The organism is Chengkuizengella sediminis (genome assembly GCF_010078385.1).
In the GTDB taxonomy this organism is placed as follows: Bacteria; Bacillota; Bacilli; order Paenibacillales; family KCTC-33759; genus Chengkuizengella; species Chengkuizengella sediminis.
On the sequence record NZ_SIJC01000010.1, the window covers coordinates 1 to 164,923 of the forward strand.

At 34.9% G+C, this 164,923-nt stretch carries 138 protein-coding genes, 10 tRNA genes, 2 rRNA genes, 1 other RNA gene and 1 pseudogene; 22 read left to right on the top strand and 130 right to left on the bottom strand.

Translation table 11 applies throughout. The features are described 5' to 3' along the window. Positions 1 to 67 (bottom strand): 16S ribosomal RNA (locus tag EPK97_RS17105); the annotation flags it as partial. Between the two features lie 458 nt (positions 68 to 525). Here EPK97_RS17105 and EPK97_RS17110 point away from each other — a divergent pair. Next, positions 526 to 1,314, top strand: coding sequence for an MBL fold metallo-hydrolase (locus EPK97_RS17110; RefSeq protein WP_162037848.1), 789 nt, complete (start codon positions 526 to 528; stop codon positions 1,312 to 1,314). Positions 1,315 to 1,380: 66 nt separating this feature from the next. On the opposite strand, the gene EPK97_RS17115 is transcribed toward EPK97_RS17110, so the two are convergent. The 6 genes from EPK97_RS17115 to EPK97_RS17140 form a co-directional block, all read right to left on the bottom strand. Continuing rightward, complete coding sequence (locus EPK97_RS17115) at positions 1,381 to 2,136, bottom strand: GTP cyclohydrolase II (RefSeq protein ID WP_162037849.1); 756 nt, start codon at positions 2,134 to 2,136, stop codon at positions 1,381 to 1,383. A 146-nt stretch (positions 2,137 to 2,282) separates the two neighbouring features. Beyond that, positions 2,283 to 4,292 (bottom strand): NAD-dependent DNA ligase LigA, encoded by a 2,010-nt coding sequence (ligA, locus tag EPK97_RS17120; RefSeq protein WP_162037850.1) that lies wholly within the window; start codon positions 4,290 to 4,292, stop codon positions 2,283 to 2,285. 64 nt (positions 4,293 to 4,356) lie between these two features. Further along, positions 4,357 to 6,627 (bottom strand): DNA helicase PcrA, encoded by a 2,271-nt coding sequence (gene pcrA / locus EPK97_RS17125; RefSeq protein WP_162037851.1) that lies wholly within the window; start codon positions 6,625 to 6,627, stop codon positions 4,357 to 4,359. A gap of 113 nt (positions 6,628 to 6,740) precedes the next feature. After that, positions 6,741 to 7,439 carry a heptaprenylglyceryl phosphate synthase gene (pcrB, locus tag EPK97_RS17130; RefSeq protein WP_170295558.1) on the bottom strand — a complete coding sequence of 233 codons (699 nt, stop codon included), beginning with the start codon at positions 7,437 to 7,439 and terminating at the stop codon, positions 6,741 to 6,743. A 191-nt stretch (positions 7,440 to 7,630) separates the two neighbouring features. Next, complete coding sequence (locus EPK97_RS17135) at positions 7,631 to 8,239, bottom strand: spore coat protein (RefSeq protein WP_162037852.1); 609 nt, start codon at positions 8,237 to 8,239, stop codon at positions 7,631 to 7,633. Positions 8,240 to 8,263: 24 nt separating this feature from the next. Next, on the bottom strand, positions 8,264 to 8,470 hold the full coding sequence (locus EPK97_RS17140) for a spore coat protein (protein WP_162037853.1): 207 nt from the start codon (positions 8,468 to 8,470) through the stop codon (positions 8,264 to 8,266). 154 nt (positions 8,471 to 8,624) lie between these two features. Here EPK97_RS17140 and EPK97_RS17145 point away from each other — a divergent pair, with 154 nt between their 5' ends. From EPK97_RS17145 to EPK97_RS17160, 4 genes are all read left to right on the top strand, one after another. Then, positions 8,625 to 10,115, top strand: a complete 1,491-nt coding sequence (locus tag EPK97_RS17145; RefSeq protein ID WP_162037854.1) for a GAF domain-containing sensor histidine kinase — start codon at positions 8,625 to 8,627, stop codon at positions 10,113 to 10,115. A gap of 30 nt (positions 10,116 to 10,145) precedes the next feature. Further along, entirely contained in the window at positions 10,146 to 10,778 is a 633-nt protein-coding gene (locus EPK97_RS17150; RefSeq protein ID WP_162037855.1) for a response regulator, read from the top strand. A gap of 284 nt (positions 10,779 to 11,062) precedes the next feature. Then, entirely contained in the window at positions 11,063 to 11,596 is a 534-nt protein-coding gene (locus EPK97_RS17155) for an NADPH-dependent FMN reductase (protein ID WP_162037856.1), read from the top strand. Further along, positions 11,593 to 12,849, top strand: a complete 1,257-nt coding sequence (locus EPK97_RS17160; protein WP_162037857.1) for an MFS transporter — start codon at positions 11,593 to 11,595, stop codon at positions 12,847 to 12,849. The genes EPK97_RS17155 and EPK97_RS17160 overlap by 4 nt, the downstream gene beginning before the upstream one ends. Before the next feature lie 73 nt (positions 12,850 to 12,922). Here the strand turns inward: EPK97_RS17160 and EPK97_RS17165 are convergent, their stop codons facing one another. Further along, positions 12,923 to 13,138: a hypothetical protein gene (locus tag EPK97_RS17165; protein WP_162037858.1), complete on the bottom strand. Its 216-nt coding sequence runs from the start codon at positions 13,136 to 13,138 to the stop codon at positions 12,923 to 12,925. 327 nt (positions 13,139 to 13,465) lie between these two features. On the opposite strand from EPK97_RS17165, the gene EPK97_RS17170 reads away from it, so the two are divergent. Further along, a complete protein-coding gene (locus EPK97_RS17170) occupies positions 13,466 to 15,073 on the top strand; it encodes a nitrite/sulfite reductase (protein ID WP_162037859.1) in 1,608 nt (535 codons plus the stop codon). 89 nt (positions 15,074 to 15,162) lie between these two features. On the opposite strand, the gene EPK97_RS17175 is transcribed toward EPK97_RS17170, so the two are convergent. The 12 genes from EPK97_RS17175 to ftsE all read right to left on the bottom strand — a co-directional run bounded on the left by EPK97_RS17175 (position 15,163) and on the right by ftsE (position 39,699). Continuing rightward, on the bottom strand, positions 15,163 to 16,902 hold the full coding sequence (locus tag EPK97_RS17175; protein WP_162037860.1) for a stalk domain-containing protein: 1,740 nt from the start codon (positions 16,900 to 16,902) through the stop codon (positions 15,163 to 15,165). 215 nt (positions 16,903 to 17,117) lie between these two features. Next, positions 17,118 to 18,125 carry a LacI family DNA-binding transcriptional regulator gene (locus EPK97_RS17180; RefSeq protein WP_162037861.1) on the bottom strand — a complete coding sequence of 336 codons (1,008 nt, stop codon included), beginning with the start codon at positions 18,123 to 18,125 and terminating at the stop codon, positions 17,118 to 17,120. Positions 18,126 to 18,343: 218 nt separating this feature from the next. Continuing rightward, positions 18,344 to 21,049 carry a carbohydrate-binding protein gene (locus EPK97_RS17185; protein WP_162037862.1) on the bottom strand — a complete coding sequence of 902 codons (2,706 nt, stop codon included), beginning with the start codon at positions 21,047 to 21,049 and terminating at the stop codon, positions 18,344 to 18,346. 207 nt (positions 21,050 to 21,256) lie between these two features. Beyond that, complete coding sequence (locus EPK97_RS17190; RefSeq protein WP_162037863.1) at positions 21,257 to 24,265, bottom strand: carbohydrate-binding protein; 3,009 nt, start codon at positions 24,263 to 24,265, stop codon at positions 21,257 to 21,259. A 368-nt stretch (positions 24,266 to 24,633) separates the two neighbouring features. Then, positions 24,634 to 28,215, bottom strand: a complete 3,582-nt coding sequence (locus EPK97_RS17195) for a chitobiase/beta-hexosaminidase C-terminal domain-containing protein (RefSeq protein WP_162037864.1) — start codon at positions 28,213 to 28,215, stop codon at positions 24,634 to 24,636. Positions 28,216 to 28,567: 352 nt separating this feature from the next. Beyond that, on the bottom strand, positions 28,568 to 31,450 hold the full coding sequence (uvrA, locus tag EPK97_RS17200) for an excinuclease ABC subunit UvrA (protein WP_162037865.1): 2,883 nt from the start codon (positions 31,448 to 31,450) through the stop codon (positions 28,568 to 28,570). Between the two features lie 21 nt (positions 31,451 to 31,471). After that, positions 31,472 to 33,469: an excinuclease ABC subunit UvrB gene (uvrB, locus tag EPK97_RS17205; protein ID WP_162037866.1), complete on the bottom strand. Its 1,998-nt coding sequence runs from the start codon at positions 33,467 to 33,469 to the stop codon at positions 31,472 to 31,474. A 274-nt stretch (positions 33,470 to 33,743) separates the two neighbouring features. Next, positions 33,744 to 35,036, bottom strand: coding sequence for a PDZ domain-containing protein (locus tag EPK97_RS17210; protein ID WP_162037867.1), 1,293 nt, complete (start codon positions 35,034 to 35,036; stop codon positions 33,744 to 33,746). Between the two features lie 181 nt (positions 35,037 to 35,217). Continuing rightward, positions 35,218 to 36,678, bottom strand: a complete 1,461-nt coding sequence (locus EPK97_RS17215) for a S41 family peptidase (protein WP_162037868.1) — start codon at positions 36,676 to 36,678, stop codon at positions 35,218 to 35,220. A gap of 74 nt (positions 36,679 to 36,752) precedes the next feature. Continuing rightward, complete coding sequence (locus EPK97_RS17220; protein WP_162037869.1) at positions 36,753 to 37,931, bottom strand: murein hydrolase activator EnvC family protein; 1,179 nt, start codon at positions 37,929 to 37,931, stop codon at positions 36,753 to 36,755. Positions 37,932 to 37,964: 33 nt separating this feature from the next. Further along, the gene (locus EPK97_RS17225; RefSeq protein ID WP_240903865.1) at positions 37,965 to 39,023 is read right to left on the bottom strand and encodes a permease-like cell division protein FtsX; all 1,059 of its coding nucleotides are present in this window, start codon (positions 39,021 to 39,023) and stop codon (positions 37,965 to 37,967) included. After that, entirely contained in the window at positions 39,013 to 39,699 is a 687-nt protein-coding gene (ftsE, locus tag EPK97_RS17230) for a cell division ATP-binding protein FtsE (protein ID WP_162037870.1), read from the bottom strand. Before ftsE ends, EPK97_RS17225 begins: the two co-directional genes overlap by 11 nt. Before the next feature lie 601 nt (positions 39,700 to 40,300). Here ftsE and EPK97_RS17235 point away from each other — a divergent pair. Then, positions 40,301 to 40,474 carry a hypothetical protein gene (locus tag EPK97_RS17235; RefSeq protein WP_162037871.1) on the top strand — a complete coding sequence of 58 codons (174 nt, stop codon included), beginning with the start codon at positions 40,301 to 40,303 and terminating at the stop codon, positions 40,472 to 40,474. 168 nt (positions 40,475 to 40,642) lie between these two features. Beyond that, positions 40,643 to 40,819 (top strand): hypothetical protein, encoded by a 177-nt coding sequence (locus tag EPK97_RS21425; RefSeq protein ID WP_170295559.1) that lies wholly within the window; start codon positions 40,643 to 40,645, stop codon positions 40,817 to 40,819. A 29-nt stretch (positions 40,820 to 40,848) separates the two neighbouring features. Here EPK97_RS21425 and EPK97_RS17240 read toward each other — a convergent pair whose 3' ends face one another. Continuing rightward, positions 40,849 to 41,328: a hypothetical protein gene (locus EPK97_RS17240; protein ID WP_162037872.1), complete on the bottom strand. Its 480-nt coding sequence runs from the start codon at positions 41,326 to 41,328 to the stop codon at positions 40,849 to 40,851. Between the two features lie 155 nt (positions 41,329 to 41,483). Here EPK97_RS17240 and EPK97_RS22640 point away from each other — a divergent pair, with 155 nt between their 5' ends. Beyond that, positions 41,484 to 41,567: a putative holin-like toxin gene (locus tag EPK97_RS22640; RefSeq protein ID WP_420826807.1), complete on the top strand. Its 84-nt coding sequence runs from the start codon at positions 41,484 to 41,486 to the stop codon at positions 41,565 to 41,567. A 403-nt stretch (positions 41,568 to 41,970) separates the two neighbouring features. After that, on the top strand, positions 41,971 to 42,549 hold the full coding sequence (locus EPK97_RS17245; protein ID WP_162037873.1) for an NAD(P)H-dependent oxidoreductase: 579 nt from the start codon (positions 41,971 to 41,973) through the stop codon (positions 42,547 to 42,549). Between the two features lie 114 nt (positions 42,550 to 42,663). On the opposite strand, the gene EPK97_RS17250 is transcribed toward EPK97_RS17245, so the two are convergent. The 41 genes from EPK97_RS17250 to EPK97_RS17450 all read right to left on the bottom strand — a co-directional run bounded on the left by EPK97_RS17250 (position 42,664) and on the right by EPK97_RS17450 (position 91,981). Further along, the gene (locus EPK97_RS17250; protein WP_162037874.1) at positions 42,664 to 42,912 is read right to left on the bottom strand and encodes a hypothetical protein; all 249 of its coding nucleotides are present in this window, start codon (positions 42,910 to 42,912) and stop codon (positions 42,664 to 42,666) included. A gap of 14 nt (positions 42,913 to 42,926) precedes the next feature. Then, positions 42,927 to 49,925 (bottom strand): polymorphic toxin-type HINT domain-containing protein, encoded by a 6,999-nt coding sequence (locus EPK97_RS17255; RefSeq protein ID WP_162037875.1) that lies wholly within the window; start codon positions 49,923 to 49,925, stop codon positions 42,927 to 42,929. Positions 49,926 to 49,969: 44 nt separating this feature from the next. Continuing rightward, on the bottom strand, positions 49,970 to 51,256 hold the full coding sequence (locus EPK97_RS17260) for a cohesin domain-containing protein (protein WP_162037876.1): 1,287 nt from the start codon (positions 51,254 to 51,256) through the stop codon (positions 49,970 to 49,972). A 120-nt stretch (positions 51,257 to 51,376) separates the two neighbouring features. Further along, positions 51,377 to 53,566 (bottom strand): Kelch repeat-containing protein, encoded by a 2,190-nt coding sequence (locus tag EPK97_RS17265; RefSeq protein WP_162037877.1) that lies wholly within the window; start codon positions 53,564 to 53,566, stop codon positions 51,377 to 51,379. 238 nt (positions 53,567 to 53,804) lie between these two features. Next, the gene (gene argH, locus EPK97_RS17270) at positions 53,805 to 55,217 is read right to left on the bottom strand and encodes an argininosuccinate lyase (RefSeq protein ID WP_162037878.1); all 1,413 of its coding nucleotides are present in this window, start codon (positions 55,215 to 55,217) and stop codon (positions 53,805 to 53,807) included. Between the two features lie 12 nt (positions 55,218 to 55,229). Beyond that, on the bottom strand, positions 55,230 to 56,426 hold the full coding sequence (locus EPK97_RS17275; RefSeq protein WP_162037879.1) for an argininosuccinate synthase: 1,197 nt from the start codon (positions 56,424 to 56,426) through the stop codon (positions 55,230 to 55,232). Positions 56,427 to 56,519: 93 nt separating this feature from the next. After that, positions 56,520 to 57,473, bottom strand: coding sequence for an ornithine carbamoyltransferase (gene argF, locus EPK97_RS17280; protein ID WP_162037880.1), 954 nt, complete (start codon positions 57,471 to 57,473; stop codon positions 56,520 to 56,522). Continuing rightward, positions 57,470 to 58,666 carry an acetylornithine transaminase gene (locus tag EPK97_RS17285; RefSeq protein ID WP_162037881.1) on the bottom strand — a complete coding sequence of 399 codons (1,197 nt, stop codon included), beginning with the start codon at positions 58,664 to 58,666 and terminating at the stop codon, positions 57,470 to 57,472. Before EPK97_RS17285 ends, argF begins: the two co-directional genes overlap by 4 nt. A 243-nt stretch (positions 58,667 to 58,909) precedes the next feature. Then, a complete protein-coding gene (gene argB, locus EPK97_RS17290) occupies positions 58,910 to 59,710 on the bottom strand; it encodes an acetylglutamate kinase (RefSeq protein WP_240903866.1) in 801 nt (266 codons plus the stop codon). A 59-nt stretch (positions 59,711 to 59,769) separates the two neighbouring features. Next, positions 59,770 to 60,999 (bottom strand): bifunctional glutamate N-acetyltransferase/amino-acid acetyltransferase ArgJ, encoded by a 1,230-nt coding sequence (gene argJ, locus EPK97_RS17295; protein ID WP_162037882.1) that lies wholly within the window; start codon positions 60,997 to 60,999, stop codon positions 59,770 to 59,772. Positions 61,000 to 61,015: 16 nt separating this feature from the next. After that, positions 61,016 to 62,065, bottom strand: coding sequence for an N-acetyl-gamma-glutamyl-phosphate reductase (gene argC, locus EPK97_RS17300; protein ID WP_162037883.1), 1,050 nt, complete (start codon positions 62,063 to 62,065; stop codon positions 61,016 to 61,018). An 87-nt stretch (positions 62,066 to 62,152) separates the two neighbouring features. Continuing rightward, positions 62,153 to 63,049: a YitT family protein gene (locus EPK97_RS17305; protein WP_170295560.1), complete on the bottom strand. Its 897-nt coding sequence runs from the start codon at positions 63,047 to 63,049 to the stop codon at positions 62,153 to 62,155. Between the two features lie 186 nt (positions 63,050 to 63,235). After that, positions 63,236 to 64,343, bottom strand: a protein-coding gene (gene prfB, locus EPK97_RS17310; RefSeq protein ID WP_162037885.1) for a peptide chain release factor 2 whose coding sequence is annotated in 2 segments (ribosomal slippage) — positions 63,236 to 64,270 and positions 64,272 to 64,343 — 1,107 coding nt in all. Because the reading frame shifts where the segments join, the coding sequence is not laid out codon by codon here. A 42-nt stretch (positions 64,344 to 64,385) separates the two neighbouring features. Continuing rightward, a complete protein-coding gene (gene secA, locus EPK97_RS17315) occupies positions 64,386 to 66,908 on the bottom strand; it encodes a preprotein translocase subunit SecA (protein ID WP_162037886.1) in 2,523 nt (840 codons plus the stop codon). A gap of 575 nt (positions 66,909 to 67,483) precedes the next feature. Further along, the gene (gene hpf, locus EPK97_RS17320) at positions 67,484 to 68,038 is read right to left on the bottom strand and encodes a ribosome hibernation-promoting factor, HPF/YfiA family (protein ID WP_162037887.1); all 555 of its coding nucleotides are present in this window, start codon (positions 68,036 to 68,038) and stop codon (positions 67,484 to 67,486) included. 304 nt (positions 68,039 to 68,342) lie between these two features. Further along, complete coding sequence (locus EPK97_RS17325) at positions 68,343 to 68,573, bottom strand: hypothetical protein (protein WP_162037888.1); 231 nt, start codon at positions 68,571 to 68,573, stop codon at positions 68,343 to 68,345. A 66-nt stretch (positions 68,574 to 68,639) separates the two neighbouring features. Then, entirely contained in the window at positions 68,640 to 68,975 is a 336-nt protein-coding gene (gene fliT / locus EPK97_RS17330) for a flagellar protein FliT (protein ID WP_162037889.1), read from the bottom strand. Further along, the gene (gene fliS / locus EPK97_RS17335) at positions 68,968 to 69,363 is read right to left on the bottom strand and encodes a flagellar export chaperone FliS (protein WP_162037890.1); all 396 of its coding nucleotides are present in this window, start codon (positions 69,361 to 69,363) and stop codon (positions 68,968 to 68,970) included. Before fliS ends, fliT begins: the two co-directional genes overlap by 8 nt. A gap of 20 nt (positions 69,364 to 69,383) precedes the next feature. Beyond that, the gene (gene fliD, locus EPK97_RS17340; protein ID WP_162037891.1) at positions 69,384 to 70,874 is read right to left on the bottom strand and encodes a flagellar filament capping protein FliD; all 1,491 of its coding nucleotides are present in this window, start codon (positions 70,872 to 70,874) and stop codon (positions 69,384 to 69,386) included. A gap of 15 nt (positions 70,875 to 70,889) precedes the next feature. Beyond that, positions 70,890 to 71,294 (bottom strand): flagellar protein FlaG, encoded by a 405-nt coding sequence (locus tag EPK97_RS17345; RefSeq protein ID WP_240903867.1) that lies wholly within the window; start codon positions 71,292 to 71,294, stop codon positions 70,890 to 70,892. Between the two features lie 265 nt (positions 71,295 to 71,559). Continuing rightward, positions 71,560 to 72,675, bottom strand: coding sequence for a flagellin N-terminal helical domain-containing protein (locus tag EPK97_RS17350; RefSeq protein ID WP_162037892.1), 1,116 nt, complete (start codon positions 72,673 to 72,675; stop codon positions 71,560 to 71,562). A gap of 158 nt (positions 72,676 to 72,833) precedes the next feature. Further along, complete coding sequence (gene csrA / locus EPK97_RS17355) at positions 72,834 to 73,064, bottom strand: carbon storage regulator CsrA (RefSeq protein ID WP_162037893.1); 231 nt, start codon at positions 73,062 to 73,064, stop codon at positions 72,834 to 72,836. A 2-nt stretch (positions 73,065 to 73,066) separates the two neighbouring features. After that, positions 73,067 to 73,513, bottom strand: a complete 447-nt coding sequence (gene fliW / locus EPK97_RS17360) for a flagellar assembly protein FliW (RefSeq protein ID WP_162037894.1) — start codon at positions 73,511 to 73,513, stop codon at positions 73,067 to 73,069. An 84-nt stretch (positions 73,514 to 73,597) separates the two neighbouring features. After that, positions 73,598 to 74,170, bottom strand: coding sequence for a DUF6470 family protein (locus EPK97_RS17365; RefSeq protein WP_162037895.1), 573 nt, complete (start codon positions 74,168 to 74,170; stop codon positions 73,598 to 73,600). A gap of 17 nt (positions 74,171 to 74,187) precedes the next feature. Further along, positions 74,188 to 75,093 carry a flagellar hook-associated protein FlgL gene (flgL, locus tag EPK97_RS17370; protein WP_162037896.1) on the bottom strand — a complete coding sequence of 302 codons (906 nt, stop codon included), beginning with the start codon at positions 75,091 to 75,093 and terminating at the stop codon, positions 74,188 to 74,190. Between the two features lie 26 nt (positions 75,094 to 75,119). Beyond that, positions 75,120 to 76,688 carry a flagellar hook-associated protein FlgK gene (flgK, locus tag EPK97_RS17375; protein WP_162037897.1) on the bottom strand — a complete coding sequence of 523 codons (1,569 nt, stop codon included), beginning with the start codon at positions 76,686 to 76,688 and terminating at the stop codon, positions 75,120 to 75,122. Positions 76,689 to 76,722: 34 nt separating this feature from the next. Beyond that, complete coding sequence (locus EPK97_RS17380) at positions 76,723 to 77,220, bottom strand: flagellar protein FlgN (protein WP_162037898.1); 498 nt, start codon at positions 77,218 to 77,220, stop codon at positions 76,723 to 76,725. 15 nt (positions 77,221 to 77,235) lie between these two features. Continuing rightward, positions 77,236 to 77,502: a flagellar biosynthesis anti-sigma factor FlgM gene (gene flgM, locus EPK97_RS17385; RefSeq protein WP_162037899.1), complete on the bottom strand. Its 267-nt coding sequence runs from the start codon at positions 77,500 to 77,502 to the stop codon at positions 77,236 to 77,238. Between the two features lie 98 nt (positions 77,503 to 77,600). Next, positions 77,601 to 78,020, bottom strand: a complete 420-nt coding sequence (locus EPK97_RS17390; RefSeq protein WP_162037900.1) for a flagellar protein — start codon at positions 78,018 to 78,020, stop codon at positions 77,601 to 77,603. Between the two features lie 314 nt (positions 78,021 to 78,334). After that, complete coding sequence (gene nagZ / locus EPK97_RS17395; protein ID WP_162037901.1) at positions 78,335 to 79,603, bottom strand: beta-N-acetylhexosaminidase; 1,269 nt, start codon at positions 79,601 to 79,603, stop codon at positions 78,335 to 78,337. A 40-nt stretch (positions 79,604 to 79,643) separates the two neighbouring features. Continuing rightward, complete coding sequence (locus EPK97_RS17400; RefSeq protein ID WP_162037902.1) at positions 79,644 to 80,144, bottom strand: GNAT family N-acetyltransferase; 501 nt, start codon at positions 80,142 to 80,144, stop codon at positions 79,644 to 79,646. After that, a complete protein-coding gene (locus EPK97_RS17405; RefSeq protein ID WP_162037903.1) occupies positions 80,141 to 80,893 on the bottom strand; it encodes a DUF4184 family protein in 753 nt (250 codons plus the stop codon). Before EPK97_RS17405 ends, EPK97_RS17400 begins: the two co-directional genes overlap by 4 nt. Positions 80,894 to 81,042: 149 nt before the next feature. Beyond that, positions 81,043 to 81,795 (bottom strand): ComF family protein, encoded by a 753-nt coding sequence (locus EPK97_RS17410; RefSeq protein WP_162037905.1) that lies wholly within the window; start codon positions 81,793 to 81,795, stop codon positions 81,043 to 81,045. 19 nt (positions 81,796 to 81,814) lie between these two features. Beyond that, positions 81,815 to 83,740 (bottom strand): ATP-dependent helicase ComFA, encoded by a 1,926-nt coding sequence (locus EPK97_RS17415; RefSeq protein WP_162037906.1) that lies wholly within the window; start codon positions 83,738 to 83,740, stop codon positions 81,815 to 81,817. Between the two features lie 224 nt (positions 83,741 to 83,964). Next, positions 83,965 to 84,372, bottom strand: a complete 408-nt coding sequence (locus EPK97_RS17420; protein WP_162037908.1) for a hypothetical protein — start codon at positions 84,370 to 84,372, stop codon at positions 83,965 to 83,967. Positions 84,373 to 84,491: 119 nt separating this feature from the next. Next, positions 84,492 to 85,211, bottom strand: coding sequence for a response regulator transcription factor (locus tag EPK97_RS17425; RefSeq protein WP_162037909.1), 720 nt, complete (start codon positions 85,209 to 85,211; stop codon positions 84,492 to 84,494). A gap of 6 nt (positions 85,212 to 85,217) precedes the next feature. Continuing rightward, positions 85,218 to 86,375, bottom strand: a complete 1,158-nt coding sequence (locus EPK97_RS17430) for a sensor histidine kinase (protein WP_420826806.1) — start codon at positions 86,373 to 86,375, stop codon at positions 85,218 to 85,220. A 217-nt stretch (positions 86,376 to 86,592) separates the two neighbouring features. Further along, positions 86,593 to 89,256, bottom strand: coding sequence for a stalk domain-containing protein (locus EPK97_RS17435; protein ID WP_162037915.1), 2,664 nt, complete (start codon positions 89,254 to 89,256; stop codon positions 86,593 to 86,595). Between the two features lie 306 nt (positions 89,257 to 89,562). Continuing rightward, positions 89,563 to 90,765: a methionine adenosyltransferase gene (metK, locus tag EPK97_RS17440; RefSeq protein WP_162037986.1), complete on the bottom strand. Its 1,203-nt coding sequence runs from the start codon at positions 90,763 to 90,765 to the stop codon at positions 89,563 to 89,565. A 208-nt stretch (positions 90,766 to 90,973) separates the two neighbouring features. Continuing rightward, on the bottom strand, positions 90,974 to 91,240 hold the full coding sequence (locus EPK97_RS17445) for an alpha/beta-type small acid-soluble spore protein (protein WP_162037916.1): 267 nt from the start codon (positions 91,238 to 91,240) through the stop codon (positions 90,974 to 90,976). A 162-nt stretch (positions 91,241 to 91,402) separates the two neighbouring features. Then, positions 91,403 to 91,981: a GNAT family N-acetyltransferase gene (locus tag EPK97_RS17450; RefSeq protein WP_162037917.1), complete on the bottom strand. Its 579-nt coding sequence runs from the start codon at positions 91,979 to 91,981 to the stop codon at positions 91,403 to 91,405. 172 nt (positions 91,982 to 92,153) lie between these two features. On the opposite strand from EPK97_RS17450, the gene pdxR reads away from it, so the two are divergent. Then, positions 92,154 to 93,644, top strand: coding sequence for a MocR-like pyridoxine biosynthesis transcription factor PdxR (pdxR, locus tag EPK97_RS17455; RefSeq protein WP_162037918.1), 1,491 nt, complete (start codon positions 92,154 to 92,156; stop codon positions 93,642 to 93,644). A 207-nt stretch (positions 93,645 to 93,851) separates the two neighbouring features. Next, on the top strand, positions 93,852 to 94,409 hold the full coding sequence (locus EPK97_RS17460; protein WP_338075731.1) for a L,D-transpeptidase family protein: 558 nt from the start codon (positions 93,852 to 93,854) through the stop codon (positions 94,407 to 94,409). A 50-nt stretch (positions 94,410 to 94,459) separates the two neighbouring features. Here the strand turns inward: EPK97_RS17460 and EPK97_RS17465 are convergent, their stop codons facing one another. Both EPK97_RS17465 and EPK97_RS17470 read right to left on the bottom strand, forming a co-directional pair. Then, positions 94,460 to 95,299, bottom strand: a complete 840-nt coding sequence (locus tag EPK97_RS17465) for a DUF2785 domain-containing protein (RefSeq protein ID WP_162037919.1) — start codon at positions 95,297 to 95,299, stop codon at positions 94,460 to 94,462. A gap of 94 nt (positions 95,300 to 95,393) precedes the next feature. Then, the gene (locus EPK97_RS17470; RefSeq protein ID WP_162037920.1) at positions 95,394 to 96,338 is read right to left on the bottom strand and encodes a helix-turn-helix transcriptional regulator; all 945 of its coding nucleotides are present in this window, start codon (positions 96,336 to 96,338) and stop codon (positions 95,394 to 95,396) included. 184 nt (positions 96,339 to 96,522) lie between these two features. Here EPK97_RS17470 and EPK97_RS17475 point away from each other — a divergent pair, with 184 nt between their 5' ends. Together EPK97_RS17475 and EPK97_RS17480 are read left to right on the top strand one after the other, a co-directional pair. Next, positions 96,523 to 97,344 (top strand): MBL fold metallo-hydrolase, encoded by an 822-nt coding sequence (locus EPK97_RS17475; protein ID WP_162037921.1) that lies wholly within the window; start codon positions 96,523 to 96,525, stop codon positions 97,342 to 97,344. 130 nt (positions 97,345 to 97,474) lie between these two features. Beyond that, the gene (locus EPK97_RS17480) at positions 97,475 to 98,323 is read left to right on the top strand and encodes a sulfurtransferase (protein WP_162037922.1); all 849 of its coding nucleotides are present in this window, start codon (positions 97,475 to 97,477) and stop codon (positions 98,321 to 98,323) included. Between the two features lie 103 nt (positions 98,324 to 98,426). Here the strand turns inward: EPK97_RS17480 and EPK97_RS17485 are convergent, their stop codons facing one another. Together EPK97_RS17485 and EPK97_RS17490 are read right to left on the bottom strand one after the other, a co-directional pair. After that, positions 98,427 to 99,539 carry a Gfo/Idh/MocA family protein gene (locus EPK97_RS17485; RefSeq protein ID WP_162037923.1) on the bottom strand — a complete coding sequence of 371 codons (1,113 nt, stop codon included), beginning with the start codon at positions 99,537 to 99,539 and terminating at the stop codon, positions 98,427 to 98,429. 26 nt (positions 99,540 to 99,565) lie between these two features. After that, positions 99,566 to 100,090 carry a zinc ribbon domain-containing protein gene (locus EPK97_RS17490; protein ID WP_162037924.1) on the bottom strand — a complete coding sequence of 175 codons (525 nt, stop codon included), beginning with the start codon at positions 100,088 to 100,090 and terminating at the stop codon, positions 99,566 to 99,568. A 147-nt stretch (positions 100,091 to 100,237) separates the two neighbouring features. Here EPK97_RS17490 and EPK97_RS17495 point away from each other — a divergent pair. Beyond that, a pseudogene (locus tag EPK97_RS17495) lies at positions 100,238 to 100,405 on the top strand (LOG family protein); the annotation flags it as partial. Between the two features lie 71 nt (positions 100,406 to 100,476). Here the strand turns inward: EPK97_RS17495 and EPK97_RS17500 are convergent. Further along, a complete protein-coding gene (locus EPK97_RS17500) occupies positions 100,477 to 102,204 on the bottom strand; it encodes a DUF3298 domain-containing protein (protein ID WP_162037926.1) in 1,728 nt (575 codons plus the stop codon). A 644-nt stretch (positions 102,205 to 102,848) separates the two neighbouring features. Here EPK97_RS17500 and fabF point away from each other — a divergent pair. The 3 genes from fabF (at position 102,849) to EPK97_RS17515 (ending at position 105,767) form a co-directional block, all read left to right on the top strand. Then, complete coding sequence (fabF, locus tag EPK97_RS17505) at positions 102,849 to 104,078, top strand: beta-ketoacyl-ACP synthase II (RefSeq protein WP_162037927.1); 1,230 nt, start codon at positions 102,849 to 102,851, stop codon at positions 104,076 to 104,078. A 361-nt stretch (positions 104,079 to 104,439) separates the two neighbouring features. Further along, on the top strand, positions 104,440 to 104,973 hold the full coding sequence (locus tag EPK97_RS17510) for a PadR family transcriptional regulator (RefSeq protein ID WP_162037928.1): 534 nt from the start codon (positions 104,440 to 104,442) through the stop codon (positions 104,971 to 104,973). 2 nt (positions 104,974 to 104,975) lie between these two features. Then, positions 104,976 to 105,767, top strand: a complete 792-nt coding sequence (locus EPK97_RS17515; protein WP_162037929.1) for an alpha/beta fold hydrolase — start codon at positions 104,976 to 104,978, stop codon at positions 105,765 to 105,767. Between the two features lie 124 nt (positions 105,768 to 105,891). Here the strand turns inward: EPK97_RS17515 and EPK97_RS17520 are convergent, their stop codons facing one another. The 13 genes from EPK97_RS17520 to EPK97_RS17580 form a co-directional block, all read right to left on the bottom strand. Next, on the bottom strand, positions 105,892 to 107,103 hold the full coding sequence (locus tag EPK97_RS17520) for a DHHW family protein (RefSeq protein ID WP_162037930.1): 1,212 nt from the start codon (positions 107,101 to 107,103) through the stop codon (positions 105,892 to 105,894). Positions 107,104 to 107,115: 12 nt separating this feature from the next. Beyond that, a complete protein-coding gene (locus EPK97_RS17525) occupies positions 107,116 to 108,420 on the bottom strand; it encodes an MBOAT family O-acyltransferase (protein ID WP_240903868.1) in 1,305 nt (434 codons plus the stop codon). A 221-nt stretch (positions 108,421 to 108,641) separates the two neighbouring features. Further along, positions 108,642 to 109,008: a transfer-messenger RNA gene (ssrA, locus tag EPK97_RS17530) on the bottom strand. Between the two features lie 151 nt (positions 109,009 to 109,159). After that, positions 109,160 to 109,639 (bottom strand): SsrA-binding protein SmpB, encoded by a 480-nt coding sequence (smpB, locus tag EPK97_RS17535; RefSeq protein ID WP_162037932.1) that lies wholly within the window; start codon positions 109,637 to 109,639, stop codon positions 109,160 to 109,162. A gap of 192 nt (positions 109,640 to 109,831) precedes the next feature. Next, positions 109,832 to 112,072 (bottom strand): ribonuclease R, encoded by a 2,241-nt coding sequence (gene rnr / locus EPK97_RS17540; protein ID WP_162037933.1) that lies wholly within the window; start codon positions 112,070 to 112,072, stop codon positions 109,832 to 109,834. 148 nt (positions 112,073 to 112,220) lie between these two features. Then, positions 112,221 to 112,460 (bottom strand): preprotein translocase subunit SecG, encoded by a 240-nt coding sequence (gene secG / locus EPK97_RS17545; RefSeq protein WP_162037934.1) that lies wholly within the window; start codon positions 112,458 to 112,460, stop codon positions 112,221 to 112,223. Between the two features lie 57 nt (positions 112,461 to 112,517). Next, positions 112,518 to 113,279 (bottom strand): sugar phosphate isomerase/epimerase family protein, encoded by a 762-nt coding sequence (locus EPK97_RS17550; RefSeq protein WP_162037935.1) that lies wholly within the window; start codon positions 113,277 to 113,279, stop codon positions 112,518 to 112,520. Positions 113,280 to 113,575: 296 nt separating this feature from the next. Then, positions 113,576 to 114,859: a phosphopyruvate hydratase gene (gene eno, locus EPK97_RS17555; protein ID WP_162037936.1), complete on the bottom strand. Its 1,284-nt coding sequence runs from the start codon at positions 114,857 to 114,859 to the stop codon at positions 113,576 to 113,578. 15 nt (positions 114,860 to 114,874) lie between these two features. Further along, positions 114,875 to 116,413: a 2,3-bisphosphoglycerate-independent phosphoglycerate mutase gene (gpmI, locus tag EPK97_RS17560; protein ID WP_162037937.1), complete on the bottom strand. Its 1,539-nt coding sequence runs from the start codon at positions 116,411 to 116,413 to the stop codon at positions 114,875 to 114,877. Position 116,414: 1 nt separating this feature from the next. Then, the gene (gene tpiA, locus EPK97_RS17565) at positions 116,415 to 117,167 is read right to left on the bottom strand and encodes a triose-phosphate isomerase (protein WP_162037938.1); all 753 of its coding nucleotides are present in this window, start codon (positions 117,165 to 117,167) and stop codon (positions 116,415 to 116,417) included. 36 nt (positions 117,168 to 117,203) lie between these two features. Beyond that, complete coding sequence (locus tag EPK97_RS17570; protein WP_162037939.1) at positions 117,204 to 118,385, bottom strand: phosphoglycerate kinase; 1,182 nt, start codon at positions 118,383 to 118,385, stop codon at positions 117,204 to 117,206. 132 nt (positions 118,386 to 118,517) lie between these two features. Beyond that, positions 118,518 to 119,522, bottom strand: a complete 1,005-nt coding sequence (gene gap / locus EPK97_RS17575) for a type I glyceraldehyde-3-phosphate dehydrogenase (RefSeq protein ID WP_162037940.1) — start codon at positions 119,520 to 119,522, stop codon at positions 118,518 to 118,520. An 85-nt stretch (positions 119,523 to 119,607) separates the two neighbouring features. After that, positions 119,608 to 120,630: a sugar-binding transcriptional regulator gene (locus tag EPK97_RS17580; RefSeq protein ID WP_162037941.1), complete on the bottom strand. Its 1,023-nt coding sequence runs from the start codon at positions 120,628 to 120,630 to the stop codon at positions 119,608 to 119,610. 358 nt (positions 120,631 to 120,988) lie between these two features. Here EPK97_RS17580 and EPK97_RS17585 point away from each other — a divergent pair. Both EPK97_RS17585 and clpP read left to right on the top strand, forming a co-directional pair. Beyond that, positions 120,989 to 121,063 (top strand) — tRNA-Arg (locus EPK97_RS17585). Positions 121,064 to 121,186: 123 nt separating this feature from the next. Further along, positions 121,187 to 121,771 (top strand): ATP-dependent Clp endopeptidase proteolytic subunit ClpP, encoded by a 585-nt coding sequence (clpP, locus tag EPK97_RS17590; RefSeq protein ID WP_162037942.1) that lies wholly within the window; start codon positions 121,187 to 121,189, stop codon positions 121,769 to 121,771. A gap of 96 nt (positions 121,772 to 121,867) precedes the next feature. Here the strand turns inward: clpP and EPK97_RS17595 are convergent, their stop codons facing one another. The 24 genes from EPK97_RS17595 to EPK97_RS17710 form a co-directional block, all read right to left on the bottom strand. After that, the gene (locus EPK97_RS17595; RefSeq protein WP_162037943.1) at positions 121,868 to 122,620 is read right to left on the bottom strand and encodes an SIMPL domain-containing protein; all 753 of its coding nucleotides are present in this window, start codon (positions 122,618 to 122,620) and stop codon (positions 121,868 to 121,870) included. A gap of 124 nt (positions 122,621 to 122,744) precedes the next feature. Beyond that, positions 122,745 to 123,500, bottom strand: coding sequence for an SIMPL domain-containing protein (locus tag EPK97_RS17600; RefSeq protein WP_162037944.1), 756 nt, complete (start codon positions 123,498 to 123,500; stop codon positions 122,745 to 122,747). Positions 123,501 to 123,690: 190 nt separating this feature from the next. Then, positions 123,691 to 123,960, bottom strand: a complete 270-nt coding sequence (locus tag EPK97_RS17605) for an HPr family phosphocarrier protein (protein ID WP_162037945.1) — start codon at positions 123,958 to 123,960, stop codon at positions 123,691 to 123,693. Between the two features lie 112 nt (positions 123,961 to 124,072). After that, positions 124,073 to 124,999, bottom strand: coding sequence for a DNA-binding protein WhiA (whiA, locus tag EPK97_RS17610; protein ID WP_162037946.1), 927 nt, complete (start codon positions 124,997 to 124,999; stop codon positions 124,073 to 124,075). Positions 125,000 to 125,004: 5 nt separating this feature from the next. Then, on the bottom strand, positions 125,005 to 125,982 hold the full coding sequence (locus EPK97_RS17615) for a gluconeogenesis factor YvcK family protein (protein ID WP_162037947.1): 978 nt from the start codon (positions 125,980 to 125,982) through the stop codon (positions 125,005 to 125,007). 15 nt (positions 125,983 to 125,997) lie between these two features. Then, the gene (rapZ, locus tag EPK97_RS17620; RefSeq protein WP_162037948.1) at positions 125,998 to 126,882 is read right to left on the bottom strand and encodes an RNase adapter RapZ; all 885 of its coding nucleotides are present in this window, start codon (positions 126,880 to 126,882) and stop codon (positions 125,998 to 126,000) included. A gap of 23 nt (positions 126,883 to 126,905) precedes the next feature. Continuing rightward, positions 126,906 to 127,856 (bottom strand): ROK family glucokinase, encoded by a 951-nt coding sequence (locus tag EPK97_RS17625; protein WP_162037949.1) that lies wholly within the window; start codon positions 127,854 to 127,856, stop codon positions 126,906 to 126,908. Positions 127,857 to 128,361: 505 nt separating this feature from the next. Then, positions 128,362 to 129,309 (bottom strand): thioredoxin-disulfide reductase, encoded by a 948-nt coding sequence (gene trxB, locus EPK97_RS17630; protein ID WP_162037950.1) that lies wholly within the window; start codon positions 129,307 to 129,309, stop codon positions 128,362 to 128,364. A gap of 100 nt (positions 129,310 to 129,409) precedes the next feature. Further along, positions 129,410 to 131,101 (bottom strand): tetratricopeptide repeat protein, encoded by a 1,692-nt coding sequence (locus tag EPK97_RS17635; RefSeq protein ID WP_162037951.1) that lies wholly within the window; start codon positions 131,099 to 131,101, stop codon positions 129,410 to 129,412. 379 nt (positions 131,102 to 131,480) lie between these two features. After that, positions 131,481 to 132,431, bottom strand: a complete 951-nt coding sequence (locus EPK97_RS17640; protein WP_162037952.1) for a ribose-phosphate diphosphokinase — start codon at positions 132,429 to 132,431, stop codon at positions 131,481 to 131,483. An 18-nt stretch (positions 132,432 to 132,449) separates the two neighbouring features. After that, positions 132,450 to 133,256: a histidinol-phosphatase HisJ gene (gene hisJ / locus EPK97_RS17645; RefSeq protein WP_162037953.1), complete on the bottom strand. Its 807-nt coding sequence runs from the start codon at positions 133,254 to 133,256 to the stop codon at positions 132,450 to 132,452. Then, positions 133,246 to 133,911, bottom strand: coding sequence for a bifunctional phosphoribosyl-AMP cyclohydrolase/phosphoribosyl-ATP diphosphatase HisIE (hisIE, locus tag EPK97_RS17650; RefSeq protein ID WP_162037988.1), 666 nt, complete (start codon positions 133,909 to 133,911; stop codon positions 133,246 to 133,248). The genes hisJ and hisIE overlap by 11 nt, the downstream gene beginning before the upstream one ends. A gap of 29 nt (positions 133,912 to 133,940) precedes the next feature. Next, positions 133,941 to 134,699 carry an imidazole glycerol phosphate synthase subunit HisF gene (hisF, locus tag EPK97_RS17655; protein WP_162037954.1) on the bottom strand — a complete coding sequence of 253 codons (759 nt, stop codon included), beginning with the start codon at positions 134,697 to 134,699 and terminating at the stop codon, positions 133,941 to 133,943. Between the two features lie 3 nt (positions 134,700 to 134,702). Next, positions 134,703 to 135,434 (bottom strand): 1-(5-phosphoribosyl)-5-[(5-phosphoribosylamino)methylideneamino]imidazole-4-carboxamide isomerase, encoded by a 732-nt coding sequence (gene hisA, locus EPK97_RS17660; protein WP_162037955.1) that lies wholly within the window; start codon positions 135,432 to 135,434, stop codon positions 134,703 to 134,705. A gap of 25 nt (positions 135,435 to 135,459) precedes the next feature. Beyond that, positions 135,460 to 136,077, bottom strand: coding sequence for an imidazole glycerol phosphate synthase subunit HisH (gene hisH, locus EPK97_RS17665; protein WP_162037956.1), 618 nt, complete (start codon positions 136,075 to 136,077; stop codon positions 135,460 to 135,462). 3 nt (positions 136,078 to 136,080) lie between these two features. Beyond that, positions 136,081 to 136,671, bottom strand: coding sequence for an imidazoleglycerol-phosphate dehydratase HisB (gene hisB / locus EPK97_RS17670; RefSeq protein ID WP_162037957.1), 591 nt, complete (start codon positions 136,669 to 136,671; stop codon positions 136,081 to 136,083). Then, a complete protein-coding gene (hisD, locus tag EPK97_RS17675) occupies positions 136,664 to 137,953 on the bottom strand; it encodes a histidinol dehydrogenase (protein WP_162037989.1) in 1,290 nt (429 codons plus the stop codon). The genes hisB and hisD overlap by 8 nt, the downstream gene beginning before the upstream one ends. Positions 137,954 to 137,978: 25 nt before the next feature. Continuing rightward, positions 137,979 to 138,608, bottom strand: a complete 630-nt coding sequence (gene hisG, locus EPK97_RS17680) for an ATP phosphoribosyltransferase (RefSeq protein ID WP_162037958.1) — start codon at positions 138,606 to 138,608, stop codon at positions 137,979 to 137,981. A 4-nt stretch (positions 138,609 to 138,612) separates the two neighbouring features. Then, on the bottom strand, positions 138,613 to 139,791 hold the full coding sequence (locus EPK97_RS17685) for an ATP phosphoribosyltransferase regulatory subunit (RefSeq protein WP_162037959.1): 1,179 nt from the start codon (positions 139,789 to 139,791) through the stop codon (positions 138,613 to 138,615). 148 nt (positions 139,792 to 139,939) lie between these two features. Next, entirely contained in the window at positions 139,940 to 140,425 is a 486-nt protein-coding gene (locus EPK97_RS17690) for an acyltransferase (RefSeq protein ID WP_162037960.1), read from the bottom strand. A gap of 53 nt (positions 140,426 to 140,478) precedes the next feature. Continuing rightward, positions 140,479 to 141,384, bottom strand: a complete 906-nt coding sequence (gene lgt, locus EPK97_RS17695; protein ID WP_162037961.1) for a prolipoprotein diacylglyceryl transferase — start codon at positions 141,382 to 141,384, stop codon at positions 140,479 to 140,481. A 43-nt stretch (positions 141,385 to 141,427) separates the two neighbouring features. Continuing rightward, positions 141,428 to 142,363: an HPr(Ser) kinase/phosphatase gene (gene hprK / locus EPK97_RS17700; protein ID WP_162037962.1), complete on the bottom strand. Its 936-nt coding sequence runs from the start codon at positions 142,361 to 142,363 to the stop codon at positions 141,428 to 141,430. A 538-nt stretch (positions 142,364 to 142,901) separates the two neighbouring features. After that, entirely contained in the window at positions 142,902 to 144,023 is a 1,122-nt protein-coding gene (locus tag EPK97_RS17705; protein WP_162037963.1) for an ABC transporter ATP-binding protein, read from the bottom strand. Between the two features lie 85 nt (positions 144,024 to 144,108). Then, positions 144,109 to 145,182 carry a PucR family transcriptional regulator gene (locus EPK97_RS17710; RefSeq protein WP_162037964.1) on the bottom strand — a complete coding sequence of 358 codons (1,074 nt, stop codon included), beginning with the start codon at positions 145,180 to 145,182 and terminating at the stop codon, positions 144,109 to 144,111. A gap of 258 nt (positions 145,183 to 145,440) precedes the next feature. Here EPK97_RS17710 and EPK97_RS17715 point away from each other — a divergent pair, with 258 nt between their 5' ends. Together EPK97_RS17715 and EPK97_RS17720 are read left to right on the top strand one after the other, a co-directional pair. Further along, positions 145,441 to 145,902 carry a MarR family winged helix-turn-helix transcriptional regulator gene (locus EPK97_RS17715; RefSeq protein WP_170295561.1) on the top strand — a complete coding sequence of 154 codons (462 nt, stop codon included), beginning with the start codon at positions 145,441 to 145,443 and terminating at the stop codon, positions 145,900 to 145,902. A 187-nt stretch (positions 145,903 to 146,089) separates the two neighbouring features. Continuing rightward, positions 146,090 to 147,328, top strand: a complete 1,239-nt coding sequence (locus tag EPK97_RS17720) for an MFS transporter (RefSeq protein ID WP_162037966.1) — start codon at positions 146,090 to 146,092, stop codon at positions 147,326 to 147,328. A 110-nt stretch (positions 147,329 to 147,438) separates the two neighbouring features. Here the strand turns inward: EPK97_RS17720 and EPK97_RS17725 are convergent, their stop codons facing one another. The 26 genes from EPK97_RS17725 to EPK97_RS17850 form a co-directional block, all read right to left on the bottom strand. Next, positions 147,439 to 147,648, bottom strand: coding sequence for a DUF378 domain-containing protein (locus EPK97_RS17725; RefSeq protein ID WP_162037967.1), 210 nt, complete (start codon positions 147,646 to 147,648; stop codon positions 147,439 to 147,441). 157 nt (positions 147,649 to 147,805) lie between these two features. Further along, positions 147,806 to 148,006, bottom strand: a complete 201-nt coding sequence (locus EPK97_RS17730) for a DUF378 domain-containing protein (RefSeq protein ID WP_162037968.1) — start codon at positions 148,004 to 148,006, stop codon at positions 147,806 to 147,808. Positions 148,007 to 148,147: 141 nt separating this feature from the next. Further along, positions 148,148 to 148,309: a hypothetical protein gene (locus tag EPK97_RS17735; protein WP_162037969.1), complete on the bottom strand. Its 162-nt coding sequence runs from the start codon at positions 148,307 to 148,309 to the stop codon at positions 148,148 to 148,150. Between the two features lie 51 nt (positions 148,310 to 148,360). Continuing rightward, positions 148,361 to 150,385 (bottom strand): ABC transporter transmembrane domain-containing protein, encoded by a 2,025-nt coding sequence (locus tag EPK97_RS17740; RefSeq protein WP_162037970.1) that lies wholly within the window; start codon positions 150,383 to 150,385, stop codon positions 148,361 to 148,363. A gap of 14 nt (positions 150,386 to 150,399) precedes the next feature. Beyond that, the gene (locus EPK97_RS17745) at positions 150,400 to 152,139 is read right to left on the bottom strand and encodes an ABC transporter ATP-binding protein (protein ID WP_162037971.1); all 1,740 of its coding nucleotides are present in this window, start codon (positions 152,137 to 152,139) and stop codon (positions 150,400 to 150,402) included. Between the two features lie 510 nt (positions 152,140 to 152,649). Beyond that, entirely contained in the window at positions 152,650 to 153,609 is a 960-nt protein-coding gene (locus tag EPK97_RS17750; RefSeq protein ID WP_338075729.1) for an MraY family glycosyltransferase, read from the bottom strand. A gap of 499 nt (positions 153,610 to 154,108) precedes the next feature. Beyond that, entirely contained in the window at positions 154,109 to 155,137 is a 1,029-nt protein-coding gene (locus EPK97_RS17755; protein ID WP_162037972.1) for an aromatic acid exporter family protein, read from the bottom strand. 240 nt (positions 155,138 to 155,377) lie between these two features. Next, on the bottom strand, positions 155,378 to 155,965 hold the full coding sequence (locus EPK97_RS17760) for a CDP-alcohol phosphatidyltransferase family protein (RefSeq protein ID WP_162037973.1): 588 nt from the start codon (positions 155,963 to 155,965) through the stop codon (positions 155,378 to 155,380). A 53-nt stretch (positions 155,966 to 156,018) separates the two neighbouring features. Continuing rightward, positions 156,019 to 157,101 (bottom strand): ABC transporter ATP-binding protein, encoded by a 1,083-nt coding sequence (locus EPK97_RS17765; RefSeq protein ID WP_162037974.1) that lies wholly within the window; start codon positions 157,099 to 157,101, stop codon positions 156,019 to 156,021. Positions 157,102 to 157,143: 42 nt separating this feature from the next. Continuing rightward, on the bottom strand, positions 157,144 to 157,953 hold the full coding sequence (locus EPK97_RS17770) for an ABC transporter permease (RefSeq protein ID WP_162037975.1): 810 nt from the start codon (positions 157,951 to 157,953) through the stop codon (positions 157,144 to 157,146). Continuing rightward, on the bottom strand, positions 157,944 to 158,837 hold the full coding sequence (locus EPK97_RS17775; RefSeq protein ID WP_162037991.1) for an ABC transporter permease: 894 nt from the start codon (positions 158,835 to 158,837) through the stop codon (positions 157,944 to 157,946). The genes EPK97_RS17770 and EPK97_RS17775 overlap by 10 nt, the downstream gene beginning before the upstream one ends. Then, positions 158,821 to 160,059, bottom strand: coding sequence for an ABC transporter substrate-binding protein (locus EPK97_RS17780; RefSeq protein ID WP_162037976.1), 1,239 nt, complete (start codon positions 160,057 to 160,059; stop codon positions 158,821 to 158,823). Before EPK97_RS17780 ends, EPK97_RS17775 begins: the two co-directional genes overlap by 17 nt. 23 nt (positions 160,060 to 160,082) lie before the next feature. Beyond that, a complete protein-coding gene (locus EPK97_RS17785) occupies positions 160,083 to 160,739 on the bottom strand; it encodes a TVP38/TMEM64 family protein (protein ID WP_162037977.1) in 657 nt (218 codons plus the stop codon). 18 nt (positions 160,740 to 160,757) lie between these two features. After that, positions 160,758 to 162,179: a dihydrolipoyl dehydrogenase family protein gene (locus tag EPK97_RS17790; RefSeq protein WP_162037978.1), complete on the bottom strand. Its 1,422-nt coding sequence runs from the start codon at positions 162,177 to 162,179 to the stop codon at positions 160,758 to 160,760. A 217-nt stretch (positions 162,180 to 162,396) separates the two neighbouring features. Next, positions 162,397 to 162,481 (bottom strand) — tRNA-Leu (locus EPK97_RS17795). Between the two features lie 147 nt (positions 162,482 to 162,628). Next, positions 162,629 to 162,853, bottom strand: coding sequence for a hypothetical protein (locus EPK97_RS17800; protein ID WP_162037979.1), 225 nt, complete (start codon positions 162,851 to 162,853; stop codon positions 162,629 to 162,631). Next, positions 162,850 to 163,647 (bottom strand): ParM/StbA family protein, encoded by a 798-nt coding sequence (locus EPK97_RS17805; RefSeq protein WP_162037980.1) that lies wholly within the window; start codon positions 163,645 to 163,647, stop codon positions 162,850 to 162,852. Before EPK97_RS17805 ends, EPK97_RS17800 begins: the two co-directional genes overlap by 4 nt. Positions 163,648 to 163,847: 200 nt before the next feature. Continuing rightward, a tRNA-Lys gene (locus EPK97_RS17810) sits at positions 163,848 to 163,923 on the bottom strand. A gap of 6 nt (positions 163,924 to 163,929) precedes the next feature. Next, positions 163,930 to 164,014: transfer RNA gene (locus EPK97_RS17815), tRNA-Tyr, on the bottom strand. Between the two features lie 22 nt (positions 164,015 to 164,036). Continuing rightward, positions 164,037 to 164,112 (bottom strand) — tRNA-Phe (locus EPK97_RS17820). A gap of 127 nt (positions 164,113 to 164,239) precedes the next feature. Continuing rightward, positions 164,240 to 164,316: transfer RNA gene (locus EPK97_RS17825), tRNA-Asp, on the bottom strand. Between the two features lie 10 nt (positions 164,317 to 164,326). Continuing rightward, positions 164,327 to 164,402 (bottom strand) — tRNA-Thr (locus EPK97_RS17830). A 3-nt stretch (positions 164,403 to 164,405) separates the two neighbouring features. Then, positions 164,406 to 164,481, bottom strand: a tRNA-Val gene (locus tag EPK97_RS17835). A 63-nt stretch (positions 164,482 to 164,544) separates the two neighbouring features. After that, positions 164,545 to 164,621: transfer RNA gene (locus tag EPK97_RS17840), tRNA-Met, on the bottom strand. A 15-nt stretch (positions 164,622 to 164,636) separates the two neighbouring features. Continuing rightward, positions 164,637 to 164,727 (bottom strand) — tRNA-Ser (locus EPK97_RS17845). Between the two features lie 77 nt (positions 164,728 to 164,804). Continuing rightward, positions 164,805 to 164,923 (bottom strand): 23S ribosomal RNA (locus EPK97_RS17850); the annotation flags it as partial.

Consider the following 164,923-nt stretch of genomic DNA (forward strand, 5'->3'; position numbering starts at 1 on the left):
GTTCGACTTGCATGTATTAGGCACGCCGCCAGCGTTCGTCCTGAGCCAGGATCAAACTCTCCATTAAAGAGTTGCAATCTTACGACCACAACCATTTAGAGCGCTTGGCTCATTCTTTGTTGCATGTTATATCCGGGTTTGAAAAATAATTCTCATTACTTTTCAATGTAATTATCGATTCATTTTGTTCAGTTTTCAAGGAACTTATTTTCGCGACATTTCCACATAAATTCTTTTGTAGGATTTTGTCGTGACAAGAAATAATATTAACAAACGTTTAATCTAAATGCAAGTTATTTTTTTCTTGTTTTTTACCGCAAAATTGTTTGCTCTTCATGGCGGCAAGAAATAATATACCATGAATGATCTCTTTAATGCAATGAGAATTTATTCCAATTCGAGTTTTTATATTAGACTAAAAAACTTTATTGGTCATTTTTTCTAAAAACAACTTTTAAATTGACAGTTCATTCAATATAATAAAAGTATGTATAAAAACAATATGAATAAGGAAAGTGAATATGTATGCTTCAACTCTCACATCATGAAGATGTTTTAGGTGCTAAAACAGTAGTTCCCGCCATAGGTTTTCAAGTAAACGTCTATTTTTACATAATAGATGGTTTATTGGTCGATACAGGTCCACGTAGAGGAAAAAAAGATACTATTCCTTTTTTAAAACAAAACAATATAAATCAAGTAATTATTACTCATCATCATGAGGATCATACTGGTTTAGCTCCTTGGATCGCCAAACATAAACAAATTCCAATATATGCTCACCAATCAGGTCTGAAGCTATGTAGTAAAAATGGAAAGATGCCATATTACCGAAGATATTTTTGGGGGAAACGAGCGGGGTTTAATGCGTCAAAACTTAATTCAACCTTTGAAACAAACAAATATAAATATAAAGTTATTCATACCCCTGGGCATGCTGATGATCATATCGTTCTTTTGGATGAGGAAAACGGAAGGTTATTTAGCGGAGATCTGTATGTATTAGGTAAACCACAAAGTATATGGAACTTTGAAAATATGCCTCTCTTAATGGATTCTTTAAGGAATGTTTTGACATATGACTTTTCTACAGTTTATTGCTGTCATGCTGGGATATTGAAAGATGGCAAACATAAACTGCAATTAAAACTCAACTATTTGGAAGAATCCCAAGCAAAAATAATAGAACTGCATAAGGAAGGAAAGAGCAATAAGGAAATAGCCGATGAGCTTTTTCCCCATAAAAACATGTTAAACTATTTTTCTTTTTTTGATACCTCTCCCCTACACTTAGTGAAATCCATGCTTTCTTAAAATACAAACTGAAAACCGAATGCAGTGATCTGCATTCGGTTAAAATTCCATAAATAAAATTCATCGCTAGTTATTTGAACAAGTCTCTTCTTCTTCTAAATGACCTGAACGTTTTATTTTTGTCTCAAGATAGTTCTCGTTAAACTCCGAAACATCTCCCCAAAGTGGCTTCCTATCTGAAACTTTTAATCCAGCATTTTTCAACGCTTTAAGCTTTTTCGGGTTATTAGTCATAAGTGTAACTGGTTTGGATCTTAATGTTTTAAGCACTTGTATAGCATCATCATAATTTCTTGAATCATCAACAAAACCTAAACTTTCATTTGCATCAACCGTGTCATATCCATTTTCTTGAAGTATATAAGCCATTGCTTTACTAAACAATCCAATTCCTCTTCCTTCATGGTTAGCTAAATAAAATAAAGCACCCGTTCCATTATCTACTATCATTTTCATAGACTGTTTCAATTGATATCCACAGTCACATCGTTTACTACCAAATATATCTCCTGTATGACAAATAGAATGCATCCTTATGATTGCATCATCTCCATATGAAAAATCACCATATGCTAAAACGCTTGACTGCTGTAGCTCAGCTAAATTAACAGAGGATAATTTTTCAATGATTCTCTCGTAGTTTTCCGTTACTTCTTCACAATTTAACCAGCAATACCATTTAAAATTGACAGTTTCCCCGTAAAGATTAACAGGTAGTTCAATAGGGCCGACTAAATAAATCGCCCCTTTTTTCGATTTGATAAGTTCAATTTTATCTTCAAGTAAGGACAGAACTTTTGATTCCAATTTCGATTGTGTCATAAGTTTCTATGCCTCTTTCTACACTTTGTGTTATATAAGTCTTATCCATTTTCTATGTTTTAAAGATATTATGTGTATCCATAAAAAAACAATACGTTTGAGATGAAAGATACCATCATGTTTATCAACATTTAGGATTCATGTTCCTATTTTATCTCTGCCAAAAACTCCATTTCATTTAAGATTTGAATGCCTAGATCGGTAGCTTTTTTTAATTTACTTCCCGCTTTCTCCCCAGCAATTAAAAAGTCTGTATTTTTAGAAACACTTCCCGTGACTTTAGCTCCAAACTTCTCTAATTTCTCCGCCGCTTCTTTACGCCCTAACTCATGTAATGTTCCTGTAATGACAACCGTTTTATCTTTAAAAATATTATCTTTAATTTCTTCGGGTTGTTCCACTTCTGATTCAGGATTTACACCTGCATCAAGCATTCGCTCAATACTTGATTTAATAATTGGGTTTTGAAAAAACGAAACAATACTATCTGCCACAATATCACCTACATCATGCAGCTCTATCAACTGTTCTTGTGTGGCACTCATGACACTCTCTAAACTTTTATAATGCTCAGCAATTAATTTAGTCGTAGTAATTCCTGTGTTTGGAATCCCTAGAGCATATAAAAAATGTGTTAAATTTTTTGTTTTACTATCTTCAATCGCTTCTAATAAATTATTAGCTTTCTTTTCCCCAAATCGTTCTAAATCAATTAAATCATCAAATGATAAATCATATAAATCTGCTGGGTCCCGAACTTCACGTTCCTCATATAACTGAGTGATTGTTTTTATACTTAATGTATCAATGTCCATTGCATCTCTTGAAGCAAAATGTCTCATTCGTCCAATTAACTGCGGTTTACAGCCTAATTGATTCTCACAAAATAAATGAGCTCCTTTTTTCACTAGCTCTGTTCCACATGATGGACAGACATCAGGAATGGTTATCTCATCACCGTCATTTTCTTCCGACACTTTGCCTAGAATTTCAGGAATGACATCATTGGATCTTCGAATATATACTTCTGAGCCCAGAGCATATTTCAATCCTTTTCTTTCTATATCGCCTTCATTGTTTAGAGTTGCCCTTTGGACCGTTACTCCTCCAATATCTACAGCACTTACTTTTGCAACGGGAGTAATTTTACCTGTTCGGCCAACCTCCCACATCACTTCTTCTAGAATAGTAGTTGCTTCCTCAGCTTTAAATTTATATGCAATTGCCCAGCGAGGAAATTTCTCAGTATATCCCAACACTTCTCTTGTTTTCATATCCGCTATTTTAATAACTGCACCATCAATTAAATAGTCAAGTGTGGATTTCATTTGATCAATATTTTCTAATTCTTTAATCACTTCATCCAACTGATCTATAAAATGAATGTATGGGTTCACTTTAAACTGGTTTTCTTTTAGAAAACTGACCATCTCTCGGTGGTCCTCAAACCGAATTTCTTCAGCATAACCTACATTATATATAAACGCATCTAAGTTACGCTTTGCAGTGACCTTTGGATTTAAGTTTCTTAAAGCACCTGCTGCTGCATTTCTTGCATTTTTTAAAGGTTCATCCGCCGTTTCATTATATTTCTCCAACACTGAAAGGTACATTAATCCTTCGCCTTGGATTTCTAGCCGTCCACTTTTATAGGGAATTTGTAAGGGAATGGATTTTATCGTTTTTACTTGTGCAAGTATGCTCTCACCAATCACACCATTTCCTCTTGTTGAGGCTTGAATTAACTCTCCCTGGTCATAAGTTAGATTTAATGTCAGCCCATCAAATTTTAATTCTAGAACAAATGAAGGTTCAGGGAGCTTTTGATCAGCATTTTTTGTATTATATTCATTTACAAGTTTCTTCACTCGTTTATACCATGCTTGTAAATCCTCGTGACTTTGTGCTTTATCTAAACTCCACAATCGATTGATATGTCGGTGTTCACTAAAGCCCTTTAAAATTTCTCCTCCCACTCGTTGTGTTGGGGAGTACGGATATACTTCTCCTAACTCTTTTTCTAAAGCAACAAGCTGATCATAAAGTCGGTCATATTCCTGATCACTTATTAGGGGTTGATCTAATGTATAGTAGTGATAGTTATATTTATTAATTTCATCTATGATTTTTTTCATTGTTTCTAATTGATCAGCCATTGAATTCCCTCATTTCTTTTTATAACTATATTTACATAAGTTTTCTGTAGAAAGATCTTCTATGCTAAACCTTAGTAATAGGTGCAAACTTAGCAAGTAATCTTTTCACACCTACAGGAGCAGGAAATGCGATTTGCAACTCTGTATCATCCCCAGTTCCTTTGATAGCAACCACTGTACCTGTACCCCACTTATTATGTGAAACTTTATCTCCATTACTATAATTGCCAACAGGTTTTTCTGATGCAATGACATGTGAAGACTGTTTTTGACGCTTAAATGTAGTTGAACTTGAATTCTGGAATGATGAATTCGTTCGATATTGTGATTGTGATCCATAAGAAGAAGGCTGATTAAATGAATTATATTCTCTTACCGGTGATTGATCTACAATTAACTCTTCAGGTATTTCTTGCAAAAATCTTGAAGGTGCATTTGCATTCGTTCTACCGTACAACATTCTCATTTTTGCACAAGTTAAAAACAGTTGTTTCTCCGCTCTAGTAATCCCTACATAAGCTAAACGTCTTTCCTCTTCTAGCTCCTCATCGTCATCAAAAGTGCGACTATGTGGAAACACACCTTCCTCCATACCGGCAACAAAAACATAAGGAAATTCCAAACCTTTTGCACTATGCATCGTCATTAAAGTGACCGCAGAGACATCTTCGTTATCTGATGGACTTTCATCTAAGGTGTCTATATCAGCAATCAAGGCTAAATCTGTTAAAAAAGCAACTAACGAATCATCATCATTTCGTTTCTCAAATTCCATCGTTACAGAAAGAAACTCATCTATATTTTCCAATCTGGATTTAGATTCAATTGTATTTTCACGTATAAAAGGTTCTTTATACTGAGTCATCTCCAACATCTTATCTGTTAATTCAGTTACAGATAAGTAATCTGTCATGGAGGTTAAGTTATCAATTAGTATTTTAAACTGTTGTAACGCATTTTTGGCTCTTGAACTAAGTTCCACAGCACTTAAATCTTCCAGCATCGTAAAAATGGATTTCCCTTCCTTTGCTGCCTGTGCTTCTAGTTTGTCCAGTGAAGCCGCACCGATACCACGTTTAGGTACATTCACGATTCTCTGAAAACTAATATCATCATTGGGATTGGATATTAAACGAAGATAAGCTAAGATGTCTTTAATTTCTTTTCGATCATAGAATTTAATTCCGCCAATAATCTGATATTGAATATCCGATTTAATTAATATTTCCTCAATCACACGAGATTGGGCATTTGTACGATACAAAATAGCATGATCTTTATATTTGATGCCTTTATCATGATTTTGTTTAATTTCATTTGCAATAAAGTAACCTTCGTCATGCTCAGAATCCGCTTTATATAGATGGATTTTTTCGCCTTCGCCTTGATCTGTCCAAAGTTTTTTAGGTTTGCGTCCTGTATTGTTATTAATCACTTCATTCGCTGCATTTAAAATATTGGCTGTTGAGCGATAATTCTGCTCTAATAATATGACTTTTGCTTTTGGATAATCTTTTTCGAAGTTTAAAATATTCGTAATATCTGCGCCTCTCCACCTATAAATGGATTGGTCACTATCTCCAACGACACATATTCTTTGATGTTGGTCTGCAATCATTTGACATAACAAATATTGTGCACGGTTTGTATCCTGATATTCGTCCACATGAATATATTGAAATTTATATTGATAGTACTCTAATACTTCCTGTTCCTTTTGAAATAACTCGATGGTTTTCATAATTAAATCGTCAAAGTCCAGAGAGTTGTTCTTTTTTAATTTCTTTTGGTATAACGTATACACATTTGAAATAACACCTTGATAGTAATCTCCAATTGTACTCTCATATCTTTCAGGTGAAATGAGTTCATTTTTAGCCGTACTGATGGCAGATAAAACCGCTCGAGGTTCATATTTTTTACTATCTATATTTAATTCTTTCATACAATTTTTCACTGCGGATAACTGATCTGTAGAATCTAAAATTGTAAAATTAGAAGTGAAACCAATCTTTTCTATATCCTTACGTAAAATTCTTACACACATGGAATGGAAAGTGGAAACCCAAATATCGTTGGCTGTAGGGCCTATCAAACTCTCTACCCTTTCTTTCATTTCTCTAGCCGCTTTATTTGTAAATGTAATAGCAAGGATGTTCCAAGGAGCTACTTTTGTAGTTGCAATTAAATATGCAATACGGTGGGTAAGCACTCTTGTTTTACCACTTCCAGCACCAGCCATAATTAATAATGGTTCTTCAGTTGTTTCAACTGCTTTTTTTTGCTGCTCATTTAAACTATCTATCGATTTAAAAATATCAAAAGCTTCATTCATTTATAAATTCAGACCTTCCTAACTAGATATTTAACGTCCAAATGGACCTTCTTATTTGTATTTATATATTATAACATATGTAAGCGAATACACGTTCTTGTTTTTTGAAGGCACTACTTTGGCATTTCCTCTTTAATATTCACAGTTTCTATGGCTAACTCTATATCCTGATAAATGACATTTCCAACAATGATCGTATCCGCTACTTTGGCTGCCATTTGAGCTTTTTGAACATTATTTATTCCGCCACCATAAAAAAGCTGTGTTTTGTTTAAAACCTTCTTCACTTTTTTCAACATCTCTATATTTCCAAATACTCCGCTATATTCAGCATAAAAAATAGGCATATGAAATAATTGCTCTGCACATCTTGCGTAAGAGAGCACATCCTCTTCATCTAAATCAGTAGTGGCATTTGTCACTTTTGTGACTGTTGCGTCTGGATTTAAAGAAACATAGGCTTCTGGTAAAACATACTCCCATGGAATGATATCCCCATACGCTTTAATCGCTTTTTGATGGTTTCCAATTATCCACTCTGGTTCATTTGCGTTTAAAACAATAGGAATCATATAAAGATCAAAACCCAAAACAATAGCATCTTGATTTGAAACTTCTAATATAGAGGGTATAGAATACTGTTGGATTCTAGAAAACAGGTCATAAGTATTATCGTAGGTGATTCCTGTTGAACCCCCCACCATGATTGCATCAGTTCCAGAACAACAGATTTTTGTCAAATGATCATCTGATATCTTTTTATCAGGATCTAGTTTAAAGATGTGGCTCCAATTTTTAATTGTATCTATCAAAATGAACCTCCAAAAGTGAAGATTTTGTTTTTCTCTAAATTTTAGTCTAAAGTACACACTCTACCCTGTCAAACACATACACCTTAAGTCAAAATAAGATCGAGATATGAATTTTATACGTAAAAAAGCACCCTGAGATGAAGAAGATTCAGAGCGCTTAAAAAGCATGATTTATTTTTAAAATACAAAGGTTAAATTAAGTATTTCTTATTGTGGTCCTGAGTTGAAGCTGATGTTTGTGAACTTGAACTCATCTGTGTTCCCATTTGTGTGCCTGACCTCATTTGAGGTGTTCCAGATTGATTTGCACTTGATGTGTTTGCTGTACTAGAAGCAGCTCCTGGTGGCATCGTACCCATTGCACCATAGTTTAACGTGTTTGGGCTCATAGACATATGTGTAGGTTGTTGATAAGACTGATTTCCAGAGCCCATCATACCAGAGGATGGTTGACCACCACCTAAATATTGCTGCATAAACTGCTGTGTTTCATAACCACATTGATTAAATTTTTGCTGCTCTTTTTGAATTTCCTGCATGGGTGCTGGAGTCACATTATACATACCTTGTTGGCTCATAATTTGGAATAACTGTGCTTGATCTGCAAGTGTCTTTTGAAGTAATTGATTAAAATTTTGATGAACCATTGGATTTGCTGATTCCAGACATGCAGTCGTATATTCTCTTGCCATTCTTTTTAGCTCTGACAAAACTAAATTTGCCATATCTTTATCTGGTAAAGCAACATGTTGTTGTCCCATTTGTTGTTGCCCCATATTAGATGTAGATTGATTATACATTAATAGCCCTCCTTTTCTTGTGATTTATGAATATTGGTTATGATCTAATACGTTCATTAATTGACCAAAATCCTGAAAACGTTCATGTGACATATGATTAAAAAACTGTTTCAACTGTGGATTTTGACATTCTACCGCTCCATGTACACAAAGTTTAACGATTGATTCTTCATTTTTCAAAGAATCACATATGTAAGATAATTCTTTGGTTGAAATGGACCCAGTATGCACTGATTTTCCCCCTTTCCCTCATTCATCCACATTAGCTTGCCACATTTTTTTGTTTTTATTTATCCCATAAATTCTTTTTGCACTCATGTCATGCACTCTATTATACTAAGAATATTAGTACGTTTTACTTTGATATGTAGGGAAGTGAAATGAAATGGTAAATGAAAAAAACATTCAAAAATTAACCACATTAAAGGTCATTTTACAAACGATAAACCAAGTAACGGATCTAGATAAGATGTTGCAATCCGTATTAAAAGAACTTATTCGTTTGATGGACTTAAAAACAGGTTGGATTTATTTCATTGATACAGATGGCAGTTATAAACTAGTGACAGATTATGACCTTCCGCCTGCTTTATGTCACGAAGATAAAAAACACATGTGTGAAGGTAGTTGTTGGTGTATTGACCGTTATCATGATGGGAGATTGGATAAGGCAGCCAATATTATAGAATGTAAAAGAATTGATGACGCAATTAAATATGAGTGGGGAGATACGGAAGACGTCACTCATCATGCTACGGTTCCTTTAAAAGCAGGCAACGAAAAATTTGGGTTATTAAATGTTGCATCACCTAACAAATTGGAATTTAATGAAGAAGAGCTAGCATTATTGGAATCGGTAGCCATTCAAATCGGAACTGCGATTAAACGTCTAAACTTTATGAATCGAGATCAAAAGAGAGCCTCTCTGTTCCAAAAGTTAGGTGAAGTCACTACCGCCTTGCATGGTGACCGTAATGAAAATTATAGATTAGAATACTCTGCTTCACTGATACAAATTAAATTTCAGTATCATCGCGTCCATATTGAATGTAATGAAAAAAAACATGAGGAAAATATGGGTTCCAGCGAAGAAATGATATCCATTACTCAACCTTTTAAACTTGGAGAAACTTCAGGAAAAATCAGTATTTCGAATCCATCTTTAGATGACATTGATCGAGATATTATTGAACAGCTTGGTCAACATTTAGCCATCGTATTTGAACATGCACGATTAAACCAAAAAGCACACGAACTTGCTTTAATTCAAGAACGTAATCGACTAGCTAGAGACTTACATGATTCGGTCAATCAACTTCTATTTTCATTAGTGCTTACGGTTAGAGGAACAAAAGAAATGACAGAGGATCAAGACATTCATGAAATGTTGAATTACATGCAGGATCTTTCCCAAGATGCATTAAAGGAAATGCGCGCATTAATTTGGCAACTACGTCCTCAAAATTTAGAGGAAGGGATTGTTTGCGCCCTAGTAGCATATGGGAAAGTATTAGATTTAAATGTATCTGCTGATGTTCATGGTGTAGGAGAGCTTCCTAGTATAATGGAAGAATGTTTATGGCGAATCGGTCAAGAAGCGTTGAACAATATTAAAAAACATGCTGAAACAACTGAGGTATGGATTGAATTTAATCGTGATAAAAAGAACGTTGAGATGAATATTCGTGATGAAGGTATCGGATTTAGTTTAAACACCGAACAGCACAGTCCATCTCTTGGTTTAAAAAGCATGCGTGAAAGAGCTGAATTATTTGGTGGAACAGTGATCATTCAAAGTGTTTCAGGAAAAGGAACACTGCTAAAAGTGAGTCTACCTATGACAAAAACCTATATCGATACACATTCAGTAAAATGAAGAAATAAAACGAAAGGTTGGGGAACAACATTGGGTATTAAAGTATTAATTGCTGATGATCATAAAGTTGTAAGAAGAGGCTTATATTTCTTTCTACGCACACAAGAAGATATCGAAATTTTGGGAGAAGCCGAAAATGGGAAAGAAGCTGTCGAACTGGCAAATGAATTGCAGCCCGATATTATTTTAATGGATGTCATGATGCCCGTTATGAACGGTATCGAAGCGACTAAGGTCATTAAAGAACAAAATCCACATATGAAAATCATTATTTTAACTAGTTTTTCAGACCAAGACCATGTCATTCCAGCTATTAAATCTGGTGCAACTGGTTATCAATTAAAAGACGTGGAGCCAGACGAACTTGTAAAAACGATTCGCAATGTTCATCTTGGACAAAACCATGTCCATCCTAAAGCGATGTCTCACATGATGTCACATATGACGGATCAAAAACAAGAGAATAACTTAGTTGAGCAGTTAACTAAACGTGAGAGAGAAGTTTTATCTGAAATTACGAACGGAAAAAGCAATAAAGAAATTGCTGACAGTTTAAATATCACAGAAAAAACAGTCAAAACTCATGTATCCAACATTTTGTCAAAACTTCATTTAGCTGATCGAACACAGGCTGCTCTATTTGCGGTAAAACACAAACTTTAATAACCCACAAAAGTGATGAATTCCCCAGTTCGTGGATGAACTGGTGTCGAATTTGGCCACATGGACGTGGCTGGTCTTATTCGACCTATTACTTTTGCGGGGCCCGGAGCCCCAATAACCTACAATCTGCTACAACTAAAGTCGTAGAATAATATAAACCATTTTTATGAGGTTAAAATATAAGGAATGATTTATAATTTATAATAGTTAATGCAACGGGATCCTTTCGAGATTTCGTTATTAATAAAATTATATTTAAGTTAAATTAAGGAGAGAATATAAACATGAAAATATTAGTCATTAATGGAACCCCTAGAACATTTGGTAGAACAGGCGTGATAGGGAAGTACATTTCTCAAAAATACAATGCGGATTTGATAGATTTAAGTGATGGTAGTATACCCATGTATAATGGTGAAGAAGATCAGGATGAAATTAATTCTGTAAAACAATTAAAACAATTAGCTTATGACGCAGATGGTGTCGTACTAACATCCCCTGAGTATCATAGTGGTATGAGTGGTGCATTAAAAAACGCTATTGATTTCTTGAGCAGTGCACAATTCGAACATAAACCAGTCGCACTCATTGCAGTTGGTGGTGGAGGAAAAGGCGGAATTAATGCATTAAGTAATATGCGTACTGTAGCAAGGGGGATATATGCAAATGTTATTCCTAAACAATTAGTTTTAGATCCAGATCGATTTGATATGGAAAACAAACAATTAACAGCACAAGGTATGAATCAAGTGGATGATGTGATGAAAGAACTGCAAATATATATGCAACATAGTGTACAACGAAGTACTAGGCAATGAGTTTGATTATTCAAGATCAACGTTTCATTAAAATTTTAACTGCGAATATTTTCTCATCCATTGGATCAGGTATTACTATGATTGCGATCCCGTGGATGATTGTTACTGGAGAAAATGGGGCTAGTACCTTCGGACTTGTTTCACTGATATTGACCATTATGTTATTCCTCATCGCTCCGATCATAGGGAATCTTATTGATCAACATTCTCGCAAAAAATTGCTATTGTGGTCTGAAATGATAGGTTTTATAATTATCGGTTTATTTGCTTTCATCGGATTTGTAAATGGAGGTTATGCTACTTGGCAACTCGTTGTATTGTTTGCCAGCGGTATGTTGTATTATTCTTTGTTCTATCCCACAATGTTTGCTATGAACCAAGAAATCTTTGAACGAAGCCAATACAAAAGCTTAAACGGAATCATGGAAATACAAGGGCAACTATCTAGTGTTGTTGCTGGAGGTGTTGCTACCCTATTAATTGAAGTGATTGATCTTCATTGGATTTTAGTCATAGATGCAAGCACGTATGCTATTGCATTTATCATCTTGTACACAATCCCTTACTTGAAAAAGAATCAATCTTCTCACTCCAATACGGAGGCTTCCTTCTGGGAGAAAATGCAGGAAGGATATGAATTCTTAAAAGAACGTCCGTTATTATTTTTATTTCTAATTTCTGCGTTCATCCCATTTGTTATCGTTATGATTACAAATTATGTGTTCCCTATTTATATTGAGTCTACCTTACAAGCAGGGGGTAATGTATATGGTGCTCATGAAATGTTATATGGGGTTGGAGCACTTCTAGCTGGAATGACTGTACCTTTTCTTATACAAAAATTTGGGAATGTAAAAATCGTGCTTATTGGAATATTTATATTTATGGTATCCATGATATTTACTACTCTTTTCCCGATCACCATTTTATTTGTAGTTGTATCGCTATTTTTTGGTTTAGCGAATGCGGGTACAAGGGTAGCGCGAAACACTTTAATGATGGAAATGATACCAAACGATAAAATAGGGCGTGTTGAAAGTTTATTCCGATCGATTGGTCTTGCTATACGAATTACTTTAATCGGAAGTTTTACTGTGATGATTCCTGTAACAGGAACCTTCTCCTCACTAAGTATATTAAGTGCTATTATTGTTACTTCATTCATAACGGCATGGATTGGGAAACAATATTTTAAAAAGAACTTAACTTCTACAATAAATTCGAAGGTTGTTGAAGTGCAAACTCAAAAATGAGAATAGAACTAAACAAAAAAACACCCTTTAAAAGGGTGTTTTTTATGTATTTTCAATTTTAATTGATTAAAGCTTACAAATAACCAGTCCAAGCTAGTACAATCAATACATCCATAAAAACAAATACGCCTAAACAAACAAGTGCAAATCCAATTGCAAATAAATTTTTTTCTCTAGCTAATACTAATCGTACAAAACCAATTGCGATTACAACTGAGAATAAAATCATAATAAGGTCAAAATAAGAGAATTGACCTACTTTTTCAACAGCTTCTTCTGCAAGAAACATCAAGGTACCCCCTTTTACGCATAACACATTAATTATATAATACTTTTGTTCCATTCTGTATACAAGACATTATATAAAAAGTTAACAACTTTGTCACGATTATGTGAACGAATGAAAAACATAACTTTATGAGGTTGTTCTTCTCGGTTTTGAAAACTAAAAATTATGAATTGGAACTCTATATAATTTTTCCCTATATTACTTATAATTATTATTTATAATTAATTATTTCTTTTGTGATTTACGATTATTCTCTAATATGTTACTATCAAAATAGAATATTCATACTAAATTTATCGGAATTATACAGTATAGGAGGAAAAAAGTATGGCTTATGAAGCTAAGTGGGCTGATGATCCATCTAAACTAAATAAAACAGAATTAATGAAGTTAGAAAAAGATGGTTTAGATATTATTAGAACGATTATTGAGAAATATGCAAATGAAGGTTATGAATCGATTCCAGAGGATGAATTGCTACGATTTAAATGGGCAGGGGTATATGAGCAAAAACCAAAGGACGGACATTTCATGATGCGGGTTAGAATCAACTCCGGGATTATGACTTCTGACCAAGTTAGAGCCTTAGCAAGCATTGCTCATGATTATGGGAGAGATTTAGTAGATGTTACAACTCGACAAGCGATCCAATTTCACTGGTTAAAGGTTGAAGAATTACCAGATATCTTTAAACGTTTAGAAGATGTTGGTTTATATTCATTCGAAGCATGTGGAGATTGCCCTAGAACGATTGTAGGTAATCCTTTAGCTGGGATTGATCCTAATGAATTAATTGACACAACAGATATTGTCAATGAGGTTAATGACTTTTTCTTAATGAATAGAGATTTTTCAAACTTACCTCGAAAATATAAAATGTCCATCTCATCCAATATTTACAATACAGCACATGCACAAATTAATTGCTTGGCCTTTACACCTGCAACAAAAGTGATTGACGGAAAAGAAATTATTGGTTTCCATGTATGGGTAGGTGGAGGATTGTCTGCAAAACCTTTCTTAGCACAACAACTAGATATTTTTGTACGTCCTGAAGAAGTGTTAAAGGTTTCAGAAGCGATCACCATTATTTATCGTGAACATGGTTTCCGTGCAAAACGTCATCAATCCAGAATTAAATTTTTAATAGCTGATTGGGGCGTAGAAAAATTCCGTGAAGAACTAGTAAAGCAGTATGGTGAACTCCCAACAAGAGGCGAAGATAAAACGAAAGCTTGGAATGCAGCGTATTTTGACGGCGTTCATCCTCAAAAACAGGAAGGTTATAGCTTCATAGGTTTAAACTTGCCTGTAGGAAGATTAGATGCACAAGAGTTCACAGAGCTAGCTCGTTTAGCAGATAAGTATGGGGATGGAACACTTCGCTCAACTATGGCACAAAACTTGATTATCACTGGTGTGAAAAATGAAAAAGTTGAGGGATTATTGCAAGAAAAAGTTTTAGAAAGACTTACACCAAATCCAAAACGTTTTATGAGCCGTACCGTTTCTTGTACTGGAAATGAATTTTGTAATCTGGCTATTGTAGAAACGAAAAAAAGAGCGGTGGATGTAGCTGAATATTTAGATGATCACATCAACATGGAAGAACCTGTTCGCATTCACTTTATCGGATGCCCTAACTCTTGTGGTCAGAAACACATTGCAGATATCGGTCTTCAAGGTTCACTTGTAAAAACACCTGAAGGTATGGTTGATGCGTTTGACATTGCCGTAGGTGGAACACTTGAAGGTAATGGTGAGTTTAACCATAAATTAAAAGGAAGAGTTAAAGGGGACGATGTTGCCCCTGTATTAGAACAACTTATTGGATTCTATAACGATAATCGTTCTGATGAAGAAACATTTCATCAATATGTTCATCGTGTTGGTGTTCCTGCTTTCCAGGAAAAATTAAATGAGCTATTAGCTTAAATATAAAAAAGAATATGTAAAGATAAAAAGGAGGGGATAATCCCCTCCTTTTTCATTTGATTATATCAACATCATTTAGTGCATTCCTATTATTTTAATTGATCTAAAGGATAAAAGATAAGATCTATTGGGAACGCGGAACCTGCAGGAGGCGTAAACTCAATTTCTAACGTTTTCTCATCCCCTGTAGTTCTTTTAAGTACATGAACTCCACTTAAATGTGTAAGTGTTCCAGAAATCGGTGCCATAATTAATTCTCCGTTTATTTTCACAGGACCCTTAAAAACGCCCGCTCTTGGACGTAATAACATGACAACTTCTCCAGGATTATCAATGGATATATGATATACCATGCCATAATGTCCTTTATTTAATGCCACACTATCATTGTCAAATACATCAACACCTTGAATAGAAGAAAAAATCGTCTGATCACCAATGGATAGTCGGTACGGTTGTGTGAAAGGCATTCCACTTTCATTTGCTTCTATATAAATATCAGAGGATGGAAAGGTACCACGAACATGCCCATCACCTTCAAGAGGCTCGTAAACTCCTTTTTCAAAGTCTTCTATATCTGCATCATTCATGGCAACAAATGAAAAAGTTAATTCTCCATCCGTTTGAACATCGTAAAATGTATTCACACCATATTGAGGCAGAAAATCAGGATAAATTTTATAAAAAATAGTTTCATTTGGTTTCACGTTTGCTTGTGAATCAGGAGCTTCATCTAACAAAAAGTCAACAGAAGCAATATGTCCCATCAAATTAACTAGAGGAGTTGGCTTCACTTCACCACTGTTCGTCGTTGTAATTGTAATGTCCTCATCAGTATCATTCGTTGCTAGTATAGCAAAAGTTACATTTTTATCCATCACATTTAAATGGTTTGCATATAAACGACCTTTCCCATTGATCGTATCTTGATATAAAATCCCCGGTTCTTTAATCATCTCTGGACTATCACTTATCAGCAGTTTTCTTTCAAAATCATATTCCATTTCATGCGGAATCTGGTCTAATGTCAGTAAACTCAAATTCGTTTGAAAAGAGGTTCCTTCTTCTTGAAAATATAATGGGTAGTGCTGTCTCGTCAAATATACATCTTCTACAATCGTAATATATTTTGTATAAGGTTCACTTACAATCCCACTACCATCTGTAACTGTTAAAGTAACAGGGTACGTTCCAGCTGTAAAATAGGCTTCTTCTTTCCCCGTCCAACTTCTTGCCAAGTTTTCTCCATCTGGGTCATAACTTAAATCGACTAATTTGATTGGTTCACCAATTCGATAATGAGATTTTGCTGATGTAAATCTAGCTACAGGTTTGGCGTGATTGCCATCCGTAAACGTATAAGGTAGGTTTGAATAATTTATTTCAATTTTCCTATTCATACTATCATATTGATAATTTGCACCCAACGTATCAAGAATCCAGCCCATATGTATTAATGAGTTCCCATTATCAATAAAGACTTTATCATCAAAAGGAATCTTTGTACCGTTCTCTGTAATGGTCATTTTTTCTAAATTAATCTCAATATAAGAGTCAGACGGTTCCAAAATGATCGTTCTACTCTCAGCAATCCACTGAACATTAAACCCCAAAGCTTCTCCTAAAAATTTAGCAGGTAAAAATGTTCTTCCACGTACAGCCACAGGAGCTGTATCTATTTTTACAGTTTCAAGGTTTACAAAGGCATCTGTTTCATCTAAATATAAAATAATTTGTTTTGTAGTTGGTGAAGCTGCATTTGTGCTTACAGGAGCAGAAATAACGAACAACGCAACAACTAAAAACATAGCTACCGATTTCTTTAACATTTTCATTTCATCCTCTCAGTTGTACTTTCTAATTTTATGGTTTCACTTGTCCCACAGTATTATTAGACCCACTTTTCTATAAAAAGTTTCATATATATTAAAAAAAGGAAGAAATGACTTTAAATCAATAAAAAACAACAAAAGAAAAATGGATTAACCATTTTGATGATTAATCCATTTTCCTTCATATATGTTAATAATAATGCTATTAGTATCTATATTTTATATTCAGAAGATTCTCGAACCAACAAAGTAGAAGAAACTTTAAAAGTTCTTGAAGAGGTATATTTATTTTCGTTCATTTGATCTATGAGTTTTTCAGTCATCAATGCTCCCATAGAATACTTTGGCTGAGCAACCGTACTTAATTTGGGACTCACATAACTACATACTCTAATGTTATCGACTCCAACTACTGCAACCTGCTCTGGAATTTTAATATTTAGTTCTTTAAAAGCATTATAAACCCCTAATGCCATTTCATCATTTGCTGCGAAAACAGCTGTAAACTTCTTATCTCTTTGTATGATTCTCTTTATGGCCTCATATCCCCCATTTTCAGAGAAATCTCCATTATCAACAAGCTCAGGATCAAAAGGAAGCTCATTTCTTTTTAAAGCATTCATATAGCCTTCTAAACGTTCATGACTATCCACTGCATCCTTCAAACCACTTATAAACACAATCTCTTTATGACCATTCTGTACTAAATGATCTATCACTTCTTGTACTGCTTTAATATTATCGTTATATACACAAGATACTAGATCATGTTCAATATTTCTTCCGATCACACCGATGTTATAACCTTGTTCTGCGATTTTACTGATCTCTTGATCTGATAATGTAGATGTCACTAGGATCATCCCATCAATGGTACGATTATATAATAAATTTAAGTAATCTATTTCTTTTTCTTTTTGATCTTGTGCATCACAAATAATAATTTTATAGTTAAGGGAATTCGCCATATTTTCAATGCCTTTAATAATATCCGCATTATATGAAACCAAAATGTCTGTGACAATAACACCAATCGTCATCGTTTTTTTGGAACGCAGGTTTTTAGCAGAGGCATTTGGAATGTATCCCATTTCTTCAATTACTTTTAATACTTTTCTTTTTGTTTTTTCATTTACTAATTTACTATTATTTAGCACTCTAGAAACCGTTGTGGGAGACACACCTGCTTTCGCGGATACATCTTTTATTTTGTTCGTCATTGAAATCTACCTCTTCCCATTGAGACTCTCTAAAACATTTTAGACGTTATGATCGATTTCTACGTTTTATTGTCACATTTATTTTAACATATCTATAAAAAATGTGTACTTTTTGTTGAATAAACAAAAAAAATGGGAGATAATATATCCCCCATTAAAATTTTGATTATATAAGATTTCTAATCTAATTTTAAAATATTTTATAATTTCATTTTTCTTTACTCTATAAGTTCTAACCAATTCATATTCCCAATATCTGAACCCCCTTTAAACACTAGAAATAAATCATGTGTACCCGTCGTATTGGAAATAGATGCTGTATTTGTTACCCACGATTGCCAGCCACCCGTATTAGAGATAGCCACTGTTCCGATCAAAGAACCCGTAAGACTGTCTAATCTTAACTCAATGGTCCCACCTTCAGATTCTGTAGCTACTCTCACATTCACACTAGATTTTCCAGCATTAAAATCAACATTTGAAAAGGAAATATAATCTCCGTCATCCGTCCAACCTACATTGAACCCTCCACCTGAATCACTTGTGGATTCTGTTTGTATTCCGCTCATCGATGCATAATTTTCTGCTTCAATTTTTATATTTGTGGGAGGCGATGTATCGGAATCCGTAAATGTAAACCAATTCAAATTACCAATCCCATCACCCGATGCACCTGTAAACACAAAGTATACATCATGAATGCCTGTGGTATTAGAGATAGAGGCGGTATTTGTTATCCATGATTGCCAGCCACCCGTATTGTTAATATCTACATTACCTATTAAAGTGCCAGATATACTATCTAATCTTATTTTAATGCTACCACCAACTGATTGTGTAGCTACTCTTGCTTCTATTGCTGCAGCACCATCTCCCGTACCGAAATCAACATGATGAAAAGCAATATAATCTCCATCATCTGTCCAACCTACATTGAGTCCACCACCCGTATCACTTGTCGATTCTGTTTGGACACCACTCATGGATGTATAATTTTCCGCTTCAATTTGAGAAAAAGCATCAATTAATATTGGATCTGGTGGAATAATAACGTCTTTCGTAAACTTAAACCAATTCAAGTTACCAATTCCCTCACCCGATCCACCTGTGAATACAAAGTATACATCATGTGTTCCTGTTGCATTAGAGATAGAAGTCGTATTCGTAACCCATGATTGCCAGCCACCCGTATTATTAATATCCACAGAGCCAACTAATGTTCCATCTGTACTATCTAGCCTAATTTCAAGAGTACCACCATCTGATTCGCTAGCTACTCTAGCTTCAATGCCTGTGGCTCCGTCTCCGTCCCCAAATTCTACATCGTTAAAGGAAATATAATCTCCATCATCTGTCCAACCTACATTTAATCCTCCACCTGTATCACTTGTTGATTCCGTTTGAATGCCGCTCATTGAATTAAAATTTTCGGCCTCGTTTTGTACATACGGATCGATAGGATCATCATCTGGAGGTATTGTACCTCCATCTTGATCTCCTGCCCACTTAAATGTAGCTACAGCTCCTCCAGGAAGAGTATAATTAAACGATTGTGAGCCCCAATTCACTTTAAATGTTCGTTGATCTGATGCAGTATTTAGGGCGATTAATACTTTTGAGCCATCTGTGTTTTTAAAAGCAACATTTTGTATCTCTGTATTATTTGATTCAATTCTTTTTGCACCTGGTTTTACGAATTTACTAAAATGACCCAACACATAATACTCTACATTTTTTGTGATTGCTCCTGATTGATCATTGATTGTAATTACACCACGACAAGTACCACATCCACCATTTATTGGACCATTGTTTTGGTCTAAAGCTAAATTCCATAAAGTAACTGATTTTGCCCAATTACGTGTCGTGCCTATGAATAAATTAGATAATTCCCATTGTAAGTTACCACCAAAGTCTTCAGCCCATGTTCCACCTGTACACTCTGTAAACCAAATCCCTTTATCAGGATGAGCATTATGGACCACAGATTGCAACCCTGGATCCGTAGGGTCCTCATAACAATGGAAAGCAGTTCCTGCCATGTATTGTTTAGCGGAAGGATCATTTAATAATTCTAATGGGTAATCAATATATTTCCAGTTGTGGTCGAAACCAACAATTTTAGTGTTAACGTTTTGATTTTGGAAGGTAGGGCCTAAATTATTCTTTATAAAGTTTCTTTGCTCAAGAGGTTCCATGTACATACTAGGATAACTTGTTGTATTATGATAGGGTTCATTTTGAACTGTAATGGCGTAAATAGGAAGACCTTTATCTTCATAAGCTTGGATGAATTTCACAAAATAATCTGCAAGAGCCTGATAGTGTTCAGGTTTTAAGGTACCTCCATGTAAGGAGTCTCCATTTTTCATCCATCCAGGCGGACTCCATGGAGTACCTAAGATTTTGAGGTTTGTATTGATATCTGTAATTTGTTGCAAGATAGGAATAATATTAACTTCATCTTGTTGAATGGAAAAATTAGATAAACTTGGGTCAGTTTGTCCAGAAGGCATGTCATTGTAAGAATAGCTGAATAAATTAAAATCAGATGCACCGATAGGCTGACGTAAAAAACTAAGTCCGATCCCACTATCTCCAAATAAGTCATTTAAAATTTGATCTCGTTGAGAGGGATTCAATTTCTGGTTTATAAGATAGGCAGATGAACCTGTTACGGAAGCACCAAAACCATCGATTTCTTGATATTCTATCGTTTCATCCACATTGATCGTTATTCCCGCTGAGCCTGAATCTGACGAAAATTGAACATCGTTTTCTTTCTGAAGCAATTTTTGTTGATCTGGAGTTGTTACCCAAACCTCCACATTCTCACCAACCGCATAAACCATATTCATACTAGTTAAAGGAAATATTAAAGAAAACACCAGTAACGATACCAAGATTTTTTTCATTGAATTCATTTTTACATCTCTCCCATTAAAATAATGATTTAAGTGAAATCGATTTCTATATAACATATGTTGTCCCTAGTAATTTATGCTATTTTATTGGAATCGTTTTCATTTAATGATTTGAAATTCAATTTCTTAAAAATAAAGAGCAACTCAATCTTTTTGAGCTGCTCTAGGTGTATTTTATAATATTAAAATATGATTATTTCTATCTGATTAACTTTTTTTCAATAATTTCTGTAACTCTTTTTCCACTAATTTAACATAGTGATCTTGATCAAAGCTTTTTTTGTTTTCTTTGTTTAAGTCATTTACCATACGATTTAAGTCTCTTTCAATATGATCAGCTATGTTAACTATATGAATTTCCGTCTCATGACCCGTAACTCCAGCTAAAAATACATCTTGTAATAACGTATTTACCTCCCTTGGACTCACTTCACCTGATTTCACATAGTTGATGATTTCTGCTGCTATTTCAAATGCTGTTTTGTTTTCAGCTCTTAATTGTTCAATTTCTTTTTTTAGTACTTCAGTAGTATCAAAGAACTTAATCCAATTGATATTCCCAATGCCGCCAGATCCATTTTGGAACACAACATACAAATCATGAACGCCTGTTACGTTTGAAACTTCTGCGGTTTCAGTTACCCATGATTGCCATCCGCCTGTATTCGTAATATCTACTGTGCCAATTAAAGCACCTGTTGAGCTGTCTAATCTTAATTCAAGCGACCCACCTTCTGAATCTGTTGCCGCTCTTACATCCACACCAACGGCTCCATTTTCAAAATTCACATTTTTAAACCCTATATAGTCACCATTATCGGTATGACCTACGTTAAGACCACCGCCTTCATCACTAGAATTTTCGGTTTGAACACCGTATTGTGTATGATAGTTTTCTACCTCGATTCTTTCAAAAGCACTCCATTCAGTTTCCTCAGGTATTGTTTCATTAAAGTTAAACCAGTTGAAGTTACCAATGCCACCTGTATTACTTTTGAAGACAATATATAAATCATGAATGCCTTCTACATTTGAAACATCCGCTGATTTTGTTATCCATGACTGCCATCCACCTGTTTTTGTTACTTCAAGTGAGCTGATTAACTCACCATCTGTACTATCTAATCTAAACTCAAACGTTCCGCCATCTGAATCTGTAGCTACCCTTGCCTCTACATTTTCAGCACCATTTTCAAAATTGACATTTTCAAAGCCAATATAATCTCCATCATCTGTGTGACCTATATTTAATCCACCACCTGCATCGTTCGCAGATTCGGTTTGAATGCCATATACATCATCATAGTTTTCTGCTTCGATTCTATCAAAAGCACTTAATTCAGTTTCTATTGGGGTTGTTTCATTAAACTTAAACCAGTTGAAGTTACCGATACCGCCATTCTCATTTTTAAAGACAACATAAAGATCATGTACACCTTCTACATTTGATACTGTAGCTGTATTTGTGATCCAAGATTGCCATCCACCCGTATTTGGAACCTCTACTGTGCTTATTAACTCACCCGTTGCACTTCCTAATCTAAATTCGATTTTACCACCTTCAGCTTCCGTCGCTACTCTAATATCAACACTTTCTGCGCCACTTTCAAAATTAACGTTATGAAATACTAAATAGTCACCATCATCCGTATGACCAACTACTAATCCGCCACCTGCATCATTGGCTGATTCCGTTTGGACTCCACTCATATCATTAAAATTCTCTGCTTCAATTTGATTAAATGGATTGATCTCAAAATTACCACTATCTCCAACTTGCTCACCTGACCACACAAATGTAGCCACTGCACCAGCTGGAAGGGTATAAATAAACGATTGCTCTCCCCATCTTACTTTAAAATCTCTTTCTTCATCCGTGTTGTTCATCGCAAGTAAAGCTTTTGATCCGTCTGGATTTTTGAAAGCAACATTTTGTAAATCACTATTTGCATTGGATTCAATTCTTTTTGCACCTGGTTTTACAAACTTACTGATATGACCCAATACGTAATACTCTACATTTTTAACGACTTCCCCTGATTCTGAATCAACGGTTATCACACCACGACAATCGGAGCATCCACCGTTAGTAGGACCGAAATTTTCATCTAATGCTAAATTCCATAATAATACGGACTTAGCCCAGTTTCGAGTCGCACCGATCACGATGTTTTCCATGTTCCATTTTAAATTACCACCAAATTCAGTAGCCCATTCACCACCTGAACATTCTGTAAACCAAATTCCTTTCTCTGGAAATGCATTATGAACTGCTGTTTGTGCCTCTGGTGTTCCTGCATAACAATGAAAAGCACTTCCAGCTATATAGGATCTAACCTCTTCGTCATTTAATACATTAATCGGATATTCAAACTCATTCCAGTTATGATCCCATGCAATAATGTCTGTCTCAATGGATGTAGATTCAAAAGTTGGTCCTAAATAGTTTTTAACAAACTCTGTTTGCTGCTCCGCTGACATGTACATACTAGGGTAACTATTTGTTTCATGATGTGGTTCATTTTGAACGGTAATTGCATAAATCGGTAATCCTTCGTTTTCATATGCTTTGATATATTTCACGAAATAATCTGCATAAGCTTGATAGTGATCTGGGCTTAAAGAGCCACCATTAAGAGTTCCACTCTCCTTCATCCAGGCTGGGGCACTCCAAGGTGTTCCCAATACTTTCAGCTCTGGATTCACAGATTGAATTTCTTGCAAAATTGGAATGATATTTTCTCTGTCTTTTTCTAATGAAAATTGAGCTAAATTTGGATCTGTCTCTCCTTCAGGTAAATCATTATAAGTATAACTTGATCGATTAAAATCCGATGCACCCATCGTTTGTCTTACAAAACTTAAACCAATGCCATCTTCTCCAAACAAGTCATTTAATATCTCTTCTCTTTGAGTTGAATCTAGTTTTTCATGAAGTAAATACGCTGAAGAACCAGAGACGGCTGCTCCAAATCCATCCATTTCTTGATACTCTATATTTTCATCTACATGGATATCAGCGGCACTCAAATCTGATGAAAAATGAAGGTCACTGTCTTGCTCGAGCAATCTTTGTTGATCTGCAGTTGTTACCCATACTTCTACGGATTCCCCACTTCCAAAAGATGTACTCATACTTACACTAGTAAATGTTAAGATAAATGCAAGAAACAACATGGAAACTGAACGCCTTTTTTTATTTCTTTGATTACACATGTATACACCTCTTTTAATAAAATAATTTTCAGTTTTGATCATAAAATCTCATTTATGTTTTGTAACACCTCCTAAGTTAAAAAACAATCCATGTGATATTTTATGTATACATATACATGGAATCGTTTTCATTAATTTCGTGTAATATTTTCTGTTTTCTGTAAATAAATCTATAATCGCTATATTAATTTCTCTCTATAATCATTGTAAATTATATTGGTATCGATTTCAATAGTGTGATTTAAGTTTTATATGGAATAAAGAAAACACGCCGATTGGCGAACTTCTGTAAAAAAATAACCCCCTATGCTCTGCATAGAGGGTTTACTAGAATCACTAGTTTAATAAATGTTCTGTTTTTAAAATTATTATTTTAAAAGTTTTGCCAATTCTTTATTAACTAGTTTCACATACTTAGCTTGATCAAAGTTCTTTTTATTTGGTTTATTCAAGTCTTTCAACATACGATCTAAATCTCTTTCAATATGATCTGTTGTATTTTCTACATGTTTAATGTCCTTATGATCTGAAACATTCGTTAAAAATACTTCTTTTAATAAAGTAGTTATTTCATTTGAACTAAATTCTTCAGAAACAACTTTAGAAACGATTAGTTCAGCAACTTCTTGTGTTGAAACTTCTTTATTCTTTAACTGTTCGAACACTTTTGTTAAATCTCCTACTGGATCATTAAAGTCAATCTGAATCATCACTGGATCATGATCACTAGTACGGCCATGTTCTTCAGTGAAGTCTGCATTCATATTTACAATATCTGCCACTGTATTATCAAGTAAATTGTTACTTATCAGAATGTGGTCTAATACTTGAGAGTTTCCTTGATAATTGTACGTGTATCTTTCTTCCGCTGGAAGCTGATCAATCATATTAACTAGTTCATTTCCTTTTAAAACATCTAAAGGATTAGAGAATTCAAAATCGTTCATATCTCCTAAAACAACAATGTTTGCTTCAGGATTTACGGTTAATACGTCTTGAATAAATCCATTAATGGCTTTAGCCATTTCTAAACGTTGTGGCTCACTTCCTAAAACTACTGGTTGATCGCTACCAAATGGAGCACCGTCACCACGTTTTGAATTAAAGTGGTTTGCAATTACGATCACTCTTTCACCATTAAATTCAAATTCTGCTGCTAATGATTTACGTGAACTTTCAAACGCTTCGTTCGTCGGATCAATACGACCTGGATTTAATGTTAATCCATTTTCATCATATCCTACTGCTGTAATAGCGTCTCCTGCTTGTTTTTCAACAAGGCTTACACGTTCTGGATTGTAAATATACCCTACGCGGATGTTTCCACCTGGCTGTCCACCGTCTGTTTTGTCAATAGGTGCAATTTCGGTAAATTCATAAGTCGGACCACCATGAGCTTCAATCGCCGCAATTAATGCTTCATAACTCTGACTTGCGTCTGTTACACCACTATCTGTTGGGCCATCATTATCTTGAACTTCAACAAGCCCAATAATGTCTGGTGTATTTAAATTTGTTATCATTGATTCTGCAATTGTATTTATTTTCTCTTGTCCACTTTCAAGTGAAAAGTTTTCAACGTTGTATGAAGCCACTGTTAATTTGTCTTCTGTAGGTTGAATCGTTGTCACGGCACGTTCAGTACCTCCATCGATTACCTCTGGCAATTCTTCAATAGCTAACAACTTAAAGTTACTATAATCATAACTAAAGATCCCTGTAATGGTTCCATCAAAACGATCTCCCACTTTTACAGTTGGTTCGTTTGATACTTTAACCATAATACGTTCAGGATTTAATTCATCTTCTGAAATTAATATTCCACCTGCTGGAGTACGGTTTGCATCCACTGATCCTTCAAGTACAACTGGGATCTCATCATATTTAGGTGGAGCTACAACTGAAGCATTATTTAATGTTACTCTCATTCCTTCTAAACTTTCATAAAAATCAATACCGTCTTCTTCAGGATCAAAAACACTGAATGCATCATTATCAATAACTGAAGTTGGAATCATACGATCTACACCAAGCTCTATTGGTGTTGATAATGGTTGATTACTTGCTACCACTTCTACAGAACTTGCATTAATTTCTGTTGTTAGAAGATCTGCTGCATCATCATATCCATCTTCTCTATATTCAACTACTTCACCTGTTACTGAAACTAAATCCCCGACTTTCACCGCTGAATTTCTCACATATACTTTGATCCCTTCAGATGTGCGAATGTCATCATCAGCTACAACTGACTCCATGAAAAACCCGGATGTTCCATCTACATGTGTCACAATTCCAGGAACATCTTTTACAATTAACCCTTCATATAAAGAAGTATGAGTAGCGCCTTGAATATCATGAATATCTAAAGAATCTAAAGGTAAAACTACTGTATATTCAAACGTAACAACATCACTTGCATTGTTATCTTCTACAACGATGGCTTTGATCGTTGTATCTTCATTAATTTGAATAGGTTCAACATATACATTACTTTCAGTAGTTGGGTTTGATCCATCTACCGTATAATAAATCGTACCATTTTCAACAAACGTCATTAATGTTACTGCATTTCCTTCTTCAATTTTACCCGCTCCAGGTTGAGCGTATACTGTAAAGTACTCTTGAATAACATCTAATGAAAAACGTGGTACTATTTTATATTCGCTATAGTTGTAATCTACAACTCCTGTAATTTGTTCATAAGTTTTCCCTACTTCTAACAAACTCTCATCATCTGGATTTAATTTGAATGTGCCGTTTTGATCAACAGCTGTAAAATTGCCAAAGTTATCAACTTCTTGAATCGTTACTTTTTCGATTGTAACAAGCTCAGCTTCTACTGTTTCACCATTTTCACTTGCAAGATCACTTGATATTACAAGTTGTGGTTCAGGTGTACCCTCATCTTCTACAAGTATAGTAAGTCCATCTACTTCAAACTGTGCCATACCAAAGTAATCAGAAACTGACCCTTCGGCAGTGATTCTATCTCCGATTGAAGCAGACAACCCAGTACCTCTAACAATAATACCTGCTGTATTATCTTGTACATATAGGTTTGTTTTTCCTCCTGCTTCAAAAGAGGCAGTTACGATTCCTTCAATTTTAGCTTCAGTTCCTACATTTCCTCTAACATCTAAAATGTTACTTAATGTTAAAGGTGGTTTCACTGTATAATCAAATGAAGCAACCTCACTTGCATCAAGTCCATCTTTCATTGCAATCGCTTTGATGGATAAAGCTTCTTCAACGACAATTGCACTTTCATATAAAGTACTTTCAACCGTTGGCTCAGATCCATCTAAGGTGTAATAAATTTGTGCATCTGCTGTTGATGTAGAAAGAATAACTTCTGTTCCTGCTGTTACTTCTCCAGCTACTGGAGAGGATTTTACAGGAGAAACTTGTGTAATCTCACCATCAAAACTTGACCATGTAATGTTGTCAATCACGACTTGTTTCGCAGTTGTGTTAACGATTTTAATTTCTACATCTCCAGCTATATTCATTTCATCCACTGAAAATGTATGAACGTCATTATCATCAAAAGCCTCAGATGTTCCTTTTGACTCCCCATTTATAAATAACTCAACTTGACGATTTCCAGCTCCGGTGAATGCCTTTTTAAGATTCACTGAGAATGAACCAATACCATCTGGAATGACTTCTGAAACGATACTGCTGTTTGAATCAGCATTTCTTAACATTAAACCGTTTTCATCTATCCCGTAACCTGACTCGTCACGTGCTGATACGTAAGACCATGTAATACCGTTATCACCTACAAAAGAACCGTCAGCATAAGTGTTCCCTGGTGCATCAGAGTTACTTAAGGTTTCAACAAATGTTTGCTGCTCCGCGGAGCTGATGTTCATAAGACTTGTACTGAATAAACTGATTACTAAAACAAATGCCATGAAAATAGATAAACTTTTTTTCATATACATTATGTTTCCTCCCCCATAGTTAAATTAGTTTGTGCATTGTTAGAACAAGATAAAGCAGTAGCGATACATCTTTTCAGTAAAAATTATAACCCCATGAAGAAATGATCTGAAACAGGGTCTTTCAGACTATGAACAAGGGCCAAGTATATCATTATACTGTATGATTAGTAGCATTAATAATGCTGAACTTGTCCAACACTACATAACCATTGTAATACGAAATTCGAATAAAAGACATAGTATCTTATGACAGAATTTACTGTTATTTCCGCTCTATTTACGGAATCTAATAAATGGAAAATAGCACCTCAAAATGAGATGCTATTTTCATTGAATAATTATAATTTTTTATTTATAAAACAACACTTTCACTCACATCTATACATTCATTACTTGTTGTCCGACCTGTATCTCTTTTCAAGATAGGTGCTAGATACTTCCCTGTATAAGACTTTTTCACTTTAATAAGTTCTTCAGGTGATCCAGAAGCGATGATTTGCCCTCCACCTTTTCCACCTTCAGGTCCTAAATCGATAATATAATCCGCTGTTTTAATGACATCCAAGTTGTGTTCAATGACCAACACACTATCCCCATTATCGACTAATCGATGTAATACTTTTAACAAACGATCAATATCATGTACATGTAAACCTGTTGTTGGTTCATCTAATATATAAATGGTTTTCCCAGTACTTCTTCTGTATAATTCAGAGGCAAGTTTTACCCTTTGGGCTTCCCCCCCAGAAAGAGTTGTTGCTGGTTGACCTAAATCCATATATCCTAATCCTACATCAAGTAGGGTTTGTAATTTTCGTTGGATTCTAGGAATATTTTTAAAGAACTCACATGCATCCTCTATGGTCATATCCAAAATGTCAGATATATTTTTCCCCTTGTACTTCACTTCTAACGTTTCACGATTGTATCGTTTCCCTTTACATATTTCACATGGAACATAAACGTCAGGTAAAAAGTGCATTTCAATTTTAATAATTCCGTCACCGCGACAAGCTTCACAACGCCCGCCCTTCACATTAAAACTGAATCTTCCTTTTTTATAGCCTCTTACCTTCGCTTCTGAAGTAGCAGCAAACACATCTCTTATATCATCAAATACCCCTGTATAAGTTGCTGGATTTGATCTCGGGGTTCTTCCGATTGGAGATTGATTAATATCAACAACCTTTTCTAAATGCTCTAGACCATTCATTTCTTTATATTTTCCTGGTCTCACTTTACTCGCCTTGTGTAACTCTCTTGCTAATGTTTTATACAGGATTTCGTTAATTAATGTACTTTTTCCAGATCCTGAAACTCCCGTTACGCAACTGAACACACCTAGTGGAAATTTGGCATTTACATTTCTCAAGTTGTTTTCCTTTGCTCCTTTTACTTCTAACCATTTTCCATTTGGTTCTCTTCTATTTACGGGAACCGGAATGAATTTTTTACCACTTAAGTAATTCCCAGTTAAAGAATTCTCATCTTCCATCACTTGCTGAGGTGTACCTTGTGAAACGATTGTCCCACCATGTATACCTGCTCCTGGTCCGATATCAATAATATAATCGGCTTCCTTCATCGTATCTTCATCATGTTCAACAACAACAAGTGTATTCCCTATATCACGCATATGTTTTAAAGTTTGTAATAATCGATCATTATCTCTCTGATGTAATCCGATACTCGGTTCATCTAATATATATAAAACACCCATCAAACTTGATCCTATTTGTGTGGCTAAACGAATCCGTTGTGCTTCACCACCAGATAACGTACCTGCAGCTCTGCTTAAGGTTAAATAATCTAATCCTACATTGTTAAGAAAACCTAATCTCGAGTTAATTTCTTTTAAAATCAACTGAGCAATTTTCGTTTCTTTTTCCGTCAATATTAAAGAATCAAAGAAATCATAGGCTTCGCTTATGGATAGGCTCGTTGCATAACCAATGTTTTTGTCATTAATCGTAACAGACAAGCTTTCAGGTTTTAAACGTTGTCCTTTACACTTATTACAGTGTTTCGCACTCATAAAACCTTCAATATGTTCACGAATCCCATTGGAAGCTGTATCTCTATACCTTCGCTCTAAATTATTAATAATCCCTTCAAATGGAACGATCGCTTCCCGACGTTTTCCAAAATCATTTTCATAAACAAATTTAACTTTTTCCTCACCTGTTCCGTATAACAACGTGTTCATATGTTCTTCTGAAAGCTTTTCTACAGGTACATCCATCGGAATGTCAAAATGTGCACATACAGCAGCTAAAAATTGAGGATAATAATTAGAAGTACTGCCAGCCCAAGCTTCAAATGCACCTTCACTAATTGATTTATCTTTATTGGGAACTAATAGGTCTGGATCCACAATCATTTTTAATCCTAATCCATCACATTCAGCACATGCACCATAAGGACTATTAAATGAAAACATTCGTGGAGACAATTCTTCTAAACTAAATCCACACTCTGGACAAGCGAGATTCGAATTAAACATCAATTCTTCTTGACCAATGATATCAATGATGACCTGTCCTTCGGATAATTTCAAAGCTGTTTCAATAGAGTCTGCCAGTCTTGTTTGAATTTGATCTTTGATCACAATGCGATCAATGACGACCTCAATATGATGTTTTTTATTTTTTTCTAACTTGATTGTTTCAGATAAATCTTTGATATCGCCGTCAACACGTACACGTACAAACCCTTGTTTACGAATATCTTCCAATAACTTAACATGCTCACCCTTACGACCTGATACAAGGGGAGCTAATATTTGCAGTTTGGTTTTATGAGGGTATTCTAATATTCGATCTACCATTTGCTCTACTGTCTGAGAAGTAATTTCAATTCCATGTTTGGGGCAATGAGGTCTACCAACACGTGCGTATAACAAACGAAGATAATCATAAATTTCAGTAACCGTTCCTACTGTAGACCTCGGATTACGACTGGTTGTTTTTTGATCAATAGAAATAGCCGGAGACAATCCTTCAATTGAATCTACATCCGGTTTATCCATCTGCCCTAGAAACTGTCTTGCATATGCAGACAATGATTCAACGTATCTTCTTTGTCCTTCAGCATATATCGTATCAAAAGCTAACGAGGATTTCCCTGAACCACTTAATCCAGTAAGTACAACGAAGCTATCTCTAGGAATCGATACATCTATATTTTTTAAATTATGAGCACGTGCTCCTTTAATTACGATATGATCCTTTGACATTGTTTTAAACGCTCCTTTTAATCAATCCTGTGCTTTTAATTCTAATACGGCATCGCGAAGTTCCGCTGCTCTTTCAAACTGCAAGTTTTTTGCAGCTTCTTTCATGTCTGACTCCAAACGTTCAATTAATGTCTTACGATCTTTTTTGGACATCTTACTTGCTTGTTTATCTGTAATATAATCTGCTTTTTGTTCTGCAACTTTACTCGTTTCAATGACATCTCTGATCTTTTTACGTATCGTTTTTGGCGTTATACCATGTTTTTCATTATAAGCTAATTGAATTTCACGTCTTCGCTCTGTTTCTTTTATGGCTTTATCCATTGAATCTGTGATTTTATCTCCATACATAATCACCGATCCATCCACATTCCGTGCCGCTCTACCAATCGTCTGAATAAGCGAGCGTTCTGATCTTAAGAAACCTTCCTTGTCAGCATCCAAAATCGTCACTAATGAGACTTCTGGTAAATCGAGACCTTCCCTTAACAAGTTAATTCCTATTAAAACATCAAAGGTGCCTAATCGTAAATCTCTAATGATTTGCATCCGTTCTAATGTTTTAATATCGGAATGCAAATACCTTACTTTAATTCCGATTTCTTTTAAATAGTCCGTTAAATCCTCAGACATCTTCTTTGTTAACGTTGTAACTAGAACCCGTTCTTGCTTTTCTATACGTTCTTGTATTTCATTAATGAGGTCATCCACCTGACCTTTTGTGGGTCGAACTTCAATTTTTGGATCAATCAACCCTGTTGGGCGTATAATTTGTTGTACCATATCCGGTGTATGCTCCAGCTCATAAGGACCTGGTGTTGCTGAAACATGAATGATCTGATTAATCTTTTTTTCAAATTCCTCAAATCTTAAAGGACGGTTATCCAAAGCCGATGGAAGACGAAAACCGTGATCTACTAACATGTTTTTCCTAGCTCTATCTCCATTATACATTCCACGTACTTGTGGCAGGGTAACATGGGACTCATCTACAACAATTAACATATCCTTAGGAAAATAATCAAAAAGAGTATAGGGAGTAGCTCCTCTTTCTCTAAAGGTAAGTGGACCAGAATAGTTTTCGATTCCAGAACAGAAACCCATTTCTGCCATCATTTCGATATCATATCTTGTTCGTTGTTCTAAACGTTGAGCTTCTAATAACTTTCCTTGATCACGAAAATTCTTTAATTGTTCCTCTAACTCTTGCTCAATATTTTTTAGTGCCACTTTCATTGTATCTTCATGTGTCACAAAGTGAGAGGCTGGGAATATAGCAACATGCTCTCTTTCCCCCATTATTTCACCTGTTAATACATCAATTTCCGTTATTCTTTCAATCTCATCTCCGAACATTTCGATCCGAATCGCTTGTTCAATCCCAGATGCAGGGAATATTTCTACCACATCTCCACGCACACGAAAAGTGCCTCGAATGAAGTTGATATCATTCCTTTGATACTGGATGTCTACTAATCGATGTAAAATCTTATCTCTAGACTGTTCCATGCCAACTTTTAAATCCAATACTAAATTACGATATTCCTTTGGAGAACCTAGTCCGTAAATACAGGATACACTCGCTACTATGATGACATCCCTTCGTTCAAATAGGGAACTTGTAGCTGAATGTCGAAGCTGATCTATTTCATCGTTAATGCTCGAATCTTTTTCTATATACGTATCTGAAGCTGGCATATACGCTTCAGGTTGATAATAATCATAATAACTCACAAAATAATCAACAGAGTTGTTAGGAAAAAACTCTTTAAACTCGCTGCACAGTTGGGCTGCAAGTGTCTTATTATGTGCAATGACAAGTGTGGGGCGATTTAATTTTGCAATCGTTTGGGCAATCGTAAACGTTTTACCTGTACCCGTTGCTCCTAATAATGTTTGGTGTTTCTTTCCTGCTTCAATTCCTTCAACCAGCTGTTCAATCGCTTGTGGTTGATCACCTTGTGGAGAATATTCGGAAATCAGCTCAAACTTTTTATCACTTTGAACCATATCACTCATGTAGACACCTGCCTAGTTTATATTCATAGGAATATTTGTTCCCATTCCATATTATAACTTGAAATTTAGGTTGATGCAAATGAAACTAAAGCACCAACGTGACCCTTCATTATCCCCTCAATTTGCGCATTATATTTAATATAACATTTAATTACGTCAGCTACTGTCGTAATTAAATGTTCCTCGATTCCAGTTCATTCAAGAACGTAGACACTGGAAATCGTGTACAGAAAAAAGCCTTTGGACTTAATGCCAAAGGCTTATAAATATGGTTTTAAATTTCTATATTTTTATTAGATGATGGATCCACTCGAAAAATACCTGACAGTTTCATTTTTATATAAGCCCATATCGGCTTTTCATTTAACTCTAAATAATACATCGCTTGTTCATCTGGGGCCAAGATTAAACCTAAATGGTGATGTTCTCCCGAAAATAGAGCACCCTTTACAAACTTGCTCTCACCTTCAAGGTTCAATATCTCTAACTTACAATAAGCTGGGTTCATACGAATAGCCTGATGCAACTCTTCTTTCGTGTGCACTTCCAAACCGTTCACTTTATGAATAATTTCTCCAACTTCTATGCCCATTTTTTCAGCAGAGCTATTTGGTAAAATACCCAAAATAAACAAACCTCGTTGGTCATGTACATAAATTGGAACTTGATTAAATTCTTGTTTTTTACTGTAATATACGATGCCCTCATGAAACAATATACATAATAAAACGGCAGAGAAAGTGAAGATAGACCAAAAATGAGAAACAAATGCCAATCCCAATAATGTTACACTATAAATAGTGAGCCACTTTGCACTCCATTTCACCTTGTGCGTAGGTAGCTTCACTCTTGTCATTTCAGAAAATCCGATCACAACTGGAAATGCGATCATCATCCAACCACTTGTGAAAATGTCATTACTTAATATTGGATTCCAAGGCAGCACAATGCCAGTGGAAGTTGTCGGAACTAATAAAAACAATGGCACAGGCCAAAATCCCTGAAAATGATACCCCCCTACTATTTTTCCACGTTTCCCTTTAAGAAACAATGGTGTAGAGGATTTTGTTCCATTCATATAATATAAAAAGGCTTCTAATAAATGTAAAATGGCTACTAAACTAAGTAATGAAGGTACATTAACATCTATTAATGTTTTTAAAAACCAAGTGGATTGAAGTGATTCGAAAAAAGGAAATGAAACCACGAGTACATGTAATATGCCTAAGATACCAACAGAATATGAAAAACATAAAAATCGAACTCGAAACAGTATCAAAATCAATGAAATAACCCAAATAAGAATCAATACATCAAATGAAATACTTATCCCTAAAAATATTATGAATAATGAACATACAAAACCCCCTACAATCCCCCAGCCAATGGTTCTCCATGTTTCATTCATAAGTGAATGCAATTTAGTATGGAATAATTTCCTTTCCAAGTAAATTTGCCTACGATATTGAAAGATTACAAATAAAATCCCTATGTAATAAAAAGGTTGAATGAGTAACAGCTTTAAAGCCTCTACAAATCCCATCGAAATCTGAATAAATAATTCCATTCGCATGTTCTCCTTGTAATCTACTCTGAAATATAAATTAAATGCTAACATTAACAATAGAAAATCCTGTTCTGAAAAAAATAGGAAGATTGAGCACTCTGACCCAATCCTCCTAAAAACAGTTCGACACCAAGTTAATTAAATCCTTCTAAGTCATCCAATTTATGCGATATGTAGTGGTTTAACTCCCACTTAATACTTCAATCGCTTTTTGTAATTGTGAATCATTTTTTGGATCTCTAAATTTTTCAATAATTTGTTTTTCCATTTCATTCGCTGTCGCTTCATCTAATTTACCTGTAACAAGTATACCGTTCTCTGCTTGGAAATTTTTAAGGGCAACTTCTGTTTTTACATCGAAAAATCCGTCATTTCTTTCAGTCTTAAACCCTAAACCCTCAAGCATAATCTGTAATGTTTTTACACTTTCACCTACTGATTCAAGCGCTAAAACTTTATCTTTTGGCAAAGGAGCTACAGTGAAAAATGCTGGTTGCTCAACCTTATAATCAGGTTCAATCCCTACCTCATGTATAAATGCTCCACTAGAGGTAAGCCATTTGGCAACCGTCACTTTCAACTCACTGCCATCATCTACACCACTAGAAAATGTCTTTTGGACTGTTCCCTTTCCAAATGTAGTTTCACCAACGATGATACCTTTGTCAGATTCCATAATGGCTCCAGCTAAAATCTCTGAAGCACTAGCACTTCCACTGTTCGTTAGTACAACGATGGAGTAAGGTTTTCCATCTGACTTGGAAATATGTTCTTTACGATTTCCTTCACGATCTTCTTCGTATACGAGCACTGTTCCCTTTTCTAGCAATGGATCCAATAAATCAATAGCTACATTCAAATAACCACCTGGATTGTTACGTACATCTATGATTAAAGATGACATCCCATCACTTTCTAATTGTTCTAAGTCTTCATGGAATCGTTCTGCTGTTTGTTCGGCAAATTGCTTGATTTCAATGTAACCTATATTATTTTCTAACATTTCAGATTGAATCGTTTCCAAATCAATCTTATTACGAACAACAATAATTTCAATCGGCTCGTTGAATCCCGGTCTTAGTATTTTCAGCTTCGCTTGCGTTCCTTTTGGACCTCTAATTTTTAAAACCGCATCATTCAAAGTTAATCCTTCTAAACTTTCTCCATTCACAGAAATAATCTGATCCTTAGCACGAATGCCAGCCTCATCTGCTGGAGAATCCTTTATCGGTGAAACCACAGTCACCCTATTATCTTCCATCGTCACTTCGGCACCAATCCCAGAAATGGATGAATTAACCGCTTCTCGAAACATTTTAGATTGCTCTGCATCAAAATATACTGAATATGGGTCGTCAAGGGAAGTAAGCATCCCTCGAATTGCACCATCTATAATTTCAGTTTTATCCATTTCTTTGTAATATGCGTTTTCAATAATTTCAAATACGGTTGACATCTTTTTTAGATCCGTTTCTGTAAAACCGGTGACGTCCTCTGTCTCTTCTTTTAATACTTCTTGTCCTGTTTCATCTTGTTCAGCAAAAATGGAAATGCTCCAATTCACAATCGCAATCGATAGCACAGCTCCAATCATCATCGAAAAGATGATTAATAATATAACCGTACGGCGTTTTAAAACCATAGACTCACCATCCTAACCTTGGATCTTAAAGTTCATCTTTGTAGTATATGTCAAGCGTAATCCAATTAATACATTTAGTAGAATTTAACGTATTTATTAGGATCTACACGAGAATCCCACTTACGCACTTCAAAATGTAAATGGTTCCCTGTAGACCTACCCGTTGTTCCTACTTCACCTATTTTAGCTCCACGGTTTACATTTTGTCCCACTGAAACATTAATCTGACGCATATGTGCATATAAGGTTTTTATACCATCCCCGTGTTCTATAACCACAGCATTCCCGTAGGAACTCATATATTCTGCCACAATCACGACACCACCAGCAGATGCTAAAATGTTAGTTCCACCAGGTGCTGCAACATCCACTCCTGTATGACTTGAAGTTCTACCCGTAAACGGATCCGTTCTTGTTCCATAATAGGAGGTCACACGATATTGTCTATCCGTTGGAAGTGGATACCCAAACTTTCCATCGTAAGTCAAACTTGCTTTTTTGGCTAATAACTTAGATCTTTCCGCTATCATATTAGTCATTGCTTCTTCTTCTTCTTTGGAAATCTCTTCATGGATCTCTATTTGACCTTTATAACTAGTAATTGCAACTGCTTTTTCTTTTTCCTGAGTATACAATTCCGATCGTAATTGTTCTAATTGATCAAGGTTATCATTTAGTGCTACTATTCTAGTTTCTACTTCTCCTTTCGCTTTTTCAATAACCGCTTGATCATGTTTACGTGCTTCTAATAGTTCTTTATCTTTATTTAGTATAGAGTTTAGAGCTTGAAAACGATCTAAGAAATCTGTAAAACTAGTAGAGCTTAATAATACATCCAAATAGGAGACGGAACCGTTTGTGTACATAATATGAAGTCTAGATTTCAATAATTCATTTCGATCTTCTACTCGTTGTATTGCATTATCAAGCTCAAGCTTAGCTGCTTCAAGTTCCTCTTTTGTTTGAGCAATCGTACCCTCAAGTACTTCTACTTCTTTATTTTTAGTGGCTATTTGAAGTTCAATTTCCTGTATATCTTGTTCTGTATTTGCAATTTGACTATTTAAATTATTTATCTGATTTAGTGCTGCTTGCCTATTCGCTTTAGCTTGAGCTTCTTTAGCTTGTAACTCTTTCAATTGAGCATTTATTGCTTTTATTTCAGCTGAATTATCCGCTTGTCCTTGCTCTGGCAATATTATTGAGGAAAAAATAAATAAAAATGATATCATTACTACTAGACTCTTCTTCAACGTCCGTTCCTCCTATTTTTAAATATTAATAGATTACACCTTCAAATGTTTTCTTACAGATAAAACACTTCCAAAAACGCCAATGACTACACCGATTACAAACAATGCAAGTAATATATTTGGTGTGGCCTCATTTTGAGGTATCATTTCCATTCCTAGAATACCAAGCTGCAACTGACTTCTTTCTACTAGTTCAGCATATCCAAAATATAGAACAGCACTTGGAATGAATGAACCTATGAATCCAATAACAGCCCCTTCTACAAAAAATGGCCAGCGAATAAATTGATTGGTTGCTCCTACTAGTTTCATAATCCCGATTTCATTACTTCTTGCCATAATCGTAAGTTTAATCGTATTTGCGATCAAAAACATCGCTGTAAATACTAAACCGATAACAATAATGAAACCAATGTTGCGGATTGTACTGGTGATTTTGTGTAAATTTTCTACATATCCTTGTCCATACTTCACACTTTCTATGACTGGAATTTGTATTTCTTCTACCAATTGATCTTCTTGGATTCCCTGTTCATCTGTCGTGTTTTCTGTTGAAGTTTGCCCTTCGGGTGTACTTTGCCCATCAGTCGTATTCTCTTCTTCTGTTTGTGCTACTCCTTCAGAGACGGCTCTCTCAATCGTTATGAATTCACCCTCATACAACTTTTCAATTTTTTCAGCAGCGGTTTTTACTTCTCTTGAATTATATACTTCAACGACGAAGGAATCTGGGAGTGGATTATCTTCCCCATCATATCCTTCCAATGGATCACCGATTTTTTCTCTCAGTTCAGCTATGCCTTGTTCTTTTGTAATATGTGTTACTCTTTTGATTTCTTCAATGCCGGCTATATTGTTTTTAATGGAAAGAATTTCTTCTTCCGGTATTTCCGTATTGAGGAAAACTTTGACTTCTACTTGACTTTCTATATCACCTAAAAATTGATTTACATTAGAAGTTAGAAGTAAAAACACACCTAGTATAAAAAGAGGAATGGCTATAGAACTTATAGAAGCAAAAGACATCCATGCGTTGCGACTGACATTTTTGAACCCTTCACGAAAGTGACGACCGATTGTGCTAAGTTTCATAACCGTATTCACCTCGTTCTTGGTCACGTACAACGACTCCGTCTTCGATGGCTATGACTCTTTTTCTCATTTTATTTACGATATCTTTGTTATGCGTAGCCATGATGATCGTTGTTCCCCTAAAATTAATTTCCTCTAGTAACTCCATAATTCCCAAAGAGGTTTCTGGATCTAAGTTCCCTGTAGGTTCGTCTGCAATAATAAGAGAAGGGTTGTTTACAATAGCTCTAGCAATCGCTACTCTTTGCTGTTCCCCCCCTGATAACTGGGAAGGATAGGCGTTTGCTTTCCCTTTTAATCGAACTAAACTTAATACTTCATTTGTTCTTTTTTTGATGAATTTTTTCGGTTCTTCTATGACTTCCATTGCAAAAGCGACATTTTCTGCAACTGTCAGTTTCGGGAGTAAGCGGAAATCTTGGAATACAACACCTATGTTTCTTCTCACGTATGGGATTTTTCGTTGTTTTAACTTCCCTATATTAAAGCCGTTTACGACAATTTGTCCTTTGGTAGGTTTTTCTTCTCTATATATGAGTTTCATAAACGTGGATTTACCAGCACCTGATGGGCCTACTATGTATACAAATTCATTTTGATCAACTTTTAAGTTAATTCCTCTTAACGCTTCATTACCATCTGGATATTTTTTAAAAACACCCTGCATTTCTATCACTTTATCACTTCCCGATTCTTGGTAGTCTTAGAGGTTGTTCAAAAAGCACCCTTTTGATCACGAACCATTTCAAGGAGTGATTTCGACATCGAATATTGCACTCATATTTAAAGTCCGGTGCTCATGTAACAAATCACTACACTCCGCTCCGGCTTCTTCATATTCGCACAATCTTCTCGGTGCTGAAAACTGAACTTTTTGAACATGCATTAAATTATAAACTTCGACATTAACAATAAAAATCCTTGCATAAAAAAGCTAGTTCGAAAAAAATATGTCGTCTCATAGTAAAAAAATGCATCTATCTGCTTAGAAAATCGTAAAAATAGATTAGATTACACGCAAAAACCAGCTTTTTTTACATTATACCATCTATTACGTCAAATTAAGTAGTTTTTTCCACATAAAATTTAGTATTTTTTAGATGAAATATAAAAAGTATCCTTTTCTCATGAACAGACGTATTCATCCTCATTTTTGGGAGAACAAAATTCAATTTTTTATGTGATTTTAATGTCTACCTAACTTTTTCTTAAGCAAAGAAGGTTATGCTATTCAAACACAAAACATTTCGATTTAAATGGAATAGGAGGAAGTTAAGATGGCATTTAAAAAATTAGTATCTACCGTTGCATTATCATCTTATTTATTGGGGGTTTCTGCGATCGGAGGATTTGATGTTTCTGAAATAACCAAACCAATTCCTTCCAATTCAGCAGAAATCAATCAAGCAAATGAATTATTAGATAAAAAAGAGAAAGAGTCCAAAGAATAACATAGATTTAAAAAAGACTGTCCGAAGAAATCATCGGACGGTCCTTTAGTGTGCAAATATTAGTCTATCCTCAACTTTTATTCCTGTAGTGAATCTTCGCTGTCATATGAACGACTATGGTAAAATAAAATGAATAAATTACCATTATTATCATTAGGGGCTGGTTAAATGTTTTGGTTTTGGGTTATTGGATTTTTTATAGCGTTACTACTATTTGCTCTCCTTATCGATCTAAAACGTAAAAAGAATAATAATTTATATCAAAGAGGTATTAACCCACACAGTAAAGACGGAGAAAGCTCTAATTATGTTATGGGGCAAGATCGAGACAATAGTGGAGGTTAAATACCATTTGACAAAAATTTTTCTCATTTTCAGCTTAGAGTTTTTATTAACTCCCATGACATGCCTAAATATTTATATTTTATCTTTATCGTTTCAATCGGCTTATTATGTAAGATTCTAATTCCATAATCTGTAGGTTCATTTCTTTTTATTGCTTCATCAATATCATCTGTTTTAGGGTGTATTACATTTTCTTTAAAGTTGTTTACAAAAACGATATCATATTTGGGTTCATCTTTTAGTTGAACCATTTTTTCTGAGTAACTCATTCCTAACTCCACCGATTTAGTGACTTTATCTCCATTTACAAACACGTCTATAATTTCAACATTTCTTATCCCATCATTTTTTATATTTAATGTTACTTTTGTATTATCTATGTTTGAAGTAAGTCCATTTGAAGAGAGTGGGGGATGGTTGATGATATATACATATATCCCTATCACTAAAGCAAATAGAAACAATCCTGCGAAGATTAATATTTTATATGTTTTCATTTTTTGAATCATATCAAAACTCCTAAAACACTTTACTTTTGTCATAAATCACAAGAATTAATATAATAAATTCCTTCTAAGGAATAAAGTAGTATGATAGAAATAATACAATAGTTGGAAGGGTGGTAGGCTGATCCCTCATTTGTAACGTTAGGGGGTGATGTCCCATGACAGTATTCCAGGCTATTTCTCTAATGTTATCTTCGGGGTTATTAATTATAGCTTTATTGTCTGTTAAGAACATGAAATAGAACCGCCCCTCTCCAAGGTCGCGGTCCGTTTGTCTTAAAACCAAAGCCTACCGTTCTAATTTTAACGGCTATTGTATGAAACCGTATGGTGTTAGCAGCACCTGCGGTTTCTTTATTTATTATATGAATCCTGTTAAATATATTATACACTATATTGTTCGATAAAATCTATATACATAGATAGTATTTTAATCCGATATTCATGAGCTTTCCATCACATATATTTCCTCTGCATAATTTCAACTCTTTTACTACCTTTATTGGTGTATTCAAATACTTTACTTTTGTCATATGTCAAAATGACTTTTTCCATATTGTAACAAAAATTAGATGATTTTATAATAATCTTATGAAACGGATTGATCAATCCCAACGTAAATAAAATAGAAGGAGTGAAACAGAAATGAAAAAAATACTGATCATTAATGGGAATCCAAATGAAGATAGTTTCGGTGCTGCTCTTGGAAACGCTTATAAAACTGGGGCAATCAAAAAAGGAGCAGAAGTCAAAAAAATACGAGTGGCTGATTTGATATTTGATCCCATATATAAAGGATATACATACGATAGAAAAGACTTAGAAGATGATTTAATGAAAGCTCAGGATTTAATCACATGGGCCGATCATCTTGTCTTCATCTATCCTAATTGGTGGGGAACAATGCCAGCCCTATTAAAAGGGTTTATTGATAGAGTGTTTTTACCTGGATTTGCGTTTAAATACAAAGAAAATTCTGCAATGGTTGATCAATTATTAACTGAAAAAACGGCAAGGCTTATCGTAACTATGGATTCTCCTAAATGGTACTATACTTTATTTCAAGGAAAACCAGGGCATAATTCTATGAAAAAAAGTATTTTAAATTTTTGTGGCATTAAACCTGTTCGAATCACTTCTGTAGATCAGGTTAGGAAATCTACGGTTAAGAGAAAACGGAAATGGTTAAGTAAGATAGAGAAGTTGGGGTATCAGGTGTCTTAATCATTTTACACAAATAAATGAAATAGGTTAAGGAAGCAATGAATCACAACATCGTCAAACATCGCTTCCTCATTTAATTACTTTTAGTTGATATCATTTTGTTGTACTGCTTAGCTAATCATTCAATATATATTTCTCCCATCCCACTCTTTGAACTTCTTCAATTGACGGATCACTAACCTGATCTTTTTCAGAATACGTTCTAACATTTTTCAAATTAATTTTATCAGGTTTATCCCATTCAGACTCACATTCACTACACATAACATGTAGTCGGTTAGATTTTATAGTCTTCACAATTTCTACCCATCCCTGTGAACATATAGGACACCATGCAACTTTAAACTGATAATAATTATGCAATTCTTTACTCCCCTTTATTCACCTACTGAAGGAAAACCTGTAATAATTTTATTTGTATCCTTTTGAGTAATAATAGTTATGTAATCAAGGTTTTGCCCCTGCGAAGCATAGCCTCCTGCATGTCCAGCGTTTGGATAAGGAATATGATAAATATCCACGTTCCCCTCAGTAATTGGTGTTACATTCCCCTTATTATTCCATGCATTGTTTATTACATCTGTAGGATTTCCATAAAAAACTCCATGTTCTTTTTTCTGTAGGTTATTTGTACCATGTTTTTCAACATGTTCTCCCCTTGTCTCACCTTTTTTACTAGTAATGCTCCAATCTAGTCCCTCAGTATACTGCTTCCAATATTGATCATTCCCATTTCCTTCTGGACTACAATTATGAACCCAAATCCCAAGGTTAGAAACAAAGTAAGAATGATAATCTTCTACATCAAAATTATACACTGTAGTGGTACGTTGTTCTATTTCTATTTTATCTATTATTTTAATTGAACCATCAGTACTTACAAGATAATCACCCACTTGTAAATCTTTAACCAACGTCCAACCTTCACCATCAAGCCAGAAAGGATGTTCAGCTGTTACTTCGATGATTTCATTTTCAATATAAAGAGAATAGATTTCATCGGCCTCTCTTTGGAAGAGTCCTACAACTTCCTTATATCCCATTTCACCTGTTACATCATCTTTGGCTAGAACTTTATCCCCTACTTGTATCTCTTCTATCGGTTTTTCCCCATCTTCAGTAAGAACCTTTGTTCCAGCTGTAAAACAGTTCATAATGCAGTCAATATCAATATTGCTATCTGTATCATTATTACTTCCCTTATCATCACTCACTTTTTTGGCAAGTGATCCTGCATCAGAAACATTCTCTATTTTCTTAAAAGGATTTACAAAATCAAAAGCAATATATCCAATTAATTGGGCATTATCGTCAAAGTTATTTTCGTAGAACTGATTTTCTAGATCTTCCAAACTTTCAATTGCTCCAATATAGACTTCATCCGGGTTTTCAATTGCATACTGAATATTGTCTTTCGTTTCAAACGGGTGGAATGCCATATAAACCAAACCTTCAAGGGAGTCCCATGCAGCATCTGACGCTCCTTCTGTAAAGTTATCTGGTATTTGAATAATATCCACTGTTACATTCCAAACTTTTCCAACATCATCCTTCCAATACCCCGTAGGATCAATATATCTCAATGGGTTGTTCGAAACATACACATATAAGTTCAATCCATCTCCACGGAAGATATCTTCTTGTGTAAATCGTCCTATTTGTGGATTGTAGTATCTGGCTCTTAAATAGTATTGATCTGTAATCGAATCAAATTGTTCCCCTGCATAAAGGAAACGGTTTGTTACTTGTTCTATGGCGTTGGTTGTATTTCCAAACGCATCATATTCATATGCATTAAGTATTTCTCCTGTTCCATCTACGATGCTAATCACATCACCATGGCCATTTTGCAAATAATACCCGACGTTATCCTTCTGATCTTGCTGTGCTAAGATGTTATAGCCACGTAGGGTTCTGTTCATTATTTCTCCCACGTTATTTTGCTCAAGAATCACTTGTCCAAAATGTTCTGTGAATTCAGAACGGATTCCATTTTCACTGATTGCATGACGCCAACCTTGTGCATTGTAATCATAGTCCATCCACGTTCCATCTGGCTTGAAGGATTGGATTAGTTGGTTATATCCATCATACGTATACGTTTTTTCTTGTTCACCTGTGATTTCTTTTAACAAGTTTCCATTTGGATCGTAGGTAAACGTAGTTTGTGTGCCATTGAGAACTTGTTCTAACAGACGATTGTTTGGATCATAACCGTAAGTGGTTGTGTCTGCTCCCTTGATTTTTTCTATACGGTTTCCTATAGCATCATAGGTATAGGTTTCTAATTCGTTATTGCTGAATACGGTATGCAACTGATTTAACTTATCGTACGTGTAATCTGTTGATTCTCCGTTTTTTGTCTCACTTAACAGATTTCCATTCACATCATAGGTATACACATATTGTGATATGATCTCATTTTGAGTATTTTTGTGCGTTAAACCTAAGATGTTTAAATCCTTGTCATAGGTATAATCGGATTGTATTCCCGTTGAATACTGTGTGTTTGCAACCGTACTATCCTTATTATAGTTATAGGTTGCTAATAGTTCTTCTCCATCAAATACGTTTTGAATTCGATTGTGATCATCATAGGAATACCGAGTCCAATCTCCGCTAGCATCCACGAATCCAACAATGTTTCCATTCTGATCATATTCGTATGTCAGGATTTGTTGGCCATTTCTCCACTCTGATGCTAAATAACCATTTGCAGTATAGCGATATTCATTGACTCCATAGTCATTAATCGCTGCTAATATACTTCCGTCCTTATTATAAAGGAACTTTTCTAAACTGTTTTCGTCACCTTCAATCGAACGAGAAATCAGCTGATGATCACGATTATAAACATAAGCTATCGTTTGATTGTTACGATTTACTTCTGTACGTAGACGACCTCCTAAATCATATACATAATTCATTGTCTGACCTAATGGGTCTGTGATCGATCTCAGTAAATGAAATTGGTTGTATTCATAATTCGTTGTATTTCCATTCCCATCAGTAGATGAAACTAGATTTCCAGCTAAATCATACTTAAATTGAGATGTATGTCCTTCTGCATCCGTGACGGTTAAAGGGTTACCCCAAATATCTCGTACGTAGGTTGTTGTGTGGTTTAAACCATCTGAATAAGTAAGTACGTGATTTAATGCGTTATATGTGTAATTGCTATTGGTTACACCTGCATTTTTTGTTTCAGGCGTGGTTAATGTCAACAAACGATTTCCAATATCATACGTATATTCCAACCCATGTCTTAAGTCATCGCTATCTGCTGAATCATATCCATTAGCATCGATCACTTTTATGAGGTTACCATTTACATCGTAACTATTTTTCTGAATGACATTTCCTAAAACATCGGTAATCATATTCAACCGGTTTAAACTATCGTAACTGTAGGTAACACCTGCATTCGAATTAGATTGTTCAGGGAGCACTTCTTTGGTAACATTTCCAACTTCATCATATTCAAGTTTCGTTCTTCCATTTTCTCTATCTATTACTTCTATTAAACGATTGTAAGTATCATAGACGTAAGTTGTAACATGGCCGTTAGGGTCAATTTCTTTGATCAAATTCCCTGCCTTATCATATTCATATTGAATCGTACGGGTTACTGTTGCAGTTTCCATCTTATAAACGCTTGATGTTTGTTTTTCAGCAAAATAAGTTCGTGAAAGATCTTGCATGACATTCGTTTTGTCTGCAAACAACCAATCTTTAATATAATCTAAATCAGGTACGTCAATAAGACTATTCCCGTTGATGTCATATTTTTCTTCATATTCAGGTTGGTTGATTTGGACTTGATCTAACAATGCCGTAAAGGTAAAATCGTTTGTTTCTACTAGGCTGTTATCGTTCATGTCCGGTATACTTGCTTCTGCAGCCTGTCCAATCACTTCCGTAAACTGATAACTCGTTCCTTCTCCATCCACATAAGTGGAAGTTGGAGAAATCGTAACATAACCTGTCCCTAATGTATTTTCTTTTACTCGGAATACCATAGAACCCAGTATGTTTTCTTCAGTATAATTTGCATTTTCGGCTTGAAAATGTATTTTTCCTAACGTATCACTATTCACACTCGTATTTTCTTCTACGGAGCCCATCTCTACTAATTCCAATATACGAGTATCGTATGCTACATCTATTGAGTATGAAGAGATCTCACCATCAGGTTGTAGTTTTAGCTTGTATTCATAAGTTTGTTCAGGATATACTATTTTTCTACCATCAATAATGGCTTTTGTACTTAATACATCAATTTGATCTTCTTGTACTTCTTGTCTTTGTTCTACTAATCGATTGGCCTCATCGTAAATGTATTCCGTCACATATCCTTCTGGAGAGGTAACTTTGATGAGATTTCCATTGCCGTCATACTCTCTGGTCGTTTGGGATTTAATAAATTCAGAACCACCATGGATGACATCCTCTGCATCAATTTCATTCCATATATGAATTAACCTGCCTACTGCATTATATTCATACCCCTTTATTCCCCATTGCTGATCATCCATTTTAACTCTTTCTAAAACCGTACGACCAAAAGCATCATACTGAAACTCCATATGAGCACCAGCTGAATCCACTACTGATGTTACTTTACCATTCCCATCATACGTATATTGGATCTCATGCCATGAAGTTGGCTCACTATCTTCTGTGACATATTCTGTTGATTTCTTTTCTTTTTCAATACGACCTAATTTGTCATATTCATAGGTTGTAATACGATATAGTACGGTGTCTCCTTCTTGTTTTAAAGGAACTCTTTGCTCTAATAGCCATCCCGTTAAATTGTATGTATAGAGGGTTCCATAACGGGAACTATCATCATTCCCACTTAAATACCCTTTTGCATCAATGATTTTCGTTACAAAATTATTTTTATCATACACATAACGCTTGATTACATTTCCTTCAGGATCTCTCTCTTCAATCAAACGATTCATTTCATCGTAAAAATATTGCATCCCTTTTCCATCATCCGATTGTTCATCAAAATGATTCGCATCGATCATTTTTATTATATTACCGACACCATCATATACAATGCTTGACTGCTGACCGGACGGATATGTCACATGAGTGATTTGCTTCTTATCATTATATTTGTAGCTAATTCCAGCACCATCACCCGTGGCTGCATTATATTCATTAGGATTAATATCTTTACTTTTATTTCCATCGACATCATACTTCATTGCAATGACGTTATCCAATGGGTCGATGACTTGAATCGGATTGTCTAGAGCATCATACTCAAATGAAGTTCCTATTCCATCATCCGTATTTTCATCATACTGTTCTGGAAGAATCGTTTTGATCAAATTTCCTCGCACATCATATTTCATACGAGTGATATGACCTTCAGCGTCTGTTATTTTTTCTATTTTATTGTTGTCATTATATTCAAAGCTTATCGTACCATCGACATTGGTAGATGTTTGAATACGCCCTACTTCATCATACACATAACTTACCGTATTCTGTTCCCGATCAATAGCTTCTATTGGCTGATTGCTAGTCCCATATGTATAGGTTTGAACGTTACCTTCAGCATCGGTGATTGTTTCTAGTCTTCCAGATAAATCATAGATGTAACTTGTGATTGCTTGATTAGTTTCATCTATTTGTTTCGTTGTTTTTATTAAATTATGGTTATTATCATAATCAAAAGAAGTTTGTTGGCCATTAGGTCTAGTGACGGATACTAGATTATCAAATGCATCATATTCATAAATGTTTTGAAATGAAAATGGACTCGGAGAAGTACTTAATATTAAATTTCCTCTTTGATCATATTCATATTGTTTACTATTCCCATTTCGATCTCTGACAGAAATACGATTTCCCCATTCGTCATATCCATACTGCTCATAAGTTTCATCATCAAAACTCTTTTTCGTGATATACAATCTCTCATTGTATGCATAACTTATACTACGACCCGTCGCTTGAACGGTATAAGTGTTTATTGAGTTAGCATCATCATATTCATACGTAATGATATTTTGATCTGCATCTAACTGACGAATGACACGTCCAAATGGATCATATTCGTTTGTAATAAAAGTGTTCCCATTTTCGTCTGTTATTGACGTTAAACCGTGTGGGTTGTATGTATAGGTTGTTGTCCCTCCACCTATACCTTTCACTTGTCTAAGTTCGTCATTTACATACGTATATTCAATCGTTCTTCCTATCGCATCTGTAACCGAATCAATTCGTTCATTTACAATGTTGATCGAAAGATGATTTCCACTCGCTCCAATCACTTTACTCAGTTGATTAGATGCATCATATTCCAGTGTGACAATATTGTCATTACGGTCACGAATGGCAATTAATTTACCTTCCAAATCATAAATATATGTAGTTTTATTAGACTGCCATGTCAATTCGTACGCATCTGTATTTTTTATTAGAGTATCAAAAATAGTTTGAGGTGCGATATATAACCCTGTTTCCTCATCCAGCATAAAATATCCCTTACGACCATCAGGATACGTAATGGTAACATTATCTATAGAATCTACTTCTAAGAAACTTTCATAACTAAACTTCCATGACTTTCCTAGTAAACCACTTTCTTGGTCTAATGAATTATAGAATCTATTGACTTCTAGAGCTAAACCAAGATCAGGAATCGTTAAATCTGATGCGGAAGCGTAGTAGTTACCTGTGACAATATTAACAGGCTCATTTACACCTTCTGAATTCACAGGTTCGCCTAGATTTTGTAAAATAATATCATCGTGATAGGATCTGCCCTTATATTCACCAGTGTAATAGTATACATAATATGAATATGTAATTGTTTTCGTTAGTGTACCTCTGTATTGTGCAGTACAAGTTTTTTTCGTTTTGTACGATCCATCTGAATTTGTAATTGTTTGTGTAGAAGTACAAGGAGTAGGTTCTACCCTTGGAATGCTTCCTGAATATCCATCTTCATTAATAGTATAGCTACTTCCAACGTTTGATGTGCCAGCTGAATAATGAGTACTCGTATGGTTACCTTCCGTATCATAAAAGTTAGTAATTGTATTGGATCTACTTTTGTTAAATGTCTTACTTTCAGTCGTAGTATCATACTCCGTTTCTCTGTCTTCATCGATACCTACTAATTCAAGAACACCACTATAACCCCCATTAGAAACTTCTCTTTTCTCTTCAAAGTTATTGCTTGTTTTTGTTTCTGTAACACTTTGTTCTAATGACTCATCTATATCTATGACTTTAGCTATACTATCTTCGGTATAAAATAATTGTCCTATGAAAATCAGAGTCATGATGATCAAAAAGGTATGATTATTTTTCGTTGTTACATATTTTCTATTTAAAAAGTGTTTCAATGTTGAGTCCCCCTATTGTATCCATGTTCCAAATAAGGCATGGTCTATCTCTCACGAATCAGCTCTTTAATTATTAGAGGTTGTGCTGGCTCTATTTCAATAAATTCACCTTGAGATGTGACGAGTATAACCTCTGACATACTTAATGCTGCTTGATTCAATAATAATGTACCGTCAATTTGAAAATAGTTTATTTCCCCATCTTTACCGACCTGATTCCCTAGATTGGATACAAGAACTTTAATCTTACCTGAACCTTCATTTATTTCATAAGAAAGGTAACTCAACTCTTCTAAATTAAATAGATTTTTTACTGTGTTATCATCTATCTTTATTAATTTTGGATCATAATTTAATTCAAATTGAGCAGTGTAGATATCCTGCAAAGCATTGCCTTTCAAAATAATATTCAATTCTCGATCTTGTGTTGTATCAAAAACCCAATTTTCATTAGAAAAAGCTAAAGCTGGTTCGTTGTTCCAATTGATATACGATTTAACTTCCGACCACTCACTTATCATTATCTCATTAATTGCTCTAACACGATAATAATGCTGATTATTTAAAGTCAAGACTTCATGTACATAATTTTCATTTTCCACTTCAATAATATCTCCTCCATCAATTTCGATTTCATAACTAGTAGCATGAGGTACCTCATCCCATGAAATATCAATGGAAGTATCTGAAGAGCTAAATCGAAATCTTTTTGGAGGTCCTAAATATTCTTTTACTTCAAACAACAAAATATCACCATAATATATATTTTCAACTTTATTAGTATATGGTCCTAGATTGTATGATTTACTAAATGTATAATTAGTTGGACCAATACCTGAATAGATATCGTTATACCACCTGATAAAATCTTTTATTTCACCAATACTTACATCGTATTCTTTTTTCCTCCCATCGATCATTGTGATCACAAGAAAAGCCCTATTATTATTGTATGTTCCTTCAAGTGATGCAGAAATTTCAGTAGAGGAAGCTATTTCATTACCTTCTTTTATGGCAACAATTTCATAATAATAGACAATACTATCTACTAATGATGAATCAGTATATGAATTATGTTTAATAGATTCTACTATATTTATAAATGATCCTTCTGATATTACAGATCTCTTTATAATGTAATAATCAGCTTCTTCCACAGTATCCCAATTAAGATAAATTTGTGATTCATCCGTTTCAACTGTTAAGTTTATAGATATTAAATCAGTAGTTTCTTCCAAAGCATAAACACGTATACTATAAAAAGAAAAAAATAATGTAATGAGTAAGCATATTTTAAATGAAAGCCTTAAGTTTTTTATTATAACGATCATATGTTACTCTCCTTCATTTTTTTGCAAATATAAAATCCATTTAAAATAAGGTTTAGTTGTCAATTGGATAAAAGAGCCTCAATTCGAGGCCCTTTAAAATTATTCATATTAATTAATTGACTACTGTAGTTGTGTGTATTCACTAATTTCAAATGTCATGATTTTATCTAAAATGATATAATCTGTTCTACTAACAAACGGTCCAACGTTATAATTTTTATCAAACGTATATAACGGTGATGCTGTACCTGAAGCACTATTTCCATACCAAACTATAAAGTCTTGTATCTCAGCCATACTTAAATCGTATTCTTTTTCTTGCCCGTTTACAAAAGTAATGTAAAGTATTCCTCGAGCATTAAGATTTGGTGCTTCAGGTATAACTAAAACTTCATTAGAATTCTCGCTTTCAACAGTTTCATCGACAGTTACAACTACATAGTAATATGGTGTCCCGTTTATCAGATTTCCATCTATATAAGAAGTAGAGGTTATATTTTCTGCAATTGTAAAATATGGTCCTCCTGAAGTTGTTGACCTTTTTATTGTATAACTTTCCACACCTTCAATAGCTTCCCATGATAGATAAACTCTGCTATCTTCAGCTCTAGCCGTTAAGTTTGCGAGACTCGTCCCAGATGAACCTGGAGTTGCTGAGGCTTCATTAGAGTTTCCTATTTCTTCAAGATTATTTACTGATAAAATAACATAATAATAAGTCACGCCATTCTCAACTGTGAGATCTAGATATGAGGTCTCGGTTATATTTTCTGCAATCACATTATAAGGACCTTCAGAGGTTAATGATCTTTTCACAATATAATTAGTAGCGTTCTCCACAGCTGACCATGTTAAGTTCACTTCTGCGTCTCCTGCCATTAAAATTAAGTTTGAACTAGTTGTAGGTAACTTGGGAGTTGCAGCCGCTTCTATGGAATTTTCACTTTCAATATCTACATTTACTGAAGAAACTACATAATAATAAGTCACATCATTCTCAACCGTTACATCTATATACGATGTTTCAGTTACATTCTCAGCAATAATTTCATATGGTCCTCCAGAGGTGAAAGCTCTTTTCACAATATAACTATCTGTATTCTCTACTTCATTCCATGTTAGACTAACTTGTGAATCATTTGATGAAGCTATTAAATTTATTGGCATGTTAGGAATAGAAATTGGAGTATAAACCTCTACACTGTTTAAAAGGTTATTATTACTATCTACTCCTCCAAAAACAAATATTTTTCCATCTATAACCTGAGATTCAAAATAAATTCTTCCAGTATTAATATTAGAAACGTACTTCCAAGTATTTGTTGACGGATCATACTCCTCTACGCTGTTTAAAGTACCTACTTGGTCTTGTCCACTAATAGCATATATTTTTCCATTCATTACTTCTGTTTTAAAATATCTTCTTTCTCTTTCCATGTTTGCTACATTTGTCCAAGTATTTGTTTCAGGGTTATATACTTCTACACTAGATAACGGGAGATTCTCTGTACCACCAGCTTGATCACCTCTACCACCTATAGCATATATTTTCCCATCAATCACTTCTGTACTAAAATAACTCCTTGTAGCTTCCATACTTTCAAGTTCAGTCCATGTATTGGTTTCAGGATCATATACTTCTACATTTGCTAACGGATAATATCCGCTCCCCCTGTTCGTATCAAGACCGTACCCACCAATCACATATATTTTTCCATCAATAATTTCTGTTTGAAAAAAAGTTCTTGCATAGTTCATACTGGCCAGTTGATTCCATCTATCAGAAATATAATCATAGACTTCTACCGAGCTTGAATAATTAGTTCCATCATGGCCTCCAATTGCATAAATTTGATTATTTAAAACTACAGCTTGATGTCCCTGCCTTTGATAATTTAGATCTAATAATTGTGTCCATATATCAGTTTCAGGGTCATATACTTCTACTTTTGATAGATATCTATCAGTACCAGATAATAAATTATTTAATCCACCTATAGCATATATTTTCCCATTCATTATAACAGTTTGGTGATTGTATCTTAAAGTATGCATACTAGCAACCTCAGTCCATACATTTGTTTCAGAATCATAGACTTCTACATTGGCTATAGCTGCTGCATTATATCCTCCTACAGAATATATTTTCCCATCTAATACTTCTATCTGAGAATATTTTTTTGAAAAATTCATACTTCCCACTTCTGTCCAAGTATTTTCTTCTGCATACACTTTTACACTTGAAAACACAAATAATAAAACAATGACTAATGCGATTAATCTACTACTTTTTTCATGTCTGATTAACATATATTCCACTCCTTCAGTTAGTTAAGAATACAATAATTCGACATAATTCACCAAAATCCTCCAATATAAAAATGAAAAAGTAACAATAGTTCAAAATACCTATAAATTATTTTTTATAAAAAAACACATCACATAATTAAATCTATAGTATTAAAGTGTTATATCTTTTTTTCAACAAAAAACCTCTTTAAAGTAAAAATACTTTAGAGAGGTTTCTGTATAATGGATTTTTATTATTTTAGTTCTTCTCCATATACTGCTCAACCCATTGCTCAGTTTCCTGTATCACTTCTTCCGCTCGGGTGATCGCTTCTAGAACTTGATTAGAAGCTGTACCCCCGTACACGTTTCTAGCATTAACAACTTGTTCAGGTTGGAGTGTTTCGTATATATCCTTTTCAAACAAGCTAGAAAATTGTTTGAATTCTTCAAGTTCTAAATCTAACAAATACTTTTTGTTTTGAATGCAGTACAGTACGGTTTTTCCGATCACTTCATGTGCTTGACGGAATGGTAGACCTTTGTTTACTAGGTAATCTGCAATGTCTGTTGCATTGGAAAAGTCCTCATTTACCGCTTGTCTCATTTGCTCTTTTTTCACACTCATTGTTTCGATCATTGGGGCAAACAACTGTAAAGCACCTTGCAATGTGTTTACGGTATCAAACATACCTTCTTTATCTTCTTGCATGTCTTTGTTATAAGCTAGTGGAAGTGATTTTAACAATGTCAATAATCCTATAAGATGTCCGTATACACGTCCTGTTTTGCCACGTACAAGCTCTGCAACATCTGGATTTTTCTTCTGTGGCATAATACTGCTTCCTGTACAAAAAGCATCATCTAATTCCACAAAATTAAATTCATTGCTAGACCATAATACCAACTCTTCACACAAACGAGATAGATGCATCATAATCATAGACGCATTTGATAGAAACTCAATAATAAAATCCCGATCACTCACTGCATCTAAACTATTATCATATATTCTTTCAAAACCTAATTCCTCTGCTACGAACTGCCGATCAATAGGGAATGTAGTTCCTGCTAATGCCCCAGCACCTAGAGGTAAAGTATTAATTCTCTTAAAACTATCCTGTAATCTTTCAATATCCCTTTGAAACATAGAGACATAAGCCATCATATGATGAGCAAACAGAATCGGTTGAGCACGTTGAAGATGTGTATACCCAGGTAAAATCGTTTCGGTATGTTGTTTTGCTTGTCCAATCAATGCTTGTTGTAATTTATTTAATAGATCTACAAATTCATTCACTCTCTTACGTAAATATAAGTGCATATCTGTAGCAACTTGATCATTCCGACTGCGGCCTGTATGTAATTTCCCTCCCACAGAACCGATTTCCTCAATTAGCAGTTTTTCGATATTCATGTGAATATCTTCATCCGCAACGGAAAACTCGACTTCCCCACGACGAATTTTGCCCAGTACAGCATGTAATCCCTCTCTAATTTTATCTACATCTTCATAAGGGATGATCCCGCATTTTCCTAACATCTGTACATGAGCCAAACTACCTTGAATATCTTCCTCTGCTAATACTTGGTCAAATGAGATCGATGCAGTATACTCTTCCACTAATTGGTCTGTTTTTTTTGTAAAACGTCCACCCCAAAGTTTTGACACGTGAACCCACTCCTACTTTTTATTCACCTTCGCCTGAACCTTTGTAGGCAATCCAAATAGCTCGATAAAACCTACTGCCGAATTATGATCAAATTTGTCGTCTGAATTATAGGTTGCTAATTCTAGGTCATACAATGACTTCTCTGATTTACGCCCAACAACCGTTGCATGTCCTTTAAACAGTTTAATGCGTACAATACCTGATACATTTTTTTGTGTTTCTTCGATGAAAGCCATCAATGCTTTACGAATCGGTGAGAACCATAAAGCTTCATAGATAACCTGTGATAATTTATGTTCAATCATCGGTTTAAATTGGGCAACTTCACGTGGCAGTGTTAAAAACTCCAGTTCTTTATGTGCATTCATGATCACGACAGCACCTGGTGTTTCATATATTTCACGAGATTTGATACCCACTAAACGATTTTCCACATGGTCAATTCTTCCGATCCCATGACGTCCTGCCATTTCATTTAGTTCTAAAATCAATTCATATAATGGTTTTTGCACTCCATTGATCGCAACTGGAACCCCTTGCTCAAAAGTTAATTCAAGCTCTTCTGGTTTATCCAATGCTTTTTCCAATGGAACGGTCATATCATAGGCACCTTCTGGTGGTTCAGCCCAAGGATCCTCTAGTATACCACATTCGTTGGCACGTCCCCATAAGTTCTGATCCACACTGTAGGGATTATCTAAGTCTACTGGAATAGGAATATCATGTTTTTGAGCATATAAAATCTCTTCGTCTCTAGAAAGTCCCCACTCACGTACAGGTGCAATCACTTTTAAATCTGGATTTAAAGCAGCGATAGATACTTCAAATCGAACTTGGTCATTCCCTTTTCCAGTACAGCCATGTGCTACCGCAACTGCTCCTGTTTCTTCAGCAAACTCTACTAAGATTTGAGATATTAAAGGACGTGATAGTGCTGATACTAAAGGGTACTTCCCTTCATACATTGCATTTGCTTTAATGACAGGCAGTACAAATTCGTCAGCAAAACGCTCTCTAGCATCTACGACATAAGATTCGATCGCCCCTACTTTAAACGCTTTTTCACGAACAAAATCTAAATTTTTGCCTTCCCCTACATCGAGCGCAACTGCTACGACATCATAATTATATTTTTCCTGAATCCATTTAATGGCTACGGAAGTATCTAAACCTCCAGAGTAAGCCAATACAATTTTCTCTTTACTCATGTTTCTCTCTCCTCGGTATACGTGTATGTCCTTATTCCTTCCACTTGCACACACCGCAAAAGTCACTCACAAGGACAAATCACTTAAATAGCCTTACAAAATTGAAGCCATAATTGCTTTTTGTGCGTGTAAACGATTTTCAGCTTGATCAAATACGATTGAATGTTTTCCGTCCATGATGTCTCCTGTTACTTCTTCTCCACGATGTGCTGGAAGGCAGTGCATAAATAAATAGTCGGATTTGGCATATTGAGCTAGATGATCATTTACTTGAAAATCCTTAAAAGCTTTTACTCTTTCACCTTGCTCTTCTTCAAATCCCATGCTTGCCCACACATCTGTATAAATTACATCTGCTTCTTCCACTGCTAGTTTCGGATCGTTATGAACCTCAATTTTTGCACCAGTAGCTAATCCATTCTCCTGAGATAATTTTATGACTTCACTGTCTGGTTCATACCCAAAAGGTGTAGCTACAGATATATTCATTCCTACTTTAGCAGCTCCCATCATTAACGAATGAACCATATTATTGCCATCTCCGATATAAGCGATTTTTAAACCACTTAAATTCCCCTTTTGCTCAACAATGGTTTGCAAATCAGCTAAAACTTGACAAGGGTGTGATAAATCAGTTAAACCATTAATCACAGGTACGGTGGATCCTCTAGCTAAATCAACTAGTTTACGATGTTCAAAAGTACGAAGCATAATTCCATCCAAATACCCTGACATCACACGTCCTGTATCCCAGATGCTCTCACCACGACCGATCTGTAAATCATTTTTACTTAAAAATAAAGCTGTTCCCCCTAATTGATACATTCCCACTTCAAAAGAAACTCTAGTACGAGTAGATGATTTTTCAAAAATTAACCCTAACGTTTTTCCTTTTAGTGGTTGAAATAACTTTCCTGCTTTTTGTGTTTTTTTCAATTTGATAGCAAAATCAATTAAATATTGAATTTCCTCTGTTGAATAATCAATAAGAGCTAAAAAGTCTCTTCCTTTTAAATTAAAGATCAAATCTTTCTCTAATACACTCATTGTACCGTCTCCTCCCATGCAGTTTGATGTTGCTCTAGTTTCGTACAGATGACATTAATAGCTTTTTGTAAGTCTTCTTTCTCCACGAGTAAATTTGGTAACAATCGAATGACATTCGGACCCGCTCCTACAACTAACAATCCTGCATCATGAGCTTCTTTTATAATTTCTGCCACAGGATGGACGCATTCAATTCCAATCATCAGTCCTTTGCCTCGAACTTCTTTTACAATCGGATTATCCTTTAATCGGTCTGTTAATTGACCCATCATCCATTCCCCTAGCTCCAACGCTCTTTCGGCTAAATATAATTCTGTCATTGTTTCAATGGTTGCTATAGCCGCCGATGTTATCACTGGATTACCACCAAAAGTAGTTGCATGACTTCCTGGAGTAAAAGCTTCTGTTAATTTTTCCTTACCTAACATCGCTCCAATAGGAAGACCACTTCCTAGCCCTTTTGCTACGCTAATAATGTCTGGTTCAATTCCGTAATGTTCATACGCAAACCACTTCCCTGTACGTCCCAAGCCTGTTTGGATTTCATCAACGATCAATAATAAATCATGTTTTTTACATAAATCAGAAATTTCCTTTACGAAGGTGGCATCCGCTGGTATTACTCCACCTTCTCCTTGAACCATTTCCAGCATCACAGCACAAGTTTTTTCACTTATATGTTTCTCTACATCAGCACTATCGTTATATTCTGCATAAACAAATCCTTCTGGTAAAGGTAAAAAACCATCTTGAACTTTCTCCTGTCCTGTTGCAGTTAGTGTTGCTAATGTTCTACCATGGAAAGATTGTTTAAAAGTAATAATTTCGTATTTATCTTCGCCTAAAATCTTTTGTTTATATCTTCTAGCAAGTTTAATAGCTGCTTCATTCGCTTCCGCTCCGCTATTACAGAAAAACACAGCGTCAGCACAGCTTATATTTGTTAATAGAGAGGCTAGTTTTTCTTGATTCGAAATGGTAAAAAGATTGGATACATGCCACAGCTGATCCAGCTGTTCTTTCACTTTTTCTTTAACAGACTCAGGTGCATGCCCTAAGTTTGTCACTGCAAGACCACTCATCATGTCAAGGTATTCGTTGCCTTGGTCATCCCATAATCGACTCCCCTCCCCCTTAACAAATGTAATTGGAAATCTTGCGTAGGTTGGAAATAGACAGCTTTTTTCACTCATTCGTTATCACCTCTTTATTAAAGTTTAAAAAATTTGGATGTATTTCAGTTACAAGTGCTTTGCTCTTATTCGTTCCACTTGCACAAGTTAATGTACCTCTACTAAAGGCAACCACGTCCATGTGGCAACGTAGACATCAGCACTTCCTGTGCTAGTCAAGTCAGTCGCAAAAGTATACTACTAGTGTGGAGTGTATAATTAGTCACTCACAGTAGAAAAAAATAATTTTTTAAGATAATACAGTTACTTAGAAATCCTAGTACCAATGTTTTCTCCCTTAATCACTTTGGTGAGTACGTTAGGTTCGGAACCGTCAACGATAAGGACTTCTTGTACGTCTCCTTGGATACATTTCATAGCGGCTCTAACTTTTGGGATCATACCTCCAAAGATTTCACCAGAGTGAATCATCTCTTCAATTTCATTTGTTGTTACGCTAGGTAGCACTTCTTTTTGATGGTTCACTTGTTTCAAGATGCCCGGAACATCTGTGACTACGATCATTTTTTGGACTCCTATATGAGAAGCTACTGCTCCCGCAGCTGTATCTGCATTCACGTTGTATCTTTGTCCGTTTCGATCTATTCCAATCGGGGCTATGACGGGGATATAACCTGTGTTGATTAAGCTTTGGATAAGTTCTGCATTTACTTGTTTAATTTCCCCGACGTAACCAATTTCGTCTCCATTGTGCACGGGTTCCGCTTCTAGCAGGTTTCCATCCACACCAGAAAGACCTAAAGTGTTAGCACCATTCATTTGAATTTGTCGAACGATTTCTTTGTTCATTTTTCCTGAAAGGACCATTTCAACAACGTCTAATACTTCGTTTGTTGTTTTTCGCAGTCCATTGATAAATTCTGTTTCAATATTTAGTTTAGCTAGTGTGTTTGAGATCGCTGGCCCTCCACCATGGACTATCACGGGTGAAAATCCTTCGTCTTGAAGGTTTTTTAACTCTTGGAAAAAGGTTTCAGGCAGTCCTGCCAACGTACTACCTCCACATTTAAGCACAAAACTTTTGGGATTCATGATACACCTCATGATGCACCTCCTTTATGATCTAGTAAGCTATAAAATATTCCCTCACTTTTAGGGGTCATTTAGGTTCGATAGGAAGCATTAATTCGTACATATTCATAAGTCAGATCACATCCCCAGCCTTTTGCACACCCATTCGAGATATTCAGATTGACATGAATGTGGATTTCATTTGCTTTCTTCAAGTAAAATTCAGCCTGATGTTCATCAAATGTAATCGGCGTTGATTGTTCCATCATCCTAATTTCACCAAGTCGGATATCAATAGTATCTGGATTAACTGGAATATCTGCTCTACCTACTGCTGCAATAATCCTTCCCCAATTGGCATCAGCACCAAAAATCGCGGATTTCACTAAGCTAGAACCTATGATTGTTTTCACTGCTTTTCTAGCATCTTTATCTGTTTCTGCTCCCACTACTTCAACCTCTACTAATTTAGTAGCTCCTTCACCATCTCTAGCAATTTCTTTTGCTAAAAATTCGGACACATATTGAAAAGCGGCTTTAAAAACGGACCAATCTGAATGACTTTGATCTAAGAAGTCATTATTCGCTAACCCACTTGCCATGACCATCACGGTGTCATTCGTGCTTGTATCTCCATCTACTGTAATCATATTAAAGCTTAGATCTGTCATTTCATTTAATAAAAACTGAAGCTGAGTACTTTGTATGTTTGCATCTGTAGTAATAAATCCAAGCATCGTTGCCATGTTCGGATGAATCATACCTGAACCTTTAGCTGCTCCACTGATGTATACCGGTTTTCCGTTAATTTCTACTTCTACACATACACTTTTCTCTGTTAAATCTGTTGTTAAAATGGATTGGCCGAAATCTCTACCACCTTCAGTACTCACGTTGGAGGGTAAACTCCTGATTCCATCCAACACTTTATCCATTGACAAACATTCTCCTATAACACCAGTGGATGAAACGGCAACATAGTGCTCTGGAAGTCCTAACACATTTGCTGTTTCAGTTCTCATCGTAAGTGCATCTAATTCCCCTTGTTTGCCTGTGCAGGCATTGGCATTCCCACTATTCACAACAATGGCTTGTAGTTTGCCCTCTTTCTGTAAACTGTTTTTAGTAACTCCTAAGGGTGCTGCTTGAATTTTATTTAATGTATATACAGCTGCTGCTTCAGCTGGGACTTCACAAACGATTGAACCTATATCATATCGCTTAGATCTTTTTATTCCACAATGTAGTCCACACGCTTTAAAACCTTTTGGGGTCGTAATAGAACCGTCTCGTATGATTTTAAATGTCTGTTCAGAAATCATCAGTCTCTTCACCTCATTATGGGTACACTGGTATCATTTCCAATCCAGTAGTTTCGTCCCATCCCATCATTAAATTCAAATTTTGTATCGCTTGACCAGCAGCACCTTTAACAACATTGTCTATGACTGAAATCATCGTTAGTCTGCCAGTACGTTCATCGATTGAAAAACCAATATCACAATAATTTGATCCAGCTACTTCTTTCGTAGATGGCCAATTCCCTTTATTTCGAATTCGCACAAAAGGTCGACCTTTATAGTACGCTCGATATTGATCTATCAATTGTTGTTCGTCACAAGGTTCTACTAAATTTGCATACATCGTGCACATGATTCCGCGAGTCATCGGAATTAAGTGGGTAGTAAATGTGATGGTAGTTTGTTCTCCCACAAACCTACTTAATGTCTGTTCTATTTCAGGAATATGTTGGTGTTGATTCACTTTATAAGGTTTTAAATTTTCATTTAACTCCGCATAATGTACAGATAATCCTAATTTTCTTCCTGCACCTGAAGCGCCTGACTTAGCGTCGATAATTATGGATTTGGGGTCAATCTTTTTCATAGACAAAACAGGAATTAGTCCTAAACTAGCAGCTGTTGGATAACAACCTGGATTAGAAAGAAGCTCAGCTGTTCGAATGTCCTCTGCAAATAGTTCAGATAAACCATACACGGCTTGCTTTAAATGAGATGTTAAAGGTGGTTTGTGATGATACCACCTCTCATATATTTCTCCCGATTTTAATCGGTAGTCTCCTGATAAATCAATGACTTTGAGTCCTGCTTCTAGTAGATCAGGAATTAACGCCGAGCTAACCCCTGAAGGTGTTGCTGTAAAAACAACGTCCGATTTCTTTTGGATTAAACCTATATCTACATGATCTAAATCCAGTTCCATCACTTGATTTAAATGAGGGAATTGGGCAGCTATCGATTCCCCTGCACTGGAGGAAGAGATGACCGAAGTAATATCTACATATGGATGGTTGATTAAAAAACGAATCAGCTCAACACCACCATAACCTGTTGAACCAATGATCGCCGCTCTAATTGGATTGTTCATCCGTGTTTCCCCCGTCTATTTATTCAAAGATATGTATTATTATACATTCATGGTTATAAAAATTCAATGGTCTTTTTTTTCTAAATTTTAACTCGTAAATTTAAATCCTTGCCCCAATACCTCGTTCGTATCACTCAGGATAATAAACGCATTAGGGTCAATTGTTTTGACAAGTGTTTTAAGTTTTGTGACTTCTGTTTGTCCAACCACGACCATAAATACGATTTTTTCTTCTTCTGTGTATCCACCGTACCCTGAAAGCTTTGTTAAACCACGATCTAACTCTTGTATAATCGCTTCTTGTACGGCTTCCGTTTCGTTCGTTATAATGTATGCAACTTTAGAATATGATAATCCAATTTGTACCGCATTAATCGTTTTGCTAGTGACAAATAACCCGATTAAGGCATACATCGCGTTTTCCGGGGAAATCACAATTCCTGCCGTTAAAATAACTAATCCATCTAAAACAGCAAGGGATAATCCCAAGCTTAACCCTGTATATTTATGTATGATTTGAGCGACTAGATCCATTCCACCTGTAGAACCACGACCGCGAAAAACGATACCTAATCCTAGACCTAAACCAACTCCACCAAAAATGGTGGCTAATAATAAATTATTTGTTGGAGGTGTTAAATCGTTTGTAAGTAAAATAAATAGCGGTGTAATAACTGATCCAATTGCTGTTTTTACACCAAACTTCTTTCCTACTAAAATCACACCTGCTATAAATAAAGGAATATTAATAATCCATTGTGTTATCGCGGGTTCCCAGTTAAATAAAGAATCTAAAATAGTGGATACCCCAACAACTCCACCTGTAGCTATTTCATTCGGATTTAGTAACAAGTTAAAGCTGAAAGCAACAATAAAAGTACCAATAAACAATTGAAGATATTCTACGATATGATAGGCTGGAGTTCCGTATTGAATTAATGGTTGTTTTCTACGTGAACGTTTCGTTTGTGTTTTGTTTTGCATTTGAAAGTATTTCTCCTTTAATAATATACCCACAATAATGAGATAATGATTTAAAAATTTACTTTTCATTTATTTATAAGGGCATGCCCTTATTATAAGTATAAGAGCCCTCTCTTATTACACAAAAAAAACACCCTACATATATAGATATGCAGGATATCTTTCTATTATCTGGTGATGTTTTCGTTAGTCTTGATCTATTTGTTTTCTTAAATACCCATCAATAAATGAATCAAGTTCTCCGTCCATCACCGCGTCAGTATTCCCTGTTTCCACACTTGTACGATGATCTTTCACCATACTGTATGGATGAAACACATAAGAGCGAATTTGACTGCCCCAACCAATTTCCTGTTGTTCCCCACGTATTTCTGCAAGTGCCTGCTGTTGTTCTTCAATTTTCTTCTCATATAACTTAGATCTTAACATTTTCATGGCTTGCTCTCTATTTTTAATTTGTGAACGTTCATTTTGACAAGTCACGACGACTCCTGAAGGAATATGAGTGATCCTTACAGCGGAATCCGTTGTATTAATATGCTGTCCACCTGCACCACTAGCTCGGTACGTATCTATTTTAAGATCCTCAGTATTGATTTCAACTTCTACCTCATCATCAATTTCTGGTACAACATCACAGGATACAAATGATGTGTGCCTGCGACCAGACGAATCAAAGGGCGAAATTCGAACTAATCGATGGACACCTTTTTCTGCTTTTAAATATCCATATGCATTATGTCCTTTAATTAATAAAGTAACACTTTTCACTCCTGCTTCATCACCAGGTAAATAATCAATAGTATCTACTTTAAAATCTTTTTTATCTGCCCATCTACGATACATCCGTAGCAGCATTTCCGCCCAATCCTGAGACTCTGTACCACCTGCCCCTGGATGAAGCTCTAAATATGCATTGAATTTATCATAAGGTTCATTTAATAATAATTGCAATTCATAACTTTCAAGTTTTTGTTGAAGCTGTTTTATGCTTTCTACAATGTCACTTACTAAGCTTTCATCATTTTCTTCTTCAGCAAGCTCCAACATCAACATAGTATCCTCAGATTCGGTCGCTAGACCTTCAAACTGCTCAACTACAGATTTAATTGCATTTACCTCTGAGATGACTTTTTGTGCTTTGTTCTGATCATCCCAAAAATCAGGGGCTGACATTTTTTCTTCATAATTGGCAATCTGCTCTTGTTTTAGATCTAAGTCAAAGAGACCCCCGTAATTGTGTAATTCGGTTTGCGATTTCTCGCATGTCTTGTTTTACTTCAGGTTCTATCATCATAAAACTCCCCTATCTATTGTAGCTTTCTCTTTCGCTTATTTATGCTTGTTCTTTCCCATGACATTGTTTATATTTCTTACCACTTCCACATGGGCAAGGTTGGTTTCTTCCAATCTTTTCTTCAGTACGACGTTGCGTTTTTGGTTTTTGTCTTTCTCGTGCTGCTTTCGGATCTTGAGCTTGACCTTCTGCTACGGCTTCACGTTGGACATTCGCCTGTACGTTTGCTTTCATGATGTAAGTGGAAACTTCTTCTTGGACACTTGCAATCATTTTTTCAAACATCTCAAAACCTTCAAACTGATATTCACGCAATGGATCTGTACCCCCATAAGCACGAAGGTGAATCCCTTGTCGCATATGATCCATCATGTCGATATGATCCATCCATTTACTGTCTACTGCACGCAATACAACTACTTTTTCAAACTCACGCATAATTTTTTCGCTTAATTGCTCTTCTCGCTCATCATACAATCGTTTCACTAAATCTTTCATTAATTCAACGATTTCTTCTTTTTCTTTACCTTTTAGTTCTTTTTCAGTCAATTGACCTTCATGTAAGAAGGTTCCATTTGCATAGTCAATAATAGCTTTTAAATCCCATTCCTCTGGTACTAGCTCCGAAGGACAGTGAGCATCTGTAATGCGATCAATGACGGTATAAATCATCTCGATTGATACATCACGAATGTTTTCAGATTCCAATACTTCTCTACGCTGCTTATAGATGATTAAACGCTGTTGATTCATGACGTCATCAAACTGCAATACGATTTTACGAACGTCAAAGTTATTTCCTTCTACACGTTTTTGTGCAGATTCAACAGCTTTAGAAATCATTTTGCTTTCAAGAGGTTGATCCTCTTCGAAACCTAAACGATCCATCATACTCATAATGTTCTCTGCACCAAATCGACGCATCAGTTCATCTTCAAGTGACAGATAAAACTGTGTAGACCCTGGATCTCCTTGTCGCCCTGAACGTCCACGAAGCTGATTATCGATACGTCTACTTTCATGACGTTCTGTACCTATAATATGCAAGCCACCTTTATCTGCTACTCCTGAACCTAACACAATATCCGTACCACGACCCGCCATGTTGGTAGCAATCGTAACGGCTCCATCTTGACCTGCACGAGATACAATTTCGGCTTCTTCTTCATGGTGTTTTGCATTTAATACTTGGTGAGGAACTCCTTTTTTATTAAGCAACTTAGATATAAGTTCTGAATTTTCAATGGACACCGTTCCCACAAGTACGGGTTGACCTGTTTGATGACGGTTCATAATTTCTTCCACGGCCATCTTGTACTTACTTTCTTCCGTTTTATAAATCACATCCGGCATATCTTTACGAATCATCGGTTTGTTCGTAGGAATCACGATTACATTTAAACCGTAAATTTTGCTGAATTCTTCTTCTTCAGTTTTTGCTGTTCCTGTCATCCCTGATAACTTCTGATACATTCTAAAGAAGTTTTGTAATGTAATGGTCGCCAAGGTCATACTTTCTTTTTGAATCTCCATATGTTCCTTTGCTTCAATGGCCTGATGCAATCCTTCACTATATCTTCTACCCGCCATTAAACGCCCTGTAAATTCATCAACAATAACCACTTCTCCATCTTGTACAACATAATCTGTATCTCTTTTCATAATGGCATGAGCTTTTAAAGCTTGTGTAATGTGATGATTTAAAGTGACATGCTGGTGATCAAATAAGTTTTCAATTCCGTAAGTTTTTTCAACCTTTGATACTCCGTTTTCTGTTAATGTAACAGAACGAACTTTAATGTCTACTGTATAATCTTCTTCTATTTTAAATGTACGAACTAAACGATCTGCAGTGATATATAACTCAGTCGATTTTGCAGCTTGTCCTGAAATAATCAATGGGGTACGTGCTTCATCAACTAGGATTGAATCCACTTCATCTATAATGGCATAGGATAATGGACGCTGTACCATTTGATTCCGATATAACACCATATTATCGCGCAAGTAATCAAATCCAAATTCGTTGTTGGTACCGTAGGTAATATCACATGCGTATGCTTCTCTTTTTTCATCGTGTGACATTCCATTTAAGTTAACGCCAACTGTTAGACCAAGAAACTCGTGTATATGAGACATTTCTTCACTTTGGGTTGTTGCTAAGTAATCATTGACAGTGATGACGTGTACGCCATTTCCAGCCAAAGCATTTAAATATGCCGGAAGTGTTCCAACTAGGGTTTTACCTTCCCCTGTTTTCATTTCAGCAATTTCACCTTCGTGAAGTACGATTCCACCAATCATCTGTACATCAAAATGACGTTTACCTAATTTTCGTTTTGATGCCTCTCTAACGGTAGCAAAGGCTTCAGGTAATAAATCGTCTAAAGTTTCACCATTAGATAATCTTTCTTTATATTGTATTGTTTTATTGGCTAATTCGGTATCTGATAAGCTTTCAAATTTCGGTTCTAATTCGTTAATTTGGTTGACCTTTTTCATGATACGCTTTAATTCGCGCTCATTTGGATCCCCTAATATTTTTTTAACGAGTCCTATCATTCTTGAAGAACCCCTTTCCCTAAAATAACATAATATATAAATTGTATCAGTTTGTAGTATTCCGTTCAAGAATATGAACGATTCATATGAGTAATGTTTGAAAATTTGAACTATTTTTAAGCAAACATTTTATCGACAAAAGCAGAAAACTCGCCTTGGGAGAGGACGAGTCTTCTTAATAAAAGGTGGTTGATTTAGTTGTTCTTTGTCTTTTCATTTTCCTTACAATGGGAATGGTTGTTGTTGTTCACAAGTTCATTGTACAAAATGAAGATGAAACGTTCCTTAATGGGAGATTAAAATAAGATTAAGAATGGTAGCATACAGAATTGTATACTGCCGTTCGTTCCACTTGCTAAAACCGCAAAAGTCTCTCACAACAGTATACAATTTGTATGCAAGCGGGGAAGAGAGAGAAGTGATAAAAGGAAAAAGTCGGGTACAACTGTAACCACCTTGCTTGAAGGGGAAGAGAGAAGAGATAACAACATTAGCCTAGTCAAGAAGAATAGTAAGCAATTAAAAAGCCTGATCCAAAAGGATCAAGCTTTTTAGTCATGTATATTATTTAGTTTTTATTTTGCTGGTTCAATTAAACCGTATTTACCATCATCTCTTTTATATACTACATTTACATCTTCTGTATCCATATTTGAGAAAACGAAAAAATTATGCCCTACCATATTCATTTGTAATATTGCTTCTTCTAAATCCATCGGTTTCAAAGTAAACTTTTTGTTTCTTACAACTTCGAGGTCATCCTCTTCCTCTATATTTGTTTGAGAGAATAAGTTTCCATTTTCTTTAAATAGTGTTCTTAAACTGCCTTCTTGACGGAATTTACGATTTACTTTTGTTTTATGCTTTCTGATTTGTCTCTCCAATTTGTCTAATACCAAATCAATAGAAGCATACATGTCCTCGTTTTTTTCCTCTGCTCGTAAAATCACACCAGTTAATGGAATGGTCACCTCAACGTTCTGTAAACCTTTTAAAACACTTAATGTTACATGTACATCTGATGTAGGGGGAGCATCAAAATATCTTTCCAATTTACCTATCTTTTTCTCAACATAGTCTCTTAATGCGCTGGTCACTTCGATATTTTCTCCACGGATATTATATTTCATAATGTATCCCCTCCTTCATAACCTTATTTTATCATATTCATATAAACTGTTCAAAATCCCTTGAGCTTAAAATTGTTAAAGTTTTTTGAAAATTAGGATATAAACAATACATTATATGTATGAAAGCTTGTTTTCATTGGTTATTCACATAGTTGTCCACATTATCCACAGGTTTTTATATAGGTTTTGTGGATAATGTGGATTATTTTATTGCATACTTAATGTTAAAGTGACATTAATTGTGTGGTTAATTCAACAAAAAAAAGCCCCTTCTAGAGCTTCCATTCGTCTCGCGTAAATATTGTTATTCTTGAAATTGACGAGCTTTTAATAGTTCTATTTCCATCTCATGTTGACCTGATTTTCCTGCTAAATAATCGACGTTTTTTTCAAGACGTTCAAATCCTTCTCTCATCTCTTTTCGTATTGAACCTGATTCATGAGCAAGTTTTAACTCAAGACTGTCTAATTTAGCTTTTACTTCTCTCTGTCCATCCACTAACGCTTTTAATAATTGTTTACTCTCTTCGTCCATTTCAGAACTCCTCACAAATTCATCTATATTATTATTTTATTACAAGATTAAAATAAACGAAAGACATTATTTCTTTCTGTCAAAAAATACACTGTCTGCAGTATACGCATTTTGATATGCTGTTTTTTGTTTTTTCCCAGATTGTATTTTATGTAGTTCTTGTGATGCTTCGTTTTTTAATTTTTTCATTTTTTCTAAAATTTGTTTATCATACTTTGTGATATTTTGTATCATTTGTTGATATTTTTGTTTATGTTCATCTGTAATTTTAATGTTCTTTATTTGGTTGATGATTTTCTCCCGGTTTTGTACAAACTGTTCTAACTGTTCGTAGCTCATGGAGTTAAGTTGCTCAAAGGTTTGTTTTGTTAGTTCCTCTAATTGTGGGATCAGCTTATCCATATTGTATCTCTTTAGAGTTTGTATTCAGTGATTTGCTTGCTTCAACCCATGTTTCTTTTAACTGTTGTAATAAATCTATGACTTCTTCCATAACTTGTGTATCTTTTTTTATATTTGCTTCTGATGTACGATGCATTATGTATTCATATAATTTCATTAAATCTTTTGCAATATCCGCTTTGTGATCCAAAGTCACCATAAATTCATTAATGATATTTTGAACCTTTCCTATGTTTGTATTCGCAGCTTCATAATTTTTATCTTCAATCGCTGCGATGGCTAATTTACTAAATTTAATGGCTCCATCGTATAACATGATTAATAACTTTGCTGGTGATGCTGTTTGAATCGATGTTTGTAGGTATTTGTTTTGTTGGTTTTGGTACATTTAAAACTCCCCCTATCCTATTATGCTTGTTGTCCTCCAAAAGCACTCAATATGTATTCAAGTTGACTATTATAGGATTCAATTGCTAACTCCATTGCTGTAAACTGAGCGTAATAACGTTCTTCAATATCTATCAACCGATTTTCCCAATCAAATATATCTTGATCTAGTTCTTTCATTTTTTTACCTAAAATACTGTCATCAAAAGATGTGCTTGAAGTACCTGCAACATCTGTAACTTCTTTTAATGTATCCCCTAGTGCATCATAAATAATTTCACCTACTCCTGCACCCTCCGTATTTTCAGCAGAGGATGAATCCACAGCAAACATATTAACTACTGCTTCAGCATCTGCTTCAATTGCTTCACGAAGTTTACTTTCATCCAAATATAACTTTCCTTTTTCTTGATATGTACCTGTAGTAATACCTATAGAACTTAAGGTATTATAAATATCGCTTCCTGTATCTACTGATGTATAAGAAATTGATCTCATCGCATCAATAGCTTTTGTTATATAATCATCATTTTTTAACAAGCCACTTTTTGCTTGTTCTTCCCATTTTTCTATTTCATCTTCTGTTAATTCATCTTTTTCTTCATCTGAGAGGGGATAATAGTCATAATCTTTATCTTCGCCAACTTTTTCCTGCAATGTATTTAATATTTCATTATATTCTTCAATAAACTGATTAACAGATTCCACAATCGCATCTACATCGTTAGATACTTCTATTGTTGTTGGAGAACCAACTTCTTGAATAGTGACCTCTACTCCATTTACATCAAACGTATTACTGCTTTGAAAAGTCTGTAGTCCATTTATATACACTTCAGCATCAGTACCAGCTAATTCATTTGTCGAATCAACTTTCAGTATATTTGTAAGAAAATCGCCGTCTAAATCATTAAAATCAATCGTAGAAGCACCTGTTTCGTTTGCAACAAATGAAATTTTCTTTTCTGCATCACTATAATAAGCACTTACATCCGTGTTTTTATTAATTTTTTCTATAATATCATCTAAAGAATCTTCAGTCGTGTTTACCTCTATTTCTGTTCCGTTAATAGAAAATTTATATGTTTCGGATAATGTTGGTGCACCGTTTAAAAGAACCTCTTGACTTTGTAGAGATTCGTTTGAAACAAAACCATCTAGAGCAATCGGATCTTTACTATAGTTAGTTGCAGCAGTTGCTAATGACTTTACTTCAACTTGAATCGTCCCATTCACTGCACTCGTACTTGCTTTTACTGTAATGGAACCCGTGTCCCCATATAATTGGGTTTTTTTAGAAGACAATGTTCCTTCTAATGTGAAATTAAATACTTTATTATTACGATAATCTAATATCTTAGCATTTATATCTAAATAATCTTGTCTTATCCATTCCGTTTTTTGATTACTTCTCTCAAGTTTCATTAGTTTTAAACGTTCTACATTCATTAATTCAGTAACAATTGATTCAGTATCAATACCTGAAGCTAGACCCGTAAATCTTATTTCCATAAGTCATTCTCCTAACTAACGTCGTTCGTCTATGATAATGCCTGCCATCTCCAAGCTTTTGGCAAGTAAATTCACTATTTTTTCAGGTGGTACTTCACGAATTAATTCCCCTGTTTCTTTATTCAACACCTTCACCATAATATCATTTGTGACCTCATGCACAGAATATTCTAACGAAGTAGATGATAGTGACATTGCCTTATTAGATTGTTCTACTAATCTCACCAGCTGCTTTTCACTAATAGATAATGTTTCACCTTCAGATTCCTTTAATTTAAGTTGTTTTACCGTTTTAGCAAGCTGTTCTGACTCTGATGATGGATTAACTCTTAAAGAATTTTCATTTGTCTGATTTACCCCTTCATTTGAAGAAAGAGGTGTTTTTGGTGAAATTGAATCAAATGAAACGTTCATACTCATCAGAAATCCTCCTCGATTCTTTCTATATATCTTTTATATCGGTTAAGGATTCTTTTTTTGTTAGTAGGTGTTGTATACTTCTCAATCTATGTAAATTTTATAATATCAGTAAAAAGTTATTTATTTTAAAATCTCTAAGATACATGGCAATAATAGTACATTTGTTATGTAAAAAAAGCTTGTAACATGAACTAAAGATAATATAAAAAGAGAAAGACCCTAGAATAAATTCTAGGATCTTTAAGGAAATTCATCGTTGTTAAAATTAACCTAGAAGTTGAAGAACTCCTTGAGGTAATTGGTTTGCTTGTGCTAACATTGCTGTTGCAGCTTGACTTAAAATGTTGTCTTTTGTGAATGACATCATTTCTTTAGCCATATCTACGTCACGAATACGAGATTCTGCAGCAGTTAAGTTTTCAGAAGCCGTACTTAAGTTGTTAATTGTATGCTCTAAACGGTTTTGGTTCGCACCTAATTTAGCACGTTCTGTTGAAACAGATTGAATTGCTGAATCTAATACTGAAATTGCCGCATCTGCTCCATCTTTTGTTGAAATATCGATAGAATCAATACCTAATGCTGATGCTGACATATCAGAAATAGTGAAACTAATGTTTTGACCTTGGTTTGCACCTATTTGGAAACTTAATGCATCACCTGTTGAATCAACTGCTGCAAGACCTAGGTTAGCAGTACTATCAATAGTAAATGAACTTCCATCATCACTACTGATAGTTAAAACATCACTTCCATCAATTGCAGCTGTATAACCAGAACCTGATAAGTCAGTATTTAATGCAGCTAAAAATGCTGTAGGGTCAATAGCAGTACCTGAACCATCTAATCCATTAACATTAGTAAGTGTAATTGTATTACCATCAATTTCTAATGTTGCATTAGTACTATTATAGTCTGCAGTCATGCTTGCAGCAGACCCACCTACAACTGTAGCCCCTGCTTGTGAACCATCTAGTAAATTCTTCGTATTGAACTCTGTATCTGATGCAATTCTATCTACTTCGCTAATTAATTCATCTACTTCTTTTTGAAGTTCTGCACGATCCGCATCCGTATACGTATCATTCGATGCCTGAACAGAGAGTTCACGCATACGTTGCACGATAGATTGAGTTTCATCTAACGAACCCTCAGCAGTTTGAATTAAAGAGATTCCATCTTGAGCGTTACGAGAAGCTTGATCCAAACCACGAATTTGACCTCTCATTTTTTCGGAGATTGCAAGACCTGCTGCATCGTCCCCTGCACGGTTAATACGAAGACCTGAAGATAACTTCTCCATGGATTTCCCTGTGCTTGTGTTTGCTGAACTTAATTGGTTGTACGTGTTTAAAGCTGTAATATTGTGATTAATAATCATAATATACTTCCTCCTTGAAATTTAATGTTTTCCCACATCCATGTGGTTTGCTATTTTATTGGGTAAAATTACCTAGTAAAACAGGCTTATTATATATATCGAACGAACCAGTTAAAAACTTTATAGTAAAATTAAAATTTTTGAAAAAAAAGTTTGTTTTATGTCTTTTTTTGAAACAATGCTTGTAATTTTGTCGGATCAATCTTCAAATTCGCAGCTTCTTGGTTAGAAAGTTTGATGGATTCATATACTTCAGACCTATAAACTTGTACCTCTTTAGGGGCCGAAATTCCTACTTTAACGGTTTCCCCTTCTGTTTCGATGATTGTTAATTCAATTTCATCTCCGATCATAATGGACTGTCCTTTTTTTCTTGAGAGAACTAACATGTTTATCCACCCTCCACTTCAGCTTTTTTAGGAATAAAAGTATGTTTTGTAGTATAACTAGAATTGTGAAGGATTATTTGTTTACCTTGTTTTGTTCTTATGTTCATCACAAGTGGTGCAATTAAGTTACATGTAGCGTTTTCTAAGTTATCTTGGATCGATACAAGTGACCAAATCGTAACCTCGGACTGTTCTTTAATGTCCAATTCTTTTTGTATTTCATTAGATAGTTCTACATTGTAATCCTTAAAAAACTGAAAAGGATCTAATATAATAAAATTTAGATCCTGTTTTTCCACAGCCTGCAAATAGGTTAAAGGGATTTCTTGATCTAGTTGAAGCAAAGCATAGCTTTTTACATCTTCGAAACCTAGTAATCCTTGAGTGAATGTCATAATCTTACTCTCTTCAATTTCAATTTCTCCAAAATGTTTCGTTTGTATTTTCATTTAAAACACACTCCTATCCCATTCTCTTCATTTTTTCATTATAAAAAAACTATAGGAAAATTACACCTACAGTTTTTATCTTTATTATATTTGCATATCCACTTGTGGAGGTTGTACATCTAGAGAATTTTTTTGTAATAAATATAAATTCACCTTACTTCGATCACGTGATATTTCAAACGGAATTTGCTGTGATTGAAGTTCTACTGAACCTCGTTCTAAACCAATCTCTGTTTTGGTTGGGTTCACTTGAACGTCCACATTTAGTCTTGAGGCAGGTCCTGTAGTGTATACAGGTACTTCAGAAAATGCTTGTTGTTTGGCAATTTCCCCTATTGGATTTCCACCTAAATGAATGGCAGCTAATCTGTCCCCATTTTGCACCCTTCGTTCTATTCCCTGCAACGAAATCTGTTTTCCTTGTTGGTATACATTTTGCATATAGGCTAAATGATCTCCAATAGCCATGGCATCCCAAGCTCTATCTTGATTAATTCTTAATTCAGCTTTTCCACTGGAAGTAACCAACATTTTTGGATTGTTCGATTTCATCTCAAATGTAGCTCTAGGCATCTTCATCTCTGTTTTACCTTGTGTAATGTCTAAACCAATCTGAGCATATTGCTGGAATATTTGAATACGAGGAATGGAAGCCATGTGAATCTACCACCTTTTTATCTTAGAAAATCTACTAAACTTACTGAAATCATATTAGCACCAACAGAAAGTGCCGCTTGATATACATACTCACTCTCCGTTAATTTGGTCATAACAAATGCTAAATCCGCATCTTCTGTTTTAGAAAGTACGGTTTGCAGATTGATATCGTTATCCTCTAATCGAGATTTAGTTAGTTCCACTCGATTCGTTCTTGCTCCAACCTCCGCACGAACACTCAACACCTTGTCTATTCGAGAGTCTAGTGCCCCTAAGCTATTTGAAAGAGCATCAAAATCTCCGTTTTCTAGTTGAGTCATAATATCATCAATTACTTTAAATGTATTATCTGCTTGTGGCGTACCATCCAGGTTTAATCCACCAAATACCTGATCACCTGTTACGTTTACAGCCATTTTCGTACCTTCTCCAATTGCATATTGGATCTGACCCGCATCTGTGGACTCATTTTTTGCATTACCTTCAGTATACGGTTTTATATTTGTTTGTTGACCGTTAAATACATACTTTCCATTAAACTCACTGTTTCCAATCGTGACTAATTGTCCGTATAGTTCTTCCATTTCTTCTTTAATGGAATCAAGTGCTGAATCATCATTGGTTCCGTTAGCCGCTTGCACTGTAAGTTCGCGTGCACGATCCAATACATCGTTTGTTTGATCTAAGATCGAATCGGAAAATTCTAACCAAGAAAGTGCTGAACTTACATTTTCAGTAAACTGTTCGTTTGCTGATAGATCAGATCGATATCTTAGTGCATAAGTAACACCAACTGGGTCATCTGAAGGTTTATTTAATTTTTTTGTAGATGATAATTGCTCTTGATATTTCGTCATTCTTTCAAGGTTATTATTTAGGTTAGTTAGTAATTGGGTGTTCATCATTCCTGAAGTAACTCTCATCTTTAACGACTCCTTCAATCAGCTTTCTATAGTCCTACTCGACCTGTCCCGTTAATTAATTTATTTAATAATTCATCAATTGTTGTCATCATCCGTGCAGAAGCATTATAAGCTTGTTCAAATTTAATCATATCAGCTAGTTCCTCATCTAAAGATACTCCACTAACCGATAAACGATTGATTTCAACTTGCTGTACCAACACTTGTTGGTTATCTACTTGTCGACTTGCTTCCTGAGTTTGTACCCCTAATTGTCCAATCATGGATCGGAAAAATTCATCAAAAGTTCCGTTGGACAACACTGGATCTCCTGCTGTACCTGAAGTGTAACTTAAATCTACATTTTTCAATCCCGCAATTAACAATGAAATATCATTATTCCCGAAGATTACATTGCCACTTTCATCCACTCGTGACGATGAAGCGATTTTGGAAGGATTGTCCTGGATCTCTGGATTTACAGTAATGCTGCTCGCATCCCATTCCGTAGCACCCTCTTTTAAAGTAAAAAATGGAATACCCGATTGTGGAGGGTCTTCAAGAGAGTAACCTAATTCATGTATCCCATTTAGTCCTTGGACGGTTACGGTTGTATCTGCTCCTAATGTTCTTTCTTCTATTGTTCCAGTATAAGTGATCCCATTTAAAGTTGTCCCTTCAGGAATCACGGAACCCTCTGGAAGTGTCACTTCTACGTCACCTTCTACCAAAGCTTTTACCATAGCATCTATTTGAAAAGCATATTCTGCGACATATTCATCTCTTGATTCAACCATACCGTATAGTTCACCGCTATTTAAATCTCCAGAAGAAATGCTGCTGTTTAAAGAGGCTTCATCAAATGTAAATTCTTTATTAATCCCATTTACTAAACTAATACTACCCATAGAGATTGTGTAGCCACTTTCTGTTTCAGAGACATCGATATTTACGATATTGGAAAGCTTGTCTACGAGAAAATCTCTCTGATCTCTTAGATCATTTGCATTATCGCCCATTCCTTCTATTCTAAAAATCTCATTATTTAAATTTGTAATTTGCGTCAGCATATTATCTGCTTCTGTCATTTTCACATTCATGTTTTCGGTTAAATCATTTGCAAAATCATTAAGTTGTTTATCTAATTGATTCAATGTATCTGTTAACGCCAATGCATTTTCTTTTAACGCAGTACGTGCAGTGACATTCTCTGGATCATTACTAACATCCTGCCATGCATTCCAAAACTTCTCGAGAACTTGTGTTAACCCTGTTTCAGAAGGTTCGTTAAATATGGCTTCTAATTTTTGTAATGTATCTTCTTTTATAGACCATTCCCCAAGATATTTTTGCTCATTTCGATACTGATCGTCTAAAAAGCTATCTCTAATTCTATTAATGGAATCGAAATCTACCCCTTGTCCAATTTGACCTGGGTTTGTGCTTCTCATTAAACCTGGAGCTTCCATAGGTTTAGAAGCGACTAGATTTACTACTTGTCTAGTATATCCCACTGTATTTGCATTTGCTATATTATGTCCAATCGTATTCATTACCGTTTGCTGTGCGGTTAAAGAACGTTTGGCTATTTCTATTCCTCCGAATGTAGATCCCATATGTATTCTCCTTTACTAATTAGTCCGAGCTATTTTAGCCTTTTACATCAAATATTCCTTTACGAGACCCATGTTGATTCGTTAATGGATTTTGATAGGTCACATTGTCGTCTGCTGTACCTAGAGCCGTTTCTAATGTCACATTAATATATGATAAAGATTGTTCAATTAATTGTTGATTCAATGTATTCAAATTTTTCATTTCATCCATGGTTTTCAAAAGCTTATTCTGCGCTGCCTTTAAAGCTCTCTTTTCCTCTGGATCAATGATAAATCTTGTTAACTCTGTAATCGTAAGGTTCGGATTCGGCTGCATTCCTTTTTGTTTTACGATGTTTTCAACAACCTTCACCCGTTTAGAATCTACTTCTGTGATTTGTTTTAACAGCATTGATTCCTGATTCATGATTTTCGTAAGTTCTTCTATATGGTTATCTATTATGATTTGTTTTTTTTGTTTACCAAGTTCTATTAATTTGAAGTGAATCTGATCCAACGTTTCTAAATGTTGTACTATGTCATAAACTGACATGCTCTCTCACCTTTTTCATTGTTTTTTGAAATACGGTAATAGTTTCTCTGCGATTTTGTTGGCATCTACTTGATACGTTCCATTAGAAACGCTTTGTTTTAAATCTTCGATTTTCTCTTCTCGTTCCGTTGGTTTTGTGTCCAGTAATTCCTTCGCTTCAGGTGAAATTTGCACCTCATCCCGCTGCATTGCTTTTTTGCTTGCTTTCTTTTCTTGGTTTATATCCTGCTGTTGACGATAGTTTTGAATCGCATTTACTGGATTGATTTTATTAATTTTCATGTGGATCACCTCACAAATCTTTACATACAAATTAGCCGATAATCATTTACTACTATTATCGGCAGGTTTGTTGAGAAACTTTATAGTTATTCATCATATTAAAATTTCTTTTTCATGTTGCTATTTTTGTGAAGATAAGAAACTTTTGCTTCCTCTTGCTCTTCATCCGCATTTCTACTTGTTACATCACGAACCTCTCTTGCAATTCTAAGGCTGCAGTTATCACATACTCTTCCTACTTTTATTAATTGCCCGCATGAATTACAAGGATAACCTAAGTTTTCTAAGTCACCGATTAAGATACGGCCTTCATGAATAAATTGTGTGATTTGTCGAACGGATACATCTGTTTCTTCACTTAATTCATAAATCGTACATGCGCGGTTTTCTTTTATATATTCCGCACATCTTTCATATTGTTGATTGATATCTTCCACACATCTTGGACAGATGTTACTAACGTTCTTTACAAATAAACGACCGCAATTTATACAATTATTTAATTGATCTATAGACATAATATATAACACCTCTGATTTCTATCTATCCTACCAAAGTAAACTATTTTTTATTTATTATCATACCTGAAGAAGGTTTGTGTGTATACTATCTTGTCGATTTTTACATTAAAATGTAGAAAATTATGGTACTGAAAAAAGGAAATAACCCCACTCTAAGGTTTGACGCCTAGTGGTTATTTCCTCCAAATTTTTTATTTCGGAAGGAGTCCCTACCAAAATGAGTTGTACACGGAGTCGGCTGGCACCCGACTCTTTTTTATTGTATCAATTAATATACATATTATACCACTCACTTATTGAAAATGCACTATTTAATCCATTAGTTGATCTCTTACAGCTTGATGTTTCTCAGAACCTACAATCTCAAGACCTGCTTTAGATTGAGGGTCATCATTTAGATTATATTTCTCCTTTAGCCTTAGTATCCTCTCGACACTTTCATTTAACTGCTGTAAAGTAATCTCTCCTGTTTCTATAGCGACTTCTATTGATTGAATAGCTTCCTTCTGTAAATCATAGTGATGTGAATAAAGTAAAAGATCCACCCCAGCTTGAACAGCATATACCGCGGCTTCTCCTGCTCCGTAATGTTTTTTAATCGCTCCCATTTCCATATCATCCGTGATAACAACACCTTGAAAATCCATATCATTTCGTAATAACTCCGTAATGAGTATTTTAGATAATGATGCAGGTCTTCCACTCCCATCTATGTTAGGGTATTGAATATGGGCAGCCATCACTACATCTGCACCTTCCTGTATTGCTTCTTGAAATGGTTGAAGTTCCAGTTCTTTCAGCTGCTCTACCGTTTTATGAACAACAGGTAAACCTTTATGTGAATCAATGACAGTATCACCGTGACCGGGGAAATGTTTCACAACAGAAATGACATTCGATTTTTGCAAACCGAACATAAATGCGTTTCCATGTTCTTTGACTATCTCTGGTGTTGTTCCATAAGCACGGTCTCCAATAACAGTATTTTTGGGATTACTGAAAATATCAAAAACAGGTGCGTAATCCAAATTAAAACCATGTGCTGCCAATTCATTACCAATAACTAACCCAATATCATGAGTTAGGACAGGATCACCCTTGCCTCCTATAAATAAATTGGATGGGAATTTGGTCGCATTGCTTGGCAAACGAGATACTCTACCGCCCTCTTCATCTACAGAGATAATTAAAGGGATTTGATTTGATTGATTTAGTTGCTTTAAATCATTGGTTAGCTGTAAAAGCTGTTTACTTGTTTCAATATTTCTACTAAATAAAATAATGCCACCAACATGGTGCTCTTGAATCAAGGTTTTAATTTGATCATTTGGTTCCAAACCATCAAAACCAACTACAAAAAGTTGACCAATTTTTTGTTTTAATGTCATTTGTTCAAGTTGCTGTATGATTGGATCTTGTTCTTGCTCGTCTTCTGTGGAAGAAGACTGATCATCATTTGGTGGATTAGAATCTGAAATTTCTGTTGATGGGGGTTGACTTAAATCTAAGGGATCATCACTTTGACAGGCCGTTAGAAAACTAATTATGAAAATAAAGAATATTAAGACCCATTTATTCATGTCATTCATTCCTTTCTCAAGTGCACCTCTTCACTTTATTTTATCGATGAATGGACCACATTTCTGCTTCTACCTCATGAAATACAATTTCTTTTTCTAAGGTCATTCCATTTTTCTTGGCTACCTTCTGTGAACCTTTGTTTCCAAGTTTTATAAGTGAAATTAATCTATCTTTCCCTAAATGGTTCATCCCGTATTCCTTCCAAGCGATAGCTGCTTCAGAAGCATAACCTTGACCCCAATAGGGTTTAGCGATCCAATAACCAACTTCTAGTTCATCTTTCCCTTCTACTTCTTGTGGAAGCAGTCCTGCATGTCCGATAAAAGATTGATCTGATTTTCTAATGGCTAACATAAGACTAATATGGCCTTCTTCATATCTGCTCATCCATAACTTCATTCGTTCTTTCGTAAAATCCTCAGTCCAGGTTGTTCCTTTACCAATGTATTTCATCATTTCTGGATCAGAGGTCATTGAGATTAAAAAGTCCAAATCTTCCAATGTATATTTTCGAAAGATGAGACGATCTGTGTCTATCATTTTATATTTCTCCTTTTATTTATTTTATAAAACATTGATGCTGCAAATATACCTAATAAAGTTCCAGAAATGGGAGATACTATTATGATCCCAATTATATTAGTGCTAGATGTAAATAATAGTTTCAATGTAGTAACTACCAAAGCAGTGAATAAAACAACACTCCAGTATTTTAGTTTCTGCTTTTGACTAATGATTCTTTTTCTTTGAAAGTTATTTTGTTTGCGTAATACTTTGAAACAAAGAAGGGTTAGGAACAAAAGACCCGATAAAGATAATATGTGTTGTAGGAACTTATATATAGGTATCGAATTTATTGTGTTTGAAAAAAATGAAAATCTTAAAACAAAATAACCACCTGTATGTGTAAAAGAATCTACAAATATATGAGAATAGAATCCAATAACTACTGAGGTTAAAAAAACAATCCATTTTCGAAACGTATTTAACTGCCATGAATGAAACACTTGATAGGATCTCATATCTAAGTTATAGAAACTTGGTAAATGTAATGATAGGGTTTTAACTATTATTTTATGAAAAATGAAAGCAAATAAAATACTTAGAGGAATAGATTGCATAAATAATCCTGTTACTGAGTGACCTATTGTTCGATAGGGTTCCAATGCTATGAAATACTCAAAATCAGGGGACATACTTCCTAGTACGAGACCAGTAACACAAAAATACTTTGGTTTGATCCATTTTAGTGGAATGGCATATAGAGGGTGTGAGAAAGTGAATGGCATATTGATTCTCCTTATTTTTTCATCGTATTTTCACGAATCAGTACCACATTGATCGACAAACCATCCTATAGATCTACTTTTTTCACAATCTGGGTTTAATATTTTACCTTTTTTTATGTGTATTGTAAATGATTTTTAATAAAAATACATCACCTCGCCCAAGTCGCCCCATATACCTTAGCAGACAAGTGAGACGTAATCACCTTCGCACACTCATTTAACGTACTCCCCGTTGTATATACATCATCAATCACAACGATATGCAAAGCCCCCTTCTTATTTAATCGCCATACTTCTTTTTCATTGATAACAAAGGCTCCTTGTATATTAGAAAAACGATTGGACCTAGAACCCACACTTTGTTTTTCAGTATGTCGAGTTCGTTTCAAAAGCTCAATGACAGGGATTTGATGTTTATTACTCAGACCTCGAGCAAATCGCTCTGCTTGATTAAAACCTCTCTCTTGTAATCTTTGTTCACTTAATGGGATATAAGTGAAGCAGTCAATAGAGTGAATCTGTAAGGGAGTGGACATTAATAACGACTGGAACGCATAATCTACCATTTTTATAAATAAACTTTCGATTCTTTCATTCCCTCTATATTTATATAACGCCAACCATTCACGCATGGTGTCATTGTATTCCACCGAACTTCTGTTATATTCATAATATGTGTTTGATCTACGAACACAATCATGACAAACTTCAAATCGTCCACAAATGGGGCATAAAACTTTCGTTATCCATGGTATCATAGCAGCACATGGTTTACATAAGGATAAGGTTTGGTAGGTTTGGGGAGTTACTTTACAAATTAAACATGTACTAGCGTTATTAGAAAAGATCGAACGTAGAAACTGCCATTGAGTTTGAATAAAATGAACCTTTTCTTTAAACATTGAATCTACCCCCTCTATCTTATCTAGAGTATTCTTCCTTCAGATATCCTTTTTGCTCAGCTAATGTATTCATTTGTTTGATTTGTTTCATGGTCACTACCTGACTTTTTGTTTTCTCATTTGAGAAAAAGTACACTTTTCCATCGGGATATTGCGCTGACCTCCCAGCTCGTCCTGCCATTTGCACTAAAGCCGCTTCATCAAACATGTTAGAGTCCGCATCGATAATATAAACATCTGTATTAGGTACCGTTACCCCTCTTTCTAATATCGTAGTTGTCACTAATATTTGAATCTCTCTATTTCGAAAAGCTTGTACTTTCAGCTCTCGTTGTTTATCGATTGAAGAAACGCCTTGCACATTTACATCCTTACATTTTGTTCTTAAGTATTGAACAAATGGGTTGATATACTTTATTTTCGGTAGAAAGATAAAACAAATCGCCTCCTTTTTCATTGTGTCTCTGATACGTTGTAATAAACCTTTCTCTACTCGGAATTTATTTATGGGCCCTTTTAATGATGTGAATTCAATTTGATCATTTGAACAAATGTGATGTAAAGATGGGAAAGATACTCTTTGAGGAATAGGTAACGGATGTCGATGGTATCGTACGGGCACTTTCACATGAGGAAGTTGACCTTGTTCTATCAATTTGACCATCTGTGCAGGAGGTGTGGCTGATAACATGATGTATCTCCCTTGTGGTTTGCATGCTTTCATTGCAGCATACTGTAACATACCATTGTTATGAAAAGGAAAAGCATCTAGTTCATCAATAATGATGCAATCAAACTTTTGCCAAAAACGAAGCAACTGATGTGTTGTAGCAATGAACAAATTTCCTTCTTCCCATTTTTGAGGGCTTCCACCATACAGGGTTACGATTTGTAAATGCGGAAAAGCTTTTTGTAAACGTGGTTGCAATTCAAGAACTACATCTTTTCGGGGTGTAGCCAGCATCACTTGATGACCATTATTTATTTCTTGTTGGATTAAAGGAAAAATCATTTCCGTTTTCCCTGCACCAGTAACAGCCCATATTAAAAAGTGGGGAGGTTTTGTTGCCGTAATGTTATGTTTCATTTCATTTAAAAATGCTGATGCAGTTCTCACTGCTTCTATTTGTGGTTGGCTTAAGTTCCAATGTTTCAAATCACTTGATGGGTGCATCTTATTCATTAAAACTTGTGATTGCATGTGGGATGAAGATGATCCTTTCCCCTGAATTAGCGGCGTACAATACCTGCTTTTCCCCATCGTAATGCAGTGCTCACAATACAGGCAATTTTCTTCACAAAATAAACATAATGTTTCGTACATGTATTCTCTACCGCTACCGCAACGATGACAAGTCATTTCTTTCTGTTGCTGTAACCAAGGGAATGATTTTTTCTGGTTCATCGTTACTCCACTTTTAATTTCAATTTGTCCTGTTAAATATAAGTGTTGAATGATCGCTGTCCATTGATCTTCGGTTGTGTAACCTAACCTTTTTAATACATGAATAAATTCAGCTTGTAGTAATTCTCTACCCTGAATGGATTGTATAATTTTACTTTCCATTTTCGAATTCATGTTGAAATCAGCATGGTTCTTATATTGAACTGCTTGAACAAATTTGAAAGATAGCTGTTTCTGTAGATTTTCACTTAACTGCACATGTTCCTGATGTAGAAGCATAAAACGAACCCATTTTTGAGTCAGTTGTTTACTATCTTGATTCGAATATTTTAATCGAGCAAATGAATGAAATATTTTGCAATACTCCAAGGCTATACCTAACGGTAACTTCGGCTTAAGCACAACGATATACGGGTGATTCCTTTGTCTGAACCAATACTGAGCATCTACTTGCATCTCAAATGATACATACCATCTCCAAAAATTTCGTTTACCATCTTGATCCATTGAATGATTTACAGCATATAAATGGACTTTCATAATTCCCTCCATCTCACTTGGCATTAGTAAAATTGTACCCCGACTAATAACATCCACATCCATGTGGATCAATCATAAACTGCTACGTCCATGTGGTAATTCTGACACCAGTCCATCCATGAGCTGGTAACTGCGAAAAAAACACCCAATCAGCTTATTGCTGATCGGGTGTTCTTCACTCCGATAGATTTTATTATTTTTTTGTCTACTAAACGAAGCGTTTTTTAAAGTAATAGGATATTTTGTAAACAAAAATCCTTTGTTAAATCGATAACGGTTACATTTTTATCAAACATATTATTTTCTAAATTAAATTTCTCATTCATTGGAACACTTTTAATCTGCACATCCTTATGCAAAATCATTCGATTTGTTATGGCAAGTGTATCATCTGTTGATCCTTTGTCCACAACGGTTATTTTTACCTCTTTGCCATGTAACCAAAAAAAGAAAAAGATGGATCGAAGAACCCATTCAATTAATTTTTCATTCTGATATGAGATGATGACATAGTGAACTTTATGAAGTCCAATCTCTCCCTTTTTTTTAAGGTGAAAATAATGGGAAACATGAACGATTAGTGCACACAAAACATAAATTCCTATAATCGTTAAGATTCCAGATATCATCACATGTTCTACCTCCCTTATATGTCATCATATGCCATAAGGGATTGTAGAGTTCCAATTGGATATGCAAAAAGAGGTCTGAGGGAATAAAATAAAATTCAAATGATTTATAGGATTTTATCTTAAAGTGTGACCCAACCTTTTTTAATTGAATTAATTACTGCTTGAGTACGATCTTCTACTTCTAATTTCTGTAATATGCTGCTCACATGATTTTTTACTGTTTTTTCACTTATAAATAATTGCTCGCCAATTGCTTTGTTATTTCTACCTTCTGCCATCAAACAAAGGACCTCCGCTTCACGTTTTGTTAGAGGGTTTTCTAAATCATATATGTATCGTACATTTGAAGTTACCTTTGATTGCTGCTCCTGTGGTTTGGCAATCCCAGTTTCATTTAAGTAAGTCATTCTTCTTAAGTGGTTGATTAATTTACCGGATACTTTCGGATGTATGTATGAATACCCTTTCACTACAGAGTTAATCGCATGAATTAACTCATTTGATTCCATGTCCTTCAATAAATAACCGGATGCCCCTTTTTTTAGGGTCTCAAATACATAACTTTCGTCATCATGAATAGATAAAATAACAATTTTTACAAAAGGAAAATGTTGAGTGACTTTCTCTGTTGTTATTACACCATTTTCATTTGGCATATTAATGTCTAATAAAAGAACGTCGGGTTTATGCTTCTTACAGCATTCTAACACTTCACTGCCATCCCCGCATTCAGATATGACTTCCAACTGATCCTCCATTTCTAAAATTCTTTTTAACCCTTCCCTAAAAAGAGCGTGGTCATCTGCAATGATCACTCTTACTTTATGATCATTATTCATACTATCTCACTCCTTTTCTTCACTCTCATTGACAGGTACCTTCATCGTAATTTGGGTACCTTTATTTGATGCAGAACGGATTTCAAAGTCTCCTTCAAGAAGTTCTACCCGCTCGCGCATCCCGATAATACCATAATGACTACCACCAAGAATTTTTAGTTCCATTTGTTCTACATCAAATCCTAGTCCATCATCCTCTAAACAGATAGAAATCATTTCGTTCTCAAAGGAAATATCTAATTTAATTTGAGAGGCATCTGCATGTTTATACGTATTCGAACAAAACTCTTGCACAAACCGATAAATCGCAACTTCCATTGCTGATGATAAACGAATTTCATGTCCATGAACATCAATTGAGGTTTTTAACACATATTTTTCCTCAAAATCATGTAAGTACTTTCTCAACGCTGGAACAAGCCCTAAATCATCCAAAGCCATCGGTCGAAGATTAAAAATAATTTTCCTCACTTCTTCTAACCCTGATCTCATTTGGTTTTTAAAATCATTGAACTCATCCATTAACGTATCGTATTTCTTTTTACTTAACATACGTTCGACAATTTCGGTGCGTAATACTAAATTCGCCATAGATTGAGCAATTCCATCATGAATTTCCCGGGAAATCCTCTTTCTTTCCTCCTCTAGTGCCAAAATAATTTTCAATCCGATAAGTTGTCTGTTTTTTGCTGTTTCTAGGATGCGAGAAACTTGGCTTAAGTCACCTTTCAAATAATCAACCACAACATTCATTTGAGAAACAACGTTTTCTGCACGATGAATCGTACCTTCGATATTTTTAATTCTTTGGTGCAAATCATCTCTTCGATCTTTTAGATTCTTTTCCTTCTCACGATAAACAATTAACTCAATTTGAAAGTTATTTGCTGTTTCATAGGCTCTTCGAATATCGTTTTCTCCATACTGATGCAGGTCCCGACTTACTTCCGAGAGTCTGTTTCTAGCATCTCTAAATTTTAATTCAAAATCATCAACAATACGTATAACTTTGTCGATTTCTCCCATGACTCTAATTAAATCATTATTTAAAACTTCTAACTCAGAGCGAGCACTTTCAGAGATTTCATATATTTGATACTTGCTATCATCCATGACTTCCATTGTTTTTGTTATGACTTTATCGATAGCATCCAAGTTCGTCACTATATATCCTACTCCCTCTCTGGTATTTCAAGCCGAAATTATGTATTGTAGATTCTTTAAAGAGAAAACATAGGTATCTAAAATAAACTTTAATACCTATAAATAGTAGCCTTTCATGTCGTTTGAACGCCATAAAAGTCTACTATTGTCGAAATATGCGCCTATATCTTAATACTACCATAATTAAGCAAGAATGAAAGTAAATTGATGTCAATATTTATTCCATCGTGATTTTCTTTGTTGTTGAATCCCAGCCTACTTTCCAGCCAAAAAATTCTGAAACGAATCGTAAAGGAACCATTGTACGATTATTAATAGCAGAAGGTGGAACATCTGAGGTTACTTTATTCCCGTTTAAATTAATATCTGGGTCGTTAATCCATAATTCTATTAACTGATCCTCTTTAATTAAAATCACTTTCTTTTCTACTGAATCCCATGTGACTTGTCCACCTAAAGCATCTACAATAAAACGAAGTGGAACCATCGTTCTACCTTCCATCACAACAGGAGCTTGATCTAACTCCTGAGAGATACCGTCAACTGTAAGAATTTGTTTATTTAATGTCATCTCAACTTTTGGTTTAATAATCGCTGGAATTTCACCTCTATACATAAAGAAGATGTTATCAAATGCAACAGAACCAGTGACTTCCCTATCATTTTGTCCAACATCAGGACTTACAATATATAACCTTTTCATTTTTATAGGATACGTTAAATTATAATCTGCTAGATTAACGTTTACTGTTTCCCAGCCTTCCCAGTTCACATTTTTTGAGATATCTATTTTTTGAACATCACCATTACCATCAATAACTTCGGCTCTAACCCAGTTGTAACTGTTATCACCAAACAAGTCTACTTTCAAGAATTGAGGCTCTCCATCTACCTCTATTCCCTCGTCATTGTTAAAGACAGCATATGCAGCCTTATTTACAGTTTCACCTTCAGAAAAGTCATAGTCTAATCTAAGACTTTGATTGTTGGCAGATTCACGTTGGAAGGATAAGTCCCCACTCACAAAAGAAGGATAAACTGTAAAAGATACTGGAACTTCTTCTCCAAGATTGAAATCTTCCCACTCTCTCAACATTCCTGCAGATAAGGTTAACATAGAACTATAACCATCATATTTAGCAATGATTTTACCAATTCCTTTATTTCCAAGTTGATGAACGGTTAGTGTATCTCCATCCATCGTTCCTGAAAAACCAATAAACTCCCAATCTATTAATTCAGCTGGAACCGTGCGTTTGACTCCAGATTCAGATTTCACAAAAACAGGTAGTTTATACGTTCCGCCTTCAACGAGCATATTAGAATTGGATGCAGAGAATCCCATGTTGGACAAATTATGTCTTCCTATGATTTCTATTTCCAAGCTTTCATTAATATCATTTGAGGTAGCAGTAATTTGAGTTGTGCCAGATTGTTTAGGTGTAAATACGTCCCCTTCAAAATCCCCAATTGGATTTGCTATCAACCAATTCACATCCAATTCACTAACATCTATTGGATTATAATATTCGTCATATGCTTTCATTTGATAGGTTGTTTGTTCATTTTTGAAAAGCGTTGTTTTTCCATCTAAAAACATTCCCTTCAATTCACCTTCTGGAGCTGTTGAATATACACCTACCCCATTTACAACATTTCTTTCACTTCCATATTCGGGTTGATTGCTTAGTTCAACATCAAATTCAGCCAACGGACGTGATACGAGTTGAGTTGAACCTCCACCATCAAGGTTGATCCCATTCCAAATACCAAGCTGTAACATCAATTCTTGTAATTCACTTAATCTTAATCCATCACTTTCACCATAGTGATCTGCTGTCACGATGTAAACATATCTTTCATCTTTAGAATAACCAATTGCCGTCCTAGAGCGATTCCCCAATAAACTAGATACATCCCTGGAAAAATCTGCGGCTTTCCCATCTTGTATTAAAACGGTATGGCCACCAATCAGCATTTTAAAGTCGTCTTCTTTTATATTCTGACCCTCATCACTTAGCGAAAGAAGTTCATAATCTGTGTCAATCTCGTCGCCTACTTGCATGTTTTCTGTAACAAACTTCGCTGCTTTACCATGGGCTCTTAAAATGTACCCATCCTTCGGAGGAGTCATCGGTAGAAATTCCCCTTCAGAGATTTCTTCAATCACATCATCTACAACTAAGACTTCTGTAGGTGTTGTTGCACCATCTGCAGCTCTTTGCTCACTTCCCCAAGCATCCGTGTAAACATATAAAGAATCTGCATGACTATGTAAATGACCTGGCTCCAACCACGCATACGTTTTATTCATTCCCCTAAGGGGATAACTTTCCCCATTCTCGGCTGTCACTAATCCCTCAAATGCATAGAGTCCAATGACAGGTTTATTGGCTTCTGTAATTCCAAACGTATACATACCCGTTAATTCACTTGGAGATGCCATGATTTCTCCGTCAGATATGGTCGGTCCAAGGGGTACACCCTCTGAACTCATTGCATAAAAATCACCATTCACTCCTGCAACTGCATCTGTATATTTCACCATATTTTGAACGGTTGATCTTTCTGTAAACTGTCCGTGGGCACCTGTCATTACATCTAACTTGACATAGGGATTATTTAAATCTAACTTAATAACACCAACCTCTGTATTGATATATTCTCCATCTCTCTGCATTGTAAAAGTATAATTTTGTAATACAGCACCTGAGGTAATCATCTCTTCACTCAATAATTTAGCTGAAGCTGCTTCTACTTGTGATATATTTAACCCTGATATAGGTGAAAATAAAAGCTGAGCGCTTATAAAACTACTTACTACAATTGGAATGACCTTTTTACTGAGAAATCTGCCTTTGTTATTATGTTTATATTTCATATTCTCTCTCCTAGTTTATTAATAATCATGATAATAGAAATTTTTGAACAACTTTAATAGATTTAATAAAATTCTTTTTTCCTCTACTAATTAGACTACAGAAGGTGACAAAAAGTTACGTTTTTTTTATGAAATTTTATGAAAAGTTGAGAAACTAGCAAATATATGTAAAACGAGGTAGATTTAGTGCTTTTCACAGATAAAATCAAAAAAAGCACTGATGATTTACTCATCAATGCTTAATAAATTAAAAACACTTTTAGATTTTACTTATCTGTTCGATTATTTATTTTCTTTTTTTATAATTTATTGAAGTTCATTTTTTAGTAATTCTATTTTATCTGTACGCTCCCAAGGCAAGTCAACATCTGAACGTCCAAAATGGCCGTATGCTGCCGTTTGTTGATAAATCGGTTGGCGTAAATCTAACATTTTAATAATTCCAGCTGGACGGAGATCAAATATCTTGCGTATCGCTTCTACAAGTTTTTCTTCACTCACAACACCTGTACCAAACGTATCAACACTAATAGATACCGGTTGAGCAACACCGATTGCATAAGCAACCTGGACTTCACATTTGGTAGCTAAACCTGCAGCTACGACATTTTTTGCAACATATCTCGCTGCATATGCACCGGAACGATCCACTTTTGTCGCATCCTTACCAGAAAATGCTCCGCCTCCATGACGTGCATATCCTCCATACGTATCAACAATAATTTTGCGTCCTGTTAACCCAGCATCTCCTTGAGGACCTCCAACAACAAAACTTCCAGTAGGGTTAATAAAATATTTTGTATTCTCGTCTAAAAATGCAGCAGGCACAACAGGTTTGATTACATGCTCGATAACATCTTTTTTAATTTGTTCTAAGCTTATGTTTTCATGATGTTGTGTAGAAACAACGATCGTGTCTACTCGGATCGGTTTATCATTTTCATCATATTCGATCGTAACTTGTGTTTTACCATCTGGGCGAAGATAATCTATAATGCCTTCTTTTCTTGCTTCAGTTAAACGACGGGCCAATTGATGAGATAATGAAATGGGTAAAGGCATTAATTCAGGTGTTTCATTCACTGCAAATCCAAACATCAAACCTTGATCTCCAGCACCAATACTTTCAATTTCACTTTCACTCATCTGACCTTCTCTTGCTTCAAGCGCTGTATCTACTGCACGTGCAATTTCAGGTGATTGCTCATCAATGGATGAAAGTACAGCACATGTTCTGTAATCTAAACCATATCTCGCATCAACATAACCAATGTTTTTAATTGTGTCACGAACAAGACCAGGAATATCAATGTATGTAGCAAAATCACTACTAATTTCCCCAGCAACTAGTACTAATCCAGTTGTAGTGGATACTTCACAAGCTACCCGAGCATTTGGATCTTGTTTCATAAAAGCATCTAAAACGGAATCTGAAATTTGATCACATAATTTATCAGGATGCCCTTCTGTTACAGACTCTGATGTAAATAAACGACGACTTTTTTGCATAGCCAACTCAATCAACCTCCTACTAATAAATAAACATAAAATTTATATAATCATATACAAAAAACGAACCTTTTCCCTAGGGGAAAAGGTTGGTATTATTAATGAACCTTCAAAATATTATATTACTTGAATTGATTATGAGTGTCAAACCTAATACTAACGGTTTTAAAAATTTTTTAATTAAAAAAATATCCCAATTGAAGTGGAGCTATGAATTTAATAATACCTGCTCTGCTTGTTGAATTAATCTTGCTGTAATGGCTCCGCCAACAGCACCTGATTCTCTTGCAGAGATGTGCCCCCAATAATCCTCTTTTAAAGCTTGTTTTGGAACGGTACCTAGCTCTGAAGCAAATTCACTGTAATAGTCAACTGCTGCTTGCTGTCCCACCGATAATCCTAGCTCTGATGCAAACTCATATTTCCATTGATTAATCGCTGATTCACATCCAGGTACAACTTTTTTGTTAGCCATCAGATTCACCTCCTATCGTTATATATGTAGTATCACCGATAGGGAATTGCACAACACTCATAAGATGTTGTCATTACGGGAAGATATAAGGTAAACATCAAAATTATGTTATTAATGATGTATAGTTTTGGATAAAAATATTGTTCAAAATGTAGTGATTCATTATAAAGACGATTCTAATTTCTTTTTAACAGCCAACCATTCTTCTTCAATAATACTGTAATAAACCGCATTTCGAATAAAACCATCTGGAAGGACACGGTCTTTTCGTAAAATCCCTTCTCTATGACCTCCAATTCGTTCAATCGCTTGCAATGATCTAATATTTCTCTCATCTGCCTTTAATTGCACTCGAGTAAGATTAAGTTGTTCAAAGCAATATTTTAACAACAAATATTTACATTCCGAATTCACTTTTGTTCTCCAAACAATAGGATTTAACCATGTCCAACCTATTTCTAAATGACGATCTTTTAAATTGATATGGATGAAGCGAGTACTACCTACAATTTCATTAGACTGGAGATCCACGATTACAAATGGTAACGATGTACCTTTTTTCTTATCAGATAGAGCTTCCATTACTAATTCCTCCATATCTTTTATGTTAGAAACCCTTCGCGGCATATAATCCCAAATCTTCTCTTGCTTTCCAGCCTTAAATAATGCATTCGTATGTTCTTCTGTCATTGGGATGATTTTCACTCTTTCCCCTATTAATTCATGATCCTGAAGTTCCACAATAATTCTCTCCTCACCTATTTTTCTTGTTAAAAGTTTCTATGAGTTTAATCCAAAAATTGATCAAATAAAAGTTCCAATTTATAATGATTTTTATAGACCAATTTTAAAATAGAACTGATAAAAGAAATTCTTATGAATAATTGTTAATACTTAGGAAGGGTCTGATTTCATGGATTTTCATATCCCCTTAAATAGTTATTTGCAAAAATACCGTTATAAATATGCTGCACTTTACCATGCGATACATGACGAAATTATTACTGGCAAACTTAAAAAAGGAACAAAACTTCCCTCCACCCGTCAATTTGCTATGATTTATGAAATTTCAAGAGGGATTGTAAATCAAGTATATGAAATGTTAACGGCGGAAGGATATTTGTCATCCGAAGTTGGCAAAGGAACCTTCATTATTTATGAAAGAAAACCACTCGAAGAGAATAAACAAAAACATACATATAATATACGACTCTCTGATTGGGGTGAACGATTATCAAATCTTAATCATCAATCAATGCCTTTAACATCTGCACTTCATAATGAAAAAAAATGTATTTATTTTAAAATAGGCTCACCTGATCTTAGTTCTTTCCCCTATGAGGCTTGGAATCGTTGTTTATATGCGCAGATACGTGAAACAGCCATTCAACCAATAGAGGATATGAACCATACTCGGGGATACTTCTCATTAAGAAAGTCGATCTCCCTTCACTTGTTAAAAACCAGAGGTATACAATCAACACCAGAAGAAATTGTCATCGTGAATGGTTCTATGCAAGCTATTGCTTTATGCTCTCAGTTGCTCATCAACCCTAAAGATCAGGTGATTGTTGAAAATCCTTGTTACAAAGGGATTCACAAAGCCATCCAAGCCGCAGGAGGGATCGCTGTACCCATGGATGTTGAAAAAGATGGGATCCAATTTCAAATGGACAATTGGCAATCAAAACTTGCTTTTGTTACACCTAGTCGCCAATATCCTACTGGTGTTGTATTAAATTTATCAAAAAGGCAAAAAATACTGGAGTGGGCAAACAATAATAATGCATGGATTATTGAGGATGATTATGATAGTGAATTTCGATTTAAAGGAAGACCTATAGAACCTTTAAAAGTATTAGATCATCAAGATCGTGTCATATATATTGGTACTTTTTCAAAAACGATGAAAACTGAATTGAGAATTGGTTATGTCGTATTGCCCAAGCAGCTTGTTCAACCATTTTATCACTCAAAGCAATTATATGAACCGCATGCAACAGGTATTATGGAACAACGCGCTCTAACTTCTTTCATAAATCAAGGTCTTTATGAACGTCATCTAAGAAAAATGACAAGAATATATCAAAGTAAACACCTAACATGCTTAAACATGTTGAAAAGTAAATTGTCACATTTATTTTCATTTAATGAGTCGGATGCAGGATTACATATTTTTGGGAAGTGGTTATTAAGTGATATAAAGTATGATGTTTTAAAACAAAAATGTGGAGAAAAAGGAGTCTTCTGGACTGATTCAACATGTATGGGTTTAGGTAATCATTCAAATAAACAACACACTGCATGTTTTGGGTTTTCTCATTTATCAACAGAGGACATTAAAACAGGGATCAATCTAATTGCAAGCATTGGTGAAACACTTGACTTCATTCATCACGCATAACTTAATATCTGATAGGGTAAATTGAAGATAAAGTGATTTTGGCAATGCAAAAAAGGGTATTCATGCCAGGGGGAGAGTGAAATTCTGTACCTATTCACTTCTAAAAAAAGCGTAATAAAAAGATTAATTATCCTTTTCTTACTGTTACTTAACTTAAATTTAAATGGAATTGTTGCAGAGGAAAATAATGATGATATCAAGATATACATAAATTTATGGAAAAACGAACTTTTAGTATATCATGGAAATGAAGTTGTACAAAAATTCCCCGTCTCTCCTGGACGAAGTGGGTATCCATCTCCTGTAGGAACGTTTAAAATAGCTGAAAAAGCGACAAACTGGGGCGGTGGCTTCGGTACGAGATGGCTTGGGTTAGATGTGCCTTGGGGAATATATGGTATCCATGGAACAAATAAACCTTGGTTAATTGGCACTTCAGTAAGTAGTGGTTGTATACGAATGAGAAACGAAGATGTGGAGAAATTATATAAAATGATTCCAGTTGGGACAAAAGTAGAAATTGATGGTCCTATAGACGGCATTGATAAAAGAGAGTTCAAAAAACTATCCAAAGGAAATTCTGGGAATTTAGTTTTATTATTACAACAAAACCTGAAGTCACATGGATACTATAAAGGGAAAGTAACTGGCATTTTTGATGACGAAACTGAAAATGCAGTAAAAAAACTACAAAAAGATTATGGTTTAATTGAATCTGGCGTGACATCAAAAAGGGAATACAGACGGTTAGGTATGATTGAATGAATAACGATCTATGGTTTTTCACCATAGATCGTATTGTTTACATTTAAATTTTATTTGAATTTATTTACACTCTCTAGCACTTCTTCTATAGCATTTAATATTTTTTCATTTGGTTGCAGATTTTTAAGTCTAAAGTATAAACTTCTCATAAAGTTCTTAATATTGAAAGTGATACAATCATCGACATGATACACATTTGTTTTTTCAAATTTCTCAAAACTTTTGACCCAAATAACAAGTTCACCTTCACTAAGGATATTTCTTTTCACAATGTTTATAACCGCTGTTACCAACCGTTCATCCTCTTCATTAATATAGGTGTAATCGTTGATAGACACTTTCTCCTTGATGACTTCCAAAATTTCCATCAATTCGGATTGTTTCAATGAACTGCATATAGCTAGTTCATCTAATGCATCTGCAGCATGTGCTGTAGAGTGAGCCCAACCCTTCTGTTCTACATATCCTCGAATATCTTGCTCTGATTTTGTATAACGAACAACATCTCTATGAACTTTAAGTACCTCTTCTTCTGCCAACAGTTTTTCTCCATTTTGGTTATGAAACCAAATCACTGCTGCAACGATTAAAATCGAAAACGCTCGATTAAAAACAGAATCATCCTCTTTTACTCCAACATTATAAAACAAATGTTTTTCGCTTAAAGATAACGCTAATATTTCTTTCATTTGATCTTCAGTTATGATTTTCTTACTAATCATTGTCCAAAGACCTGAATAAATAAGGTGATCCCTCAACTCTAGATCAGTTGAACCGATATTTTCCATCATTTTTAAAGATAACTGATAAGGATCAACCTCTTCTGGAATTTTCCATTCATTATTTTTAATTTCAATTAGTAATTCTTTTAACTGACTTACCTGTTTCATATCTCCGTATCTCCTTTTTATCTATTGCTTTTTCTTTTATATATCTAACCTTTTCACAAATTGATCATAACAAAACAACTCTGACATATACCTGTCAGAGTTGTTCATATTTATTTAATATTTTTTTACACTCCTGTTTGATTTGGTCAATAAGATCCGGTGGTTCTATGATCGTTACTTCTTCAGCATTAATAATAGATAGTTTAAGGATTTCCTCTAAATAAGTAGAAATTTTTAATCGTACTTTATCCATACCCTCTTCTTTTATTGCATATTTGAACATGTAGTCTTGTTTCACAGTTTCATATAAATGTTTATTCATTTCTAATTTAACGTCTATATACTCTCTATTATTAGCCTTATTTTCAAAATAATCATGGATAGAAGAAGGTGTATATGTATTTTCAGTAATGTCCATTTGGTGGATTCTATCTAATCTAAAACACCGCTCCTCTTTTCTAACATGACAATAACCATCAAGATACCAACCACCTTCATCAAAAAATAAAAGATATGGCGTAATTTCTCTTTCCATGATTTCATCTTTTTTAGGTGTATAGTATTTGATTTTTAAATTCTTGTATTCAAAAAAGCTCTCTATAATTGGTTGCATCATATCCCCTCTATACGATTCTGGGGCAATTTTATTTATAAAAAAAGTAATCCGATTTAATAACTGAAGGTATTTCTCCTTCTTGTCGTCATCTAATATATTTAAAAGTTTATATTTTAATGATTCGTAATCTTCTCGCATATTTGGAACTTTGATGATTTCACCTAATCTTAAACTCAATAACAAATATAAAATTTCATTTTCACTAAAAGCAACGCTAGGTACAAAATAGTTATCATCTAATTCATAACCGCCACCAAATCCTTCTAGTGCAATGATCGGTATATTTAACTGACTTAACGCTTCAATGTCTCTATAGATTGTTCTTTCACTGACTTCAAACTTTTCTGCGATTTCTCCAGCTGTCAGTTTTTTATGTTCTTTTAAAGCATATATAATGCCAACTAACCGCTCCATTTTTTTCATTAGAATGACTTCTCCTTATACACTCCCACAAACGAAGCTTAATACTAATCTTCACTTCTTATCTTCCCTATCATATATCAAATGTAATAGTTTCTGAAGAAATTTGTTACATTTAACATCTTTCTTTTTGTTTTGATATACTAAGTGCAAATGAACGTTAGAGGAGATCAGGGAGGGCAATCATATGATTCAATTTAAAACAGAACATATCACCGTTTTTCAAAGCAGCTTGTATTGTACAACTTCCACAGTGATTCAGACAAAAGATCTACTATTTGTTGTTGACCCAACATGGTTACCACATGAAGTAGAAGAGATTAGAAGTTATGTGTACTCCATCCAAAAAGATAGACCCATTTATTTGTTTTTTACACATTCAGATTATGACCATATTCTTGGATACAATGCATTTCCAGATGCCATTTCAATCGGAAGTATCGAAATGGATCAAAGAGATGATAAAAATGATCAAATTGATAAAATTAAAGATTTTGATAGTCAGTATTACCTACAACGTGATTTTAAAATAAAGTATCCTGAACTTAACATCGTGGTTAAAAACAATGGACAACAACTACAGGTTGGAGAAACAATTATAACTTTTTACAAAGCACCTGGGCATACGTTTGATGGATTGTTCGCTATCATTGAACCACTAGGTATTTTCATCTCTGGTGATTATTTAAGTGATGTAGAATTTCCTTATATTTATGACAATAGCACTGCCTATGAACAAACGATGAAAAAGGCAAAAGAATTGATCAAAAAACATAATGTGACTTGTTTAATTCCTGGGCATGGACATACTACAATGGATATCTCTGAAATGAATCGCCGTATTGAAACATCAAGCACATACGTACAAGAAACTAGAAAAGCGGTGTTAGAAGATAGAGAAATAGAAAGTTATAATTTAATTAAACATTACCCTTTTTATAAAACGATGAAAAATGAACACCAAAGGAACTTTTTTCAAATTAAAAAAGAGCTTGAGAAAAACATTTAAATTAATTTAAGCACATATTAAAACAGCCCACAAAAGTGTAGATAAGTATTCAGCTAGACAATAAAAAGGTATGTTACAATCAAATAAAGAATACATATATATCGTTTGTAAATCTGTAACGATTTAGAAAATGTTGAAAGGAGGAGAGAGCTTGAATCATATTGTAGAAGCAAATTGGTTAAAAGATAATCTTTCTAATGTACGTGTGATTGATTGCAGATTTGAATTAGGAAATCCTACTGCAGGACTTCTTAGTTATTTAGGCGATCATATCCCTGGGGCATTATACTTTGATTTGAATCAGGATATGTCTGGAAAAGTGAAGGAACATGGTGGCAGACATCCACTACCTAATCTCGATGAGTTTTGTGAGAAGTTATCTACAGCAGGCATTGATCATAATACAACTGTCATTGCATACGACGATCAGGGCGGTGCGTTTGCCTCTCGATTTTGGTGGATGTTAACTTACCTAGGTCACAAAAAAGTAAGTGTGTTAAATGGTGGATACACTTTATGGAAAGAAAAAAATAACCCTGTTACATCAGAAATACCTATGATACAAAAAAAACCATTTATTCGTGACATACAAAATGACCTTCTTGCATCCATGCAAGAAGTGAAGGAGCGTATTGGAGATAAAAACTCCACCATTATCGACTCAAGAGAACAAATTCGTTACGATGGAATAGAAGAGCCTATCGACATCATTGGGGGACACATCCCATCCGCAATAAACGCTTTTTGGAAAAACGGATTAAATGATGAAGGAACTTGGAAAAGTATAAATGAACAGCAAAACCGATTCAGCCAGATCGATAAACAAAAAGAAGTGATCGTTTATTGTGGCTCAGGTGTTACCGCTTGTCCAAATGTCCTTGCTTTAAAAGAAGCGGGTTTTGAAAATGTAAAGCTATACTTAGGCAGCTGGAGTGATTGGATTACTTATAACGATAATCCAGTCGGTACTAATGAATAAAAATTACGGATAACCAAGCGAAAATCACATCCTATAATAAAAGAAAATGTAAAGAGCACATTAACCCTTATCGTTGATGTGCTTCTAATTTTATATAACAAAATCATTTCATCATTTCTCCAAAGTTATGTTGATTGATCCCACATGGTAAAGGTTTTGGTTGTTCACAGGTGCTTTGCAATTCATAGTACTGCCCACTTTGCGAGGCATCATGAAATCCATGCATAACTTCAAGCACATGGTACATGACATCCCCATTTGCACGATAGGAAGTATTATTTAATATACCATTTGCCATGTCTGCTACTCCAATCCCTCGGCTATTTTCAATAAACCCATGAGTTAACGGAATCTTCAACCATTCACTATCCTCTTTTCTTCGAACATACACTGGACCATCAAATGTATTAGGGTCTGGAACTACTAATGAGCCTGCTGTTCCATAAATTTCTATGTTAGGAACGTGATGATGCCATACGTCAAAACTGGTAGTTAATGATACAACCGCTCCATTTTCAAAATCAAGCACACCAGAAATATGAGTTGGTATATTCACTTTTATCTTTTTCCCATAGTTAGTCTCACTAGTGACCAATCGTTCTTTTAATGCCATGGATGTTGAACCACTTACTCGATGGATCGGTCCTAGTAAATGGATTAATGTACTTAAATAATAGGGTCCCATATCAAACATCGGTCCACCACCTATTTGGTAAAAAAATGTAGGGTCTGGGTGCCACCCCTCTGGACCATGACTCATGATACTTGCTGTTCCAGCAACAGGTTCACCAATTAATCCATCATCGATTAGCTTTCGACAAGTTTGAATGCCACCACCTAAAAATGTATCTGGCGCTCCACCAACCAATAATCCTTTTTCCTTTGCTTTATGTAATATTTTTAATCCATCTTCTCTTGTAACTGCCAATGGTTTCTCTACATATATATGTTTACCTGCCTCTAAAACACTTAGACATACCTCTGCATGTGCAAGTGGTACCGTTAAATTGATTACCAATTGAATTTCTTCCATCGCTAACAATTCTGCAACTGTACAAGCATATGGGATATTATATTTCTTAGCCTGCTGTTTTGCTCTTTCTATCTCTAAATCTGCACAAGCAATGATCTCAAAAATATTGAATAATTGATTGTTATGCAAATAAATCCCGCTTATATTTCCACAACCTATTATGCCAACTTTCATTATATTCATGAGTCTTCTCCTTTATTGAGATTTAACTAAACTCTTTCTCCACATTGATCACAAAATTTCGCATTACTTTCATTTAACGCACCACATTTTAAACAAGTTAATTGCAATGATTGAGCACAATTTTTACAAAACTTTGCATCTTTTTCATTAACCATTCCACATTTTGAACATTGTAAACTCTTTGTTTGGGAATCGGTCTCTTGACTGGCTCCTTCTCTAATGGCTTTAGAAATATTTCGAATTCCATCTGAAGACTGTTTACTTAAATGATTAAAGGTATCACTTACCACTGGAGTATATTCTCGTGATTGGTACCGAGCTACAGCACTACCATAACCTAAACCAGAAATTACTAAACCTACAAAAATTAAAGGTAATCCAACAAACATCAACCAAAAGTATTTCGGTTGTTCAAAACCTTCTAAAGTAAAAAAATCCACCATGGCTATCACAATAGAAATAACACCTGCAAATAAAATGATTGGACCAATCACCCTTAATATTTTCCTTGTTTGTTTATGTTCTTCTATTATGAATGTTTTCTTATTCATTAATATTCCCCCAATACTCGCATCTCTTTTCTTATCTAACAATACATTGATCATGATAGTGTATACTCTATTCATAGTATGAAGTTCCAAACTTTCAGTTATTTATTATTATACCTTCTTGAAATTTTAATGGGTATTGAATAAACTGAACGAAAAGGAAAAATGGGGGAATTGTCGGATACATATATCGCAATACCTGGTGGACTCGGTACTTTTGAGGAATTATTCGAGGTTGTAAGCTGGTCCCAAATTGGCATACATCAGAAACCTATTGGTCTTTTTAATGTACAAGGATACTTTGATCCTTTAGTTGAAAGTTATACTTTTCTATATAAAAAAGAGCAGTGGATTCATTCACTGCTCTCTTCTTTCATAATGTTTTAACATTAATTCTCAAATTTTATTTCATTTTTCTCGTCTAATGTAATGGTTTCTCCCAATACTATTTCAGTGAATGAAATCGGTACATAAACTCGATTTTTATAAGATGCTGACTCCAATTCCAATACCTCTGATTTGTCATCATCGATAAAAACTTCCCTATCTCCTTCCTTAACAGAGATTTGAGTCATATCTTTGAATAATATTACAGATTTCGTTTGTGGTTCCCATATTACTTTGTAGTCAAAATGTTTGCCTAAATCCCTTAATGAAAGCATGGTTATCGGAGCCTCATTTACCGTTTTTGTATAATAGGAAACTTTATTTTTTTCATTCTGAATAGAATCATCGTTATTCTGCTCGGATACAGTAGATAGCTTGCTTAAAGGTATTTTTATTACAGGTGTACCCACATATCCTGCTGCAATTTCATATTCATTAAAAATGAGAACAAGCTGCTCACTTTCAGTATAAAAAGCTAAGTCCTCTCTTAAAGAAGTTAACTCTTGTTGAAAATACTTATCTGTATCTTGATCTATTTCTGCTTGAATTAACTTTATTAATTGTTCTTGATCATTCACAATATCACTAATTTGAAATTGTTGACCTTGGGCATCATTTTTTAAATTAATAGACTGAACTGTTTGCATACCGCTTCCTGCTATTGTGTATTTTGATGTTGTAATGATGACAGACAACAATTCATCTTGATTCTCCTTAACATCATAAGACATATGAAGTGCAAGTTTATTCCCTTTTGTATCGATGTTAGTTGCTATAAGTTCACTAACTTCTTTTTCAATTTCATCTTTTGCAATTTGATAAATCTCATCGATTTGCGCTTCCACTGATTTTTGAAGCTCTTTATTTGTAATACCCTTCAATACTGGAAGCTCTCCAGATATAACAACCAAGTCTTCCTCGATAGAAAGTGTTTTAGATTCAACAGAGATTTGTGATTTCTCATAATCTTTAGCTATTTCCAATTGATCTAAAGGAATTGTGATCGTAGGTGTACCTACATAACCTGCTGCAATTTCATATTCATTAAATACTACATTTAGTTGATCATTTTCTACATAATAACCTTGATCTTCTCTTACAGACTCAAAAGAATCCTTAAATAATTGATCATTACTCTCAATTTCTTTTTGAATCAGTTGATTTAATTTTTCTTTATCTGTTACGAAATGTTCCAATTCTACAATGTGTCCCTTTGTATCATCAATGATATTGATGGAATCTACTTCATTGATTCCATTGGCTGCAATATATCCCATCGTGTAAGTTTTAAATACAATTGAAACCATGTTCCCAGAAATTTTCACCTCATAATTAATAAATAAACTATATGGACCTGTTGGTGAATCATGGGGACCTGATATCGCATCATCACCTAACTCTTTTTGTTCATCATTAAACAGTTTTGACTGTTTCTCTACTTCGGCTTTTTTTTGTTCTACAAATTGTTTAATTTGTTCGTTCACTTTTTTTTGAAATATTTCATCCTTTAATCCTTTGACAACGGGTAATTCACCTTCAACTACTACATATTCATTCTGGGAAGTATACTCCTTTGATTCAACGGTTGCTTCAGATGATTGTTGCAAATCAAAAAGAGCTAACTCCATTGCTATTGGCTGAGATGAAATCGATGAATTTGCCAGGGAAAATTGAATTCCCCCAAACAGTAAAGTACCTGATAATGTTAATAAAATAGCTGTTTTTTTCATTTATGTTCACTCCTGTTTTATATGATTTGTTTACATGACTTATCTTAACTTGTTCCTTTTTATAAAGGGTGACAAAGAGTTACAAATTGGTTACATTTTGGAACAAAAGCTCCTATCGAAGCTTCTCGGAGAAGTAGTCGAATACTTCATTTAGTGGTAGCTTTTGTTGAAACTTAGAATTTGGAAAACTTATAAATTCTTAAGTTATAAAGAAAACTCGCTGATTGGCAAACCTTTAGGTGAAGGCAGAAGGGTAGTTGCACTTATACTTTTTTCATTTGAAATATTTTATAAATTCTTTAAAGTGTAAAGAAAACTCGCTGATTGGCAAACCTTTAGGTGAAGACAGAGGGGTAGTTGTCAGCTCAGGAGGTGCTGATGCCGATGTTGCCACATGGAAGTGGCCAGAACTTAGTCGGTCTTCATGGTTTTAAAAATGAAATATAATGAATAGGAAACAATTTAGTACCAAGTTCTAATACTAAGTGTTATAATAATACATGGAGCATCTAAATGATTACTACATCCAAAAGACTATACGTAATATAAATTGAATAAATCGGAAAGCTATAGTGAATGTAATTAGTATGAGCTTTCTAAGAACTATTTAAGATTAATCATTTTAAAGGAAAGTAGGAGAAAATATGAAACGTAGAGTTGTAGTTACAGGTACTGGTATCGTCTCACCTCTAGGGAATAATATAGATACATTCTGGGAAAACATTAAACAAGGAAAATCAGGGATCAACAAATTTAACCCGGAAGAGTATAAAGGTATCAGTACCCAAATAGGTGGGTTAGTTAAGGGTTTCACTCCAGAAGAATATTTCGATCCAAAAGAACTACAAAAATATGATTTATTTGTTCAGTATGCTTATGCAGCAACAAAACAAGCACTTGATCAAGCAAATCTTGATATGGAGCAAGTAAATAAACAACGAATCGGAGTTTATATGGGGTCTGGTATTGGAGGGATGAATACCTTATTAGATAATCACAATGCCATGTTAGATAGAGGACCTCGAAGAGTCTCTCCGTTTATGATTCCCATGATGATCAGTAATATGGCTACTGGAATCATATCTATTAAAACAGGATTTTGTGGACCAAGTTTTTCTCCTGTTTCCGCTTGTGCAACTGGGAATCAAGCGATAGGAGAAGCTTTTCTAAACATCCAAAATGGTTATTCAGATGCGATTTTAGCAGGTGGGGCTGAAGCTACGATTAATCCTTTAGCTTTTGCAGGGTTTTCAAGAATGAAAGCCATGTCTACTCAAAATGAAACCCCAACAACAGCGAGTCGTCCATTTGATGCAACACGTGATGGCTTTGTAATGTCCGAAGGTTCAGGGGCATTATTTCTTGAAGAATATGAACATGCAAAAAAACGAGGAGCCAAAATTTTAGGCGAAATTGTTGGTTATGGAGCAACTACAGATGCTTATCACATTACGACACCAAATTATCAAGGTGCAGCTAACGCCATGAAAATCGCTATGGACATGGGAGAAATCCACCCAGAAGATGTGGATTATATTAACGCTCATGCTACAAGCACGCCTGAAGGCGATAAATCAGAAACAAAAGCGATCAAGTCTGTCTTTAACGATCACGCATATAACTTAAAAGTGAGTGCTACGAAATCAATGACAGGTCATATGTTTGGTGCAGCAGGTGGAGTGGAAGCGATTATCACACTGAAAAGCATCTCTGAAAACATTGCACCTGCAACAATAAACTATGAAAATCCAGATCCTGAATGTGACCTGAATTGTGTTCCAAATGAAGCAGTTGAAACGAACATTAATGTGGCTCTATCTAACGGTTTTGGTTTTGGTGGACATAACGCTGTCATAGCGATGAAAAAAATATAGTTTATGCTGATTCGTATTTGAGCCACTAGCTTGAAGAGTTTGATTTTAAATTAGCTGTGTTAGTAATGCTGTCTATAATTTATAGAGGTTGAATTTATTTCTTTATAAAGAACAAGGAATAGGACCGAAATAGAGGAATAACGGTCCTATTTAGGTCTTCTTTTGTCGTAGCTGTAACATTATGATTTTGGATCTTTGTACAATCAATCCACAACAATTTCCCCTCATCACTTTCAATTAATCGAGCTCCATGTTTTCATCACCAAAATAAACATATTGTACATTAGGGATCAATTAGTAATATTGATTTACATTCCAACATATATTACTTTTAGATATATATCTAAAAGGGTGGTATACCATGATTTATGTAATATTAGGATTATTAATGCTGAGAAAGATGACAGTTTACGATATAAAAAATGTGCTCGAAAGAGAAGTTTCACCTTTTTATGCCGCCAGTTATGGCAGCATTCAAAATGCGATTAAAAAACTTTTAAAGGAAGAGGCAATAACGTACACAGAATCTATTGATAATGGGAGGGCAAAAAAAGTATATCAGCTAACTGAAAAAGGAAAAGAAGATTTTATAAATTGGCTTAGCTCTGAGATAAACATTGATACTCCCAAAGATGATGGATTATTAAAACTATATTTTTATGGTTTTCTAAACATGGAAAAACGCATTCGTTTATTAGAAAAGTACACAAGTGTTTTAAGAGAAAAAATACACAGTTATAAAACGTATCAAACCAAAGCTAAAGACTATAAAATCCCCAACGGGTATGGTGAAATTGCTGACTTTCAATTTACAACTTTAGAATATGCCATCAGGCATTATGCTTTTGATTTAGAGTTTTACGAGGAGCTTCTAGAAAAAATGAAAGGAGGGTAAAAATGAATGAGAAAACTTTAAACTATAATGGATACGATTTGTATTATTACACAAATGATTTAAACAAAAAGGAAACGATAATCTTTCTACACCCTGCTTTTAGTGATCATTCCACATTCATAGATCAATTTCACTCTTTGTCTGATCAATATAATATGATTGCTTTGGACATGATTGGTCATGGTAAATCTCAACCTATTAAAACATCTGATGATATAGAAACGACATTACAACATGTGAAGGATATTATAAATGAAAATAATTTAGGAGTTTGTCATATTGTAGGGGTATCTTTAGGGTCCTTAGTCGCTCAAGGTTTTGCTAGTAAATACCCTGAACTTACCAAAACGGTTACAGTCGTTGGTGGTTATAGTATTCATAATTACAATGAGAAAATTTTAAAAGCACAACAAAAGGAAATCTTTAGAGTCATTTTTAAGATCATGTTTAATAGAAAAGGATTCAGACATTACATTGCACAAGTATCAACTTATAAAAAACATGCATACGACCGATTTTATGAATCAAGTAAACATTTTAAAAGAAAATCCTTAAAATACATGCAAGGAATGCAGAAGATACTAGTCAATTCTGATAAATCAGTAGGATATCCTTTACGACTAATTTATGGAGATCAAGACTTGGAGATAACCCTAAACCATGCAAAACTTTGGAATGAACAAATCCCTGAATCAAAACTCCATATCATAAAAGATGCAGGACATTGTGTGAATATGGAGCAGCCAGAAGCATTTAATGAAGTACTAATGCAATTTCTTGAGTCGTATAGCTGACAAAAAAGTCCTTCTATTCTAGAGAATATAAGAAAAATCTTTGTGTGAATCGACTCGACAGCAGGTCTCGTAAACCAAAAAAGACACCTATTCGGTATCTTTTTCCTCTATAACTTATGACGATTTAATTTAAGTTTAACTTTTCTTCTAAAATACGAGTATAACCTGTATGAGAAGTAACAGAAGAACTATTTAAAAACATGATTTCATCAATTTCATGTTCCGTTATATATTCATAAACATCCCCTGAATAATGACGCATATCAATAAAGTGTATCTGCTCATAGTGAGGAATTAAAAAGGGAATAAATGAATTCGCATAAGAATCCTTAATCATTAAAATTCGTTTTCCTTCTTGCTCCGTTTCAATATAAGCCGAAGGAAAATCTCCACCAAGAAACTTTCCATAACCTTCTTTATTATCTTGGATCACTTCTCCACGTGTTAATTTTCCATTTTTTAAAGCTTTAAATGTGTAGTCCATAAAAGGCTCATAGATAAAAATCGTGTCAGGATCTGCTGCTAAGTTTTTATTTAAAGTGGCATTATAAGTTGTACCTAAAAATTGCCCTGCTTTTTTCTCCGAATATTGTCCTAACGGAATTGCACTCTCTCCAATTTGCTCCATAAAGGAAGTATATGCATAATATGCACCTAGCGCTGTCCAGTGGTGATCCGTTCGAAAATAGGTGTATTCATTTTTATTTTCCTCCAATATTTTATAGGCAGGAATACTATGAATAGATTCATCAAGTAGATCATTTACAAATTGAATCGATTCTGACTGTGGAGGAGCCATATCGGAATACTTTTCATCAAGAAAATATTCTATAGCAGTAGGCACAGTCAAAGAATATATCTCGACTTCATTTCCGATTTTATCTCTAAATGTATTTAAAGCTTTTGAGTATTGTTCTGCAGCCTCTAGTGTATAGTAATACAACGACATTGCTTTATTACCAACCACTACATAATTGCCTTTTGACTCTACTATCGTTACTTCGTCTTCACCTGAAAAACCTTTCATTTCTAATAGAGCACTACCATATGATATAAAGGACTCACGAAAAGGAAAGCTATCAGAATAATATAACTCAAAATCCTGAATATATTTCCCTGAAATTAAGTTATTCCAATTTAAGACAGGCATTTCAGCTAAAGTTCTGTTTTCTTTGGCTGAGATTAAAGAATCATTGGTATTAAGAAAATTTAATAGAAAAAATATAGTCAAAGTTCCGATAAATAAAAGAACGTTTAAATTCATTCTTTTTTTCTTACTAATATCCAAGGTCGCTTCTTCATTTATACTAACCTTCAAATTCACTCTTTCACTCATAAGTACTCCTTCCTAGAAACGAAAATATAAAAATGGATTGTACGTGCTCCCAACTAACAATGTTGTAGAAATGATGAGTATAAAAAAGTTGAATATAGGCACGGCGATGTCATTAGAAACTCGGGTTTGCAGCTTTTCAGGAAGAACCCTTATCAATTTGTTAAAAATCCATTTTGGTATTGGTGTGGTTGCGATGATAGCTACGATAAAAAAGATCAAATTATTATTAAACTGGACATTCAGGATTACATCTACAAATACATTTGAATTTAATCCAAATAAACTTTTAATAAAAAGTAATCCTTGCTTCATATCAGTATAGTAGAAAAATACCCAACCTATTAACATGGCAACAGTCAAATAAAGATGAGAAAACCATACTGGTAATCTACTAAATAAAGAAAGTAAAAATTTCTTTTCGATGAAAATCAATGTTCCGAAATATAGCCCCCAAATAATAAAATTCCAGCTAGCCCCATGCCATAAGCCCGTTAAAAACCAAACGATAAATAAATTTCTTATAGGGAATTTTTTATTTCCTCCTAATGGAATATAAACATAATCCCGAAAGAAGGCACCAAGAGACATATTCCATCTACGCCAAAATTCTGTTGCCGATTTAGAAACATAAGGATAATTAAAGTTTTCAGGATATGTAAAACCAAACATTTTTCCTAGTCCAATAGCCATATCTGAATAACCCGAAAAGTCAAAATAAATCTGAATCGCAAATAAAGAAATTCCAAACCAAGCACCTAGTATTGAAACTTCGCTTACATTCCCATCCAAAAAGAGAGCAGCCGTTTCGCCAGCTATATTTGCAAAGATAACCTTCTTCCCTAAACCTATTACAAATCTATTAATTCCTTGACTAAAATTTGATAGAGAAAATGAACGATTTTGCATTTCATGTTGAATATCTGTATAACGTACAATTGGACCAGCGATTAATTGCGGGAACAATGAAATGTATAAAAGAACGTTAACCTTTGAAGTTGAGGTCGGAACATCTCCCCTGTAAACATCGACAAGATAAGAGATAACTTGAAACGTGAAAAATGATATCCCAATAGGTAATCCGATCCCTGAATAAGGGACATCTGCATGTAATAAAAGATTAAAATTTTGGATTAAAAAGTCAATGTATTTAAAAAATACTAACACACTTAAATTGATAATGATACCAATGGTTAAAATCCATTTCTTTCTTCTCACATGATCTTTATTTTTATTGATCAAAATACCGAAGTAATAACCAACAATAGCACAGCTTAATAATAAAATGACCCAAACTGGCTCACCCCATGCATAAAACATAAAAGAGGATATAATCAATATCCAATTTCGATATAAAGGGGATTTAAAAGCGTAATATGACAAAAGTAATAACGGTAAAAATAAATAAAGAAATGTTAAACTTGAAAAAACCAATCCGGATTCAATCCCTTCTTATGTCTGAACGAAAAATTACAAGCTATTACATTTTACAACAAAAATGGACATAAGAAAACCCAGACTTCATGCAGTCTGGGTTTCCATGGTGGAGGCGAGGGGAGTCGAACCCCTGTCCGAAAATATCGCCACACAAGCTTCTACGGGTGTAGTTACTTGAGAAAGTTTCGCTTAAACAGCCGCCAAGTAACCCGCTACTGTTTAAACTAGTCTGATTATCTTCTTCCGCTGACCTCAGACGGAGATCAAACGGCGTAGCCCACTAAAGTTGAGCCCTAAGCCTGCCACATGGGCGATGGAAGGTTAGAGCTAGCTCGCTGGTTATTAAGCAGCTAAAGCTAAGTTGTTGTTTTGTTTGCCGTTTAAATAGGCTTTAGCGTTGATGAAGTGGACGCGTCCCCACTACCCGCTACTCATGCTCAAACTATCCCCGTCGAATCCATAAACGCCCCCAGGATAGAAAAAAGCTTCCATGAGAAGCTATTTCTTAAAGGTAACACTTCAATGTTACTCAAAGTGTTTGTTTGTTGCTGTACATATAGTATAACACATCGATTCTCTTTTATCTAAATTAATTGCTGGAAACGAAGGTCTAGATTGGGAACTATCTTGCCACTTTTTGTTTTTCTCGAAGTGCTCTTTGAATATCTCGCTGGGCATCTTTTTTCTTTGCTGTTTCCCTTTTATCAAATTGCTTTTTACCTTTACCTAAACCAAGCAATAACTTTGCAAAACCATTTTTAATATAAATTTTTAATGGAACTAATGCATATCCCTGTTGTTTAGACGCACCATATAACGTATCAATTTGCTTTCTTTTGAGTAATAATTTTCGAGGTCGAGTAGGATCCTCAGGATTATTTCGATTACCTTGTTCAAAAGGACTTACATGCATATTATGAATAAACGCTTCTCCATTACGAATCGTAGCAAAGCTGTCAGATAAGTTTGTTTTTCCCCCACGAATTGACTTGATTTCAGTTCCTGTTAAAACAAGACCTGCTTCAAATGTATCTTCAATAAAATAATCATGGGATGCTTTTTTGTTTTGAGCTAATGGTTTATCTGTGTTTTTTTTGCTCATTTTTTCACTCCTCCCAAGAGTGCTACTATTTAAACTTCTTCCTTCAACTATCCCCGAAATTTGCGGTTAAAATAGCAAGACATATCTTATCCAAAGCCGCTCATGACTGAAGTCACGAGTGGCTCTTTTACTTATTTATAAACTTACAGTGTTAGAAATCAATTTTATCAGTAACCCCTATTGAAATCAACTTTATAACTTAGGTCTTTTTTTCTCTTTCTTTTTTTTCTTAGCTTTAATGTAGTTTTGTTTTTTATCTCCTTTTTTATCGTCCAACAAACTCACTTTACTTTTTCTTGGTTTCATGTCTACAAGTTCAAAATCAATTGTATAATCCTCAATATTCACACGCGAAACTCTTACTTTAACTTCGTCCCCTATGCGGTATATTTTTGCCGTTCTCTCCCCAATGAGCGCAAGCTGCATCTCGTGATAATGATAATAATCATCCGTTAAGTCACTTAAACGAATCAGACCCTCAACAGAGTTATCTAGCTCTACAAACATGCCGAAACTAGTGACACTACTGACCATTCCCTCAAACTCTTCTCCAACTTTATCCAACATATATTCTGCTTTTTTAAGGTCATCCGTTTCACGTTCAGCATCAACAGCTAATCTTTCACGTTCAGACGATTGCACTGCAATATCCTGCATTCGACTTGATAAGTATTCATGCCTTTTATCTGTCAAAGTTCCCTTTGTTAATACCTCACGCATAATACGATGAATGACAAGATCAGGATATCTACGAATCGGTGAAGTAAAATGAGAATAAAAGTCTGCTGCTAATCCAAAATGACCTGAACTTTCAGCATCATATTTTGCTTGTTTCATAGATCTTAACATGTATGTGCTGATGACTGTCTCTTCCTTTGAACCTTTAATCTCTTCAATGATCATTTGTAAAGATCTTGGATGGATGGAGTTGCTTCGACCACGAATAACATAACCAAAATTATTAATAAAAGTCATCAGGTTCATTAGTTTTTCTGCATCAGGATGTTCATGAATTCGATATAAAAAAGGAACCTTTAACCAGTAAAAATGCTCTGCTACTGTTTCATTTGCGGCCAGCATAAATTCCTCGATGATTTGTTCAGCTATCGATCTTTCTCTTTTTACAATATCTACTGGTACACCATTGTCATCTACAATAATTTTAGACTCTTGAAAATCAAAATCAATTGCACCACGATTCATACGTTTTTTTCTTAAGATCATTGCTAGCTCTTTCATCTGTTTAAAAGTGTCTACAAGATGACTATATTTATTAATTAAATCGGAATCCTCATCTTCTAGAATCTTTCTTACATCTGTATAAGTCATTCTTTCTGTTGTATTAATCACACTCGTAAAAATATCGTGACTAATCAACTTCCCACCTGCATCAAATTCCATTTCACAGGACATCGTTAATCGATCGACTTGTGGATTCAAACTACAGATCCCATTCGATAAACGATGTGGCAACATCGGAATGACCCGATCAACTAAATACACACTACAGCCTCGATTAAACGCCTCTTGATCCAAATTAGAATTTTCTTTCACATAATAACCAACATCAGCAATATGTACACCTAAACGGTAGTTACCATTTTCTAATTTTTCAACATTTACAGCATCATCTAAGTCTTTTGCATCTGCACCATCAATTGTAACGATGGTTTTATCCCTTAAATCTCTTCTACCTTGAGCTTGAATTTCTTCTTCTGTTATCGCATCAGGTGCTGCTTCCGCTTCATCCATGACTTCATCTGAAAACATTTCTGGTAAATTATATTTACGTATGATAGATAAAATATCCACACCAGGATCATCTTTATGTCCAAGAATTTCAATGATTTTACCTTCTGCTGATGCTCTACCTTCTGGATATTTTACAATTTCAGCAACTACTTTTTGTCCATCTACTGCTCCTAAAAAGCTCTCTTTTGGAACAAAAACATCTTTATTAATCCTTTTGTCATCAGGAAGAATAAATCCAAACGCCCCATTTTTTTGAAATACTCCTACAACCTGAGTAATAGAACGTTCAATAATTCGAACAACTTCTCCTTCTAATTTTCCACCAGATGGACCTCTGCTGTTCACTCGAACAAAAACAACATCACCGTTCATCGCACTCATAAGATCATTTGCATGAATATAAACATCCGTTTGATCCTTATCATCAGGAAGCAGAAAAGCAAAACCTTTCGCATGTGCTTGTATTTTTCCTCTAATCAAATCCATTCTTTCTGGTACACCATATCGATCTGTTCTTGTTCGTATGATCATACCGTTCGTTTCTAACTCATTTAACAATTTCAAAAAACTTCGAAATTGTTCAGCACCTTCAACCTGAAAATGCTGTTCTAATTCTTTATAACTCATCGGCTTGTATGCGTCTTCGCGCATAAAGCTAAGTAACTGTTCTTCCGTTACCATAAATTCACCTCTATAAATTCACTTTCTGTATCATTTATTAGTATTCTCGGGTAAAAACACAATTAAACATCATGCACAAATATTAAACAAAAAGAAAACAGCAGGATACTCACCTGCTGTTTAATTTAAATTGTTTTCCTATTCATTATTAAAGTGGTGGGAAAATGTATGATACAACTAGAGCTAAAACAATAAAACCAACAGCTAATGCTAATGTTAAACGCTGTAGTAATAAATCTAATCCTCTAGCTTTTTGTTTACCGAATAATTGTTCAGCACCACCGCTGATTGCACCGGATAACCCTGCACTCTTCCCTTTTTGTAAAAGCACGACTGTAATTAATCCCACAGAAAAGATTACCAGTAAAATTGTTAGAAATGTTCCCATAATGTTCCTCCTAAAAGCACAGAAATCAATGCACATATTATATCATACGAACAACCCTTAAGCAATACCGATGGATTTTAAATAATCAATGCTCATTTTAACGCTTTCAAGAGGAGAACGTTCGCAGACATCTTGCTCAACAATATAATACTTAATTCCCATTTGTTCAGCCATTTCAAATATGGAAGGATAATCGATAATACCATGTCCTACTTCTGCAAATGTTTTTCGATTATCATTTGTCATGTCTTTTACATGAATAATTGGGCAACGATTTTTGAGAGAAGATAGATATTGAATTGGATCTAGTCCCGCTTTTTTCACCCAAAATAAATCTAATTCAGCCACTAATAAATCAGCTTCAACTGACTGGTAAATATGGTCTAAAATGTACTTACCATCAACCGATTTTTCAAATTCAAAATCATGATTATGGTAAGCAAATTGAAGTCCATTTTCTTTGCACTTCAATGCAATCTTTTGAAAGTTGATCAGTGTATTTTTTAAATTTTGCTCACCACGCAGATATGTTCCTGCATCTAAATATGGACAAACAATATACTTTGCTTCAATCTCCACACTGTATTGTATTTGTTCTTCTAACTGAGTAAGAAGTAATTCGATGGGCACATGACTGGACGGTGCGCTAAGTCCTAGATCATTTAATACTTTTTTCATTTCTTTGGCTTCTATACCACCATAACCTGCAAATTCAACTGCCTGATATCCCATATCCGCCACTGCTTTTAACGTACCTACAAAATCCTTTTCCGTTTCTTCTCGAAGTGTATATAATTGCAAACCTACTGGAATCGACATAATAAACCCTCCTATGGAAATGAAAAAATATTTATGTTATATATTCAAATTATAACGATGATCAAACAACAATCATATTGCCATAATAGTTATAATTGTATGTTATTTTGGCATGGACACGACAGTTTATATATGGGATAGATGAGTTAAAAGATGATTTTTTCGAGTTTTTTATTTTCATTCTTTCAATGGAATAGGTATTCTTACGGAGTGTTGATACGAGATAAAACAAAACACCCCTCTTATGAGGTTATAACAACCTTTGAAAGAGGGGTGTAGTAAACTTTAAAAGTAAATTATTTTAAGTTATAAAATGCTTCTTTTCCACCATAAATAGCGATGTTTGCCAATTCGTCTTCAATGCGAAGTAATTGGTTGTATTTTGCAACACGATCCGTACGTGATGGAGCACCTGTTTTTATCTGACCCGCATTTGTTGCTACTGCGATGTCAGCAATCGTAGTATCTTCACTTTCACCAGAACGGTGTGAAATAACAGCTGTATAACCAGCACGTTTAGCCATTTCAATAGCATCAAAAGTTTCAGTTAAAGTTCCAATCTGATTCACTTTAACTAGAATAGAGTTTCCTATTCCTTTTTCAATCCCTGTTGAAAGACGTTCTGTATTTGTTACAAATAAGTCATCCCCAACAAGCTGTACTTTATTTCCGATTTTTTCAGTAAGTAACTTCCATCCGTCCCAATCATCTTCAGCTAATCCATCTTCAATGGAGATAATAGGATACTTTTCAACTAAACCAGCTAAGTAATCTACAAATTCTTCTGAAGTAAAGGATTTACCTTCTCCTGATAATTCATATTTACCGTCTCTATAAAATTCAGTAGAAGCGATGTCCATTCCTAACATTACATCTTCACCTGGTTTATACCCTGCAGCTTCTATTGCAGAAATGATCGTTGTAATTGCTTCTTCATTAGATCCAAGGTTTGGAGCAAAACCGCCTTCATCACCTACAGCAGTATTTAAACCTTTATCTTTTAGTACTTTTTTCAGTGCATGGAAAATCTCCGCACCTGTACGTAATGCTTCTTTAAAGCTAGGAGCACCCACTGGAAGCACCATAAATTCTTGAATATCTACATTATTATCCGCGTGTTCCCCACCATTAACGATGTTCATCATTGGAACGGGTAAGGTTTTGGCATTGAAACCACCTAAGTATGCATATAAAGGAAGATCTAATGCTTGAGCACAAGCACGAGCTACTGCCATTGAAACTGCAAGAATAGCATTCGCTCCAAGTTTTGCTTTGTTCGGTGTACCATCAAGTGCGATCATTTTTTGATCAATACCCACTTGATCTAAAGCATCCCATCCAATTAATTCTGGTGCGATAAGTTCATTTACATTATCTACCGCTTTAATAACGCCTTTACCTAAATAACGGCTATTATCTCCATCACGAAGCTCAACTGCTTCATAAGCCCCTGTGGATGCACCTGAAGGTACGATTGCTGTTCCAAGCGCTCCAGATTCTAAATACACTTCTACTTCTACAGTTGGGTTTCCTCTTGAATCTAGTACTTCACGAGCGTAAAGATCAGAAATTATAGTCATTTCAAAAAACACTCCTTATTTTTTAATAATTGATGTACCTGTCATTTCTTCAGGTTGTTTTAATTGTAATAGTTCTAGTAGGGTTGGTGCAATATCTGCCAATATCCCACCTTCTCTTAATGATACACTTTTATCTGTTACGATCAATGGTACTGGGTTGGTTGTGTGTGCTGTATGAGGGCGTCCATTCTCATCAGTAATAACATCCGCATTACCATGATCTGCTGTAATGACTGCAGCTCCACCTTTTGCAAGGATTGCTTCAACGACTTTACCCAAACATTCATCCGTAGCTTCAACAGCCTTAATTGTAGGTTCTAATTTTCCCGAATGCCCAACCATATCTGGATTCGCAAAATTTAATATAATGGCATCAAATTGATCAGATTCCACTTCTTTCACCACTGCATCCGCCAACTCATATGCACTCATCTCAGGTTGTAAATCATAGGTTGCTACCTTTGGTGAGTTAATTAACAAGCGCGTTTCACCAGGAAGTTCAACATCACGACCCCCACTAAAGAAAAACGTAACATGAGGATATTTTTCTGTTTCAGCTGCTCTTAATTGTTTCTTATTATTTTGGGCCAAAACTTCTCCTAACGTATTATCCAAATCCTTCGGTTTATACGCAACATAACCGCCAACGGTTTCACTAAACAATGTTAAACTTACATAATAAATATTTTCCGGAAAATGCTCCCCTCGGTCAAATCCACGGAAATCTTTATTTGTAAATACTTGAGATAATTGAATGGCACGATCTGGTCTAAAATTTAAAAAGACAACGGCATCATTCGTTTCCACGAGTCCACGTGGATTATTGTCACGATCAACAATGACTGTTGGCAATACAAATTCATCGTATACGGATTGTTCGTAAGATTCTGCAATCGCTTTGATCGGATCATGATATTTTGGCCCTTCACCATATACCATGGCACAATATGACTTCTCTACCCTGTCCCAGCGTTTATCACGATCCATTGCATAATAACGCCCTTGAACCGTTGCAATTTTCCCTACACCAATTTCACTTATTTTCTTTAGCAATTCCTCCATGTAGGCTTTCGCACTATCCGGAGCTACATCACGACCATCTAAAAAGGCATGTATATATACATCGTCCAGACCTTCTTTTTTTGCCATCTTCAACATCGCGTATAGATGATTTTGGTGTGAATGAACTCCGCCATCTGAGAGAAGAGCATACAAATGCAATTTTCGATTGTTGTCTTTTGCATGTCGAACAGCTTTTAACAATGTTTCGTTTTCAAAAAATTCGCCTGTTTTTATAGATTTTGTAATACGTGTAAGATCCTGATAGACAGTTCTACCTGCTCCAATATTCAAATGTCCAACTTCTGAATTTCCCATCTGACCTTCAGGAAGCCCAACCGCTTCTCCAGCAGCTGTTAGTGTAGTATTTGGATATGTTACTAAGTAGCGATCATAATTCGGCTTGTTTGCTTGAGCTACCGCGTTACCTACTGTTTCATTTCGAAGTCCAAATCCATCCAAAATAATTAGTGCAACAGGTTTAGGTGCAGACATATTACTTTGCCCCCTCAACTAATTGAGTGAAGGAAGCAGGGTCTAAACTCGCTCCACCTACAAGTGCTCCATCAATACTTAATTGATTCATATATTCACGAACGTTATTTGGTTTTACACTTCCACCATATTGAATACGCACTTGATTGGCAGTTTCAACATCAAATAAAGCTATAAGTTGTTCTCTAATATAGGTAATCACTTCGTTCGCATCTTCCGCTGTTGAGGATTTGCCTGTTCCAATAGCCCAAATCGGTTCATAAGCAACCACTACTTGAGCTGCTTGCTCTTTGGAAAGTCCTTTGAAAGCTTCGTTTACTTGCAGCTTACAAACCTCTTTCGTTTGACCTGCTTCTCTTTCCTCTAATTTTTCACCTACACATACAATTGGAGTAAGATGATATTTAAATGCCGCATGTACTTTTTTATTCACTGTTTCATCTGTTTCTGCAAAATAAGCTCTTCTTTCAGAGTGTCCAATGATAACGTAATTCACACCTAAATCTTGTAACATGGCTCCACTGATTTCACCCGTAAAAGCACCATTCTCTTCCCAATGTAAGTTTTGTGCACCTATTTTTATTTTCGTACCTTTCACAGCTTCTACTAAAGCAGGAAGGTTTGTAAAAGGAGCACAAATGACGCTTTCCACCCCTTCAATCTCTGCATTACCTTTTACTTCGTTGATAAAAGCTTCTGCTTCACTTACTGTTTTAAACATTTTCCAGTTTCCAGCAATAATAGGCTCTCTCATTGTGATCACTTCCTTTTATATAATTTCATCTTATTCTTACTTATCGTTCAAAGCAACAACACCTGGCAATGCTTTTCCTTCCATAAATTCAAGAGAAGCACCTCCACCTGTTGAAATATGATCCATTTTATCAGCAAAATCAAATTTCTCTACAGCCGCTGCAGAATCTCCTCCACCAATGACAGTGTAACCGGATGTTTCCGCACAAGCTTGTGCTACGGCTTTTGTACCGTGAGAAAAAGGTTGGATTTCAAACACACCCATTGGCCCATTCCATACGACTAATTTAGAATTCAAAATAATTTCTTTATATTTTTCTCGTGATTTTGGTCCGATATCTATGCCTTCCCAATCGGCTGGAATTTCATCTATATTCACGATTTGCGTATTTGCATCTGCACTGAAATCATCAGTCACAACAACATCAACTGGAAGGTGGAAATTTACACCTTTATCTTTCGCCTTTTGAATAAATTCTAAAGCTAGATCCAACTTCTCATTATCCACTAATGATTTACCAATCTCATTTCCTTGGGCTTTAATAAACGTATAAGCTAGTCCACCGCCGATGATAATGTCATCCGCAATTTCAATTAACTTATTAATAACGTCAATTTTATCTTTTACTTTTGCCCCACCCACAATCGCTGTGAATGGTCGCTCTGGATTATTTAATGCTTTCCCTAAAACTTCAAGCTCTTTTTCCATTAAAAATCCTGCAACTGCTGGGATGTGTTTGGCAATTCCTTCTGTTGAAGCATGCGCTCTATGAGCTGCTCCAAAAGCATCATTCACATATAAGTCTGCTAAATCAGCAAAAGCTTTGGCCAATTCAGGATCATTTTTTTCTTCACCCGCATAAAAACGAGTATTTTCTAATACAACAATATCCCCGTTATTTAATTGATCAATTTCGGCTTGAACCGCAGGTCCGAAAGCTTCATCTAATTTTTTTACTGGTTTTCCAATAAGCTTAGATAACCGTTCCGCAGCAGGTGTCAATCTCATTTCCTCAACTACATTACCTTTAGGACGTCCTAAATGACTTGCAAGTATCACTTTTGCACCTTGCTCCACCAAGTGTTGAATGGTTGGCAATGTTGCACGAATACGTGTGTCATCTGTGATCCTTCCATCCTTCAAAGGCACATTAAAATCTACGCGTACAAAAACTTTTTTTCCATTTACATCTACATCACGAATACTTTGTTTATTCATAAAAAGTAAGCCTCCTTATGGTTTTATGTAACAAATACTCCTGCGTCTCATAGTTCTACCTAAAAAGAAAATTAGAATGAGGAAAGAGGAGAAAATTTTTCTCCTCCTCCTATCATATCTATTTAAATAATATTATAATCCTTTACTTGCAACATAGCTACAAAGATCAACTACTCGACAAGAATAACCCCATTCGTTATCATACCAAGAAACTACTTTTACCATGTTATCTCCAACTACCATTGTAGAAAGTGCATCAATTGTAGAAGAAGCAGGATCACCATTGTAATCGCTAGATACAAGAGGTTCTTCAGAATAGTTTAAAATTCCTTTTAATGGGCCTTCAGATGCTGCTTTTAAAGCATTGTTTACATCTTCCACAGTTACGTTTCTCTCTAATTCTACAACTAAATCAGTTACTGAAACATTAGGTGTTGGCACACGCATTGCCATACCATTTAATTTCCCTTTTAATTCTGGTAATACAAGAGAAACTGCCTTTGCTGCCCCTGTTGTAGATGGAATAATGTTTTCAGCAGCTGCACGTGCACGACGAGCATCTTTGTGTGGTAAGTCTAATGTGTTTTGATCATTTGTATAGGAGTGAACGGTTGTCATCATTCCTTTTACAATACCAAAGTTATCGCTAAGCACTTTAGCAAATGGTGCTAAACAGTTTGTTGTACAAGATGCGTTGGAAATTACAGTGTGATTCGCTGCATCATATTGTTCTTCGTTAACACCTAATACAACGGTAACATCTTCGTTTTTAGCAGGTGCAGAGATAATTACTTTTTTCGCTCCACCTTTTAAATGTGCTTCCGCTTTAGACTTTTCAGTGAAGATACCTGTAGATTCAACAACGATTTCTACCCCGTAATCTCCCCAAGGAAGGTTTCCTGGATCACGTTCAGCAAAAACTTTAATTTCTTTTCCATTTACAACTAGTGAAGCTTCACCAACTTCAACTGTAGCATCTAATCTTCCATGAGTTGTATCATATTTTAAAAGATGCGCTAACATGTTCACATCTGTTAAATCATTAATTGCAACAATTTCAACCTCTGGATTATTTAATGCTGCACGAAATACGTTACGTCCAATACGTCCAAAACCATTAATTCCAACTTTAACCATAATAAATTTCCTCCCTAAAGTAATAAATATATTATTTTCAAGACGGCATTTAAGCACGTCATGATGACTCATTAATTGATAAATTTCACATGACTTCTACCATTTTTGTCGCGGCACCTTCATCGATGACTAAAACATTCTCATGACCAAATTTCAAAACAGCTGATATTGCTTCTGCCTTACTGCTACCGCCAGCTACACCAATGACAATTTCAGTCCGCCCTATATCTTCAATTCTTAAACCAATTGTAGGAATTTGATGAACGACTTCTCCTCTGTGATTAAAATAGTATCCAAATGCTTCTGCAAGCGCCCCCTCGGACTCTAGGATTTTCCTAGTTGTATCATCCACTTTTCGTCTATCAGCCATAACCATAGCTTCACCTATTCCATGCACAACCATGCGAGACTTTCGAATAACATCAATAATTTCTTTAATATTAGGTTCTTGAATCAAGGATTGATAAGCATCTTCACTTAAGTGGTCTGGTACATGAAGCAGTCGATACCCAGCTCCTGTCCTCTTGGCCATACTTGATGCGATTGTATTCGCTTGAAGCTCAAGCATTTCCCCTAATCCACCTCTAGCAGGAACGAATAAATTTCCTTTTAAATGAGTAGATGCCGATAATTGATTTGCAATTTCTGAAGTAGTTGAACCACCAGCTACTGCAATAATATCTTCTTTAGCAGCATATTTTAGCAACATCGCCGCACCAGCACGACCTAGTTCTTTTTTCGAATAGTCTGAGAAGTCAGAATCTCCTGGTACTATGACCACTTGCTTTAATTCATAACGACTCTGAATTTGTTCTTCAAGGTCTGTTAATCCTAATAACTCCTTCATAATGGGACGAAGTTGTTCTATAAGTTCTTTTCCAGAGTTACTAATTCTCATACCTATCGTTTCAATCTCTAAAAGTCCCTGAGCTTTCAAAAAATTAACTTCTGCTCTTAATATTCTTTCTGTCATATTCAACGATGAAGCTAATGTTCTTCGACCGACTACACCTGAAAGCAATAAATGATGCAAAATAGTATATCGCTTATTTAAAACTTCTGTTAAATCAGGCAATAACTGTTTCTGTATATCTAGTATTTTCCGCAAACGTGTTCACTCCAAATCAATTCATCCTGTATTAACATTCCGTAAAAACTCACCTTCTATTACGAATGGTTATAAAACTGAGAATACGTGATTGTAAATACTTAGCAGGTTTGATTAAATCTAAGTTGTAGTGAGTTGTTTCACTGCGTTGGACTTTATTTGTCCCATATAATCATTTTAAGTCCCACTATGACAAAAAAATAAACAGCCATTTAAACAGCTTTCGAAATAATTATACCTCTTTAGTGTAAGAATGTAAAGCTTATAAACTCCATTATATATCCAAAAGTCACGAATTGAATGTATTGATTTTATGTTAGGTATATCATATAATAGCAAGTACTGTGTACTTTTATTTGCGCTCGTGGTCCAATGGATATGACGCAGGTCTCCGGAACCTGAGATCGAGGTTCAATTCCTCGCGAGCGCGCCATAAATATGAATCATTTTTTTTGATCTTTGTTTGACCTTTCTTGACCTTTGGTGTGCTTTTAAGTTATGATGTATACTACATGATATTTAAAAATTCATTTCAATAAATTGGGAGGTATATTTTATGAATTACGTACCTATGGTTGTCGAACAATCTAATCGTGGAGAACGTGCATATGATATTTATTCAAGGCTTCTTAAAGACCGCATTATTTTTCTCGGAAGTCCCGTAAATGATGTCGTTTCTAATTCCATCATTGCACAAATGTTATTTTTAGCATCTGATGATCCTGACAAAGATATTAGTTTATATATTAATAGTCCTGGTGGTTCCATTACTGCGGGAATGGCTATTTTTGATACGATGCAGTTTATTAAACCAGACGTTTCTACAATCTGTGTTGGTATGGCAGCATCTATGGGAGCTTTCCTATTAGCTGCTGGTGAAAAAGGTAAACGTTATGCTTTACCTAATAGTGAAGTTATGATTCACCAACCTCTTGGTGGTGCTGAAGGTCAAGCGAGTGATATTGAAATCAGAGCGAAAAGAATAGTAAATATGAAAGACAAATTAAATCGTATTTTAGCTGATCGTTCAGGTCAAACTTTAAAGAAAATTCAAAAAGATACTGACCGTGATTACTTTATGAGTGCGGATGAAGCTAAGGAATATGGTCTAATTGATGAAGTAATTGAAAAAGTAAAATAAATCATAATAACTTACAAAACAGACCGTTCTTAATAGAACGGTCTGTTTTAGTTACGAAGCCTTTTTTCACTTTTTGTAATGTTATTTTGGGGTATTTTAAAAGTCGTATTGCACTGTTACTTGTGTTGTAATACTAATCTGACCAGTTGATATAGAAGTAGATGAGTCTTCAGCGGCATATAATTTAGCAGTAGCACCACCAAGAGGACTGATAGATACACCTCGACCTTGAACCACATTTACTATGCCTTTGATCGATTTATTTTCAGTTTTTGCAATCGTAGTTGCTTTTTCCTTTGCATTTGCCATCGCTTTTTCAATCGCTTCTAATTCATACTCATCTGATTTTTCTGTTCCGAACTGGATATTGTCCACACGGTTTACACCCGCTTTAGTTAAATCATCTACTAATTTACCAATCTCATCTATCTCTCTATATGTGATTTGTAGAGTATGGCTTGTTTTGTAACCTAACAATTTTGGTGCTTCATCCTGTATATACTGATATTCTGGTTGAACATTAAACCTTGTTGTTTTCACATCTTCTTTTTTAAACTTATATGTGTCGTACAACACTTTCTCAACATTTGCCATAATTTTTGCATTTTCATCCTGTGATTTTTTAGCTGTGTCTGCTTTTGTTTCAACTGTAACTTGAACATAAGCTACGTCAGGTTCTACCATAATTTCTCCGTTACCTGTCACTGTGATTGTATGGCTCTTTGTCTGACCTTCCTGTGCCTCTACACTTCCCTTTACATTAGTAGATTGGAAAAAACCTACCCAAGCTGCTGCAGCCAACACTATGCTTAGTGCAATAATAGAAATTCTTTTTTTTGTGATTTGCATCTTTAATCTCTCCTTTAGAATGAACTTTTATCTTATTTTTAACAAATATCTTTTCATTATGATCTCGGCCCCGCAAAAGTAATAGAATTATTCTACCGAGATTCACCTCACTTTTGTGGGTGTATTAAAATTCATATTGTACACTAACATTCGTAGTGATTTTTATTTGTCCACTAGATATGGACGTATTGTTATTATCCATTGAAAATTCTGCTTCTGTTAATGCATATGGAGAAATCGGATTGCTAAAAGTAGGGTTTCCTTGAACGACATGAATGATGCCTTTGATATTTTTATTTTCCGCTTTGGCAATCACTTCAGCTTTCTTCTTCGCATTCTTCATTGCCTTTTCAATCGCAGCTAATTCATATTCATCTGATTTTTCAGTATCAAATTGAATGTTGTCTACTCGATTTACGCCTGCTTTTGTTAAGTCATCCAGCAATTTTCCAATTTGTTGTATATCTCTATAAGTAATTTTCAAAGAATGATTTGTTTCATAACCTAATAATACTGGTGCCTGGTTCTCTTTGTACTGATACTTTGGATAAACATTAAATCTAATGGTTTGTATATCTTCTTTTTTGAGTTTAAACGTATCAGATATGACGTTCTCTACTTCTTTCACTATCTTGGCATTTTCCTCTTGTGAATTTTTGGCTGTATCCCCCTTTGTTTCAATTGCCACTGTTACGAAGGCAACATCAGGTTCGACTGTAAGCTCACCGTTACCAGAAACCGTTATCGAATTACTATTAGTCGTTTGAGTTTCTTCAGCTTGAACCTTTCCATTTCCTTCTGAGATTTGTAAAATGATAAACCAAGTCATCGTAGCTAAAATGAAGGTAAAAACCAATATGGACAACCGCTTCATCGTCATATAAAAAAACATCCCCTCTTATTAAGACTCTTCTCAAACAATTAGACGATACATGGAAACAAAAGGTTGCAGTTTTAAAAGAGAAGAAGAGAAAATTAAATTCGTGGCTTTATTTTGTATAAAAGTAAAAAACCAGCATTCAAGCTTCCTAAGAAGAAGCTAAACACTGGCTTGCATTGTTTATGATTCATTACTGAGTTTCTAATTCTTCCTTACTGCATAAATCAACTAGAGCGTTTACAGCTAGTTCTGCATCAGAACCTTCAGCGCTAATATTAATTTCCGTACCTGAACTAATAGCTAAACTCATAATTCCCATAATACTTTTTGCATTTACTTTTTTATCATCTTTTTCTACAAAAATTTCTGAAGAAAACTTATTAGCTTCTTGTACAAACAATGCAGCTGGTCTTGCATGAAGTCCTGTTTTTAACTTTACAACGACTGGGTGATTAACCATTAACCTCAATACCCCCTATACTACTTCTATAAATATTTATATTATACCACTATTAACGTTTTAATTCTATAAAGAAAACCTCTTAATAAAGCCTTCTCAAAGAGATATGAAATCAATTCCTAATCTGCTCCGCTATCTTATCAATCTTTCTTAAGCGATGATTTACTCCTGATTTACTAACCTTATCTCTTAAAAGTTCACCTAACTCTGTTAAATTTAAATCTGGATGCTGTAATCTTAATTCTGCAACTTCCCTCAATTTATCTGGTAAATGATCCAAACCCATTGTTTCTTGAATCAGTTTGATATTATCTATTTGTCTCATTGCAGCACCAATCGTTTTATTAAGATTAGCTGTCTCACAGTTCACCAGCCTATTCACTGAATTGCGCATATCTCTCATAATCCGAACATCTTCAAATTTGAGCAAAGCTTGGTGAGCACCGATTATATTTAACAAATAAATGATCTTCTCCCCTTCTTTGATGTAAAAAATGAATCCTTTTTTCCTTTCAATACATCTAGCGTTTAAATCAAATTCATTTGCTAAATCACAAAGAGCATTACAATGATCCTCATACATTGAAGCAATTTCAAGATGATACGAAGAGCCTTCTGGATTATTAACTGACCCCGCTGCAAGAAAAGCACCTCTTAAGTATGCTCTTTTACAGCATGTATCTTGAATGATTTGTTGATCAATGTTCGTTTTAAAAATAAACCCTTCTGATACAATTCTCAGATCAGACAATAGTGACTGAACTTGATCAGGTATTCGAACAATATAAACATTATTTTTCTTCAACCGCATTTTCTTTTGAACTAAAATTTCAGTATGAATGTTAAATTGTTTTTTTATTAAAGAATACATTCTCCTAGCTATTGCTGCATTCTCAGTTAAAATATCCAATACCACTCTCTGATTGGTTATTTTAATCGTTCCATTCATACGAATTAGTGCTGAAAGCTCAGCCATCGCACAGCAGCGATCTACTTCAATCAACGTTAGTTCTTTTTTCGTTTGTGCCGCAAAGGACAAACGAATCACCTCTTCCTTGACAACCCACGTTCAACTAATTGATAAATATGCATGCTCAGTTTTTCAGCATCATGCCGTAAATAAGTTCGATATAACACAAGTTTGTCAGATATGACTTCAAAACCGTTTTTTAAAATCTCATCTAAATCTACTTTTACTGGTAAGGCACCTTTTTCTGCATACTTTTGTTGAACATGTGATGGAATTTCTTCATTGTTTACAATGACATAGTCAAAAATATGATACCCCATATGCTGATAAATAGCCTGTAAGTGATCGTTTACCGTATAATTATCTGTTTCTCCTGGTTGTGTCATTACATTGCTGACGTATATTTTAACAGCAGTAGATTGATCAATCGTATCCGCAATTTGAGGAACTAATAGATTAGGAATGATACTAGTATATAAGCTTCCAGGCCCGATCAAAATGGCATCTGCTTCCTTAATCGCTTCAATTGCCTCCAGCAAAGGAGTAACTTCACTTTTTTCAATAAAAACCTTCTTTATCTTTTTTCCCACTTTTGGGATTTGAGATTCCCCAACAATAATACTACCATCTTCCATCTCTGCCTTTAAAACAATGGCTTGACCAGAAGCAGGTAGCACTCTTCCTCTAACAGCTAAAACCCTACTTAGTTCTTTTATACCCGTGACAAAATCACCAGTAATATCTGTCATAGCAGCAAGAATTAAATTACCTACACTATGACCTGCAAGCCCTGTCCCAGTGGTAAAGCGATGAGATAATACTTGAGAAAGTATGGGTTCAGCATCTGCTAAGGCTGTTATAACATTCCTAATATCACCTGGTGGAGGAATTTGTAGTTCAGATCTTAGAATGCCTGAACTCCCACCATCATCAGCTACAGTAACAATGGCTGTAATATCTAGAGGTTTCTTTTTCAAACCTCTTAACATAACAGAAAGACCTGTACCGCCACCTATGACAACAATTTTAGGAAGCTCTAAGTTACTATCCATTTAAGCCCCCCCCAACTAATGGTCTCGATCTGAATCTCGGTGGCTTACTCTAATCACTTCTGACTCACTATTGCCGATCATTCTCCCTAAATACTCAGCGATAGCAACAGATCTATGTTTACCACCTGTACATCCAATACCGATCACAATTTGACTTTTGCCTTCCTTGATATATTGTGGGATCAAGAAATGTAGTAAATCTAATAATTTCGTTAAAAAGGTTTGTGTGTCGCCCCACTTCATGACATAATCATAAACCTCAGTGTTTTTCCCAGTATGGGGTCTAAGCTGTTCAATATAATGAGGATTTGGTAAGAAACGAACATCAAAAATTAAGTCTGCATCAATAGGTGTTCCATATTTAAAACCAAAAGACATCACATTAATGTGAATTCCATTTTGTTGGTTTTCAGTAAAACTAGATGAGATTTTTTGTTTAAGTTCTGCCAATTTTAAATGGCTCGTGTCCACAACCAAGGTGGATGAACCTTTTAACTCCTCAAGCATTTTACGCTCTAACTGTATTCCATCTAACGGTAGTCCTTCGGAAGCCAATGGATGACGTCTGCGACTTTCTTTATATCTTTGTACAAGCACAGAATCTGTAGCATCCAAAAATAGGATTTCATACTTTATTGTGTGGTTGTTTTTTATATAATTAAGAGAATCAGATAATGCTTCAAAAAACTCTCTTCCTCTTAAATCGATCACTAACGCAACTTTACCAATTCTACCATTTGATTGTTCGATCAAATCAGCAAACTTAGGAATTAATACGGGCGGTAAATTATCTACACAGAAAAAACCCAAATCTTCTAAACATTGCACAGCCACAGTTTTACCTGCACCCGACATTCCCGTTACAATTACTAATTTAGCTATATGATTGGAGTTCTCCATGATTTCTCCCCCTTGTGGTAAGGCTAAATTTTAAATAAATTCAAACCTGCAGCACCAACGATACCCGCATCATTCCCTAATGTAGCAGGGACGATATCCACACCTTCTTTAATTGCATCTGGTGTGAATTTCTCAAAATTCTCTTGAATTTGATCAAATAAAATATCTCCTGCTTTTGATACTCCTCCTCCAACAATAAATCTTTGTGGATTTAACACAAATGCCAACATCGACATTGATCTTCCTAAATAATAAGCCGCTCTCATTACGATTCGAATAGATACCTCATCATTTACTCTCGCTGCATCAAATACATCCTTCGCAGTAATAGTGTCAAGCAATGACAAAGACGTTCTCTCGCCTCTCTCTACTGCATCTTTAGCCATACGGATTATACCTGTAGCTGAAGATACTGTTTCAAGACACCCTTTTTGCCCGCATCCACATTGAATAGCTTCCAAATCTGGTACAACTGACATATGACCGATTTCTCCAGCCATCCCATTGAACCCTTGATGTATTTTATCTTCTATAATAATACCGCCACCAACACCTGTACCTAACGTGTAACAAATGACATCTGAAACGCCAGCTCCAGCACCACTCCAAACTTCCCCTAACGCAGCAACATTCGCATCATTATTTACAATGACTGGCTTCCCGGTCTTTTCTTCTAAAACGTTTTTCACATGGACATTTTCCCAGCCTAAATTAGCTGCTCTCTTCACTAATCCATTTTTGTCCACAAATCCTGCAATACCTGCTCCAATACCAGCCACATTGTCCCAGCTAAAAGTAGAGTCTTCAACAATTTTTTTTACATAGGTTGTGATATTGTCTGTAACTTGTTCATATCCCCCTTCAGATTCCGTAGGACCTTCATAGGTTTGAATTAACTTCCCTTTACTATCACAAATTCCAACTTTAACGGTTGTTCCTCCTAGATCTACACCTATATAAATCTGCTCTAACATTCTTTACACCTCAAATTTTTTTATTAATTTAACTTCATTTCTCATCTAAAAAGTTCCATTTTCAGCATCAATGACAATGTTCAACTTTAACTACGCTGACATCATGTAATGAAAAAAAGGGGACTTTTTAAACGAAATGGATCGCCTCCATCATTTCTGATTGTGCCCCTGCTTTGGACGTGCTGGTCTCGACATTTATCACCTAAACATGTCGGTGTTAACAGGTAATCCTACGTTTTTATGTGGTTATTAGAATAACCTTTTAACTTTCACTATAAGCTATGCTTATGACAAGGTCAAGACACTTATCTATAGCAAAGAATACTATGGTCAACATTACAATTAAGTAATTATCAAACTAATGTCATAAACCGATTTCTTTCGACAATTTTCAATTATCAGAAATAAGCAAACAGAAAACTCGCCGATTGGCGAGTTTCTTTTCACTTTTTTTGGGTGCCGGCGTTCTCCACTTTAGTCGGCCTTCACATCACTTTTGTGGGTATTATAACGTTTGGCTCCAGTCGTGGACTGCGCTTCCTTCTAAATACTTCTCTGCATCTAATGCAGCCATACATCCTGAACCTGCAGCGGTAATGGCTTGACGATAAATTTTGTCTTGAACATCTCCACAAGCAAAAATACCTTCTACATTCGTTTGTGTTGTGCCTGGTTTTACTTGGATGTATCCCACTTCATCTGTATCTAATACCCCTTTTAAAAACCCTGTATTTGGACGATGACCGATGGCTACAAAAATGCCGTCTGTTTCAATAATTTCTTCTTGTCCCGTTTCAGTATCCTTGACTTTTAATCCTGTTACACCATTGTCTCCAGCTACAACTTCAATCGGTGTTTTATTTAATGCCCAGCTTACCTTCTCATTCTTACGTGCATAATCCTGCATAATCTTAGAAGCACGTAATTCATTTCTACGATGAACCACTTTCACATCCGTCGCAAACTTAGTAAGGAAGTTCGCTTCCTCCATTGCGGAATCTCCTCCACCTATAACAATAACTTTTTTACCTCTAAAGAAAAATCCGTCGCAAGTTGCACACGCACTAACTCCACGCCCCATATTTTCCGATTCACCTGGTATCCCTAACAATTTAGCTGATGCTCCAGTAGATATTATGACAGATTGTGCTTCAATTTCTTCTGAGCCTTCTAAAAATAATTTGAAAGGACGTTGGGAGTGTTCTATTTTATTAACCCATCCAGTTTTAAATTTTGCACCGAATCTTTCAGCTTGTTTACGCATGTTGTCCATTAATTCAGGTCCCATAATTCCATCTGGAAATCCAGGAAAATTCTCTACATCTGTAGTGATCGTTAATTGTCCACCTGGTTCTGGTCCATCTATAACTAAAGGCTCAAGATTTGCGCGAGCTAAATAAATAGCAGCAGTTAATCCTGATGGACCTGTTCCTACAACAACTGATTTATACATAAAAATTCCTCCTCGATACGTAATTCATTCAAGTACTTTATAATAATTATCTTATAGTAATCATTATAAAGTAAAAATATAAAAAAGAAAGTAATTTATATTACAAAACGTTATTTTTTATTAAATCTATATTTTTTCTGATCGTGGACACGGATATCTGATATCTTTCCGAGACTTCACGATAGGTGAGTTCAACATTGTACATTTTTGCGATTAAATATTCAAGTGCTGCAGACCAACCATTTGGTTTATTTATTTTAGGTACATTTGGATATTTCATGGTAAGAAAATTAACCCACAATGTATACAACTCATATTTCTGCTGCAAATCATATCGATCTTCCATGTGAATTAAAGCTTCGTCTATGATCAAATGCCACTTCTCATCCCAACTTATAAGCTTATTGGAAAGAGGTAATAAATCTATACTTAGTTTTTCCCCATTTGTTGTTATCATTTCGTATGGTTCCGAAGCTTTCATAGTTCGAAGTAAAAATACAGCGATTCTCTTAAGTTTATCTTTTTCATTTGGTTCTAAAAGAAATTTCCTTAATAACTTTTCTACATCTTTATTCTGAATGAAGCTTATGATTTCTAAAACTTGAAGTTTATTTGTCGTCGTACCATGAAACAAACCCCATTTTAACGAAGTTTGAACGATATGATTTGTATCCCACTCATTTAATACATTTTCCTTCCATTTCCCTAGCATATGAAAATGCTCTTCGAAAGGTAAAAAGTAATGGTAGCTTAACATCATTTCTTGATCAGATATTAACTTATCAAATTCTTCAATAAAAAAGTTGGGTACGATATCTTTACCATCTATATTCTTTGCTTGTTTCCAGAGACGTAATGCCTTCTCAAACCTTTTTGTATTAAAGGCGGCAACAGCTGCATAATGAAACAAAGACGGCTCAATAACCTCATCTCCTGTTTTTATTAACCTTAAGAAGTGATGGTATGCCATTTCATGATTGCCTAATAGACCCAATGTCATTGCAAGTTTGTAAAGCTGATCTGGAAGATATGGGTATGTTTTGCTTAACAATTGTAAAATTTCTGATAATTTGGCTTCATCTTGTATCTGTCTATAATATATCGCTAAATTACATAAAGCGTGTAAGTTTCCTGGATCTACCTTTAAAACCTCTTCAATGTGCTTAGATGTTTTTTCATAGTTACCAATATAGTAATATGCTAAGGCTAGGTTATTCTGAGCTGCAATAAAATCTGGATATTTTTTGATGATTTTTTCTAAAAGATGAATAGCCTCCGGACATTTACCTTCTTCTAATAAAAGTCTTGCACGATCGTGATCAAAAAACTTTTCTTTCGATTTCAATTTTTTGATGGGTATATCTCGATTGAGTTCAATGCTTAGAAGTTCGATCATTTCATCACATTCTTCTAAAAATTGTCCCTCAACATCTTTTTCTAAATAAGAAACCAGCGCCTCTTCAGCTGATTCAAATAAATCCATATTCATATAATTATTGGCCATATAAAAATGACACTCTGTCATGGAAGGATCCACTTCATCGAGTACCTTTTTTAAAATTTGATTCGATTCTCTATAATCGCCTAATTCAGAATATACACCAGCCAAGTTAGCATGATTAACCGCATTTTCCGGTTCTAACTCCATGGCTCTCCTAAAATATTTTAGTGCCTTAGCATATTGATAACGATCCAAAAAATGGACAGCTTTTTCGTAAAAGAATGTGGCATTCATGCTCAGTGATACAATATTCGTTTTATCTCTTCCAACCACTGTTCTTTTTCTTTGCATTTCTGTAGGCACCTCCATATAAGTAAGGGTTCAAAAAGTTCAGTTTTCAGCACCGAGAAGATTGTGCAAACATGCAGAAGCCGGAGCGGAGTGTAGAGATTGGTTACATGAGCACCGGACTTCAAATGTGAGTGCAAGGTTCGATGTCGAAATCACTCCCTCTTGCTACTTCGTGATCAAAAGTGGACTTTTTGAATATCCTCTATTAAGTAAGAATCAAACAAAGTATAACATATCTTAATAACCTAATAAAAGTAACATTCATATCAAAACCCCCAAAAAGCAAAAAAGAAGGAAAGCCCTTTTTCTTTACCTTTTGGGGATTATTAAAGTTATGATTTGGCAAGACAACCTCAAATCATGTGAATGCTATAAAGGTTTAAACTCCACCTGACTTAAATAATGTACTGATAGATCCACCCTCCATAATAATTTTTATCGCGTCCGCAAGTAAGCCAGCCATTGAAATCACTTTAAATTTAGTTGGATGATCTTCAGGCAATGCTATGGAGTCGGTGACTACGATTTCTTTTATATTGGGATGATCTAACCTTTCTAAGGCTGGACCAGAGAATACTGGATGTGTTGCACATACATAAACATCATTGGCACCTTTTTCTTTTAAACCTTCCACTACATTAACAATGGTAGTTCCAGTATCAATCATATCTTCAATAATGATAGGTGTTTGTCCTTTAACATCCCCAATAATATGTGTAATCACTGATTCATTATGTGCAGGACGTTTTTTGATCATGATCGCAAAAGGTGAGTCTAAATAATTCGCTAGTTTTTCTGCGGTGGATGCTCTACCTGCATCTGGAGAAACTACAATTGGATTTTCAATATTTTGTGCTTTTAAATAGTGCGTGATATGATCCAATGCTGTTAAATGATCCACTGGGATATTAAAAAAACCTTGAATAGCTGGAGCATGTAAATCAATTGTAATGACACGACTAGTCCCTGCCGTAGTTAATAAGTCCGCAACTAACTTTGCTGAAATAGGTTCACGAGGTGCTGCTTTCCTCTCTTGACGAGCATACCCATAATATGGAAGTACAACTTGAACGGTTCTTGCAGATGCTCTCTTAGCAGCATCAATCATAACAAGAAGTTCCATCAAATGTTCATTAATCGGGTGTGAAATGGATTGAACGAGAAAAACATCACAATTACGAATAGACTCCTCGAAATGGACATAAATCTCACCGCTTTTAAATCGGGAAAGTTTAATTTTCCCTAATGATTTTCCAAGATTATTACATATTTGTTGTGCCAGCTGAGGATTGGCAGATCCTGTGAATACTTTCACACATTCATAATTCATGATTTACCTCCTGAAAATTTATAAACATACCATGATCCGCTTGCGCTGATCATATGTAGCTAACTGTGTAAAACCTATTTTTTTCAACAAATTTCGCGCTTGATCTAGAAACAAACCAAGCTGTTCTGGTTTGTGTGCATCTGAACCAATCGTTAAAGGAATGTCGAGTTTGTGACATTCAAGTAGAATGCGTTCACTTGGAAACATTTCTTCAACGGGCATGCGTAAACCAGAGGCATTTAATTCAATCGCTAATCCATGTTCCTTAATTAGATTTAACGTTTGCCTCTCTATTTCTATCATATCACTTTTTGGCTTCCGACCAAACCTTTTTATCACATCTAAATGACCAATGTAATCATAAAGGTCAGTTTTCACTGCTTTTTGGACAGCATCATAATATTGAGCAAACACTTCATCTACATCTCGATTTTCCCAATGATCTAATTGTCGGAAATCTGAAATATCCCATTCTCCTAAGAAATGAACAGAGCCAATGACATAGTCCCATGGGTAGGAAGAAATAATTTTTTCAATTTCAGTTTCGTACCCTTCAATATAATCTGCCTCAAGTCCTACTTTAATATCAATTTGATTTTTATATTTTTTCTTCAATAAAAAACATTCTTCGACATATCTAGGAATTTCATCTGCAGGCATAGCCATTCCCGGTAAATACGTTTTTGGGTCTACATGAATTAAAGGCATATGATCCGATAAGCCCAACTGCTGCAAACCGATCTCAATGCCTTTTTTTACGTAATCCTCTAAGGAACCAGAAGCATGTCCACAGCGTTCATGATGTGTATGGTAATCAATCAACATGACGCTTCTCTAACTCCTTCATTATATTTTTTATTGGTAGATCTCTATCTTTTAACAATACCATAAGATGAAACATTAAGTCACTTACTTCGTAGGTCAATTCTTCATTATCTTTATTTTTAGCTGCAATGATGACTTCCGCAGTCTCTTCACCGACTTTTTTAAGGATTTTATCGACTCCTTTATCAAATAAATAAGTCGTATATGCACCTTCAGTTCTTTCCTCATATCTTTTTGCAATCACCGATTCTAATACAGCTAATATGTTAAAATTATTTGCCTCATGGTCTTTTAGTACATCATCTTCAGACTTTGAAACAGCAACTTCATTAAAAAAGCAGCTTTGTTCACCTGTGTGGCAAGCAGGACCTTTTTGATTAACAAATACTAACATAGTATCTGCATCACAATCATAGTTCAACCTTATAATAGATTGGGTATGACCAGATGTCTCGCCTTTGTGCCATAGCTTTTGACGTGATCTACTCCAAAACCAGGTTTCTCTTGTTTCTAATGACAACTTTAATGATTCTTTATTCATATAAGCCATCATCAATACATCTTTACTGCTAATATCTTGAACGATTGCAGGAACCAAACCTTGATCATCCCAAGTTATTCTGTCTAATAGATCATTTAAAGTTTGATCAACCATAGGATCAGATGGTTTTAATTGTTGATCTGTCAACGTACTTCCACCCCTTTTTCCTTTAACTCTTGTTTTACGTTATCAATGGATAATTCTTTATAATGAAAAATAGAAGCAGCAAGACCAGCATCTGCCCTACCTTGAGAAAAAACATCATAAAAATGTTCAGATTTACCTGCACCTCCTGATGCAATCACAGGAATACTCACAAGATCTGAAACTGCCCTCGTTAATTGTATATCAAATCCATCTTTTGTGCCATCCGCATCCATACTTGTCAATAAAATTTCACCAGCACCCAAGTTTTCAACTTCTTTCACCCAAGATAAGGCTTTGATACCTGTAGCATTTCTACCTCCATGTGTATAAACTTCCCATTCTTTCCAATCCTCATTATACTTTGCGTCGATAGCCACAACGATACATTGTGAACCAAATTTACGAGCACCTTCTGAAACTAAAATAGGATTTTGAATAGCTGCTGTATTAATCCCAATTTTATCAGCCCCTGCTCGAAGCAAATTCTTCATATCCTCTACACTATTTATCCCTCCACCTACAGTAAAGGGAATAGCAATCTCACCTGCCGTTTGTTTAACAACCTCTACCATTGTTGCACGACCTTCAACAGATGCAGATATATCTAAAAAAACAAGTTCATCAGCACCCTCTTTATCATATATTTCTGCTAATTCAACTGGATCACCGGCATCTCGTAAATTTACAAAATTAACTCCTTTCACCACGCGACCATCTTTCACATCTAAACATGGGATAATTCGTTTTGCTAACATAAATTAAAATCCTTCCTCCATCACTTTAGCTAAATGGATTTTATCCGTATATAGTGCCTTTCCTACGATTGCACCTATTACGCCATCCTGCTTATGAGCAGCCAACTTCTTTAAGTCATTTGTTTCACTTACCCCTCCTGAAGCAATGACTGTTTGTCCTGAAGTTTTAGCCAGCTTAACGATGGACTCTACATTTGGTCCTTGCATCATCCCATCTCTAGATATGTCTGTAAAAATAAACGTTTTTGCTCCTTTTTGAGCTAATTGCAGCGCTAATTCATCTGCTTTTACTTGAGAGGTTTCCAACCAACCTCGAGTAGCAACATATCCATCCCTTGCATCTATTCCAATTGCTATTTTGTCTCCATATTGTTCTAATACTTCTTCAACAAAATCGCGATCCTCAATCGCTGCTGTTCCAATGATAACTCTCGATACACCGCACTTTAAGAGTTGTTTTATATTTTCTTTGGAGCGTATGCCTCCACCCACTTGAATGGGCACGTTTACCGCAGAGGCAATTTCCCCAATTATTTTTTCATTCACAGGATAACCCGCTTTAGCACCATCTAAATCTACAACATGAATCCATGATGCACCTTGCTCCTCCCAAGTTCTTGCAACATCAACTGGACTTTGATGATATACCGTTTCTTGATTATAGTCTCCTTGTACTAAGCGTACACATTTTCCGTCTAAGATATCAATCGCAGGATAAATTGTAAATGATGACATGTTAGTCTCCTCCATAACATTAACTTTACTTCAAAACAGATATTTCCGACATTTTCAAAAAGTTACTTAATAATTTAATTCCTATCGTTCCGCTTTTTTCAGGATGAAACTGCATTCCATACACATTATCTCTCCCTACAATCGCTGTAACCTCCTGAAAGTACTCTGTTGTTGCTAACAAATCGGTGGGTTGATCAAGTTGCACATGAAAAGAATGCACAAAATATACATGACCTTCCTCTAAACCCTCAAATAAAAGATGCTTCTGTTTCATACTCAATTGATTCCACCCCATATGTGGAATCTTGTAATCACCTTGAAAACGAGTCACTTGACCAGGTAACAAATTCAAACCCTCATGCTCACCGTACTCTTCACTGCTTGAAAAAAGAAGTTGCATACCTAAACAAATACCCAATAGAGGTTTTCCAGTTTCTACAAATTTATTTACAACCTCCTGAAGTCCGGTTTGTTTTAATTGTTCCATTGCATCTCCAAATGCCCCAACTCCAGGTAAAATAGCTCCATCAGCATCAAGAATCTCTTGTTTACTAGAAGTAACCAAAGTGGTATAACCTAATCTTTCTACTGCTTTACTTACACTGTGTAAATTGCCCATACCATAGTCAATGATTGCGATCAAAAGTTACAACACTCCTTTCGTTGAGGGAATTCCTTGAACACGTGGATCAATCATAGTTGCTTCATCCAATGCACGTCCAAGTGCTTTAAACACAGCTTCAATCATATGGTGTGTGTTTTGTCCATAATGCACAATAACGTGTAATGTTAATCTAGCTTCAAGAGCAAACTTCCATAAAAATTCATGAACTAGCTCAGTAGAAAAACCTCCCACTAAATTAGAAGGATACTCAGCACGATATTCAAAGTGTGGACGGTTGCTAACATCTATAATCACTTGTGCTAAAGCTTCATCCATTGGAACAAAAACACTTGCATACCTTTTAATTCCCTTTTTATCTCCAAGTGCGTTATATAACGTTTGACCTAAACATATTCCAATATCTTCAACGGTGTGATGATCATCAATTTCTATATCTCCTCTAGCCTTTACATTTAAATCAAATTGTCCATGTTTTGTGAACAAATCCAACATATGATTTAAAAAAGGTACATCCGTTTCAATCTCCGTTTTCCCAGTACCATCAATTGCCAATTGGAGTGAAATATCCGTTTCGTTGGTTTTCCTTTTGATTTGAGAATGACGTTTATCCATCAAGGTTTCCTTCCTTTTCTAAACGAATTTGAATCGACCTAGCATGTCCTTCAAAACCTTCTTGTCTAGCAAGCTGCATAATATATTCACCATTTTGTATAATCGCATCCTTGCTATAATAAATAACACTCGATTTTTTCAAGAAATCATCCACATTTAAAGGAGAAGAAAACCGAGCGGTTCCGTTTGTGGGTAAAATATGATTCGGTCCTGCAAAATAATCACCTACAGGTTCAGCACTATATCTGCCAAGAAATATCGCGCCTGCATTTTCAATCCTTCCTAAAATGCTCATCGGTTCCTCCACCATGATTTCTAAATGCTCTGGAGCTAATTCATTAACCAACTTAATCCCTTCCTCGATATGATCAACGATTAAAATAACACCGTTCTGCTGAATAGATTTACTCGCAATATCCATTCTAGGTAGAACACTTATTTGAGCTTCCACTTCTTTTTGAACTTGTGATGCTAGATCCGAGGAGTTAGTAACTAAAATAGCAGTAGATAGCTCATCATGTTCTGCTTGAGATAAAAGATCAGCCGCTACGTAAGAAGCATCCGCAGATTGATCTGCTAAAATCGTAATATCTGTAGGTCCAGCAATGCTGTCAATATCAACTACGCCATATACCTCTCGTTTAGCCAAAGCAACATAAATGTTTCCTGGTCCACAAATCTTATCAACAGGATGAATCGTTTCCGTACCATATGCCAAAGCTGCAATCGACTGCGCTCCACCTACTCGATACACTTCTTGAATGCCAAGCTCTTTAGCTGCCGCTAAAATATACGGATTAACCCCTTCTTCCCCGTTTGTTGAAGGAGGAGTCACCATGACGATTTCTGAAACACCAGCAACCTGTGCAGGAATCGCATTCATCAATACAGAAGAAGGATAAGCTGCTGTTCCCCCAGGCACATAAATCCCTACTCTTTTCAAAGGTCGGATGACTTGTCCTAACATGCTACCATCCTCCTGTAGATCCATCCAAGAATTCCGCTTCTGTTTTTCATGAAAAACTCTTATATTTTCTGCAGCTTTTCTTAAAGGGACTAGGAATTCATCATCAACTTGGTCATAAGCCGCATCTAATTCTTGTTTTGATACTTTTAAGCTAGCACATTGCACACCGTCATATTGCTCTGTAAATCTAATTAAAGCTTCATCCTTTTCTCGTATAACAGTTTCAATAATATTTTGTACAGCTTTATTTTGTTCCACCGAGCCGTATTCAACTTCTCTATTTATAGTAAATTGTTTAGCAGGTAAAATTCTCATCATATTACACCTCCGCTCCTTCCGTTTATACCTTGATTTCTATTACCGATTGAAGCTGATCACAAAGTAGTTGAATTACGTTGTTTTTCATCCGATAACTCACTCGATTTGCGATTAAACGACTTGTAATAGAAAACATTTCTTCTAACTCTACCAATCCATTTTCACGAAGCGTTCGGCCTGTTTCTACCATATCTACAATTCGATCAGACAATCCAATTAAAGGAGCAAGTTCAATGGAACCATTTAATTTAATCACTTCTACTTGATGACCACGTTCTCTAAAATATTGACTAGCTAGGTTAGGGTATTTTGTAGCAACCTTTGGATTCATGACTTCCTTCCACGCAGGTAGCCCGATCACAGACATTCTGCATCTAGCAATACCAAGATCTATAAGTTCATATACATCTCGATTTTCCTCCATCAACACATCTTTACCAACAATGCCAACATCAGCTACACCATATTCAACGTAAGTGGGGACATCTACTGGTTTCGCCATAATAAACTCCATATTTGCTTCCGGAATAGGAATGATTAATTTTCGTGAATCGTCAAAATCTTCAGGAATAGGTATGTTTGCATCACGGAACAACTGAGATGCTTGTTTAAAAATTCTACCTTTAGGCATGGCTACTTTTAACATCTCCATTTACTTACTTACCCCCTTTCGTCATATTTATAATGTCTGTGTAGTTTTGTAATAGATGAGACTTTGATTCAACTAAGGACGTTGTTTTTCGAGTTTCAATGATTTGACCATCAGCTCTTAACATTTGTGCATGTTTTAACGCTTCCGTACGGTGATGTTCATCATATAAAATTAAGGTACGAGGAAATTCATGATTAGAATTCTGAGTCACAACCTCTAAAATTCGATTTGTTTTTAATGAGAATCCTGTCGCAGGTGCGGGTCTACCAAACTGAGTGAGTAAGTTATCATACCTACCCCCACTGCATACTGGGAAACCAAGTTTACCTGCATAACCTTCAAAAGTCATTCCGGTATAATAAGAGAAATCTCCAAGCATCGTTAAATCAATACCGACATGTTCAGAAACACCATAGGCTTCTAATACTTCCCACACTTCAAACAAATGATGAATGGATTGTTTAGTTGATGGATCGTTGATATAGGTTTTAGCTAGCTCACAAATTTCTTTTCCACCTCTTAGCTTTAAAATACCTTCTAACTCCTGTTTTGCTCCCTCTGGAATAGACAAATGTTTAATCGCTTGTTTATAACCGACATAATTTTTATTTAATAAATGCTCTTTTAAGATGGTTTGTTCTTCTTGATTAGCAATTAATGTTGCTTCAAATAAACCTTGTAGAAATCCCATGTGACCCAATGCAATTTTAAAATTCTCAATACCCGCTGCTTTTAGAGAAGATATAGCAAGTGCAATGATTTCAGCATCTGCATCAGGAGATCCATCTCCAATTAACTCCGCACCTGTCTGAACGAATTCAGCATCTCTTCCCGCTTCATCCTTCATCGCTCTGAACACGTTAGAATGATATGACAACCGAATAGGAAGGGGTTCATCTTTTAACAACGATGAAACAACCCTAGCAATTGGGGCTGTGTTATCTGATCTTAAAACTAATGTTGTACCTTTTTTATCTAAAAGCTTAAAAAGCTTGTGATCTGACGTTAAACTTGCTATACCTACTGTATCGTAATATTCTAATGTAGGTGTAATAATTTCCTGATATCCCCACTTTTCCATGCAATGTATTACATTATTTTCTATTGTTCTCAACCCACGGACAGCATAAGGCAAATAATCTCTTACACCCGATGGTTTTTCAAATACTTTTGGTTTTGACACCGACTTCACCTCATTAAATACTTCTCATCAACCCAAAACGCTTTAGTATGCTACCAAGTTAAAGAGTAATCAATTTTAACACAAAAAGAGCAATAACGTCAACGGTTATTGCTCTACTCACATTTTATTTAAAAAGAGTCGAGGGTTTTCATTGTTTTGATTTTATGACCTGAATAGGATTTCCGCCAACAAAACTGCCTGCTTCTACATCCTTATGTACAACTGACCCAGCGGCAATCACTGCATGATCCCCAATGGTAACTCCTGGGAGGATGGTTGTATTTGCTCCAATCAATACATTTGAGCCGATATGAACCTCACCTAAACGATATTCATCAATAAGATATTCATGAGCTAAAATGGTTGTATTATATCCAATAATAGAGTTTTCACCAACATGAATTTTTTCTGGAAAAAAAACATCTACCATGACCATTAATGCAAAGGCAGTTTGTTCCCCAACCTTCATCCCTAATATATTTCTATAAATCCAATTTTTCAGCCTTAGAGAAGGGGAGTAGCGTGTAATCTGAATAAATATAAAATTACGAAACCCCTTCCATTTGCTAACCGTTTTATAAATTTGCCATAATGAATTGTTTCCTTGCATAGGGAAACGTTCTGTATTTCTCAAACTAAATTCCTCACTATCTATATTAATACGTGTTCACTGCTGAAAATCAACCTCTAGTATCGTTCAATTGGATCTGAGTACTTTGGAAGGTTCGGATTTTTCATTCTGCGTATGATGATCATAACTATCGCGAACAAAATGAGTAATAAACTAATAAACTGCGCGATTCTAATATTCCCATATGCCATATTCCCTGCATCGCCAAATATCAATGACATTGGAGCCCATAGAATATCCATAAAATCAGCGAAAAATTGAGGACCTGTAAAAGCTAAACTATCCGTACGCAATCCTTCGATGAAGAAACGTCCTAATGAATACCACATAATATAAGTGAAAAACATTTCACCAGACTTCATAAATGGTCTTCTACGCAATACGAATAATAACAATAATCCAGCTAAGTTCCAAATCGATTCATATAAAAACGTAGGGTGATAAAATATACCCTCTATGTACATTTGATTCACAATAAAATCAGGTAGATGAAGTGTATCTCTTAAAAAAGTTTCAGCTACTGGACCACCATGAGCCTCCTGATTCATAAAGTTTCCCCAACGTCCAATCATTTGTCCTAAAATTAAAGATGGTGCACATATATCTGCAATACGCCAAAAACTCACTCGCTTCACTTTAAAATAAATAGCGGCTCCGATGACAGCACCTATGAGAGCCCCATGGATAGCTAGTCCACCATTTTGAATCATGATAATTTCTAACGGGTCGTTTTTATAACTATCCCATTTAAAAGCAACGTAGTATAACCTTGCACCAACGATTGCAGATGGGACTCCAATTAACAGTAAGTCTAAAAAGAAGTCAGGAGACAAATTAAACCTCTTACCTTCTAAAATGGCTAGTAATAAACCCGCTAAAGCTGCACTTCCTAATATAATCCCATACCAATGCACATCAATTGGACCAATTGAAAACAAGACAGGATCAATAACATAAAACATGCAATTTCCTCCTTATATTTCTTTTGAACAACCTCATTTTAAACTAATCAATGTCTTCTTCATCAGCTATCGTTTCAGTTAATTTATTCGTAAATTGCATTGCTGCATTATATCCCATACGTTTTAAACGATAATTCATAGCTGCAACTTCAAGGATAACAGCAAGGTTACGACCTGGCCTAACTGGAATAGTAACAAGAGGAACTTTGGTATCAATAATTTGAGTTGTTTCTTCATCCAAACCTAAACGATCATATTGCTTTTCTTGATTCCATGTTTCCAACTTCACTACAAGTGTTATTTTTTTAATATTTCGAATGGCCCCAGCACCAAATAAGGTCATTACGTTAATAATGCCTACACCACGAATTTCTAACAGATGTTTAATTAAATCAGGAGCACTACCGTATAGATCATTGTCAGCAGTCTGTCTAATTTCAACCGCATCATCAGCAATTAAACGATGACCTCGCTTGACTAATTCTAATGCAGTTTCACTTTTACCAATCCCGCTATGTCCTGTTATTAACATCCCTACTCCATTAACATCTACTAATACACCGTGAATCGTTGTTGTAGGAGCTAATTTATTTTCTAAAAATCCTGTTATTCTGCTAATCAAAATCGTTGTTGAGTAGGAGCTTCTTATGACTGGAATATTTTTCTCTGATGCAATAGCTTCTAATTCTTCTGGAGCTTCCAATTTACGAGTAATAAAAATACAAGGTGTTTCATCTTGACAAATTTCATGCATTCTTTGAAATCTTTCTTCATTACTTAAAGTTTTAAAATAAGTTAATTCTGTCATTCCTAAAATCTGAACACGTTCCTTCGGATAATACGCATAGAATCCTGCCATCACCAACCCTGGCCGCGATATATCTGCAACCGTTATGTATCGATCTAACCCTTCTTGCCCACATACAACTTCCAAGTCTAATTTTTTTACTAATTCTTTTACTTTTACTTTTTTGGGCATATGATTATGTTCTCCTTTTAGACACCCATAATTTATAGAGATTGTTCAAAAAGTCCACTTTTGCCAGCACAGGACGTGCTGGTACTACGTTAGTCACATGGAAGTGACTGGATTTAAGTAGTGATCACGAAGGTGGGGCGAGGAAGTGATTTCGACATCGAATATTGCACTCACATTTGAAGTCCGGTGCTCATGTAACCAATCTCTACACTTGCTTTACCCCAAAAAGTGAAGAAATGCTTTGGAGTATAGTCCTAATACTTTTCGGGGGCCCCGAAAACACTGGCTTCTGATCGCACAATCTTCTCGGTGCTGAAAACTAAACTTTTTGAACACGTACTTATATAATTTCATCGTAATGGAAATGATCTGAAAAAACAAGATATGAACTTCCAATTAACCTTTCCTATACATAAAAGAAAACTCACCGATTGGCGAGCCTCTAAGGAGAAAACAGAGGAGAGTTTAATTTATAAATTTTTAAAGTGTTAAAAAGGCCAGCAACATAAGCTGACCTTTACAGAATTTGAATCAAATCTTAATTTTCAAAAACATTTAATTCAGTATCTTTATCAAAAATATGAATTTTGTTCATATCAAAAGCAAGTTGAATGTTTGATCCTTCTTTAATGTTAGCACGACCATCCACACGAGCAACAAACATCTTATTTCCAAGCCCAGAAAGGTATAAGTTCATTTCATGTCCTAAGTTTTCAGAGACATCAATGTGTGCATTAATAATGCTATTCGGAGATGCTTCTAAGAAAACAGGTTCCTGATGAATATCTTCTGGACGTACACCTAGTATAATATCTTTTAATAAGTAACCTTTTTCACGAAGGGTTTTAGCTTTTCCTTCAGGAATTACAATATCCACACCTTCAGCTGTGAAGTGTACATCTTTTCCTTTTTCATCCAATTTCCCTTCAATAAAGTTCATAGATGGCGAGCCGATAAAACCAGCTACAAACATATTTATAGGATGATGATATACTTGTGTAGGGGAATCTACTTGTTGAACTAAACCATCCTTCATAATAACGATGCGAGTTCCCATTGTCATCGCTTCAGTTTGATCATGTGTTACATAAATAAACGTTGTTTCTAAACGTTTATGCAGTTTTCCAATTTCAGTACGCATTTGTACACGGAGTTTTGCATCAAGATTAGATAAGGGCTCGTCCATTAAAAACACTTGTGGTTCACGAACAATAGCACGACCTAAAGCAACACGTTGACGTTGCCCCCCTGATAACGCTTTTGGTTTACGCTCTAATAAATGCTCAATATCTAAGGTTTTTGCTGCTTCACGAACGCGCTCTTCTATTTCAGCCTTTTTCATTTTACGTAATTTCAAACCAAATGCCATATTTTGATAAACCGTCATATGCGGATACAACGCATAGGATTGGAACACCATTGCAATATCACGATCTTTTGGCGCAACATCATTAACCAATCGATCTCCAATATACAACTCACCTTTAGAAATTTCTTCTAATCCTGCTATCATTCGAAGTGTAGTAGATTTTCCGCAACCAGAAGGACCTACCAGCACCAAAAATTCTTTGTCTGCGATTTCTAAATTAAAATCAGATACAGATGGAGTTTCAGAGTTTGGATATATTTTATAAATGTTTTTTAGACTTAGACCAGCCATGTTAAAATTCCTCCTCGACAATGATTATATCCATAATTGTATCTTAGCAAGATAAAAAAGCCTATGTGCAAGTTGTACAAAATAATTAATGTCGTTTTGTTACTTTATACAACAATAAAGATACCTTTACTAATACCGCCTGATTAAAAACCCTTACATCTAATCCAGTTTCTTGTTTAAACTTATCTAAACGGTAAATTAATGTATTGCGATGGATATATAATTTCTTTGCTGTTTCACTCACATTACAACCTGTATTAAAAAATTGCTCTAAGGTCGTTTTCATTTCTACATCCAAAACAAAATCAACTTGTTTAAATACACGTTCAATAAAATGTCTTCTCGCTTCATCCGGTAATATATCCAATAATGCTTCTAAATATAGATTCCATGGGGAGTATATGTACTCATTTTGACAATAATTTTGACCCAACTCCATAATTTCTCTTAATTGTTTAATAATAAGTAACACTGATTCACTTGGCACTATAGGATAATGTATTGCAATATGACATTTACCCACCCACTCACTCAACAACATCTCATATAAACTAGAACTAAAAACTTGTAAAGAATCCTCCATTTCTTGTTCTATGTCCTTACCCTGCTCTTCTATTTCCTCTTCTATTAAATCTAGAGAACATAATAATAAGTATTCTTTATTGGAAAGAGGGACAAATACAATATGAGAATCATAAAAAGACTGCAATAAACTGAACAATTCTTCATCTGTTCCTATATTTTGGTCTGATACATGCGTTTGTATCAAAATAGGTATATTATTTTTTAATAGTTGAGGCGTTTGTAATAATGATTCAGGCAGTTTCTCATGATCCGAACCGTACTGAAGCTGATTCATAATCCAATCACGGAGAGTATAGGGTTTTTGTTCCTCACTTGTTAATTCAGTTTGAACCTGATTTGATCGACATGTGTCTATGGCCATTTCAATCAAACTTTTCTCAGAGGGAGTTAAGGATGTTTGGTTTACTGAAAAGGTATAATGATGGTTGCCTTCAGAATATAAGTAAAAATATATTTGATTATTTTCCTCTATAATATTGCCATCAATAAACCACTCGTTTTTATGTAAAACTTCCCATTTAAATTGTATATCTAAGATTTGCTCTAGTTTAGTTTTTATTTCATCCCAATTCATGACATGGACTCCTTAGCATTATATAAACTAATCATTGAAGTGTATTAGAAATACTTCAAATAAACATACTTTAAGTCATTTTATTATACCGTTCAGAATGTAAATATACCAACCTGTATAGGTTCACAAATACTTCTCCAAAACTGCATACAGCTAATTAGATATTCATAAACTATTTAATTGAATTAACATTTTAGATTGCTTAACCTTTATAAATGTTTTATACTGTTAATAATCAAAGTGATAAAGGTGAATTTTATGGAAGACATTACTGCTTTTTATTATAAAAAAATAAAAGCCTCTTCAGACGCTCTAAACTCTATATTTTTAGATGAATATCACAAATTAGTTGATAAAGAAGTGCTTAATCTAACTCCGAAACAAAGTATCTTATTAGATTTGCTAAACAAAAAATCTTTGACAAATAGTGAGATTGCTAAACATTTCTCCATCACACCAAGCGCAGCAACACAACTTATCAATAAACTAGAAAAAAAAGGATATTTAAAAAGAGAAATAAATATAAATAATCGAAGAGAAATCATTGTCCATCTTGACGAAAAAGGAATTGAGTATAATAATTTGATGTCAAAATTCGAATTACATCTCATTCAAAAATATTATTCTAAATTAGATAAAAAGGATTTAGAAAATTTAGTGGATTTACAGGAAAAACTTTATAAAATTGCTATTGAAATTCAAAAAAAAGAGGAAAACTAAATTTTTTTAGCTAATAGTTAAGGAGAGTTAATTATAAAGTTATGTTAACTATTCTATTATTTAAAATTAATAAGAAAGGTTATAGTGTGGATATGTAACGTTTTATTGATTAATAGTTAAGATGTCTTAACTTTATATATAGCTAAACTATTAGTAAGTACAATAATTATGATTGTAGGAGGTTTTAATGTTGATTTTATTAAAAAACAGAGTTTTTCAAATTATTGTTTTAACTGATTTGATTCAACAAAGTGCCATCTGGATTCGAAACATTGCGTTGTTATTTTTTGTGATGGAATTAACTAATAATAATCCGATTTACGTTTCACTTCTAACTGTTATTGAATATGCACCTATTTTTTTATTTTCTTTTATAGGAGGTGCATTAGCAGACCGATGGAATCCTAAAAAAACAATGGTATATGGTGATTTTGCTAGTGCGTTATCTATCTTAATCATTATCTTTTTTGTAACAAACGGAAATTGGCAGGTGATTTTTTTGGCTACACTTGTGTCTAGTATTGTAAGTCAGGTTTCGCAACCCTCATCTTCTATTATGTTTAAAAGACATATTCCTGACGAAATGATTGCACCAGCCATTGGAATCATTCAAAGTTTGCAAGCATTATTTCTCATCATTGGACCCATCATTGGAACATTAATATATAGTTGGTTAGGACTCATTGCTTCTTTAATTTGTATCACAATTGCTTTTCTCGTTTCTACTTTTACTTTATTGTTTCTTCCAAACTCTAAAAAAGAAGAAAAAGATTATTTGCCTTCTAATTTTGTAAAAGAAATGAAGGAAGGCATTCAATATGTGAAAAACTCTAAAAACTTAAGCCTTATTGCGATCGCATTTGTTTTTATTGGATTGGGTGCAGGGATTGTACAGCCGCTCGATGTTTTTATCGTTATTCATCGACTAGGGTTAGAAAAAGAAAGTATTCAATGGTTTTATATGGTGGCTGGTATAGGAATGTTATTTGGAAGTGTAATAGCCTCTATACTAGGTAATAAATTAAATATGAAAACCGTGATTGTAGGTGGATTATGCTTTTTATCCATCTCACTCATCGTTGAAGTTTTGTCTGTTTGGACTATATTAACTGCAACGATGAGATTTTTAACTGGTTTTATATTAGCTATGTGGCAAACCATACTAGGCATGGTCATTATAAAAATGGTGGATGAAAAATTCGTTGGGAGAACAAATGGTATTTTGACCCCATTGTTCATCGGAGGAATATTGCTGGGATCAACTGTGGCAGGACCATTAGTAACATTCACATCACTAATAACTGCCTTTGTAATCTCTGCAATTATCATTTTCGTTGGTGCAATCATCAGTACGAAACTTGAATTAAAAGAAACTCAAAAAACGTTTAAAAATAATACTCAATTTGGAATAGAAGACAATGGATAAACTAAGTTTCACCCTTTATACTGTTACAAAACTACAAAAACGATAAGAAAATGTAAAAAAGACTCTCAGATAGTAATGAAAGTCTTTTTTAATTCAATACAATTTCTGAATTACTCATTCCTTGCGTATGTTACATTGTTAAAAAAGCTAAAAGAATAAACCGCTGCAATTCCTACAATGACATATATTGTTCGGGAAAGACCTGAATCCATTCCACCAAAGAGACCTCCAACTAGGTCCCATTGAAAAAGCCCAAATAACAACCAATTTAATCCACCTATAATAACTAAAAGTAACGCAATCACGTTTAGTGTTTTCATGAAAAAGTACCTCCTGACATTTCGAGAAAATTTTCAATCATTTAGTATGATACCCATTAAATGTAATATTATTATGTACCATGAAAAACCTGCTTAAAAAAGCAGGCTTAGAAAATTACAATTACAAATAAGGTAAGGTAAATCTTAATTTTCCATCTTAATCTTGAGAAATTTTGTTGAAAAAAGACAATGAATAAATCGCGGCTAATCCAACAATAATGTATACAATTTTAGAGAATATTGAATCCATGCCTCCAAACAATTCAGCAACTAGATCCCACTCAAAGATACCAACTAACAACCAATTCAAACCACCAATAATTACAAGCAACAGAGCAATTACATTACAAGTTTTCATAGGTAATCCCCTCCTATTCATCCTTTTAATGAATTTACTTTCACTACCATGTATATTGGTATATTGAACGGAATATTTCACTTTTTCAAATTAATTCTCTATACCTTATATATTAGTGTTCAATTACCAAATTTCCTATCACTAATAATCATGTTTCCAAATGCGGTCATCACCATCAAAAGGCATAGAGGAAAAGTACTCCCTTATATAAACTTTTCTATCCGCTCCACCATTACTATTTTTTCCTGCCACTAAACCTGCACCACTCACCATACCAATAATAAAAATTAATAATGTACTCAATTTAAATCTCTCCTTATTTTTCATTTTTATGTCGCTGCAGCTATTTTAATTTTACGTTGCTGAAGCTGTTTTCCTCTTTCCTTGCTGCATTTGATACATTTGATAATAATTACTTCTATTTTTCATTAATTGTTCATGACTTCCTTTTTCTAAAATCTCACCATGATCTAACACAATGATTTGATCCGCATTTCTAATTGTAGAAAGGCGATGTGCAATAATAAAAGTCGTTCTTCCTTTCTTCAGTACGTCTAATGCATTTTGTATAATCGCTTCTGTTTCTGTATCAATATTTGCAGTAGCTTCATCTAATATCAGAATCGCTGGATTAAATGCCAACGCTCTTGCAAAGGAAATGAGTTGACGTTGACCCGCAGATAACGTACTTCCTTTCTCAATTACTGGTTCGTCATAACCTTTTGCTAGATTTTTTATTAATTGATCTGCACCAACATCTTGTAATGCTTTTTCAACCTTTGCTCGATCTATAGATGGATCATTCAAACTTACATTAGATGCAATCGTACCTGTGAAAAGAAACGGTTCCTGTAATACAATGGCCATATGCTGTCTAATAAACTGTTTTGGAAGCTCAGATATATCTTGACTATCAATTTTGATTTTCCCTTTCTGAATATCATAATAACGTAATAACAAATTCATAATTGAACTTTTCCCAGAGCCTGTGTGTCCTACAAGTGCAATTGTTTCTCCAGGTTTTGCTTCAAATGAGATGTTACTCAACACATAATCTTCATCTTTATAAGCAAATGACACTTGGTCAAAAGCGACATGACCACGATATCTTTCCATTTGACCATCAGAGAATGTTTCTCCTTTTTCATCTAATAGTTGAAATACTCGTTGACTTGAAACAATGGCTTCCTCCATATGACCCAATTGGTTCACTACCCCAGTAATAGGTTGGAACAAACGGTTTAAATAATCAACAAAAGCATACAAAGCTCCTACTGAAATAACCGTACCAACTCCTAATGAAGCACCTCCAAAGTACCAAATTATTGCTACATATGAGCCGTTTCTTAATAGGTTAACTAAGTTATGAGATGTGAATGAGTTTAAATTCAATAATTTGTTTTGATGTTTAAAATATTCCTCATTTAAAAATTCAAATTCCTCTGTTGTTTCCTTTTGTCTACGAAATGCTCTTATAATGGCCATCCCTTGTATTGATTCATTAATCATTCCATTAATTTCACTCAATCTAGATTTAATGACGTGGTTATACTTAGATGCAAATTTTCGATATACAACAATCCAAATCATCAATATTGGAATAACAATTAAAGTAATAAAAGCAAGTTTATGATCTAAAATAAATACAAAACCAAATATCCCAATCATATATACAGCACTTGTAAAAAAGCTCGCTAATACATTCACAAACAACTCTTTAATTGATTCAGTATCATTCGTTACTCTAGATACAATTTTACCAGCAGGTCGATGATCAAAATATTGAACTGGTAGCTTTTGAATATGCTCAAATACATCTGACCTCATTTTCTGAATGATCTGATTCGCTGATTTTTGCAGGAAAAACGTCTGACCATAATGGAATAAAGCCGAAATCAAAATTAATACCATATAAATACCACTTAATTGAATTAAGCTCTTTGTTTCTGGTTTATAAAACTGAAACAGTTGTGCCGCTGTCAATTTTGCAGCAGGATAAGTTGTTATTTCTTCACCCTTCGTAATTGTTAATGTATTGTTTTCAACACTTCTGCTCCCATCAAATAAAATGGATTCAGGTATAAAATAATAATCTCTTTCCACTTGAAGCACTCGAATTTCTGAACCTTTTTCTTCGATTCCTTCAAAATGATCACTTCGTTTGTACCAATGACCTTCATATTGAACTGAATATTCATCTTTTACTGAAGTTTCATACCATTGATATTCAATTCCTAGAATGTGTTTATCAATCATCTGCTTCGCAATTAAAGGACCTGACAATTCAGCCACTACCGCTACAGATAACATTAACAAAGCCAATATAATCGTTTTTTTAAACTTTAATGCATAAGCAAACAATCTTTTTCCAGTACTCACATTTTCACCTCTTCCTATTCCACGTCCTCAAGTTGCTGACGTTCGTACTGCTCCTTATACCAACCATCTTCTTTAACTAATTGTTCGTGTGTTCCTCGTTGTACAATCTCTCCGTTATCAAGTACAATAATGCAGTCCGCATGCTGTATAGCTGATAAACGATGTGTAGATATGAGCGTTGTTTTTCCTTTTCGTTCTCTTTGTAAATTACTTATAATTCTTGCTTCCGTTTTGCCATCTACAGCAGATAATGCATCATCAAGAATTAGAATCTCTGGATTAGCAATAATCGCTCTAGCTATGGAAACTCTTTGCTTTTGGCCACCTGATAAGGCCACACCCTTTTCTCCAACTAATGTTTTTAATCCATCAGGAAAAGTATTTAGGTCTTTTTTTAACGACGCGAGCTCCAATGCCTTTTCAATGTCACGTTCGTCTGCATCATTTTTTCCAAACAAAATATTTTCGCGAACGGTTTTTGAAAATAAAATTTGTTCTTGTGGCACATACCCGATCCATTTTCCTAAATCATGAAGTGACATATCATCAATGAAGGTATCGGTAATTGTAATATTGCCTTTTCCAAGAGGATATTCACGTAGCAACTGCTTTAACAGAGTGGTTTTACCACTACCTGTTTTACCTACAATTCCAAGTGTTTCACCACGCCCAAGTGTAAATGATACATCTTTTAAGTTATCAAATGTTGAAGATGGGTATCTAAAAGTGACATTTTTAAATTGAATATCCTTAGCAGTCATCACTCTTATCGTTTGTTCCTTCTCCTTAATATCTGGCTCATACGAAAGTGTTTCACTTACGCGATCCAAAGATGCATTTCCACGCTGCATCACATTGATCAATTCACCAATGGCAAACATAGGCCAGATCATCATTCCTAAATAGATGTTGAAAGTGACAAGTTCCCCTAATGTAAGCTCATTATGAAATACAAGATAACTTCCGTAACCTAACCCAATTAAATAACTGCACCCTACCAAAATTTTAATAGTCGGTTCAAACAATGAATCAACCTTTGCTACCGATATATTTTTGTTGTAAACATCTGTTGTAGCTGCTGCAAATCTTCCTTGATCCGCTCTCTCCTGCACATAAGCCCGAACTACGCGAACACCCGCAATGGATTCAAGCACTTGGTCATTCATCTCACCGAATGAATTTTGAGCTTCTGTAAATCTTTCATGCAAAACTTTACCGTATTTATTCATTGCCAACGCCATTAGCGGCAACGGGATAATGGCTGCAAATGTTAGCTTCCAACTAATCATAAAACCCATAGACAATAATATAACAGAGGCATAAATCGATGAATCTACAAGTGTCAAAACACCAAATCCTGCTGTCATGGATATCGCCTTTAAATCATTCGTAGCTCTAGCCATCAAATCCCCGGTTTTGTTTTTTTCATAAAAAGTAGGTGTCATTTTCAATAAATGCTTCATGAGTCTAGAGCGTTTTGTACGTTCAACAAGAAATGAACCACCAAACAATTGATACATCCATACGTAGGTAATCACATAGATAATAAGTGCCAATCCGCCTAATATCAAAATTATATCAAGCAATTTATTAAAAGTTAGCGAGCCATTCTGTATGTAATCTATGGCTATTCCTAACATTTTTGGTGGAATGATTTCCAATACACCTACTAAGATGAGTAAAAAAATAGCTATACTATAACGAATCCAATGCCTTTTAAAGAACCAGCTTAATTTGACTAATACTGAAAACAAACTTTCTCCCCCTTTCATAAATAATTAAATATTTTAACGAACATGTGTTTGTATATATGTTATCATACAAATGTCCTTTTTCAAGTTATTTTTTCCAATAAACCTCACCTCCATTAAAAATATCAGAAATTTTCATATGAAATTTATACTAATTTTTGTTATATTTTCACTTTTAAGAAAACAAAAAAGGCAATATCAATGAATGATAGTGCCTTTTTTCATAAAAGAAAATAAAAAGGCACAGATCAGATATGACCTGTGCCATCGTTTATGTAAATGAAATGGATTATTTTTTAAAATAAATCCACCGATGGAGAGGTCTCTAAATCGATATGATATGTTCTAAAATCAACTCTAAAATCAATCTTTTGAAATAACATTGTCATGTAGTTCATTAAAAACCCTCCTTTTCTAAAAATTTCATATTAAAAATTCTATATAACCTTAACACTGAAACAAGAATGTTGTCAATTTATTTTTTTCACAGAAAACCTTTCATACATAAATTGGTTATTTAAAAATAAGAAATATAATAATGGACACCAATGAAAACACAACACCGATTAAATATAAAAAAGAGACTGTTTGAGTTTGAGTAAGTCCCCATTTCATCAAGCTGTGATGTGTATGAAGATTATCTGCTTTATGTAAACCTTTATTCTGAATTATTCTTCTAATTAATACAAAAATCGTATCAAATATTGGAACTCCGATTGCAAACACAGACACAACAATAGATACCACTGTCGCACTTTTTAATGCCCCATCCAAAGAGAGAATCGCAAGTGCATATCCTAAAAAAATTGCACCAGCATCACCCATAAATATTTTCGCAGGGTAAAAATTATATGCAAGAAAAGCTAAACAACATGCAACAAGTATGATTGCCATGATCGCTGATCCCTGCTGATCTTTTAACATTGAAACTACAAATAAAGTACAAGCAGATATAGTCACTATCCCCGTTGCTAAACCGTCAACCCCATCAATAAAATTCACCATATTTGTAATACAAAAAACCCAAAGGATCGTTACTACCCAACTAATCCAGCTAGGGAAAAATATCATCCCTTGACCTGTTATATTCGTTATTCCTTTAATTTCTAACCCATAATAAATTGGAACAGACGCTGCTAATACATAAACAATGATTCTAGGCAGTATAGGAAAATCTAAGCCTTTTGTTTTATACCAATCATCTATTAATCCCGTGAACAGTAACATCGTCCCTCCAATGAGCAATGTTAATGTCCTTGTGGAAAATCCATCAAAAATCAACATAGAACATATACAACCGAGATAAATGATCACACCACCCATTAAAGGAATCGGGGTATGATGTATTTTTCTTTTATTCGGACGATCCACAAACTTTATTTTTACGGCTGTATCTTTCATTACAGGTACCAATGCGTAAACCGTTCCAAAAGCCACGATAAATGGGATTAGATAAATTAAAATTACGACCACATCCTCTTACATGTCAATGATCGTTAGTTTTTCCGAAATAAGCTTGGCTCATACGATCCCAATTCATAAAAATTGATACAATCTCCTAAGTCATCTTACATTCATTCAAAACACTATTCACCTTCTTAAAATATGTTATGTTATGTAACGCTTTGTGTTAATTTATAGTTTTTTTTGGGAATTTTAGTCTGATGCAGTGCATTTTTCAAGAAATGATGTTAATATTGATGACATGTAAATATAATTTTATATATTTACTTTACGTTTTAACACTTTGTTTCACATGTCCAATGGAATACTATTCCCTCAATTTTCCATTGGACAAAATCACTTATTTTGGTCTTAAAAACGATAACTTAACTTATAAAAAGTGACTACAACACTCGAATGTTATTAACTTTCCCTCTTAATATACCTCACTAAATATTGATATCCATTTTTTATTTTAGAAGATTAATTTTATTAACCAAGTGATAATATGAGCATTCTCATTTGCTTATTACTGGGTTGGTTTCAAAAATGACCTTTTACAAATTAAAGAATGTATCGCTAATAATTCATATGCAATGGAACTGCTTTTATCCATATAATCTTCTGTTTGTTCAACATCAATTTGTCTGTGTAATAAATAAAAGAGCGCTGATATATTTTGATGAATTTCAAAATTCTTCGCCGTATTTTTGTGTTCCCAGTCAAAATATATAGATATATCAAACCATGCTTTCTTTAATATATCTTTATCGTTTGTATGCATACATCGATCCTCTGATGTTAAATACAACATATCGTAAACATGATGATTTATTTTATCTAATAATTTTAACTTTGTCTGTATTCGTTTTAATAGTTTATACTCTGTGTTTTTAAAACGATGATAGCGATATTCTTCCTTCTGATATTCAATTAATTTAATTGTATGATCTAACCGTTTCTGTAGAGACGTAAGTGAGTTTTCCAGATCTTCTTGATTTCCTTTTTGATCCAATTGAAAAGAAATAATTTTATCAAGCAAATTTTTAGTGTCACTCATTAAATTTGTTTTGGCCTTGGATATTTGTCCCATAAAATTGGGTGGAAGCACAAAAAAGTTTACCACAATAGAGGTGATAATACCGACCGAAGTGGTACCCACCCTTGTTACAAAGCTAACAAGAAAATCATTTTCAGTTATGGCTATCATATTTACAGCTGTTAAAGTAGCGACGATAATTGCATCGTCCCAACGAAACTTATGGCATAATAATATCGTAATGAATGCTGCTAATGCATAAGAGATTGGGGTTTGTCCCAGTGTATAGTCAAAAAACATAGCAACACCAGCCCCCATAGCAGCAGCTGGTAAACGAATTTTTCCTTTTTGAATCGATGCATTCACTGTAGGTTCAATCGTTACGATTGCAGCAATGATTGCAAACAATACTGGCCAATTTAATAATTCACAAATGGTTGCCGTTATAAAAACGGATAATCCAGTTTTAAAAATACGTTTCCCAAGTAACACAGCAAGCCATTTTTTTACTTTATCCATGTCTAAATCCCTTCAACTCCTATTACATTAACATACTAAGAAAATTACTAATCGGTGACTCTTACGTTATACAATAAAGCTGACTTAAAATATACTTCTCAAATCAACAATTAACTTAGATTTAATTTCTTTATTATATAAATTTACTACTTTTATGGTCATTGGTCTAGAAAAAAGAAAGAAAACCGTCTAAAGACGGCCTTTAGTATAATTGTGCTATTACTTTTATCTATCTAATGCTTAATCCTTCAGAATCTTTCTTGCCTCTAACAATCTTTGCAATGCCGTAATCATTTCAACGATAAAAAACAGAAGCGTAATCCATATCAGCCAGTTATTTAATAAAATCATGAGTGATAGTAAAATAAACCCTTCTGTACGTTCAGCTAATCCTGCTTGATAATAAAAAGATTTAATTCCTTTTTTCTCTGATAATGCCCCAACGGTTAAAAATACGGTCATCGAAAATACAATCGATGCGGTTAATAGCAATAAAACAAGCTGTGCTTCTGGAAAAGTTACGGCTAATCCAATGATCACAGAAAGCTCTACTATTCGATCAAAGGTAATATCCATGACCGTACCCCAAGCTGTTGTCTTTTTCTGCTCACGAGCCATCGAACCATCCACTGCATCTAAAAATCCAGAGATCCAAAGCAAAATAACAGCAATAATCAAATCATTAAAATATATAAAAATACCAGTACTAACTCCGATAAGAAATGCAATCCATGTGACTTGATTGGCTGTTAATCCTATGTTTAAAAGTGATATAGCTGTTCGTTTTATAAATGGCTGCACAACATGACGAGCATGTGTATCTAACATCCGTCTCTCACTCCTCACACTTATTATTGAACCCTATCCCCCATCTTCATCATCTATTCCTCATTTTGCGGGATAAAGTGTACTTTTTTCATATTTAGTTGCAAGGTTACCTGTTCATTCACCTCAGGTAAATCAGATTGATTTGGTTCAATTACATAAAGGGATTGTCCTTTTACATTGACTTTATAATGAACAAAACCAGAGCGATAAGATACTTCTTTTATTCTCCCTTTAAAGTTCTGTATATCTTGATCCTCAGTTTCCGATTCAGTGCGCTTGAATAATTCAGGACGAATGATCAGCCAGCCTTTATTACTATTAAAATCATCATACTCAAAAGATGTTTCAAAATATTTTCCTATAAATTTACTTTTTAAAACTTCACCTTCTATCATATTCTTTGAGCCTAAGAACTGCGCTATTTTAATATTCTCAGGTTCTTCATAACAGATTTTTGGAGTCCCTACTTGTAGGACTTTACCCTCATCCATTATGGCAAGTCGATCAGCTAATTGAAAGGCTTCCTCTCTGTCATGTGTAACCATCAATACCGTCACCTTATACGTTTGATGAAGCTGTTTTACCAACTCTCGCATTTCTTCTCGTAAATCTGGATCTAATGCACTAAATGGTTCATCTAAAAATAATACTTTAGGATTCATGATGATAGCTCTTGCTAAAGAAACTCTCTGCTGCTGCCCTCCACTTAATTCAGAGGGATGTCTTAATTCATACCCAGATAATCCAACCGCTTGCAGCATTTCTTTTGCTTTATTTAACCGCACTTTTTTATTTATCCCCTGCATTTTTAAACCAAAAGCAACATTATCAATCACCCTCAAATGAGGAAATAATAATGGCTGTTGAAACACCATCGAAAACTGTCTTTTCTCTGGAGGGACATACGTTAAATTTTTCTTTCCTAACAACACATCCCCTGAGTCCGGAAAAATTAACCCCGCTATACATTTAAGAAACGTTGTTTTTCCACAACCTGAAGGTCCTAAAATTCCAAAAAATTCACCTTCCTGAATCGTTAGATCGATAGGATATAATTGAAAAGAGGGATTTTGACTCAAATCTCCATGATGATTATGAAACTTTTTCTTAATGCTACTAATCACTAAATTCCCCATTTATATCCTCCAAAATCGATAAAATATAATCATAAAATACAATTAACCTGTAAAGATGATACGAGCTTTATAATATCGTTTTAATAACGCGTTCATCATCCAAAGAGATAACAGAGCAAGACCACCGAATATGATAGTATACGCAGAGCCTATGGCTATATCCCCACCACTGATAAATGGAAACAAAATGATAGGTAGTGTAACAACATGACCCCCACCTATAAGAAAGGTAATTAGATACTGACTTAATGAAACAAGAATCGTCAGACTAGACCCTGCTACGATACCTGGGAGTATGTGTGGCAGCAAAACAATTCGAAGCCGATTCAACCTTCCTGCACCCAACATTCTTGCTTGCTCCTCCCATTGGAATCCTAACGTTTGATAACTAATGATTAATGCTCTTAACATATATGGCATGGTTGGTGCTATATGAGCGATAATTACACCCAAAAGAGATTCTGTAAAACCTAAATGAATGAAGGTGAGATGGATTCCCATCACGGTTATGAAGGGCGGTATAATTAATGGAGCGTATAATATACCTTCAATCCATATTTTCCCTTTAAAATTCATTCTAGCGATTACATTTGCCGCTGGTAAACAAAGAAGAATATTGATTAAAGTTACCATCATTGCTATAAATACACTATTTCCAATCGCTTCCCACGTGCTAGCATAAGGTGAGAAAACATATTCCCAAGCTCTCAAACTAAGCTGATTTGGTAAAAATTCAGGCCATCTCCATCCTGCAGAAAAACTAGTGATTACAAGCGGGACTACTGGGATAGAAAACAAGATTAAAAAAAGAAACATAAGAATCTGCCAACCATTTTTTAGCCTTATTCCCATCCCCTCCTTTCCCTAGATAACCAACGTTTGCTTAATTTATAGGATATCAATCCCAAAATCGCTGTAACAAAAGCCAAAATAATATTTAATGCTAAAGATTGTGAACGTTCCTCCCATCCACCATTCATAAATAATTCAAAAGAGTAAACAGGAAGCAACTGTGGATAGGTCACTCCTAATAAATAAGGAATTTCAAAGGCTGAAAATGTAAATGCAAATACAATAAATATGGATGATAACCAAGCAGGTAAAACTAGTGGGAGTGCGATATTTTTAATAAATTCATTCATATTTGAACCATATAATTTTGCAACTTCATACCATGATTTATGGATTCTTAACAAAACAGGATAAACCATTAATGTTATAAAGGGTGCTTCTTTCCAAGAATAAGCTAAAATGATTCCCCAACCAAAAGTATCGTTCACAAGGATAGGAAACTGATGAATCTCTTCAATCCATCCTAAATGATAACTCATTCTAGAAATCCACCCACTCTGCATCAGCAACAGCAAAAATAAATAACCTGCAGCTAGATGAGGTATCACTAAAGGATATTGAAATATTCGATAAAAAAAAGTAAAACTTGTTCCCGTATGTGCTTTTAAAGATATTATAAATAAAATAAACGCAAAAATCATACCAAACATAGCCGAAAATAAAGTCGATAAAAAGGCAATTTTAAAAGTAAGGATAAGGGATAGCCAGAAGTCCACAGATTGAATTAATTTCTGATAAGCTGTGAATGAAAACTGTGTATCATGATGAAGCATCGATACACCAAAACTTTGAAGCAATCCCTGCAGTATCCCTCCGAAAAAAAATATAATCATAAAAAATACAGCAGGTAACACATATAGATATGGATTACCTTTTTGCCACATATTCAAACCAGCCTTCCTCTAACCATTTTACATAGTTCGCTGGTATTTCTGGTACTTTAAAATTAGCTAGTTCTTCAGCTGGTAAAGTAGCGATGCCAAGATCCAACGATTTTAGCTGCTCACGATCTTCATTGGAAAGTTTAGAAGGATCTAATGACATGCCTTCTCCCCAGTGCTCTGGATTCATCTTTGAAAACTGTGCCTCAGGTGACAATAAATAATTAATGGCAGCCATCGCTCCTGCTTGATGCTCAGAATTAAAAGGAATAGACAAATAATGTGTATTAGATAGTGTACCTCCTTCTAAAACAAAAGTACGTGTTGTCTCAGGAAAAACGCCTTTTTCAATTTGACTAGATGCTTTTCCTGGATCATAAGCCATCGTCATCCAAACTTCCCCATTGCTAAAAAGTTGATCTAACTTGGCTAAACTCTCAGGGTAGGTTTCTCCTCCTCGCCATAAATTCGATTCAATTTCATTTAAATAATCCCATAAAGGAGTGTAGTCCCATTCCTTTACATTTTCAGAATTTAAATACTGTTCATAACCGCCTGTAGTTTCATATAACGCTTGTCTTACAAATGCACTCCCCGTAAAATCTGGTGGAGCGGGATAAGTGAATTTTCCTGGGTTTTGTTTGATCCATTCTCCCAGCTCCTTCATTGATTTAGGCGGGTGTGATATTTTTGTCTCATCATATATAAAAACAAATTGCGCTTTTCCCCAAGGGACTTCCAACCCTTCTGTATTTTCACCAAAATCAAGTTGAATGTCAGGAGCATTGATATCTACATATTGATTCACATTAGGCAACTGTGAAGCAAATGAGCCCCATAACAATCCATTATCTTTTGCAAGTTTAAAGTTCTCACCATTTATCCAAATGATATCTACAGTTCCATCTGTTTTATTTACAGATTGTTCATTTTGCAATTTATTGATGACATCTTTCGTATCTGTAATCGCAACTCGATTTAATATTACTCCTGTTTCTTCTTTTAATTTAGGGGTAACCCATTCATCAATGTAACGATTATAGCGATCGTCACCACCCCACATATGAAAATTAACCGTTTGTCCCTCAGCCTCATCTAAAATCGTTTCCCAGTCTGTTTCTAATAGGTTTAAAGAGGTGCCTTCTTGTGCTTGCTCTTGTTGAACTCCACATCCTGCTAAAACAATCAGAAGTAAACTTAATACAGTAATGATTAATTTTTTCAAAAATAACAACCCCTTTTCTATCCTTAAATATTCGTTAAATTTCTTTTTCTTTTTTTTGTCCATTTATATACGGTTGGAATCAGCATTAAAATTAGCACTAATGTGATTGCAAAATAAAATTGTGATGAAAAATTATGAAAGGAAGCACCCAAATAATTATAAGCAAATGCTCCAGGTATAATTCCAATTAAAGTAGCCAGTGCATAGTCTTTTAATTTCACCTTGGATAGACCTGCTCCATAATTTATTACATCAAAAGGAACCAAAGGAACTAGTCGAATAAACAAAATAGTTCGAAATCCTTTTTCCTCTGAAATATTATCCATCTTTTTCATTTTATCACCTAGCCAACGTTCTACGGTTTCTCTTCCCAAAGCTCGTGCAATGATAAAAGCCAAGCAGGCTCCAAGCGTGGCCCCAATTAAGTCGTATAACGTACCCCACCACGGACCGAAAGTATATCCCCCAGATAAAGTTAAAACGATGGCTGGGAAAAAAACTAAAGGTCGAACTGTATAAAGAAATATATATAATAAAGGCGCCCATACTCCAAAAGATAAAATAAAATCCCTTATATTTTCTGGAGTAAATCGACGAAGATCAAAGACAAATAAAATGGTAATTCCAACAGAGATAAATAGACCAAATAATAATATTTTTTTGATACTACGATTCTGCATGATAATAACACCCTCCTCTCACCTAAACCATTTCACATACTTTTTCAAAATATTTGTGATTGAGCTTGAAGCTAGCTTTTCTCTCCAGTATAAATCCGCTGTTCTCTGAACGCCTCCAACATGTGTTGGATAAGGATGAATGACATTGGATATGGAGCCAATTTTATGACCATACTGTTTTGCAAAAACAACCTCTTGCATGAAATCTCCTGCTCCTGGACCAACTGCATGTGCCCCTAAAATAACACCTTTTTTATCTGTAATTATTTTTATTAAACCCTTCGTTTCATGATCGGATACAAACCGATCCACATCATCTAGCGTTGTTTTGTAAACTTTAATCTCTTTCCCTGTTTTTCTCGCTTCTTCCTCTGTTAATCCTAAATGGAATAATTCAGGATCAGTGTAAGTAACCCAAGGGAGATTTGAGTAATTAACATTTCGCTTCAAACCAAATACAGCATTGGAAACCACTAGTTTTCCTTCGTAACCAGCTTTATGAGTAAAAGGATAATATCCATTCACATCTCCAATAGCATATATATGAGGGACATTTGTCTGCAATTTTTGATTTACTGTAACGTAACCTTTATTTGAGTTGATAGCTGCATTTTCGAGCTCTAATTTATCAGAATTTGGAACACGACCTGAAGCCAATAAAACCTCATCAAATTGCAGGATTTTCTTTTGATTGTTATGTTCAATTGTTACTTGTTTCCCAAAGTCAGTTTTCTCTGTTTTTAAAACTTTCGCACCCGTAATGAATTGAACTCCTTCTTTTTCTAACGATTTAATTACATAGGGAACAAGGTCTGAATCTTCCTTGCCTAAAATAGAAATACCCATTTCTACTATGGTTACCTTGGTTCCAAACCTAGTAAACGATTGTGCAAATTCTAGTCCGATGGGTCCTCCACCAACAACTAGTAACGACTTAGGTTGTTTATCTAATTGTATAGCGGTTTCATTTGTTAGGAATCCTGTTTCTTTTATTCCCTCGATAGGTGGAATCATAGGTCTCGAACCTGTAGCAATTACAATCCGTTTACCTCGTATCGATGTTTGTCCTTCAATGTTCACTTCGTTTGCATTTTTAAATGATGCAGACCCATGGTACACATCAATCCCCATGTCAATAAACCGTTGATCATCATCATGTTTCTGAATTGTTGAAATAGATTGATTTAAACGGTCTTTTGCCACCTTAAAATTTGGCAGACCATTAACTTCCAGGTCAAAAATACTGGCTTTTTTTGCTGTCTGTATAATTTTAGCCGATTGAATTAATGATTTTGTAGGTACACATCCAGTCCATAGACAATCTCCACCTAATGAACCTTTGTTGATTAAAGCAACTTTTGCCCCAAAATTTGCACCACCTGCTGCTGCAGTTAAACCACCTGCTCCGCCTCCAATGACAATTAGATCATATTGTTTCATTTATTTTCACACCTTTTTCCGCAAAGGATATTTTCTTTTCTAAAGTGAATATACCAGATAGTTATTACATTTATCTGTAATATAAATTACATCCATATTAATTATGTATGAATTCAAAAAACTTGTCCAAAAATGAAAGGGATTATTCGCTAAAGAGGAGTATTGGGTGTTTAATGGAGAAATAAAAAAAATCACCTATCGGTGAATTTTGTTCGAGTGGTGCGCGTGAAGGGAGTCGAACCCCCACGTCGTAAAACGCTAGATCCTAAGTCTAGTGCGTCTGCCAATTCCGCCACACGCGCATGTTATAAAGTTATTGCTCTAAATTTATGATGCTAGTTGATGTTATCATATTTTTCAGCTAAGTGTCAACTACTGGTTAACATTTCAATATTTATTTAGATAAAGTGATAAAGTTAATTTATAAAATATACTTATATAATTTCTGGTTACAGAATATCATTCATATACATTTTATCTTCTTCTGTGGGCTGTAAAACTGAAAGGTCATTCACAGATTTATTTTCTATCAATACTTTATTATCCTTATACATGGATAATAAATTTCTTATAAACATACTAAAATTATAACGTTCACTAGTGCACCATTCGTACAGCTCTTTTTGTTTTTCATTTTCCATATTAAAATAAACTGTTTTTCTTTTATAACTCATGATTCCACCGATTTTCCTATGCGATAATAGCCAATTGCATTTGCATATAAGGGATTTTGTAATGGTTTGGCATTAGGAAAGTACGGTTGTAACAAGCCTGTTAACTCCCGCGCACACCCGCCAACAACCCATACTTCGTCGTGATCTCCCCACTTCTTACTTACTTCACCCGCTATTCGATTTGCAAGCTCTTTATGATTGTCAGATTTATTCGTGCCAAACCCAAAAGGAAGGGATCCGGATTCACGATCAACATAACGTCGATTGATCATTGTTACATAATTAATCGTTTTACTTCCACCATCAATAACTCTGATTAAACCGTCTTTAGGTGACGACCAAAAAGCAGCACCACCTTCTACAGCTACTTTCACATTTGAAATATGAAAATTCCTCAGAATGCCGTTTACTTCAATTTCCCAGTAACCAATTAATAAATCCTGTAATTCCTTCTTATTTAACTCGTTATGTTGTGCTACGGGTAAACCTGTAACAACTGTGATATTTTCAGATAGTGCTGCTTTATGAATGGATATTAAAGCTAACAAACGTGCATCATCATGAGATTTATTCTCTGTCATCATATTTCTACAAAAATCTGATTCATTTTGCGCCAACGTACCGACGAAAAATCTCTCATCATTAAATCTACATTCAATCGCATTCTCACCATAATCAGTTATTAATTTACGTTCTCTCCATTCTCCAATAATCGCAGGAAAATGAAATATTTTAGATCCTGTATATGATTTTACGTAACTTCTACCTATATCTAACCCAATAATTGCGCTCATCAAACTCCCTCCCTTGCACATAAATAAATATGTTTAACAAAAACATATTTCACACTTCATATAGATATTTATGTAGGATGGATTGGTCAACATGCTATTTTATTCTACTAAGAGCAGCAACCTGCTTCAAAAAAAGTAATACAACATCTTTATTTAAATATACAAAAAAAACTTCCAATTGGAAGTTGATTTGAAATAAATGGTGAGCCATGAAGGATTCGAACCTTCGACACCCTGATTAAAAGTCAGGTGCTCTACCGACTGAGCTAATGGCTCTCAAAATGGTGGAGGATGATGGATTCGAACCACCGAACCCGATGGGAACAGATTTACAGTCTGCTGCGTTTGGCCACTTCGCTAATCCTCCACAACTAATATTCAGTTGAAAATGGTGGCTCGAGACAGAATCGAACTGCCGACACGAGGATTTTCAGTCCTCTGCTCTACCGACTGAGCTATCGAGCCTTACTATAATGATTGTGATGCGGAGCTGACGGGATACTCTTACTTCGTGCGAGACTGCGATGCAATCCTTCCGAAGCTTATGCTCCAACGAACCCTATGGGTTCATCATCCCTTATTATATTTTAAATGGCGGAGCTGACGGGATTCGAACCCGCGATCTCCTGCGTGACAGGCAGGCATGTTAGGCCTCTACACCACAGCTCCTAATTTAAAGTGGTGCCGTCGAGAGGACTTGAACCCCCAACCTACTGATTACAAGTCAGTTGCTCTACCAGTTGAGCTACAACGGCGTATGGTGGACGCTGACGGGATCGAACCGCCGACCCTCTGCTTGTAAGGCAGATGCTCTCCCAGCTGAGCTAAGCGTCCTTATCATTTTGACAAGACTTTTACTATATTATCATGGTCTTTCCACTTTATCAAGTACTTTTTTGGTGGCGGCGGAGGGGATCGAACCCCCGACCTCACGGGTATGAACCGTACGCTCTAGCCAGCTGAGCTACACCGCCCTATTGATTTTGATCTGGCGGAGAGAGTGGGATTCGAACCCACGCACGCATTACACGACTACTCCCTTAGCAGAGGAGCCCCTTATAGCCACTTGGGTATCTCTCCAATAAGTCAAATCAATCATCTTCAGGTATTATTCCCTGAAAACTAGATGCGAAACAAAGAAAAGCTTGGAATTTCATTTGGATAAGCCCTCGACCGATTAGTATTCGTCAGCTCCATGCATTGCTGCACTTCCACCCCGAACCTATCAACCTCGTCGTCTTCAAGGGGTCTTACTAAATTGGGAAATCTCATCTTG

Excerpts from the sequence above, each read along its gene's own strand:
- EPK97_RS17765 (WP_162037974.1), bottom strand. The coding sequence starts at position 157,101 with ATGGGGAATTTAGTGATTAGTAGCATTAAGAAAAAGTTTCATAATCAT.
- EPK97_RS17135 (WP_162037852.1), bottom strand. The coding sequence starts at position 8,239 with ATGTATAATCAATCTACATCTAATATGGGGCAACAACAAATGGGACAA.
- EPK97_RS17145 (WP_162037854.1), top strand. The coding sequence starts at position 8,625 with ATGGTAAATGAAAAAAACATTCAAAAATTAACCACATTAAAGGTCATT.
- argC (WP_162037883.1), bottom strand. The coding sequence starts at position 62,065 with ATGAACAATCCAATTAGAGCGGCGATCATTGGTTCAACAGGTTATGGT.
- argJ (WP_162037882.1), bottom strand. The coding sequence starts at position 60,999 with ATGATTTCTGAACAGACATTTAAAATCATACGAGACGGTTCTATTACG.
- hprK (WP_162037962.1), bottom strand. The coding sequence starts at position 142,363 with ATGCCCAAAAAAGTAAAAGTAAAAGAATTAGTAAAAAAATTAGACTTG.
- EPK97_RS17160 (WP_162037857.1), top strand. The coding sequence starts at position 11,593 with ATGAGTTTGATTATTCAAGATCAACGTTTCATTAAAATTTTAACTGCG.
- EPK97_RS17175 (WP_162037860.1), bottom strand. The coding sequence starts at position 16,902 with ATGTTAAAGAAATCGGTAGCTATGTTTTTAGTTGTTGCGTTGTTCGTT.
- EPK97_RS17380 (WP_162037898.1), bottom strand. The coding sequence starts at position 77,220 with ATGTCAGTTTATGACATAGTACAACATTTAGAAACGTTGGATCAGATT.
- EPK97_RS17325 (WP_162037888.1), bottom strand. The coding sequence starts at position 68,573 with ATGGACGAAGAGAGTAAACAATTATTAAAAGCGTTAGTGGATGGACAG.
- rapZ (WP_162037948.1), bottom strand. The coding sequence starts at position 126,882 with ATGGAGAACTCCAATCATATAGCTAAATTAGTAATTGTAACGGGAATG.
- hisB (WP_162037957.1), bottom strand. The coding sequence starts at position 136,671 with ATGGATAAACGTCATTCTCAAATCAAAAGGAAAACCAACGAAACGGAT.
- hisA (WP_162037955.1), bottom strand. The coding sequence starts at position 135,434 with ATGTCATCATTTACAATTTATCCTGCGATTGATATCTTAGACGGAAAA.
- EPK97_RS17500 (WP_162037926.1), bottom strand. The coding sequence starts at position 102,204 with ATGAAAAAAACAGCTATTTTATTAACATTATCAGGTACTTTACTGTTT.
- EPK97_RS17595 (WP_162037943.1), bottom strand. The coding sequence starts at position 122,620 with ATGCAAATCACAAAAAAAAGAATTTCTATTATTGCACTAAGCATAGTG.
- EPK97_RS17210 (WP_162037867.1), bottom strand. The coding sequence starts at position 35,036 with ATGGAATTATTTATTCAGATTTCGATGGGATTTGTAGAGGCTTTAAAG.
- pcrA (WP_162037851.1), bottom strand. The coding sequence starts at position 6,627 with ATGAATGAAGCTTTTGATATTTTTAAATCGATAGATAGTTTAAATGAG.
- EPK97_RS17415 (WP_162037906.1), bottom strand. The coding sequence starts at position 83,740 with ATGAAAGTCCATTTATATGCTGTAAATCATTCAATGGATCAAGATGGT.
- flgL (WP_162037896.1), bottom strand. The coding sequence starts at position 75,093 with ATGAGAGTTACTTCAGGAATGATGAACACCCAATTACTAACTAACCTA.
- fliS (WP_162037890.1), bottom strand. The coding sequence starts at position 69,363 with ATGTACCAAAACCAACAAAACAAATACCTACAAACATCGATTCAAACA.
- EPK97_RS17190 (WP_162037863.1), bottom strand. The coding sequence starts at position 24,265 with ATGTGTAATCAAAGAAATAAAAAAAGGCGTTCAGTTTCCATGTTGTTT.
- fliD (WP_162037891.1), bottom strand. The coding sequence starts at position 70,874 with ATGGAAATAAGATTTACGGGTCTAGCTTCAGGTATTGATACTGAATCA.
- nagZ (WP_162037901.1), bottom strand. The coding sequence starts at position 79,603 with ATGAATAAATGGGTCTTAATATTCTTTATTTTCATAATTAGTTTTCTA.
- EPK97_RS17225 (WP_240903865.1), bottom strand. The coding sequence starts at position 39,023 with ATGAAACTTAGCACAATCGGTCGTCACTTTCGTGAAGGGTTCAAAAAT.
- EPK97_RS17770 (WP_162037975.1), bottom strand. The coding sequence starts at position 157,953 with ATGGGAATAAGGCTAAAAAATGGTTGGCAGATTCTTATGTTTCTTTTT.
- EPK97_RS17715 (WP_170295561.1), top strand. The coding sequence starts at position 145,441 with ATGGAAGACATTACTGCTTTTTATTATAAAAAAATAAAAGCCTCTTCA.
- EPK97_RS17710 (WP_162037964.1), bottom strand. The coding sequence starts at position 145,182 with ATGAATTGGGATGAAATAAAAACTAAACTAGAGCAAATCTTAGATATA.
- EPK97_RS17155 (WP_162037856.1), top strand. The coding sequence starts at position 11,063 with ATGAAAATATTAGTCATTAATGGAACCCCTAGAACATTTGGTAGAACA.
- pdxR (WP_162037918.1), top strand. The coding sequence starts at position 92,154 with ATGGATTTTCATATCCCCTTAAATAGTTATTTGCAAAAATACCGTTAT.
- hisJ (WP_162037953.1), bottom strand. The coding sequence starts at position 133,256 with ATGTTGATTGATTACCATACACATCATGAACGCTGTGGACATGCTTCT.
- lgt (WP_162037961.1), bottom strand. The coding sequence starts at position 141,384 with ATGTTTTATGTTATTGATCCTGTCTTGTTTTCAATTGGTCCAATTGAT.
- hisF (WP_162037954.1), bottom strand. The coding sequence starts at position 134,699 with ATGTTAGCAAAACGAATTATCCCATGTTTAGATGTGAAAGATGGTCGC.
- EPK97_RS17185 (WP_162037862.1), bottom strand. The coding sequence starts at position 21,049 with ATGAATTCAATGAAAAAAATCTTGGTATCGTTACTGGTGTTTTCTTTA.
- EPK97_RS17110 (WP_162037848.1), top strand. The coding sequence starts at position 526 with ATGCTTCAACTCTCACATCATGAAGATGTTTTAGGTGCTAAAACAGTA.
- EPK97_RS21425 (WP_170295559.1), top strand. The coding sequence starts at position 40,643 with ATGTTTTGGTTTTGGGTTATTGGATTTTTTATAGCGTTACTACTATTT.
- EPK97_RS17235 (WP_162037871.1), top strand. The coding sequence starts at position 40,301 with ATGGCATTTAAAAAATTAGTATCTACCGTTGCATTATCATCTTATTTA.
- rnr (WP_162037933.1), bottom strand. The coding sequence starts at position 112,072 with ATGGTAACGGAAGAACAGTTACTTAGCTTTATGCGCGAAGACGCATAC.
- EPK97_RS17165 (WP_162037858.1), bottom strand. The coding sequence starts at position 13,138 with ATGTTTCTTGCAGAAGAAGCTGTTGAAAAAGTAGGTCAATTCTCTTAT.
- EPK97_RS17350 (WP_162037892.1), bottom strand. The coding sequence starts at position 72,675 with ATGATTATTAATCACAATATTACAGCTTTAAACACGTACAACCAATTA.
- EPK97_RS17705 (WP_162037963.1), bottom strand. The coding sequence starts at position 144,023 with ATGGCTGGTCTAAGTCTAAAAAACATTTATAAAATATATCCAAACTCT.
- EPK97_RS17345 (WP_240903867.1), bottom strand. The coding sequence starts at position 71,294 with ATGAGTATGAACGTTTCATTTGATTCAATTTCACCAAAAACACCTCTT.
- hpf (WP_162037887.1), bottom strand. The coding sequence starts at position 68,038 with ATGAAATATAATATCCGTGGAGAAAATATCGAAGTGACCAGCGCATTA.
- EPK97_RS22640 (WP_420826807.1), top strand. The coding sequence starts at position 41,484 with ATGACAGTATTCCAGGCTATTTCTCTAATGTTATCTTCGGGGTTATTA.
- EPK97_RS17760 (WP_162037973.1), bottom strand. The coding sequence starts at position 155,965 with ATGTTAGATACACATGCTCGTCATGTTGTGCAGCCATTTATAAAACGA.
- secG (WP_162037934.1), bottom strand. The coding sequence starts at position 112,460 with ATGGGAACATTTCTAACAATTTTACTGGTAATCTTTTCTGTGGGATTA.
- fabF (WP_162037927.1), top strand. The coding sequence starts at position 102,849 with ATGAAACGTAGAGTTGTAGTTACAGGTACTGGTATCGTCTCACCTCTA.
- EPK97_RS17755 (WP_162037972.1), bottom strand. The coding sequence starts at position 155,137 with ATGGATAAAGTAAAAAAATGGCTTGCTGTGTTACTTGGGAAACGTATT.
- EPK97_RS17400 (WP_162037902.1), bottom strand. The coding sequence starts at position 80,144 with ATGATAGACACAGATCGTCTCATCTTTCGAAAATATACATTGGAAGAT.
- EPK97_RS17265 (WP_162037877.1), bottom strand. The coding sequence starts at position 53,566 with ATGTTAATCAGACATGAAAAAAGTAGTAGATTAATCGCATTAGTCATT.
- EPK97_RS17170 (WP_162037859.1), top strand. The coding sequence starts at position 13,466 with ATGGCTTATGAAGCTAAGTGGGCTGATGATCCATCTAAACTAAATAAA.
- EPK97_RS17490 (WP_162037924.1), bottom strand. The coding sequence starts at position 100,090 with ATGAATAAGAAAACATTCATAATAGAAGAACATAAACAAACAAGGAAA.
- uvrB (WP_162037866.1), bottom strand. The coding sequence starts at position 33,469 with ATGAGTGATATGGTTCAAAGTGATAAAAAGTTTGAGCTGATTTCCGAA.
- EPK97_RS17240 (WP_162037872.1), bottom strand. The coding sequence starts at position 41,328 with ATGATTCAAAAAATGAAAACATATAAAATATTAATCTTCGCAGGATTG.
- EPK97_RS17570 (WP_162037939.1), bottom strand. The coding sequence starts at position 118,385 with ATGAATAAACAAAGTATTCGTGATGTAGATGTAAATGGAAAAAAAGTT.
- EPK97_RS17800 (WP_162037979.1), bottom strand. The coding sequence starts at position 162,853 with ATGAGTTATAAAAGAAAAACAGTTTATTTTAATATGGAAAATGAAAAA.
- argF (WP_162037880.1), bottom strand. The coding sequence starts at position 57,473 with ATGAGTGTATTAGAGAAAGATTTGATCTTTAATTTAAAAGGAAGAGAC.
- hisIE (WP_162037988.1), bottom strand. The coding sequence starts at position 133,911 with ATGGTTGATCAAACTTTAAATGATCTATTAGACAGAATAACTTGGGAT.
- EPK97_RS17485 (WP_162037923.1), bottom strand. The coding sequence starts at position 99,539 with ATGAATATAATGAAAGTTGGCATAATAGGTTGTGGAAATATAAGCGGG.
- metK (WP_162037986.1), bottom strand. The coding sequence starts at position 90,765 with ATGCAAAAAAGTCGTCGTTTATTTACATCAGAGTCTGTAACAGAAGGG.
- EPK97_RS17405 (WP_162037903.1), bottom strand. The coding sequence starts at position 80,893 with ATGCCATTCACTTTCTCACACCCTCTATATGCCATTCCACTAAAATGG.
- trxB (WP_162037950.1), bottom strand. The coding sequence starts at position 129,309 with ATGTATAAATCAGTTGTTGTAGGAACAGGTCCATCAGGATTAACTGCT.
- EPK97_RS17445 (WP_162037916.1), bottom strand. The coding sequence starts at position 91,240 with ATGGCTAACAAAAAAGTTGTACCTGGATGTGAATCAGCGATTAATCAA.
- EPK97_RS17285 (WP_162037881.1), bottom strand. The coding sequence starts at position 58,666 with ATGAGTGAAAAAAGCTGTCTATTTCCAACCTACGCAAGATTTCCAATT.
- EPK97_RS17410 (WP_162037905.1), bottom strand. The coding sequence starts at position 81,795 with ATGTTTAAAGAAAAGGTTCATTTTATTCAAACTCAATGGCAGTTTCTA.
- EPK97_RS17195 (WP_162037864.1), bottom strand. The coding sequence starts at position 28,215 with ATGTATATGAAAAAAAGTTTATCTATTTTCATGGCATTTGTTTTAGTA.
- EPK97_RS17520 (WP_162037930.1), bottom strand. The coding sequence starts at position 107,103 with ATGAGTGAAAGAGTGAATTTGAAGGTTAGTATAAATGAAGAAGCGACC.
- EPK97_RS17805 (WP_162037980.1), bottom strand. The coding sequence starts at position 163,647 with ATGAGCGCAATTATTGGGTTAGATATAGGTAGAAGTTACGTAAAATCA.
- EPK97_RS17615 (WP_162037947.1), bottom strand. The coding sequence starts at position 125,982 with ATGGATAGTAACTTAGAGCTTCCTAAAATTGTTGTCATAGGTGGCGGT.
- EPK97_RS17720 (WP_162037966.1), top strand. The coding sequence starts at position 146,090 with ATGTTGATTTTATTAAAAAACAGAGTTTTTCAAATTATTGTTTTAACT.
- EPK97_RS17730 (WP_162037968.1), bottom strand. The coding sequence starts at position 148,006 with ATGAAAACTTGTAATGTAATTGCTCTGTTGCTTGTAATTATTGGTGGT.
- EPK97_RS17790 (WP_162037978.1), bottom strand. The coding sequence starts at position 162,179 with ATGAAACAATATGATCTAATTGTCATTGGAGGCGGAGCAGGTGGTTTA.
- EPK97_RS17435 (WP_162037915.1), bottom strand. The coding sequence starts at position 89,256 with ATGAAATATAAACATAATAACAAAGGCAGATTTCTCAGTAAAAAGGTC.
- secA (WP_162037886.1), bottom strand. The coding sequence starts at position 66,908 with ATGATAGGACTCGTTAAAAAAATATTAGGGGATCCAAATGAGCGCGAA.
- csrA (WP_162037893.1), bottom strand. The coding sequence starts at position 73,064 with ATGTTAGTTCTCTCAAGAAAAAAAGGACAGTCCATTATGATCGGAGAT.
- EPK97_RS17245 (WP_162037873.1), top strand. The coding sequence starts at position 41,971 with ATGAAAAAAATACTGATCATTAATGGGAATCCAAATGAAGATAGTTTC.
- EPK97_RS17470 (WP_162037920.1), bottom strand. The coding sequence starts at position 96,338 with ATGAAAAAAATGGAGCGGTTAGTTGGCATTATATATGCTTTAAAAGAA.
- EPK97_RS17785 (WP_162037977.1), bottom strand. The coding sequence starts at position 160,739 with ATGCAGAATCGTAGTATCAAAAAAATATTATTATTTGGTCTATTTATC.
- fliT (WP_162037889.1), bottom strand. The coding sequence starts at position 68,975 with ATGGATAAGCTGATCCCACAATTAGAGGAACTAACAAAACAAACCTTT.
- EPK97_RS17625 (WP_162037949.1), bottom strand. The coding sequence starts at position 127,856 with ATGTTAGAGCAGATTTATATAGGTGTAGATCTAGGAGGAACAACCGTT.
- EPK97_RS17260 (WP_162037876.1), bottom strand. The coding sequence starts at position 51,256 with ATGATCGTTATAATAAAAAACTTAAGGCTTTCATTTAAAATATGCTTA.
- EPK97_RS17640 (WP_162037952.1), bottom strand. The coding sequence starts at position 132,431 with ATGAATTATGAATGTGTGAAAGTATTCACAGGATCTGCCAATCCTCAG.
- EPK97_RS17305 (WP_170295560.1), bottom strand. The coding sequence starts at position 63,049 with ATGCAAAACAAAACACAAACGAAACGTTCACGTAGAAAACAACCATTA.
- tpiA (WP_162037938.1), bottom strand. The coding sequence starts at position 117,167 with ATGAGAGAGCCTATTATTGCTGGAAACTGGAAAATGTTTAAAACAGTA.
- hisG (WP_162037958.1), bottom strand. The coding sequence starts at position 138,608 with ATGGAGATGTTAAAAGTAGCCATGCCTAAAGGTAGAATTTTTAAACAA.
- EPK97_RS17215 (WP_162037868.1), bottom strand. The coding sequence starts at position 36,678 with ATGGTTTTAAAACGCCGTACGGTTATATTATTAATCATCTTTTCGATG.
- hisD (WP_162037989.1), bottom strand. The coding sequence starts at position 137,953 with ATGAGAATTTTACCTGCTAAACAATTTACTATAAATAGAGAAGTTGAA.
- clpP (WP_162037942.1), top strand. The coding sequence starts at position 121,187 with ATGAATTACGTACCTATGGTTGTCGAACAATCTAATCGTGGAGAACGT.
- flgM (WP_162037899.1), bottom strand. The coding sequence starts at position 77,502 with ATGAAAATTAATAAAATCAATCCAGTAAATGCGATTCAAAACTATCGT.
- EPK97_RS17635 (WP_162037951.1), bottom strand. The coding sequence starts at position 131,101 with ATGCAAAGAAAAAGAACAGTGGTTGGAAGAGATAAAACGAATATTGTA.
- fliW (WP_162037894.1), bottom strand. The coding sequence starts at position 73,513 with ATGAAAATACAAACGAAACATTTTGGAGAAATTGAAATTGAAGAGAGT.
- eno (WP_162037936.1), bottom strand. The coding sequence starts at position 114,859 with ATGACTATAATTTCTGATCTTTACGCTCGTGAAGTACTAGATTCAAGA.
- EPK97_RS17425 (WP_162037909.1), bottom strand. The coding sequence starts at position 85,211 with ATGAATAATGATCATAAAGTAAGAGTGATCATTGCAGATGACCACGCT.
- EPK97_RS17525 (WP_240903868.1), bottom strand. The coding sequence starts at position 108,420 with ATGTTTTATGCATGGGGTGAGCCAGTTTGGGTCATTTTATTATTAAGC.
- gap (WP_162037940.1), bottom strand. The coding sequence starts at position 119,522 with ATGGTTAAAGTTGGAATTAATGGTTTTGGACGTATTGGACGTAACGTA.
- EPK97_RS17510 (WP_162037928.1), top strand. The coding sequence starts at position 104,440 with ATGATTTATGTAATATTAGGATTATTAATGCTGAGAAAGATGACAGTT.
- EPK97_RS17605 (WP_162037945.1), bottom strand. The coding sequence starts at position 123,960 with ATGGTTAATCACCCAGTCGTTGTAAAGTTAAAAACAGGACTTCATGCA.
- EPK97_RS17775 (WP_162037991.1), bottom strand. The coding sequence starts at position 158,837 with ATGTGGCAAAAAGGTAATCCATATCTATATGTGTTACCTGCTGTATTT.
- EPK97_RS17515 (WP_162037929.1), top strand. The coding sequence starts at position 104,976 with ATGAATGAGAAAACTTTAAACTATAATGGATACGATTTGTATTATTAC.
- flgK (WP_162037897.1), bottom strand. The coding sequence starts at position 76,688 with ATGGGATCTACATTCGGAGGAATAGAAATAGCCAAACGTTCTTTAACC.
- argB (WP_240903866.1), bottom strand. The coding sequence starts at position 59,710 with ATGAGGTGTATCATGAATCCCAAAAGTTTTGTGCTTAAATGTGGAGGT.
- EPK97_RS17390 (WP_162037900.1), bottom strand. The coding sequence starts at position 78,020 with ATGTCTATAGATCAATTAAATAATTGTATAAATTGCGGTCGTTTATTT.
- EPK97_RS17275 (WP_162037879.1), bottom strand. The coding sequence starts at position 56,426 with ATGAGTAAAGAGAAAATTGTATTGGCTTACTCTGGAGGTTTAGATACT.
- uvrA (WP_162037865.1), bottom strand. The coding sequence starts at position 31,450 with ATGTCAAAGGATCATATCGTAATTAAAGGAGCACGTGCTCATAATTTA.
- EPK97_RS17115 (WP_162037849.1), bottom strand. The coding sequence starts at position 2,136 with ATGACACAATCGAAATTGGAATCAAAAGTTCTGTCCTTACTTGAAGAT.
- gpmI (WP_162037937.1), bottom strand. The coding sequence starts at position 116,413 with ATGTCTGCACCTAAACCTGTTGCACTAATTATTTTGGATGGATTTGGA.
- EPK97_RS17465 (WP_162037919.1), bottom strand. The coding sequence starts at position 95,299 with ATGAAACAGGTAAGTCAGTTAAAAGAATTACTAATTGAAATTAAAAAT.
- EPK97_RS17725 (WP_162037967.1), bottom strand. The coding sequence starts at position 147,648 with ATGAAAACACTAAACGTGATTGCGTTACTTTTAGTTATTATAGGTGGA.
- EPK97_RS17600 (WP_162037944.1), bottom strand. The coding sequence starts at position 123,500 with ATGACGATGAAGCGGTTGTCCATATTGGTTTTTACCTTCATTTTAGCT.
- EPK97_RS17480 (WP_162037922.1), top strand. The coding sequence starts at position 97,475 with ATGTTGAAAGGAGGAGAGAGCTTGAATCATATTGTAGAAGCAAATTGG.
- EPK97_RS17475 (WP_162037921.1), top strand. The coding sequence starts at position 96,523 with ATGATTCAATTTAAAACAGAACATATCACCGTTTTTCAAAGCAGCTTG.
- smpB (WP_162037932.1), bottom strand. The coding sequence starts at position 109,639 with ATGAGCAAAAAAAACACAGATAAACCATTAGCTCAAAACAAAAAAGCA.
- EPK97_RS17365 (WP_162037895.1), bottom strand. The coding sequence starts at position 74,170 with ATGGCTTCCATTCCTCGTATTCAAATATTCCAGCAATATGCTCAGATT.
- EPK97_RS17180 (WP_162037861.1), bottom strand. The coding sequence starts at position 18,125 with ATGACGAACAAAATAAAAGATGTATCCGCGAAAGCAGGTGTGTCTCCC.
- ligA (WP_162037850.1), bottom strand. The coding sequence starts at position 4,292 with ATGGCTGATCAATTAGAAACAATGAAAAAAATCATAGATGAAATTAAT.
- EPK97_RS17550 (WP_162037935.1), bottom strand. The coding sequence starts at position 113,279 with ATGTCGATTCCAGTAGGTTTGCAATTATATACACTTCGAGAAGAAACG.